Origin of the sequence: Clostridium sp. KNHs214, assembly GCF_000744935.1 — a bacterium.
GTDB lineage: Bacteria > Bacillota > Clostridia > Clostridiales > Clostridiaceae > Haloimpatiens.
Genome location: NZ_JQMW01000011.1, coordinates 1 through 230,686, shown reverse-complemented (window position 1 = coordinate 230,686; position 230,686 = coordinate 1). Strand labels below are relative to the sequence as shown.

General features: G+C 29.8%; 173 protein-coding genes, 5 tRNA genes, 6 pseudogenes, 2 riboswitches and 3 other annotated features (1 of these 189 cut by a window edge). Of the genes and pseudogenes, 130 read left to right on the top strand and 54 right to left on the bottom strand.

All coding sequences use genetic code 11. The features are described from left to right. Positions 1-684, top strand: the 3' portion of a protein-coding gene (locus CC89_RS09750) for an ABC transporter substrate-binding protein (protein ID WP_035291697.1). It extends 678 nt beyond the left edge of the window; 684 of the gene's 1,362 nt are visible here — the last part of the coding sequence; its start codon lies beyond the left edge, outside the window; its stop codon occupies positions 682-684. A 543-nt stretch (positions 685-1,227) separates the two neighbouring features. Next, positions 1,228-2,922 carry a PD-(D/E)XK nuclease domain-containing ATP-binding protein gene (locus CC89_RS09745; protein ID WP_035291694.1) on the top strand — a complete coding sequence of 565 codons (1,695 nt, stop codon included), beginning with the start codon at positions 1,228-1,230 and terminating at the stop codon, positions 2,920-2,922. A 147-nt stretch (positions 2,923-3,069) separates the two neighbouring features. Here the strand turns inward: CC89_RS09745 and CC89_RS09740 are convergent, their stop codons facing one another. The 3 genes from CC89_RS09740 to CC89_RS09730 all read right to left on the bottom strand — a co-directional run bounded on the left by CC89_RS09740 (position 3,070) and on the right by CC89_RS09730 (position 5,452). Beyond that, on the bottom strand, positions 3,070-3,804 hold the full coding sequence (locus CC89_RS09740; protein ID WP_035291691.1) for an amino acid ABC transporter ATP-binding protein: 735 nt from the start codon (positions 3,802-3,804) through the stop codon (positions 3,070-3,072). A 13-nt stretch (positions 3,805-3,817) separates the two neighbouring features. Continuing rightward, complete coding sequence (locus tag CC89_RS09735; protein WP_035291688.1) at positions 3,818-4,489, bottom strand: amino acid ABC transporter permease; 672 nt, start codon at positions 4,487-4,489, stop codon at positions 3,818-3,820. A 150-nt stretch (positions 4,490-4,639) separates the two neighbouring features. Continuing rightward, entirely contained in the window at positions 4,640-5,452 is an 813-nt protein-coding gene (locus tag CC89_RS09730; protein WP_035291685.1) for a transporter substrate-binding domain-containing protein, read from the bottom strand. A 248-nt stretch (positions 5,453-5,700) separates the two neighbouring features. Between CC89_RS09730 and CC89_RS20500 the strand changes: the two genes are divergently transcribed. Continuing rightward, the gene (locus CC89_RS20500) at positions 5,701-5,856 is read left to right on the top strand and encodes a hypothetical protein (protein WP_185750731.1); all 156 of its coding nucleotides are present in this window, start codon (positions 5,701-5,703) and stop codon (positions 5,854-5,856) included. Positions 5,857-6,099: 243 nt separating this feature from the next. After that, positions 6,100-6,591: a zinc-ribbon domain-containing protein gene (locus CC89_RS09725; protein WP_035291683.1), complete on the top strand. Its 492-nt coding sequence runs from the start codon at positions 6,100-6,102 to the stop codon at positions 6,589-6,591. Between the two features lie 254 nt (positions 6,592-6,845). Here the strand turns inward: CC89_RS09725 and CC89_RS09720 are convergent, their stop codons facing one another. Both CC89_RS09720 and CC89_RS09715 read right to left on the bottom strand, forming a co-directional pair. After that, positions 6,846-8,546 (bottom strand): methyl-accepting chemotaxis protein, encoded by a 1,701-nt coding sequence (locus tag CC89_RS09720; RefSeq protein ID WP_051931678.1) that lies wholly within the window; start codon positions 8,544-8,546, stop codon positions 6,846-6,848. Positions 8,547-8,860: 314 nt separating this feature from the next. Continuing rightward, the gene (locus CC89_RS09715) at positions 8,861-9,826 is read right to left on the bottom strand and encodes a hypothetical protein (RefSeq protein WP_035291680.1); all 966 of its coding nucleotides are present in this window, start codon (positions 9,824-9,826) and stop codon (positions 8,861-8,863) included. A 420-nt stretch (positions 9,827-10,246) separates the two neighbouring features. Here CC89_RS09715 and CC89_RS09710 point away from each other — a divergent pair, with 420 nt between their 5' ends. Beyond that, entirely contained in the window at positions 10,247-12,112 is a 1,866-nt protein-coding gene (locus CC89_RS09710; RefSeq protein ID WP_035291678.1) for an LTA synthase family protein, read from the top strand. A gap of 108 nt (positions 12,113-12,220) precedes the next feature. Here the strand turns inward: CC89_RS09710 and CC89_RS09705 are convergent, their stop codons facing one another. Further along, the gene (locus CC89_RS09705; RefSeq protein WP_035291676.1) at positions 12,221-13,114 is read right to left on the bottom strand and encodes a chemotaxis protein; all 894 of its coding nucleotides are present in this window, start codon (positions 13,112-13,114) and stop codon (positions 12,221-12,223) included. A gap of 180 nt (positions 13,115-13,294) precedes the next feature. Here CC89_RS09705 and CC89_RS09700 point away from each other — a divergent pair, with 180 nt between their 5' ends. The 3 genes from CC89_RS09700 (at position 13,295) to CC89_RS09690 (ending at position 16,438) form a co-directional block, all read left to right on the top strand. After that, positions 13,295-14,170, top strand: coding sequence for a YARHG domain-containing protein (locus CC89_RS09700; protein ID WP_185750730.1), 876 nt, complete (start codon positions 13,295-13,297; stop codon positions 14,168-14,170). Positions 14,171-14,214: 44 nt separating this feature from the next. Beyond that, positions 14,215-15,066: a zinc ribbon domain-containing protein gene (locus tag CC89_RS09695; protein WP_035291672.1), complete on the top strand. Its 852-nt coding sequence runs from the start codon at positions 14,215-14,217 to the stop codon at positions 15,064-15,066. A gap of 721 nt (positions 15,067-15,787) precedes the next feature. Beyond that, positions 15,788-16,438 (top strand): CpsD/CapB family tyrosine-protein kinase, encoded by a 651-nt coding sequence (locus CC89_RS09690; RefSeq protein WP_035291670.1) that lies wholly within the window; start codon positions 15,788-15,790, stop codon positions 16,436-16,438. Positions 16,439-16,545: 107 nt separating this feature from the next. Here CC89_RS09690 and CC89_RS09685 read toward each other — a convergent pair whose 3' ends face one another. After that, positions 16,546-23,250 carry an Ig-like domain repeat protein gene (locus CC89_RS09685; RefSeq protein WP_035291668.1) on the bottom strand — a complete coding sequence of 2,235 codons (6,705 nt, stop codon included), beginning with the start codon at positions 23,248-23,250 and terminating at the stop codon, positions 16,546-16,548. A gap of 210 nt (positions 23,251-23,460) precedes the next feature. Here CC89_RS09685 and CC89_RS09680 point away from each other — a divergent pair, with 210 nt between their 5' ends. The 19 genes from CC89_RS09680 (at position 23,461) to CC89_RS09595 (ending at position 42,024) form a co-directional block, all read left to right on the top strand. Continuing rightward, positions 23,461-24,447, top strand: coding sequence for a PP2C family protein-serine/threonine phosphatase (locus tag CC89_RS09680; RefSeq protein ID WP_051931676.1), 987 nt, complete (start codon positions 23,461-23,463; stop codon positions 24,445-24,447). Positions 24,448-24,462: 15 nt separating this feature from the next. Continuing rightward, on the top strand, positions 24,463-24,717 hold the full coding sequence (locus CC89_RS19530; RefSeq protein WP_051931674.1) for a protein kinase domain-containing protein: 255 nt from the start codon (positions 24,463-24,465) through the stop codon (positions 24,715-24,717). Further along, positions 24,708-26,375 carry a protein kinase domain-containing protein gene (locus CC89_RS09675; protein WP_081897022.1) on the top strand — a complete coding sequence of 556 codons (1,668 nt, stop codon included), beginning with the start codon at positions 24,708-24,710 and terminating at the stop codon, positions 26,373-26,375. Before CC89_RS19530 ends, CC89_RS09675 begins: the two co-directional genes overlap by 10 nt. A gap of 10 nt (positions 26,376-26,385) precedes the next feature. Further along, on the top strand, positions 26,386-26,916 hold the full coding sequence (locus CC89_RS09670) for a hypothetical protein (protein ID WP_035291666.1): 531 nt from the start codon (positions 26,386-26,388) through the stop codon (positions 26,914-26,916). A 133-nt stretch (positions 26,917-27,049) separates the two neighbouring features. Continuing rightward, positions 27,050-28,216, top strand: coding sequence for an FHA domain-containing protein (locus tag CC89_RS09665; protein WP_035291663.1), 1,167 nt, complete (start codon positions 27,050-27,052; stop codon positions 28,214-28,216). Between the two features lie 183 nt (positions 28,217-28,399). Then, complete coding sequence (locus tag CC89_RS09660; protein WP_035291662.1) at positions 28,400-29,446, top strand: AAA family ATPase; 1,047 nt, start codon at positions 28,400-28,402, stop codon at positions 29,444-29,446. Between the two features lie 72 nt (positions 29,447-29,518). Then, on the top strand, positions 29,519-29,767 hold the full coding sequence (locus CC89_RS09655; protein ID WP_035291660.1) for an EsaB/YukD family protein: 249 nt from the start codon (positions 29,519-29,521) through the stop codon (positions 29,765-29,767). Between the two features lie 13 nt (positions 29,768-29,780). Beyond that, the gene (gene essC, locus CC89_RS19525) at positions 29,781-34,337 is read left to right on the top strand and encodes a type VII secretion protein EssC (protein ID WP_051931671.1); all 4,557 of its coding nucleotides are present in this window, start codon (positions 29,781-29,783) and stop codon (positions 34,335-34,337) included. Between the two features lie 90 nt (positions 34,338-34,427). Then, positions 34,428-34,754: a WXG100 family type VII secretion target gene (locus CC89_RS09645; RefSeq protein ID WP_035291658.1), complete on the top strand. Its 327-nt coding sequence runs from the start codon at positions 34,428-34,430 to the stop codon at positions 34,752-34,754. A gap of 128 nt (positions 34,755-34,882) precedes the next feature. Next, a complete protein-coding gene (locus tag CC89_RS09640) occupies positions 34,883-35,275 on the top strand; it encodes a hypothetical protein (RefSeq protein WP_035291656.1) in 393 nt (130 codons plus the stop codon). A gap of 208 nt (positions 35,276-35,483) precedes the next feature. After that, a complete protein-coding gene (locus CC89_RS09635) occupies positions 35,484-36,971 on the top strand; it encodes a hypothetical protein (protein ID WP_035291654.1) in 1,488 nt (495 codons plus the stop codon). Positions 36,972-37,002: 31 nt separating this feature from the next. Then, the gene (locus CC89_RS09630; RefSeq protein ID WP_035291652.1) at positions 37,003-37,644 is read left to right on the top strand and encodes a hypothetical protein; all 642 of its coding nucleotides are present in this window, start codon (positions 37,003-37,005) and stop codon (positions 37,642-37,644) included. Positions 37,645-37,709: 65 nt separating this feature from the next. Continuing rightward, entirely contained in the window at positions 37,710-38,333 is a 624-nt protein-coding gene (locus CC89_RS09625) for a hypothetical protein (protein WP_035291650.1), read from the top strand. 14 nt (positions 38,334-38,347) lie between these two features. Then, a complete protein-coding gene (locus tag CC89_RS09620; protein ID WP_035291648.1) occupies positions 38,348-38,563 on the top strand; it encodes a hypothetical protein in 216 nt (71 codons plus the stop codon). Continuing rightward, positions 38,547-38,969, top strand: a complete 423-nt coding sequence (locus CC89_RS09615; protein ID WP_035291647.1) for a hypothetical protein — start codon at positions 38,547-38,549, stop codon at positions 38,967-38,969. The genes CC89_RS09620 and CC89_RS09615 overlap by 17 nt, the downstream gene beginning before the upstream one ends. A 298-nt stretch (positions 38,970-39,267) precedes the next feature. Further along, positions 39,268-40,581 (top strand): tetratricopeptide repeat protein, encoded by a 1,314-nt coding sequence (locus CC89_RS09610; protein ID WP_035291645.1) that lies wholly within the window; start codon positions 39,268-39,270, stop codon positions 40,579-40,581. Positions 40,582-40,593: 12 nt separating this feature from the next. After that, a complete protein-coding gene (locus CC89_RS09605; protein WP_035291643.1) occupies positions 40,594-40,893 on the top strand; it encodes a hypothetical protein in 300 nt (99 codons plus the stop codon). A gap of 46 nt (positions 40,894-40,939) precedes the next feature. Next, on the top strand, positions 40,940-41,236 hold the full coding sequence (locus CC89_RS09600) for a WXG100 family type VII secretion target (protein ID WP_035291641.1): 297 nt from the start codon (positions 40,940-40,942) through the stop codon (positions 41,234-41,236). Positions 41,237-41,457: 221 nt separating this feature from the next. Then, entirely contained in the window at positions 41,458-42,024 is a 567-nt protein-coding gene (locus tag CC89_RS09595; RefSeq protein WP_035291639.1) for a hypothetical protein, read from the top strand. Between the two features lie 188 nt (positions 42,025-42,212). On the opposite strand, the gene CC89_RS09590 is transcribed toward CC89_RS09595, so the two are convergent. From CC89_RS09590 to CC89_RS09570, 5 genes are all read right to left on the bottom strand, one after another. Next, the gene (locus tag CC89_RS09590) at positions 42,213-42,485 is read right to left on the bottom strand and encodes a DUF4190 domain-containing protein (protein WP_051931669.1); all 273 of its coding nucleotides are present in this window, start codon (positions 42,483-42,485) and stop codon (positions 42,213-42,215) included. A gap of 512 nt (positions 42,486-42,997) precedes the next feature. Then, complete coding sequence (locus tag CC89_RS09585) at positions 42,998-44,383, bottom strand: L,D-transpeptidase family protein (RefSeq protein ID WP_035291638.1); 1,386 nt, start codon at positions 44,381-44,383, stop codon at positions 42,998-43,000. A gap of 184 nt (positions 44,384-44,567) precedes the next feature. After that, positions 44,568-44,921: a hypothetical protein gene (locus CC89_RS09580; protein ID WP_035291636.1), complete on the bottom strand. Its 354-nt coding sequence runs from the start codon at positions 44,919-44,921 to the stop codon at positions 44,568-44,570. 290 nt (positions 44,922-45,211) lie between these two features. Next, entirely contained in the window at positions 45,212-46,702 is a 1,491-nt protein-coding gene (locus CC89_RS09575; protein ID WP_035291633.1) for a methyl-accepting chemotaxis protein, read from the bottom strand. A gap of 410 nt (positions 46,703-47,112) precedes the next feature. Next, on the bottom strand, positions 47,113-48,378 hold the full coding sequence (locus tag CC89_RS09570; protein ID WP_035291630.1) for an FAD-dependent oxidoreductase: 1,266 nt from the start codon (positions 48,376-48,378) through the stop codon (positions 47,113-47,115). A 237-nt stretch (positions 48,379-48,615) separates the two neighbouring features. Between CC89_RS09570 and CC89_RS09565 the strand changes: the two genes are divergently transcribed. Then, positions 48,616-48,933 carry a transposase gene (locus tag CC89_RS09565; RefSeq protein WP_051931667.1) on the top strand — a complete coding sequence of 106 codons (318 nt, stop codon included), beginning with the start codon at positions 48,616-48,618 and terminating at the stop codon, positions 48,931-48,933. A gap of 137 nt (positions 48,934-49,070) precedes the next feature. On the opposite strand, the gene CC89_RS09560 is transcribed toward CC89_RS09565, so the two are convergent. Further along, positions 49,071-49,994 (bottom strand): polysaccharide deacetylase family protein, encoded by a 924-nt coding sequence (locus tag CC89_RS09560; protein WP_035291627.1) that lies wholly within the window; start codon positions 49,992-49,994, stop codon positions 49,071-49,073. 366 nt (positions 49,995-50,360) lie between these two features. After that, a riboswitch (Lysine riboswitch) is annotated at positions 50,361-50,528 on the top strand. 238 nt (positions 50,529-50,766) lie between these two features. On the opposite strand from CC89_RS09560, the gene lysA reads away from it, so the two are divergent. Then, positions 50,767-52,056, top strand: a complete 1,290-nt coding sequence (gene lysA / locus CC89_RS09555; protein WP_035291624.1) for a diaminopimelate decarboxylase — start codon at positions 50,767-50,769, stop codon at positions 52,054-52,056. A 216-nt stretch (positions 52,057-52,272) separates the two neighbouring features. Here lysA and CC89_RS09550 read toward each other — a convergent pair whose 3' ends face one another. The 6 genes from CC89_RS09550 to CC89_RS09525 all read right to left on the bottom strand — a co-directional run bounded on the left by CC89_RS09550 (position 52,273) and on the right by CC89_RS09525 (position 59,847). Then, on the bottom strand, positions 52,273-52,659 hold the full coding sequence (locus CC89_RS09550; RefSeq protein WP_035291621.1) for a bacteriohemerythrin: 387 nt from the start codon (positions 52,657-52,659) through the stop codon (positions 52,273-52,275). 733 nt (positions 52,660-53,392) lie between these two features. After that, complete coding sequence (locus CC89_RS09545) at positions 53,393-54,715, bottom strand: ABC transporter permease (protein WP_035291618.1); 1,323 nt, start codon at positions 54,713-54,715, stop codon at positions 53,393-53,395. A 286-nt stretch (positions 54,716-55,001) separates the two neighbouring features. Beyond that, the gene (locus CC89_RS09540; protein ID WP_035291615.1) at positions 55,002-56,345 is read right to left on the bottom strand and encodes an ABC transporter permease; all 1,344 of its coding nucleotides are present in this window, start codon (positions 56,343-56,345) and stop codon (positions 55,002-55,004) included. Beyond that, complete coding sequence (locus CC89_RS09535; RefSeq protein ID WP_035291613.1) at positions 56,335-57,015, bottom strand: ABC transporter ATP-binding protein; 681 nt, start codon at positions 57,013-57,015, stop codon at positions 56,335-56,337. Before CC89_RS09535 ends, CC89_RS09540 begins: the two co-directional genes overlap by 11 nt. Before the next feature lie 684 nt (positions 57,016-57,699). Then, on the bottom strand, positions 57,700-58,899 hold the full coding sequence (locus CC89_RS09530) for a DUF7852 domain-containing protein (protein WP_035291610.1): 1,200 nt from the start codon (positions 58,897-58,899) through the stop codon (positions 57,700-57,702). Between the two features lie 222 nt (positions 58,900-59,121). Then, positions 59,122-59,847: a CsxC family protein gene (locus tag CC89_RS09525; RefSeq protein WP_051931665.1), complete on the bottom strand. Its 726-nt coding sequence runs from the start codon at positions 59,845-59,847 to the stop codon at positions 59,122-59,124. Between the two features lie 253 nt (positions 59,848-60,100). Here CC89_RS09525 and CC89_RS09520 point away from each other — a divergent pair, with 253 nt between their 5' ends. Together CC89_RS09520 and CC89_RS09515 are read left to right on the top strand one after the other, a co-directional pair. After that, complete coding sequence (locus tag CC89_RS09520; protein ID WP_035291607.1) at positions 60,101-61,111, top strand: hypothetical protein; 1,011 nt, start codon at positions 60,101-60,103, stop codon at positions 61,109-61,111. A 240-nt stretch (positions 61,112-61,351) separates the two neighbouring features. Beyond that, positions 61,352-62,637: pseudogene (locus CC89_RS09515) on the top strand (lactate racemase domain-containing protein). Between the two features lie 308 nt (positions 62,638-62,945). Here CC89_RS09515 and CC89_RS09510 read toward each other — a convergent pair. Then, positions 62,946-64,400 carry an amino acid permease gene (locus CC89_RS09510; RefSeq protein WP_035291604.1) on the bottom strand — a complete coding sequence of 485 codons (1,455 nt, stop codon included), beginning with the start codon at positions 64,398-64,400 and terminating at the stop codon, positions 62,946-62,948. Positions 64,401-64,840: 440 nt separating this feature from the next. On the opposite strand from CC89_RS09510, the gene CC89_RS09505 reads away from it, so the two are divergent. The 9 genes from CC89_RS09505 (at position 64,841) to CC89_RS09465 (ending at position 74,768) form a co-directional block, all read left to right on the top strand. After that, positions 64,841-65,410: a GNAT family N-acetyltransferase gene (locus CC89_RS09505; protein WP_035291602.1), complete on the top strand. Its 570-nt coding sequence runs from the start codon at positions 64,841-64,843 to the stop codon at positions 65,408-65,410. A 23-nt stretch (positions 65,411-65,433) separates the two neighbouring features. Continuing rightward, positions 65,434-66,336, top strand: coding sequence for a DUF2156 domain-containing protein (locus CC89_RS09500; RefSeq protein WP_035291601.1), 903 nt, complete (start codon positions 65,434-65,436; stop codon positions 66,334-66,336). Between the two features lie 196 nt (positions 66,337-66,532). Further along, entirely contained in the window at positions 66,533-67,774 is a 1,242-nt protein-coding gene (locus tag CC89_RS19520) for a serine hydrolase (protein WP_051931663.1), read from the top strand. A gap of 304 nt (positions 67,775-68,078) precedes the next feature. Further along, entirely contained in the window at positions 68,079-68,768 is a 690-nt protein-coding gene (locus CC89_RS09490) for a YveK family protein (protein ID WP_035291600.1), read from the top strand. A 413-nt stretch (positions 68,769-69,181) separates the two neighbouring features. Then, positions 69,182-69,361: a hypothetical protein gene (locus tag CC89_RS09485; protein WP_035291599.1), complete on the top strand. Its 180-nt coding sequence runs from the start codon at positions 69,182-69,184 to the stop codon at positions 69,359-69,361. A 61-nt stretch (positions 69,362-69,422) separates the two neighbouring features. After that, on the top strand, positions 69,423-70,559 hold the full coding sequence (locus CC89_RS09480; protein ID WP_035289540.1) for an ISAs1 family transposase: 1,137 nt from the start codon (positions 69,423-69,425) through the stop codon (positions 70,557-70,559). 191 nt (positions 70,560-70,750) lie between these two features. Next, complete coding sequence (locus tag CC89_RS09475) at positions 70,751-72,265, top strand: peptide ABC transporter substrate-binding protein (protein WP_051931661.1); 1,515 nt, start codon at positions 70,751-70,753, stop codon at positions 72,263-72,265. 259 nt (positions 72,266-72,524) lie between these two features. Beyond that, positions 72,525-73,484: an LCP family protein gene (locus CC89_RS09470; protein ID WP_035291598.1), complete on the top strand. Its 960-nt coding sequence runs from the start codon at positions 72,525-72,527 to the stop codon at positions 73,482-73,484. Between the two features lie 732 nt (positions 73,485-74,216). Next, entirely contained in the window at positions 74,217-74,768 is a 552-nt protein-coding gene (locus CC89_RS09465) for a transposase (RefSeq protein ID WP_035291596.1), read from the top strand. An 18-nt stretch (positions 74,769-74,786) separates the two neighbouring features. Here CC89_RS09465 and CC89_RS09460 read toward each other — a convergent pair whose 3' ends face one another. The 3 genes from CC89_RS09460 to CC89_RS09450 all read right to left on the bottom strand — a co-directional run bounded on the left by CC89_RS09460 (position 74,787) and on the right by CC89_RS09450 (position 77,788). Continuing rightward, positions 74,787-75,440 (bottom strand): sensor histidine kinase, encoded by a 654-nt coding sequence (locus tag CC89_RS09460; RefSeq protein ID WP_185750728.1) that lies wholly within the window; start codon positions 75,438-75,440, stop codon positions 74,787-74,789. A gap of 214 nt (positions 75,441-75,654) precedes the next feature. Next, on the bottom strand, positions 75,655-76,110 hold the full coding sequence (locus CC89_RS09455; protein ID WP_035291593.1) for a hypothetical protein: 456 nt from the start codon (positions 76,108-76,110) through the stop codon (positions 75,655-75,657). Between the two features lie 655 nt (positions 76,111-76,765). Beyond that, a complete protein-coding gene (locus tag CC89_RS09450; RefSeq protein ID WP_185750727.1) occupies positions 76,766-77,788 on the bottom strand; it encodes an LCP family protein in 1,023 nt (340 codons plus the stop codon). A 726-nt stretch (positions 77,789-78,514) separates the two neighbouring features. On the opposite strand from CC89_RS09450, the gene CC89_RS09445 reads away from it, so the two are divergent. The 4 genes from CC89_RS09445 to CC89_RS09430 all read left to right on the top strand — a co-directional run bounded on the left by CC89_RS09445 (position 78,515) and on the right by CC89_RS09430 (position 82,759). Then, on the top strand, positions 78,515-79,381 hold the full coding sequence (locus CC89_RS09445) for a DMT family transporter (RefSeq protein WP_035291592.1): 867 nt from the start codon (positions 78,515-78,517) through the stop codon (positions 79,379-79,381). Between the two features lie 84 nt (positions 79,382-79,465). Beyond that, positions 79,466-80,920, top strand: a complete 1,455-nt coding sequence (locus CC89_RS09440; protein WP_035291591.1) for an aminoacyl-histidine dipeptidase — start codon at positions 79,466-79,468, stop codon at positions 80,918-80,920. An 846-nt stretch (positions 80,921-81,766) separates the two neighbouring features. Then, a complete protein-coding gene (locus tag CC89_RS09435; protein ID WP_035291590.1) occupies positions 81,767-82,315 on the top strand; it encodes a manganese efflux pump MntP in 549 nt (182 codons plus the stop codon). A 12-nt stretch (positions 82,316-82,327) separates the two neighbouring features. Further along, complete coding sequence (locus tag CC89_RS09430) at positions 82,328-82,759, top strand: Fur family transcriptional regulator (RefSeq protein ID WP_035291589.1); 432 nt, start codon at positions 82,328-82,330, stop codon at positions 82,757-82,759. A gap of 8 nt (positions 82,760-82,767) precedes the next feature. Here CC89_RS09430 and CC89_RS09425 read toward each other — a convergent pair whose 3' ends face one another. Next, the gene (locus CC89_RS09425) at positions 82,768-83,079 is read right to left on the bottom strand and encodes a hypothetical protein (RefSeq protein ID WP_035291587.1); all 312 of its coding nucleotides are present in this window, start codon (positions 83,077-83,079) and stop codon (positions 82,768-82,770) included. A gap of 389 nt (positions 83,080-83,468) precedes the next feature. On the opposite strand from CC89_RS09425, the gene pepF reads away from it, so the two are divergent. The 3 genes and pseudogenes from pepF to CC89_RS09410 form a co-directional block, all read left to right on the top strand. Beyond that, positions 83,469-85,262, top strand: coding sequence for an oligoendopeptidase F (gene pepF / locus CC89_RS09420; RefSeq protein ID WP_035291586.1), 1,794 nt, complete (start codon positions 83,469-83,471; stop codon positions 85,260-85,262). 306 nt (positions 85,263-85,568) lie between these two features. After that, positions 85,569-86,618, top strand: coding sequence for an HD-GYP domain-containing protein (locus CC89_RS09415; protein WP_035291584.1), 1,050 nt, complete (start codon positions 85,569-85,571; stop codon positions 86,616-86,618). A 30-nt stretch (positions 86,619-86,648) separates the two neighbouring features. After that, positions 86,649-87,221, top strand: a pseudogene (locus CC89_RS09410) (rhomboid family intramembrane serine protease); the annotation flags it as partial. A 189-nt stretch (positions 87,222-87,410) separates the two neighbouring features. On the opposite strand, the gene CC89_RS09405 reads toward CC89_RS09410, so the two are convergent. After that, a complete protein-coding gene (locus CC89_RS09405) occupies positions 87,411-89,147 on the bottom strand; it encodes an ATP-dependent metallopeptidase FtsH/Yme1/Tma family protein (protein ID WP_035291580.1) in 1,737 nt (578 codons plus the stop codon). A gap of 483 nt (positions 89,148-89,630) precedes the next feature. Between CC89_RS09405 and CC89_RS09400 the strand changes: the two genes are divergently transcribed. From CC89_RS09400 to CC89_RS09375, 7 genes are all read left to right on the top strand, one after another. Beyond that, on the top strand, positions 89,631-90,665 hold the full coding sequence (locus CC89_RS09400) for a YkvA family protein (protein ID WP_035291578.1): 1,035 nt from the start codon (positions 89,631-89,633) through the stop codon (positions 90,663-90,665). Between the two features lie 31 nt (positions 90,666-90,696). After that, positions 90,697-91,635 carry a ribonuclease HIII gene (gene rnhC, locus CC89_RS09395; protein ID WP_185750726.1) on the top strand — a complete coding sequence of 313 codons (939 nt, stop codon included), beginning with the start codon at positions 90,697-90,699 and terminating at the stop codon, positions 91,633-91,635. Positions 91,636-91,845: 210 nt separating this feature from the next. Then, entirely contained in the window at positions 91,846-92,022 is a 177-nt protein-coding gene (locus CC89_RS20495; RefSeq protein ID WP_185750725.1) for a YtxH domain-containing protein, read from the top strand. A 259-nt stretch (positions 92,023-92,281) separates the two neighbouring features. Further along, positions 92,282-93,604 (top strand): helix-turn-helix domain-containing protein, encoded by a 1,323-nt coding sequence (locus tag CC89_RS09390; protein WP_035291576.1) that lies wholly within the window; start codon positions 92,282-92,284, stop codon positions 93,602-93,604. Positions 93,605-93,683: 79 nt separating this feature from the next. Beyond that, on the top strand, positions 93,684-94,883 hold the full coding sequence (locus tag CC89_RS09385) for a tetratricopeptide repeat protein (RefSeq protein WP_286161336.1): 1,200 nt from the start codon (positions 93,684-93,686) through the stop codon (positions 94,881-94,883). 140 nt (positions 94,884-95,023) lie between these two features. After that, a complete protein-coding gene (gene clpB, locus CC89_RS09380) occupies positions 95,024-97,621 on the top strand; it encodes an ATP-dependent chaperone ClpB (protein ID WP_035291573.1) in 2,598 nt (865 codons plus the stop codon). A 169-nt stretch (positions 97,622-97,790) separates the two neighbouring features. Further along, positions 97,791-97,985 carry an alpha/beta-type small acid-soluble spore protein gene (locus CC89_RS09375; protein ID WP_035291571.1) on the top strand — a complete coding sequence of 65 codons (195 nt, stop codon included), beginning with the start codon at positions 97,791-97,793 and terminating at the stop codon, positions 97,983-97,985. Between the two features lie 149 nt (positions 97,986-98,134). Here the strand turns inward: CC89_RS09375 and CC89_RS09370 are convergent, their stop codons facing one another. The 3 genes from CC89_RS09370 to CC89_RS09360 form a co-directional block, all read right to left on the bottom strand. Then, positions 98,135-98,875: a type 1 glutamine amidotransferase gene (locus CC89_RS09370; RefSeq protein WP_035291569.1), complete on the bottom strand. Its 741-nt coding sequence runs from the start codon at positions 98,873-98,875 to the stop codon at positions 98,135-98,137. Between the two features lie 138 nt (positions 98,876-99,013). Next, entirely contained in the window at positions 99,014-100,372 is a 1,359-nt protein-coding gene (locus tag CC89_RS09365; protein ID WP_185750724.1) for a Mur ligase family protein, read from the bottom strand. Positions 100,373-100,490: 118 nt separating this feature from the next. Beyond that, the gene (locus tag CC89_RS09360) at positions 100,491-101,702 is read right to left on the bottom strand and encodes a CapA family protein (protein WP_035291566.1); all 1,212 of its coding nucleotides are present in this window, start codon (positions 101,700-101,702) and stop codon (positions 100,491-100,493) included. A gap of 688 nt (positions 101,703-102,390) precedes the next feature. Here CC89_RS09360 and CC89_RS09355 point away from each other — a divergent pair. Together CC89_RS09355 and CC89_RS09350 are read left to right on the top strand one after the other, a co-directional pair. Next, positions 102,391-104,046, top strand: a complete 1,656-nt coding sequence (locus CC89_RS09355) for a tetratricopeptide repeat protein (protein WP_035291563.1) — start codon at positions 102,391-102,393, stop codon at positions 104,044-104,046. A gap of 503 nt (positions 104,047-104,549) precedes the next feature. Further along, positions 104,550-105,191 carry a PHP domain-containing protein gene (locus tag CC89_RS09350; RefSeq protein WP_035291560.1) on the top strand — a complete coding sequence of 214 codons (642 nt, stop codon included), beginning with the start codon at positions 104,550-104,552 and terminating at the stop codon, positions 105,189-105,191. A 274-nt stretch (positions 105,192-105,465) separates the two neighbouring features. Here CC89_RS09350 and CC89_RS09345 read toward each other — a convergent pair whose 3' ends face one another. Next, positions 105,466-106,077 (bottom strand): DUF2284 domain-containing protein, encoded by a 612-nt coding sequence (locus CC89_RS09345; RefSeq protein WP_035291557.1) that lies wholly within the window; start codon positions 106,075-106,077, stop codon positions 105,466-105,468. An 887-nt stretch (positions 106,078-106,964) separates the two neighbouring features. Next, positions 106,965-107,145: riboswitch (Lysine riboswitch) on the top strand. 161 nt (positions 107,146-107,306) lie between these two features. Between CC89_RS09345 and CC89_RS09340 the strand changes: the two genes are divergently transcribed. Further along, complete coding sequence (locus CC89_RS09340; RefSeq protein WP_035291554.1) at positions 107,307-109,013, top strand: Na+/H+ antiporter NhaC family protein; 1,707 nt, start codon at positions 107,307-107,309, stop codon at positions 109,011-109,013. Between the two features lie 198 nt (positions 109,014-109,211). Here CC89_RS09340 and CC89_RS09335 read toward each other — a convergent pair whose 3' ends face one another. Beyond that, positions 109,212-109,418 (bottom strand): DUF378 domain-containing protein, encoded by a 207-nt coding sequence (locus tag CC89_RS09335; protein WP_035291552.1) that lies wholly within the window; start codon positions 109,416-109,418, stop codon positions 109,212-109,214. 157 nt (positions 109,419-109,575) lie between these two features. Between CC89_RS09335 and CC89_RS09330 the strand changes: the two genes are divergently transcribed. Further along, positions 109,576-109,965 carry a hypothetical protein gene (locus CC89_RS09330; protein ID WP_035291551.1) on the top strand — a complete coding sequence of 130 codons (390 nt, stop codon included), beginning with the start codon at positions 109,576-109,578 and terminating at the stop codon, positions 109,963-109,965. 33 nt (positions 109,966-109,998) lie between these two features. Here CC89_RS09330 and CC89_RS09325 read toward each other — a convergent pair whose 3' ends face one another. Further along, positions 109,999-110,193 (bottom strand): Spo0E family sporulation regulatory protein-aspartic acid phosphatase, encoded by a 195-nt coding sequence (locus CC89_RS09325; protein ID WP_035291549.1) that lies wholly within the window; start codon positions 110,191-110,193, stop codon positions 109,999-110,001. A 470-nt stretch (positions 110,194-110,663) separates the two neighbouring features. Between CC89_RS09325 and CC89_RS09320 the strand changes: the two genes are divergently transcribed. Continuing rightward, positions 110,664-113,180, top strand: a complete 2,517-nt coding sequence (locus CC89_RS09320) for an MBL fold metallo-hydrolase (RefSeq protein ID WP_035291547.1) — start codon at positions 110,664-110,666, stop codon at positions 113,178-113,180. Between the two features lie 203 nt (positions 113,181-113,383). Here CC89_RS09320 and CC89_RS09315 read toward each other — a convergent pair whose 3' ends face one another. After that, positions 113,384-116,533, bottom strand: coding sequence for a vitamin B12-dependent ribonucleotide reductase (locus CC89_RS09315; protein ID WP_035291545.1), 3,150 nt, complete (start codon positions 116,531-116,533; stop codon positions 113,384-113,386). A 651-nt stretch (positions 116,534-117,184) separates the two neighbouring features. Between CC89_RS09315 and CC89_RS09310 the strand changes: the two genes are divergently transcribed. From CC89_RS09310 to msrC, 6 genes and pseudogenes are all read left to right on the top strand, one after another. Continuing rightward, a complete protein-coding gene (locus CC89_RS09310) occupies positions 117,185-118,219 on the top strand; it encodes a hypothetical protein (RefSeq protein WP_035291543.1) in 1,035 nt (344 codons plus the stop codon). Positions 118,220-118,350: 131 nt separating this feature from the next. Further along, positions 118,351-118,779, top strand: coding sequence for an RrF2 family transcriptional regulator (locus CC89_RS09305; RefSeq protein WP_035291541.1), 429 nt, complete (start codon positions 118,351-118,353; stop codon positions 118,777-118,779). 447 nt (positions 118,780-119,226) lie between these two features. Next, the gene (locus CC89_RS09300) at positions 119,227-120,582 is read left to right on the top strand and encodes an APC family permease (protein WP_035291539.1); all 1,356 of its coding nucleotides are present in this window, start codon (positions 119,227-119,229) and stop codon (positions 120,580-120,582) included. Between the two features lie 150 nt (positions 120,583-120,732). Beyond that, positions 120,733-121,236, top strand: a complete 504-nt coding sequence (locus CC89_RS09295; RefSeq protein ID WP_035291537.1) for a gamma carbonic anhydrase family protein — start codon at positions 120,733-120,735, stop codon at positions 121,234-121,236. Between the two features lie 311 nt (positions 121,237-121,547). Beyond that, positions 121,548-121,991 (top strand): annotated as a pseudogene (locus tag CC89_RS19960) (RNA-guided endonuclease TnpB family protein); the annotation flags it as partial. A gap of 143 nt (positions 121,992-122,134) precedes the next feature. After that, positions 122,135-122,623, top strand: a complete 489-nt coding sequence (gene msrC, locus CC89_RS09290; RefSeq protein WP_035291535.1) for a free L-methionine (R)-S-oxide reductase MsrC — start codon at positions 122,135-122,137, stop codon at positions 122,621-122,623. Between the two features lie 305 nt (positions 122,624-122,928). Here msrC and CC89_RS09285 read toward each other — a convergent pair whose 3' ends face one another. Continuing rightward, the gene (locus CC89_RS09285; protein ID WP_035291533.1) at positions 122,929-125,583 is read right to left on the bottom strand and encodes a cation-translocating P-type ATPase; all 2,655 of its coding nucleotides are present in this window, start codon (positions 125,581-125,583) and stop codon (positions 122,929-122,931) included. 1,059 nt (positions 125,584-126,642) lie between these two features. On the opposite strand from CC89_RS09285, the gene CC89_RS09280 reads away from it, so the two are divergent. After that, complete coding sequence (locus CC89_RS09280; RefSeq protein ID WP_035291531.1) at positions 126,643-127,965, top strand: MFS transporter; 1,323 nt, start codon at positions 126,643-126,645, stop codon at positions 127,963-127,965. 2,145 nt (positions 127,966-130,110) lie between these two features. Here CC89_RS09280 and CC89_RS09275 read toward each other — a convergent pair. Together CC89_RS09275 and CC89_RS09270 are read right to left on the bottom strand one after the other, a co-directional pair. Next, a complete protein-coding gene (locus CC89_RS09275; RefSeq protein WP_035291528.1) occupies positions 130,111-130,638 on the bottom strand; it encodes a chromate transporter in 528 nt (175 codons plus the stop codon). Beyond that, a complete protein-coding gene (locus CC89_RS09270) occupies positions 130,638-131,174 on the bottom strand; it encodes a chromate transporter (protein ID WP_035291526.1) in 537 nt (178 codons plus the stop codon). The genes CC89_RS09275 and CC89_RS09270 overlap by 1 nt, the downstream gene beginning before the upstream one ends. Before the next feature lie 292 nt (positions 131,175-131,466). Between CC89_RS09270 and CC89_RS09265 the strand changes: the two genes are divergently transcribed. Further along, the gene (locus CC89_RS09265; RefSeq protein WP_035291524.1) at positions 131,467-131,889 is read left to right on the top strand and encodes a YaaR family protein; all 423 of its coding nucleotides are present in this window, start codon (positions 131,467-131,469) and stop codon (positions 131,887-131,889) included. A 115-nt stretch (positions 131,890-132,004) separates the two neighbouring features. On the opposite strand, the gene CC89_RS09260 is transcribed toward CC89_RS09265, so the two are convergent. Beyond that, positions 132,005-133,915: an NAD(+) synthase gene (locus tag CC89_RS09260; RefSeq protein ID WP_035291522.1), complete on the bottom strand. Its 1,911-nt coding sequence runs from the start codon at positions 133,913-133,915 to the stop codon at positions 132,005-132,007. Positions 133,916-134,368: 453 nt separating this feature from the next. Here CC89_RS09260 and CC89_RS09255 point away from each other — a divergent pair, with 453 nt between their 5' ends. Both CC89_RS09255 and CC89_RS09250 read left to right on the top strand, forming a co-directional pair. Then, positions 134,369-134,800, top strand: a complete 432-nt coding sequence (locus CC89_RS09255) for an NfeD family protein (RefSeq protein WP_051931657.1) — start codon at positions 134,369-134,371, stop codon at positions 134,798-134,800. A gap of 30 nt (positions 134,801-134,830) precedes the next feature. Continuing rightward, entirely contained in the window at positions 134,831-135,772 is a 942-nt protein-coding gene (locus CC89_RS09250; RefSeq protein ID WP_035291517.1) for an SPFH domain-containing protein, read from the top strand. 1,073 nt (positions 135,773-136,845) lie between these two features. On the opposite strand, the gene CC89_RS09245 is transcribed toward CC89_RS09250, so the two are convergent. Continuing rightward, positions 136,846-138,201 carry an MATE family efflux transporter gene (locus CC89_RS09245; RefSeq protein ID WP_035291514.1) on the bottom strand — a complete coding sequence of 452 codons (1,356 nt, stop codon included), beginning with the start codon at positions 138,199-138,201 and terminating at the stop codon, positions 136,846-136,848. A gap of 246 nt (positions 138,202-138,447) precedes the next feature. Between CC89_RS09245 and map the strand changes: the two genes are divergently transcribed. The 9 genes from map (at position 138,448) to CC89_RS09200 (ending at position 147,571) form a co-directional block, all read left to right on the top strand. After that, on the top strand, positions 138,448-139,314 hold the full coding sequence (gene map / locus CC89_RS09240) for a type I methionyl aminopeptidase (RefSeq protein WP_035291513.1): 867 nt from the start codon (positions 138,448-138,450) through the stop codon (positions 139,312-139,314). Positions 139,315-139,377: 63 nt separating this feature from the next. Next, positions 139,378-140,673, top strand: a complete 1,296-nt coding sequence (locus CC89_RS09235; protein WP_035291511.1) for a hypothetical protein — start codon at positions 139,378-139,380, stop codon at positions 140,671-140,673. A 231-nt stretch (positions 140,674-140,904) separates the two neighbouring features. After that, positions 140,905-142,086: a nickel pincer cofactor biosynthesis protein LarC gene (larC, locus tag CC89_RS09230; protein ID WP_035291509.1), complete on the top strand. Its 1,182-nt coding sequence runs from the start codon at positions 140,905-140,907 to the stop codon at positions 142,084-142,086. 15 nt (positions 142,087-142,101) lie between these two features. Beyond that, the gene (gene larE / locus CC89_RS09225) at positions 142,102-142,902 is read left to right on the top strand and encodes an ATP-dependent sacrificial sulfur transferase LarE (protein WP_035291507.1); all 801 of its coding nucleotides are present in this window, start codon (positions 142,102-142,104) and stop codon (positions 142,900-142,902) included. 221 nt (positions 142,903-143,123) lie between these two features. Beyond that, positions 143,124-143,870: a nickel pincer cofactor biosynthesis protein LarB gene (gene larB, locus CC89_RS09220; protein ID WP_035291505.1), complete on the top strand. Its 747-nt coding sequence runs from the start codon at positions 143,124-143,126 to the stop codon at positions 143,868-143,870. A 499-nt stretch (positions 143,871-144,369) separates the two neighbouring features. Then, a complete protein-coding gene (gene aroE, locus CC89_RS09215) occupies positions 144,370-145,506 on the top strand; it encodes a shikimate dehydrogenase (protein ID WP_081897019.1) in 1,137 nt (378 codons plus the stop codon). Positions 145,507-145,587: 81 nt separating this feature from the next. Then, positions 145,588-146,103 carry a shikimate kinase gene (locus CC89_RS09210; RefSeq protein ID WP_035291503.1) on the top strand — a complete coding sequence of 172 codons (516 nt, stop codon included), beginning with the start codon at positions 145,588-145,590 and terminating at the stop codon, positions 146,101-146,103. A 287-nt stretch (positions 146,104-146,390) separates the two neighbouring features. Further along, a complete protein-coding gene (gene aroQ, locus CC89_RS09205; protein WP_035291501.1) occupies positions 146,391-146,816 on the top strand; it encodes a type II 3-dehydroquinate dehydratase in 426 nt (141 codons plus the stop codon). 536 nt (positions 146,817-147,352) lie between these two features. Further along, positions 147,353-147,571 (top strand): heavy-metal-associated domain-containing protein, encoded by a 219-nt coding sequence (locus CC89_RS09200; protein ID WP_035291499.1) that lies wholly within the window; start codon positions 147,353-147,355, stop codon positions 147,569-147,571. A gap of 199 nt (positions 147,572-147,770) precedes the next feature. Here the strand turns inward: CC89_RS09200 and CC89_RS09195 are convergent, their stop codons facing one another. Continuing rightward, positions 147,771-148,622 carry a YitT family protein gene (locus CC89_RS09195; protein WP_035293465.1) on the bottom strand — a complete coding sequence of 284 codons (852 nt, stop codon included), beginning with the start codon at positions 148,620-148,622 and terminating at the stop codon, positions 147,771-147,773. A 450-nt stretch (positions 148,623-149,072) separates the two neighbouring features. Here CC89_RS09195 and CC89_RS09190 point away from each other — a divergent pair, with 450 nt between their 5' ends. From CC89_RS09190 to CC89_RS09160, 7 genes are all read left to right on the top strand, one after another. After that, a complete protein-coding gene (locus CC89_RS09190) occupies positions 149,073-149,450 on the top strand; it encodes a RidA family protein (protein WP_035291498.1) in 378 nt (125 codons plus the stop codon). Between the two features lie 350 nt (positions 149,451-149,800). Continuing rightward, positions 149,801-150,466 carry a helix-turn-helix transcriptional regulator gene (locus CC89_RS09185; protein ID WP_035291496.1) on the top strand — a complete coding sequence of 222 codons (666 nt, stop codon included), beginning with the start codon at positions 149,801-149,803 and terminating at the stop codon, positions 150,464-150,466. A gap of 336 nt (positions 150,467-150,802) precedes the next feature. Next, positions 150,803-151,513, top strand: coding sequence for a response regulator transcription factor (locus CC89_RS09180; protein ID WP_035291493.1), 711 nt, complete (start codon positions 150,803-150,805; stop codon positions 151,511-151,513). Between the two features lie 51 nt (positions 151,514-151,564). Further along, the gene (locus tag CC89_RS09175) at positions 151,565-152,815 is read left to right on the top strand and encodes a sensor histidine kinase (RefSeq protein ID WP_035291490.1); all 1,251 of its coding nucleotides are present in this window, start codon (positions 151,565-151,567) and stop codon (positions 152,813-152,815) included. A 954-nt stretch (positions 152,816-153,769) separates the two neighbouring features. Then, positions 153,770-154,453, top strand: a complete 684-nt coding sequence (locus CC89_RS09170) for an ABC transporter ATP-binding protein (protein WP_035291487.1) — start codon at positions 153,770-153,772, stop codon at positions 154,451-154,453. Next, entirely contained in the window at positions 154,450-157,044 is a 2,595-nt protein-coding gene (locus CC89_RS09165; protein WP_035291484.1) for an ABC transporter permease, read from the top strand. Before CC89_RS09170 ends, CC89_RS09165 begins: the two co-directional genes overlap by 4 nt. Positions 157,045-157,284: 240 nt before the next feature. Continuing rightward, positions 157,285-159,933 (top strand): ABC transporter permease, encoded by a 2,649-nt coding sequence (locus CC89_RS09160; protein ID WP_035291482.1) that lies wholly within the window; start codon positions 157,285-157,287, stop codon positions 159,931-159,933. Between the two features lie 29 nt (positions 159,934-159,962). On the opposite strand, the gene CC89_RS09155 is transcribed toward CC89_RS09160, so the two are convergent. Beyond that, positions 159,963-160,670 carry a L,D-transpeptidase family protein gene (locus CC89_RS09155; RefSeq protein ID WP_286161335.1) on the bottom strand — a complete coding sequence of 236 codons (708 nt, stop codon included), beginning with the start codon at positions 160,668-160,670 and terminating at the stop codon, positions 159,963-159,965. Between the two features lie 529 nt (positions 160,671-161,199). On the opposite strand from CC89_RS09155, the gene CC89_RS09150 reads away from it, so the two are divergent. The 4 genes from CC89_RS09150 (at position 161,200) to CC89_RS09135 (ending at position 164,985) form a co-directional block, all read left to right on the top strand. After that, positions 161,200-161,622, top strand: coding sequence for a HutP family protein (locus CC89_RS09150; RefSeq protein ID WP_035291479.1), 423 nt, complete (start codon positions 161,200-161,202; stop codon positions 161,620-161,622). Between the two features lie 669 nt (positions 161,623-162,291). Beyond that, a complete protein-coding gene (locus CC89_RS09145; protein ID WP_035291478.1) occupies positions 162,292-163,308 on the top strand; it encodes an ABC transporter substrate-binding protein in 1,017 nt (338 codons plus the stop codon). Next, a complete protein-coding gene (locus CC89_RS09140; protein WP_035291476.1) occupies positions 163,308-164,231 on the top strand; it encodes an ABC transporter permease in 924 nt (307 codons plus the stop codon). The genes CC89_RS09145 and CC89_RS09140 overlap by 1 nt, the downstream gene beginning before the upstream one ends. Further along, positions 164,197-164,985, top strand: coding sequence for an ABC transporter ATP-binding protein (locus tag CC89_RS09135; RefSeq protein ID WP_035291474.1), 789 nt, complete (start codon positions 164,197-164,199; stop codon positions 164,983-164,985). Before CC89_RS09140 ends, CC89_RS09135 begins: the two co-directional genes overlap by 35 nt. Positions 164,986-165,303: 318 nt before the next feature. Here CC89_RS09135 and CC89_RS09130 read toward each other — a convergent pair whose 3' ends face one another. Further along, the gene (locus CC89_RS09130) at positions 165,304-165,822 is read right to left on the bottom strand and encodes a QueT transporter family protein (RefSeq protein ID WP_035291473.1); all 519 of its coding nucleotides are present in this window, start codon (positions 165,820-165,822) and stop codon (positions 165,304-165,306) included. A gap of 291 nt (positions 165,823-166,113) precedes the next feature. Here CC89_RS09130 and CC89_RS09125 point away from each other — a divergent pair, with 291 nt between their 5' ends. The 4 genes from CC89_RS09125 (at position 166,114) to CC89_RS09110 (ending at position 170,141) form a co-directional block, all read left to right on the top strand. After that, positions 166,114-166,416, top strand: a complete 303-nt coding sequence (locus tag CC89_RS09125) for a hypothetical protein (protein ID WP_051931655.1) — start codon at positions 166,114-166,116, stop codon at positions 166,414-166,416. 223 nt (positions 166,417-166,639) lie between these two features. Further along, positions 166,640-167,887: a M16 family metallopeptidase gene (locus CC89_RS09120; RefSeq protein WP_035291471.1), complete on the top strand. Its 1,248-nt coding sequence runs from the start codon at positions 166,640-166,642 to the stop codon at positions 167,885-167,887. Further along, complete coding sequence (gene recX, locus CC89_RS09115; protein ID WP_035291470.1) at positions 167,887-168,813, top strand: recombination regulator RecX; 927 nt, start codon at positions 167,887-167,889, stop codon at positions 168,811-168,813. Before CC89_RS09120 ends, recX begins: the two co-directional genes overlap by 1 nt. Before the next feature lie 125 nt (positions 168,814-168,938). Continuing rightward, positions 168,939-170,141: a transglutaminase domain-containing protein gene (locus CC89_RS09110; protein ID WP_286161334.1), complete on the top strand. Its 1,203-nt coding sequence runs from the start codon at positions 168,939-168,941 to the stop codon at positions 170,139-170,141. Positions 170,142-170,444: 303 nt separating this feature from the next. On the opposite strand, the gene CC89_RS09105 is transcribed toward CC89_RS09110, so the two are convergent. Continuing rightward, positions 170,445-170,795, bottom strand: a complete 351-nt coding sequence (locus CC89_RS09105) for a tetratricopeptide repeat protein (RefSeq protein WP_035291468.1) — start codon at positions 170,793-170,795, stop codon at positions 170,445-170,447. Between the two features lie 373 nt (positions 170,796-171,168). Here CC89_RS09105 and CC89_RS09100 point away from each other — a divergent pair, with 373 nt between their 5' ends. Next, on the top strand, positions 171,169-172,476 hold the full coding sequence (locus tag CC89_RS09100; RefSeq protein ID WP_035287686.1) for an IS110 family RNA-guided transposase: 1,308 nt from the start codon (positions 171,169-171,171) through the stop codon (positions 172,474-172,476). Positions 172,477-172,808: 332 nt separating this feature from the next. Here CC89_RS09100 and CC89_RS09095 read toward each other — a convergent pair whose 3' ends face one another. Then, positions 172,809-173,609, bottom strand: coding sequence for an ABC transporter permease (locus CC89_RS09095; protein WP_035291466.1), 801 nt, complete (start codon positions 173,607-173,609; stop codon positions 172,809-172,811). Continuing rightward, on the bottom strand, positions 173,606-174,364 hold the full coding sequence (locus tag CC89_RS09090) for an ABC transporter ATP-binding protein (protein WP_035291464.1): 759 nt from the start codon (positions 174,362-174,364) through the stop codon (positions 173,606-173,608). The genes CC89_RS09095 and CC89_RS09090 overlap by 4 nt, the downstream gene beginning before the upstream one ends. A 272-nt stretch (positions 174,365-174,636) precedes the next feature. Here CC89_RS09090 and CC89_RS09085 point away from each other — a divergent pair, with 272 nt between their 5' ends. Then, positions 174,637-178,923, top strand: coding sequence for a 2-hydroxyacyl-CoA dehydratase (locus tag CC89_RS09085; RefSeq protein WP_035291462.1), 4,287 nt, complete (start codon positions 174,637-174,639; stop codon positions 178,921-178,923). A gap of 1,052 nt (positions 178,924-179,975) precedes the next feature. Here CC89_RS09085 and CC89_RS09080 read toward each other — a convergent pair. Together CC89_RS09080 and cls are read right to left on the bottom strand one after the other, a co-directional pair. Continuing rightward, entirely contained in the window at positions 179,976-180,995 is a 1,020-nt protein-coding gene (locus tag CC89_RS09080; protein ID WP_035291461.1) for an ABC transporter substrate-binding protein, read from the bottom strand. A 222-nt stretch (positions 180,996-181,217) separates the two neighbouring features. Beyond that, complete coding sequence (gene cls, locus CC89_RS09075) at positions 181,218-182,657, bottom strand: cardiolipin synthase (RefSeq protein WP_035291459.1); 1,440 nt, start codon at positions 182,655-182,657, stop codon at positions 181,218-181,220. 390 nt (positions 182,658-183,047) lie between these two features. Then, positions 183,048-183,350: a binding site (T-box leader), on the top strand. A gap of 64 nt (positions 183,351-183,414) precedes the next feature. Here cls and CC89_RS09070 point away from each other — a divergent pair. Continuing rightward, complete coding sequence (locus tag CC89_RS09070; protein ID WP_035291457.1) at positions 183,415-186,063, top strand: valine--tRNA ligase; 2,649 nt, start codon at positions 183,415-183,417, stop codon at positions 186,061-186,063. A gap of 1,124 nt (positions 186,064-187,187) precedes the next feature. Then, on the top strand, positions 187,188-188,498 hold the full coding sequence (locus CC89_RS09065) for a bifunctional folylpolyglutamate synthase/dihydrofolate synthase (RefSeq protein ID WP_035291455.1): 1,311 nt from the start codon (positions 187,188-187,190) through the stop codon (positions 188,496-188,498). A gap of 1,145 nt (positions 188,499-189,643) precedes the next feature. On the opposite strand, the gene CC89_RS09060 is transcribed toward CC89_RS09065, so the two are convergent. Then, positions 189,644-189,883 (bottom strand): TIGR03905 family TSCPD domain-containing protein, encoded by a 240-nt coding sequence (locus tag CC89_RS09060; RefSeq protein ID WP_035291454.1) that lies wholly within the window; start codon positions 189,881-189,883, stop codon positions 189,644-189,646. Between the two features lie 240 nt (positions 189,884-190,123). Here CC89_RS09060 and CC89_RS09055 point away from each other — a divergent pair, with 240 nt between their 5' ends. Next, positions 190,124-191,005 carry a YncE family protein gene (locus CC89_RS09055; RefSeq protein WP_035291453.1) on the top strand — a complete coding sequence of 294 codons (882 nt, stop codon included), beginning with the start codon at positions 190,124-190,126 and terminating at the stop codon, positions 191,003-191,005. Here CC89_RS09055 and CC89_RS09050 read toward each other — a convergent pair. Beyond that, positions 191,002-191,535, bottom strand: coding sequence for a DUF4364 family protein (locus tag CC89_RS09050; RefSeq protein WP_035291452.1), 534 nt, complete (start codon positions 191,533-191,535; stop codon positions 191,002-191,004). The genes CC89_RS09055 and CC89_RS09050 overlap by 4 nt on opposite strands. Positions 191,536-191,698: 163 nt before the next feature. Between CC89_RS09050 and pdaB the strand changes: the two genes are divergently transcribed. Both pdaB and CC89_RS09040 read left to right on the top strand, forming a co-directional pair. After that, positions 191,699-192,463, top strand: a complete 765-nt coding sequence (gene pdaB, locus CC89_RS09045; protein WP_286161333.1) for a polysaccharide deacetylase family sporulation protein PdaB — start codon at positions 191,699-191,701, stop codon at positions 192,461-192,463. A gap of 232 nt (positions 192,464-192,695) precedes the next feature. Further along, positions 192,696-193,370, top strand: coding sequence for a single-stranded DNA-binding protein (locus CC89_RS09040; protein ID WP_035291451.1), 675 nt, complete (start codon positions 192,696-192,698; stop codon positions 193,368-193,370). A gap of 62 nt (positions 193,371-193,432) precedes the next feature. Here the strand turns inward: CC89_RS09040 and dapD are convergent, their stop codons facing one another. Then, positions 193,433-194,143, bottom strand: a complete 711-nt coding sequence (gene dapD, locus CC89_RS09035; RefSeq protein WP_035293458.1) for a 2,3,4,5-tetrahydropyridine-2,6-dicarboxylate N-acetyltransferase — start codon at positions 194,141-194,143, stop codon at positions 193,433-193,435. A 491-nt stretch (positions 194,144-194,634) separates the two neighbouring features. Here dapD and CC89_RS09030 point away from each other — a divergent pair, with 491 nt between their 5' ends. Beyond that, the gene (locus tag CC89_RS09030) at positions 194,635-195,609 is read left to right on the top strand and encodes a pyridoxal phosphate-dependent aminotransferase (protein ID WP_051931649.1); all 975 of its coding nucleotides are present in this window, start codon (positions 194,635-194,637) and stop codon (positions 195,607-195,609) included. 884 nt (positions 195,610-196,493) lie between these two features. Beyond that, positions 196,494-196,703 (top strand): annotated as a pseudogene (locus tag CC89_RS09025) (aminotransferase class I/II-fold pyridoxal phosphate-dependent enzyme); the annotation flags it as partial. Between the two features lie 285 nt (positions 196,704-196,988). Here the strand turns inward: CC89_RS09025 and dapB are convergent. Then, positions 196,989-197,744, bottom strand: a complete 756-nt coding sequence (gene dapB / locus CC89_RS09020; RefSeq protein ID WP_035291448.1) for a 4-hydroxy-tetrahydrodipicolinate reductase — start codon at positions 197,742-197,744, stop codon at positions 196,989-196,991. Between the two features lie 2 nt (positions 197,745-197,746). Next, on the bottom strand, positions 197,747-198,637 hold the full coding sequence (gene dapA / locus CC89_RS09015) for a 4-hydroxy-tetrahydrodipicolinate synthase (protein WP_035291446.1): 891 nt from the start codon (positions 198,635-198,637) through the stop codon (positions 197,747-197,749). A 747-nt stretch (positions 198,638-199,384) separates the two neighbouring features. Here dapA and CC89_RS09010 point away from each other — a divergent pair. From CC89_RS09010 to CC89_RS08920, 19 genes and pseudogenes are all read left to right on the top strand, one after another. Beyond that, positions 199,385-201,088 (top strand): peptide ABC transporter substrate-binding protein, encoded by a 1,704-nt coding sequence (locus tag CC89_RS09010; protein WP_035291444.1) that lies wholly within the window; start codon positions 199,385-199,387, stop codon positions 201,086-201,088. 363 nt (positions 201,089-201,451) lie between these two features. Beyond that, positions 201,452-203,144 (top strand): annotated as a pseudogene (locus tag CC89_RS09005) (peptide ABC transporter substrate-binding protein). Between the two features lie 708 nt (positions 203,145-203,852). Further along, on the top strand, positions 203,853-205,532 hold the full coding sequence (locus tag CC89_RS09000; RefSeq protein ID WP_035291442.1) for a peptide ABC transporter substrate-binding protein: 1,680 nt from the start codon (positions 203,853-203,855) through the stop codon (positions 205,530-205,532). A 78-nt stretch (positions 205,533-205,610) separates the two neighbouring features. Further along, complete coding sequence (locus CC89_RS08995; RefSeq protein WP_035291440.1) at positions 205,611-206,546, top strand: ABC transporter permease; 936 nt, start codon at positions 205,611-205,613, stop codon at positions 206,544-206,546. An 11-nt stretch (positions 206,547-206,557) separates the two neighbouring features. Further along, entirely contained in the window at positions 206,558-207,475 is a 918-nt protein-coding gene (locus CC89_RS08990; RefSeq protein WP_035291438.1) for an ABC transporter permease, read from the top strand. A gap of 16 nt (positions 207,476-207,491) precedes the next feature. Next, positions 207,492-208,511, top strand: a complete 1,020-nt coding sequence (locus tag CC89_RS08985) for an ABC transporter ATP-binding protein (protein WP_035291436.1) — start codon at positions 207,492-207,494, stop codon at positions 208,509-208,511. After that, positions 208,511-209,476 (top strand): ABC transporter ATP-binding protein, encoded by a 966-nt coding sequence (locus tag CC89_RS08980; RefSeq protein ID WP_035291434.1) that lies wholly within the window; start codon positions 208,511-208,513, stop codon positions 209,474-209,476. The genes CC89_RS08985 and CC89_RS08980 overlap by 1 nt, the downstream gene beginning before the upstream one ends. A gap of 647 nt (positions 209,477-210,123) precedes the next feature. After that, on the top strand, positions 210,124-210,396 hold the full coding sequence (locus CC89_RS08975; RefSeq protein WP_035291433.1) for an alpha/beta-type small acid-soluble spore protein: 273 nt from the start codon (positions 210,124-210,126) through the stop codon (positions 210,394-210,396). Positions 210,397-210,734: 338 nt separating this feature from the next. Next, entirely contained in the window at positions 210,735-211,478 is a 744-nt protein-coding gene (locus CC89_RS08970; protein ID WP_035291431.1) for a class I SAM-dependent DNA methyltransferase, read from the top strand. Between the two features lie 227 nt (positions 211,479-211,705). Beyond that, complete coding sequence (hslO, locus tag CC89_RS08965; protein ID WP_035291429.1) at positions 211,706-212,587, top strand: Hsp33 family molecular chaperone HslO; 882 nt, start codon at positions 211,706-211,708, stop codon at positions 212,585-212,587. A gap of 699 nt (positions 212,588-213,286) precedes the next feature. Further along, a tRNA-Val gene (locus CC89_RS08960) sits at positions 213,287-213,362 on the top strand. Between the two features lie 8 nt (positions 213,363-213,370). Continuing rightward, positions 213,371-213,447, top strand: a tRNA-Asp gene (locus CC89_RS08955). 5 nt (positions 213,448-213,452) lie between these two features. Continuing rightward, positions 213,453-213,528 (top strand) — tRNA-Phe (locus CC89_RS08950). Between the two features lie 7 nt (positions 213,529-213,535). Continuing rightward, positions 213,536-213,611 (top strand) — tRNA-Gly (locus CC89_RS08945). A 9-nt stretch (positions 213,612-213,620) separates the two neighbouring features. Further along, positions 213,621-213,694 (top strand) — tRNA-Cys (locus CC89_RS08940). A 439-nt stretch (positions 213,695-214,133) separates the two neighbouring features. Beyond that, positions 214,134-214,358 carry a hypothetical protein gene (locus CC89_RS08935; protein ID WP_035291427.1) on the top strand — a complete coding sequence of 75 codons (225 nt, stop codon included), beginning with the start codon at positions 214,134-214,136 and terminating at the stop codon, positions 214,356-214,358. 132 nt (positions 214,359-214,490) lie between these two features. Further along, the gene (locus CC89_RS08930) at positions 214,491-215,066 is read left to right on the top strand and encodes a restriction endonuclease subunit S (RefSeq protein ID WP_035291426.1); all 576 of its coding nucleotides are present in this window, start codon (positions 214,491-214,493) and stop codon (positions 215,064-215,066) included. Beyond that, complete coding sequence (locus CC89_RS08925) at positions 215,063-218,272, top strand: type I restriction endonuclease subunit R (RefSeq protein ID WP_035291424.1); 3,210 nt, start codon at positions 215,063-215,065, stop codon at positions 218,270-218,272. Before CC89_RS08930 ends, CC89_RS08925 begins: the two co-directional genes overlap by 4 nt. Positions 218,273-218,348: 76 nt before the next feature. Then, on the top strand, positions 218,349-219,308 hold the full coding sequence (locus tag CC89_RS08920; protein WP_051931647.1) for a restriction endonuclease subunit S: 960 nt from the start codon (positions 218,349-218,351) through the stop codon (positions 219,306-219,308). Between the two features lie 123 nt (positions 219,309-219,431). Here the strand turns inward: CC89_RS08920 and CC89_RS08915 are convergent, their stop codons facing one another. The 3 genes from CC89_RS08915 to CC89_RS08905 form a co-directional block, all read right to left on the bottom strand. Next, entirely contained in the window at positions 219,432-220,235 is an 804-nt protein-coding gene (locus CC89_RS08915; RefSeq protein ID WP_035289163.1) for an ExeA family protein, read from the bottom strand. After that, positions 220,228-221,487: a DDE-type integrase/transposase/recombinase gene (locus CC89_RS08910; protein WP_035289160.1), complete on the bottom strand. Its 1,260-nt coding sequence runs from the start codon at positions 221,485-221,487 to the stop codon at positions 220,228-220,230. Before CC89_RS08910 ends, CC89_RS08915 begins: the two co-directional genes overlap by 8 nt. A 107-nt stretch (positions 221,488-221,594) precedes the next feature. Next, positions 221,595-222,170 carry a DUF6431 domain-containing protein gene (locus CC89_RS08905; protein ID WP_035289157.1) on the bottom strand — a complete coding sequence of 192 codons (576 nt, stop codon included), beginning with the start codon at positions 222,168-222,170 and terminating at the stop codon, positions 221,595-221,597. Between the two features lie 248 nt (positions 222,171-222,418). Between CC89_RS08905 and CC89_RS08900 the strand changes: the two genes are divergently transcribed. The 3 genes from CC89_RS08900 to CC89_RS19955 all read left to right on the top strand — a co-directional run bounded on the left by CC89_RS08900 (position 222,419) and on the right by CC89_RS19955 (position 224,600). After that, the gene (locus CC89_RS08900; RefSeq protein WP_207641492.1) at positions 222,419-222,745 is read left to right on the top strand and encodes a restriction endonuclease subunit S; all 327 of its coding nucleotides are present in this window, start codon (positions 222,419-222,421) and stop codon (positions 222,743-222,745) included. Between the two features lie 38 nt (positions 222,746-222,783). Beyond that, positions 222,784-224,373 (top strand): type I restriction-modification system subunit M, encoded by a 1,590-nt coding sequence (locus tag CC89_RS08895; protein ID WP_035291422.1) that lies wholly within the window; start codon positions 222,784-222,786, stop codon positions 224,371-224,373. A 62-nt stretch (positions 224,374-224,435) separates the two neighbouring features. Continuing rightward, the gene (locus CC89_RS19955) at positions 224,436-224,600 is read left to right on the top strand and encodes a restriction endonuclease subunit S domain-containing protein (protein WP_207641488.1); all 165 of its coding nucleotides are present in this window, start codon (positions 224,436-224,438) and stop codon (positions 224,598-224,600) included. 19 nt (positions 224,601-224,619) lie between these two features. Here the strand turns inward: CC89_RS19955 and CC89_RS08890 are convergent, their stop codons facing one another. Continuing rightward, the gene (locus CC89_RS08890; protein ID WP_035287739.1) at positions 224,620-225,330 is read right to left on the bottom strand and encodes a DUF6873 family GME fold protein; all 711 of its coding nucleotides are present in this window, start codon (positions 225,328-225,330) and stop codon (positions 224,620-224,622) included. 137 nt (positions 225,331-225,467) lie between these two features. Between CC89_RS08890 and ytxC the strand changes: the two genes are divergently transcribed. The 6 genes and pseudogenes from ytxC to CC89_RS08860 all read left to right on the top strand — a co-directional run. After that, positions 225,468-226,367: a putative sporulation protein YtxC gene (gene ytxC, locus CC89_RS08885; protein WP_035291421.1), complete on the top strand. Its 900-nt coding sequence runs from the start codon at positions 225,468-225,470 to the stop codon at positions 226,365-226,367. A gap of 68 nt (positions 226,368-226,435) precedes the next feature. Further along, positions 226,436-226,654, top strand: a binding site (T-box leader). A 181-nt stretch (positions 226,655-226,835) separates the two neighbouring features. Then, positions 226,836-228,744: pseudogene (gene thrS / locus CC89_RS08880) on the top strand (threonine--tRNA ligase). 62 nt (positions 228,745-228,806) lie between these two features. After that, positions 228,807-228,918 (top strand) — a sequence feature (ribosomal protein L20 leader region). A gap of 17 nt (positions 228,919-228,935) precedes the next feature. Next, positions 228,936-229,463: a translation initiation factor IF-3 gene (infC, locus tag CC89_RS08875; RefSeq protein WP_035287733.1), complete on the top strand. Its 528-nt coding sequence runs from the start codon at positions 228,936-228,938 to the stop codon at positions 229,461-229,463. A gap of 19 nt (positions 229,464-229,482) precedes the next feature. Next, complete coding sequence (rpmI, locus tag CC89_RS08870) at positions 229,483-229,680, top strand: 50S ribosomal protein L35 (RefSeq protein WP_035287730.1); 198 nt, start codon at positions 229,483-229,485, stop codon at positions 229,678-229,680. 32 nt (positions 229,681-229,712) lie between these two features. Then, positions 229,713-230,066, top strand: a complete 354-nt coding sequence (gene rplT / locus CC89_RS08865) for a 50S ribosomal protein L20 (RefSeq protein WP_035291420.1) — start codon at positions 229,713-229,715, stop codon at positions 230,064-230,066. 150 nt (positions 230,067-230,216) lie between these two features. Next, on the top strand, positions 230,217-230,686 hold a 470-nt coding region (locus CC89_RS08860; RefSeq protein WP_035291418.1), incomplete at its 3' end, for a potassium transporter TrkG.

The following is a 230,686-nucleotide window of genomic DNA, read 5'->3' as shown; positions in this document are numbered from 1 at the left end:
TTTTGGGTGGAACAAGCTGGTGGACATTTAATAAATGAAGAGAAAGACCAACTTCTTTTTAATTCAGAAGAAGGTGTAGCAGCTTTTGATTTCTTATCAGGATTAATTAAAGACGGTTATGCAAAAGTAGCTAATGAAGAAAAATACATGACAGGTGCTTTTAGTAGAGGAGAAGCAGCAATGGGTATCTCTTCTATATCCGCACTACCAGATATAATAAAGGCTTGTAAAGGAAATAACGTAAACTTTAAAACAGCGGTATTACCAGAAGGAAAGAAAAAAGCAGCATTATTTTCAGGTACAGATGTGGCGATATTTAATACTCCTTCATCAGAAGAAAAACTAGCAGCTTTTGAATATTTAAAATTCTTTATGGAAAAAGAATCACAGTTAAAATGGGCTACGAAGTCAGGATATTTACCACTTAGAAATTCAGTTATAAATTCACAAGAATTTAAGGCTTATGTAGAAAAAGAAAATCCAGCCAAAGGGGAAGCATCTAAGGAATTTGAATATGGTTACTGTGATCCTAAAGTATTAAATGGATATGCTATACACGATAATATGGCTAAGGCATTAAATGAAATAATATCAGGAAATAAAGATACAAAAAAAGCATTAAGTGACGCAGAAAAAAAAGCTAGAGAAGAATTAGATGAAGCAAAAAAAGCATTCGGTAAATAAGAAGTACCCCGTTCGTTCAATTTTTATTAATAATATAATAAAAATACAAGACCACATAGATGAAGTAGCCTATAGGAGACTTTAATCTATGTGGTCTTTTTACCTTCATTTCTATTTGTATAAAGAAAATAAAACAAATTATGTGTGTAAAATTTGTAGAAGTGGCAATAATGAAAAATATTATATATGCAAAGAGAAAGTATATGGTTTATTTAAGGTGCCAATATGGTAAAATATAAATAATGAAGAAGTGAAGTTTTAGTGGCAAAAATAGATGTACCAATGAAAATACTTATGAAAAGTAGATTAGAAGATTGGGTGGAGTATATATAAGAAAGATGCTAGTAAAAGACCATTAGTAATACCAATAAGAAAAGATAGAATAATGCAAGTGCCTACAAAGATAGTCATGGAATCAATATTTAAAACATCATATAAAAATAATACAGAAATATAGAAATAATATAAAAATAATAAAAATATAGTGAAAACATAAAAGGTGATTTAAGTAAACACAACAAAGTTAGGAGTGTGAGTAGAATTATGAAAAGAATACCTTATGGTATTTCTAATTTTCAGGTTTTAAGAGAAAAAAACTATCTATATGTAGATAAAACTTCATATATAGAAATTTTAGATAGATATGCTCCTTATCAGTTTTTTATAAGGCCAAGAAGGTTTGGAAAGAGTTTATTTATATCTATGTTAGAAAATTATTATGATATAAATAAAAAAGATAAATTTCAGGAGTTATTTGGGGATTTATATATAGGAAAAAATCCTACAGAAGAGAAAAATAAGTTTCTTATTTGGAAAATTAGTTTTGCTGGTATTGATGCAGGTCATGGGGAAGAAGAGTTAAGAAATAGTTTTAATAAAATTGTTAATTTATCAGTACAAGAATTTATAGATAATTATTCATACCTATTTGAGGATAAAAATATTTCAAAGGAAATGAAAAGTGCAGAAGTAGCAGTTAAATATATATCAATTTTAGCTAATAAAATAAAAATGCCCGTATTTGTTTTAATAGATGAATATGATAATTTTGCCAATGAACTAATTACAGGAGGAAAACAAAACACCTATGAAAGTATTCTCCATGGTGAAGGTTTTGTTAAAGTGTTTTATAAAGCTTTGAAAGATGCAACTATGAATAATTTTAATAGAATATTTATGACTGGTGTAAGTCCTATAATGCTGGATGATTTAACTAGTGGATTTAATATAACTAGAAATTATACATTAGATGAAAATCTTAATGCCATGATGGGATTTACAAGGGAAGAATTATCATGGATTATGGACGAAGTAAATATAAAGGATACAGAGCTTAGAGAAAAAATATGTACTGATATGACTACTTATTATGATGGATATAAATTTAATGAAAATAGTAAATCAGTTTTTAATCCAGATATGTCCATGTATTTTTTAGATAATTATTTAATGTATAATCGTTATCCAAAAGAGATGATAGACAATAATGTAAAAACGGATTATGGAAGAGTTAATCAGCTGGCTTATAATTTTAATGATAGGGGAGCTTTAGAGGAAATAATGAATAAAGGAGAAACCTCTACTATGCTAGTGGATAGATTTAATATTCATACTATGTATAGTGTAAGTGAAAATTTCAAATCCCTATTGTTTTATTTAGGTATGCTTACAATAAAGGGTCAAGGACTTAGTGGTACTATACTTAAAGTACCTAATTACGTGATAAAAACAATTTATTGGGAACAGTATTTCCAAAGGATGAACTTAGAATATAATATACAAATAAAAGATGTTAGAGATGCAATAACTGAAATGAGAGCTTATGGAAACATAGAACCTTTGGTGGAAATTATAAGTAAAATACTAGAGGATTTATCCAATAGAGATTTAATGCAAATGGATGAAAAGCACATTAAAATGATGTTTTTAACCCTTTTAGGCGTAGATGGCACTTATTTCATACAAAGTGAAGCGGAAAACAACAAAGGCTATGTAGATATAATGCTTAAGAGAAAAATTCAATTTAAAGATATAACAAAATTTCAGTGGATTATAGAATTAAAATATATAAAGGAAAGTGAAAGAAACACCCTAGAGAAAGTAAAAGAAGAGGGATTAAACCAGCTTAAGGGTTATGCAGAAAGCAAAATGGTTAAAGAACAACTTGGAGAAGATGGCTTAAAGACAGCTCTTATTATTGTGGTAGGTAAAAAGAATATTTATACTGCAGAAGTATAGTCTTTTTTGCATAAATCCTATGGAGTAATTTTTACCAATAATACAACAAAAACACAAGACCACATAGATAAAGTAAACTATATTTTACTCTATGTGGTCTTTTTTTATGATTATTTAATAAATCGCCTACTCTAAAACTTTTGTCACCTATATATTAAAGCTTTTCAGAAATTTAGTAACCTTTGAGTTTTTACATTCCTTAAAAATATATGCTGGTGTTCCCTGTTCAATAATTTTACCTTCATCCATAAAAATAACTTTATCCGCAACTTCTCTTGCAAATTTCATTTCATGAGTAACCACTATCATAGTTATATGCTCTTTTGCTAATTTTTTTATAACCTCTAGAACTTCCCCTACTAGCTGTGGATCTAAAGCTGAGGTAGGTTCGTCAAATAAGATTACCTTTGAATTTGCTGCCATAGCTCTAGCTATACCTACTCTTTGCTGTTGTCCTCCTGAAAGCTTACTTGGATAGCTATCTTTTTTTTCCTCTAAGCCTACTTGTTTTAAAAGCTCTAACGACTTTTTATAAGCTTCCTCCTTACTGTACTTTTGCACAACTATAAGAGGTTCCATTATGTTTTCAATTGTAGTTTTATTCTTAAAAAGATTATAATTTTGAAATACCATTGAAGTTTTTAGTCTAAGTTTATATATATCTTCTTTAGTACAATTTTCAAAATCTATTTCTAGATCATCTACAGTTATTTTACCCTTATCAGGTTTTTCAAGGTAATTTATACAACGAAGTAAAGTAGATTTTCCTGTACCAGAGGGTCCTATAACTGCAATGACTTCACCTTTTTTAACCTGAAGATTAATCCCTTTTAAAACCTCTAATTCATTAAAACGTTTATGTATATTTTCTATATCTATCATAACTATCACCTTATTAATACCATTCATTTAATTTTAGTTCAATTTTTCTTTGAATAAAAGACATTATTAAAATCAATATCCAATAAACTATTGCAATATCTGTGAAAGCCTCAAGATATCTGTAGCTTGAAGTAGCCTCCATTTGCGCAGATGCCATCATTTCGGTAACTCCTATTGTAGAAGCTAAAGATGAACTTTTAACTATGTTTATAAAGCTATTTGATAAAGCTGGTATGGCAACTCGTATTGCCTGAGGAAGTATTATTCTTTTCATTGCTTGTCCATAAGTCATGCCAATGGATAATGCTGCATCCATCTGGCCTTTATCTATTGAGGAAATAGCTCCTCTTATGGATTCAGACATGAAAGCCGAAGAATTTAAACTTAAAACAATAAAAGCTGCTTGAAATGAACTCATACCTCTAAGGGAAGGCATAACTTGCACAAAACCAAAATATACCAAAAATAATTGTGCTATTAAGGGTGTTCCTCTAAAGAAAGACACATAGATTTTCAATATGGGGGTTAATATCTTGATTTTTTTATTAAAAACTAAAGATATAATCACCGCTAGTACGACACCAAATATCATAGATAATCCCGATAAGAGCAAAGTAACCTTAACATATTTAAGCATTATTGGGATAAGCTTAATAGCATACTGAACATCAAATATTGTATTCATATAATCACCACTTCTAATTTATTTACAATTTCCTTAGGTATAAAAATGGTGCTGCCGCATTAAAAAATTTACATACAATATACTGTTTTGCAAGTTTTAACTTAACACAATATATTGTAGGATTTATTTTTAGTGCGACAGCCCCATCCTTTATTTTTTAGGTTTGGCGGTTGTATCTAGTTTAAACCATTTCTGTGATAGTTTACTCAATGTTCCATCTTCACGCATTTCCTTAATTGTTTTAGTTATAGATTCAACTAATTCCTTGTTTTTTTCATCCTTAGTAAATGGATAAGCATTGGTTTCAAATGCTAATTTAGCTCCTATAAGTCTAAGTGGAAGGTTTCCTTGTTCGATTGTTGATTTTGTCTTAACTTCTCCTTGCCAACCAGCTTCTACTCTTCCCATTTCAACTTCTTTTTCAATAGGTGCTCCGTCGTATGTTACAATTTGAAGATTTAAATTTTTTTCTTTATTAACATCTCTTAAAGTTTTTTCTCCATTTCCACCTAACCAGCAAGCTACCTTTTTACCTTTTAAGTCTTCAAAGGATTTTATAGAACTATCATTTTTAACAGCAAAATCATAGTAGCTGTATGCATAAGGTTCAGTAAAATTGTACTTTTCTAATCTTTCTTTAGTAATTGACATTTGATGTGCTATTGTGTCGATTTTACCTGCATCAAGCATTCCTATTAAACCACTAAATTTTGAAGTTTTGTACTCAATCTTATAATTATTTCTTTTTGCAATTTCACTCCATACGTCAATTTCATAACCTTGAAGTTTATCATTTTTCTTAAATGCCCAAGGATAATATTCTCCTGAAGTACCTACAGTAATAGTCTTTTGTTCTTTAGCTTCTTTTCCACTTGCTGCTGTTTTAGTATCTTTTGCTTTGCCACAAGCAGCTAAAGGAAGTACTAGCATAACACTTAATAATAAAGTAATTATTTTCTTCATTATTTTCCTCCTTAAAGATTTAATTTGAATTTATAACAAGTATATACAATAATATACTTGTTTATAAATATTTTTCACATGGATACAATTATAGTTTAAGTATTTTGTATAAATTTGTCTAATATAAATATTCTATAGATAATTATGGAACTATTCCCAATTAAAATAGTAAATAAAATTTAACTTCAATTATAAAAATCAATGAAATAAAGCTTCAGAAAGTAATTGCATACTACAAAAAGTGTAGGGTGGCAACACTTTTTAATAAAAATTTTGCTAATTATGTAATAAAAACGCAGAGATACATAGATAAAATAAACTATACTTTGATTAATGTAAATATTAATAATGCCAAGCAAGAAAGTTTTGGTGTAGATGATGAATTAGAAAAAAGAAATTACTAATTTTTTTAATAAAATATAGCATAATATTAATTGATGAAAATATACATAAGGTACATGAAAATAAATAACAAGTCAAAGATGCTGGTATATTTTGTGTCAGACAAGGAAGCAGGTTCCGCCGCTAGTAGAACTATTGGTGGGTGCTGCTGACGCAGTATGACGCAAAATAGACTAGCATACTGACTTGTTATTTATTTGAATGTGCCTAAAGGGTCAGCAGAGTATTAAATAAAAGGGAGTGGTATGAAGGTGTTTTGTCCTAGATGTGGGAGTGAAAATGAAAATGAATGCAAATTTTGTGAAAAGTGTGGGCAGAGTTTGAGTGAGATACGTAATATACTAATGGAGAATAACAAAGATGATTTTATAAGAAAATCAGAGAATGTAACTCAGGTAGAGGATATAACGCATGTAAAAGTGCCGCAAGCTAATGTTACTTCAAATGAAAGAGATGACTATCAAGAGGAAAAAAAGGTTATACCTTCAGATAAAAATGATGATGATTTTGAGGAAGAAAATACTAGATCTGGGGAGAGAAAAAAGAATGTTATAATAATATTTTTAATAATTATAGCTTGTATAGCTGTTTTTAGTGGAGCATACTTATATTTTTATAACAAATATTCTACAACTTCTGAAAGCATGATTCAAAATAAAGATAAGTCTAATAATCAATATGAAAGTAGAACATACTTCAATTCATGTGGCCTTTTTTATATTTATACAATCCATTGAATTCATGTGTAGAGGATAGCATATATAAGTACAGTGGTTTTATTTATGTTCATATTAAGTTAAGCATAGAGAATTAACTGGAGAGGAGGATATTATTGAAAGAAATATGGAGTCATATGGAAAGGGGCAATTATCTTTTTTGTAGGATTATATTGTTGTAAAGTTTATTAATAATATAATAGAACACAAGAATACAAGACCACAGATTAAAGTAAACTATACTTCAATCTGTGGCCTTTTTTATTTTTTTGATTTTATTTTATTTTAAATTTGTTTATTTTATCCTGAAGCTCTAAAGTTAAACCACTTAAATCATTTGCAGTTCTAGCAACCTCTTGAGAAGAGGAGTTCATTTCTTCAGAAGAGGCTGCAATTTCTTCGGAAGATGCAGATACTTCTTCTGATACAGAAGATGCTTCCTCTACTTTATCAAATATATTATCTTTTTCTTTATCTATAGTCATTGCAGAATTATTTAAGTGATTTATTTTAGGAATTACATTGTCTATTGAGGTAATAATGTCTCTAAAGGAAAGGAGAGAGTCATTTATTACTTCAGAAGAATCTTTTAGCTTTTCATCTATATCATTGGTATCATGTATTATATTTTCAGTTTCTTTTGATATTTGACTTATGAGATTGCTTATATTATTAGCTGATTCCTTACTTTGTTCAGCAAGTTTTCGTATTTCATCTGCAACTACTGCAAATCCTCTTCCAGATTCCCCAGCACGAGCAGCTTCTATAGCAGCATTTAAAGCTAATAAATTGGTTTGTTCAGCTATAGCATTTATGAGTAAAGTTATCTCATCAATTTTAGTTATTTCATTTCCTAAACCATCAATTTTAAATATAAATTTTCTAAAGGATTCTCCAACAAATTCAAAAGATGTATATAAGTTTTTCATTTTGTCACTGCTTACGCTTGCAGTGGATTCTATTTCATTAGAAATAGAATTTAAATTATTTAAGTTATTAGTCATTTCTTTAATAGCATGTCCAAAATCATTTAATATAGTGCTTATATCAACTAAGCTTTCAGCCTGCTCTCCAGTTCCTTTTGCTACATCATTTATAGCAGTGGATACATTTTCGGAGGAGGATGCCATTTCCTCTGAAATAGCGCTTAAATTTTCAGAAGATGTGTTTATTAATTGACTTTTTTCCTTTATTTCTCGTATTATATTTGAAAAGCCATTTACAGTGTTTTGTATATATTTTTTCATTTGTTCAAATTCATTTTTACCTGTAGATTTAATTTCTATATCTAAATTTCCATAGGACATTTCTTTTAAAATGTCATCTATTTCTTTTAAATAGCTTTTCAAAACTCTTACAGTTAGCACAGACAATATGGTAAAAATAGAAATACATAATATTAAACTTATAATTAGAGTAGTTCTGTTTGTACTATATACTTTATTACTTTCTATTTTATCTCTTTCAGACCATTCTGTGTCATATATACGTAAATCATCTAAAGCTTTTTCAATTTTATTTCCTAGTACCGTTAATTTTTCGTCTTCTTCTTTTGGGATAGGTTTACCTTCTTTAGCATTTATGAGGAATTGTTTTGATGTATCTAGATAAATTTTATAGTTGTCCTCAAATATTTTTAAATATTTTGTTTCGGTTTCATCTGATGGTGTAGAAGTATATGCTTTATATTCTTTCATTACTTCTTTATCACACTTGTCTATAAGTTGTGAATATTTTTCATTATAATTTGCAAATGCATTGGCGCTGTGTAATCTTATGTATAAAAAATTCTCTCTCATTTTTGATACATTTGAAATTGGTAATAGTGCATCGTCATACATAGTTGTTACATTGTCATTAATTTTAGATGCAGCTTTGGTTCCTAAAAGGCCAATGCATAAACTGAAAATTGTAGCTATAGAAGCTAAAAGAATTATGATGTTTGAAATTTTAAGATTTTTGAATTTTTTTTGCAACTTAATCCCCTCTTCTTTTATATAATTTACTAATAACGTAAATGAATTAAAAGTATATCATTTACTAATAGTATGCAATAATTAAAAAAGATCATTATTTAATTAAATGTTAATAATAAGTAGAAACTTAATTATTGGAATTTTCCGAAAATTAACAGGATATTATGCATATATTGCAATAATGTATAATAAATATTTCGAAGAAAAAGAATATTTCTTTATAGGTAACTAATATATAGATGAAATTATTTTAATTTTAAGAAAAAACAAATATAGATATTTGCTATCTGGATAGAAATGTAACAAACAAAAGTCTACACAAGTAAAGTAAAATGTACTTTACCTGTATAGACTTTTTTACCATGAGCAATGTCTGCCATTCTTCTCTTGGCGATTGCCAATCTACTATAATTAGGTAATTCTCTTATTTCTTTGGTTGGTACTGCTGATTCCTTCACTTTTGTTTCATAGTTTTCTAGTAAAGGTTGCAATTGGCTTCTAATCATTTTGCTTGCGGCTTCTTCTGTTTCTGGTAATTTTGATAAGATAGATTTTAATTCTTCAGTTTTATCTTTAGATGAGTTTGCTTTTTCTATGGCATCCCAAATATTGTGTATTGCTTTTTCTATATCATTTGCTGATGAGTTTATTTTATTGGCTACAGCTTCCCCTTCAACGATAGCGTTTTCAATGCCTTTATAGGCTTCTGATGAGTAATCTTTTGAATTTAATGTTTGGGCATATTTAATGGTTTTTCTTAATATGTCAATTGGTGTTGTGGCAATGTCATCTTCTTTAAAGCTGATGGTATAAGTAAGACCATTAAGGCTTCCTCTAAAAAATTTACCTTTTAAAGAGTTTAAGGTAACTTCATTAAGGTGTTTTTTGTTGGCTAATTTTATAAAGGCGTTGCAAATATCTCTATTGCAGTTTGCATCAAATATATTTACATTGGAAAGAGAGATTCCCGCTATATTTAGAGTAGATAACTGAATAAATTCTCCATGTTCCCTAACATATTTGAAGTAACCTTTGCTTTCCATTACTTCACCAAGTAGGTAGTTTCCATCCTTTATGATAATATCCATATAGTTATTGGCATCTACATCTTTTATCTCTGCGGTGCCACCGAACATATATCTAGCCTCTAGAACTAGTTTTTCTCCTTGAGTTCTACTGGACATAACTTCCATGCCATTAGGAACTCCTGCTAGTACAGTCATGCTAAAACAAATTAAAATCAAAAAAGTAATACTAGCACTTAATTTAAATTTTTTCATTTTGTTTCTCCTTCTTTCTTATAAAATTTAATGAAAATAAAAAACCACAAAAATTGAAAGCTGTAATTACGATTACAGTATCAACCTTCGTGGTTGCTAATCATATATTTTAAATTTTTAGTTTATGGATAATAAAATAGCTAATGACAATATTGCAATTAGTTAACTACCATATTTTATATTGTATTACAAAAAATATATTTTGTAAAGATGTAGTATATTTAGTTTAAATTTGTAATAAATATTGGCAGTTCTAGCAACTTATTTGAGCTTTTCCTACATGATGTTATTTGTTTGTTACTTTTTCATTATAGATTTTATGATAAAATTTTAAAAGTGAGTAGTATGGGGAACTGCAGCATATATTTAAAATAGGGGATTTTTATTAAAAAATATAATTAAAATTTTTCAGGAGGAATTATGCAGACATTAAGTTATTTAATTACAGGAATTTTAATAGGTCTTATGGATTATTTTTTCTTTGAAAAGAATACGGGTGTTTTATCTGTTGTAAAGAAGATATTAACATGTGTTGTGATATTTAATGTAATATCATTAAGCATATTAAAATTTTTACTTAGAAAATCCTATGTACTTAAATCTTCTACATATACAGGTGCATTTTCTATTAAATATATAGCATTTACATTGTTATGTGGAATAGTATACTTGTTAATAAAAGGTATTAGAAGCTCAAAAATTGTTTTTGTACCATGGAAATGTAGAAGTAATTGGAAAAGTGTGCTTAATAAAGTACTATTAGTTTTATTTTTTGCAATAGGTATGCTGTGCATATTCTTTTCAACATGGTTTATTAATTTCTTCGGTGAAATAACTCCAGAACAGTTTTTGTTTAATTTTAATTCACCAATTAAAGGGACGAGCTCTAACATGATTAAAGAAATAATCATGTCACCAGTACTTTGTAGTATAATTTGTATAGTTGTATTTTCAATATTTATATGTGGTCATTATGAGATTTTATTGAGGAAAGGGGAAACCCATAGAAAAATATTAAGTCGTAAAGGAGTAAAAATTATATCCTTTGTAATTTCAATTGTTTCTTTTGTTGGAGGAGCATCATATAGTGTAAAAAAATTACGCTTACAGGAAGTGTATAAGGCATATGTTTCTGATTCAAATTACATTAAAGATAATTATTCAGACCCGCGTTCAGTTCCTATGGCTTTTCCAGCTAAAAAGAGAAACTTAATACATATATACTTAGAATCTATAGAAAACTCATATCTTTCTAAGGAGTTAGGCGGATATATGGAGGAAAATTTGATGCCGGAGCTAACGGAACTATCAAAAGAAGGAATTCACTTTTCTCATTCTGATAAATTTGGTGGTCCATATCAAACTTATGGTTCTAGCTGGTCAGTTGCATCTATGATAAATATGGATATGGGACTTCCACTTAAAATTCCTATGCAAAGAAACGCTTATGGTAAATCAGGGACTTTTTTACCAGGTGCTGTGGGTATTGGAGATATTTTAGATGCGCAAGGTTATGAGCAAACAATAATGTTTGGTGCAGATGCGGATTTTGGTGGATTGACTACTTACTTTACTACTCATGGTAATTTTAATATTTTTGATTATAAAGCAGCAAAAAAGAAAAAACTTATACCAGAGGATTATAAAGTATGGTGGGGATTTGAAGACGACAAATTATATAAATATGCCAAAGACGAAATAACACGCTTATCTAATACAGGAAAGCCATTTAATTTTACTATGGAAACAGCGGACACTCATTTCCCAGATGGATATTTATCTAAAAATGCAGCTAAAAAATATGATTCACAATATGCAAATGCTATTGCTTATTCCACAAAAGAAGCAGTTAAATTTATAAAATGGATTCAAAAGCAGCCATTTTATAAAGATACTACTATTGTAGTTACTGGAGATCATTTAAGTATGGATAAGAAGTTTTTTAAGGATTTTGATAAATCATATCATAGAACAGTTTTTAATTTATTACTTAATTCAGCTGTTACAACGGATAGAGTGAAAAATAGGAAGTTTTCTAATTTTGATATGTTTCCAACTATTTTATCAAGTATGGGTGTAGAAATTAAAGGAGATAAGTTAGGACTTGGAACTAATTTATTTTCTAATAAGAACACACTGATTGAAAACGATGGATTAGAAAAAGTAGAAGATGGATTTGGACAAAAAAGTAATTTCTTTAATGATACATTTGTTTCTAAAAAAAGGAATAGTAAATTTAATAATAAATTAGTAACTGAAAAAAAATCACTTGGCGCTGAAAAGTAAAAGTGAAAGCCATATAGTTAAAGTAAAATATACTTTAGCTATGTGGCCTTTTATATTTTAACTAAGAAGCCCCCACTTCAGTGTAAGCAAGTGGAGGGAAAGTTCATTTTATTGCATAAGTTTCATTACTACATCTATTAAGTCACCAATTTCAGGTTTACTTAATTGAGCATTAGCACCTACAGATTCTCCTTTGTGTTTTAAATTATCTGTAATCAAAGAGGAGAATATTACAACTGGAAGCTCTCTTAAAATAGGATCTTCTTTAATTTTTCTAGTAAGTGTATGACCATCCATTTGGGGCATCTCAATATCTGTTATAAGTATCTGCACATCTTCTATAAATTTATCTTTCTTTTTATCTGAAAGTTCCATTAGATAATCGTAAGTTTCTTTTCCGTTATTGAAGAATTTTAAATTTGTGAACCCTGCCTTGGTTAATGTGTCATGTAATAATTTTCTTATTAATGGAGAGTCATCAGCTAATGCTACTTTAACATGTGACATATCTTTATAGTCTACATCAACTAATTTTTCTTCACTGATGCCTGTGCTAGGATTTATGTCAGTAACTATTTTTTCGAAATCTAAAAGAAGTATTATTTTATCTTCGAATATTATATTTCCTGTAACTAATGAATTGGAGGATAAATCATCTGGTCTCACTATTTGGTCCCATTTGATTCTATGAATTCCCACAATTTTGTCTAGATTAAAAGCCACTTTTATTTTATTAAATTCACATACTATTATTTTAGATTTATTAAATTCCTGTTTCCTACCGTCCACAATATATTTTAAATCTATTAAAGTTAGTATTTCCTCTCTGCATAGTATTAATCCAGCTATAGCTTCATGTGATTGAGGAAGTTTCGTTAAATTATCTATGTCTATTACTTCCCTAACCTTTATGATATTTATAGCATAGTGCTTATCATTTATGATAAACTCTAGTATTTCTAATTCACCAGTACCAGATTCTAGTAAAATACTATTATCCATAATATCACCCCTATTTTATGTTGTAATAAATACTTCGAATAAAAAAAACAATTCTTAATAGAAACTAGAGAAATATAGCTGTAACTTGTAGGAATATGCAACTTTACATACATTTTTGTACAAAATATGCTATAATATTACTTGGTAAAATTAAAAAAAGTAGGTTACTGTCATATTAAATTGAATAAAATAGAAGAGGAGTGTTACGAGGTGTTTTGCCCTAAGTGTGGAAGTGAAAATAAAGATGGATGTAAGTTTTGTAGAAAATGTGGACAAAGCTTTAGTTTTTCACAAAACAAGCAAAGTAAGAATAATAAAGGTGGTTTTATAGAAGAATCAGGGGATGTAACTCAAGTAAATATGTCACCAGTCAATATTGCCTCTGGGGAAAGAAATGATTATAAGGAGCAAACAAAGGTTGTATCGCCACAGAAAAATGATGATTTAGAGGAAGAAAATATTAGATCTAGTCGTAGAAAAAATAATATTTTTATAATAATTGGAACAATTTTAGCGGCTATAGCAGTTTTTGCTGGATCATACATATATTTTTCTAAGCCAAACAAGCCTAATGATTCTAAACCTACTGAAAGTATAACTCAAAATGAGGATAAGACTAGTAATAAAGTAGAAAGTAAAAATGATGATTCTGCAAAGAGTGATAAGAGTAAAGATGATAAAACTATGAAGAGTAAAGATAGTAAAGCTCAAAAAGAAGAAAAGAATGAAGAAAGTGTACTAACAGAGGAATCTTCAAATGCGTCTTCAAATTTATACAATTTTAAGTGTAGAGATAATGAATATATTTGTTCTGCTTTAAGCGAAACCTATTTAGCTGAGGGAGACTTTTCAAAGCTAAATAAACATCAAATTCAATTATTAATAAATGAGATTTATGCTAAACATGGTTATAAATTTAGTGATGAGGAATGGGTAAATTATTTTTCAAATAAAACTTGGTATGTGGGAGTAAAAAGTGATGTTAAAGAAAGTGATTTCAATGATTTTGAGAAAAGCAACATTGAAATCTTAAAGAACATAAGAAGTGCAAAATAATATAATAAACATGAATATAAATACATAATAGAGGAGGCCAACTTATGAATGTATGTAAATACTGTGGGAATAACTTAAATGAAGATGATGTGTTTTGTACTGCATGTGGGAAAAGAGTAAATGAGGATAATGTAAATACTTCTCCTAAATTTCTCAAATATGGAGCGTTGGATTATGTGGCTAAATTGATTTCAAGACCTTTTACTACTGCTTGTAAATTTATAGATGAAGGCCAAAAGGATTCAGCAATGATAGTTACTATTGTAGCTATAGTTCTACAGGGTCTTTTAGGTATATGGAAATCCAACCAGATAGTGTCACAATTGAGCGGTTTAATTTATACAATTATAGATAAAATTAGATCTACAAGCATTTTGTTTGGCAAAAATATGCCTGAAATGTCTCCTGATGAAATGAGAGAATTACAGCAGCATATAATGAGTATAAAAAATGTAATGGATGTGCCTTACGGTAAAATATTTTTTCAAAATTGCATATTAATTATTACAGCTATTATAATATTATTTATAAGTTTGTTCTTAATTTATAATTTAATTAATAAGGAGAAAGTAGATAGTTTTAATATTTATAAAATAAGTATAATATCTGTATTTCCATTTATTTTTATGGAAATATTATCAGTTCTAGTTTCGTATATTAATAATACTATTGGCATTTTTGTACTAATAGTAGGAATAGCAATTACTATATCAATTTTAACTTTACTTATTAGAAACTACTTACTACAAAGTGGAGATGTAGCAGTTTATGTAGTTCCAATCATAAGTACTATAGTAGTATTTATAATATTAATTATATTGGGATCCTTTGTAAGAAAGAATTTACAAGATTTAATATTAAATTTAACTACATTATTAAAGAATCTACACATATAATTAGAAACACTAGAGTAACTGTTATATGAAATAAGTTAGAGGGTTTGGATAAAATGGTATAAAAAGACCACATAGATTAAAGTATATTCTACTTTTCTATGTGGTCTTTTTTACGTTTTTAGGTTTGTTATGAAAATGAAGTTAAGTATGTGTGTGAACTCACTTAGCACAACTTTATATATATATAGGTAAAAAAATATTTAATTAAAAAGGGTAAGAGTCATAAGAAATCTATGTCGAAAATTAATATAGTGTTTATGATAAAGCATGTAGAGTATAGTAGATTTTAAATATACATTAAGAAATATGTATAAATATAAAAAGCCATAGGAAAGTTAATGAAAATAAAACTATTATTATAAAATTTAATTTAAAAATAAAAAATATTAACATAATATTACATAAAACCATGCTGTTTACAAATGAAAGTATATATTGTACTATTAGTAATGAACTGATAAAGGTGCGGGAAAGGGTTTAAACTATTATACATTATTGTATTTATATTATCCAAAAAACTTTAAATATTTAAGTATTATAAAATAGTGCTATTTAATATTATGATAAATTTGAATCTAAATTTAAAAAATATAGGAAATATATTGCAATAAGATAAATAAAATAAATGGATACATAACATTACACTTTAGACAAGTATTTTCAATAAATTTTATGGGGGGCATAGTACCAAAATACAAATAAGGGTTAGGGGGAAAGATATATGCTTATTATAGAAAAAGAGCCTAAATCAGTACCAGCAGAAGCTTTTAGAACTTTAAGAACTAATATACAGTATGCATCTTTCGATAAAGAAGTGAGAAGGCTTCTGGTGACAAGTTCAGGACCAAAAGAGGGGAAATCTACCACTGCAGCTAATTTAGCTCTTTCTATATCAGAAACAGGAAAGTCAGTACTTTTACTAGATTGTGATTTGAGAAGACCTAGTTTGCATAAAAAATTTAATATATCCAATCAGGTAGGTATAACCAATTTCCTTTTAGGGGAAGTTAACTTTGAACAAGCTATTAAAATTTATAGAAATAAATTATTTATAATGACAGCAGGGATTATACCTCCAAACCCATCAGAAATGCTTTCTTCAAATAAATTAAGGGATTTTTTACAGAGAGTTTCTCAGCAATTTGATATGGTGATAATTGATAGTCCACCAGTAATGGCAGTTACTGACGCACAGATACTCTCAACTATAACTGATGGAGTGATTTTAGTAGTTGCCTCTGGAGAGACAGAAAAAGCTATGGCCATAAAGGCAAAAGAATCACTGAAAAAAGTAAATGCAAATATTTTAGGTGTAGTTTTAAATAAATTTAAAGAAAAAAATTCTAGAGGTTATCACTACGGATATTATTAGTGAGTACCACACATGGACTAATAGTGTAATAGAAACAAGAGACCACATGGAGTAAAGTGAAATACACTTTGCTCCATGTGGTCTTATATTGTGTTTTTTAGTATTTTTTATTGTTCAGGTTTTTTATTTTCTTTTTTCTTTTTTTTAATATTTATAGAGGCTAGGATGGCTATAATAACTCCTACAATAGCTGTAGCAGTTATAGGTAATACGTTTTTACTAAAGAAATTATTGTTAGCTTTATTATTTTTAGATTTATTTTTTAAATTTGCTTTAGTACTAGTTTTGCCCACACTGGATGAACTTACTTGGGCAGCATCATTGGTTATTGAGAATTTATAAATTGCTTCACTCGTATTAGAAACTTTATCGGTGGCAATTATTTTAAGTTCATACTCTCCAACCTCAGAAATTTTACTTCCATCATAAGGCTTGCCATTTAAGAATATTTTTAGCTTAGCATTTTTAGAAGCAAAAATTTTAGGGGTTATTGGTCCAGTATATACTTTACCATTTTCTAAACCTTTCACAGTTATTTGTGGTAACGTGGAGTCTACAATAAAGCTAATAACTTTTTGGGCAGCATTGCCGGCTAAATCAATAGCACGGACTATTAGAGTATATTTACCGCTATCTGTTATAGTAAAGCCTAAATATTCTTCTCCATTTAATAAAGAAGTAATCAACGCTTGTGTCTCATTGGCTGTGATTAATGGTGTAACAGAACCGCCATTAACTTGATTTTCTAAAACGCCTTTTATTGAAATAATAGGAGCTATTTTATCTATAGTAAATGGTATTTTAATTTCAGTTGTATTTAAAGCTCTATCAGTAGCTTTAATAACTAATTCATAGATACCATCATTTTTAATATATGCACCATTATAGCTAGAACCATTTAAATAAGCATATAATTTAGCATTTGGGTCATCAACAGTGAATTTAGGTAAAACATTTTTGTTATAGTATTTATTATTTATAACGTCACTGGTTGATATAACAGGGAACACCGTATCTAAAATGAAGGTCTTTTCAAATTCAGAGAAATTTCCCGCATAATCTTTAACTCTAACCTTATAAGTATGCTTGCCGTTACTTGAAATTGTTGAACTACTATAGGTTGAATTATCTAAAGTTATATTTCTAGCGGATACATCTTCACCATTGGTGTCAGTTACAGAAATTTGTGGAGTGATGTTTCTGTTAATATAAAATTCTTGATCTTCTGGAGAGGTAGTTCCATTAAAACCATCAACCTTAAGTTTTGGAGAAACTCTATCAATTACAATACTATAACTATAGGAAGATGTATTTCCAGCATTGTCAGTTAAACTAAAGGATACAGTGTATTTTCCATCTGCAGAAATATAGTTATTTGGAACAGATGTATCACTTAGTTTGTAATTTGAACCATTTATAGAAACGGTTTTTATTAAATCACCAACTTCAGTGTATTTGTCATAGGCATTGAACTTAATATTTGCGCTAGGTGCATTGGTGTAGAATATATTATTTACAACTTTACCATCCCCCATGTTTAAATTAAAATGGGATAAGCTAGGAGCTGTTTTGTCTACAATAAAATTCACAACATTCTCTTTTTTTCCACCAACCTTACCAATTATGGAGTATTTAAATGTGTAATTTCCTTCTAAAGTTTTGTTTTTAGGTAAGCTAAAAGATATATATCCTCCTTTATTTACACCACTAAAGCTTGCAGTTAAGAAATCTTTTGTTACATCAACTCCATCTCTAATTAAGCTATATTGGCATTTTTCAAAACCAGAGTAGTGACCAGCTACATTTAGTGAAAAATTCATGGAATTATTATAGTACTTTTTATTTAAATTGAAAGAACCATCATTACTTTCAAGATTTACATTCACATTAGTAGTATCTATAGTGAAAAATGTGCGTACTAATCCTTCAGCGTTTTCACTATAATCTTTTGCGGAAGTTTCTATATAGTAATATCCATTGCCAGAGTAAGGAATATCAGCCACATACCCTTTCATGATATCATCGTAATGAAATTTTATGTCCATAGCAGGGGAGGAAAGTACATCCTTTTGTGGGTCATTTGAAATAGTTTCAAGGTATCTTACTTTAAAATCATTTTTTATATCATCAATGTTTAAATTGCTATCATTTACTATAAGTTTAATATTATTTGGTATGGCATCAAAAATTTTGTGTTTATTGCTGGTAATATCAGTGCCATTAACAGATACAGTGGTTTTAGGTGCAGTTGAATCTAAAACTAATTTGCATTTAAATTCTTCATTATTTTCAAAAATTGTATTTCCAGCTTTATCAGTACCATTAATAATCAAGTGAAATTTGCATTGATTTTTATTAGAAATATTTTTCTTTAAAGAGTTTAATGTATCTAATAAATTCTCATTAAATTTATCAGCAGAAGAGCTATAATGTATTCCATTTACACTATAATTAATAGTTATAGTATCTAGAGGGGTGGCATCCGTTATAACAAAATTTGGTTTAAAATTATCTTTGAAGTAATGAGTTGTTTCTTTGGTTAAAATAGGTGAATTTTTAAATTCTATACTAGGTTTTGTATGATCTAAATAGTATTTTATATTTTTAGTAAAAATGTTGTTTGCAGCATCAGTAGATTTAATAATAATCTGGTAACAGCCCTCAGTAAATATATTAGAATTTATAATCCTACTATTTGAATTAAAGTTGCCGCTTTCAAAAATAGTTTTATTTGAATCAGATTTTTTCACAATAATACTATTTGTAAGTTTGCTAACGTCAGCTAATGATTGATTAAATTTAAATGAGTTATCATTAAATTCTATCTTTAAAGAGGTATTTGAATCTTTATTAAAGCAGTTACCCACAGAATCCATATTGAAATTAGTTTCAGTACCGTTATTTACAGCTTTAATGCTGTAAGATGGCGAATTTGTATCGTATGAAAAATTAAAACTTTTATTTATACTATTTTGGGCATTGGTATTTACTTTGTAAGAAACCATATAAACGCCATTTTCATTAAATATAGTGCCGGGTTTTAACTTAATTTCAAATTCAGAACAATAATCAGTACTATTAGATTTTATAATTTCAAATTTATCGGAAACGTCAATCTCACTGTTGTCAGCATTTAATTTTTTCATAATAAATGATGGAGTATTCTCCTTTAATGAGGAATAATTTTTGCTCACATTAATTTTAAATTCAGGAGTAGTGTTAATATAGTTAACTTGATTTTCTGTAGGCAAGTCATTTAAGGTTGCACTGACAGCTGGTAAATTTTTTTCCAAGAATATTTTATTGTGTAAAATTACATCTTCACCAAAGAAACTGGAAAAAGTAAAGTTATAATTTATTTCTCCATCATCAAGATTTATAAATTTAAATGCGTTATCCACATTACTGCCTAATTTGTAGTAACACTCACCATATTCATTAACATGGTTAGTGACAGTAAAATCACTTTCATTAAATTCTTCTGTTTGTATATTATTAGAATCATCTAAGTAGGTTCTAGTTATATTACACTTCTTTAAATTACCATTTAATAAGCCTTCCACCTTAATAACAGGAGAAAAATCATTTTTAGTGTATTTCACATCTTTCAAATATATAAAAGTACCGTCCTTATCTAAATAACCAAAATTTATTTTTGGAGTAGATACTACAGCTAAGGTTATTGATTGTTCTGTTTTATTTCCAACCAGGTCTTCAAAGTGATAGTTAATAGTATACATTCCCTCTGTAAGAGTTTTAGAGTAGCTATTAACAGATATAGCATCTAAATTGATGTTTTCGACTTCTTCTGATTCTGAATTTGGCTTTAGCTTACATATGGTAATATTACCTTTTTTAAAGTTTTTTTCGTCAATTGAAATGTTATAGGTATTTTTCTTATTAGGATTTAGTGGTTTAGAAGTAGTTGTATTTATAGTAACTGCTTTATCAAATAAATAATAATTTAGATTTCCAATGCTAGCTTTATCTTTGAAGTCCTGCTCATTTGTTGTAATTTTAGGTTGGGTTTTATCTACTACAAGGGTATAATCTTTAATTGTAATGTGGCCAACTTTATCAATTACCTTAACACAAAGTTTGTATTCATCATCCTTAAGGTTTAACTCATCAATGTTAAATTTTAATTGTTTAGGGTCAGCTTCAATGGATTTATCAGAATCAAATAAATTAATATGGGGGTTTTCAGTGTCCGTTAGTGATACATAAATGGAATTAGTTTTATCTGTATCTATACTTGAATATATTGATTTACTAAAATCCATATAATTATCATCAAATTTCAATGTAAAAACACCATTTTTATAATAATATCTATGATTAAAGGCATTAGAGTCATTTTCAGAAGCATCAATTGATGGAGCATCACAGTCCAGTGAAAATTTAGCTTCATTTAATGTACATTCATTTCCAGCTTTATCTCTACAGTAAACAGAAATTACATAATCTCCACTGGTGTTAAGTGTGGAGTCAGAAATTTCTAGTTTTGAATTGTCATCCATTTTATATATCCTGTAGTCTAAACTATGGAAGTTATTGTCTTCAACTGAAATTACTTTTTTATCATTGAATAATAATGAACTTCCATCCTTTTTAATTGATATTGAATCTTTAAACAAAGTAGTAGAAAAATCAGATTTTATAACAGGTGTAGTATTGTCTACTACTATTTTTCTTAAATATTCATCGGAGGAATTATATACGTTATCAATATACTTGCATTTTAAAGTGTATTCTCCATCAGGAAGATTTAAAGCCTTTACAGAGCTGCTAAAATCAATGGATAGCTTTCTAGATAGTATATTTATTTTAACTGCATCCCTAGGCAAAGTTAAAGCCACAGCATTAGAATTTTTGTCTAATATTTCATAGCAGAAGCTGTTTTTCACGTTACTAGAAAAGTCAGAGGTTAAATTAATTCTTCTAGGTATAAATAAACTATCATCCCAAACATCTATTTTTAATTTATCAAGTCCAGAAAGATTTAAAAATTCAGTACTGGAAATTTCAGAGTTTATAATAGGATTAACAACGTCTATATTTATTGATATATTTGAATTTATAACTCTATTGAATTTATCTAAGTATTTAATTGAAATACTAGAACAATTGGATGATACATCATTTATAATAAGTTCATTTTGGTCAATGCTGTAATCTAATTGCAAAGCTTTTTTATTAATATCTAAAGCTTCTATATAGAGATTTTCTTTAACTAAATCCTCAGGATAATCAGTTAACTTTGCTTTTAAATTTAATTTTTTATTAGAATTAATTTCATAGTTAGATTCATCTAATTTGTTCACACTGCCCCGATCAGCATCTATATTAAAATTATAATTTTCTGTCGCAACCTCTACAGTGAAATATAGTTTTGCAGTATAGCCAGATTTATCCCTAGCTGTTATAAAAATTAAATTACTGCCAGCATTTAAAGCTAAGTCTTGAGTAAAATTTGTAGACTTATCTAAAACAGACTGATCATTAACTGTTATAGATAAGTCTTTTAAATCCTTATTTCCAGAAACATTTATAGGAAATACATTTTTTCCTTTGTCAATGGTTGTTCCATCATAATAAATTGTATCCCCATTCTTTATTTTTTTATTAATAATAGAATCAGTGTCTACAGTGTGGTCAAAGGTTTTATATATTTTTGATTTATATGTTGTATTATCCAAAGTCAATGGTTTATCATCATAAATATAGTTTTTAGTAAAAGTGTAACTTTCATTAGAAATTAATGTTACTTTAAAAGTTACTTCATAAGTTCCAGCCTCAGGTATTAAGATATTGGCTGTGGTATTATTACTGTCTAAAGTGAAATTATCTTCGTTACACTTAACGGCAACGTTTTTTACATTAGAGTTAAAAGGAAATTTAATTGTATATTTTCCATCTATAATATCATCCTTAATTAAGGTTTTATCACTGTAGTCCATGTGAGGCAATGCTAAAAATTCACCTTGCATATCCCCTGTTTGATAAGTTGAATCACAAGTTAGTATATGAAAGATATTTTTGGATGGTAAATTTTGTATTGGAATATCACAATAATACGAATTTTTTAAATTAGATTTTGTAACATCTAGTAGATCATTGTTAAAATAAACTTTTTTATAACTGATTTCATCAAATAAATTAGTATCTGATTCTTTCCAAGAAATACGAACTATTGGCTTGGAATTTTCTACTCTGTACTCTTTTTTTATATCAGTAATGGAAGGTTCTTTCTCGTCCTTTATAAAGGAAAACACTTGCTTATATATATTTGTATCATTTTTGTATTTTATTAAAGCATAATTAAGCTGAGTATTAGAATCTAAATTTAATAATTTATAAAAAGAGTTTTTGTTTAAATTTGAGTAGTTTACAGATTGTCCAGTACTTAAAAATAAGTTTAAAGTTTCTATATTTTCAGCAGGAGCAATAACCAGTGACTTTTCCTTGAAAAAGGATTTTGTGGGTATTGAGAATTCTTGTTTGTCAGAATTTATAGTAGGGCTTACAAAGATACCTTTCTCATTTTCCCCAAGAAATAATTTAATATTTTCCTTATTATTTTGCATAAGAGCACTGGCTGCATCTAGATTAGTTGAGCTATTCTCAGCAGCAGTAAAGTCAATAGTTTGTAAGTTAAGTTTGTCTTTAATAAAGTTTTCATACATATCTCTAGGAGAATGTGCCTTATAAATGACATTTGAAAAAGCTTTAACAGGTTTAGCAAATGTTACATTGGAATAACACAGGCTCAATGTTAAAGCTATAATAGCTTTTAGCTTTTTTCTATTCATGTTTACCTCCATTATTATACATAATATCAATATATTATATTTTATAGTTAAAATTACATAATATCAATACATATTTGAAAATTTTGAAATATATTTGAAGATAATTGAAATAAAGTATTTAAGATGATAAAATGTAAATGGTTACTTTGTATAAAAGTGTAATTTATATAGATATAAAAGATGATAGTAAATCTACTGAGGGGTTTAAAAATGAAAAATTTAAAATTTCATGTAGGAATTGCTAGTGATATAGGCAATATAAAAAAAATTAACGAAGATAACGTGTTAGTTGAAATTGGTGAGCATAGGGAGGAAGAGTTTGGATTATTTATTGTTTGTGATGGGTTAGGAGGCTTATCAAAAGGAGAAATAGCTAGTATTACAGCAGTTAGATTATTTAAGGAATGGTGGGAACAAAAGTTTAGCGGAGTGATTAAAGCTGGTCATGAAGCAATATTGAATTCATTGGAAGAGACTATTTTACTTGCCAATAAATCAATATACAAATATTCTAAGGAAAATAATATTAAAATGGGAACAACTATAACAGTGTTGTTTATATATGAAGGAAAATATTATATTGCCAATGTAGGAGATTCAAGAATTTATAAAATAAATAGGAGGATAGTACAAGAAACAGAGGATGATTCCTATGTGGCTATGAAGGTTAAAAACAAAGAGATGACAGTAGAAGAGGCTAAAAGAAGTAAAATGAAGAATGTACTTTTACAATGCGTAGGTGCCAAAGAGAATATAGTAGTTTATAAAAAAATGGGATCAATAGGGGATACCAATGCTTTTATATTGTGTAGCGATGGCTTTTATAATAAATTTCAGGAAGAAGAAATGATAGAAAATGTTAATAAGCTCTTAAAGGGTAAGGACTATGGACAATGGGATTATAGAAATAACAAATTTAAAGGAAAGCACTATAAGGGCAGGAATTACAAAGGTGGGCATTACGAAAGTAAGAAATACCAAGGTGGGCACTACCAAGGCAAAGATTATGTAGATAAGGATTATTTATATAAGGACTATGGGGGCAAAAATTATGATATAGAGGTTCAAAAATTAGCTTTGGATATGATTCATACAGTAAAGTCCAGAGAAGAAAGAGATAATATATCCGTAATTATTGTATTAATAGAAAATGAAAAGAGAAAAATGGGGATTTTTAATAGATTATTTGGAAGATAATTTTGGAGGAAAGGTATGTCTGAATACAAAGGGAAGATAATAGATGGTAGATATAAACTTATAGAGATATTAGGTAAGGGCGGTATGAGTGTAGTATATAAAGCTGTAAGCATAAATTTTGAAAAGAATTGGGCTGTAAAGGAAATTACTCTCAATAAAAATGCTGATATAGATTTTCTAGCTGAGCCAAACATATTAAAAAATTTAGATCATCCAGCGCTGCCTAGGATTGTGGATATTATAAATGAAGAAGAAAAAATATATATATAGTTTTAGATTATATAGATGGGACAAGTTTAAATATTCTATTGAATCAGTGTATATCTTTTCCAGAAGAAAAGGTTATAAGTTGGGCCAAGGAGCTATGTGATGTATTGAAATACTTACACAATCAGAAGCCAAATCCAATCATATATAGGGATATGAAGCCTGGAAACATAATGCTAAATAAAGAAGGAAAAATAAAACTTATAGATTTTGGAATAGCAAGAGAATATAAAAAAGATACTGCATCAGATACTGTAATTATAGGAACTAGGGGATATGCAGCACCAGAACAATATGGCAATCATCAAACAGATAATAGAACAGATATTTATAGCTTAGGGGTTACTTTATACCATCTATTGACGGGACAAGGACCCAATGATCCACCCTATGAACTTGTACCAGTTAGGACTATAAACCCAAAGTACTCAGAGGGGATAGAACATATAATTTCAAAATGTATTCAGCAAGACCCTATTAACAGATATCAAAATATAGAGGAACTCATTTATGATTTGAATAATATAGAAAAATTAAGCTATAGTTATAAAATTAAAAAGAGAAGAAGCAAAGGCAAGTATTTTATAGCTGCTTTATGCATTGGAGTGGCAATAACGGTGTTTGGTGTTTTTAAAATAAATAATCTAAAAAACAATGATTACATGTCACTTTTAACTAAGGGAGAACAGTATCAAGAGGCAAAGCAATATGATGATGCTTTAAGGGTTTTTAATAGTGCTATTGATAATTTGCCTGATAAAGATGAGGGATATTTAGCAGTGGCCAATTTGTACTATGCTCAATTAGACTTTGACAAAATGCTCAAGTATTTAAAAGTGGAAGCTGTTAGTGAAAGACCTGAATTAATCCAAAATGATAAGTATAATTATTTTTTAGGTCTGGCGTGTTTTTCAAAAGCAAATTATAAGGAAGCTATCAGTTGTTTTGAAAAGGTTAAAGATAAAAAATTTGAAGGTGTTAATTATTATTATGCTATATCTAAGTCATTAAATAAACCAGGGAAGCTTACCAAAGACGATGAAGCTATAAAAAATGTTGACGAACTAATTAAATATATAGAAACCATAGAAAATGAGGAAAAGAGATTAAGAGGCTATATAATGATAGCTGATATATACAGAGATAATTTTATGATATTAGATGAGGATTATAATAAGCAAATAGATTTATTAGAAAAAATCAATTCTCAAAGTAAGGATAAAGGAAATACGGCTATTTATGAAAGATTAGGCGCTGCATACAATGCAAAGGCTATGTTATCGGATAATGAGGCGGAAAGGAAAAAATATTATAATAAGTCTTTAGAAAATTATTTAATGGTTAAGAAATTAGGAACAGATACTATGACTCTTTATAGTAGTTTAGGCAATGTGGAGCTTCAATTGCGAAACTTTGATGAAGCTGAAAAATACTTTAAAGTTTTGATTAATAAATATCCTAATAATTCCATAGGATATGCTAAGTTAGCTAAGTTATTTTATTTAAAGCAAATGACAAAGGCCAAAGAGCAAAGAGAATTTTCAGATTTTTTCAAAAATTACAAACTGGCTGAAAAATACAGTACAACTCAAAGTAGCAATGACATACAAGCATTGAAACAAATATATAAGGAACTTCAAAACCAAGGGTATGTAAAATAAGGGGGTTTTTATGAATATAGGTTGGGTAATTTTAATAATTGGCATAGCTATATCGGTAGTTTCAATCATAGGTATATTATGGTGCTACTTATCTAAAGCATCTAAAGAATTTAAAGGATCCAAAGGAGCACTTAATAAATACTCTAACAATAAAAAACTTAAATTAACTATTAATGAAGAAAAGGTAGATAATAAAAATCTTAATGGATTACTCCAAAATAGTGATGATAATAAACTTTTTGATAAGAGTAAAAAAGCTAAGTTATTCAAGGACAGCAATGAAACAGGATTGCTGGAGAACATCCCGGGTACTGAGGTACTCCAGAATGGCGAGGAAACAGAATTGCTGGAGAACAGCCAGGTCACTGAATTACTTCAGAATGGTGATGAAACAGAATTGCTGGAGAACAGCCGGGGTACTGAGTTACTCCAGAATGGCGAGGAAACAGAATTGCTGGAGAACAGCCAGGGCATTGAGTTACTTCAGAATGGTGAGGAAACAGAATTACTGGAAGATAGCCAGGAGACTGAATTACTTTAGTTTAGTGAGGGGACTAAAGAACTCTAAGGTAGTGAGAGATTTTAGCTTATGAAGATAGTTGAGAATATGATGAAATTGAACCATTGTTTTGAGGAAAAATATAGATAGAAAATATTTTAAGGGGGAGTTATGGTTGAATTCTCTTATTGAAGAAAATAGATATAGCACAAATATAAACTATATACTTAGTCAGGAGAGTATTTTTTACGAAGTTGGATATAAGGTATTACAAAACCAAGTGAATAATGGTTTGGTGAAATGCGTTAAAGTCATGCATAATGGAAAAATTAAATTGGTTTATGACATTTCAAAATATAAAGATTTAGAAACTGTAATACAAAATAGTGGCGTAGACATATTTATAAAAATAATAAGAAAGTTACTGATAGTGGCCTTAAATGTAGAAGAAAACGGATTTATAGAATATAAAAATATTAATACAAACTTAAATTCTATATTTGTAGATACCAACAATCTTAATATTTATTATATATACATTCCAGTAATATATGATAACGGAAGAACAGAAAAGACATTTAGTAATGAATTAAAACAAAATATATTAAAAGCTATTGATAACAATAAAAAACTTACAGGAAGCGCCATTGATAACTTGTATTCTAATTTAAATTCAAGCAAATCTTTAGAGAATATTTTCAGGGAGATTAACATTAGTACTGCAAATATTAAATCAGAAGTAAAAAAAGAGTCTGGTGTAAAAAAAGAAGTTAGGCATAAGCTTAGTGAAAATCATATAGATAGTGAAGATCATGGGGGTACTAGAGATTACAAGGACACTAAAAATAAAAAGAGATATATAGGACCATTTAGTAGCATATTTTCAAGAAAAAGAAAAAATAAAGCTGAGGAGCATAAAAGTGGACACAATACATCAAGTTTTCGCACTAAATATGAGCACTACAATAACTGCCATGATACAAGATTATTAGAGGATGATGGTACAACTTTGCTATCTGAAGAGCAAAGTGCAAAAATAGCGTTAACGGGAGTAAATACTCCAGAAAAAATAACAATGGTTATAGATAAGCCGGAATTTATAATAGGGAGTAAGGATGAATATGTAGAGGGATTAATTACATTTAATAAAGCTATAAGCAGGAAGCATTGCAGTATTTTAAAGGAAAATGAAAAATACTATATGGTTGACCTTGGAAGCTCCAATGGTACATTTATTAATGGTAGAAGGCTAGAAAAAGATGTAAAAGAAGAGATAGTGCCAGGGGATATAGTTACCCTTGCCAATAGTGAATTTATGATTGTTGAAATAAGGCACATTTAAATAAATAACAAGTCAGTATGCTAGTCTATTTTCCGTCATACTGCGTCAGCAGAACCCTACGATAGTCCTACTAGCGACGGAACCTGCTTCCTTGTCTGACACAAAATATACCAGCATCTTTGACTTGTTATTTATTTTCATGTACCTAACATAATTTATTTTTATGTAAAGGAGAAACAAATAATGAAAAATATAGTTATTATGTTGGTTGATAGAGATGAAAAATATTTAATGCCTATTGAATTAAAATTAATACAAGAGCTGGGTGATAAACTTGAGCTCATAGTGATTTCCAATGAAGATTATTTGAAGGAGTATTTCAATTTACCAAGACATATAGATATATTGATAATAAATGAGGAATTATATGATCCAAAGCTGCAAAAGCATAATATAGCAAATACATTTATATTAACAGAACAAGAAGAGTTAAAGGAAATAACCTGTAGCTTAAGTGTACACAACATATATAAATATACAAGTGTAAAGGAAATTTACAATGAAGTAATGAGTAATAGTTCTATAGAGCCAGTTAGAGAAAATCATAAGTCAAAGGTAATAATGGTTTATTCTCCAATAGGGGGAAGTGGTAAAACCACTGTGTCTATAGGTATAGCTGCAGCTTTAAAACATTTAAATAAAAGAGTATTTTATTTAAATACGGAAAGTATACAAAGCTTTGATTTTATAATTGGAAATGATCAATATTGCACTTCAGGCTTTGATAGATATTTGGTGAATAAGGATGAGAAAATTCTTAATCATTTAGATGATGCAATGGGTAAAAAACCTTTTGATTATTTATTACCTTTTAAACAACCTGTGTCTTCATTAAATATAGGTATGAAGGAGTTTGGATTTTTTATTGAAAAACTTAAAGACAGTGGTAAGTATGACTATATAATAGTTGACACATCTAATGAGTTTAACAGTGAAAAGTCTATGCTTATGGGTTATTGCCATAAGGTAATCATATTAACAAAGCAGAGCAAAGTAGATGCAATAAAATTAAATAATTTAAGGGTTAATATAGATTGTTCAAATCCAAATAAGTTTATATTTATTTGCAATAAGTATGTAGACACTAAGGAAAATTATTTAATTAAAGATGATTATATTAGTAATTGTAATATTTCCGAATATATAGATTGTTTTAGAGAAGAGAATATTACAATAGATTTTTTAGCAAAGAATAGATGCTTTAATAAGATTATATATATGTTTAATTAAGGGACCCTAAAATGATTTTAGATTCTAGCGGTTATAAAATAAGACTATATATGTTTAATTAAGGGGGCAGAAATGAATAAGGCAATTGTAATATTAAATATACCAAAACTTAATAAGAAGGTAGATATAGAAGTACCTCTAGACATTACAGCTAATGATTTGGTGATAGCTATAAATAAGGCCTATGATTTAAAAATTAACACTGATAATATTATGGAGGTTTATGCAAGGTCTGAAAAGCCCATAGCTTTATTAAAAGGGAATAAAACACTAGAGGAATTCAATATTAGAGATGGTTCTATTATAAATATTTTAGAGTAGGGGAGATAAAGTCATGGGAAAAAATAAATATAAAATAATTATATTTGGCAAAAATATCTATCGAGAATATTCTCTTTCAGACTTTGAAAGCAATATAGTAAAAGTAGGAACAACAAAAGGATGCCAAGTTAGATTTAAAAAAGAAAGATTTTTTGAGGATTTTGAATTTGAACTTTTAAGGCATGTCGATGGCTTTGAAATAAATTGTACTAATTCAGTGTATTTTACAATAGATGGTATTATGAAATTATATAATAAAGATTTGCAGCATGGTGATGAAATAATTATAAAGTACGAAAATTATAATGAAACAGTTTTTAAGTTAAACTTTTTAATTGATTTTGACAGTATTCAAAGAAATTATGATAGAGTAATAGATTTAAAGGAAGTTAAAAAAGTTACAATTGGTGGAAGTGAAAAAGATACTATATATATACAGGATGATTTGCTGAAGCAGGGAAATGTAACTTTGTTTTTAAGGGACAATAAATATTACATAAAGGATAACAATACAAAATACGGGGTTTATAAAAATACCCAGAAAATTAATAAGGAAACTCAGCTTAAAGATTGTGATTTCCTTATAATTATGGGGTATTATTTTTACTTTAAAAATAATAAGTTATACACAGATAAAAATGAAAATATGCACATATTGGGACTTAAATTTACTGATAAGATATATACCAATAAATTAAAATATCCTAAATTTAATAGAAGCACAAGAATAAAGTATATAACACCAAACACAGATATAGAAGTCTTACCTCCGGAAAAATTACCAAACCCACCTAAAAATAATATATTGATTACACTGATTCCTGCGTTAGCTATGGTGGCATTACTCATAGTTTTAAGAGGAGTTATAGGCAACGGAGGCAGTTTTGTAATCTATAGCGTTGCTACAATGTCAATAGGAATAATTATGTCTATAGTAAATTCCATAAATACAAAAAAAGAATACAAAAGAGAAGTAGAAAAACGAAAAACTAATTATCTTAAATATATAGAAGAAAAAGCAAACTTTATAGAAAACATGAGAGAAAAGGAATTAAAGGTATTAAAGAAAAAGTATATTTCCTTAGAAGAAAATGTAAAAAATGTACGAGAATTTAATAAGGAGCTTTTTGACAGAAGCAAGGAAGATGAAGATTTTTTAGAGGTTACACTGGGATATGGAACAGTAGCATCCCGGTGTGAAGTGAAGATAACTCCACAGAAATTTAAAGATACCACAGATGAATTAGTGGATAAACCAGAAGAAATAGAAAATAAATATAAATTTATTGATAATGCACCAGTTATTTTGAAATTAGCTTCAGCTAATGCTGTAGGTATACTAGGGAATTATAAAAACTTATGTAGAATGCTTAAAAATGTAACTGTAGATATTATAGGAAGACATTTTTATAAAGATGTAAAGATGTTTTATGTATTTAATGAAGAGAATAAAGCTGAATTTCAATGGTTAAGGTGGATAAAACACATATACAATGAGGATATAGGTGTAAGAAATTTAATATATGATGAGGAAAGTAAAAATTCATTGTTTGAGTATTTATATATACAATTGATCAAAAGAGAAGAGGAAATAAAATCTAATAAGGGAGATTTCTATACACATTTTGTTATTTTTGTAGTAGATGATAAGGGCATAAAAAACCATCCTATATCAAGATTTATTAAATCTAGTAGTAAACTTGGCACTACATTTATATTCTTTAATGAGAGTCAAGAACTGCTTCCTATGGGCTGTAGTGAAATAATAAGGCTTGATGAAAATGGTACTAGTGCAGAAATTGTAAACTGTAATAATGGAGAATGCATTACTGGTTTTACCTATAAAAATATAGATTATGTAGATTTAAATGAACTAGCTTTAAGATTAGCTCCAATTTATGTAGATGAGGTAAGTTTGGAAAGTCAGTTGACCAAAAATATATCCTTATTTGAGCTTCTTGGAGTAACCGTAGTAGATGAAATAGATATTGAAAAAAGATGGAAGGAATCTAAAGTATATAAGAGCATGGCAGCTCCACTAGGAGTAAAAACCAAAGGACAAATCATATACCTGGATTTAAATGAAAAAAAACACGGTCCCCATGGATTGGTAGCGGGAACCACAGGTTCAGGTAAAAGTGAAATATTACAAAGTTATATATTATCTATGTGTACCTTATTCCATCCATATGAAGTAGGCTTTGTGATTATAGATTTTAAAGGTGGTGGAATGGTTAATCAATTTAAAGATTTACCTCATTTAGTTGGCTCAATTACAAATATTGATGGAAGGGAAATTAACCGTTCGCTATCTTCAATTAAAGCTGAGTTAACTAAGCGTCAAGCACTATTTGCTGAATATGGGGTGAACCATATAGATGCATACATTAAGAAATTTAAAAGCGGAGAAATATCTAAGCCCCTACCACATCTGATATTGATTGTTGACGAATTTGCAGAGCTTAAGAGTGATCAACCAGAATTTATGAAAGAACTAATAAGTGCAGCAAGAATTGGCAGAAGCTTAGGAGTGCATTTAATACTTGCAACTCAAAAGCCGTCAGGAGTAATAGATGATCAGATATGGAGTAACTCAAAATTCAAGCTTTGCTTAAAGGTGCAAAATCAAAGTGATAGTAATGAAGTATTGAAATCACCTTTAGCTGCAGAAATAAAAGAACCAGGAAGAGCGTATCTCCAAGTAGGTAATAATGAAGTGTTTGAATTATTTCAATCAGCTTATAGCGGAGCAGAAGCCCTAAGAGATGAAATGGGTAATAATAAGGAATTTGAAATAAATGAGGTAGCTTTATGGGGAAAGAGGACTACAATATTTAAACGGGAAAAGAAAAAAAATAGTGGAACTAGTGCCACTCAGTTAGAGGCATTAGTTAAATATATTAATGAATACTGTTTAGAAAATAATATTGAAAAACTTCCGGGAATATGTTTACCACCATTGCCAGATGTAATACTTTTAAAGGAGGGTGAGAAACTTCATAAGAATAACACCTGCGTTGAAGCTTTTATAGGTATATATGATGATCCAACTAAACAATTGCAGGCACCTGTAAGAGTAAATATTTCAGAAGGTAACTTATTTATTGTAGGTTCTTCACAATTTGGTAAAACAAGCTTATTACAAACAATAATAAGAACCGTGGCAGAAAGTTATACACCGGAAGAAGTTAATATGTACATCTTGGATTTTGCTTCTATGATTTTAAAGAATTTTCAAGGGCTTAAACATGTAGGTGGTGTTATTACATCCTCAGATGATGAAAAGCTTAAGACTTTTACCACCATGATGCTTAAAGAAATAGAGCATCGTAAATCAGTTTTATCTAAGCTTGGTATAAGTTCATTTGTATCCTATAGGGAAGCTGGTTATAAGGATATGTGTCAGATAATTATTTTCTTAGATAACATGACTGCATTTAAAGAAATGTATTCCGAGAGAGATGAAGAGTTATTAAATATATGTAGAGAAGGAGTAGCAGTAGGAATAACAGTAATTATTGCCAATGCTCAAACCACTGGAATAGGGTATAAATATATGACTAACTTTTCCAGCAGAATAGCACTATATTGCAATGATTCAAGTGAATATGGAAGTTTGTTTGACAGATGTAGAATGCAGCCAAAGAATATTCCAGGAAGAGGACTAATCTCAATAGATAAGGATATTTATGAATACCAAAGCTATCTAGCTTTTATAGGTGAAAAGGAGATAGATAGGGTTAAAGACATGAAGAGCTTTATTGAGCATATTAAGCTTAAGTATCCAAATATGAAGGCAAAAATAATACCTGAAATACCAGAGGTTTTAGACATGAAGTTTATAAAAGAAAACTATGGTAAAAAACAATTAGCTGCATATGAAATACCAATAGGATTAAATTATGAAACTATTAATTTAGAAACTATAAACTTGTTAAAAGAAAGCTCTATGGCAATTATCGGTAAAGAAAATAAGGGCAAGAGTAACTTCATTGCTAGCATTGCCCAAAACGTACAAAGAAAAATATTAGAAAATCCAGTGCAAGTCTATGTAGTGGATAACATAGAGAAAAAGTTAAGCTTTATGAAGGAGTATGGGTTTGTAGAAAAATATTCTCTATTATTTAATGATTTAGAGCTGATTATTGAAGAAGTATATGATGAATTAGAATATAGAAGCGAAAAGGTTGCAGAAAATGGAATGGAAATTCTTAAAAATGAGCCTTTAATTGTAATAATTAATAACAATAGAGATGCAATGAATAGCTTAGGAGCTAATAAGGAAGTAATGAACAAGTATAAAAAAATTACATCACAATTTAAAAATTTAAAGGTATGCATTATATTCAATGATGTTGAAAATTCTCAAGTAGGATTTACAGCATCGGAATTACTAAAGTCCTTAAAGGAAGGAAACAATGGCTTCATATTTGATGACGTGGGGGATAATAAATTCTTTGATTTGCCAATTAATATTAGTAGAAACTATAAAAAACCATTGAGCTTAGGGGATGCCTACTGGATAGATAGTGGAGAATTTAAGAAGCTTAAGACCATATTAAAGGATTAGGGGTGTATCAAAGAATTAGTTATGAGAATTAAGAAAGTATTAAAGTGATGGAGTTGTAATAAAAGTATTAAAAGATTAAGGGGTGAGTCTATGGCTTCAAAAACTTCGGTAGAGTGTATAGGAAGTATTACTAAGCTTAGCACTGAGGAGATGACAGAAGCAGTAAAGGAACTTAGAGATAATGTTAAGGAGTTTCAAAATTGTAGAAATAAAATAGAAAGCATAACATCGGAGTTACTTTCAACCTGGATAGGTAATGCTAGAAATTCTTATGAGATAGAATACAATTTACTAAAAAGAAATTTAAAGGACATTGAGGATGATTTATATGATTTATATGATGGCATTGTTGAGAGTATAGCAGCTTATATGGAAACGGATGAGAAGATAGCAAAAAATATAGAGGGTAATTCTTAGAAAAATATGTTCATGAAGGAGAATTCTCAGAAATATATATTCGTAAAGGGAAATTCTCGGAAATATATGTCCGAAAACTCAGTTAATTATATTTCATTATAATAAATTGGTAATGTGGAGGTGTATATATGGCTGAATCATTGTACTATGTTAGGTGTAGAATTAGGTCTATAAGAAATGCAATTAGAAATAAAAAACAGTATATTAGACAAAAAAACAGAAGATTAGAAGATATTGATGAAGCAATTAGTTCATTTTATAGAGTTAATAATTGCATTATGGATATAAATGGGCCCTTATATAATGGTTTTAGTTGCTTAAAATGTGCAGTAGCAGTAGATGGAAAATGTGCAGTTTCAACAGATTCAACTTCTTTAAAGGAAAAAAGCACTAATTCTGATTATAGAATTAGTGTTGCAATAGATAAATTAAATAAGGAAAGAAATGTGGTTAGAAATGAAATTATCTCAGCTACAAATGAACTAAATTCACTAAATTATAGGTTAAGTACATTCAAATAAATAACAAGTCAGTATGCTAGTCTATTTTCCGTCATACTGCGTTAGCAGAACCCGCCGATAGTCCTACTAGCGACGGAACCTGCTTCCTTGTCTGACACAAAATATACTAGCATCTTTGACTTGGTATTTCTTTTCATGTACTTTAGAGGAATTAAAAGATGAAGAAAGACGTTTAGTAAATAAAAAGATTTTTGGAGGTGATTAATATATGTCAACACTTAAAGTGACTTATAGAGAACTTTCACTTGGAAGTAAATATATTAAAAAAACAGCCAGCGAACTTGAAAATTATGCTTCAAAAATGGAAAGAGGGGTATCAAGGAAAATTAGCAATATCTCAGGAGGTCAAAGCTGTAGGACAAATGATGCCTTTTATGAAACTCAGCTGAAGATAAAAGAGTTAAGAGAAAAGGGTGAAAAGTTCCATAATTATGCTGCCCAAATTGATAATTTTCATAATAAAGTTAAAGAAACTGATAAAAACGTTGCAAAACAGATAAAAGAAGCTACAGCTGACTTTGCTAATAGAAATGGATTTAAAATAGGAAAAGTTTCAGCCTTTTTTGAAAACTTAGCCGTTAACTCTATAAACTCAACTTCCTTAGGAAGATGGGTAAAAACTGTCTACAACAAAGTGGAAAATAAAGTTAATGACTGGAAAACTGAAATAAAGCATTGGTTTAGAACTGGTGGAGGAAAATATGTAAAGGATATTGCTCTATCAATATTGGCAATAGGAGTAGCCGTTTTTACTATAGTAACTGCAGGAGTAGGGATACTAGCAATATTAGCTGTAGTAGGAGCAGTAATAGCAATATCAAATGGGGTAACAAATATTATTGCAAGTGGTTTGGCATATGGCAAAAACAAAGAAGATCCAGCATGGGCTCATAGATATGGGAAAATAGATAAATTAAGTGATTTCTTACGAAAAGAAGGATATGAGGAACCAGCAGCTATATTGGACATAACGGAAGGTGTTACTACAATAGTAACAAGCATTACATCAATAGGACAATTAGGCAGAAAGTTAACAGATTCTCTAGGCAATAAAGGTTTTATATCTATTAAGAATTTATTTGGGAACAGTACTGATGAGACAGTAGGAATATTAGGTAATAAATTTATGGTCAAAGGAGATAAAAAGTTTAAAGTTACAATAAAAAGTTTCTATAAAGGTTCGAAATCAATTTTTACTGATAGTAATTTTAGAAAAGCCATAGGTGAAAATAATAAGTTGTTTAAAGATGAGTTAATAGATACGTTTAAATATATCAAGATGAACACGAAACACAGCGGATATGTTTTAAAGGATTTAGTAAAAGAAAATAAATATCAAAAGTTACGTTCAAAAAAAATAATATCAAATTTTATTAAGAATGATATAAAAAATGCATTTAAAAATAAAGGATATAAAATAAAGAAAGAGATTATTCCCGATTTTTCCAAATTGGATAAATTAAACAATGCAAATATGTTAGGCATAAAATTAAAATTTAATTCTAAAATAGGAAAAGGATTTAAACATGCAATAATTGGATTAAATAAAGCAGATATAGTATATGAAACAGGAAAAAATATACGTAATGGAAATATATTTATTCCTAATATTGCCTCGTTCCATTCTAATTTAAATAAAATAAGCAAATCCCTTAAAGATATAAAAATTAAACGTTATAAACTTGTATTTAATTAAAGAGTGAAGTAAAAGAAAGGAGAAAATTTATATGAAACAATATTATCCTGATCCAAAATTAAAAAGAAAATTACAAAGGACACAATATAAGAAACATCCAAAGTGGCATAAGAGGAAGTGGGTAAGAAGAATACTTTTATTGCTTGCACCAATAGGGGGTATACTATCGTTTTTTCGTTACAGGTTTGAAAATGGTATGTTTGCTCAAGATGGAGTTGACGGGATTGTAAGAGTTACCACTGCAGTAAGCATGGGGATTTTTGCTAGTATACCATACTTTGTGTATCGGAAAGCATTAGAAGGAAGCTGTGAATGCGTAGTAAACTATAGAGAACATGATACCGTGGTAATTACAGATGAAGATATAAAATATATATACCATCCAAGTAATCGAGATAATATAAAGTTGTTCCATCAATTTGAAATTAAGTTTAATGATATAACAAAGATGATATATAACACATATCATCAGAGGGTAGATATTTATGGTAAACAAAAGGAGATATATTATAGTGATGTTACGACAGGTGAGATAGGTAGGACAGAAGAGGTGGATAAACCAGATGAGAGAATAAGACTATACCTATACTTTGAAGGCAATGAAGAAATTCTAAAAACATTAGAAGAAAAGAGCGGAGTTCAGATGGAAAAGAGGGATTATCCAGAGGAGTAGATAAAAAAATATATATGAGCTAATGGTGCAGAAGATATATTAGTAAATTAATGAGAGGAAAAGAAATGATAAAAGAATATAAAGTAGATAAGGAAAAATTTCAAGAAATATATGATACTCAATATAAAAAGCATCCTAAATGGAAAAGAACAGCATGGATAAGGAAAGGAATCATTATAATGACTATAATAAGTCCTATTTGCATAGAAATTTATGGGTATAGGGTTATGGGAAGATTCAAGTTATTTTCTGATTATTTTTTTATAGCAATAGGAGTTATATGGACATTACTAATGATATTAGTTGGGTATATAAGAATACTTAGGTTCAAATGTGATGACATAGTTAATTTTAAACTAAATGAAAGCTTAATTTTAAAAGACGAGTATTTTGAAAATGGGTACAAACCTAATGGGGAAGGGATTTCAACAACATATGATGTAATGCAAGTAAGGTATGACGAAATAGAGAGGTTGGTTTTAAATAAGTATCACAATAGGTTAAGATTGTACGCAAATATAAAGGACACAAGATATGATGATTATGAAAAAGGAGAAAAGGATTATTCAGTTAAAGAAAAAGCTAGAATGGCGTTTTATTTGTACTATGAAAACAGCGAGGAATTTGTGAGAACTCTTTCGGAAAAAAGCGGGGTAGAGATTGAAATAAGGGATTATTCGGAGGAATAGAGGGGGGAGTTTATATGAAACAATATTATCCTGATCCAGAATTAAAAAGAAAATTACAAAGGACACAATATAAGAAACATCCAAAGTGGCATAAGAGGAAGTGGGTAAGAAGAATACTTTTATTGCTTGCACCAATAGGGGGAATAGCATTCTTTTGCTATTTTAATATTGGTAGAACTGTAAGAGTAAATGAGGATAACTCTATCTATAAGCATGGGGATTTTTGCTAGTATACCATATTTCGTATATCGCAAGGCATTAGAAGGAAGCTGTGAATGCGTAGTAAACTATAGAGAACATGATACCGTGGTGATTACAGATGAAGATATAAAATATATATACCATCCAAGTAATCAATATAACATAAATATATTTCAACAATTAGAAACACGATATGAAAATATAACAAGGATGATATATAGCACGTATCATCAAAGGATTGATATTTATGGTAAAAGGAGAGAGATATGGTATTGCGATTATAGTAAAGGAAAATATACAAGAAATAAAAATGTTAATAAGCCTGATACTAGAATAAGACTATACCTATACTTTGAAGGCAATGAAGAAATTCTAAAAACATTAGAAGAAAAGAGTGGAGTTCAGATGGAAAAGAGGGATTATCCAGAGGAGTAGAAAAAATATATTAGTAAAAAAAAGTAAAATATTATGGAAAAGTGGTGAATATATATGGAATAAATGTTAAAATAAAGATATTATAGAAGAGTGTTGCAAATTAATGAAAGGAAAAGTAATGATAAAAGAATACTTAGATTCAAAGGTGATGACATAGTTAATTTTAAATTAAATGAAAGCTTAATTTTATAAGACGAGTGTTTTCAAAATGGGTATAATTTATAAAATGTTGTAGCAAAAGACTTCAATGCATATAGATATCATTGGTTAACAGATAAATAAAGGAGGAAATGCGAATATGGAAATACCAGAAATATCAGAAGCTATTGAATTAAATCAGCAGGGGAGTATGCTACTGGCAAAGGAAAAATATCAGGAAGCTTTAAAATATTTCGAAAAAGCAAGAGAAATAGATCCCATGGAGGTAGAAACTTATTTTAATTTAGGAAATCTCTATGCCAATATGGAGCAATACGAAAAAGCTGAGGAACAGTTTAAGAAGATAATATTAATAGATAAGAAAAATGGACTAGTCTATTTTAACTTAGGTAATATTAGTTTTCTTAGAGATAATATTGAGAAGGGAGTAGAATATTACAATAAAGCAGTGGCTAATGGCTATGAAGAGGCAAATCTTTATTATAATTTAGGAATGGTTTATGAAGAAACAGATAATTTTTTATTTGCAGTTAGAAATTATTCAAAAGCAATTGCAAAGGAGCCGCTAAATCCTGAATATAGACTGAAACAAATTTCGTTATATATAAAAAATGATAAATTAGATGAAGCGTTAGAGGCATTAGAAGAATTAAATCAATATTGTCCGGATATATTTGAGGGATATCACTTTAGATTTGAGATATACTGTGCTCAAGGAAAATTTGAAGAAGCAGAAAAAGTTATTAATGGAGCTATTGAATTATTTCCAAAGGATGTTTCGTTATTCTACAACAAGATTAGATTAATTAATATACAGGGGGATTATGAAAATGCCTTAACAATGATAGAAGAAGCTGAAAAAATGGAAGGTTTTGAAGTAGAGGCAAGAAATTTAGATTTTGAAAGAGCAAAAATATATGCTCAAAAAGAAGATGTTGAAAGTACTATTAATTATTTGGAAAAGTGTATTAACTATGAAGATGGAGAAATAGATTACGAAGTAAGATACTTTATAATGAATGCTTATTTAGCAGCTAACAATTATGAAAAAGTACTTGAGAATGCAGAGGTATTAGCAAAAGAAGAAGATGGAGAAAGTTCATATATAATGTCAGCTATATATTATAGAGCTTTAAGCCTTAAAATGCTAGGCAGAGAAGAGGAAGCAAAAAAACACTATAAAGAAGCATGCAAACTATTTAGAGCAATTACTATATCAAGTCCTAATAATCTTGACGCATATATGTTCAGAATATTGTGTCATAAAGATTTAAAGGAATATGCTAAGGCATTGGAGCTTTTAGATTATGTATTATTGTTAAAAGAAGATAGTGGAGAGGTATATGCTATTAAAGCTTCTATTTATAAAGAAATGGGTGATGAGAAAAAGGCAGAAGAAAATATGGAAATTGCTAAAAAGTATAATAGTGTGTTTGATATGAATTTTAATTAAAAGGGTGATTATATGGAGGATTTTAAAATAGATACAGATGCTTTAAAAAAAGCTGCAGGAGAATACGAAAAACAATTAGAAAATTTAGAAACCATAAAATTGAAAATAGATAGAATTTTATTTAGCTTGAAGTATAGTGGGTGGGATAGTGAAGCAGGAGAAGCTTGTATGAAAAAATTTGATGATAAATTAGCTAAGGAGATTGATAAGTATATTAAAGTGGTTAATTTTTTAGATGGTGTTTTAAGCGGTTCTCAAATCCAGTTTGAAAGTTTAATAGAGGAAGCTAATAAATTAAAATCCATAGGTTAAATCCGCTAAGCGGTTTTAAATATTAAATTTTTGGGAGGTATTTTATATGTCACAAATTAGAATTACACCACAGGAATTATATGACGGATCTAATAAGATAAAAGGAATAGCAAATTCTATAATGCAGGATTTAAAAACATTAAAGTCTACAGTAGATCAGGTAGCAAATAACTGGGAAGGTGCAGCTCAGAGTAGTTATGTACAAAGCTTTGAACAAATATATTCAGAGTTTGTAAAAACATTCCCGCCAACAGTAGAAGGATTAGCAAATCAAATGAATGGAGCAGCAGAAAATTTAGAACAAACAGATGCAGAATTAGCAAAAATTTTTTCATCAAAATAAATTACAAAGGGCATGTTGCATTAAGAAATTTCATAATTCCACTGCATTGTACCTTATTGTGGGTTAATCATTATATTTAAAAATGGCTTGAAACTGTATTGTTTCGTTTAGAAAATTTTAATATAGATTTCAAATTACCAATTGCAGCTGGCATAATATATTGTAGTGTTTATTCTTGGTGCAACAACACTCCCTATGTAATTTAAAAAGGAGAATGTTCAATGGAAAACCAGGTAGTAGAGTTTATAAGTAAAATATATACAGAAGGAGAATCGCCACATCCAACCATAAGAAAACTAACTAAAGGTACATTAATTATAATTGGTGTACTTTGCTTATTTGAGATATGGCTAGGTGACTTTTCATTAGATCGAACCAAAATAACAGCTGTAATCTTATGTATATTTGTATTAACTAGAACAAGACCAGTTGCTGGATATAAGAGTATAGTTACAAAAGTTGAGTTGAATGAGGAGGCAATTACAATACTATATGATGGTTTAGATAGAAGCGATAAAATGGGACCAAGAGTAGAGAAGACAAAAGTGCAATATGAAAATATAACTAAACTTGAGTATAGCACTCCATTAAGATGTTTAAACATTCAAGGATTCCCAATGGAATCAATAAGATACTTAAAACAACCTAGTGAAAAAGAATTTGTAAAAGATTATTTTGATAAAAAAGAAGAAAAAAGGACACTTCTATATGTTGCAGGCCAAGAAAAAGAAAAAATAGTAAATATTCTTAAAGAAAAAACAGGAAAGAAAATTACTGAGTTAAATTAAGGAGGGAACATCCATAGATTTGTTTACATAAACCTATGGATGTAACTATAAAATGTGAAATAAAAGTTAAAATTCCCAAAAAAATTTTTATTTAATTTTTAGTTGTAAATTTATATCTAGGAAAGTTGAATATATAAGTTATTTGTAGAAAAAAGATAGTAGTTTATCTATTGTACTTGTAATTCAATCTATAAAAGTGTTGTTAACATCACTACTGCATAAATAACATTTATTATTCCTGAAACCAAACCAGCAATAGCAAAGCCTTTTCCTTTTTCATTATTTGTTTTGATTTGTGATAATGCAATTGATGAGAAAACAATGGCTAGTGTTCCAATGATTCCAAAAAGGTTTAAAAACCAAGAGATTATACCTAAAACTAAACCAGTTATAGCAAATACATTTGTTGATTTTGGTTGGAAATTTTGATTATCATTCCAAAGTTTGTTATTATTATCCACTTAAATGCCTCCTTTTTAATTATACCTTAGTCATAGAAAAACAATACTTTTATATTCTTATGAATTTTAAAATTTTATTATAACCTTCTTCATTTTTCATTTTGGTTATTTTAGACACATTAAAATAAATAACAAGTAATTATGCTAGTCTATTTTGCGTCATACTGCGTCAGCAGAACCCACCTATAGTCTACTAGCGGCGGAAACTGCTTCCTTGTCTGACACAAAATATACTTGCATTTTTGACTTGTTATTTATTTTCATGTACTTTATGAAGATAGAATAAATAAAAACAAAAGCCACATAGGTAAATTTTAATATTTTTTAACCTATGTGGCCTTGTATTTATTGTAGTTAAACTATTTTGTTTAACTTATTTTTGTTTATATTTATTTAACTTATTTTTACTCATATTTATTTGTATTTGTATTTTTTGTCTGTATTTTATGGAGAATTTGTGAAAACCACCGTTGTTTATCTCGGTGCTAGTTCACATAAGTAAGACATAATTATTAATAATGGCAAATAATTGGAGTTCCAGCTTTAATATTTTCAAAAATAGTTTTTGCCAATTCATAAGGACAATTTACACATCCATGAGAACCTTTTTTTTCATATATTTTTCCACCAAATTCTTTTCTCCAAGTAGCATCATGCATACCAATACCTCCATTAAAAGGCATCCAAAAACTAACTGGTGTGGCATAATCCTCTCCTTTTAAGGTAGCATCCTTTTCTTTATAACTTAATTTATAAACGCCTTCTGGGGTAATGGTTTTTTTAACCATACTGCCAGTAACCACATCTCCATCTATTACAAGAGCACCGTCTTTATAAAACCATAAATGCTGTTTTGTTAGGTCAATTTCTACATAGGAATTACCTATTTCATTAGGGGCACTACTACTTGGTATTTGAGAATATGAAGGTTTTTTATTTACAGCTTTACCTTCTTTTATAGCTTGTACTAAATTTTCTACTTCTTTTGACCTGTTAATTTTCCAGCCGTAGTTTCCGCCGTTTACTTTTATATGTGTACCTGATGCGGTAACAAAATCTTTTGCTTTTCCTACTGTATCGTAAGTATATGCTAAATTATTTATATATGTCCATATTTTTTGCTTGTCTATAGAAACATTAAAATTTTCATCCACTTTGATTAAATCTTTTATTATAGAGTTATCAAATACCTCTTTATTTCCTCTAATGTCAAAGGTTACTGTTGATTGCAAATATTTATTCATGGTCTTTTGAGCGTCTACAACTTCTTTTGACTTTGAAGTATATTTTGGATTTTCATAGCAATTGCTTTTTTCTAAATTTATAACATTTTTATTATTAATTATTGCATCTTTTATTTCTTTATATAGTGTATCTTTAATAACCTTATTTCCCATAGTTTCTTTTACAATTTTATAGCCCTTGTCAGTATAGTTTAAACTTGCATTTTTAGGGTTTGTTATTGCATTTTCATTAAAAAAGGACATTTTATCAATAAATTCTTTTAATAGTTTTTCATCATAAGAAATAGTCCTAGATACTTCATATTGTTTTCTTTTAAAAATGCCTCCAAGCAAATTAAAGGGATTTTGATCTTTTTTTAATTTTTTAATTTCATCATTAGGATTATATTTAAGATTAAAATCTTTTGTTGAAATCTTCTCCTTAGTTCCATTTCTCCCTTCTAACTGTAATGTATAATTTTTTACTTCAGTTTCTAGTTCTTTAGTGACCTGTTCTACAGTTTTATTGGAAGCCTTAACACCATTAATAGTAGTTCTTAATTGAAAGTGATTTCTAAAATATAATACCGTACATAAATAGATTATAACTACGCCCAATAATATAAAACTAGGTCTAATATGATTTTTTCCTTTGCGTTTCTTTTGTCTACTCATTCAAAATATGCCTCCTAAACATTAATTACTATTATAATATATAACATTTCATACTAGGTTATCAATGAAAAAGGTGGCGGTTAAGAATTTTATTTTAAAAATAGAGAAAAACGTAGAAAAATTAAGTATAGCTTAGCTATTATCTGATTATGGCGCAAAAGGGAAATAGAAACATGGTTAAGTATTATTTTGCTATTATTCTCCTGCTTAAGATATAACAGAATCCATCTAAAGGAAATCTTTCTTGCTCTAGATTATTCATGCCTGAGGATAAAATGGAGGTGCCTGTTTTTATTATATCTCCATTTCCTTTATATCTTATTCTAGAATAGGTTAATGCCTGTTGACCTGTTAGAGTGTATGTGCCAGGAGATGATATTTTAGTGGAGTTATATGCGTCTTTGTTGGTTTTAGATATAGTGTCTTTTCCTACCTTACCTAAAAGTGATATACCGTAAGCGCCTACAAATACTATTATTGCAACAACAACTGCAAATACGGATATAAGTATCTTTGTACTCTTTTTCATTTTTTTCAAGTTTAACACCCCTTTGAGTTTTAAATAAGATAAGCTATTTTAAACGTTTTTCAAATGTACATGGTTAATTATAGCATTAATAAGCAATACAAGAGTGAAGCTTTTGGAAAGTTTTAGAGAGTTTTATAGAAAGTTTTAGGGACGGTTAAGAAGATTTCTATATATTAATTCCTGAAGAAATATAGAAATTCTTAACTGTCCCTATTAAATCTTTTACATTACTTCTTTTATGAATTAATCGTGCTAGTAAACTCTATCAGTAAATTTCTTAGCAAGTTATCACTGCTAATTTAATTTTTTTCATCTGGAGTGTTATTAAGTAAGCTCTCTGCAGCAGCTATTAATTGTGATACATAATCTTTGGAAATATCAGCATTGTTTCTAAAATCCTCGGATATAGATAAGGTCTGTTCTGCATTGCTAGTGGTTTCTTCAGCAATGGCAGTAAGGGATTCTAGGGAATCTAATATGATTTTAGCGGAAGAAGATATTTCGTTGATTCGTTCATCTACTTCATCTACTTTACTGCTAACGGTGTTTCCGTCAGATTTTATTATATTTAATATTTTTTCTGTTTCATCCACTAATTTATTTTGTTCAACATTAATATCTAAAAGTTCATTGATAAATTTAGAAGATTTAATAACTTCATTATTTAAATCGGATATGATGTCAGAGATATTGTTAGTGGCTTCTTTACTAGCATCTGCAAGTCGTCTAATTTCTTCTGCCACTACTGCAAAGCCTCGGCCACTTTCTCCAGCTCTAGCTGCTTCTATAGCTGCATTTAGTGATAATAAATTTATTTGTTCAGCTATATCTGTTATCATATTTGTTATGTCTTTGATATTTTCAGCAGAATCTTTAAGTTTAACAGAACTATTTTGTACCTGTGAGTTTTTGTTTTCTATAAGTTTTGCAGTTTTAGAAAGTTCATCTACTATTTTTAATCCTTCTATCAGATTTTTATGGTTTTGGTCTGTACTTTCTTTTACCTGCTGTGATATTTTAACTGTATTGTCTATCTTGTCCTCAATAACTTCTATAGATCTACTTTGCTCTTGAATATTTTCAGTGGTATTTTCGGCACCAGAAGCTATTTCTGCTACAGCGTTATGAACAATGCTAGATGAACCTTTGATTTTATCCATTATTTCATTTAAATTGCTGGAATTTTTGTTGATGATTTTAACCATTTGTATTATATCTTCTATGACTTTTTTTTGATCAGTATTTACCTTATAACTTATTTCTTTTTCAGCTTCTACCTCTTTAGCTTTGTCTCCCCCAAATTTAGTAACTATAATGGTTATAAATATAAATAGGCATAATACTACTAATAAGAAAGCTGCATTATGGAGAAATTCAGGTTCGGTTTTATGAATTACCACCCATATAACATTAGATATTAGTGTGCCTATTATTGGAAATACTAATTTTTTTACATCTAGGTATAAGCTTAATGTTATTATTAAAGGTAAAACTAAAATGTTGGAATATTTTAATTGCGATGCTAGAAGTATTATTAAATAAGATATGGAAAAGCATACAGAAATAACATGGCATAGAATATAGCTTTCCTTGTTTCTTAAATATATAATACTAGAAACTATTAATGAAACAACAAAAAAGCAGCTTCCTACTATTGTGTAGTTCATAGAAATTAAATTTCTAGAGTTACATACAAAGAAGCCTAAGGTATAGAACAAACCTATAACCCAAGTTGAAATAAGGAAATATTTGTTTTCTTTACTGGTAACTTTACGTTTTGATAAATTCATTTTTATCCTCCTCAAAACTTATGACAAAGTATTTTGATTAAATGGTAGAGTGTTAATATATAATATTATAAATATATATTTATTTATGATTAACCTACAATAGAGTACAATGTAGTGGAATTGCCAAATTTAAACAGTTCCTTTGCTTCTTATGGAAGTCATTCCAGAGAAATTTCATAATTCGAGTAATTTAACACTTTTTGTGGTTAATCATAGTTAAACATATGTTTAAAGTAAAATATATGTTTAAACAAAATAAGGTGCAGTAGTAATAATCGGCAAATCATAATGGTTAATACAAAGTGTATTAGTGGAAACATTTATTATGAAATATATCACTGTTAATATAAAACAAACAGTTAATACAAAATAAAGTATTTATATAATAAATTGATTATGAGTCTAATGTTTTAGAAGAATCTTTTTACTAGTGTTTTAGAGTAAGATGCACATTCCTCAAGGTTTGAGAAACTCATAATTTCTCCCGCATAGAATGTATTTAAGTTTCCTTGCTTTCCTTCTAATTTTTCGTACCACCCATTTTTCATTTCTGTAGAATTTATGTGTGGGAAGTATCTCCAAGTTTTATGTAGTATAACATCCCTTAGGTTAATATTAAATTTACGTAAATCTTCTTCTAGTAGTGCCCTGCATTCTTTATCTCCTATGTTTTGAGAAGAATCCCCTAGAATGTAAAAGGTAAGTATTTGTTCTGGATCATCTTTCCATCTACTTAGGTAAAACATAACATGTCCAGCTCTAGATTGTACCATGTTTTTTGGATAATAGCCTGAGTTTATAGAAAAGTTTTCTACAGTACAGGAATATACGTTATATTGATTAGTTATTATTTTTTCAAAAAGTTCTTTTTCATCGTCATCTATATCCACATAATCATGTAAATCTTGTAATGGAGATGTGAATATTATTTTGTCATATTCTTCTTTACCAAATTCAGTATAGATGTAAACTTTATTGTTTTTCCTTTCTATTTTACTTATAGAGGTGTTTAATCTAGGTCTTTGATCTAAGCTTTCTGCAATTCTTTCACAGAAAATTTCAGTGCCTTCACTCCAAGTCATTATTTTTTTACTAAACATGGATTCCACTGTATCCCAATCTATATATTGAAGCACGTAGGCAGCAGGAATTAAATTAAAATATCCATATCCAAAGGATGTGAAAGGATTTAGCCACACTTTTAAACAGAGAGGTACTTCGTTCATCATGCAAAAATCATAGAAGGTTTCTTTTAAATCTTCGTGAGTATTAGCATGGCCAGGAAGATTATATCCTTTATATTTTGTTTCTAACAAATGTTTCATCTTTGCTAATTGTGCTTGGAATAAAGGCTTTTCTTCTTGAGTTATGCCTACTAATTCTTCACCATTAATATGATTAAATATTTTTGCATTTAGCTTAGGACCGTCCCCTTTAAAATTTAGTTTTTCCATTATATCTAAAATAGTATTGTAATTTATTTCGTCGCCCATAGCTGCGCCCATTTCATATGTACGTCCTTTGAATCTAGGAGAGTGACATTTTCCACCTAATCTTTCCGATTTTTCTAATACGGTTATGTTTTTATAGCCCTTCTCTTTTAAAAACCATGCAACACTCAAACCGGATATGCCTGCTCCTACTATGCATATTTTTTCTAAAAAATTTCTACTCATATATTACTCCTCCTCTAATAAAATATCATAAAAATTATAAATATTCCAAATATAATATAATATTCTATATTTTATATTCGTTAATATGTTTAGGTTACTTTAGGAAAATAAGGAAACTATTAATATGTTTAGGTTACTTTAGGAAAATAAGGAAAATAGGGACAGTTAACAATTATTTAGTTGAAGTCAGAAAAGAAAAGAGATTAGAAAAATAGATAAAAGGAGAGAAACTGTCTTATGACCAACCATGCTCATTTTATAATTGATCCTAATGGTGCGGACATATCAAAAATAATGCATGGTTTAAACTTCAAATATGCTATAACATTCAATAAAATTCATCAAAGGGTTGGAACATTATTTCAAGATAGATTTAAAAGCAAAGTGGTAGATACAGACAGGTATTTAGTGGTCTTATCCGCTTATATTCACAATAATCCATTAAAAATAAGGGGGTATGAGCAACATCCAGAGAAATATAGATATTCAAGTTTAAGTGTATATTTGGGCTTTGAAAAGGAGAAAACAGGACTTCTAGATGAAGAAAGTAATTAAGTGTTTAAGATGAATAAACAGAAAACTAAAGGGACTTTATTACATAAACTCTAGTAGATAAGATGCATATATACATCTAGTAACCGTCCCTTTTCCTTAAATTAACTAAAAATTAATGGTCCCCAATTTTTCCTTTTTTACTTTAGGTATGCTTGTAGTATATTCATTCCATTATTAGCATATACGCCAATTCTTTTTATACTATATATGCCGTCAGATTTTTTGCCAAGCCTACCGCCAGTTGCGAATGCCATGGTGTATCCTGCTTCTTTAGCTGCCTTTATGGTATCTTCATTGTATTTGCCGCATGGATAAGCTATACAGGTTATTTTTTTATCTAATAATTTTTCTAATACTTCTTTTGACTGTTTTAAAGTTTGTAGTTGGTTTTTATAAGGAACCCTATGTAGCTCTTGATGATTTGTAGTATGACTTTGTATATCTATTCCGTTAGCTTGCAATTCTCTAATTTGTTTTGAATTCAAGTAGGAGTTATCTCTGTCTATACAGTCAGTAATTACAAATATAGTAGCATTTATGCCATATTCTTTAAGTACTGGATACGCATTAGTATAGTTGTCTACATACCCATCATCTAGGGTTATAACTACGGATTTCTTAGGTATAGGCTTATTTTTTTCTAAAAAATCATATAATTGATTAAGTGTAAGAGTAGTATATCCTTGATCTTTTATATATTTCATTTGTTCCTTAAATTTTTCCTTAGGCATTCTTAAGTTATTGTTTTTTTCATAGTCGATAGAGTGGTACATAAGTATACATATATCCTCATTATTGTGCTTTAGAGGAATGTTTTGTGGAAAAGCTTCTTCATTGTTTTGATGATTTTTTATATTTTTTTTGGCAGTATCTTCAGTGTCTTTTTTTAAATCTTTAGAATTATTATTTGATGTATTTTTTTCTTCTTTTGATTTCTGAGACGTTTCTTTTTTTATTTCTTGATTATTATATACAGCCTCATTATTCTTTTCTTTACAACCATATAGCCCTATAACCATTGTACATAACAATATCATAAGAATTTTTTTAGAAGTTTTCATTTGTTCTCACCTCATTTTTTATATTTAAAATCCAAGAGTATTATAAACCCAATGGAACTATTGTGCAAATTATTCCATTTAATCGTTTATGTCAAGTTCTAGTGTCAAATTTATTCTTACAAAAACTTTAATTCGTAATATACAATTTATACACTAAATCTACATAGGTTTTTGGATAAATATTAATTGTAATAACACCCTAAAACCGTATTATTTCGTTAAAAAATTTGGGGATGAGTTTCAAATTACGAATTGAAGGGTTAAGAATTTTTCTCTTGCATTTAAACAATAAATGTGATAGTATATTTTTTAATAAGTTTTAAAATTAATAAAATTAATAAGATTAAAATTAAATTATAGTTAGTTACCTAGGGTAGAGGTGCTGTGTCTAATAGTAATTATTTAGAGCTGCAAGCTTTGAAGAATAATGAAAGGAGGCATGGCCGAAGAAAGTCATTAGCAAAAATGCTTTCTGGTTTTACATAAAATATATGTAAGACTGTCACTTAGTAAGAGTGGAGAACTACAAGGTACACAAAGTTGCTATTTTTTTGAGTTTGATGCAATGAAGGTGTTCCTTCATTGCATTTATTTTTTGGTAAATTAATAAAAATAATTGTAAAGTTAATTTAAAATAATTAATAATGCAAGTTATAAAAGTTAAGTGCTAAAAAGTGATTATGGGAAATTAATTGTTAAAAATGAAACTTAAAGAAAAGGCAGACATCCTGTGGTGACCTAGTCAACTAACAAATTGTAGGAGGGAACATAAATGAAAACTTTTAATGGAATGAGTGTTATTGATAACCAATTATTTATCCAAGGAATAAGTTGCAAAAAGTTAGTTGAAAAATATGGTACGCCTCTTTATGTTATGGATGAAAATATGATTAGAAGTAATTGCAGAGAATTTTATGACAATTTTAGAGTTAAGCAAGGGAACAAAGTGGCTTATGCGGGAAAGGCTTTTTTGACTATTGCTATGTGTCAGATAATTAATCAGGAGGGCCTTTGTCTTGATGTAGTATCCGGTGGCGAACTGTATACTGCATTTAAAAGTGGATTTCCTATGGAAAAGGTTTATTTTCATGGCAATAATAAAACTAATGAAGAAATACAAATGGGTATAAAATATGGTGTTGGAGCATTTGTAGTAGATAACCTTTATGAAATGGAAAAAATAAATTATATAGCTAAAAAATATAGCATAACTCAAGATATTCTTCTTAGAATAACACCCGGAATTGAAGCACATACTCATGATTATATAAAAACAGGACAAGTTGATTCTAAATTTGGGTTTACCATAGTAAATAATAGTACAAGGGAAGCTATTGAAAAAGCAATAGAGTTGCCTAATGTGCATTTAAGAGGATTACATTGTCATATAGGATCACAAATTTTTGATTTACAGCCTTTTGAAGATGAAGTAGAGATAATGTTAAATATTATTAAAAATATAAAAGAGCAATTAAATTTTGAAATAGAGGAGTTGGATTTAGGAGGAGGCTTCGGAATTTATTATACAGAAGGTGATGAACCTAAAACCATCCAAGAATACTGCAGTGCTATCATAAATAAAGCAGAACTAATCTGTGAAAAGTTAAATATAAAAAAACCAGTTCTTGCGATAGAACCTGGTAGGAGTATAGTTGGAAATGCTGGAACTACTCTTTACACCATTGGAGCTATAAAGAATATACCAGATATTAGAAAATATGTGTCAGTGGATGGGGGTATGTCGGATAATATAAGACCAGCTCTTTATAATGCACAATATGAATGTGTTATTGCAAACAATGTGGTTGGGCAAAATGAAGAAACTGTAACTATATCAGGAAAGTGTTGTGAATCAGGTGATATTTTATTAAGTAATGTGCAAGTACCTAGGGCTGAAAGTGGAGATATATTAGCTATATTTTCTACTGGCGCCTATGGATATTCTATGTGCAGCAACTACAATAAAATACCTAAAGCTCCAGTGATTCTTGTAAAGGATAAAGAAGATAGAATTATATGTAAAAGACAATCCTATGAAGAATTAATTTCTAATGAGGTATAGGTGCCAGGCACCTGCCGATATTTGTCGATATTGCTGATATTATAGAGATTAATTTAAAACAAAAGGGCATAAGTAAGGGGGATATATATAAGGGACGGTTAAGAATTAACAGCTAAGAATTAATTCTTAGCTGTTAATTCTTAACCGTCCCCGTATTTTCCTTATTTTCTACCCATATTAATTTATTAAATATATACTATACAATATTCCACAATACTATTTTATAAGTTTGTCCTTTGAAATAATGTGGTTAGTTATCCAATCAATTATGAAATCTAATATATCAAGTATATATTTATCTTGATTTACATCAATTTTATTAAAATCAATCTCTTTAAATTTGCTTATAAAATACTCATGTTCTATTTTTTGAGAAAAAAATTTATTATAACCTATTTTTGTCATATATTCTTCTTCTGAATTAAAATGATATATAGTATAGTCCTTTAGTTCTTCTAGTATAGAGACAATTTTATCATATTTATCAATACAAAATTCATCTCTTAAAAGTGAATATGCTTCATTCGCTATACTAAATAATTTTTTATGTTGATTATCAATTGATTCAATACCTATGTTATATTCTTCCTTCCATTTAATCATATTCATATTCCCCCTTGTAGAATTTTTAAATTTCCTTAATATGCATACCTATTCTTAGATATTCATAATTTAAATAATAAAGTCTTTTTTTAATATGCTTTATGTTAATTTAAATTGGTATTGTAATTTATATTAAAAAATGTTGAAAAAATAATTTATACTATTTAATAATTATTATTGTATACAATTGATATTATACACATTTTTATAATTAAATCAACGTTATTTTTGAAGTATTCAACTTTAGTCATTTTTGGAATGACCAACTTTCGTAGTTATAAAATAAAATTTAAAATTTAAAATTTAAAGGTAAAACTCATTTAGGAGTTTTTGATAAAATATAAATTCAAGAAATGCTCTATGAATTTCAACTCACATTCTAAATTTAAATTTAAAATTAAAACTATACTTATATTTCCTTTATTTATGTAATGTAGGGCTTAAAAGTTATCTGTAAAAGTTGATTGAGGTATTAATTACTAGTATATTTGTCCATTGAAATTGTACTCTGAGTTTAGAGTATGTTATACAATAAAATATTAATTTGTAATTTTAAATAGTTATTTAGATGTTTATAAAAAATACTGGAAATAACACTTTGTATTATTTCCAGTATTGTGAAGAGAGATTTTGCACAACTAAGTATTGAGTTTTTAGTTTGAACTTTGTTTGCAGTCATGGAGGAAAAATTCCATAATTCCATCACATTATACCTTATTGTGGGTTAATCACATTATTCATAACTTAATGACTCAACTGGGTCTAATTTTGAGGCTTTTGCAGCGGGTATTATTCCAGCAATTGTAGATATAAACATTGCAAGAACTATGGAACCAAGTATTAACCAATATGGAGTTATGAATAGAGTTTCTATATCAACAGGACCTTTCTTTTTCATTATATTAAGTACAATGGTATTTACGGTGGAAGAGGTGAGTAATGCTAGAATAACTCCGAGTATTCCTCCCAAAAATCCAATTGTTCCAGACTGTACTATAAATAAAGTTTTGATATTTCTTTTAGAGCCACCTAAAGCTTTCATAATTCCAATGGATTTTGTCTTTTCAAAAACAGACATTGTCATGGTGTTTATAACCCCAATGGAAGAGACTAGTAATACGATAACACCACCTATCATAAGAAGTACATTTAAAATTTGATTTTGCTTTTGCATATATTCAATGGTATCTATTTTTGAATTGACACTATATCCTGTTTTCTTAACTTGATTGTAAATATTTTTAGTATCATTTATATTTTTAGCATCAATTTGTAATAGTGAAGGACCATATTTATTGAAGTAATTTTTTTCTCCAGAAGTAAATTGTTGTATTTCTGAAGATATGTCTATAGGAGTTATTATTGAGCTAGAATCATCATAAAGTTTATTTATAACTCCTGATATCTTAACCTTTTTTATAAAAGAAGGCTGACCAGGAATGTCTATTTTTAATTCCATTTCTTTTCCTATAATATTTTCATAATTACTTTTTATACCTATTCTATTTAAATATTTTTCTCCAACAAGTACTGAGTTTGTATCAGTTGAGTTTAATGATTTACCTGCAATAATAGGTTTTGTATTTTTACCTTTATTTTTCTTGTCGTTTGTTATAATGTTTACTGAGGAGTTAGAAAAGAGAGTATAATTTGTATCTACACCTATAATACCTACTTTTTTTCCGATTTTATCTCCAATTTTTGTACCGGTAATATTAGAAGCTAATTCTATACGTATGGAGTCTACACCATTTATTTTTTGTATTTTATTAATAGTATCGGAATCTATTTTTTTTAAGGCTAGCTCTTGTGAATATTTATTTTCTTTAATTAATTTCTCTCTTTTATTTGCATCTTCCGGATATACAGAAACCTGTTTTAAATCGTGCACAGTATTTAATTTTTGCTGAGACCATTTTTGTAAACCTTGACCTAATGCACCCATAACTACTACTAGCATTACGCCTATACCTATAGAAAAGCAGGTTAAGAAGGTTCGAATTTTTCTATTTTTAAGGTCGTTTATGGACATTTTTATACTATCGCCTAATTTCAATTTATTTCATCTCCATCCTATTTATTTACAATTAAGTAATATACAATTTTCATAATGAAAAATTTAATTAAATGTAATGGCTATTTTATATATGTTGTGTAGAAGTATATGGTAAATACTCATTCTACTGAATTTAATATCATTCTGCTAAATCATGATGATTATATGCAAATGTCTAAATCAAGCTGATTATAGGCATTTAGTATTTTATGTTGCACAATATTAATTAAATAGCCAATGTAATTTTAATAAATACAATTTTATAATATGTCATTTTAGTAATATACTATTTGGAATTAAGGGCTTCTATTGGATCAAGTTTTGCTGCTCTAGAAGAAGGATATAAACCTGACAATACTGCTAATACTATAGCAAATACTAATGAACCCCATACAAGCCAATTAGGCATATAGAATTTAATAACCACGTCTGTTGCTTGCTTACTTTTTAAATAGGTACTTATGGCGAATTCTATGATTTTACTGTTTATAAAACTAAATAATAAACCCATTATTCCACCTATGAAACCTATAGTACCTGATTCTACAACGAAAATGTTTTTTATATTGGTTGTAGATGCGCCTATGGATTTCATAATTCCAATTGATTTTGTTCTTTCATAAGTAGACATAATCATTGTGTTTATGATTCCTAAAGCTGCAACGAATAATACAATTATTCCAAGGGAAGAAAGGATACCTTTTAGTACAGCAAATACACTTTTAACTTGTTCTGCAATTACTTCATAGGATTCATATTGGTACCCCAGTGTCTTAAGGGCTTGTCCTACAGTTTTCACACTATCTTCATCTTTGGCGAATATATTTATGTCATTGTAGCCTTTATTTTCAAAGAAGTTGCTATCGAAAGTTTCATAGTTTTTGAATTCTAGTGATGTTTTTAGTGGTACTACAATTTTTCCGCTGTATGCATCGATTTTTTCATCAATAACACCAATGACTTTTCCTGTTTTATTTAGTGGTTTTAGTTTCATTCCATTACTAGCTTGATTTGATATTATAGTAAACTCTTTCCCAACTACTGATTTATAATCGGTTATGCCCATTTCTTTTAGGACTCTTTGAGATATAATCATAGCATCTTTGTCATTTGCAGTTAGGTTTCTACCTGCAATTATAGGTTTAAAATCTTTATTTTTTAATTTTAATGCATTTATTTCATTGTTTAAAAATATTTGTGCATCTTTATATCCAATAATAGATAAATTATTTTTTTGTTTTTTATCTCCAATTTTTATTTCTGAAATTCTACTGAAAATCGAAGCAGAAATTTCATTTACACCTTTTAAGTTTTTTATTTTATCTACTGTCCTGTTGTCTATCCTTTTAAAGTTCTTTTCCATCATTTCCTCGTAATCCATATTTTCGTCAGTAGATTCATTCATCATTTCGTCAAAACTTTGATATTTTTGAGGAATTACATTTATCTTTTTTATGTTGCTATGCTTACTCATCTCATCTAAAATATATTTTTCACCAGTTGAACCTAGTCCCACCATGGTTACAATTAGGGTAGTACCTATTGCTACGGCTAAAGCTGTTAAAAATGTCCTGCCTTTTCGTTTTTTTAGATTGCTAAAAGCAAGTTTTATGGAATCACTAAATTTCATTTTTATCAACCTCCTGAATTTTACCGTCTTTGATTCTTATTACTCTTTTTGCTTCTATTGCTTGCTCATTGTTATGTGTAACCATTATTATAGTATAACCTTTAGAATTTAAGTCCTTTAATAAGTCCATTATTGCGGCGCCAGTTTTTGAATCAAGATTACCAGTAGGTTCATCTGCAAATATTATTTCAGGAGAATTTACTATGGCTCTTGCAATACTAACTCTCTGTCTTTGACCACCAGACATTTCCATAGGTCTATGCTTTACTTTATCGGAAAGGCCAACTAAATCAAGTGCTTTTAATGCTCTTCTTTTTCTTTCACCATTCCCAATTCCTGAAAAAATCAGTGGCATCGTAACATTTTCTAAGGCGGTTTGAGTATTTTCTAAGTTAAAGGCTTGAAATATAAAGCCAATTTTTTCATTTCTATACTTTGACATAGCTTTGTCCTTTAATTTACTTATGTCATTGTCTTCTACATAAATACTTCCTTTTGTTGGTCTATCAAGTCCACCTATTAGATGCATAAGAGTAGATTTACCAGAACCAGAAGGGCCTACTATTGCAACAAATTCACCAGATTCTATTTTTAAACTTACATTATCTAAGGCTATAACCTCTTCTTTACCCATTTTGTAAATTTTAGATACATTTTTTATTTCGATCATTTTATATTCCTCCCATGAAATTATTAAATTCTATTTGGTTTGCCGAATACAATTATATACTAAATTTTTGATAAATTTCTTTCATTAGTGTCACATAACTAAAAATCAATCTTACAATTTTGTCACTATGTTTTAATGTTGTAATATTGACGTTCAGAAATAGATAGGGATAGCTATAAATCTAAAAGGTAAGAGAGTTAGGAACACAGATTTTTACTTGTTCCAGTTTCCCTTAAATATACTTTTAAGTATCACCATAAATGTTGATAAACAAGTGATAAAAGTTATTAGATGATTAAACCACAATAAGGTATAATGTGATGAAACTATGAAATTTCTCCTCTATCACTTGCATAAGAGCTCGGAACAATAAATTTAATTTAAGAAATTCTAATCTTTTAGCCATATAAAATTATCTAACGCTTACATTCAGCGTCCTGCCTCAGGTTCGCTAGCCTGGCGTCCTTTTAAGGGTTACGATAATTTTATCTGTCTAAAAGAAGAATTTCTAAAATTAAATTTAAACAGTTCCTTCGCTTCTTATGCAAGTCATTCCAGAAAAATTTCATAATTCAGGTAATGTAATGCTTTTTGTGGGATAATCATTAGATAAAAAATAAAAGATACTTTATAGTAGAAATTTTCACGCAAATTTCTTATTAGAGAGGCAAATAGGCAGGTTAATTATATATACACCTGCCTATTTTTTATCAAATTTATTTGTAGTTTTAAAAGGATTTTACTTTGCAACTCTGTTATTGAATATAAATCGCCGAAAAGTGGGTGTACTGTAGCTTTTGATAAAAGTTCTGTTTGACTACTGAAATTTATATCTTCTATGGTGGCCTTTTTTAGATGTAATTTTATTTTAGCATAGTCTTTTAGTAATGGGTAAGGGAATTGAATACAGCAAACGGTTTTGAAAGGGACTGCTTTTATTAATTCTTTTACGGAAGTTTTAATAAATGAATCATTTATGTCTTCGCAACAGGAGTATTCTATGTTTCTTGTTAAAACCCCATCTATAAAAATATTGCATTTACTATTAGAAGTATTAATACTAGTGTGATCGTCTGATGAATCATTATAGCTAATTTTATTTTCACATAGAATATGGTATTCAGTAATAGCAATTAAATTTTTGATTTTTCTTATTTTTAATACTTTTTCTTTAAATTGTAAAGTATGTTCTAGGGGGATCTCTAAGATATATTCACCTAAAATTATTGGAACATTGCATAGAGTACGAGGCATATTCGTATCACAATTATTATTTATATTATTAAGTACATTATTATGATAGTCATTGTTATTACTTAAGTTATTACCTAGAGCATGAGCTGAACTATTATTAGTTAATTTATCATGAGAGGAAGTATTATCATTGGCTGTATTATTAGTTAATTTATCATCAAGGGAAGTATTATAATTAGTTATATTATTAGCTAGGTTATCATGAATGGGATTATCAATAGTTACATTATTAGGTAGATTATCATTATAATTAGTAGATTTATCGCTATTATTTACATTTCTATCAAAGTCATTTACATTAGCTGTACTATCCTTTGAATCAGGGGAAGAGTTATTGGTATTACATGCATTATTAGTTACATCATGGGTAGAACTATTGCTATTGGTTACACTATTGGTGATGTTATGAGGTAATTCCTTGTTATTAGCTATGGTATTCCTTATATCACAAGTATCATTACATACTTTATTAGTATGTACAGGAGTATTAAGACTAGAAGAATTTTTACTGGAGTCACTTGCTTTACTGGAATTTATACAAAAATATATTAAAGCATAATAAATATAAGAGTAGCAAAATCTTTTATGAATTAAACATATTATTTCTATTAAAATTAAAAGAGTAAGCATTGATGTACACTCCTTTCTGATAGCTATAATACCTCTTTCCTATATAAATAAGCCAAGCATAAAAAACTATTCCAAATGCAAACCAGTAATGATTCCCTTTTAATCTAAGATAGGCCCAAGCTTAAAACTTGGGCCTAGGAATTGAAGAAAAATATTAAATCACATTTAAGATTATTTTTAATGCTATTACATCTATATTGCAATTATAAATAAGAAAAATTATTAAAGAACGTTAACTTGTTGAAGTTGAAGAACTTTTAAAGTTAAATATATTACCATTTTTTCTGTTAAAGCGTTGTATTCTACTCTATCAGGAAAATTATTGTTTATTGGATCTGGATTTCTATTTATATCATATTCAAATATTCTTGCACGAATTAGCTCGCAGAAAGGTTTTTCGTTAAAAAATAATGTTTGGTTAAATACTTGTTCACATGGTGTTCTGCCTAAAGTTGTATTTTCACATTGACAGGTGTTTTCAGGACAAGTAAAATCTAGTGAAGTTTCTACATTAGAGAATGCGAATACTGGTGGTCTTATATAGGTTATTTCGGTAACACATTCAAAATCCACGTCAGCACTTATATCTCTAAGAGTTCCTCCTACGACACCTTCACTTACACAGTCAGCACGTACATACTGAATATTTTTTCTTACAAAACCTGCTAAGAACAACTTTCCTGTAATTGGAACGCCATTTTGAATAACTCCTGTGCCAGGAATTATTTTGCATTGGGTTAAATAAACATCCTTTGTAATTCTTTTTATTTCAGAAAATGGTTCTTGAAAATCTATTCTAGCTTCTGTATCTATTTGAACTTCAACTTCAGATAACACTACTGGTATTTTAGCTACTACTGGTCCAGTTATAGCAGTTGGCGTTACTGGAGTATTAGTACATCTACACAAAGTTTTAGGATCTGTTACTGTAGTTTGACATACTGGCATATATGATAAACCTCCCTTATATTCTAAAAGAAATATTAAATTTTAACATAGCGGAGACTTTGTCCACCTAATATAGTGTATTAACAAATAGACATAAGTGTTACTAATTTAATAAAAAAAAATAGGGTGCCAGGCACCTGCCGATATTTGTCGATGGTAATTGCATTATCTATAGGATATACTATATTATTGAGCAGTAGTATTCGACAGGTGCCTGGCACTTGTTGGGGATGTAGTTGGCACTAATAATTCTGTGGATAAGGTTTATAAAATCGGAAGAGAATTTTATAAGGAGCATCAGTTTATTCATTTTAATGTGAATAGCACTGATCAATGTAATGATGTTTTGGATTTGTGTGAAGAACAGGCAGATGGAATAATATTTACTGGATTAGGGTTTGTTAAGGTTATAAATGGGTTTAAAAAAATAACTAAGCCGCATTTTTTTATTTCAAGAGACGGAACAAGTATAATGAAAGCATTTTGGAATATAAAAAGAAAAGGATTAAATCCCAAAAATATAAGCATAGATGTGGTTGATGAATATTTGCTTAAAGATATATGTGAAGAATTTCAATTTGAATTTCAAGATATGTATATATATCCATTTGATTCAGAGAAAAAAGAAGCAGTGTATAAGGAAAATCACAGGGAATTATGGAAAAGTGGAAAAATAGACTTGGTTATTACAAGTTACGGATGGATATATAATGAGTTAAAGAAAGAAAATATTCCAGTGGAAAGATTAGAGATAACCAATACGCTTATTAGACATTCAATTGATTATATAATATATAAAATTAAAAACAATACCGCAAAGAAGTCACAAATAGCAACTCAAATTGTAGATGTTAATATAAAACAGGATTCTAAAAGATATCAGTATGAGGTTTTAAAGAAGATAATTTTTGTGGAGAATCAGCTTGTGGATTATATTTCTACTATACAGGGAACTATGTTTAGAAGTGGCGATACTCAGTTTACTATAGTGAGTACTAGAGGTGCTATTGAAAATGGTGTTACGGAGCAGTTTTTTTTGAATATATTATTTGGTTCTAAAAGAGAAAATATTGAATTGTATACGGGTATTGGTTTCGCACATATCGGTGCCTGTCACCTACCGATTTTTGTCGAAACTGGATACTTAATGTGTGAATACATATTTAAATATTTCTGTACAATTTATTTATACAGAGTTATTATATATAATATTGATAATTTTAGCGCTATTATAATATGTAAATATAACCAGATATATAGATGATAGAGACCAATAGATATATTGTTGCATATGCTGGCACATACGTTTTTATAACTGGCAGATTTTAATCAGAAAACTAGAGAAGAAACTACTGTTTTATTAAGTTGATTTTTAAAATTAGTATTAAATTGTATTAGTTAAATTAAGTTGTGGATTGTGGTAAATTTAGAAATTTGTTTAGTTACAAGCCGAGAGTTAATTTTAAAAATAGTAGTAATAAACTATAAGAAAAGAGGGATTAATATGGCTGAGATTAAAGTAAAATACGGAAGAGAGAAAGTAGAAGTAAAGGTACCAGATAATAATTTAATTAGCGTACTAGAAAGTAAAGTTGTAACTAATGAAATAGGAGAAGAGCAAATAATAAAGGAAGCTCTTAAAAATCCTATAGGCAGTAAAAAACTTAAGGAAATAGTTAAAAAAGGAGAAAAAGTGTGCATTGTGGTATCAGATATTACAAGAGCATGGCAAAGAATGAGTGTTTATCTTCCTTATATAGTAGAAGAATTAGAGCAAGCAGGTATTAAAGATGAGGATATATTATTTATATCTGCTACAGGTTCCCACAGAAAACAAACACCGGAAGAGCACCGCGTGCTTTTAGGAGATAAGCTTGCAGAAAGATTTAAAATTATAGATCATGTGTCCACTAATGAAGAAGATTTAGAGTATGTTGGAACTACTTCTTTTGGAACTCCTGTTCATATAAATAAATTAGCTCTTAAATGTGATCATATAATACTTACAGGATCAATAATATATCACTTTCTAGCAGGTTGGGGTGGTGGAAGAAAGTCAATTCTTCCTGGAATCAGTGGTTACAAAACTATAATGACAAATCATGCTCTTTCCTTGAGTCCGAAAGTAGGTGGAGGAACAAAGAAAAATGTTAAGAGTGGTTCTGTAGAAAATAATCCTATACATCTTGATATGATGGAGGCAGCTGCTTTTGTTAAACCAACATTTATGTTTAATGCTTTGATGGGAAGTAACGGAAAGATACGCGCTGCAGTAGCTGGGGATTATATAAAGGCTTTTGAAAAGGGATGTGACATGGTAGATGAATATGATGCAGCGGAAATACATGAGTTAGCTGATATAGTAGTAGGTTCAGCTTGTGGATATCCAAAAGATATAAATCTTTATCAAACTTCAAAGACATTTTTTAATGTTAGGGAAACTGTAAAAAAGGTGGAACTATTATTATAATGAGTCAGTGTAGCGAAGGATTTGGAAATGAGGAAATGGAAAACATAATGATAAATTATGATGACAATTCTAAAAGGGAGGCATCTTTAAGAGCGGATTATTCTATTGCTAAACACATAGGCTATATAATGTGTGAAGCAGCAGTTAACTATAATATGATATTAGTTTCAGATATGGATCCAGAAATACTTAAAAAATGTAATATAAAAGTGGTGAAAAGCGTTGATGAAGCATTAGAGATAGCATATGGACTAAGTGGAAAAGATGCAAAGGTATATGTTATGCCTAATGGTGCTAACACACTACCAAAAATGAAATAAAGGTGCCTGTCACCTACCGATTTTTGTCGATAGAAACACTTAAAAGTCACAGTGACTTATAGGATTTTGTGGATAAACTCAAAGGTTAGTTTACTTATAATATGAATTTAAGCAAAAGTATATATTAAAAATTAGGGATTAGTAATTATCAAAGACCTAAATTGTAAAAGTTTTTGATATTATTAATCCCTAGTTTTGATTGAAATATTTTAGTATTATTTTAATATTAATAAGTTAGTGTAGTTGGTGAGTTGTTGAATTTATTTTTAAGTTTTATGTGTTTTTTAATAAGATTTTGTCAAGAGTTATTATGCAGCGGTTTCTCCATTTTTATTATTGTTCTTTTGAGCAATTTTAGGAAGAATCAATCCTAAACCAATAAGTACAAATGGAGTTAATAAGTTAAGTGCAATTTGGAAGTTCCATTGTGAAGAAAAAGCAGGAACATCTTTTGGGAACATTCCCATTATGCATGCAAAAGCTGTGAATGCAAAGCACCATAAACCTACTATGAATCCAGCTTTATTTCCTTTAATAAATTTATATTCTGAAGAGTAGGCTTGTCCATGAGTGGATTTTAACATCATGTATGCAAGGAATACCCATAGGTATCTTAGTGGCATAATTATAGAGTTAAGATCTAATAACCAATTAAATAATGTATTCATATCTCCAATTCCTATAGCGGGTAGTATTATTAAAATACCAACTAATACGGTGGTCATTTTATATCCATTTATTGGAGCACCATACTTATTTGTTTTATTTAAAGATTGTGGAATGAAGTCTTTATCTCCATCTGCAAGTAAAACTTTTAATGGAGCATCTATAGAAAACATTAATGCAGAAATTTGAGCTGCCATGTTAGCTATAGCGTATATTATTAATAAACCATTTCCAAGTCCATAATATTCACCAAGCATTTTAAAAGCGTAATATTGGCCATTCATTTTTAGGTCTTTTGGGATAGCATTTGAGTTAAACATTAATCCCATAGCGTAAGAACCTAATATAGCTGAGATAGCGACCATTATTGCAAGAGCTATCATCCCTTTTGGAAATTGTTTTGATGGGTTTTCTGTGTTATTAACATAAGGAGAAATTTTCTCACATCCTTCTACAGCAAACACTAGCATGGATATAGTTGTGAAATATCTAAAATTAAAATCAGGCATAAAATTTTTTAAAGTTATATTTGGTGTTGCTGGTTTTAAGCCAGTAATTGCAGGAGCTGCAAGTACTAATAATATATAAAGAATAGACATTACAAACATTGATGTACCAGCTATGGTTCCAATTCTTTTTAGCGAAGTAATTCCTCTTGAAGCTACCCAAACAAATAGTAGAAATACTAATAAAGTTACTGATTGGAGAATCAAAGGGTTCATGCTTTTTATAAGTTTACCATTTTGGAAAAATACCCAGCTTAAAGAAATTAAAACTGATTGAGATTTTTGCGCTAAATAGGGTATATGCACAACCCAATAAGTCCATCCAGCAAGGTAAGCAAGTTTTCTATTAGTAGTGTTTCCAATCCAAGCACTAACGCCGCCTTTGGAGTCTTTAAATGTTGAGCCTAGTTCACCAACCATTAATGCATAAGGTACAAAGTACAGGGCAAATATTAAAAACCAAGATACAATTACTGGCAGCCCTTGGTTGGCGTAATTGTTTACAACGTTACCAAAACCCCAAACCATAACGAAAGACATTAATGCTAGGTTGTACCACTTAAGCTTTTTTTCCTCTAAGTTATTACTCATGATGAGTCCTCCTTCTCAAAATTATAAAATATTAAAGCTTTTTTTAAATGAAACAAAACTTGTAAAGAGGTATAAAAACTCATATAAAACTTATGAATAAATTAATACAATAATTGACGAAATTCTCAAATAACACAGAATATACAACAAAAAGTATATCAAATATGGCCAAAAATGTGTTATTGCATTTGAAATCATATAGAATTTATCATATATTTTAATTTAATTCAATATTAGTGTTAAAAAATATGAATTAAATTAATTATAAATAAAGTTAAAATAGGCAGGTGACAGGCACTGATCGACTTTTGTCGAAGTTGATCATACCCTAGGGGGGTTGTTAAAAATAAATTTGTAATATATAATATTTATAGATGGATAATAATTATTTGTTAATTTTAAACATTTGTAGTTTCGAATTTTTATGTGGGGTGTTGTATATGTTTATAAAAAATTTGCTAAAGGGAAAAAATATAAGACTTACTTCGGTAAAGGAAAGTGATTTGCAAATATTTGAACAATGGTATAATGATTTGTCTTTTTTAAGGGTATATGATACCGTAGCTGCGTTTCCTAGAACTGAAGAAGAGTTAAAATTTATGATAAAAGAAGTAAGACAGTCTAATGATAGTTTTATTTTTGCAGTTAAAGACATGGAAAATGATAAATTTATAGGAGTTACGGGATTTGAAAATATACAGTGGAATAATGGAGTTGCTGTAATATATATAGGAATAGGTGATGAAGATTATAGAGGTAAGGGTATTGGTAAAGAAGCGTTGGCACTTACTATGAATTTTGGATTTCAAGAACTTAATCTTCATAGGATACAACTTAATGTTTTATCATATAATAAGCCTGCTATAAATTTATATGAAAAGCTTGGTTTTAAAAGAGAGGGCATTTATCGTGAATTTATTCATCGAGATGGAAAGCGATATGATATGTATCTTTATGGTGTTTTGAGGTTTGAGTGGGAAGATGTGAATCGTGCTAATGATGGTTATTAAAAAAAATACGAGGAGGAATGTGTATGTTAGAATTTAAACCACTAAATATTGATGATAAAGACATTTTTTATAAATATTTGAAGAGTTATAAATTTGCAACTAGTGAGTATTCTTTTGCTAGTCTTATAATATGGAGAAAAGGTTGTGATATTCAATATGTAGAGTTCAATGATGCACTTATTATTAAGAAAAGAGATTTCAATGGCAAATATCACTTTATGCAACCTATAGGATACACTAAGGAAAATCTTAAATATATAATAGAAGAATTAAAGAAATATAGGGAAAAAAATAGTATGCCATATTTGTTTAAAGATGTAGAAAATTTATTTATTGAAGATTTAAAAGAAATATATGGTGAAAAAGCTCATATTTGTGAGGATATAGATAATTTTGATTATATATATGATAGTGAAAAACTAATAACTCTTTCGGGAAAAAAGCTTCATTCAAAGAAAAATCATTATAATTTTTTTGTGAAGAATTATAATTATGAAGTGAAGGATTTTTTGGAATCTAATGTTAAGCAGGACTGTGTAAGAGCTTCAGAAATTTGGCATCATCAAAAGGATGCGCAAAATGGTGAAAATATATATATTGATTATGAATTAGAGGGAATAAAAGAAATTTTAACACATATGGAAGGGCTTAATCTTAAAGGAATGGCAGTTTATGTAGATGGAAAAGTAGCAGCATTTACTATAGGGGAGAGAGTAAATGATGAAATGGCCATTATTCATATTGAAAAGGGAATTGCTGATATAAGAGGAATATATGCATTTATAAATAAAACTTTTGCTGAAAAATATTTAAATGATGTAAAATATATAAATAGAGAACAAGATTTAGGTATCGAAGGTCTTAGAAAGGCGAAAAAATCATATAGTCCTTTAAAATTAGAAGAAAAATACTGTGTAAATATATAATGAATGATGCCAGGCTTCCTGTTTTCGACAGGTGCCTGGCACCTGTCGTCGTAACGATGGATTATTTCATTACAAACTGTTAATATTATTACTTTAATTATAAATTCCAAACTTACATAATAAAAATACATTGTTTTTGATTACTTTACAATATTCATTTGGGGATTATAGTAATTTAAGGGGGAAAGGGGTAAAAATGAAGAAAAAAACAGTCATTATAATTATTTTATTAATTATAATGTGCAGTTCTAGTGCTATTGGGGTGGCAAATTACAAGGAAGGTAAAACTAGGGAAAAAATAGCTGGAGAAAAATTATTGGCTAAGGGAAAAGAGGGACAAGTTAGTAGCGATGATAAAAGAGTTTTAGAAAAAAAATTAAAGGATGAGGAAAAACAGAAACAAGAAAGAAATAGAACTTTAGAAGAGGCTAAGGTGATTTTGCTTAAGCAAGGTGATTGTGGAGAAAAAGTAGTGGAGGTTCAAAAGAAACTTTACAATATAGGATATAATCTGGAAGTGGATGGTAAATATGGGGAGACTACTGCTACTGTAATTAAACGTTTTCAAAACGAGAATGCTCTAGAAGAAACAGGAATATATAATAATGAAACAAAGCAAGCTTTAGAAACAAAACAAAATTTAAGACAATATGATAAGGTTTGCGAAGAAGATGGTTGGTATTTAGAAAGTGATTATGAAGGGTTATCTCTTGAAGAAAAAATCAAAAAATATTTAGGTGAAGAAATAGACAAAGTAGGTTTTGTATATTATGATTTAACTTCTGGTGAAAAAATAAGTATTAATGGAAATAAAATATGTACAGCTGCAAGTACATATAAAGTTGGAATGAATATTGTGGCTTATAATAGGGTCAGAGAAGGAAATTTGGAATTATATGAAGGTCTAAAATACAGGTCTTCCATGTATGAATCTGGAACTGGTATCCTACAAAATCAAATGAATACAACACTTAAAAAGCCAATTTCAGTACAAAAATTATTGGATTTATCAATTATATACTCAGATAACATAGCCACTAATATGTTATCACGTCGTCTTGGTGGGGTACAAGCTGTTAGAAAAAATGTTTCTGACATTACAGCAATTCATATAGACACAAGAGATAATATAATAACTCCAGAAATGGAATTTATCTTATTAAAAGAATTGTATGAAGGTAGAAATGAAAAATACAATGCACATTTAATAAATTCTATGAAAAACACAGTGTTTCATGATAGAATAGATAAATATATTCCTAAGGATATAGTTGCCCATAAAATAGGAAATTATGGTTCATATACAAATGATGTAGGCATAGTATTTACAGAAAATCCGTATATATTTGTTATGTATTCAGATGGATTAAGTAATGCATCAGAAAAGATAGCAATACTATCAAAAATAGTATACAACCATCATAACGTTGCCAAGTAACTGTCTTCGACAGGTGCCTGGCACTTGTTATTTTTTGTCGAAAAGGTCTTATGCTTAGTTTACTAAATTGAGAGCAATTATTTTTTATTTATAAATATTTTTAATGAAAGAACTAATATTTCTAGTGTATATTTCTATGGAAGATTGATTATAGGTTAATAATTATAAAAGATTTAATAGAAAAGTGAATTTTACTAAAAAGTTATGCCGGAAGTTGCCGATATATATTGGTGGCACTATATTTCTTGTTATGTGAAAAAGTAACATATAAATATTTATTATGATTTTAATTACGGAGGTTATTATGGAAGAAGAAGTGACTTTAGATCTTAGAGAATTTTTTTGGATCTTGAGGAAGAGAGTAAAATTGATAATTAGTATTACGTTAGCAGCAACTATTATTGCAGGAGTTATAAGTTTCTTTGTTATATCACCTACATATCAATCTAAGGTAAGTGTAGTAGTGGGAAAAGGGAATGCATCAAGTAGTGTAAGTAAAAATTATGACTATAATGAAGTTATGATGTATCAAAAGCTTGTAAAAACCTATGCTCAAATTGCAAAACTGGATTCTGTGGCAGAGGAAACTATAGAAAAAGGAAACTTGCAGATAAGTGTAAAGAAACTTCAAGAAATTGTTAAAGTAACACCTCAAGCAGATACACAAATATTGGACATAACTGTGGAAAATAAAGATCCTCATAAAGCTAAATATATATCGGATATATTTACAGAGGCTTTTATAGGAAAGGCTACAAAGGCAATACCAGGTGGAAATGTTCAGGTTTTGGATAAGGCTCAAGTGCCAGAAAAACCCATAAAACCTAAAAAGAAACTTAATGTTGCAATAGCGTTTTTCTTGGGACTTATGGTATCTGTAGGAGTTTCATTTCTTTTAGAATATATGGATAATACTATAAAGACTGATGAAGATATAACTAAAATTTTAGACTTACCTGTTGTGGGGGTAATTCCAGAACATAATCAAGACTAGGAATATGTGTATTTACAAAACCAAAAGATACCGTAGGACAGTCTCATTCGACAAGTGCCAGGCACCTGTCGAATGAGACTATTTAGTTTAAAGAAAAGTCCAACAGTTTAAAATATAGCTGATGGACTTTAGATTATTTTTTGAGTATTTGTGTTCATTTATTTTGGAGATGGTTACCAATAGTGAATAATTAAAAAATATTAGTACAAGTTAAAAAATATTTAATATATATATAATAGTGTAAACAAACAGTAAAAAAGTAAATTTCATAATTATAAAAATATTTTAAAAAATAAGAAGGAATTTTAAAATAAATGCAGAATAATTTAAGTATAATATAATATTTTTCATAAACGGGCAAAATATGAATAATGTATATTATGATTTATTAAAAACATTGGGGGTGTTTATTCATGAAGACAAAAAAATTAATGTCGGCTGTTTTAGCAGTTACATTAATGGCCTCGGGGCTAATGGTGGGATGTGATAAAAAATCTGGAGATAAAGGAGGAAGCTCAAGCAAGGCTAAGATGGATAAGGAGCACAGGGCAAACGCATATGATTTTTTGGCGCTAGCCCTTTTATTTTGTTGAAATAATGCTTATAATTTAAATTGTACAAAAGATAGAAAGGAAGATTATTATTAAACCAAACATGTTTGATATTGAAAGTATAATATTTGATGCATTTAATGAGGTCGAAGACCCACGAGGCGATAACAAGAGACATAAATTTATAGATATAATCGGTATAGCACTATGTGCTGTAACCAGTGGAATGGAATCTTATAATGAAATTGAAGAATTTGGAGAGTCAAGTGAAGAGTGGCTAAAGCAATATTTTGAGTTACCTAATGGAATTCCTTCACATGATACATTCAATAGGGTATTTTCCCAAATAAATCCTAAACAATTTCAAAAATGTTTTAATGAATTAATGAAGAATTTAGCTGAATTAGTAAATGGAGAAGTAGTATCTATAGATGGTAAAACAGTGAGAGGATCATCTTGTAATAGTTCAAATCAAAAATCAATTCATATGGTTAGTGCTTGGGCAAATCAGAATCAGGTAGTTTTAGGGCAAATCAAAACAGATGATAAATCAAATGAAATCACAGCAATTCCAAAATTAATTGAACTATTAGAATTAAAAGATACTATTGTTACAATTGATGCTATGGGAACTCAAAAGAAAATAGCAGAAGTTATTATAGAAAAAGAGGCTGACTATGTGTTGGCATTAAAAGAAAATCAGAAAACTCTTCATGACAATGTTGAATTATTTTTTGACTCTATATTGAGATATAAAAGTACAGATATAAAAGTACAAACCCATACTACTCATGATAAAGATCATGGGAGAATTGAAGCACGAAAATACTTTTTAGTTAATGAAATTTCATGGCTAGATAATAAAGAAGACTGGAGAAACATTCAATCTATAGGTATGGTTGAAAGAAAACGAATTGTAGGAGATAAAGAAACTTTTGAGCGAAGCTACTATATAACAAGTTTAGAGTCTATAGAGTTATTCTCAAATGCAGTTAGGCAACATTGGGGTATAGAAAATAAGCTCCATTGGGTTTTAGACGTATCTTTTAATGAGGATAAATGTAGAGCTAGAAAAGATAATTCAGCTGAAAATTTGGCTGTCTTACGACATTTAGCCTTAAATCTACTTAGACAAGAAAAAACTTTAAAGAAAAGTTTAAATATAAAAAAAGTTAAATGTGCATTAGATAAAAAATATCTAGAAAAAGTTATTTTCGACCCTCTACGAGGTAAAGAATAAAGAATATTAAAATACCACTAGGGAAAGTCTATGAATAGTTTTTTCAATATTCACTTTATTTATAGTAGCTCATTTATTTTACATATTTTATAAAAACGCATCTTTATATTGAAAGAAATACAATATAAAGATGCGTTTGCCCTGATAAGGAGCAGTATATCAATTGCAATTTAGGAGCGGAACCTAAAACATTGGATCCATCTAAAGGTACAGATATATATGCTTCACAAATATTGACAGAAACCGTAGAGGGACTTACTAGACTTGAACAAGAAAATGGAAAGGATGTAGTTAAAGCAGCAGGAGCAGAAAAGTGGGAACATAATGAAGAAGGAACAGTTTGGAAGTTTTACTTAAGAGACTACAAGTGGTCAGATGGTAAAAAAGTAACTGCTGAGGATTTTGTTTATTCAGTTAAAAGAACACTAGATCCTAAAACTGGAGCTCCTTATGCTAACTTATTATATGTTATCAAAAATGGAGCAGCTATAAATAAAGGTAAAGCGGCAGTAGATACTTTAGGGATGAAGGCATTAGATGAGAAAACTTTAGAGATAACTCTTGAAAAACCTTGCCCATATTTTTTCCAAATAACTTATAACAAAACTTTTCTACCACAAAGAAAAGATATGGTTGAAAAATATGGAGATAAATATGGTTCAGGACCAGAAACTATGGCATATTGTGGCCCATTTACAATAAAGAGCTGGACTCATAATAGTGAGATGGTGTTAGAAAAAAATGATAAATACTGGGATGAAAAATCTGTAAAGTTAGAAAAGGCTAACATGAAAATTATAAAAGATGAATCAGCAATGTATAATTCACTTTACAATGGAGCATTAGATTTCAGTGGTGCATCTAAAAAAGAGTGGATTGAAAAGTTTGATAAGACCGGTAAATTTAACAACATAAAGGGATATAAACCAATTTCAGATTATATATTCTTTAATACTAAGAATGAACTATTTAAAAATGCAAACGTTAGAAAAGCGTTTTCTATAGGTGTTACAAGAGATGACTTATGTAACGTTATATTTAAAGGACGTCAAAAACCAGCTTATGGTTGGGTGCCACCAACAGTTTTAGTAAATGACAAAGAATTCAGAGAAGAGGCCGAGGAACCAATTCAAAATTTAATAAAGGAAAATGCAGATCCAAAAGCATTATTGGCAAAAGGATTAAAGGAACTTGGAATGAATCCAGATCCATCTAAATTAACAGTTACATTTTTGCAATCAGGTACTGATCAATGGTATAGAACATATGCAGAATACTTACAAGATATGTATAAAAAAACATTAGGCATAACATTAAAGGCAGAATATGTTGAATGGCCAGTATTCCAAAAGAAAACTGATGATGGGCAATTTGAAATAGCAAGTATGACTATGTCGGGAGATTATAATGATCCAAACACTTTCTTTGATGGATTTATATCTGCTACAGCATATATTCCAACTTTTTGGAAAAATGCAGAATATGACAAACTAACTACAGAAGCTCAAAATACTATGGACGTAGCTAAAAGACTTGAAAATTATAAAAAAGCTGAAAAGATATTGCTTTATGATGAAGCTGCTATAGCTCCAACAGGATTCCCAACAAGGAATACCTATGTATATAAATATGTAAAGAATTTAATGACCCCACTATTTGGAAGTACTGAGCTAAAATATGCTTATACAGAAGGTAGAAGCAAATAGTAGTAAATAACAAATATTGACAAAAATCGGTAGGTGACAGTCACCTACCGATTTTTTTTTGGAAAAATGTCACAATAGTAGACAGTTTTTATGACTGGTGGTAGAATGTTAATTATAGGTATATACATATAAATGTCTATGAACAGCTATATACAAGTGGTTATATAAGTGAATGAGAATGCCGTAATGTTTATAGCATAAAAATGGTGAATTCGATGATTATTTATAACAAAAAACGTTAGTTAGAGGAGATGGAGATGTGAAAAAGAAGAGTAAGGCTTTAAAAATAATATTAACAGTAGTTTTAGTTGCTGTAGTCTTTTTAGGTGGAGTTTTTGGATATATTTACTCTAGAATAAAAAATGTTAAAAAAGTAGATTTGGTAAAGGATCCAGTAGAGTTGGCGGTAAATGAAGAAGCTGAGAAAAAATCTAAACTTAATGGTATTACTAATATAGCTTTTTTTGGTATAGATACTAGAGAAAAAGGTGGAGCAGGTCGTTCAGATTCAATAATGGTTGTTACGTTGGATGGTAAAAATAACAAGATAAAAATTTCTTCTATAATGAGAGATACATATGTAGATATAGATGGATATGGTAAAACTAAACTTAATCATGCGTATGCTTATGGAGGACCTAAACTTGCGATAAAGACTATAAATGAAAATTTTGGTCTTAATATAAAAGATTTTGCAACAGTAGATTTCTTTGAATTAGCGGATATTATTGATAGTTTAGGCGGTGTAGAAATAAATGTTGAAAGTGATGAAGTGAAATTAATAAATAGTCATGTTGTTGAAGTGGAAAAAGTAACAAAAAAATCTGCAGGAAAAGTACAAAATCCAGGTAAGCAAACACTATCAGGAGCTCAAGCTGTAGCATATTGTAGAATAAGGCATACTAGTGGTGGAGATTATAGAAGAACTGAAAGGCAAAGGACGGTACTTAATGCAATAATTAATAAGGCTTTAAAGATGAATAAGAAGGAGCTATTAGGTATAATTCCAGATATGGCATCAAAAGTGCAAACTAGCATGAGTACAGGTGAAATAATGAAATTAGCTACTCAGGTAGTAACTTCTAATATAACTTATGTAGAACAAAAAAGATTTCCTTTTGAAGAACATTCCAAAGGTCAAATGATAAATAGTATATGGTATTTAGTTACAGACATACCAGCCACAAAAAAAGCAATGAATGAATTCATTTTTCAATAGAGGTGCCTGGCACCTGACGATTGATGAGAGATTTTGTAGAAAAATTTTAAAAAGTCTAGTGATGTAGCAAATCACTGGATTTTTTTTTGTTATTATGTACATTTTATTTTTATCAATAAAAGATATCTTTTTAAATCAGTATATTTTAATTAGTGAAAATAATGTTTAATAATTTTGTATTATGACAATAATTATTTATAATGATATAAATTATAAAATGTAAATTAAAGAACATTGATGCTAGTATATAAATTGCATAATATAAATTGCTAATGAGAATTACTAATTACCAATACAGGTTATAAATATAAATTAAAAGTAAATTTATAAATTAAAGCGGTTATTTAATAAATGTTGTGTAACATGTTGTACAACATTAAATGGTAAATCTTCAATTCGTAATATACAATTTATACACTAAATCTACATAGGTTCTTGGATAAATATTGATTGTAATAACACCCTAAAACCGTATTATTTCGTTAAAAAATTTTGGGATGAGTTTCAAATTACGAATTTAAATGGTAAATATATGTTATTGGCTTGATTTATCTATTTGTATATAATTACTATAATTAATGGAAAACACATCAAATGAAATAAAATATGTATTTACGGCATATTACCAAACGGCATATATAAAACGGCCATTAAAGTATTAAAAATAAAATTTAATTAAGTAGTGCATCAAGTAAAATAAATATATTAATATTATTTAGAAAGGAGAAGAATATGGGAAGAAAAGGGTTGATATGGTATCCAGGAGCGATATACCACATAACCACAAGGGGAAATCGCAAAAGTAATATTTTTATGAAGAAATTAGATTATATAATTTACTTAAATATATTAAAGGAAGCATTAGAAAAGTATAAAGGTACATTATATTGTTACTGTTTGATGACAAACCATGTACATTTGTTAATACAAACAGGAGAAATAATAATTAGTCAAATTATGAAAAAAACAAATGAAACATATGCTAAATATTTTAACAATAACTATAATTTGGTGGGACATTTGTTTCAAGAAAGATATGGGTGGAAAATTGTGCAGGGTGAAAAATATATTTTAGATGCCAGTAAATATATACATCTGAATCCAGTAAAAGCTAAAATAGTAGAAAAACCAGAGGAATATATTTGGAGTAGTTATGCTATGTATATAGGTGAAAAAAAAGAAAAGCTCATACATTCTAATAGGATACTCTCTTTTTTTACAGAGAAAAATTGTAGAGAAGAGTATAAACAATGGTGCCAGGCACCTACCGAAAAATGTCGATAGGTGCCTGGCATATGTCGATTATTTTTTCTTTGGTAAGAATACAGTAAATATAGTACCTACATCTTCGTAGCTTTCCACGGTTATTCTTCCACTATTTTTATGAACGATAGATTTAACAATAGGAAGACCGTGACCATGATCATCACCTTCTTTTGTGGAAAAACCCACTTGGAAAAGTTTACTTTGAACCTCTTCTGAAATAATTGGAGAGGAATTTGTTATGGATATGGTGTATTCTGCATCCGTTTGGCATATGGAAATAGACAGAATTTTTTCTTCAGCCTCGGAGTTTTCTAGTTCATATATAGCATTGTCAATTAAGTTAAATAGAATTTTACATAAGTCCAATGAAGGTATTTTTATATTTTCTAAGTAAGAATCTATGTATAGTTCAACTGTAATTCCGCTATTTTCTGCTATAGCATATTTTCTATAAAGAAGCGCTGCCACTTCTACATTTTTAATTTTTGATATGGAAAATACTTCATTAGTTTTTCCACATATATTAAAAGTGTATTCTAAGGCTTTTTCTGGCTTGCCTAATTGAATTAATCCAGATATAACACTTAGATGATTTTGAAAGTCATGTTTCTGTCCACGTAAGGCCTCGATTACTTCTTTAGAATTATTTAATTCTTTTATTGATTCCCTTTCCTCTTTTATTATATTCATAATAAAATAAAGGCATATAAAAGAACAAAAGCTCAGTATTAACATTATTAGCCAAATGCTTATAGGATATTTGAAACTTGAAGAACTAATATTTTCCCAAATTAGTATAGCATTATTGGATACAAATAAAACTATTAAATTTTGAATTAGAATTAAAGCGATGAGGATATACGCTTTAGAATTTGAATTCATAAAAATCATCCTCACAATCATTTTATTTATTTAAGTTTATTATAGTTTTCTTAGTTGAGTAGTTTATAAAAAATGAAATTATTAAGAAACAGTGGGATATAAAAAATGCAATAATTGCTAAACCAAACTTCTTGTATAACCTTGGTATAATTCCCTTTAAAAGTGGTATAAAAATACCTTCACCCAAAAGTACTAATGCCAAACTTATTAATATAGAAATAATTGATTTTAATAAGGATATTTTAAGAAATAATGTTAAATACAATATAATTATTATCATGATTATGAATGTATGGGAGCCTAGTGGAATTTTATTATTTAAATAGATAATTCTAATAAAGTACAGAATTATTCCATTAACTAAGCTAGTTTTTAAAAGAGTCTTAAAATTTAAGTAAATACCCAAAAAACTTAAACCAGTACCTATTACAAAAAAACATTCAATAATAGAACCTATAAAAATTTCCAATTTAATCATAATAAAGCTCCCACTTAAGAATATCTATTAAAATTTAAAATCCATAATAGAATAAAATTATATTATAAAAGTAATATAGTCTTCTAAAGTTAAAATTAATATATAATTATTAAATACTTAATGTTTAATAATTAATATATGTGTATAATTTTATGCATTAAATATACCATTACGTAGTATACTAATATACATATAATAATAGCATAAAAATCTATTGTTATCCACATAAAACAACAAATGTATTCAAAAAATGCAATAATTATATAAATAATATGATATTTTTGTTAAAAATTTTGGATTTTTAATAATAATCTTTTTGATAATATGAATTTATCTTAGGAATAACAATTAAAATGCTCTTTAAAGTCAAAAGCTAGCTTTGTTTTTTCAGCTAAGGTACATGAAAAGAAATAACAAGTCAAAGATGCTGGCATACTTTGTGTGAGACAAGGAAGTGGGTTACGGCGCTAGGAGTACTATCATTGGATTTTGATGACGCAGTATGACGCAAAACTAGCATACTGACTTGTTATTTATTTGAATGTGCCTAAGTAAAGGAGCTATACAAAATTATAGATTTTAAATTTTACTTAAGAGGTAGATAAAAATTAGAAAATAAAATAAGAGGAGCAATTTCTGATCCTCTTTATAGTAATTAATTTCGTTCTTCGTTATGATTACCTTTAGGTTCTATATCATTGTATATAAAATCATGAAGACTATTTTTAGTTTCTTCTATATCAGTAACTAGATACCAAATTCCGTTTATTTTCTTCCCATCACTACTGGAATCTAAAGGAAATCTAGCTTGCTTAACATTTGTAATATTTGAAATAAGAACATCTTTTCCAATAGACATAATTTCATTAGAATCTAAATTTGTTTCTACAAGAGGAAGAAACTTAGATATTAATGATGGATATTCTAATTTGTTCTTGTTCTTTACTTTATCAATAATAGCATTTAATACTGCTCTTTGTCTTAAAGTTCTTTCATAGTCGCCGCCAGCGGTGGAACGAATCCTAGCATAGGAAACAGCTTGTCTTCCATTTAGCACTTGAACTCCGGAATTTGTAAGAGTTGGTACAGAATCGTGAAGTATTTTTGAAGTTTCTCCCATGAATTTATTTATATATTTGATTTCATTTGGTTTTACGTCAATTTGTACTCCGCCTAGTATATCTACTATTTTTTCTAGGTTAAAGAAATCCACTGTAGCATATTTTTTTATGTTTAAATCAAAATTATTGTTAAGCGTCCACAAAGCTAGCTCTGGACCTCCATAAGCATAGGCATGAGTAATTTTAGTTTTATCATGACCTTTAACTTCAACAAAAGTGTCTCTCATTACGGATGAAAGCTTTATGTCTTTATGCTTTTCATCTATGGTTAATACCACTATGCAATCAGAGTGTTTAGGGTCGTTTTTTTCTCTTGTATCTACTCCAAATAGAGCTATATTGATAATGTCGTCCTTTGCTTTTTCAGTTGCAACCTTCTTTATCCCCAAATCAGAATCTTTTTGAGATATTTCTTTTTTATTTACTTTACTAAACAAATTGTGAGTATACAAATAAGCGCAGGATCCAACTATAATTAGCACTATTGGAAGCATTATGAGTATTTTCTTAAATATACTTCCAGATTTATTTTTAGTTTTGTTTTGTTTTCTTGTCAATTTTTATCCATAAGATAAATTTATAAAATTATTTACAATTTATATATCTTATGGTACCTCCTTTCATAAGTACTTATTTTAATAAAACATTTCAAATTATATCACTGAGAGATGGATTAGTTATGACAAAAAAGTAACATAAAGTTTAAATAAGTTTAAATAAGTTGTAAATTTATTATGAAGAAAAAGACGTGAATTTTCTATAATGTAGATATAGAGTGTTACTACAGTGGATAAATTCTTATGATATTCAACTTTTGCAGTTTAAAATAAAAATTTAAAGTTGGAAATTTAAGGATAAAGTTTCTTTAAAAGTTCTTAATAAAATAGGCTGCTGCATTAAAAAAATTATATTCTGTTTTCTAGTGAATATGATAAATAATAAGGTTTTATAAATTCCATAGAAAATTAGATGTTTTTATCAACTGAACTCTGAAATAAGGTACATGAAAAGAAATAACAAGTTAACTATGCTGGTATATTTTGTGTTAGACAAGGAAACTGGTTCCGCCTTTGGTAGGACTATCGGCGGGTTTTGATTGCACGGTATGACGCAAAATAGACTAGCATATTGACTTGTTATTTATTTGAGTGTGCCTAAGTTAATAATTGCTTTATAATAATGAAATTAAAAAAACATATTGAATTAATAGAGTATATTGTTTATGATTTATTTGGAATATAAAATAATAACATACTATAATACTAAAAAGAAGGAATGTACATATGAGGCGAATAAATGGAGTTTTTTATGCAATGCTTTCTGCAGCAGCATTTGGAGTTATGCCTATACTTGCTAAGATTGCTTATAAGGGGGGAGTTAATGCTGTAACTGTTTTAGCATTTAGATTTTTATTTGCAGCAATAATGATATTTCCGCTTATGATAGTCAAAAAAATAAGCTTTGAAATAAATAAAAAGGAATTAAGAGATGTATTTATATTTGGTGGTGGAAGTTATGCAGTAGGGTGTCTTACTTTATTTTTAGCATACAATTATATGTCTGTTGGACTAGCTACCACTATGCACTTTATATATCCTATAGTAGTGACAATTATTTCTGTAATATTCTTCAAAGAAAAACTAAAAAAACCAAAAATATTTGCACTTATTTTCTCATGTATAGGCATATATTTATTGGTAGGAGGAGGAAAAGAAAATTTAGCTCCTGTAGGAGTATTCTTTGCTATTATTTCAGGAATATTTTATTCTTTTTATATAATATCAGCTGGTCATAGCTCTATAGGAAAGATGGATGTGTTTTGCGCAACCTTTTATCTATCTATTGCATCTTCATCTATACTTTTCATAAGTGCTATATGTACAGGCAGTCTTGTTACAGCAATAAAAGCTCAATCCATAGTAGCTATTTTAGGGATTTCATTTATATCTACAGTTATAGCACTCATGGCTTTTTTAAAAGGTGTTAAGATAATAGGAGCGTCTAATGCAGCAGTGTTAAGCACTTTAGAACCTATAGTTAGTCTTATTTTAGGAGTAATAATTTTAAAAGAAAAACTTACTCCAATTATTATATTTGGAAGTATACTAATACTTATTTCAGTGGTTATAATAACATTAGGAGAGAAGTAATATAGCTATCTAGTTTAATAGTTCACTAGTATGCTAGAGGAAAAAGGTGGGAAACCGCTAATTATATAAAGAGGTGATATAAAAATGAGTAGAGTATTAGAAAATTTAAATCCAAAAGAAGTATTTTTATATTTTGAAGAGCTTACCAAAATACCTAGAGGTTCAGGAGATGAAAAAAGAGTAAGTGACTACTTAGTTAGTTTTGCTAAAGAAAATAATTTAGAAGTAATTCAAGATGAAACTTTAAATGTAATAATAAAGAAACCTGCTACAAAGGGATATGAAAATGCTCCAACAGTTGTTATTCAAGGACACATGGACATGGTGTGTGCTAAGGAACCAGGTTTAGAACATGATTTTAAAAAGGAGCCACTAAAGATTAAAGTAGATGGAGATTTTGTAAGAGCAGAAGGAACTACCTTAGGAGCTGATGATGGAATTGCAGTGGCTTATGGACTTGCAGTACTTGCATCTTCAGATATTCCTCATCCACCAATAGAATTATTAGTTACTACGGATGAGGAAACTGGTATGGGTGGAGCGCAAGGATTAAACCCAGCTGATATTAGTGGAAGATTACTTTTAAATATAGACTCAGAAGAAGAAGGAAAACTTCTTGTAAGCTGTGCCGGTGGACTTAGAGATAAAATAATTCTTCCAGTGAAATTTGAAAAGGTGGAAGGTTTAAAGACTGTAGAAGTTAAGGTACATGGATTAAAGGGTGGACACTCAGGAATGGAAATAAATAAGGGAAGAGGAAATGCAAACAAGTTAATGGGTAGATTTTTAAATGACCTTATGAATTCTATGGATCTAAAAGTAGCGTCTATAAATGGAGGAGAAAAAGATAATGCTATTCCAAGGCAAAATGTAGCTGTAATTCTAATTAAAGAAGAAGAAATGGATGCTTTACAGCAAAAAGTTAATCAATGGACAGAAAGATTTAAGACAGAACTGGAAAATGCAGATAAGGATGTAGTCATAAGTTTAACTACTTCTAATAAAAATGTGGAAAAAGTATTTTCAAGAGATACTTTAGAGAAAGCTATAAATATATTACTTTTAATACCAAATTCAGTACAAACTATGAGCATGGCTATAGAAGGACTTGTAGAAAGTTCAAGTAATATAGGTGTAGTAAATACTTTAGCGGATTCCATAGAATTTATAAGTGCTACTAGAAGTTCTGTAGATTCACTAAAAGAAGAAATACACCAAAGAGCAGCTGCTATAGCTAAAGCTTACGGAGCTAAAATAGAAACTTTTGCACCATATCCAGCATGGCAATACAAAGCAGATTCAAAATTAAGAGAAATATGTGTAGAAGCTTATGAAGGAATATATGGAGAAAAGCCAGAAATAGCAGCTATACATGCAGGGCTTGAGTGTGGATTATTCTCAGGAAAATTCCATGACATGGATATGATATCCTTTGGACCAAACATGTATGATGTTCACACACCAAAAGAACACATAAGCATATCTTCTACAGAAAGAGTTTGGAAATACTTATTAGAAATACTTAAGAGAGTTAGATAATGATTAATCTACAATAAAGTACAATGTGTTGGAATTATGAAATTTCTCCTCCATGACTTGCATAAGAGCTCGAAACAATAAATTTAATAAATTCTAATTTTTTAGCCATATAAAATTATCTAGCGCACACATTTGGCGTCCTGCCTCAGGTTTCCTAGCCTGGTGTCCTTTAAAGGCTTACGATAATTTTATTTGTCTAAAAGAAGAATTTCTAAAATTAAATTTAGAAAGCTTCCTTTGCTTCTTATGTCAGTTATTACAGAGAAATTTCATAATTCAAGTAATGTAATGATTTTTGTGGGATAATAAGAGAATAATTAAAAATTAAGAGTTAATAACTCAACTTTGGCAAGTAAAGTTCAAGCTCTACATTAGATTAATAAGGGCTTTTAATTTAAAATTTAGAATATAAAATAGGAATTTGTAGAGTAGGTAAGAAGTAAGAAGTAAGAAGTAAGAAGTAAGAGTGAAAAGGTAAGAACTAATAGGTAAAAGGTAAGAGTTTCTTTAAAAAATTTAGCAAAGCTGAATTTTCACCACAACTATTACTTATTACCTGTTACTTACAAAGTAATTATAAAAAATTCCTTGAGTTTTATCCTTAACTCTTACTTCTTAGCTATTACTCATTACTTACCTGCAAATTTCAATTATAGTTAGCTTCTAAAAGAGCTTTATTCTTCATTTTAGACATAGTGAACAGTGATTATTAACTGGGCACTGAGGATTAGGTATTAACTACTAATGGGTTTTGATCACCTGTAGTAGTTAGATAACAGTACCAAACAAATATTAGGGACTAACTACTGATAGAATTTGATTTACAAAAATAAGGGGAGATAGCAGATGACTTTTTATGAACTTACTTTAATAGCTTTAGCACTTTCATTAGATGCTTTTGGGGTGGCTATTAGTCTTGGTATATGCAATTTAAAATTTAGAAAAAGTGTGCCATATATAGTTTCTTTTGGATTTTTTCAGTTCTTTTTTGCTTTTGTGGGAGCTTATGCAGGAATTTTATTTAACTCATATATAGCAGAAATGCCAAAGGTTATTGGTGGTATAATAATAGTTTTGGTGGGAATACTTATGCTTAAAGAAGGGTTTCAACATGAAGAAAATAAGTTTATAGATAGTACAAAGGCTTATTTTATACTGGGAATGTCTGTGAGCATTGATGCCATGGTAATTGGTTTTACAGTTCTTAATAGCATAAAAAGTAATTGGTTAATTTTAAGTGATTCACTTTACATAGGATTTATAACTGTTATAATGACTAGCATAGCTTTCAGTATGTGTAGGTATTTAAAAAAGATAAAAACTGTAAGTGCTTATGCGGACTATATAGGTGGAGTAATACTTATAATGTTTGGACTTAAGATGGTATTTTTTTAAAGGGATGATTGTATGGAAAAATATAAGTCTATTATGAAAAATAATAATATGAAATGCACAAGAGCAAGATTCAGTATTTTAAAACTTTTAATTGAGGAAGAAAAATCATTAAGTGCAGATTACATATATGAAACTTGTAAAATGCATGGTATAAATGTGGATTTATCTACAGTTTATAGAACACTAGAACTATTTTATGAAAAAGATTTAGTACAAAAATTTGATATAGGTAAAGGAAAGTACGAGTATACTTTTAAAGAAGATAATCATAAGCATATATTAAAATGTGAGCTTTGTCATAAGCAGGTAGAAATAGACTGTCCTATACCACAAATAAAAGAAATGGTAAAAGGTAAGACAGGCTTTGCAATGGTTGAATTGGAAGATGATATTAAGTTTAAAGGTATATGTGAAGAATGTATAGGTAAAAATAAAAAGAAATAGAATAGGGGCTATGGATTTTGGTAGAATTTTTTAAGTTTCCATAGTCCTTTTTTATTTTTTTCTAAAAGCATTTTATAGCTAATTAAATCATGAGGAGATTTTTTCTTAAGACCTTTCACGGAGACTATGCACATATTGCCATCGGAAAACTCCACTTCCCAGTTGTCCAATCGGTACAATTTATATTTATTAAATATACCAGTAGTACTGTATTTTTCAACAGCTCCACCTATGTTTTTAGTTTTTTTTATGGAGTAAATATTTAGAAATATAAATATTGTAAAAAATATAATACATATAAAAATTAAAAATTTTTTCATAATAACACCTCGATTTTAATCTACCGTTTTAAATGCCTAATTCATAGTTGTGGTACTTGATTTTTAACATTTAATTTTAAATTTATATTAGCGTTATTCATATATTAGTATCAAATAAAGTAAATAAATAAAGTTTAGAAATAAGATATTCGGGTGATTGATAATAAGTTTTCTTATTTATATTTATAATACCATAAAATGTATAGTATGCAAAAATTATCATTAAAAATGCAAATAATTTAAAAGAATTTTTTAATGATTTATAGGAGTAAAACTTAGGAATTGTGTTATAATATTACTAAATTGTGCTTTTTTATAATTGTTTTTTAGGTATTTTTTAAAGAGAAGGGGGTGAAGCTGCTGATAGTTTTGGGCTATGGCAGCAGGTAATGGCAAATGTTAAAAAGTTAAAAAACAGAGAAGAAATTTCAGAAAAATACAAGTGGAATATTAAAAAGGTTTATGGGGACTTAGAAGCTTGGGAAAAGGATTTTAATGTGCTGAAGGAAAAGGCACCAAAGCTTTCAAATTATAGTGGTAAGTTATCAGAGGGAAAGGAACTTCTAAATTTCTTAAAACTTCAAGAAGAAGTGTCAAGACTTCTAGAAAAGTTATATGTTTATGCTCATTTGAGAAGCGATGAAGACACAGCAAATAATACTTTTCAGGGAATTAAAAATAGAATAGATGCGTATCTTGCAGAGGTTATGAGCTTTGGAGCTTTTTTTCAGCCTGAAATATTGTCCTTAGAAGAAGAATGTATTTCAAAATCCATGAAAGAAGTGACAGAACTCAACATGTATAAATTCTATTTGGAAGACATATTGAAAATGAAACCACATACTTTGGATAAGAAGACTGAGGAGATTTTGGCTTCTCTTTCAGATTGTCTAAATGCACCAGGAAATATAAGAGGAATGTTAGCTAATGCAGACATGAGTTTCCCTTATATAAAAGATGAAGAAGGAAACGATGTGGAGCTCAGTGAAGGAAACTATGTTAATTTCTTAAGAAGTAAAAATAGACAGGTTAGAAAAGAAGCTTTTGAAAAGTTATATGAAAATTATTATAAATTCAGAAATACTTTTGCTACAGCTTTAACATCTTCTATTAAGAACTTTATAGTCACTTCTAAAACTAGAAATTTTGAAAGTTCTTTAGAGAGTTCTTTAAAGCCTAATAACATACCTTTAGAGGTTTATAATAATGCAGTAGAAACCATAAATAAGCATTTAGATTCTCTTCATAGATATGTTAGAATTAAAAAGAAACTTTTAGGAGTAGAAGAAATGCATATGTATGATTTGTACGTGCCAGTAATAGATACTCCAAAGGCTAATATAGAATTTGAGGAGGGTGTGGAAATAGTTAAGGAGGGTTTAAAACCTTTAGGGAAAGAATATTTAGACATATTCCAAAGTGGAGTGGACAATGGTTGGATAGATGTATTCCAAAACAAGGGTAAGAGAAGTGGAGCTTATTCTTGGGGATGCTATGATACTATGCCTTATGTGCTTTTAAACTATAACTATGGTTTAGATGATGTATCCACATTAGCTCATGAAATGGGACACTCAATTCATTCTTATTATTCAAGAAAAAATCAACCTTTTATATACTCAGATTATGTACTATTTTGTGCAGAAGTAGCTTCTATAACCAATGAATGTCTATTAATAAAGGATCTTATAGATAAGGAGAAAGATGAAAAGAGAAGACTTTATCTTATAAACCAACAGTTAGAAGGAATTAGAACTACAGTGTTTAGACAAATAATGTTTGCAGAATTTGAAAAAATAACTCATGAAATTTTAGAAACTGGCAAGCCTCTTACTAGTGAAGAATTATGCAAGATATGGAAGGATTTAAATGCAAAATATTTTGGAAAAGATATGATAATAGATGAGGGGATAGAGATGGAATGGGCTAGAATACCTCATTTTTATTCGGATTTTTATGTATATCAATATGCTACTGGTTATGCCGCAGCTAACTCCTTTAGCACTGCTATTTTAAATGAAGGAGAAGAAGCAGTGGAAAAATACAAAGGTTTCTTAAAAAGTGGAGGGTCTGATTATCCTATAAATATTTTAAAGAGAGCTGGAGTAGATATGGCTACTGCAAAACCTTTAGAGGATACTATTAGGAGATTTGATGAACTTTTGGATATGCTAGACAAATAAAGCACTTAAAACATTATCTTTGTATACGATAATAAATAAAGAAATAAATTTATTTATCTTATGTGGTGCCAGCTGTAACCTTTGTTTTTGCCCAATGGAGTGTTACAGCTGGCACCATACTGGATAAGCTCTTTTAAGTTTCACCAGAATAAGATATTCTTTTTAAGAAAATTACTGATGAATCTAAAAATAATTTGATTAAGTCATATGATATGGTGTGTTTTATGTAGAAAATCACAAATTTTCATAGTGAACTAACACTAGTATGACTGCGCAAGTAAAATTTTTACTAACGAGGGGTGCAACATGAGGTTAGAGTGTATAGATAATGTAAAGGAAATGGAGATATTAGGGAAAAGTATACTAGGGGATGATGGACAGATATTATTAAAGGCGGGCATAACTATTACGGATAGATATTTAGAAAAACTAAAGAATTTAGGTGTGTACTACATATATATTAAAGATGAAAGACTTGAGGATATAAAAGTAGAAGATGAAGAACTTACAGAATTAAAGCAATACGCCATTAAAAGCTTGTCTAGAGTTGTTAAAAATGTAAGTTTAAATGGAGAAAAGGAAGTAAGAGAGAGTGTAGAAAAGGTTCAGAGCCTAGTGGAGTATATACTAGAGAATAAGGATGTGGATAAAAGTCTTAATGATATAAAAACTTATGATAACTATACATATATACATTGCTTAGACACTAGTATAATGGCAACTTTTTTAGCGGCCTCCTTAAATATTGAAAAAGACAAAATAAAGGAGCTGGCTACTGGAGCGGTGCTTCATGATGTGGGTAAGACTAAAATTTCTAATAAAATTATAAATAAAACGGGAAGGCTTACACAAGAAGAGTTCAATGAAATAAGAAAACATCCCATATATGGAAAAGATATATTAGAAAAAAAGTTTTACATGTCAGATATTGTGTTGAATACGGTATTACAACATCATGAAAGAGTAGATGGAAGGGGATATCCCTATGGATTAAGTGGAAATAATATTTCTAAATATGGAAGAATTGTTGCTATTTGCGATGTGTATGATGCAGTTAGTAGCGATAGATGTTATAGAAAAAGATTTTCCCCTAGTGAAGCTTACGAATTAGTATTAGCAGGCAGTGGTAATGCTTTTGATGAAAACATGATTGTAAAGTTTAGAAATACCTTTTCTGTTTATCCTTTAGGAGTAAAGGTAGATTTATCTAATGGTTTATCAGGATATGTTTCTGGACAAAATTCAGGTTATCCAGATAGACCTATTATAAGAATATTTGATGACTACAACCAATCTTCATATAAAGAATTAAATTTATTAGAAATTACTAATGTCACTATAAGAGGCTTAAGCTAAAATAAATTATTAGGAGGAAATATGAGAAAAAATAAACAATGGTTTATTACATATTTTTTAATAGCTGTAAATATAATTATGTATTTAATAAGCGCATTTCTTTCAGAAAATATATTTGACATAGATATAAGAGTGCTAGTTTATCTAGGGGCAAAACTTAATTTATTGATAGATGCGGGACAGTATTATAGACTAATAACATGTACATTTTTACATGGTGGACTTATGCATATAGCGTTAAATATGTATGCACTTTATGCCATAGGACCTTTAATAGAAAGTACCTATGGAAAGTTAAAGTTTGCTTTAATATATTTTGTATCTGGAATTACATCGTCCTTTTTTAGTTATAAATTTTCAAATGGAGTCTCTATAGGAGCTTCTGGAGCTATTTTTGGGCTTTTAGGCGCTGCTTTAGTTTTGTCAATAAAGATGAGAAAAGTTATAGGTGAGGAATTTAAGAGAAATATTATATCTGTAATTTTAGTGAACGTAATAATAGGATTATCCATTTCTAACATAGATAATTTTGGGCACCTAGGTGGTCTTATAGGAGGAGTACTAGTGAGTATGTTATTATTTAAAAGAGAAGATACACTTTAAGTTGTATTTTCAGTACGTCGTATTTAGTGTGCTAGGGGTCTAGGGATTAGTGTGCTAGAGTGCCAGAGTGCTAGGGATCCAGAGATTAGTGTACTAGTGTGCCAGAGTGCTAGGGGTCTAGTTAAGGTGAATTTTTCGCTGTGCGAAAAATTTTTTAATTAAAAAAGGGGATAGAAAAGCGAAGCTTTTCTAGCCCACTAGCCCACTAAGGTCTTCATAATAAAGGGTTTCTTTTTCCATTAGAAGTTCTGAAATATCGCAAAGCTGTTGTTTGTTTTGCACAAGTAACTCCTTTGTTTTTGTGTAAAGAAAGTCCACTAAATCTCTACATTCCTTAAGAATTTCACTGGTATTTTCCCCATTAGATGAAAGATTACTAATGGAAAGCAAGCCTAAATTTTCTCCCATTCCGTATCGGGTAACCATATTGAAGGCTATTTCTGTACACTTTTGCAGGTCATTGTATGCACCAGTGGTTATGTGATCCTTTCCAAAGGTTATTTCTTCAGCAGCTCGTCCACCTAGAGCTACCATGATTCTTTTATATAAATAATCTTTACTTTGATACATGTTATCCTCTGGAATACTTAAAGTATAACCGCCCGCGCCTTTGGTACTTGGTATTATAGTGACTTTTGAAACTTTTTCTTCTGGAAGAACGTGCATTGAAGTAAGGGCATGTCCTATTTCATGATAAGCAGTGATGGTTCTATCTTTTTCTTTTATAAAATCTCTATTTATTTTTTCATATCCAGCTAAAACAATGGAGTATGCCTTGTCCATATGAATGTCTTCAATATTTGTACTATTATCTTTGCAAGCAAGTATGGCAGCTTCATTTACTAAACTTTCTAGTTTTGCTCCAGAGAAGTACGCTGTTTTTTTAGCCCATTCCCTTATCTTTATATTTTTGCAAGGTTTATTTTTAAGGTGAAGATTTAATATCTTTTCTCTAGCAGAAACATCGGGAAGAGATACTTCTATATGTCTATCAAATCTACCAGGTCTTAATAAAGCTTCATCAAGTATGTCTAATCTGTTTGTAGCAGCTATTACAACAATACCCTCTTCTTCTTGGAAACCTGACATTTGAGTAAGCAGGGCATTTAAAGTTTGATCTCTTTCTTCGGCACCACCGGAATTAGAATCACTTCTTTTTTTACCAATGGCATCTATTTCGTCTATAAATATTACAGCTTTTCTGTGGGCTTTGGCTTTTTTAAATAAACTTCTTATTCTTCCAGCCCCTACTCCTACATATACTTGTACAAAATCTGAACCAGACACAGGGAAGAATGGAACCTCTGCTTCACCGGCTATAGCTTTTGCCAAAAGAGTTTTACCAGTACCAGGATCCCCGTAAAGTATTATTCCTTTTGGTATTCTTGCACCGTATTTTTTATATTTCTCTGGGGACTTTAAAAAGTCTACAATGTCCTTTAAACTTTCTTTAGCTTCTTCATTTCCAGCTACACTATTAAAATCACAAGATATTTCTTTTATAGCTTCTGTATCTATGGAAGAAACAGAAAATAGTCCTTTTTTACCAGTTCTATTAGAGTTTAAAAGAGTCAGTCCAATAACTCCAGCAGAAAATAAAATTCCTAGTGAAGGTATTAAAAATTTTAAGTCTATTAAAGATTCTTCTTTTACCTTTATGCCTGATTTTAGAAGTTTTTCTTTAAAATCTTCCTTTCTAGGGTTATCTGTTTTATATATTTTACCATCCCTTAGTTTTACACTTATAATTGGTGATGTAGTGTCATAAACACTCTCTACTTTATTTTGCGAAACATCTTTCATAAATTCTAGATAGGTTTTTTCAGAGGCGTTATTAAAGGGAAGTTTAAAATATATCAAACATGTTAATGATAAAATTCCTAGTATAAGTGGTAAAAATATTAGTTTCTTCTTATTTTTATCCATAAACTCATCCTTTCTAATTTCACAATGTCGAAATATGTCGAACAACATTATTATACAAAATTAATAAGCTAAAGTCCAATATTATAGATAAAATTTTATAAAGTAAATGATGGAAAAGAGTTTGCAATTAACGCATAAGTATAATCATAGCATCAATAACTTTGTTTATGCCGTGATTACCTACTGTTGAGAAGGTAAAATATGAAAAATTCGTGGAATTGAGAAGATAAGTGTAGTATTATTAATGTAGGAAGTTTAAAAACCAAATAACAAAGTATGAAAACCAAATAATAAAGTATGAATAACAAATAACAAAGAAGGAGTATTTTCAGTTTCTGCTGAAAATGAACAATATTTAAATTTTGATATTTGTATAATAAACATACTTATAAGTGGCAAGTAATAATCTCTAAGTATTAGTTATTTTAGGGATTAGGTACTGGACGCCAGGTATTATAATTAAGAGATTAGGGGGAAGTAGATATGAGAATTTCTTCAGTAAATATTGTATTAAGCAGTGAGGATTTGTTGAGTATATTAAAGGATTTGGTGGGAGAATTTTTGCCTAATAAGGGTTTAAATATAGATGCAGTGTTGCTTAATGAGGATATTATCATAAAGGCAAGTTACAATGGAAAAATTAAGATGTCTTTTGTGGTAGTTTTACAGGTATGCTCTGTTGTAAATAATATGATTAAACTTCAAATAAAAGAGGTTAGACTAGGTAAATTTAAGGTATTTAATTTTCTTAAAAATTTTGGCATAAAAAAAGCTATGTCCTCTTTAAAAGAGTATGGAATTTTTGTGGACAAGGATTTTGTGGTGGTGGCAATGGATAAATTAGAGGAACACATACCAGGTGCTAATTTTAATATTTTATCCATAAGTGTAGAAAAAAATATTAAAGTAGAATTAGAAAGTTTAAATATTAATTTAAAAGAATTATTAAAAGAGGATAAGGATTTAGATTCTAAGGAAACACAGGATGATGATGAGTTAATAGTTATAGAAAAAAAGGAAGATGGATATACTGAATTTAGAAGTAATGTTATAAAAAAGGTGCCAGATAAGTATAAAAATATAGCTAAATATGCTATGCTTTTGCCAGATATAGCGGCTCTTTTTGTAAGATTATTTAAAGATGAGAGAGTTAGTAAAAAGGTAAAAGTACAATTAGGACTTATAATAACCTATTTAGGTTTCCCAATAGATATATTTCCGGATTTTATTCCTTTTATAGGTAAAATAGATGATGTAGCAGTGGCTTTCTTTGGGCTTAATAAGATTTTCAATGACATTCCTCAGGAAATAATACTTGAGAATTGGCAAGGAGAAGATGATATTATAGCTATAGTAAAAGATGGAGTATACTATATGTCAAATATAATGGGAGCAGAAAGAGTATCAAAACTTTTATTTGCTTTAAAAGCCTCTCAGAAAGAAAAAAATCAGGATGAATATAATAAAGATATAAAGGTGAATAAAAAGGATAGGTGTAAAGATGGAATGGTTAAGTAGTATAAGGGACAAGTTCCAGTGCTATGAATATATGAAGGACAAGTTCACTTCTAGGAGATGGCCAGTGGAACAGTATAAAGAGATAAATTACGGTCTTCAATTTGGAGTTAATATTAATGGAATGAGAGAAAATATAAGAGTTTATCATAGTAAAAAAAAGGGCATAACTTGTGATTTTTCAGGAGTAAAGTCTCAGGAAAATGAACAACTTATAAGAGAAACTTTAATGGGATATGACGGGGAAAGTATAAATAATAGTGAATATGTAATAAACAATAAAGGAATAGAGAAAAATGAATGTATAAAGAAAAATGAAGGAATGTTAACTAATGAAACTACAGAAGGATTAAAGCCTCTTATAGGTACTGATGAGTCAGGAAAAGGAGATTTCTTTGGCCCTTTAGTAATAGCAGGGGTATATGCAGATGAAAATACCCAAAGAATACTTAGAACTTTGGGAGTAGATGATAGCAAAAAACTTACAGATAAAAAGATATCTTCTATAGCAGAAGATATAAAAAAATTATGCACCTATTCTATTGTGGTGGTAGGTAATAAGAAGTATAATATCATTTACGAAAAAATAGGAAATTTAAATAAACTTTTGGCCTGGGGGCATGCTAGAGTGATTGAGAATGTTCTTGAAAAGGTAGAATGTGAAAATGTTTTATCAGATCAATTTGGAAATCCAAATCTTATAAAAAATGCTCTAATGGAAAAGGGAAGAAATGTGAATTTACAGCAGAGACCTAGGGCAGAAGAAAATGTTGTGGTGGCAGCAGCAAGTATATTAGCAAGGGATGCCTTTGTGAAAAATATGAAGCAAATGAGTAAGGAATATGGAATAGAATTTATAAAAGGAGCTTCAAATATGACCATAGAAGTGGGCAAGGATTTTGCTCATAAGTTTGGTAAAGGTAGGCTTAATGAAGTAGCAAAAATTCATTTTTCTACATTTAAAAAAATTTAACATGGATTATTTTTTATAAATTGCACATCATAATAGTAATAATTATTTTTATCCGATGGCTGCAAACTGCAACACTCTCATCTTCTATAGATGTGGTAATTAACAGTAGTTATGCCCTGGATAATAAGTTCTAAGTTTTGAGGGAGTAAAACTCTTTGAGCGAAGAACTTTATTCATGCTATGAATGAGGAATGAAAGGTGGTGTGTAATTTGAAGGGAAGAATGATGAATAAAATGACCGTTGGAGCTATGATCGGTATTGCAACAGGACTTATTGTGGCTTCAAACATGGATAGGAGCACCAGAAAAAGAATTAGAAAAGCTGGTAAAAGAATGAGAAATACTGCAGAAGACTTGTATTACAATATAAATGGACGTATGCATTAATTGAAGTGGAAGGCTACTATCAATTTATTTTTGATAGTGGTCTTTATTTGTATTTAGAATGTATCTACATAATTATTTACTAGCAGCTTTGACTTGTTATTTCTTTTCGCGTACCTTAATTTTTTTTATATTTAAATAAACATTAAAATTATTAAAACATATTTTGCAGAAAAGATAAAAAATATGGTATAATAAAAGATAATTTAAGGAACTTTTGCAAATAAATAAAATATTCTACATAAGTGAAGGAAGATAAGGTATGGAGATATTATCTTTGGGAGAAAAAATTAAAAGAAGACGTAAAGAATTGGGTATGACCCTTAAGGATTTGGCAGGGGAAAGAATTACCCCAGGACAAATAAGTTTGGTAGAGTCAGGTAAATCTAATCCAAGCATGGATTTACTTGGATACTTAGCAAATAGGCTTAATATTTCTGTGGAGTATATAATGGAAAGTGAAGAAACACAAGCAGAAAAAATATGCTTATTTTACGAAAATATTGCTGAGACTTATATCATAAGCAATGATTTAGTACAAGCAGAACGTAATATAGAAAGTGCTCTTTATTATGCTGAAAAGTATAGGCTGGAATACAGAAAAGCAAATATTTTATTTTTGAGAGCAACTATACATATGTTAAAAGGGGAAGAAGTTTTAGCACAACAACTTTTTTTATCTGCTAATGTAATTTTTATTAAAAATAATTGTTATGAAGAAGTAATAAGAACATTTATAAAATTGGGAAAGATAACCTTGGATTTAAAGGCATATCACTCTGCGGGAAGCTATTTCCAACAAGCTGAAAAGGTTTTTATGGATAATAGAATTGGAAATGATTTTCTTATCGGGGAAATATATTATTATACCGCATTGACTTTTTTAAAACTGGAAAATATAAGTAAGTCTATAAATTATACTTATCTTGCAAAGGAAAAATTTGTTCAAATAAACGACAAAGAAAGATATGCTAAATCCATGATGCTTTTAGCTGAAGAATACAGTAAACAAGGGGAGTTAGAAGAAGCTATAAAATATTCTAAAAAGAGCTTGGAATTATTTAAGGAAATAAATAATGTGAACTATTTAGGAAAGATTGAAAATGACATGGGTATACTCTTTGCTGATTTTCAAAACATAGAAGAGTCGTTTATTCACTTAAATAAAGCAAAGGAAATAAGAAAATTAAATGGGGATAGAAGTTTAATAGAAACATTAATAAATATATGTGAAAATTACATAAAATTAAAGGATGTTTCTAGTGGAAAAGAAGTTTTAAAAGATATTTATTCGTATATTGAAAAAGATGAAGGAGAGCAATTAGAAAATAATATTGATTTAATGAATTACTATATGTTAAAACATAAGATAGATAGGATGGAAGATGATTTAATAGAGGCAGAGAGATCACTTTTTCAAGCACTTAATATAGCTAAAGAAAATGGTCTTAAGAAGAAAGTTGGGGAAATAAACATAGTGTTAGGTAAGTTTTATGTAGAAACAGGTAACGAAAATAAAGCTTCTGTATATTTAAGTGAGGGGGTTGAATTATTCAAGGAGCTAGGAATAATAAAAGATTTTTAAATTACGGATAGGTGATTATATGGAAATATTGAGCAGGGGAGAAAAAATAAAGAGAGCAAGAATATACAAGGGTTTGACTTTGAAGGATGTATGTGGGGATAAAATTTCTGTTTCTAAATTAAGTTGTGTGGAAAATGATAAGGTAGATGCTGAGGAAGATATATTAAAATATATAGCGAAAAAGTTAGAATTAGATTTGGAATATTTAAAGCAAGGTGTGAAAGAGCAATTAGAAGAAAATTTTCAGATGTTAAAAGGTAATACTAATTTAAATGAGTATGAAGAAAAGCTTAGATATAATTTAAAAGTAGCTATAAATCACAAGTTTTATGATAACGCTTTTAGTTTTATGCATACACTATTTAATTATTATATAGATAAGAATACTTTGGAAAACATACAGCTTATTACTAGTGAATTTTATGATTTATATCAAAAGGTTTATAATGACAGAAATAGAATAATATATTATTTGGATATGTCTAGATATTGCTTTGCAAATAAGGAATATAGACAAGCCATAAATTTCTATGAAGATGTAAGAAAGTTTTTAGTTTTAGATGAAAATTTAAAGCAAGAATACCTAGTAATAACAACATATAATGAAATAGTTTGTAATATTATGCTTAAGGAATATGAAAAAGCTTATGAAGTTTCCAATGAACTTGCTGAAATAGTTGAATTAGAGAAAGACGAAAATAAAAAGGCTGAAATTTATCATTTGTTAGCAATGATGTGCTTAAGAGAAAATAAGGAGTGCTTTAAAAAATATAAGCAGAAAGCAAATGAGCTATATGGCGATAATAATGAGAAAAAGGCTATTGCTATGTACAATTATGCAGTTACTTTGTTTCGTTTGAAAGAAAAAGAAAAAGCAGTTGAATATGTAAAAAAATCTATAAAGTATTTTCCAAAGCACGATAAGTTCAATTTGGTGTATTTTATGCTTGGGGTAGTAGAGGAACTTTGTAACAATGATGTGTTGGATTTTGGTAAAGAAGTATGTAATGAGGTTTTAGACTATGCTATAGAAGTAGACAAATTAGAGTTTATAGAAAAGGCATATTACTATAAGGCAAAAATTTTAAGCAAGTTAAAGGAAGAAGATCAAGCTGAAATTTGTATGAATTTATGTTTAGATGCTTTGGTTAAGTTTGGGAGTAATAAAGAATTATATGAGAGATATTTAGAAATGGGACATATGTATTATAATTTAGGAAGTATAGGAGATGCGTTGAAATATTTTGATTTAGCGCTTAAAATGGAGAAAAAAATATAGGTAAAGGTGCATTTAGCATCTTTATTTATTTTTTTGGTGATTTTTAAGTATCTGTTGGGTGAAATATACTTTGACTTTCTTTGACTTTTATAATATTATTTAAATATAAAATTGGTAATAATATAAGAGAGGTGAATAATATGGATATAGATAAATTGACATTAAAAGTTCAACAAAGTATAAATGAGGCACAACTAGTAGCCGTGAAATATAATCATCAACAATTAGATGGCATTCATCTTTTTATGGCGCTTTTGTCACAGGATGATGGGCTTATACCTAATATATTTTCAAAGATGGGAATAGACATTAGAAGTTTAAGAGAGGACACTCATAGAACTTTAGATAATATGCCTAAAATAACTGGTGAAGGAGCAGAGTCAGCGGGGGTATATGCTTCTAGAAGATTTGAGCAAATATTTTTAAAGGCGGAAGATATAGCTAAGGATTTTAAGGATTCTTATGTTAGTGTGGAACACGTAATGCTTTCTATGATGGAGGTTTGCAGTGGAGGAGATTTAGGAAAAATATTTTCTAAATATCATATAAATAAAAAGAACTTTATGGAGGTTTTAGCTCAGGTGAGGGGAAGTCAAAGAGTTGATACACAAGATCCAGAAGGTACTTATGAAGCTTTGGTTAAGTATGGAAGAAATCTAGTGGAAGATGCTAAAAAGCATAAGTTAGATCCAGTTATAGGAAGAGATGAAGAAATAAGAAGAGTTGTTAGGATACTTTCAAGGAGAACTAAGAATAATCCAGTTTTAATAGGCGAACCTGGTGTAGGTAAAACAGCTATAGTAGAAGGGTTAGCTGAGAGAATTGTAAGAGGAGACGTACCCGACGGATTAAAAGATAAGACTATATTTTCTTTAGATATGGGAGCTTTAATTGCAGGAGCTAAGTTTAGAGGAGAATTTGAGGAAAGATTAAAGGCTGTATTAAAAGAAGTAGAGAACAGCGATGGAAGGATAATTCTTTTCATAGATGAGATACACACCATAGTAGGAGCAGGAAAAACTGAAGGCTCTATGGATGCGGGAAATATTATAAAGCCAATGCTTGCTAGGGGAGAACTTCACTGCATAGGAGCTACTACCTTTGATGAATATAGAAAGTATATAGAAAAGGATAAGGCCTTGGAGAGAAGATTTCAGCCGGTGGTTGTGGATGAGCCTACTGTAGAGGATGCCATATCTATATTGAGAGGATTAAGGGAAAGATTTGAAATACACCATGGAGTTAGAATTCATGATTCTGCCATTGTAAGTGCAGTTAAGCTTTCTCATAGATATATAAGTGATAGATATCTTCCAGATAAAGCAATAGACCTTATAGATGAGGCAGGAGCTATGATAAGGACAGAGATTGATAGTTTGCCTACTGAGCTGGATCAAGTTAAGAGAAAATTATTTCAACTTCAAACTGAGAAGGAAGCTCTTTTGAGAGAAAAGGATGAGGCTTCTAAAAAGAGATTAGAAGTTTTAGAAAGGGAATTAAGCGAGTTGAAAGAAAAGGACAATGAAATGTCCTCTAAATACCAAAAGGAAAAAGATCAAATAGTTAAAATTAGAAATTTAAAAGAAAGTTTAGATAAAGCTAGAGGAGACATGGAGAAAGCAGAAAGAGAAGCAGACTTTAATAAAGTGGCTGAAATTAAATATGGCTCCATTCCTAAAATTGAAGATGAAATAAAGAATTTTGAAAAAGAAATAAGGGAACACTCAGATACAGCTCTTTTAAAAGAAGAGGTTACAGAAGAAGAGATTTCAGAAATTCTATCTAGATGGACAGGAATACCAGTATCTAAATTAGTAGAGGAGGAAAGGCAAAAGCTTGTAAAATTAGAGGAGGAGCTTTCTAGGAGAGTCATAGGACAAAAAGAAGCAGTAAAGGCTGTATCAAATGCAGTTATAAGGGCTAGAGCAGGACTTAAGGACGAAAAAAAGCCTATAGGTTCTTTTATATTCTTAGGACCTACTGGTGTGGGTAAAACCGAGTTAGCCAAAACTTTAGCTAGAACTTTATTTGACAGTGAAGAAAATATAATAAGAATTGATATGTCTGAATATATGGAGAAATATTCAGTTTCAAGACTAATAGGAGCGCCTCCAGGATATGTAGGTTATGAAGAAGGAGGTCAACTCACTGAAGCAGTTAGGCGTAAACCATATAGTGTGGTTTTATTTGATGAAATTGAAAAAGCTCATGATGATGTATTTAATATATTCCTTCAAATATTAGACGACGGAAGACTTACAGATAATAAGGGAAAGGTAGTAGACTTCAAAAACACTATAATAATAATGACTTCTAATATAGGAAGCAGCTACCTCTTAGAAAATAATAAAACCGATGGTATAGATGAAAACATAAGAAAAAAAGTAATGGAAACCATGAAAAATAGATTTAAACCAGAATTTCTAAATAGATTAGACGACATAATAATGTTCAAGCCACTTACAGATGATGAAATTCAACACATAGTGGAAATATTCTTAAGGGATATAAGAAGAAGACTTCAAGAAAAGAATATAAACTTGGAAGTTACCAAAGAAGCTATGAGGCTTATGGCTAAAGAAGGCTTTGATGGAGTATATGGTGCAAGGCCATTAAAGAGATATATAGAAGGAACTTTAGAAACTGAAATAGCTAAGGGCATTATTAAGGGAGACATTAAAGAAGGTGATAATGTTAGGGTCGATGAATTAGAGGGAGAGTTGAGAATTGGCAAATGAACAATAAGAAATGAACAATTACCAATGAGAAATAAGAAATGATGAATAAGAAATGAACACTGAACAATGATCATTGACAATTGATCATTGTTCAGTTGTTTTTCCTTGAATATAAATATTAATCTTGGAGAAAATAGTATTAGTAAAATTGCAGGGAGATGAGATTTATATGTCAAGGAAAAGACCTTTGGTTCCTAATGCTGCTGCAGAATTAGAAAGCTTTAAAATAGAAGTGGCAAAGGAATTGGGATTAATTCATAAGAATTCTCCAGATATGGACTCTGGAGATCCAACTTTAAATGTAGGTGGTGAAATGGTTAGGAGAATGGTGAAAAAAGCAGAAGAGAAGATGACGGAGAAATAATTAGTTTGCTAGATATTAGTGTGCTAGGGGGCAGAGATTAGTGTGCTAGGGTGCCAGAGTGCTAGGGGTCCAGTTAAGGTGAATTTTTCGCACAGCGAAAAATTTTTTAATTAAAAAAGGGGCTAGAAAAGCTTCGCTTTTCTAGCCCACTAGCCTCTGCTTTGGTTCTTATTTTCTCTTTTTACTATAAATTCTTTTGCTTTTATTTCTAGAGAGTTATCTAACTCTGGAAAATTAAAGGTTTTGTATTTGTTTTCTAAGGCAGTGTATAAAAGTCTGTCGGCTAGTTCAGGATTTTTTGAAAGCAAGGAGCCGTGGAAATAAGTACAAAAGGTATTTTTGTAAATACAACCTTCATATCCATCTTCACCATTGTTTCCGTAACCTATCTTAACTTCACCTAATGGTTTTAGAGCTTTGCCTATGTAAGTTCTTCCTGAGTGATTTTCAAAACCTACGTAAGTTTCTTTAAATATAGGGTTATATATTACAGTGTTTCCTATAAATCTTGTATTTCCTGCCTCTGTGTATATATCTAAAATATCAAGACCGTTTAATTTTTCTCCTGTAGGAGTGGTGTAGTATTTACCTAAAAGCTGGTATCCACCACATATGGAAAGAAATACTTTGCCGTCTTCAATATAGTCTTTTAGAGCATCTTTTTTATTTTTAATAAGATCCTCAGAAACGATTGATTGCTCGTAATCTTGACCACCGCCGAAGAATACTATATCATAATCATTTTTTTGAAAAGTATCTCCCATAGAAACATTTAGTACGTTAACTCTAATGCCTCTTTGTTCAGCTCTGTGTTTTAATATTAATATGTTTCCCATATCTCCGTATACATTTAAAAGGTCTGGGTATAAATGACAAATGTTTAGTTCCAATAAATCCACCATCTTTCTAATAAATAAGGTAATAGTTTTTAGTCTCAAGTATCCCAGTACTAATACTTGGGTATAGTACTGGACATTTTAACTGTGTTTACAATATAAATATTAAAGTTAAGATATTAAATATGAAAATTACCACAGTTTATTTATATATCCTTTACTGTGAAGGAATTTTCTAAAATCAATCATGGCTGTGTAAGTAGCTAAAATGTATACTTTGCTATTTGGAGAATTTTTTATGTTTTCAAGTAGTTCTTCTCCAATTTCACATAGTGCAAATTTATTTTGGTCTAAACCAGCTATTTTTAATCGTATGGCCATATCGTAAAGTCTTGAGCCGGATATGAAAATTTTTCCTATGGACAAGTCTTTAAGTTTTTCAAAGTTTACATCCCAAATCCAAGATACATCCCTTCCATCTGCATAATTATCATTTAAGAGGAAACACATATCTAAGGAAGTCTTATTTAAAATTATGGTGTTAAGGGCTTCATCATAACCAGCAGGATTTTTAACTAGAATAATTTTAATTTCCTTGCCCTCTATATTTATTTCTTCTTGTCTTCCAAAGGAGCTTTGTTGATTTTTCAAAGAATTTATTATGTTATCTTCTTCTATTTCCAATTCTCTACATATAGAGTAGGCGCAAAGACCATTATATATATTATAGGTACCAGGCTGATTTATAGAAACTTCCTTTCCGTTTATATTTACTAGAGAATAGGAAGGTGTTATTTCTGAAAACTCATCTACATAGTATTTAAGTTCAGGTCTTTTAAATCCGCAGTTGTCACAATAGTAATCTCCTAAATGATTGTAAGTTATGAAGTTATATTTGTATGGAGCTTTGCATTTTTTACAGAACTTAGCATCTGCGTTTACATCTATTTTTTTGTTTTTATCTAGTGCTGTTTTAAATCCATAGTATATTACTGGATTTTCTAATTCTAAATCTCCAAGTAAAGATTCATCACCATTTAAAACAAGCTTTGATTTAGGTGAAAGATTAACTCCTTCAAGTATTTTATTTAAAGTAGTATACACTTCACCATATCTATCTAGTTGATCTCTAAATAGGTTTGTTATAGTTATTATTTCAGGTTTTAAATATTTAGTTATGAATTTTACATTGGCTTCATCCACTTCCATTACAGCGAATACATCTTCATTTTTTCTTTTGAAAGAAAAATTTTCTACAAAACACGCCACTACTCCAGGTAACATATTTGCTCCCGTATTATTTGTAATTACATTTTTCCCAGAAGCCTCTAATACATTGTGTATCATACTAGTAGTGGTAGTTTTTCCATTGGTACCAGTGACTATTATTACATTATAGCCAGCACCAATGGTTTTTAAAATATCAGGACATATTTTTAATGCCACTTTTCCTGGGAAATTACTTCCCCCTTTTAAAAAAGTTTTGGAAAGTTTTAGAACTATTTTTGAAATTATTATGCTGAAAAATTCTTTTGTCTTAATTTTAAACACCCCTTTGTTTATAGGAATTTATAATTCCGTGGATATATTTTCTTTAGTTTTAATTTATTATTGTTTCATAATTATATAAAAAGATCAGAAGTAAAGCATTGAATTTACTTTAAATTTATTACTGTTTGCTGCTTGCCACAGAAAGAAATTCATCTTTTATATTATTTTTATAAGTGGGGGAGAGATTTTTAATTTTATTTAAAATTCTTTCCTTTTCAGAACCTTTAGCTGGTGTTGGACAGTAGTCATTGATATTGCTTTTTGAAGATATGCTGCAAGGAATAATTTTAGTTTCGTAACCCTGAAGCTTATGGTCTTTAAATTTAAATTTGGTTCCTAATATAAATGTATCTTTATCACTAGGGTTGGAATTTCCACCAAAGCAGAAAATTCCCATGCTATAGCATATTATTTTATTCTTATACTTTTCTATAGCTTGAATCACATGAGAATGATGGCCTATTATAAGGTCAGCACCGTTGTCTATGGCAAAATGAGCTATATTTTTTTGAGTAGCATTTGGCTCATATTGTCTTTCTGCTCCCCAATGAAAATTTATAATAACTGTGCAGTTTTTACTTTTTAATTCATTTATGTCCTTTTTTAATTTATTTAAAAATTCTTTGCTACCTGACCAGGCTTGATAACCAAGAAGACCAAAATTTTCACCTTTAATATTTTTAATAACTTTTTCGCCTTCTCCAAAGTAAAGTATTTGTTGAGTTTTTAGGGCTTGTTTTGTATCTTGAAAACCCTTATCTAAATAATCATATATATGATTATTTGAAATATTTACAGATTCAATAGAACCTAATTTTAGCGCTTTGGCATAAGAAGGATCGGCTTTAAAGTTAAAATTCTTTTGTTTCTTAACAGTGGCATTAGTAAAAGTAGTTTCTAAATTAGCGATAGTAAGATCATCGTTTTTGAATATGCTAGATACATTTTTGAAAAAGTAGGAAAAGTCATTATTATTTTTTTCTAGCATGCAAGGAAGACTAGTGCTATATGCAAATTTAGTATCTGTACCTATAGTGCAATCTCCCACAGAATTTATTAAAACTTCTGAATAAGTATCCTCTTTATTTTCTTCCTTTGATGCTTTTTTATCCTTTGAGGAGGTTCCTTTTTTATTAGTTTTGTCTTTATTTTCTGTGGAAATACCCTTATTTCCATTAGTATTTTTAGAAACTTTTTTATCTCCTAATTTGCTATATATAACTGCAAAAATCAATATAAGTATCAATAAGGATAAGGCTGAAGAAAGAAAAAATCTTTTAATATTTTTTATTTTTAATTTATGCTTTCTCCTAGTTTGTCTAACTCCCATTTTTATCCCCCTTTATTAATAAATGATTACACTAGTATTATAGAATTAAAAAGAATTAGTATTCTATATAAACAGAGCTCTTAGCTTCAGATGGAGTTTTTACTCCAACTGAAGGTTAGAGATCGTTATCCAGGGACGTAGCTGCCGTTATCTCCCACTTTGTTAGAAGTGGGAGTGTTACGGCAGGTAGTCATCGGATAAATTAAATAAAATTAGCATAAAGTTCAAAAAATCATCTATGACTACAGCGTAGAAATTTACTAGTGACTATACAAATATAATTTTATAATATTAACATATAAAAGTCTATGTAATAGTGCCCTTTATTGTATAGTAATTTATAAATTTTTATTTACATGTTCATTATAATTGAACTTTCGCAGTTAAGCACATTCAAATAAATTTTTAGGTACATTCAAATAAATAACAAGTCAGTGTATGCTAGTCTATTTTGCGTCAGCAGGTTCCACTGATAGTTCTATTAAAGGCGTAATCGGCTTCCTTGTCTGACACAAAATATACCAGCATCTTTGACTTGTTATTTATATGAATGTACCTTACCAAATTTGAAACTTATTTCAATCTTCAATTTAAATTTTGCATTTTAAATTTCACATTAAAAGGTTATTATTGAAAAATCTATGACTTTGTTGAAATTTTCTGATAAAATAATAAAGAGGTGAGTTTTATGATGAAAATTGGAAAAAAGCAATGGCTTGCTCTCGGAGCTGCAATACTATTAATTTTAATAGCTATAAATATAAGGGAAGTTAAATTAATTAAAAGAGAGAAGAAAAATGCACAAAGTTTATTTTTGCAGGGAAAATATGATGAATCCATAGTAAAATATAATGATTTAGCTAATAAAAAAAAGAAGGAGCCCTTATATTATGCAAAAATAAGCAGGATATATTACATAAAGGGCGATGAAAAGAAATCTAAAGAATACATGGATAAAGTGAAAGCCATGAAATATACAAAAAATCAAGAGGCACTTTCTTATGTAATGTCCAATTATTTCATAGAAGGAAAATATAAGGAGGCTTTAAAAGAAGGAGAAGAAGGGGTAAAATTATACCCTAAAAATAAAATAATATTAAATCATATGATAACTTTATACCATATGGAAGGGCAAAGCAATAAAGCTAGGGAACTTTTAAATAATTACCCTATAAGCAAAAAGTATTCAGAGGATTTAGCTGAGTATGGTAAATTATGCATAGCTATTGGAGATGTGGATAAGGGAATAGATAGTTTAAAGGAAGCTTATAAAAAAGATAAGGATAATATAGTAATTTATGATACTATTTCTCAAATGGCAACTTCTAATTTTACTAAAACTGTAAATAAGATAAATACTCTTAAAAAAGGGACTAAAGAAAAAGAAGAAAGTATTATGTACAAACTTTGGCTTGCGAAGGTTTATTCTTTAAAACCTGAAAACTGTGAAGAGGCATTAAAACTTTTAAGAGATGAGAATATAGATAAAGAAAGTTTAAGCTGTAATATGATAAAGTTATCTATATATAGTAATGTAGGAGATTTTCATAATGCGAAAAAGGTAGAAGAAAAACTTAAAGAAAAGTACAAGGATAGTTATGCAGCTAATCATTCCATAGCGTGGTATTATTTAAAAAAGGAGCAAAAGGATAAAGCCAAGGAGTACTGCTTAAAATCCATAGAAGAAAATCCTTTATATACAGATAATTATGGATATTTAATGCCAGAAATACTAGGTGAAAATAAAAATAGCAACTCAGTTGTTGCACATTACTCGGAAGCCTTTTATAGAGAGCCTTTTAACCACAATATAATGATGAATGCAGGAAATTATTTTTGGTCTGTTCAAGGCGACATGGATAATTCTATAAAATACTACCAGATTGCAGAAAAATTGAATAAGGACAATAGTGAAATTAAGTATAATATTGCCACTATATATTTAGATAATAATAATTCCAAAGGTGAAGAAATTTTAAAACAGTGTATTAAATTAAATCCAACAGAAACCAAATATTACAGAACTCTTTCAGTTTTTTATTCTTATAAGGGAAAATATAAGGAGGCTAAAGAATTTTTAGACAAGGCTTATGCTGAGGATAAAGAAGATCTTTTAACTTTAAATAATATAGCTGTTTATTATATTATCGGAGCATCAGATGTAGAAAATGGATTTTCTACTATGAATAAGGCCTACGAAGGAGCAAAGAAAATTAAAGGATACCCATCAAGTTCCTTTGATATTATAGAAAAGAACTTCCAAAAGATCAAGAGACTTCACGAACAATATAAAAGTGCAAATAGCTCTACTATTGAAATTCCTGAGTTAACTTTATTTTATTAGGAAAGTAGGCATAAAATGATAGTGAATTTGCAATACAAGTATAAAAAATATATTATTTAATAGGTAGTATTTTAATTAGTATAGTTTAGGAACTGAGTAATTTATATATACTCAGTTCTTATTTTTTATTTATTTAAAGATGTATTTAAAAAATCAATAAAAATAGAGTAAACAATAGTAATTTGTAATAAGAATTGAAAGTAATAATTTATGTGCTAAAATTCTTGTTGCGGGTATGTAAAAAATAAATATAATTGATAGAAAAATGTCTTAATTAAAAAGAAAATATAAATTAATGGTAGTTTAACGTGGTTTTGTAAAGTTATTTTTTATAAAAATCAAATTGTAATAAATAATGTCATTTAAATTATTTATTATAAATTATATTTATAACTCATATTTAGGTAATCCATATAGTAGTCTAGAAAATGCCTACAGGATAATAAAATTAATTTACTTATATACAACAGGTGCTATAAGAGACATGGAATGGAGTTGATAAAATGATTATAGATACACATATTCATGAGAGTAAGTATTCTTCTGATAGCAAAATGACATTAGAAGAAGTTATTGAACAAGCTAAAAAAATAGGATTAGATGGAATTTGTATAACAGATCATGATAATGATTTTATTAGGAAAGAGGCTAAAGAAGTAGCTAAAAAAATGAACTTTACAGTTATAGTGGGTGCAGAAATATTGACCCACGAGGGAGATGTTTTAGTTTTTGGAATGGATAAGTTACCAGAGAAAAAAATTCATGCTTGGGAACTTACAGAGATGGTTCAAGAAAAAGGTGGAATAGCTATAAGTGCTCACCCTTTTAGAAATAATAATAGGGGCTTAGGAGAAAACATAAGAAGAACTAAATACTTAAATGCCATAGAAACTTTTAATGGAAGTACTTTACCACATCATAATCTTCAGGGTTTTACTTTAGCAGTAGAGTTAGGAATACCTTGTGTTGGAGCTAGTGATGCACATATTATAGATAAGATAGGAACTTATGCTACAAGATTTTTAACAGACATTAAGGATGAAAAAGATTTTATTCAAGCAATAAAAGATGGCAATTTTCATCCTGTTATGAAAACAGAAGAGGGATTTAAGGATATAGATTTATATATGGGCTACAATAAATAGAGCTCTTAGCTTCAGATGGAGTTTTTACTCCAACTGAAGGTTAGAAATCGTTATCCAGGGACGTAGCTGCCGTTATCTCCCACTTTGTTAGAAGTGGGAGTGTTACGGCAGGTAGTCATCGGATAAATAAATTTATAAAAGTGATGTAAAATACAAAAACCATGCATAAATGAGAAAATAAATTTCTTTATGTGCATGGTTTTTAATTTACTTGTAGTTCGCAGATTTATATTTCAGTAGATAATTAAAAATGAGTAGCACTCAATGCTTAATATTAATGTACACTACTTGTTAATTGCATTTCTAACTCTTTTGTTGAAAGCTGTTCCTTTGAGAAAAGTGCATATATGGACAGACAGTATGGTGGAAGAGAATCTCCTGTAAATATTATCTTATCCTTTAGAATATTTTCTGTTATTGAAGAAACTTCAAAGCCTAAGCTTTCTAGGGAATATCTTAATTTATCCTGGTGAAGGCAAGGGCTATTTTTTTCTCTTGCACACTCATTGCATAAAGTGCATTTACCCCCTAAAAGTATTTTTGAATCATTATATAAGTTTTCCATAGAAAACATATTTTTATCCACAATTCCCCTAAGTTTATAGTAAATATCTGTTGATATGTGAATATTATCCATACTATTGCAAATAAGTTTGTCTACATATTCTCTTATGTCACTGTAATTTAGTTTAGCACCAATTATATACGCAAATTTATAATTGTGTATATACTCTTCTTCCGAAAAATCATAGGGAGGACAGGACCAAACCTTTTGGAAGTTTGGACAATTTTTGCAATAGCCACGTATAGTAGATTTTTTAAAGAATTTTAAAAGCTTATCTATGGTAGTTTCTGCTACCTTATAATTTATAGGGAAATCATTCATTTTAAATCATCCTTTCTATATAATATTTAATTTTCTATTAATATTTTTTAATTGTGCAGTATTTTTTTGTTGTAAATTATAATTGGCTAGATGCTAGATGTTGAACGCTAATTCTCAGTTATGTATTTAAAATATAAATGTCAAAGTTTAAATATTAAATTTATGGAGAATTTTTATAGTATATTATTAAGTATACTATTTTATATATATAATTAAAGAGCTTTTAAGGGGATTTCTATATATGAAAAGGCCACTAGGTAATAGGTTTAAAAAAATCAGAGATTTCGCACCTAAATTCCAGTAAAAATTTTATTTTTACTGGAATTGTATTTTTTTACACTTAATTAAAGGGCTGGTAAGCCCACAGACCGATAGGTCGCAAAAATAGCTACACTTTCCCCTACCCCATGAAACCTTAATAAATAATTTCCAATTTTATTTTTATTTTAAGTTTTCACAAAAAGTGGGTTATCCCAACTATCTTCTATAATAAATCTTTCATCTCTTATGTCTTCAATAATATCTACCTGAAGCATAAATCCAAATAGTACCACGAAGGTAATTGTTTTAAATAACTTTTTCTCATTTTATCAGCATCCTTTTTGTGTTTGTTTTAAGCAAAACTATTATAAAAAGGATGCTTTTATTTTGCAAATTTTTTCTCTATAATTTCCAGTAAAAATGGGAATTTATGTTTTTCAAGATAAAACTCAATCTTTCATTATAAATCAGTGGCTTACGCCAAAAAAATTTTAAGTGCTAAACTTCTGTAAAAAAATAAAAAAAACTTGACATAACGGGAAAAGCTTATTATAATCAACCCATAGGTAAATGCATTTACATAAGTTCTAATTAAAAACATATATGATTATTTTTAAGTAAATATTTGTGAAAATAGAGGTGCGGTGTTTAAGAGTACTGCTAATGAGGTAAGCACTATGAAGTAGCAGGAAAGGAAATATCGCCGAAGCTTGAAGAGGATGCTTTAAATCTTCAATGCTGGGGATGTATAAAATATATATATCACTGTCACAAGTAAGCAATTATTTGTGGAGAGCTATTGGTCAACAATGTTTACGCGTTAAGGAATTTTAAATGAGAACATTTTATATTGCTTTGCAGTATGTAGTTCTCTATATATCCTAATGTGTATTCGGCCTTGAGTTTAGCTCAAGGCCTTTTTTAGTTGTTCACTAGTTCTCTTCCAAAATTAACAGGAGGAGAAGAAAATGAGAAGAAAAGGATTTTTATTTGTACTAATTACATTTATTATGATTTATTCAGTAAATTTAACTGTTTTTGCTGAGGAAGTGGACAAGGCTGCTTTAAATGCTCAAAGATTTGGATTTTGGACATTGGTTCCACCGGTGGTGGCAATAGTCCTTGCATTTATGACTAAAAATGTAGTTTTATCTTTATTTTTAGGAGTATTTTCAGGAGCAATTTTACTTCAACTAAACGGAGTTAATCTTATATCTGTAGTACCAACTGCATTTTTAATGGTGGTAAATCAGATTTTAAAATCTCTTGCAGACCCTTGGAATGCAGGAATAATACTTCAGTGTTTAGCTATAGGAGGGCTTATAGCTCTTATATCTAAAATGGGGGGGGCAAAGGCTATAGCAGAATCTTTATCTAAAAAGGCAAAATCCCCTGTAAGTGTTCAAATTATTACTTGGATTTTAGGAATACTTGTATTTTTCGATGATTATGCTAATTCTCTTATAGTAGGACCTATAATGCGTCCAGTAACGGATAAGATGAAAGTATCAAGAGAAAAATTAGCTTTTATAATAGATGCTACAGCAGCACCTATAGCAGGTATAGCTCTTATATCCACTTGGGTAGGCTATGAGGTTAGCTTAATAAAAGATGGTTTTCAGCAAGTAGGTGTAAAGGCTAATGCATATAATACATTTGTTTCTACAATACCATATAGATTTTATAATATATTGATTTTGATATTTATAGTATTTACAGCTATAACTCTTAGAGAATTTGGGTCTATGCTTAAGGCTGAGAAAGATGCTAGAAATGGAATTAACAAAGAAGATTTAGATAAAATAGATTCTAAAGAGTTAGAGCCTAAGGAAGGTATTAAGTTAAATGTTTGGAATGCAATAATACCTATTTTGGTATTGATATTAGGAGCTTTTATAGGATTTTACTTAAATGGTTATTATGCTATTATGGCAGGAGAAGATAAAGGACTTATAGAGTTATTTAATACTGCACCTGTATCTTTTGCAGCTATAAGAGAGGCTTTTGGAGCATCCGATGCTAGTATAGTTTTATTTCAATCAGCTCTATTTGCAAGTATCGTTGCTATATTTATGGGTGTAGTTCAAAAAATATTTACAGTTTCAGAGGCAATAGATACATGGGTTGAAGGAACAAAAACTTTGGTTATAACAGGAGTTATACTTCTTTTAGCTTGGTCATTAAGTGCTGTAATAAAAGATTTAGGAACTGCTAAGTTTTTAGTTTCCATGCTTTCAAATAAAATACCAGTATTTTTACTTCCAACATTAATATTTATAATGGCGTCTATAATATCTTTTGCAACAGGAACTTCTTATGGAACTATGGGAATACTTATGCCACTTACAATACCTCTTGCTAGTGCTATGGCTTCAGGGGATTTTAGATATTTAACTATCAGCATAAGTGCAGTTTTAACAGGGGCAATCTTTGGAGATCACTGCTCACCAATTTCAGATACTACTATATTATCTTCCATGGGAGCTGGATGTGACCATATTAAACACGTTAAAACACAAATGTCCTATTCACTATGTGTGGCATTTATTACAGGAGTATTTGGCTATATACCAGTTACTTTAGGAGTGCCAGTTTATATAGTTCTTTTATTGGATTCACTTATTTTGTTTGCAATTGTTAGATTTGTAGGAAAACCAGTAGAAGGGGATATTTAGTGTGCTAGTTTTATAATAATAGGTGATAAATAATGGGGATTTGATATTTGAACTTTGATATTTATATTCAAATTTCTATTTTAGATACTAGGAAAAGCAATGAATAACCAATATAATCCCCAGTGTTTAATTTCAAGCTTCCAATACTTATGGTGGTGATTTGGAGCGTTGAAATTAGAACTGGGGATTAAATTTATTTTATTCTTCTATTTCTCTTCTATCTCTGCCAAAGAAGGAAATAGCGTAAAGACCCGCTATACCTACAAGGGCATATACTATTCTTGAAAATGTGCTTAAGTTACCAAATAAAGCAGCAACTAAGTCAAATCTAAAGAATCCTATAAGGCCCCAGTTAATTGCTCCAATCACTACTAATAAAAGAGCAATATTATCTAATGTTCTCAAAATTAAACATCTCCTTCTAATAATAATTTTCATAGTTATTATTTACATTTTTCAGAGTTTTAATACGGAAAACAAATATTTAATTACATATATGATGAATTTTATGATAAAATTATTATTATGAGGCTTATAATTAGGACTTAAGGAGGTGGTACAAATGAAAATATTTATGGCTATACTAAAAATATTAGTTTTTTCTATTATTATGTTGATAGCTTATAATTTGCTAAAAAAATATGTTTTAAGAAAAGTTAAAATAAAACATAAATGGATAGTGTTAGTATTAGGCCTATCTACCATAGTTCTTCAATCGTTTCTAAGGGTAAATCCTTATGGTATTTTGGGTATTGCATTATCAGGTTTAAGTATTATATTCTTATTGTGGTATATGGATTTAAAAGGATTCATGAAGGGCTCTGAAACTATTCAATCTGATGATACTAAAGGGCGATATATAAGTCCTTATGATAAAAAGAAGAATAATAAAAAAGATATAATAAAGCCAAAGGCTAAGCCTAATAAGGCAATGAAGAAGGAAGATAATTAGATAAGCGACTATTGATGTAATGGTAATTTTATGTCAATAGTCGTTATCTGTATCTCTATTTAATAGATCCATATATGAATTTATAAGCTCGTCTAATTCCATGCTAGCTTTAAGGATAAGCTTGTTATTGCCTAAATTGTCATCAGCGCAGATCACGGAGTTGTTTAGTTTATTTTGTAAATAGGCTATCTGTTTTTTTAGTTTTGCTCTTTTTTCTGAAAGATTCATATTATCAACTCCTATAATAAAATTTTTATCTCAGTGTTATATACTAATACTCCAAATTTATATGGAGATATTAGATAATTATAGTTATGTTTTTGGATAACAATTTTTAAGTTTAAATGGGGTAAAAAGTTCCCTCTGAAACTTATAAATTAAACTATATGAATAAATAAACATAAATTATGAATAAATTCAAAAAAATAATTATGAATAAATTTTAAATAATATGCATAAATAAATGTAAAAGTATTAATTATTAATATATTGAATATATTAACAATTTAATTATATTATAATATATTCTATGAATCAATATACATTATAAAAAATTTACACAAAATATAATATTGTAAAAAAATACACATAAATTTTAATTACTATAAAATTTGGTTTTGAAAACAAAAGAAAAGTTTTTATTGTTTTATGCATAAAAATAAATTTATAAATGAAATAGTTTAAGGAAGTGAGTGAGTATGAATAGTTATTTTTTAGGAGGAGCTGGAGAAGTTGGTGCTAGTTCTATACTTTTGAGAATTTGTAATAGAAATATATTATTGGATTGCGGAATAAGGCAAAGCGCTAGTAAGGATCCATTGCCAGATTTTAGAACTATACAAGAAAAGGGTGGTGTAGATGTCATTGTCATAAGCCATGCTCATATGGATCACATAGGTTCCCTTCCAATAATAAGTAAAGAATATCCAAATGCTAGAATATATATGAACAATATGACAAAGGATTTAACAAAGGTTCTACTATATGATAGTTTGAAAATTATGAACAGCAGGGAAAGTGAAATACCTCTTTATGCACAAAACAATGTAGAGGATATGCTCAATAGGATATTTACTATAAATTATGGAGTGGAATTTGAAATACTTCCAGGCATAAAAATTATATTTTACAATGCGGGACACATAGCTGGGGCTTCTTGTGTGTATATAAAAAGCAATGAGGGTGCATTATTTTATTCGGGAGACTTTTCATTATTTTCCCAAAATACAGTGGAAGGAGCTAAATTTCCTAAATTAAGACCAGATGTAGCTATTTTAGAATGTACTTATGGAGATAAGCTTCATTCTAACAGGCAGGTAGAAGAGAAAAGGCTTATAGAATTAGTAAAAGAATGTATAGATATAAAGGGAAAAATGCTTATTCCGTCTTTTGCTCTGGGAAGGGCTCAAGAAATTATATTAATACTTAAAAAGGCTATGAATAAAGGAGAAATTAAGAAGGTAAAAGTTTATATAGATGGGATGATTAAAGATATAAATACTGTTTATAAAAGAAACTCCCTTTATCTTAAAAATTCCTTAGGTAAGAAAATATTAAGGGGAATAGAGCCTTTTTATGATGATAATATAATTGCTGTAGATAATAAGGAGATTAGGAATGAAATAATAAGTGATAGTGAAAATTGTATAATAATTGCCAGCTCCGGTATGTTAACAGGTGGTTGGAGCCCTGTTTATGCAGAAAAAATTTGCTCTATGGAAAATGGATACATAGTTATAAGTGGCTATCAGGATGAAGAGTCTCCAGGAAGAAAACTTTTAAATTTGCTAAATGAACAAGAAGATAAAAAATTGGAAATTAACGGTAAAATCATACCTGTTAGGTGTCATGTAGAGAGAGTAGGTTTGTCTGCTCATGGAGATAAAAGTGAAATTAAAGGGGTTGTGCAAAGAGTACAACCTAAGGAACTTTTTTTAGTTCATGGTGAAAGAAAAATAATAGGAAATTTTGCAAAAGAACTTATGTTGGAGTTTAAAGGAAAATTATATACACCAGAAAGCGGTGAAGGATATACTATTGATGTTAAAAACAAAAGAAAGCAACTGCAGAGGATGCCTTTAAATTCTATGAAGAGATGTGAAAATTTGGAGGAAAGTAATATAAAAGAGCTTTGGGAATATACAACAGAAATCTATGGAGATAGACTTTTTACAGTAGAAGAGCTTTATTATATTTGGAGTGGTAAAAAAATATTTGTAGAAGAAGAAATATTTAGTACGCAAAAAATTATATTAAATACGCCTTATTTCGTATCCGATGAAAAGAGAATGTTTTTATTTAAGGCTGAAAGTTTAGATAAGGTGGAGAAAAGTTTAAAAAATGAAGGATTAAAACCTAATGAAATATCTGAACTTATAAAGGAGAGGTTTGAAAGGTTTAATTATAAAAAAGCCGGTCTTATGATGGAAGAAAAGAAAGTTGTACTTTACTTTAATTTTCCAAAGAGAGTTCCTGAGGATATATATCCATTAATAGAAGCTTTTCAAGATGAATTTTCTTGGAAGATAACTGTAAGTAATAGTTTTAATACTAATGCAGCAGAGGGGCTTTTAAAAAGTTTATTTGAACCTACATATATAAAGAAAATATCCTATAAATTAGACGAGGACAAGGTAATAGTGGATTTATATAAAGAAGATTTATTTAGTGAGAAATATAATAAGCAAGACATTGTAAATAAAAATGAAGAATTTAAAGAGAAGACAGGAATGACATTGGAAATAAAAACTCAATTACAGAGTATAGATAAATTTAACTTTGAAAATGAAGATATAATAAAAACTTCAAGGAAAAATGAAATGGAGCAAAATACAGCTATAAAATATTTAGACGATAGATTTATGTATGAAGAATTTAGACCATATAAAAAGAGCATAAAAAATATATCAAAATATAAGTATATGGAAGTTTCCTTTATAACTCCTATGGTGGGAGAAAGATATATAGAAAAATTAAGAGATATTTCAGAAAATATAGGTTGGGACATAAAAATATCTACTTCATGTAATCAAAATCAAATTATTAATTTAGCATTGGGACTTTGTAGTGAAAGGGGAATTTTGCTAAAAAAGAATCCGTCCTTTAGTCCATTTAATTTTTCAGTAACATTAAAGCCGAAGGAAGCCGTAGAGCCGGAAGTACTTGAGGAAATTAAGAAGATATTTGAACATAAAACAGGATGTGGGATTTGTTAATAAGTAATAAGTAATAAGTAATAAGTAAGAAGTAAGAAGTAGGAGTAAGAGGTAAAATATCTTGAAAAATTCAGCAAGCTTAATTTTGGACATAACTATTACTTATTACCTGCCACTTACAAATTAATTATAAAAAAACTCTTTGAGTTTTATCCTTAACTCTTACTTCTTAGCTATTACCTATTAGTTCTTAGTTACCAATTTTACGAGCATCCAGTGGTGGAGCCACAGTCAAGGCATACTTTACAGGTGCCATTTTGCACCATACGTGAGCTGGAGCAGTTGGGACAAGTTTCTGTGTAAAGTCTCTCTCCTTCAATTTTATTATCAAAAGGCTTTTCAGACTTTATATTTTTATTCTCTGCAAGATTTGTACTTTCAAAGTGCATGTTATTACGGACTTTGCTAGTCTCTATGTTTTTAAATTCATTATTTTTTGTATCTGAGATGGATTTAGATTTGCCTCCAAGAGTATTTAAATCCAAGTTTCCGAGTAAACCCTTAGTAGCTTCAGTGGTGTCGTTGGTTAAATATTCTGGTTTCACTTGGCATCTGCTGTAGTCACCTACTTCTATATCTATTACTTTGCTTACTAAATCTGAAATTGAAGACACATATTTTATATATGGATGCTTTTGTACAAAACCATAAGGTTCGTATATCTGTCCTCTTAACATTGCGGAGATGTCTTTTGGTGGTACATGATATTGAAGCATTACAGATAGTGATTTTGATAAGGAATTCAAAAGTCCCATTATGGTAGTGCCTTCTCTATCAGTGGTTATATATATTTCAGATATTTCCCCATATTCATTTCTGTTTACTGTAGTGTATATTTTTACGTTATCTATTTGAGCAGGATGAGTTCTTCCTTGGCGTATTCCATAAAGTTTATGTCTTGTGGAATATCGATGTTCATGTTTTAATGTATCCAATTCTTCAGTTAATCCTTTGGCTTTTTGTAGTAGCTCTTTGTAATTTAAATCTTCTAAAGACTTTTCTTTAGAATCTGTTAGAGTATTATTAAGAGGTTGACTTACCTTTGAAGAATCTCTATATATGGAAATTCCTTTTACTCCAAGCTTCCAAGATTTTAATATTACATTTTTAATATCTTCCACTGAAGCTTCCTTTGGAAGGTTAACAGTTTTAGATATAGAGCCAGAAATAAGTGGAGTTAGGGCTGCCATCATAAGTACGTGACCCTTGTAGGAAATATATCTCTTTCCACTGCCGCACACGTTTGCTGTATCAAAAATAGGTAAATGCTCTTCTTTAAGATGAGGGGCACCTTCTATTTTCCCATCCACTATTTTTTCATATTGAAAGTCATTTTCTATTACTGTTTCTTTTCTTAATATATAATCTATAATTTCCTTTATTTCATTAGTTGAATAACCTAAATTTTTAAGGGATTCTTCTATAACAGGGTTTACAATGGTCATGTAGCCGCCGCCAGAAAGTTTTTTGTATACAAAGTGACTGAAATAAGGCTCTATGGAAGTGGCGCCACAATCCATGGCCAAGGATATGGTTCCTGTAGGGGCTATGACAGATACTTGAGCATTCCTATAGCCATATTTTTCACCACAATCTAAAGCTGATTTAAAGCTTTCTTTTAAACTATTGCTTAAGTAATCTAACCCCATTTTTTCTAAAATGCTATGGTCAACTTTTACAGGAGTGTAGTTTAAGCCTTCAAAATTATCATTTAAGGTACTGGCAACTCTGCAGTGATTTCTTATAACCTTAAGCATGTATTTCTTGTTTATTTCATATTTGGGGAAAGGTCCTATTTTCTTTGCCATTAATGATGATACGTAATAGGAGTGTCCAGTTAATATGCCTGTAAGGGCAGAGGCTAAAGCTCTAGCTTCTTTTGAATCATAGGGGTAACCCATTACCATAAATAATGAAGCTATATTTGCAATACCTAGCCCAGTGGTTCTGAACATATGAGTTTTTCTGGCTATGTCCTCTGTAGGAAATTGACCCATATTTATTGAAGCTTCTAGCACTAATTGTGTAAGACCAACTAAGTGAAGATATTGATCTATTTTAAATTTATTTTCTTTGTGGTCATAAAATTTGTATATATTTATGGAAGCTAGATTACAGGAGGTATCGTCCAAAAATGCATATTCACCACAAGGATTTGTAGAATTAATTCTATTGTGTTTTGCACCAAATTTTTTATCTTCTCCTGCAGGGCATGTGTGCCATGCGTTGAAGGTATCGTCAAATTGGGAGGCAGGGTCTGCACAATCCCAAGCACATCTATTAAAAGAATTCCATAAATCTTTAACTAAAACTTTTTTATTTACAGAGGTATCAACTCTGCCTTTTAATTCTATAGTTGCATCTGGATTATTATTTAAGTTTTCAACTTTTTGCATAAAGGAATCTGAGAATCTTATGGAGTTATTAGCATTTTGACCTGAAACTGTTTCGTAAGCTTCACCTTCAAAACTAGTATCATAACCCATCTTTCCTAAATCTCTTACCTTTTGCTCTTCTTTTGCTTTCCAGTTTATAAAGTCTTGAATTTCAGGATGGTCTATGTCTAGGCATACCATTTTTGCAGCACGTCTTGTGGTGCCACCAGATTTTATAGCACCAGCATTTCTATCTAAAGCTTTGAGAAAACTCATAAGACCAGATGAAACTCCTCCACCAGAAAGATTTTCATTTTTAGCTCTTATATTAGAAAAATTTGTTCCTGTACCAGAACCGCCTTTAAACAACCTAGTTTCAGTTATAAAATGATCTGAAATAGAATGCTTTCCTAAAAGTTTATCTTCTATAGATAATATAAAGCATGCAGAGGCCTGGGTTCTAGTGTAGGAATCTTTGCTTTCTACAACTTTATTTGATTCTTTATCGAAATAATAATTTCCTTGCTTATTTCCAGTGATTCCATAGCATAGTGATAAGCCAGTATTAAACCACTGAGGAGAATTTGGAGCATACATTTGGTTTAGAAGGCCATAAACCATTTCATCATAAAATATAGAGTATTCTTCTTCTGTTTCTATAATTCCATCATCTTTTAAAGATTCACACCAAAAGTTCACTAATCTATGGGAGAGCATTTTCATGCTGTTTTCATAACCTATTTTATTAGGAACTCCTGATTTTTTAAAATATTTTGAAGCTATAATATCACAGGCATTTTGTGAATAGTGCATGGGAAACTCTAAATCCTTCATCTCTAATAATATTTTACCGCTTTTATGGTCTTTTAAAATAACATCAGTTTTTTTCCACTGAAAAAGGTCGTAAACAGTTTTATCATTTTGATTTTCTAAGTCTCTTGTAAATAATCTTTTAAATAAATCTTTTATATCATTCATATAGTCGCTGGTAATACCAGCTTTTTTCACCTCCATGTATTATCTTTATTATACCCTTAATATATACTATATATAGTTAATAGTATGAAAAAGTTATACCACATGTTGTATTATAGAATAAATATAACCTAAATTCAAATTATCCGGATTCTATTTTACAGGAATTATTTATGAATTTCTAGCTTTACCTTTTCTTTTTAAATTATTTATGGATTAAAGTATATAATTTGCATCCAAAATAAGAAAATGTAAATAATGATTATCCCACAAAAAGCATTACATTACCTGAATTATGAAATTTCTCTGGAATGACTTGCATAAGAAGCGAAGGAACTGTTTAAATTTAATTTTAGAAATTCTTCTTTTAGACAGATAAAATTATCGTAAGCCTGGCAAGGACGCCAGGCTAGCGAACCTGAGGCAGGACGCTGAATGTGAGCGTTAGATAATTTTATATGGCTAAAAGATTAGAATTTCTTAAATTAAATTTATTGTTCCGAGCTCTTATGCAAGTCATGGAGGAGAAATTTCATAATTCCATCACATTATACCTTATTGTGGTTTAATCAAATAATTATTTAAATTTATATATGTAATTATATGTTATTCTGTTATAATTATAATTATATATGAATTAGGAGGTAATATTTTATGAAAAAAATAAAATTAGTCAGCTCTATGTTAATTTTAGCTTTAGTAACATTTTTGCTGGGAGGATGTGGAGCTAATGATAAGTTATTTAAGGCTATTGATAATAACTCAAATTTAAAATCATATGGCTTTAAAGGGGATTATAAAGTAAAGATTTCAGGAAAAGAAGCTGCCTCTGCAGGTGGTTTAGAAAATTTAGATATGAAAATAGGCGGAAAGGTTGTTACGGAAAAAGATAAAAATGCAAAGATGGATATGAATGTTGATTATAATATTATGGGTGAAAAATTAAACATTAATATGATATCTTCTGTAGATTTAGATAAGGATGATTATAGGATATTTATAAAATTACCTGAAGAGTTAAAAAGTCAAATGCAGTTAGCTAATAAAAGTATAGAATATATCTATATGGGAAAAGATACTGTAGAAAAAATGAATAAAGAAATGGGAACTCAAGCTGGAGCTATGCCTCAAGAGGATATAAAAGGTATGACAGAAAGCATGACGAATTTGCAACAAGGATTAAATGAATTCGTAAAAGGTTATGTAGAAGAAAATGGAAAGAAAATGCTAACAAAACAGGGTAAAAAAGATATAGATATAAATGGTAAAAAAGAAAATGTCGATGTATATGAAATAAAAATGGATGATGCAGGGCTTAAGAAATTTTTAAAGGCCTTCCTTTCAGATAAAAAGAGAAAAACTCAACTAGAAACAGTACTAGATAAAATACTTGTAAAAGATGAAAAAGGAAAAGTAGATTATAAAAAGAGCTTGGAGAATGTAGATAAAATGCCTAAAATCATAGGAGATAAAGGGGCTACTTTCCAATTTGGAATAAAAGATGATTATGTTGTAAGTGAGAAGGTTAATATGGATTTAGTATTAGAAGGATCACAAGTAACTTATGACATAGATATGGTACTTTTCGATTTAAATAAAAAGATGGATATAAAAATACCAGAGAAAAATGATAAAGTTAAGGATCTTTACGATTTTATGATAGAAATGATTTCTAATTTAGCTAAATAAACAGATTTTTTAAGTTTTAGATGAGATTTTATTCCAATGAAAACTTAGAATTTGTATGTCTATTGTTAACTCTTATTTTTAAAAATGAATATTGCAGTAGCTGCACTATAGGATAAAGTGGGAGTGAAGAAATGAATATAACTCAGGAATCAGATTATGCAATAAGAGCAGTACTTTGTTTAAGTATATTAGGAGAAGAAAAGATTTTAGAGGCTAGGATTATATCTGAAAATCAATCCATACCTATGAGATTTTTATTAAAACTTTTAAGAAAGCTCAAGGCTACAGGTATAGTTAAATCTTATAGAGGTGTAAAGGGTGGATATTCTTTAGGAAGAAGTCCAGAAAATATCACTTTAAAAGATGTTATAGAAGCAGTAGAAGGCCCTATATGCATAAATCGATGTACTTATTCTCCAGAGGAATGTAATGCAAACAAAAATGGAAAATGTGCAGTGCATCATGCATTGATGAGAGTTCAAAAAAAGCTCATAGAAGAGTTGGAAGGAATTAATTTTAAAAAGCTTAAAGAAGAAACGAATATAAATTGTTATAGGTAATGAATTTAAATAAGGTAAGAAGTAAGAGGTAAGGTGGATTTTCCTTCACTATGTTACGGAAAATCTTTAATTAAATAAAGAGATAGTAAGAAAAGCTATAACTTTTTCATTAAACGAAGTAGTTATAGCTTTTCTTTTTAAATGCTTAGAAAGTTTTTTTGACGTAAGCACGCTGATTTATAAAGATTTAATAAAAATAAAATTGAAAATTATTTATTAAAGTTTCATGGAAGAGGGGGAAGTATAGCTATCCTGGAATTTGTTTACAAATTAATTATAAAAAACTCCTTGAGTTTTATCCTTATCGCTTACTTCGTACATTACTTATCTAAAAATTATAATTATAATTTTTAGTGATAAATTATACATTTTTTTATTGACATGAAGCACTTTACTGTGATAAATTTAGCATGTTAATTTTTAAATGCGGAGGTAGATAAACTAAAGATGAAAAGGGAAATATCACTTAAAAAACAAATGGGTCTTTTAACTGCTACCATGTTAGTGGCAGGAAATATGATTGGTTCAGGAATATTTATGCTTCCAGCCACGTTAGCAAACACAACAGGTCCAGGTGCTACTATAATGGCTTGGGCCATAACAGGTATGGGTTCTATATTTTTAGCTTTATCCTATGCAAATTTAGGAGCTAAAATAACTAAAACAGGTGGGCCTTATGAATATCCCAAAGAGGCTTTTGGAGATTTTATTGGATTCTTAAATGCATGGTTATATTGGAATGCTTCTTGGATAGGAAATGCAGCTATAATAACATCTGTGGCCAGTTATACTGGAGCTTTAATACCAGCAGTAGCGGGAAGTCCATTTTTATCCTTTATATATACCAGCAGTATTTTATGGATATTTACTATAATAAATATAATTGGAGTTAAAGAAGCTAGTACCATTCAAACAGCCATTACTATATTTAAGATAGCTTTATTTTTTGGATTTATAGTTATAACTGCTTACTATTTTAATCCAGAATTTTTAACACCAGCTTTTCCAACAGGAAGAGGAATTAGTACTTTACCGGCAGCTATGGTGTGTACACTTTGGGCTTTTACAGGCTTTGAAAGTGCTTCTGTAGCAGCAGGAGAAATAAAAAATCCAGAGAAAAATATTAAGTTGAGCACTATTTTGGGAATTGCAATAGCTATAGTTGTATATATGCTTATAAGTGTATGTGCTATGGGAGCTATACCACAAGAGGAATTAGCTAAAAGTTCAGCACCTATTATAGAAATATTTTCTAATTTTTTAGGTAGCGGCATTACTAAATTTATATTAGTAGCTTCTATAGTAAGTGTTCTTGGAACTACTACTGGTTGGATTTTTGCAACAGCGCGCGTTTCCTATGCAGCAGGTGAGGGAGGAATATTCCCAAAAGTATTTGCAAAGGTTCATCCAAAATACAATACTCCATATGCATCTTTAATAATAGGGTCTGTACTTACAAATGTACTTTTGCTTATGAATTACACGAAGTCCATGCTTTCAGCGTTTAATTTTATAATGTTATTGGCTACAGTGGCATATCTTCCTGTTTATGCCTTTGCAGCAGCATCAGAAATAAAGCTAATGCTGAGAGAAAATAAGTCAATGAAACTGAAAATGATCATCAGAAAAGGCATAACACCATGTTTGGGATTGATATATGCATTTTGGGCTATGGCAGGCTCGGGTATTGAAGTATGTTTATATGGATTGCTACTTGCAGTTATGGGAATTCCTTTTTACATTTATGTAAAAAAGAAAAAAAGAATAAGAGAAACAGCAGATTCAGCAGTCACTGATTGCTAGAGATGGTATTTATTTAAAAAGATTAAATTAATAAATATGACTTGCGAAGCTAGAGTGTTACTTTATATAATACTCTAGTTTTTATTATCTTGTAAAATATTTTTGTATATATTAGAATTAGTTAAAAGATTAAAAGAGGTGGAATGTATTATGTTAACTAATTTTAAGGAAAAAAGGCCTAATATAAATGATAACACTTTTATAGCTCCTTCTGCGGATATAATAGGTGATGTAATGTTGGAATCAGGAGTAAACATATGGTACGGAGCAGTCCTAAGAGGAGACACTAATAAAATTCACATAGGAAAAAATACAAATATACAGGATAATTCTGTAGTTCATGTGGATGTAGATAAACCTTGTATAATAGGTGATGGAGTTACAGTGGGGCATAGGGCTATAGTACATGGATGTATAGTAAAAAATAACGTTTTGGTGGGCATGGGAGCTACCATATTAAATGGAGCTGAAATAGGGGAAAATACTATTATAGGAGCTGGAAGTTTAGTAACTCAAAATAAAAAGATACCTTCAGGAGTTCTATGCATGGGAGTACCCGCAAGAGTAGTAAGGGAACTTACACAGGAAGAAATAGAGGAAATTAGAAGGTCAGCACAGCATTATGTGGAGCTTTCTAAAGAGTACGGAATTTAGTATTTTATATGAAAATTTATATGATGATTAACCCACAATAAGGTATAATGTGATGGAATTATGAAATTTCTCCTCCATGACTTGCATAAGAGCTGGGAACAATAAATTAAATTTAAACAGTTCCTTTGCTTCTTATGCAAGTCATTCCAGATAAATTTTATAATTCAGGTAATGTTAAGGCACATTCAAATAAATAACAAGTCAGTATGTTAGTCTATTTTGCGTCATACTGCGTCAGCAGAACCCAACGATAGTTCTATAGCGGTGGAACCTGCTTCCTTGTCTGACACAAAATATACCAGCATCTTTGATTTGGATACATTCCAGTTAACGCTATAGTTAAAAGTGGTACAGTAAGTCAAAAAGCAGATAGATATTTTGTTTCAATTTTAGTTGAAGAAGCTATTAAAGTAGATAATAAACCTTACTCAGAAGGAATAGGCGTAGACCTTGGACTAAAGAATTTTGCAATTTGTAATAATGGTTTAACTAAAAAGAATATTAACAAAACTAAAATAGTTAAAAAAGCAGAAAAGAAACTAAAACGTGAGCAAAGAAAGCTTTCAAGGAAATATGAAAGTTTAAAATTAAGAAATAAAAAAGAGAAAGGAGAAGCTACTCGTCAAAATATCCAAAAACAAATAGTCAAGGTACAAAAACTTCATCAAAGACTTACAAATATAAGAACTGATTATATTAATAAAACAGTAAATGAGTTAATAAAACAAAAACCAAGTTTTATAACTATTGAAGAATGTGTACCCAAGGCTATTTGGGGAATTAACGACTGTGGAGTGCTATACAAACTGTAGTAGCCTCGGCAAGACAGAGTACATTGAAGCAGTAAGAATCTCAATATGGATACATTTGACCATATTTTGAGTAGCAGGTCACGGCAATGTTTAAATTAGATGGAATCGAAAAAATGACTTTGGAACAGAAATATAAATATATGGTTATGTTATTAAAGGGACAAATTAGTTCAGAACAGGATTTAATAGCTAACTTATCCAATGCTTCAGCTATAATTAATGTTATATTAGATAGAATAAACTGGGCAGGATTTTACATAATGAGAAATGGTGAATTGGTTTTAGGACCATTTCAAGGAAGACCAGCATGTAATAGAATAAAAATTGGCAAGGGAGTATGCGGTACAGCAGTGCAGGAAAAGAGAGTTGTAAGAGTGGAAAATGTACATGATTTCCCTGGGCACATAGCCTGTGATTGCCAAAGTAATTCAGAAATAGTAATTCCTATAATGAAAAGCGGCGAAGTGTTTGGAGTTCTAGATATAGATAGCCCGGAGTTAAATAGATTTGGAGATTTAGAGGAAGAGTACCTGAGTAAGCTTGTGAAGGCTTTAGAGGAAAGCGTTAACAGTTAACAAATGAAAATTTAAGGGCAAAAATCCTTTGGAATATATTTAGATTTGAGAATTGACGGTTGAGAATCAATAATGTAGAGCTTGAAATTTATGTGCGAAAGCTGAGTAATTAATAATTAAAATAGGAAATATATTGTGCGGGTCACCTTTAAACATTTATGGTTATGTTTAGTAAATCTAGCAAAATATATTTCCTATTTCTGTTTGTTAATTAATATTTTATTTTTAAGCTTATGCTTTTAACACTAAATATTTAATATTTGATTCTTATTATTTTTTAATTGTGCTTTACTAATTGCTACTGGTTACCTTCTAGCTCTTTTAAATACTTTAGCTATTTCGTTAACTAGTAGAGGTATTATACTTAGTATGGATACAAATAGCCAATCTTTAGCGTTAAGGTCATGTACTTTAAATATATTAGCTAGGAAAGGAACTGTTATTATAACATCTTGTAGGAATATGCCTATAAGTATTGAACCTATTAAAAGTTTATTTGTAAAAAATCCTATTTGGAATATGGACTTAGTTTCATTTCTCATATTTAATGAATGAATTAATTGGGATACACTTAAAACAACGAAAGCCATAGTTTGAGCATGTTCTAGTGCATCAGGATCAATAACATCTGGCAACAATGGGAATAAAACTCCGGATTTAGTATAAACTTTAACTCCAACTACAAAAGCAGTTAAGGTTAATAAACCTATAAGTATTCCATTTCCTATTAAACTTACAGTAGAACCTTTAAACAAGCTGTCCTTTGGGTTTCTAGGTTTTGCATCCATAACTCCAGGATCACCAGGGTCAACACCAAGAGAAAGAGCTGGTAGAGTGTCAGTTATAAGGTTAACCCACAAAATGTGTATTGGTATAAGCGGAGTAGGCCATTTTAAAAGCACTGAAAGGAATATACTTATTATCTCACCTATATTACATGAAAGTAGGAACAATATAGATTTTTTAATGTTATTAAATATATTTCTACCTTCTTCAATAGCCTTGACTATGGTAGAGAAGTTATCATCTGTAAGTACCATATCAGCAGCACCTTTGGCAACGTCTGTACCAGTTATACCCATAGCCACACCTATGTCAGCAGCTTTTAATGAAGGAGCATCATTTACACCATCACCAGTCATAGAAACTATATTTCCTTTAGACTTAAAGGCTTTTACTATCATAACCTTGTGCTCAGGTGAAACCCTTGCAAAAACTCTCAAATTAGCTACTTTTTCGTTTAATTCTTCTTGAGATAGTTTATCCAATTCCATACCAGATATAGCCTCATTTTCATCTGTAGCTATATCCAATTCCTTAGCTATGGCAAAAGCAGTCTTTTTATGGTCCCCAGTAATCATTATGGTCTTAATACCAGCGCTTTTACATAGTGCAATGGAGTCTTTAACTTCTAGTCTAGGAGGGTCAATCATTCCTACAAGACCTATAAATGTTAAATCTTTTTCTAAATCTTCTATGGATATATCAGGGGAGTCTATAATTTTATACGCAGCTCCCAAAACTCTTAAAGCATCCTCAGACATTGCATAAGAAGCTTTTATTATTTGGTTTTTAAGATCTTCAGTAAGAGTTACAAATTCACCATTTATATAGGCTTTATCTATTATATTAAGTAGATTATCTATAGCACCTTTAGTCATTACATAATATTTGTCACCGTATTTATTTACAGTGGTCATTAATTTTCTATCTGAATCAAAAGGAATTTCATTTACCCTTGTATGAGAAGCTTCTAAATCTTCTTTAAGTATATTAAATTTATTTCCTGCAGCTAGTAATGCTATTTCTGTAGGATCACCTGTTTCTGACTCAACAGAAAAAGTGGCATCGTTACATAAGATTAGATTTTCAATAAGAAGTTTTTGTACAGGATTTTCTGGATTTAAATCTTCAATATTATACAATGAATCGTCTGCAAAGAATTTTGTAACGGTCATTTTATTTTGAGTTAAAGTACCAGTTTTATCTGAACAAACTATATTTACAGAACCTAAGGTTTCTACTGCAGGTAATTTTCTAACTATAGCATTTCTCTTTATCATCTTTTGAACGCCCATAGCGAGAACGATAGTAACTATAGCAGGAAGTCCTTCTGGAATAGCTGCTACAGCCAAACTTATGGAGGTTAAAAACATTTCAAATATAGGCCTTTTTTGAAATAATCCTACAAAAAACATAACTCCACATATAGCTAGAGCTCCTATACCTAAAACCTTTCCTAATTCCTCAAGTTTCTTTTGTAGAGGAGTTTGTTCATTTTGACTTTCATCAAGCATTTTTGCTATTTTACCTATTTCGGTGTTCATTCCAGTTCCAACAGCTATCCCAAGGCCTCTACCATAAGTTACAAGTGTGGACATAAAAGCTGAGTTCTTTTGGTCACCTAAAGGCACATCTTCATTTAGCATTAGTTCTGCATTTTTATCTACAGGAACAGATTCGCCTGTAAGTGCAGATTCTTCAACTTTAAGGTTTGCAGTTTCCACAAGCCTTAAGTCACAAGGTATGAATCTACCAGCATCAAGTACCACCACATCTCCTGGTACTACTTCTGTAGAAGATATTTCTTTTACTTCACCATCACGCTTAACTAGAGCTTTAGGTGTGGAAAGTTTTTTTAGGGCCTCAAGAGCTTTTTCAGCTTTTGATTCTTGAATAACTCCTACAACTGCATTAATTATTATAACTATTCCTATTATAATAGAATCACTTATTTCCCCTAAAAAGCCTGAAGCTACAGCTGCTGCTAAAAGTATGTATATTAGTATATCGTTTAATTGTTCAAAAACCATTTTAAAAAGGCTCTTTTGCTTTTTAGTAGCTAATTGGTTTAGACCATACTTTTCCTTTCTTTTTTCTACTTCTTCGGAGGAAAGACCAGTATAAATATTTACATCTAAATCTTTTATGGTTTCCTCTTTACTTTTTTTGTACCACATTATAATTCACCTCTTTCATATTATTTAATATAATTGCATAATTTATTATAAAATTTTAAAAGAACGAAAAATATAATAAATAAAAAGACCTTTGTCCTAAGGAGTATTAGGACAAAGGTCTTGCAAACTCAATTACTAGAGTAAACTGTCCGGGCTAAGCCGTAATGACGAACAGTTTAAAGCATTTATATAGCTTTTGCTACTCCCCTTTGTGTATAACAACTTAGGTAATTATAACACATTATGTATATAAATATCAATACTGACCAATGGAAATTTAAGTTTATAATTCACATTTTCAAATTAAGAATTAACAATGAAAGATTAATAGAAAAATTAGTGGAAAAAGTACTATTGGAATACTTATGAAAATTATGGACTAATATGTAATATAATTACATATTAGTAAGTTTTAATTGAATAAATATTTCACAATGAATGAAAAATATCTAATTTTTTTTAAAATTTTTTATATAAGTTAATATTTCTTGTAAAAAAGTTGTAATAAATTCGCAAAAAATAACAAATATGCAATACATAGAATTTTATAATTCAATATTATAGCAGTAATATTTTTGAAATTATTGTAAAAAATATAAAAAGTACTTTTGTGTAATTTCAGCATATAAGAAAAAAACGTGTATTTCAAAGGAAAACAATATAGCATATATATGTGTCACATGCGGAAACGGAATATACAATTTTTATTTAAAATTATAATATTTTTAGAAAAAAGCATGTGTCTAACTTTGTAAAATCAATTATGCTACTATTTGACAAAGTGTTGCTTTTCAAAACAAAATATATTATATTGTAATTGATTTCAAAGTTCACATTAGGGCCCAGTGTGGAGTTATGAAAATCATTATGCAGTTGAAATTATTTTAATAAATCCTTTAATATGAAAAATTTATACATAAACTAAAAACTTGTTATCCAAGGGAAATCTAATGTGAATTTCCACTTGCCATGTAAAATGGAAATACTATGTTAGATAGCCATGGAATAAATGTTTTAAGATATTAATCTTTTAGATTAATCGGGGGGGAGCAAAAAAACATGGAAATGCAAAAGAGATCTATTTTTAATAGTTGGATGTTTATAATAGCATATATATTCATGGGAGTGCTAGGTGGAGTAGCTCTTGATACAATGGTTACTTTTCTTGATGCATCAGCAGCTACAAAGGGAATAGCAGCTAGTATGTCAATAATAATGGGAATAGGTTTTTATGGTGGTGCAGCGCTTTTATTAATAGTACCTAAACTTGGTTATAAAAAGGTTTTAGCATTTTCACCTATAGCTTTTATAGGCGGTACATTTTTAATAACTAAGTCAAGTTCAGTTATGTTAGTAGCTATAGCAGCATCAGTAATAATGATAGGTGTATGTATGTTTGACGCTATATTATCACCATTCTTGAGTTGTTACACTACTGAGGAAAACAGAGAAAAAATATTTTCAACAACTTTGTGGACAAACATATTAGGTATGATTGTTGGAACATGGTCAGGTGGAAAATTAATATCTCATAGATTTGCTTCAAGATTAGGTGTTGGATATGCAGAAGCAAAAGTTTTAACAGAAAAAATAGCAGACTTTAACCCAGCACAATTGCAAGCTTATGTAGGAGCTCACAAAGATGCTTTATTGATATACGCTATAGTAGCAGCAATGACACTTATACCAATATTATTAATAAAAGAAATTCCTCAAGACTATAGAAAAGTTAAAAAAGAAACAAAGGAAAAAATGAATTGGAAAGCATTCTTGAATAAATATATAGTATTATTCGTACTTTTCGCATTCTTAATAAGACTTGGAGCATCATTAATTACTCCTTACTTCTCAGTATTCTTAAGCAGAATGGGAATAGATAGAGCAACTATTTCATCACTTATTTCTTACCAATACTTTGCAATGGTTATGTTCATATTTGTATCACCATGGATTGTTAAAAAATTAGGAAGAGTTGTGTCACTAGGTGGACTAGCTTTAGTATCAATACCATTTATGTTGATCATAGCAAATGGAGCAGCTTTTGGAAGTCACATGGTAATGGCAGTAGGAACAGGTTTATTCTTAAGATCAGGATTTATGAATGCAGCTATGCCGGTACAACAAGCTTTACCAATGGAGTTTGTAAGTAAAGAAGCTAGACCAGCATACAATGCAGTTATATATGTAGCTCAAGGTATTGCACAAGTTGTAGCTGGAGTATTAGGAAAACAATTTATATTCTCACTACAAAATGGATATGCAAAAGCTTATTATGTTACAGGAGTTATATACATAATAGCGTCAGTAATATTATTAGTAGTATTTACTAAGAAATATAATAGACCACAACATGGAAAGAGTGAAGAAGAACAAGCAGCATAATTATATATTGTGAAGCAAGTGCTATAAGAAAAATCTGTCTTTAAGTCCACAATAAATATATTTTCTTAGACTGTTCGCAATACGCCAAGAAATTCTAATGTTTTCAAATTTCAATACCCTAAAGCTTTCAAACTCGCTTCTGACGGCGCTCAAACAATGAAAGCTTCTTAACGGGTATTAAAATTTGAAAACAAAGAATTTCTAAGGCTAGCTCAATAGTCTAAAAAACTATATTTATTGTTACCTTAAAGACAGATTTTTCAGTTCATGTGTACATTGCTTTTGGGGGAGACGGCCTACTGAAGGATGATTTTCCTCCACTATGTTACGGAAAATCTTTAATTAAATAAATGAGATAGCAAAAAGCTATAATTATTTCATTAAATGGAATAGTTATAGCTTTTCTTTTAGGGCTTTAAAAATCTTTTATTGGTGACAGCCAGCCTAAATACATAGGCATGATTAGGATTTATACAAACCAATGCTTTACGTCAAAACATATTAAATTTTATTTACTGTTTTATTTTTATAATTAATTATTTACGTATACATAACTTTAACTGTGGAATGTATTTAAAAATTAAATTATTAAAAAATAAAACCTTGAGACATATAATATCCGAAGGTTTTTAATATTAGTTTTTATTTTATAATAAGAATATATTGTGACATAATACATTGAAGAAAATCTGATTTTAATTCCGTAATAAATGTGTAATTTGGGACTGTTCAATACGCCAAGAACTTCTAAATGTCTCACAGTTAAAGCCCCTAAAGCTTTCAAACTCGCTTCTGACGGCGCTCAAACAATGAAAGCTTCTTAACGGGTCTTTAACTGTGATACATAAGAAGTTCTGAGGCTAGTTCAATAGTCCCCAATTCCACATTTATTACTATATTAAAATCAGATTTTTAGTTTAATATGTTTATGGTTGAAGATGGAAGCCTACTAAAGGAGGATTTTACTTCACTATGTTACGGAGAATCTTTAATTAAATAAATGGGATAGCAAAAAGCTATAACTGTTTCATTAAATGGAGTAGTTATAGCTTTTCTTTAAGGGCTTAAAAATCTTTTATTGGCCATAGCCAGCCTAAATAAACTCCGCCTGAAAATTAAGAACTGCCACTAAATCATTTTGGGACTAATATAAATCCTTAGTCATCAAATGTTTTTTAGTACTAGGTTCTAGTTTCTAGATGTTAGAATTTGTTGTTATAATACATATATGATTAACCCACAATAAGGTACAATGTGGTGGAATTATGAAATTTCTCCTCCATGACTTGCATAAAAGCTCGGAACAATAAATTTAATTTAAGAAATTCTAATCTTTTAGCCATATAAAATTATCTAACGCTCACATTCACCGTCCTGCCTCAGGTTCGCTAGCCTGGCGTCCTTTTAAGGGTTACGATAATTTTATCTGTCTAAAAGAAGAATTTCTAAAATTAAATTTAAACAGTTCCTTCGCTTCTTATGCAAGTCATTCCAGAGGAATTTCATAATTCAAGTAATATAATGCTTTTTGTGGGTTAATCACATATATATGTTTCTTAACATATATGTCGATCATTCATTATAAATCAACAAGCTCACGCCAAAAAAACTTTATAAAGCACTAAATAAGGCCTAATATATTTTGCCGTGAGGCATTGATTTATATAAATCTTAAATTTGTAGTGTAGACCAGGTAAGAGCTCTTACTTCTTATCTACAAGTTCTTATTTATCCAACAATTAAAGTTATATATTCTTATATATAAATCCTAATCATGCCTACGTATTTACGCTGGCTGCCGCCAATAAAAGATTTTCCATAGCGAAGCGGAGGAAAATCATCCTTTAGTCAGCTGTGTTCCTCCTCTGATAACCTATGCATGAACTGAAAAATCTGTCTTTAAGGTAACAATAAATATATTTTCTTAGACTATTGAGCTAGCCTTAGAAATTCTTTGCTTTCAAATTTCAATGCCCGTTAAGAAGCTTTCATGTTTGAGCGCCGTTAGAAGCGAGTTTGAAAGCTTTAGGGTATTGAAATTTGAAAACATTAGAATTTCTTGGCGTATTGCGAGTAGTCTAAGAAAATATATTTATTGTGGACTTAAAGACAGATTTTTCTTATGGCACTTGCTTCAGAATTTTCTTATATGCTGTAGAAGATTACTCCTAGTACCGCTGAAATTACAATGATTAAAATTGGATGAAGTTTTGTCTTAAAAGATAAAAGGGCAATTATAAGTCCTATTATAATTGCCTTTATTTCTACATAAGAGTCTTTACCAAGCTGAATAAAAGCTGCAATTATAAGTCCCACTAGAGCAGGGCGCATACCTAAAAGGGCTGATTTAATAATCTTTGAGTCTTTGAATTTCATAAGGTAATGAGTTGCTATAGTAACTAGTATAAAGGAAAAGGTTATAACACCTAGAGTACCCAGTAAACTTCCTTTTATTCCTGCAACTTTATATCCTACAAAGGTAGCTGAATTTATAGCTATGGGTCCAGGAGTCATTTGAGATACACCTATTATATCCTTAAATGTGTTGAAATTGATCCATTGATGTTTTTCTACTATTTCCTTTTGAATTAATGGAAGCATTGCATATCCGCCACCAAAGCTAAAAGCACCTATTTTTAAAAAAGTTAAGAATATGTCTATTAGTAATCTCATTATTCCACCTGCTTTCTTAAAAAAATTATTCCGTATAGTGCAGAACACACTACCACCCATATAGGACTAAATTTAAATATGGTTATAGCAATAATGGATAAGATTATAATTATATAATTTATGTAGTTTTTTTTTACTGATTTAAATAAACTGCTTATGGCTACTAATATTAGAACTGGTACTGCAGCACCTATGCCTTTAAATATTAAATCTATTATGTAGTTGTTTCTAAATTCTACAAAAATAGCAGCTATAGCAATTATTATAAAAAACGAAGGCATTATAACTCCTAAAAGAGCAAGTATAGCACCTAATATGCCGCCCATTTTATACCCTATAAAAGTTGAACAATTTACTGCAAGAGCCCCAGGAAAAGATTGAGAAATTACAATTATATCTACAAATTCTTCTTTAGAAATCCAATTTCGCCTAGTTACAACTTCTGCCTCTATAAGAGGTATCATGGCATAGCCACCTCCAAAGGTAAAAGCTCCTATTTTGAAAAAGGTTAAGAACATAGTGAAAAGTTTATTCATGTTAACACCTCCAAACTTAATTATAACTTGCAGTTTTCATATGTGCAAATAGGAGAATTTTCTTAGAATATGATATATAATAAATATATATAATAAATGTACTGATTGAAGAAATTAGTAATTATTACGAGTATTATCTTAGTATAGGATTATTATTGTAAGAGCCCATTTAGTGGCGCAATGCCGTTATTTGGACCAAAATAGAAGAATAGGCAATATGGTATAGTCAAAAGATGAAGTGTTATTTTATAAAGAAAAGAATTAATATATAAAGTGAAATAGAGGTGCAGTTGTGGAGATAAATAGAATTGGAAGAAGTTTGGGGATTCCTCAAGAAAAACATGAGATTAAAAGCAAAAAGGATTTTTCACAGAATTTTAATTTTGCAAGGCAAGAAAAATCTCAAAAAGAAATGAAGGAGATGCTAGATAATATAAAGAAAAAGGGAAATAGGTTAGCGATTACTAAGTCCTATAGAGATGTGAAGGCTTATAAAAATCTTATAAAAGAGTATTTGCAGTCAGTTTTAACACATATGTATAAGGTGGAAAAGGATATAAGTTTTTGGCAAACTCAGTATTTTATAACTGTGGAAACGGTGGATGGAAAATTAGAAGAAATTACTAAAGCTATTTTAAATGAACAAAGTGAAAATTTAAATATAGCCAGCACCATTGATGAAATAACAGGCCTAGTGGTGGATATGTATAAATAGTGGGCCAGAATTAGTGTGCTAGAGGGCTAGGTTGGTAAAGAGACTTGCCTTTTCCATTTATGGTTGAACGGAAAAGGCAAGGGTGGTTTTATAAATTTTAAAGTTTAGCTAATAGCTATAGAAAGCTGTTAAAGCTGGCATCAGATGGCATTCTCCAATCACCTCGTGGTGAAAGGCTTATAGAACCTACCTTTGGACCATCAGGGAGAGCAGAACGTTTAAATTGTTGAATGAAAAATCTTTTTATGAATTTTTCTAGCCACAAAATTATAGTTTCTCTATCATAGTCTTTTTTAAATGCATTTTCTGCAAGGAATAGTATTTTTTCTTTAGTAGCTCCTGTTTTTATGAAATGGTATAGGAAAAAATCATGAAGCTCATAAGGGCCTACTATATCTTCGGTTTTTTGAGTTATTTCACCATTTTTATCTTTAGGAAGTAATTCAGGACTTACAGGAGTATCAAGTATGTCTATAAGTATATTAGAAATATCTTCAGATACTTCATTTTCAGCTACATATCTTACTAAATATCTTACTAATGTTTTAGGCACAGAACAGTTTACGGAGTACATGGACATATGGTCTCCATTATAAGTGCACCAACCTAAGGCTAATTCAGATAAATCACCAGTGCCTATGGATAGTGCACCTTCCTTATTAGCAATGTCCATAAGTATTTGAGTTCTCTCTCTTGCTTGCACATTTTCGTAAGTGACATCGTGATTTTCCACTAGATGGTTTATATCTTTAAAATGTTGTAGGCAGGCATCTACTATATTTACTTCTCTAAAATTTGTTTTTAATTTTTTACAAAGGGATACTGCATTGTTATAGGTTCTATCTGTGGTTCCAAAACCAGGCATAGTAATGGTTATTATGTTTTCACTTGGAAGATTTAAAAGGCGGAAAGTTTTTACTATTACTAAAAGAGCTAATGTGGAATCCAATCCTCCTGAAATACCTATTACAACTTTTCGGCTATGAGTATGAGTTAAGCGTTTTGCCAGTGCTGAGGTTTGAATGTTGAAAATTTCACTACATCTTAAGCTTCTTTCTAGAGAATTTCCAGGTACAAAAGGATGCTTATCTATATATCTTGTAAATTCTCCTAAGTTTGAATTAGAAAATTCAAAAGAAATCTCTGAAGCTTCAAAAGGGCATAATTTAACGCTATCCCTAAAGGAGATGTTTTTAAGTCTCTCAGCTATTAATTTATCTAAGTCCACTATAGAAGTTACTACTTCATTTTCTCTAACAAATCTATTATTTTCATTTAATATATTTCCGTTTTCACTTATTAAAAGATGACCACCAAAAACTAAGTCTGTAGAAGATTCAAATACTCCAGAGGAGGCATAGGCATAGGCACACATACATCTAGCACTTTGATTTGAAATTAAGTTCTTTCTATAGGTTGCCTTGCTCACTAATTCATTAGATGCAGAAAGGTTGCCTATAACATTAGCACCAAGTAAACTTAAATAACTACTAGGAGGTACTGTTACCCAAAGATCTTCACATACTTCCACCGCAAATCTGAAAGCTCCACAGGTAAAAATTAAATTTGTTCCAAAAGGAATATTTTTTTGGAATTTTAAGTTGAGCTGTTTATTTATTATTCCAAGGCCTTCCGAAAACCATCTTTTCTCATAGAACTCAGAGTAATTTGGTATATAGCTTTTAGGCACTATACCTAAAATTTCACCTTTAAATATAACATATGCGCAGTTGTAAAGACATGAATTATGGTATAAAGGAGCGCCTACAGCTATTAATATATCTTTGCCTTTAGAAAACAAACATAAATTTTCTAGAGCTTTTTCGCTTTTAAGTAATAAATTCCTTTGACTAAATAAATCTCCGCAGGTATAGGAGGTTATGGATAGTTCAGGAAAAACTATTAATTTAGAATTATCTTTTAAAGCTTTCTCTATACATTTTTTAATATTTTTTAAGTTGAAATCTATATCTGCCACATTGGTTATAGGACAGGCAGTAGATAATTTTATAAAACCATTGTACATTGAACTCACTCCAATTCTATAGATAAATATTAATTCTATTCATTAACAAGTATTTTTATCAATTCTTTTTTTATTATAACATGTAACTAAACAAATGAAATATATTATAGTATTTCTATTTTAATGGAAAAATGAGAAAACATAAGAAAAAAGCACTGAGGATTATTTAAAACATTTTAAACAGTAATAATTAACGTATTTTAGAATGTAAATAAACTTTTAATAATTTGATTTATACCATATAATATAAACAAGCTTAAAAACTTTCAGGAATATTCCTAAATAAATATCATAAATTTTTATATATCATAATATATTAAAGGATATAAATTAACGATGCAGAATATATAAATAAGAAAAACTGTTAATATATCCAGACAGAAGCTATAGTAGACTGAAAATATAATTATAATATTGAAGTTAGTTTAAATATTAATAAAAGGGGGCGATTTTGTGGATTGGTTTCTATTAACTGTATGGCTTATAGTTGGAATAGGCACATTGCTCATAGATATAGCCACTAGTGCATTTTTATTTGTATGGTTTACAGCAGGAGCTATAGCAGCAATAATATGCTTAACATTAGGGTTATCTTTTAGTATACAAATTATAGTATTTAGTATAGTTAGTGTTCTGTTTATGGCTACAGGTTACCCAATTATTAAAAAGAATGTGAAGAGAACTGTACCTAAGACAAAGACCATGGAAGAAGGGTATATTGGCAGAGAAATGATTAGTGATCAAAATATACGGGATAAAGGAAATTTAAAGGTGGATGGTATATATTGGACTGTTGAAAACAAAGGTGAAGATATAGAAATAGGAAATAAAATAAAAATAATAGGAATACAAGGGAATAAGTTAATTGTAGAAAAAATAAAATAAAAATAATTATAATTAAAGGAGTGTGTTTTTATGCCAGGTAAAATTTTAGTAATAATTCTATTAGTAGTGGTCATGACAATAATATTAAGTTCAATAAAGGTTGTAAATACTGGTTATGTATTCTTAGTTGAGAGATTTGGACAGTTCCACAGAATATTGGAACCAGGTTGGCATTTAGTAATTCCATTTGCTGACTATGTAAGAAAGAAAGTATCTACAAAACAGCAAATATTAGATATACAACCTCAAACAGTTATAACAAAGGATAACGTAAACATATCCATAGATAATGTTATATTTTACAAAGTTTTAAGTTCAAAAGATGCAGTTTACAATATAGAAGATTATAAATCAGGTATAGTTTATTCAACTATTACTAATATGAGAAACATAGTTGGTGACATGTCATTAGATGAAGTCTTATCTGGAAGAGATAGAATAAACAACAAGCTATTAGAGATAGTTGATGAGATCACTGATGCTTATGGAATAAAAATACTTTCAGTAGAAATTAAAAATATAATACCACCAGCAGAAATACAAAATGCTATGGAAAAGCAAATGAAAGCAGAAAGAGATAAAAGAGCTACAATTTTACAGGCAGAAGGACAAAGACAAAGCCAAATAGAAAAAGCACAAGGTGAAAAGCAAGCTAGTATACTTGCAGCAGAAGCTGAAAAAGAAGCTAATATAAGACGTGCAGAAGGTCTTAAAGAGTCTCAACTATTAGAAGCACAAGGTAAGGCAGAAGCAATAAGAGCTATAGCAGAAGCACAATCAGAAGCAGTAAGAAGAGTAAATGCAGCTATTATTGAATCTGGAACAGATGAAAGAGTAATTGCTATTAAACAAGTAGAAGCTCTTCAAGAAATGGCTAAAAACCCTGCTAATAAGCTTATACTTCCAAATGAATCTTTGTCTTCATTAGGAAATCTAGCAGCTATAGCAGAAACACTTAAAATGAATAAGTAAGATATAGTGTGACATAATACATTGAAGAAAAATCTGATTTTAATTTCGTAATAAATGTGTAATTGGGGACTGTTCACAATACGCCAAGAACTTCTAAATGTCTCACAGTTAAAGCCCCTAAAGCTTTCAAACTCGGTTCTTGCGGCGCTCAAACAATGAAAGCTTTTTAACGGGTCTTTAGCTGTGAGACATAAGAAGTTCTAAGGCTAGCTCAATAGTCCCCAATTCCACATTTATTACTACATTAAAATCAGATTTTTAGTTTAATATGTTTATGGTTGGAGAGGGAAGTCTACTAAAGGAGGATTTTCCTCCACTATGTTACGGAAAATCTTTAATTAAATAAATGGGATAGCAAAAAGCTATAACTGTTTCATTAAATGGAGTAGTTATAGCTTTTCTTTAAGGGCTTAAAAATTTTTTATTGGCGATAGCCAGCCTAAATACGTAGGCATGATTAGGATTTATATAAATAAATATATAACTTTAATTGTTAGATAAATAAGAACTTGTAGATAAGTAATAAGTAATAAGTAATAAGTAATAAGTAATAAGTAATAGGTAATACATAAGAAATAATACCTATTACCTGGTCTAAATTACAAATTCTGATTTGTACAAACAACTGCCTTACGGCAAAATGAATTGAATTTTAATTATTATTTTAATAGGTACCATATAACTTTTCGAAAGGCTCCGCCTAAAAAATATTATGAGCGCCTTTCTATTTATAAATTAAAGATTTTCTATAGCGAAGCGGAGGAAAATCATCCTTTAGTTAGCTGTGTTCCTCCTCTGATAGCCTATGCATGAACTGAAAAATCTGTCTTTAAGGTAACAATAAATATATTTTCTTAGACTATTGAGCTAGCCTTAGAAATTCTTTGTTTTCAAATTTCAATACCCGTTAAGAAGCTTTCATGTTTGAGCGCCGTCAGAAGCGAGTTTGAAAGCTTTAGGGTATTGAAATTTGAAAACATTAGAATTTCTTGGCGTATTGCGAAAAGTCTAGAAAATATATTTATTGTGGACTTAAAGACAGATTTTCTTATTGAACTTGCTTCACAATCTTCTTAGTTAGTGATTTTCAGTTCCTTCATACTTCTATACAAGAAAAATGCTGTAAGTAAGAAAGCAATCACGTCTGCATAAGGCTGAGACATCCAAAGACCGTCTAATTTGAAGAAAGTAGGAAGTACTAATATAAGTGGAATTAAAATAACTACTTGTCTAAGAAGGCTTAGGAACATAGCAGTTTTAGCTTGCCCTATGGCCTGGAAGTAGTTAGAACCTACAATTTGCATACCTATTATAGGCAGGAAAAGTAAGTCTATTCTAAGACCTCTAGCACCTATATTTAAAAGTTCTATGTCATTTTTTATAAATAATCCTATTAGCGCTTTAGGGAATACTTGAACGCATAAAAAGCCCAAGGTAGCTATAGTAGTGGCAGCCAGTATGGCTAATTTTAATGCTCTTTTAACTCTGGGATAATTTTTAGCACCATAATTATATCCTATTATAGGTTGTACTCCTTGGTTGATTCCAAACATTGGCATAAAAATAAGCATTGCTATACTGTTTATTATGCCCATGGCAGCTACAGCTTTAGTACCTCCGTAGGTGTAAAGGCCGCGGTTATATAAAGTTACCACTACACTGGAAGCTATTTGCATGGCAAAAGGTGACATACCTATGGCGAAAATAGCTTTTATAATTTTGGGATCTAATTTTAAATTTTCTTTTTTTACTTTTAAAATACTTCCACTTTTTTTGCTAGTAAAATAATACATAACCCACAGTGTATTGAAGGTTTCAGAAATTACTGTGGCGATGGCTGCACCTTTAATTCCCATTCCGAATACAAATATAAATATGGGATCTAGTATAATATTTATAAGAGCTCCAAATATCATTGTAAGCATTGCCATTTTAGGATTTCCCTCGGCACGAATGCTGTTGTTTATACCAAATCCTATATTTTGAAGAGGTGCACCTAAAAGTATTATAGTTATGTAGGCTTTAGCGTAAGGAATGCTTTCTTTACCAGTTCCAAATAAAATTAATAATTTATCAAGAAATATAATTCCTAGAATCCCTATAACTAAAGATATTAATCCGTCAAGAATTACTGCATTACCTAGTATCTTTTCTGCTTCTTCCTTCTTTTTTTCTCCAAGCTTTATAGAAATTAAAGCAGAAGTACCTATACCAACTAGCATTCCGAAGGCTAGTATAGCTGTGGATATAGGCATGGTATTAGTTAATCCTGAAAGGGCATCAGTGCCTATTTTATCTATATGGCCTATATAAGCCCTATCAACTATGCTATATAGAGCATTTACAAGCATACCTATAATAGCTGGTATGGAAAATTTAACCAAAAGTTTTCCGATACTTTCTGTACCTAATTGTTTAGATTTATCCATAAATTTACTCCTTTCACAATAAAAAATATATGAATCAATCTTCATTAAAATAAAGACATAATATATTTATATCATTTTATCACCTATCTTTGCAACAAAGGATTAGGATTTTTACGAAAAAAGATTATTTAGTGTATAATATAATTATAGTCAATAGTCAATAGTTAATAGTTAATGATTAATAGTTAATAATTATTAGTTATTAATATGTAGCAATATTTCTAAAAGAAGTCGGAGGTGTTTTATTTGAAAAAAGAATTTTGGAACAAATTATGTTGGTGTGGTAGTGGGAAGAAATATAAGGACTGTCATTTAGATTTAGATATGAGATTGGAAGCTTTATCTGCAGAAGGCCATATAGTGCCAGATAGGGAAATGATAAAAACAGATGCGGAAATAGAGGGCATAAGAAAAAGTGGTAGATTAACTAAAGCCATATTGGATATGGTAGGAGAAAAAATTAAAGAGGGAGTTACTACTGAACAGGTGAACACTTGGGTTCATGAATATACGGTAGCACATGGCGGGGTACCAGCTCCACTTAATTATATGGGATATCCTAAAAGTGTGTGTGTTTCTATAAACGAAGTGGTCTGTCATGGTATACCTAATGAAGAAACAGTTTTAAAGAAGGGCGATATAGTAAATGTAGACGTAACTACTATATTGGATGGATATTATTCAGATTCCAGCAGAATGTATATAATAGGGGAAGCTGATGAGGAGACAGAAAGATTAGTTAAGGTGGCTAAGGAGTGCTTGTATGAAGGTATAAAACATGTTAAACCCTTTGCGACTTTAGGAGATATAGGATATGCAGTGCAAAGGCATGCAGAGAAAAGTGGATATTCTGTAATAAGAGACTATGGTGGACACGGTATAGGACTTGGTTTTCATGAGGAACCTTTTGTAGCTCATTGTGGAGAGAGAGGAAGGGATATGGTATTATTTCCAGGCATGGTATTTACCATTGAACCTATGGTTAATCAAGGAACCTATCAGTATAATGTTTTAAAAGATGGATGGACAGTAGTAACTAAGGATAAAAAACTTTCAGCTCAATGGGAGCACACGGTTTTAGTCACAAGAGAGGGATATGAAATATTAACTTAATGTTTAAAGTATCCACAAAATGGATATGACTATAGGTATAAAGTAAAATTTAGGAGGGGTTATATGGATATATTGGATATGAGAAATAGTGGTGATACAATATTTAATCCAATAGAGAAGGTTAACAACAAAATAGTTTTTGAAAAAATAAAAAGAGTAGGACGCATGTTTCCAGATCACAGGGTATTTGGTTATTATGGCTATGATTTGGGAATTAAAAAGTTAAAGAGGTTAACTAGTAATTCTCACAACCTGTATAAAGGCGTAGTTTACAATAAGTTTATAGAGGGAGAAGATTGCATATATTACGTAACTAGAGAGAGGGAGAAAACGAAAGACTTATACACTCTTTATAAGGTTAAGCTAGAAGGGGTAGAGAAGGAATATCCTATATTTAATTTTTATATAGAAAGTGAATATTCAGATATAGAATTCGAGATGATAGATGATAATTATATATGTGTTTTTGCCAAAAAACCTGATAATATTACTATAAATCCGGAATTGAATTTTAAATATGATGAAGAAGAGTATGGTTATCAAAAGGGCTATGTTTTTAATGTAGATTCAGGTGAAGAATATGAGATAAAGGACAAAGATTTTTTAACAGGATTTAGACAAGTTTTCTTCAGAACAGAATTGGCAGGAGAAAAATGTATTGTTTATGAGGAAAATTATTTAGGTGCATCATTAATTGAAGATATATATAATACAGTATATAAAAAGAAATATAAATATGTAAAAACTGATGACATAGAGAATATAGAGGATGAGTTTTATCTTAAAGATCATTTAAAGTATACTTCTGTAGAGGAATTTATTGAAGAGATAAAAGAGGGAAAAGAGAAGTTGACTTTTAAAAGCATAGCTTATAAGGGTTTTGATGGTTATGAAATATTTTCTGGAGTGGATAAGGAGAATATATATTTTGTAACAAAAGATTTTGAAAAGTCTAATGAAGAAATAGCAATCTTCTTAGATAGAAAGACCATGAAAAAGACTATGTATACCATAAAAAATGACAACAAACCAGCTGAAGATAGTCCCAATATAGATAACGTAACAGATACGGTAGAGATAGATTATAGTTTAGTAGGGAAAAATAAAAATATATTTGTTTACAAATATATGGAAAATGAAAACTACTATGTGAAGGAATTATTAAGAGGAAATGTAGAGTATACTTATCCAAACAACTTAGGAAGGGTGAAGGATCTTATAGAAGATAGATATTTAATAACCTGTGCAAGTAGTAGGGCGCAAGATGAAACTATTAATGTAATAGACATTAAAGAGAATAAAGTAAAAAGTTATAAAAGTTTCTTTAAAGTGATTGATGATACACTAATTTTATTTTAGTTTATTTATATAAAAATTTATTATACCGAAAAGCATTGTTGTGCTATATTATTAATAGAGTATTTATAAATTATCATTTCAACTTTAGCAGTTATAAAATCCTAATCTAAAATTACAAATTTTAAATTAGAAACTACATTTTATTTTTTTATTCATATGATATAGAACTTGAAAACTATGTGTGAAAGTCCAGTTATTAACTAGTTAAATTTAATAGGCAGGAGAGAAAAAATGAAGGTATTGTATTACGATTGTTTTTCAGGTATTAGCGGAGACATGAATTTAGGTGCAATGATAGATTTAGGTGTAGATAAAAATTATTTAATTAAAGAACTTAAGAAATTAAGTATAAATGAAGAATTTGAAGTGGAAGTAAAGAAAGATGAAAGAAAAGGTATAAGTGGTACAAAAGTAGAGGTGATTTTAAGGGAATCACACCACGAAAATCACCATCATAGAACTTTTAGAGACGTAGAAAAAATAATAAATGATAGCTCATTAGAAAAAAGTGTTAAGATTATGAGTTTAAGCATATTTAGAAAGTTAGCAGAAGCGGAAGGAAAGATTCACAGCAAAGATTTGTATGAAGTTCATTTTCACGAAGTAGGCGCAGTGGATTCTATAGTGGATATAGTAGGTGCAGCTATATGTTTTCAGTATTTGAATGTAGATAGAATTTTATGCTCACCAGTACAATTAGGCGGCGGCTTCGTGAAATGTGCTCACGGATTAATTCCTGTGCCAGCTCCAGCGGTTAGTGAACTTTTAAAAGGTGTACCTGTAAAGATAGGAGCGGTTCCTTTTGAAACAACCACTCCTACAGGAGCGGCTATATTAAAGACTATGGTTAGTAAATTTACTGAAGAAAAGGAATTTATCATAGATAATATAGGCTATGGTGTGGGAAATAGGGATACAGAAATACCTAATTTATTGAGAGTCTATTTGGGAAAAGTAGAAAAAAAAGAAAGGGTTTATTTTAAAGAAGAGTGTTTTATATTAGAATGTAATATAGATGATATGAACCCTGAAATGTATGAATATGTGTACCAGAAGCTATTTTTAGGGGGAGCCTTGGATGTGTTTATTACATCTATAATAATGAAAAAAGGTCGTCCAGGTGTAAAATTAAGTGTACTTTGCCACAAAGAAAAAAAGGAAAAGCTTAAAAAGGTATTATTCAGAGAAACTTCTACATTAGGAATTAGGGAGTGTAGCATGGTCAGAGATATTCTAAAAAGAGATTTTTCTGTGGTTAAAACTTCCTATGGAGAGATTAGAGTAAAGAAGGCTTATGTAGATGAGAAAGATTTTAAGGTAAAACCTGAATATGAGGATTGTAAAAGGGCTGCCTTGGAAAATAACGTACCTATAAGAAAAGTATTGGAGGAAGTTTATAATAGCATAAAGTAAAGGGGCGATATTAGGTTGGAAAATTCTTTACAAGAAAAATACTTAGAGCTTTTAGAATACATTAAAACTTTAGATAGCTGTGTAGTGGCTTTTTCAGGAGGCGTAGACAGTACTTTTTTGTTGAAAGCGTGCACAGATGCTTTGGAGAATAAAGTTTTAGCAGTAACTATAGACACCCCGTATATTCCTAGATGGGAAATAAAAGAGGGGAAAGATTTTGTAAAGAGATTAAAAGTAAAACATAAATTTATAACTATGCCTATAATGGATGAAATAAAAAATAATCCTATGGAAAGGTGTTATTTATGTAAAAAGGAGTTATTTTCTGCTATAAAAGAGTTTGCTATTGAAGAAGGATATAGTTGTGTTGTGGATGGCACTAATTTTGATGATACAAAGGACTATAGACCCGGAATGAAAGCTTTAAAGGAATTACATATAAAGAGCCCACTTATGCAAATGGGTTTTACTAAAAAGGATATAAGAGATTTATCAAAGAAGTTAGGATTGCCTACTTGGAAAAAACCGGCATACGCTTGTCTACTCTCCAGAATACCTTATGAAAGTTCTATTAAAATAGAAGATCTTAAGAAAATAGAGAAGTCAGAAAAGTATCTTATGAATATTGGATTTAAGGCTGTAAGAGTTAGATGCCATGGAGATTTAGCTAGGATAGAAGTAGATAAGAAAGATTTTAAAAATATATTGGAAGAAGAACTTTTAGATGTTATAGGTGATAAGCTTAGAGAATATGGATTTAAGTACGTTACTTTAGATGTAAAAGGTTATAGAATGAGTGGATTAGAATTAATTTAGTTATTGGTTTTTAAGCAATAATTGTATATTAGCCATATTCAAGTGCAGGGTGATAGGAAGTGGTTAGTACTGTAACTATCTGTCATTTAGTTTAGTTACCAAAAGGTTTATTTATATTAATAATTAAATGTAGTACCTAAATAGTAAGTGACGAGTATAGATATAATTTGGAATTGATTATTAAGAAGTTTTAAAAACTAATATGGAAAGGAAGTTATTTCATGAATGAAGATGAAATAAGGAATTTACTAGAAAATGTAAAAAATGGTGAGTGCGCAGTAGAAGATGCATTGGATAGTTTGAGAGAGCTTCCTTTTAAGGATTTAGGATATGCTAATATTGATAATCATAGAGAAATAAGAGTTGGATATCCTGAGGTTATATACTGTGCAGGAAAAACTGTGGAGCAAGTAAGGGGTATAGTAGAATTTATGAATACTAAAAATAATAATATATTGGCTACCCGTGCCACAGAGGAAATGTACAATGCTGTTAAGGAAATTTGTAGTGGAGCAGAGTACAATAGCATGGCTAAAATAATAACTGTCCAAAAAAAAGAAATTACTAAAAAGGATACATATATAGCAGTGGTTACTGCAGGAACTTCAGACCTTCCTGTAGCAGAGGAAGCTGCAGTTACAGCAGAATTTTTAGGAAATAGAGTAAAAAGAGTAGTAGATGTGGGAGTGGCAGGAATACATAGATTGTTTAGCAAAATGGATATAATAAGGGGTGCTCAGGTAGTTATTGTGGCGGCAGGTATGGAAGGAGCTCTAGTCAGTGTTGTTGGGGGTTTAGTAGACAAACCTGTAATAGCACTGCCTACCAGTGTGGGTTATGGAGCTAGCTTTAATGGGGTTGCAGCTCTTTTATCTATGTTGAATAGTTGTGCTAGTGGAGTTAGTGTAGTAAACATAGACAATGGATTTGGTGCAGGATATTTAGCTAGTATGATAAATAAACTTTAATTGTTATTGACATATTTATATGAAAAGGATATAATTATAATTGGTAAAGATAAAAATTTCTATGATATATTAAATAGGTGTTATTATAGTTACCGTTAAAAGGAGCAAAAGAAACAAAAAAAGCAGGATGATATGTTGGCAGCGCTCACTCCGTAAGGAGTGAGCGCTTTTGATATACTTTATTTTAAAAATCCTAGTTTGAAATCCTTAATTCCAAGTTTAATTGATATCTATATAGTTATGATTTGGGTATTAGTACTAAATAAATGTTATTATAAATAAGGCACATTCAAATAAACAACAAGTCAGTATGCTAGTCTATTTTGCGTCATACTGCGTTAGCAGAACCAGCCGATAGTCATACTAAAGGCGTAACCTGCTTTCTTGTCTGACACAAAATATACCAGCATCTTTAAATTGTTATTTCTTTTTATGTACCTAAGAATTTTTGAGGAATGAAGCTTAAGAATTAGGTATTTAATAAAAATGGGAGGAAATTATGTTTGAAATACAAGAATTGAGATGTGAAATAGATGACATTGATAAAGAAATCTCTGAACTCATAGAAAAAAGAATGAATATAGTTAAAAAAGTAGCTTTACATAAGAAAAGTAAAGATGTTGCTCTTTTAGATGGGAAAAGGGAAAAAGAAGTTCTAAACAAAAATTTAGAATACATTAATAATAAGGAATTTACTTCCTATATTAGCGAAATATTTATAAAAATAATGGAAGAAAGCAAAAAATATCAAGATTATTTTATTAAAAATAAAAGCTTATATGGACTTATAGGAGAAAAGCTAGCACATAGTTTATCACCAGATATACATGAGCTTATATTTAAAGAAAAATCCATGAATGGGAACTATGAAATTCTAGAGATATCTAAAGAAAATATCTCTAAAGTTTTGAATGAATTAAATAAAACTAGCTTTAAAGGGGTTAATGTTACAATTCCTTATAAGGTAGATATTATGAAATACATTAATGAAATAAGTGAAGAAGCTAGGAAAATAGGGGCAGTAAATACTATAAAATTTTACAATGGAAAGACAATTGGATATAATACGGATTATTTTGGATTTAAAAAGATCTTAGAAAAATGGCATATAGATGTAAAAGGTAAGAAAGCCGTAGTGTTAGGTAGCGGCGGAGCTGCCACCATGGTTTATTATTGTTTGTTAAAAAAAGGCGTAGATGAAATAACCATTGTTACAAGAGATAAGAAAGCTCAGCACAAGAAAGATGTTTTTCCTAAAGCTCATATATTAGAATATGAAAATTTAGATGAATTAAAAGATAAATATATTATAGTAAATACTACTCCATGTGGTATGTATCCCAATATAAATGAAGCTCCAGTGCCTATGGAGTTTTTAGGTAATTTTAAGTGGGCAGTAGATCTTATATATAATCCAGAGGAAACTTTATTTTTAAAGTATGCTAGGGAAAAGGGTATAAGTTATGTAAACGGACTGTATATGCTAGTAGCTCAGGCTGTAGCTGCAGAAGAAATATGGAATGAAACAATACTAGGGGAAGAATTAGTAGATAGAATATATGAGTCTCTAAAAGAAAATATAAATTTAAAATTTAAAATGTATAGTGAAATTTCAAATCAATATCATCATATATGAATTTCTTAATGCGACAGACCCATCTTTAAATTTTTATTTTATAACTACGAAAGTTGAAAAATTAAGAAATAGGTGTTTAAAATGAAAAAGAATATAATATTAATAGGTATGCCTGGTTGTGGAAAAACTACATTGGGAAAGAGTCTTAGCAAAAATTTAAATATGAAATTTTATGATTTAGATGAATACATAGAAAAAAGATGTAATAAGAGTATAAAAGATATATTTAAAGATGGAGAAGAGGTCTTTAGAAATATAGAAAGTGAAGCTTTAAGGGAAGTGTGCAAAAATGAAGGGTGTATAATAGCTTCGGGAGGCGGAATAATAAAAAAACAATCTAATATAGATATTATGAAAAATAGTGGTGTAGTTATTTTTATAGATAGGCCATTAAAAAACATATTGCAAGATATCAAAATAGAAAATAGACCTGTTTTGAATGAGGGAAAAGAGAAATTATGGGAATTATATAATAAAAGATATGCACTTTACATGAAAAGTTGCCACTATAGGCTAGAAAATTTAAAAGATGAGAATGAAGCTTTAAAAGGGCTTTTAGATATAATTTCTCAACATATTAATATCTTTGAAATATAATATTGTGATTAAATCACAAAAGGTACAGTGTGGTGGAATTGTGGAATTTATCCTCCATGATTTGCATAAGAGCTGGGAACAGTAAATTTAAACAGTTCCTTTGCTTATTATGAAAGTCATTCCAGAGAAATTTCATAATTCAAGTAATTTAATGCTTTGTGGGATAATCATATTGTAAATTATAAAAGTTGGAGAATAATGCTTAACTAAAGTGTTTAAATAAAGGTCGTTATAAATGAGATATTTCTAGGAGTAAACACTGAGAGTTGGGAGAAAGGAGATTTCCGATGAATATTTTAGTAATAAATGGACCTAATATAAATTTTTTAGGTATAAGAGAAAAACAAGTGTATGGGAGCACTAATTATAAAGATGTATGCCATTATATAGAAGAGCAGGGGAAAAATCTAGGGTTAGAAGTTCATATAGTTCAAAGTAATATTGAGGGAGAAATTATTAATTTTATTCAAGAGGCCTATGGAAAGTATGATGGTATAGTAATAAATCCAGCAGCGTACACTCACTACAGCATAGCCATAATGGATGCTATAAAAGCAGTAAATATAAAAACTGTAGAAGTACATATTAGCAATATATATAGTAGGGAAGAGTTTAGGAAAAAATCTGTTATAGCTCCTGTTTGTATTGGTCAAATTAGCGGATTTGGTATATATGGATATATAATGGCGTTAATGGCTTTAAAAAATTGTTAAGGAAGTACATTAGGAAAAATCTGCTTTTAATTCCGTAATAAATGTGAAATTTTGGACAGTGAACAATACGCCAAGAACTTCTAATATTTGTCCATTTAAAGCCCCTAAAGTTTTCAAACTCACTCCGTTCCTCGCTCAGGCAATGAAAACTTCTTCTATGGTTCCAAAAGGATTTAGTGGCAGCTCTTAATTATCCTATTACAACTATAAATACTAATTGTCAATTGCCCCTAGCACGTTAAATTCCAGTCTTTTGACACACTAGTCCACTAAAAATTATGACAAAGTCATAATTTTTTTGATATTGGGCATAATAAAATATATATAAAGTACACACATTTATATATTAAGTTCCATGATAAAAGGCTAATTAGATGCTCTGATTAGCCTTTTATACTATAAAAATTAATATAGAGGATGGAATAACCTTCATGGCGTGGGTAAACTTGTTTCGTTATAAATATTGACCACGAAGCCGCCAGCTTCTATAAGTGTTGGTAGTTCACTTAAAATTAAGAGGAAGGAGAAAATTACTAATGAAAAATAGCCATTATGAAGTTTCAGGTCTTGCAAATTCACAGGATAAAACTAAAGTATTAAATGCATTAGACAAACTAGAAGGAGTTCAGGAAGTAGCAGTGGACTTAGGGAGAGGAAGTATAGAGATAGAATACAATAGTCCAGCCACCAAAGAAAAGATACTTAAGTGTATAGAGAATACAGGATATACAGTAAAATTAGATATGTTAAAATAAGCATATTTTCAACTATGCAAATAGGAAATGTAGGTACTTGGAAAATAAGTAAATAAGGAGCTGTTGCAATAAAAATAAATACTAGAATATACTGTGTTAGTTTTAAAATTGCAAAATAATATGCAAAACAATATATTGCAAGTAAATTTCTTTATGCAACAGCCACTTGACTACAATTTTATTGCTTACTGAAATTTTTTTAGTTTGATAAACTCTTAAATCCTTCTCCAAGGGTTTCATGGACATTGTAAGTTATTATAAAAGCTTTATTGTCTGTTTCGTGTATAAATTTCTTTAATTTTATGAATTGCTTTTTATCTAATACTGTGTTTATTATTTCTTTTTCTTCATTGGTATAGGCACCTTTTCCAATATATAATGTGGCACCTCTATCTAATTCTTCGATTATGAATTTCTTTATTTTTTCCCCTTCACAGCTTAATATTTCTACTTTTTTGTAGTCATTTAAACCACTGATTACTACGTCTATTATTACACCGAGTATTATTACTCCTAAAAGAGCATACATACCTTTTTTAATTCCAAAAGTATAAGCAGCTAATAGGGTTATTACTAAATCCACTAATAAAAGAGCTTTTCCTAGTTCAAGATGAGCATATTTATTAAGAATTTTAGCTACTATGTCAGTACCACCAGTAGAAGCGTTTTGCTCAAAAACTATTGCTATACCAATAGCACTTAATAAAGAACCAAATAATAGCTCTATCAATAAATCATTGGTGAAAGGTTGAGTTATAGGTATAGTTTTTTCCATAATCCATACTATAAACGAAAATGTGAAACTAGCATAAATGGATCTAGCTCCAAAGCTAGAATCAATAAATACAAAGCCTACCACAAATAAAACCAAATTCATTAAAGTCATTAATAAACCTATACTTAATTTTGGCATATAGGGCTGAATAACCATGGCAAGACCACTAACTCCGCCAGCTGCAATGTTGTTTGGAACTAAAAAGAAATAAGTACCAGCAGCAGTTATAATAAGTCCAATGTGGAGCCAAATCATTTCTTTTAAAAATTTCTTCATATTAAAATCTTTTTTCACAATTAAAACCTCCCTTTATATTGTTGTATTTAAGAAGTATATAATACTTTATATTTTGTGTATTTTTACTAAATTATTTAAAATACTAATACTATATTATTTACCATAAAAAAATCTCTTAACCAAAGGCTAAGAGGTTATAATCAACAGACTTTATTTGTCCCGTATCTTTTATTCTTAGTTTATATTTTTATTTTAGTCTATATTTACAAATTACAACTATATATTACAATGTTTTTAGAAAAATATCAATACTTAGTTTTAAAGCGCTAAATAAAGTTTAAATATTTTAAATATTTATAAAAATATAGTGGATAAAATAAATTTGTTTATATAAAATATTGAAATAAGGAAGTATATATATTATAATTAATTTACAATTGATAAAAAATTAATATTGTGATAAAAAATTATCACCAAGGAGGAATAAATATGAATAAATCAGTTATTTCAACAAATGCAGCACCTGGTGCTATAGGACCATACTCTCAAGGAATAAAAGTAGGAGAATTAGTATATACTTCAGGACAACTTCCAATAGACCCTAAAACAGGTGAAATGCCAGCTACTATAGAAGAGCAAACAAAACAATCATTAGAAAACGTAAAAGCTATATTAGAAGCATCAGGTAGTGGTTTAAGTAAAGTTGTTAAAACTACTGTTTTCTTAAGTGATATGAATAATTTCGGAAAAATGAATGAAGTTTATGCAAAATTCTTTACAGGGGATTATCCAGCAAGAAGTGCAATTGAAGTAGCTAGATTACCTAAAGACGCTTTAGTTGAAATAGAGGTAATAGCTATAGCATAATACTAGGGCACATTCAAATAAATAATAAGTTAGTATGCTAGTCTATTTTGCGTCATACTGCGTTAGCAGAACCCGCCGATAGTCTTACCAAAGCCGGAGCCTGCTTCCTTATCTGACACAAAATATACTAGCATCTTTGACTTGTTATTTCTTTTCATGTACCTAAGCTATTAAAAAATTAGTGATAATATAAAAGTTCAACATAAAATTGGGTTATTTTAAGTTTCAACTTAAAATGACCCTTTTTACGAAACTTGGATAAAAAGTTCTTGTGTTTAAATTGCAGATGAAGAATGGTTATTTGAAATGCAGCATTTCCAATACTAGATAGTGTATAAGGAGATAAAATAATGAACAGTAGAGATAAATTAAAGAAATACGTTCCCTTAGTAGAATTTATGGGTAGAGTTTTGGGGAGTAATTCTGAAGTGGTTTTACATGATATAAATAATCCAGATAATTCTATAGTGGCCATAGCCAATGGGCATATAAGTGGCAGAACTATAGGCGGTCCTGTTACAGATTTAGTTTTAAAGATATTAAAGGATGAAAGTTATAAAGATAAAAACTACATATGTAATTATAAGGGAAGTTCTAGGGATAATAAAGCATTAAAATCTTCCAGTTATTTTATAAAGGATGATAATGAAAAATTAATAGGAATGATATGTATTAACACCGATATTACTGATATTATAAAGGTAAAGGATATATTAGATGCGTTTGCATCTATTGGAGAAGAAGATACTAAAGAGAGTATAGAACAGTTAGAGGAAATATCCGTATTTGAAAATTTAGATAAAAATGCTGAGGATGTAATTAGTTCTATAATAAATAGTGTAATGGGAGAGTATTCAATGCCTCCAGAGAGAATGAGCCTAGAAGAAAAAATGCAAGTAGTTAAGAAGTTAAATGAAAAAGGCGTATTTTTATTAAAGGGTGGAGTAAGTGAAGTAGCCAAAAACTTAAAGGCCTCAGATACTACTATATATAGGTATATAAACAAATTAAAGTAGTTGAATAATCAGTTTCATTTTTGTATTATAAGGATGAACTGATTTTTTTATATAAAAAATTATAATATAAAGGAATATGATTAATCCACAATAAGGTACAACGTAATGGAATTATGAAATTTCTCCTCCATGACTTGCATAAGAGCTTGGAACAATAAATTTAAACAGTTCCCTTGCTTCTTATGCAACTCATTCCAGAGAAATTTCATAATTCAAGTAATGTAATACTTTTTGTGGGTTAATCGTAATATGTTTATTTTAATGAGAGGTTGGAAATATATTTAATTGATTAGGATATAGGGAACAATATTATGACAAATTAAAAGGGGGATGAAAATGGCAACAATTTTATTAGTAGAAGATGATGAAGCTTTAGCTATGGGTATAGAATATAGTTTAAAAAATGAAAACTTTGATGTTCTTGTGGGAAATACCATAAAGGAAAGTAAGAAAATCTTTATGGAGAATTCAGTAGATTTAATATTATTAGATGTAACCCTTCCAGATGGAAATGGCTATGAGCTATGTAAACACATAAGAGAAAAAAGCCAGGTTCCTATAATATTTTTAACTGCTTGTGATGATGAAGTAAATATTGTATTGGGATTAGATATGGGAGGAGATGACTATATAACGAAGCCTTTTAGATTAAGAGAAATGATATCTAGAATAAAGGCAGTTATGAGAAGAAAGAACATTGTAAGTAATGAGAAGATAGTGGAAGAAAAGAATACTATAATGCAGTCAAATGGCATAGAAATACATGTATTAAAGGCGCAAGTATTTAAAGGAGATAAAGAAATTTTTCTTACTCCTATGGAGTACAAACTTTTATGTTTATTCATGCAAAATTCAAATATAACTTTGAAAAGAGAGGTTATATTAGAAAAGCTTTGGGATTCTTCAGGTGAATTTGTAGATGACAATACTTTGTCTGTTTATATAAAAAGACTTAGGGAAAAAGTAGAAGATAAGTCCTCTAGTCCAAAATCTATAGTAACTGTCAGAGGTATAGGATATAAGTGGGAGCATAATGCAGCTGATTAGTTTAGAAAAGCTTTAGTTTATAATAATATGGGAACATAAAGGAGATTATTTATGAGTGGATTTTATAGGAACTATGAGGTTAAAAAAATAACTACAATACTTATTATATTAAATGTAATATTTTGTGTAGGTATATATTTTTATACTGTAAATATAGTAAAAGATTTTTCTCGTAAAATTGTAAATCAAAATGCTGAAGTGGTAGGGGTTGTACTTCAAAAGCATCCTGATTTAGAAGAAGATTTGATTAAATGTTACACTAGAGGAGTATCTAAAGATACATATATTAAGGGAGAAAAATTATTAGAAAGTTATGGATACAGCATAAAAGCTCCTTTAGAAAATATGCCTGTGATTAAGGATATGCGTAGTATTTTTCCAAAAATAAATTTATCTATTATAGTATTACTTTTCATATTCACAATTATTGTAATAATGATAGAATACAAATGCATGTTTAAAAAAATAAGTATAATATCAAAAAGTGCTGAAAAAGTAGTAGAAGGAGATTTTACAGCAAAAATTATAGAAGGAAAAGAAGGCGAATTTAATATATTAGCCCATCAATTTAATTTAATGTCTGAAAGATTAGAAAATAGTATAGAAAATTTAAAAAAAGAAAAAGGGTTTTTGAAGGAGATAATTTCAGATATATCCCACCAGTTAAAAACACCTCTATCATCTCTTATGCTTTTTAATGAACTTTTTATAGAAGGTTCTATAAAGAATGAAGAAGAAAAAAATAAATTTTATATTAAAAGTAAAAGTCAATTGGAAAGAATGGAGTGGCTGATTAAAAATTTATTAAAAATAGCCAAGATTGAAGCTAATGCTGTGGAATTCGAAAGAATATATAATCCTGTTTTAACCACAGTAAATAAGGCTTTGGAACCTTTAAAAATAAAGTGGGAAGCTAAAAATCAAAAGATAAATATAGATATAAAAGAAGATATAAAACTGAAGCACGATGTTAATTGGACGGCAGAAAGCATAACTAATATAGTTAAGAACTGTATAGAACATACTGGCGAGGATGGAGAAATAAATATAGTGTCATCAGAAACTCCTATTTATACAAGTATTGTAATTAGCGACAATGGTCCAGGAATAGTCAAGGAAGATTTACCTCATATATTTAAGAGATTTTATAAGGGGAGGAGAAATAAGAACAGTGATAGTGTAGGCATAGGACTTGCACTTTCCAAAAGTATTATAGAAGGACAAGGTGGAAGTATTGAGGTTAGAAGCGTTGAAGGGGAAGGCACCGAGTTTACAATAATTTTTCTTAAAGGAATCATATAGGAAGATTGTGAAGCAAGTGCAATAAAAAAATCTGTCTTTAAGTCCACAATAAATATATTTTCTTAGACTACTCGCAATACGCCAAGAAATTCTAATGTTTTCAAATTTCAATCCCCTAAAGCTTTCAAACTCGCTTCTGACGGCGCTCAAACATGAAAGCTTTTTAACGGGCATTAAAATTTGAAAACAAAGAATTTCTAAAGCTAGCTCAATAGTCTAAGAAAATATATTTATTGTTACCTTAAAGACAGATTTTTCAGTTCATGCATAGGCTATCAGAGGAGGAACACAGCTAACTAAAGGATGATTTTCCTCCGCTTCGCTATGGAAAATCTTTAATTTATAAATAGAAAGGCGCTCATAATATTTTTTAGGCGGAGCCTTTCGAAAAGTTATATGGTACCTATTTAGGCTGGCTATCGCCAATAAAAAATTTTTAAGCCCTTAAAGAAAAGCTATAACTACTCCATTTAATGAAACAGTTATAGCTTTTTGTTATCCCATTTATTTAATTAAAGATTTTCCGTAACATAGTGGAGGAAAATCATCCTTTAGTAGGCTTCTCTCTCCAACCATAAACATATTAAACTAAAAATCTGATTTTAATGTAGTAATAAATGTGTAATTGGGGACTATTGAACTAGCCTTAGAACTTCTTATGTCTCACAGTTAAAGACCCGTTAAGAAGCTTTCATTGTTTGAGCAATGTAAGAAGCGAGTTTGAAAGCTTTAGGGGCTTTAACTGTGAGACATTTAGAAGTTCTTGGCGTATTGTGAACAGTCCCAAATTACACATTTATTACGGAATTAAAATCAGATTTTCTTCAATGTATTATGTCACAATATATCTTCTTTCTTACGAAATTGTAAGAAAGAAATTCACTTATATGTAAGAAATATCTGATATTATAAAAATATAAGGTTAAGAGAAAATAATAAGCAGGAGGAATATATATGGAGATTTTAAAAACTACAGGTCTTACCAAGACATATGGAAAAGGGGAAATAAAGGTAGAGGCTTTGAAAGAAGTTAACATATCCATAAATAAAGGTGAATTTGTGGCAGTGGTAGGGGCTAGTGGATCTGGAAAGAGTACTCTTCTTCATATGCTTGGGGGAGTAGATAAGCCAACATCTGGAGAGATAATTATAGACGGAGTTAATATTTCAAAACTTAAAGAAGAGCAATTAGCTATATTTAGAAGAAGAAAAGTTGGATTTATATTTCAGTTTTATAATCTGATACCAGTTTTAACAGCGGAAGAAAATATGACTATGCCACTTTTGTTAGATTATAAAAAGCCAGATGAAAAATATATGAATGAACTAATAGAGATATTGGGATTAAGAGATAGATTAGAACACTTACCATCAGAATTATCGGGTGGTCAGCAGCAGAGGGTTTCCATAGGAAGAGCACTAGCTTATAAGCCTTCTATAATACTTGCAGACGAGCCTACGGGAAATTTGGATAGTAAAAATTCTAAGGAAATTATAGAACTTTTGGAGTTTTCTGTAAGAAAATATAATCAAACTCTTATAATAATAACTCATGATTTAAATATAGCTTCTCAAGCAGATAGAATTATTCATATAGCAGATGGAGTTATAGTTAAAGATGAGGTGGTAAGACCATGAAGAGCTATTTAGACATAACTAGGAGATATCTTAAAAATCAAAAGAAGAGAACAATACTTACATCAGTAGGGATAATACTTTCAGTTGCTTTAATATGTGCAGTTGGAACTTTATTAGTTAGTTTTAAACAAAGTGAAATAGAAGCTGTTAAAAGAGATGATGCTAACTACCATGTAATGTTTGGCAATGTAAACTATGAGCAAATTAAAAAGATAAAAACTCATATGGATACAGAGAAAATAGGTATTACAAGTGAAGCGGGAGAAAGTAAAATTTATGAGTCTACAAAAGAAGAACTTCAAGAACCAGGAATACCTAAATATAAATATATACAAATTCAGGAATTAGATAAAGAAGCATTGAATATGCTGCCTACTAAATTGAAAGAGGGAAAACTTCCTACAAAGTCAAATGAAATCGTTCTTGAGCAGTGGGCTTTAGAGTATCTTCCAAAGGGAGTAAAGATAGGAGATAAGATAACTTTAGATTTAGGTCGATTTCTTGAAAAGGAAAATGCTTCCAAGAAGAAAGAAGGAGAGGAATCTGAAAAGAAATATAAAGAGGGAATTAAAAAGGATTTTATATTAACGGGTATAATAGAGGATAAATATTATTCACAATACAACGAAGTAGCTAGAGGAATAACCTTTATTGATAACTATGGAAAAGATAAAAAATACAATATATTTACGCAGGTAAATGAAAAAAAAGATATTGAAAAATATGTAAGTGAGGTTAAGGAGAACTTAAATTTGTCTAGTAAGGATAAAGATAAGTTAGATGTGAAATACAATAACTATTTATTAACTTTAGAAGGAAGAAGTAAAGATAAGGGTATGGATAAATCCTTATTCAATATAGCTGCTTTCATAATTTCTATAATAGTTATATGTACTATATTAGTTATATATAATATTTTTCAAATATCTGTTATAGAGAGGATAAAACAATTTGGGATATTAAGATCTATGGGGGCTACACCTAAACAAATAAGAAGGATTGTTTTTAAAGAAGCAGTGGTTTTAAGTGGCATATCTATTCCCATAGGACTTGTCAGTGGAATATTTGCCATGAAAATACTATTTATTGTAATTAGGAGAATTTTAAATGATATGTTAAATGTAGAACTTATAATTATGGTATCACCTAAGGTAGTGATTATAAGTTCATTAATTGCTTTGGTAACTGTATATATATCATCAATTAAACCTGCTTTAACTGCTTCTAAGATATCACCACTAGAGGCTATAAGAAATAATTTAAGTAATAAAAAAAGAAAAATGAGAAGAGTAAAAAGTAATTTATTAGTAAAGAAAATATTTAAGGTAGAAGGCGAAATAGCTTATAAAAATATAAAAATAAATAGAAAGAGATTTGTAGTGACTATAAGTTCGATGGTTATAAGTATAGTTTTATTTATACTATTTGGCAGTATGTTGCATTTTGAAGAAAAATTTAATAGTTTTAAAGAATATTCTTATAAAGACTATACTTTAAGTAAACATGGCCCAATAAATAAGGGTTTTTCAGAAAAGGATTATGAAAAAGTTAAAAGTATAAAGGGAGTAGATAAAGTATATAGGTTATTTACAGATGGAAATTATTTTACAGAAATTCCAAAGGAAAAAGTAAATGAAATACGTATAAAAAATCTATCTAATGAAGATAAAAAAGGCAAAAATATAAAAATGCGTGCAGAATTTAAGGGATTCGACAGTGAACAGTTAAAGCTTTGTAAGGAAAAATTAATTAGTGGAAAAATCAATGAAGAACTGATGAATAAAGACAGAGGAGTATTAATAGTACAAAATTCAGTTGTATATGATAAAGACGCTAAAAAAACTTCTATGATTAATATTTCTGATTTAAAGGTCGGAGATGAAATAAAAATAGGAGAAGATAAGGGGGAAAAATCTAACGTTAATAACAAAGCAAAGGTAGTTGGAATACTAAAAGAAAGTCCTATGGGTAAATTTGTACCAGATGATTCCATATATGTAATAGCTACAGAAGAATTGTTTAAGAAAATTCAAAAGGATAATAGCTTTGAATATATGGATGTAATTTTAGATAAAAATGCTGATAGAGATAGTGTAACAAAAAATCTTAAAGAATTCACTAAAGGGGACAAAAGAATATCTCTTATGGATACTAAAGAGGTATTAGAAGGTATGAGAAGAACCACATTAACAATGAAAATATTCTTGTATGGTTTTATAACTGTAATAGCTTTGATAAGTAGTTTAAATATAGCAAATACCATAAGTACAAATTTAATGCTTAGGAAAAGGGAAATTGCAGCATTAGAAGCCATAGGAATGGCCGGAAAGCAAGTAAAGAAGATGGTTTATTTAGAGGGAGTGCTTTATGGTATTATAAGTGCCATATTAGGATCTTTAATAGGGAGTGGACTAAGTTACTACTTAGGAAAAATGATAGGAAATATAAGAGGGTTCCAATGGACAATACCTTGGAATTTTATAAGTATAGCTGCAGCGGGATCTATGCTTATTGCTCTAATTTCATCGTACTTCCCTCTTAGACGCATAAAGAATGAAAGCTTAATTGACAATATAAGGATGGAAGAGTAATTTTAAATATACTACATTTAAGGCATAAATTTTATTGGATTTATGCCTTATTTTATAAGCAATTATTATTTAAATAAAGTTTTTTAGTTATTTAAATTTATTGTTCCCAGCTCTTATGCAAGTCATGGAGGAGAAATTTCATAATGCCACCACATTGTACCTTTTTGTGGGTTAATCATAGAAATAATATAGATTAAAATTCATAATTTGTATCATGTCTAAAAAGAGGGTGAAAAGTAGGTGAAAAATTATTCTCATATATCTTATAGATATTTGGAAAATAGTAAAAAAAGAAGCATTTTAACCTGTATAGGAATAATCCTTTCTGTAGCTTTAATATGTGCAATAGGTACTTTGATAGTCAGTTACAGAGAAAATGATATGGAGCAGACTAAAAAGGAGAAGGGAGAATTTCATGTAGTATTTGAAGGAGTAAGTGAAAATAAAGTTAGAAAGATAAAAGGTCATTTGGACAGTGAAAGAGTTGGTGTATTAAGAGAAATAGGGAAGAGCAAAATATATGAAGCTAACCCAGGGGATATAAATGTAAAAGACATGCCTATGTACAAATATATAGATATAGTATCTTATGATAAAAAAGCCATGGAGATGCTTCCGTTATCTTTAAAGGAAGGAAATTTACCCAAAAATGAAAATGAAATTACAATAGAAGAATGGGCTTTAGAGTATATTCCCAACCATCCAAAGGTTGGAGATAAGATAACTTTACCTTTAGGTGAATTTACTAGGAAAACCATAGAACATAGTAAAAAATATGATGAAGAAGAATGTATAACAGAAGAAAACTTTGGAGATGGTTCAAATTATAAATATGATGAGATGGAAAAAAAGACTTTTGTTCTTTCAGGTATATTAGACAGTAGATTTTATTCTCAATATAATATAAGAGCTAAAGCTATAACTAGTCCAACGTTAGATATAACATCGAAAGGTAAGTGTAACGCCTATGTTTATGTAAATAAAAAAAAGAATATAGAAAAGTATATAGATGAAGTTAAATTAGATATGATTCTAAGTGGAAATAAGGAAAATATGAAAGTGGATTTCAATTATGATTTATTAAATTTTGAAGGAAGGGGAATAGATAAAGAGTATAATACAACTGTATTTTTAATAGTTGCACTTATAATTTTTATAATAGTTATGAGTACTATAATGGTTATTTATAATATTTTTCAAATGTCTGTAATGGATAGGATAAGGCAGTTTGGAATACTGAGCTCTATTGGAGCTACCCCTAAACAAATAAGAAAAATTGTTTATAAAGAAGCTGGAGTATTAGGTTTTATATCCATACCCATAGGTCTTTTAAGTGGAGTTGCAGCTATGAATATAGTTTTCTATATTATTAAAAAAATATTATCTGGGAATATAGATTTTGAATTTAAAGTTGTGGCATCGCCTTATGTGTTTATAATAAGTATAGTTATAGCATTAATTACTATTTATATATCCTGTGTTAAACCAGCATTTATAGCATCAAAAATATCTCCATTGGATGCTATAAAAAGTAATTTTGGGATAAAAACTGAAAAGGTGAGAAAAGTAAAAACTAATATATTGATGGAAAAGATATTTAAAATAGAGGGAAATATAGCTTACAAAAATATAAAGAAAAATAAGAGAAGATTTTTAGTAACCATAAGTTCTACAATTGTAAGTATAGTACTTTTTATAGCTTTTAGTTTTATGATGTCTATGGGAAGTACAATGGATTCAGTAAAAAAACAATCCTATAGGGATTACGAGTTAAGGAAGGTTCCTGAGTCTAATAAAAATTCTGGTTTTTCTCAAAAAGATTATATAACTATTAAAAATATAAGAGGTGTAGAGAATGTATATAGAATATTTGAAAGCAGAGATTATGTAATTTCTGTTCATAAGGAATTAATAACTCCGGAGTATAGGAAAATATTAAATGAACGAAATCCACAAACTTCAAAAGAAAAAAATGAAAATATACCTTTGCTTTTAAAGGGATATGGCAGAGAAGAATTAAAATTATGTAAGAATAAACTTTTGAAAGGCAACGTAAGTGAAGAAGAGTTAAAAAATCAAAAGGGGGTACTGTTAGTACAAAATGGCAGTGTTTTTAATACTAAAAGTGATAAAGCATCAGTAATAAATTTTACTAACTTTAAAGTGGGAGATAAAATTCAAATATGTAAAACATCTAGTGAAGGAAAGGAAATAACTAAGGGAAGTTTTAAGGTGCTTGGAATATTACGAGAAACCCCCATTGGAGATGCTAAATCTGATAATGGTGAAATTTATGCTGTAACCACAGAAGAGTTATTTAAAGATATGACTAAAGATAAAACTTTTTATTCCATGCATATACTAGTAGATGGAAAAGCAGAAAGAAAAAATATAACTGCGCAATTGAAAAAATTTGCAGATACAAGCAAAAAAATTATTCTAGCAGACACCAAGGAGAAATTGGAAAATATAAAAAAAGAATCTATAATACAAGGTATATTTTTATATGGTTTTGTGGCCGTAATAACTATAATAGGTTCTTTAAATATAATAAATACCATAGAAACTAATTTGATTCTTAGAAAGAGAGAATTAGCGGCAATGCAGGCCATTGGTATGAGCAGCAAGCAGGTAAATAAGATGATATACTTAGAAGGCGGAATTTATGGGATAATAAGCTCTACATTTGGTGGAGTAATTGGGACAACATTAACCTATGTTATATATAGAATATTCAGTAGAGTTAGAGAGGTTAAATGGTCAGTGACATGGAAATATATAATCATAGCTGCCATAGGAGCAATTATTATTTCATTATTATCTGCATATTTTCCATTAAGAAAAATAAAAAAGGAGAGTATTGTTGATAATATAAGAATGGAGGAATAAACCTCAATGCCCGTATAACGGGTTGAGGTTTATTCCTTAAGTTCTATCCCTAATTTTTTATAAAATGTAGAATTTATAATGTTAGATATAGGGAGTTTATGATCCTTTTGAAACTTATGAACTATTGCTTTCATTCCCTCGCCATAAATGCCATCAGGATTTCCATTATAGTATCCCTTTTCTTTTAAAAATTTTTGAACTTCATAAACATCGGAGCCCCTCATGCCAGGTTCTAGAGGCCTTAAATAGGAACCAAAATTTCCATAAGGGCCGCCATTAATTATAACTTTAGTACCATGAGGAGTTATTTTATAAAGTTCTTTTACATCATTATTCCTCATTCTTATGCAGCCATGAGAAGAGCTCCAACCTATGGACCCGGGCTTATCGGTACCATGTATTCCATATTTACCCCAGGGAACATTAAAACCCATCCATCTTCCACCGAAGCCCTCTCCCCAAGTATCTTTGCTTATTATGGTCCAAGTGCCTATAGGAGATGGAGTAGAAGGTTTACCACCGGCTACTGTATAGGTTTTTAATAATTTATCATTTTGAAAGACTCCTAAAGTGTTAGCTTCTAAATCCACTAGTATAACTATGGTTTTTTTAGAGTCGTAGCCTTTTATATTTACACTAAAAACTTTTTCGAAATTTTCTCTAAAAAATATAAAAAAAGCTAAAGTTATAATTAAAATTATAATTATAAATACAGAAAATTTTTTTAGTTTATTCACAGAAAACACCCCCATATAATTATATGAGAAGTTAAAGGGTAAAATTATAATTAACTGAACTTTATCACATAAATTTTAATAAACCTACGTTGTTTATATATTTGAGGACGAAAGGGCATTAATGCAGCATTATAGAAATGGAGTTTGTCAATTTTTAAGTAGTTTTGATTTTATAATAAATTAGGTTATGATTAAACCATAATAAGGTACAATGTTATGGAATTATGAAATTTAATATTTTTTGTGGGTTAATAATTTTATAAATCATAAATAAAGAGTTTATAAAATTACCATAGGATTTATTGAGGTATTGGATTATAATATAAATTGAACTTTCGCAGTTAAAATTTAAAATTGAAAATTTAAAATCAAGGATAAAACTCTTTTGGGAGTTTTTTAATATAAATTTAAGAAATTCATTAGGAATTCCAACGTTAATTCTACATTTTAAATTTTAAATTAAAAAATAATCTATAGTTTGAAATTTATGTGCGAAAGTTGATTAAATAAAGAATTGTGAGGTTGTATTATGAATTTAGATAGTATGGATGTGGCAAAGGCTGCTATTGAAATGAGTATATCTAAAAGAGAAGAAGAAAAACAATTAGAATATGCGTTTAGAAAAAAAGATATATTAACTACAGCTGTAAATATTGGTGGTAATATAAATAATACCATGTCTAAAATTATAGAGAGAGCACTTGTAGCTTCTAAAAAGGGTGGCTTAATTTCAGAAAATTCTCATCTATATGATGGGGCAGTAATAGGTGCTACCAAGGAAGCATTGATTCAAGTACTTCAAAAAGCTAGTGGATTAAATGTGGGAGGAAAAATAGGCATAGCAAGAAGTGGAGAACATTTATGTGTGACTATATTTATGAGTATAGGGCTTCTGCATTTAAATGAAATTGCTATAGGACTTGGACATAGAGCAATACCAAAAGAACAGTGAAAGTCATTTAAGAACTAGTAGATAAGTCTAACTATATAGTTTACGATGCAAATATTCCAAGTTTTATTTGAAAAAAATATATACATGTAGATAATTATATAGTTTACACTTTAACATCAGTACATAGTTTAAATTTTGATAGTATTTAAGAGATTATTACTTAGTTGTTAGAGAAGGATTCTGAAAAGGCACCCAATAATAGCAAAAAAAGAATCTTAGCATGTAAAAATATAAAACTTGTAAAAATATAATATTGACAATTGAATACCAATATTATAAAATAATAAACATAATTTTTAATATTGAAACCATAAATATTAAATAGTGTTATTAATTATTGAGTAATTCTAGTAGATTAGTGTAGGGGTTTAGTATATTAGTTTATGGGTTAGATATAAATGATAAATTAATATAGAAATTATTAAGTTAAATGTAGGAATTATTAGATTAGTTTAGTATTTTTATACAATAGAACTGTAGGATTGTAGGATTGTAGGAGAATTTATTATTTTAGTATAAATGCAATAAAACATCTAGAAAATAGTGTCGCTACTGAGATGTAAAAATTGCAATTAAGCCCTTGAAGCATAGGGTTTATTTAGATATGGTAAATAAGCTCTCTATTGAGGGCTTTTTTTATAAAAAAATTTATATTTGGAGGATGGTAGTATGGTAGGAAAGAAAAAATTTTCATTTCTTATGGCTCTTTTGGTGAGCCTGTCATTTTTAGGGGGATGTAAAAAAATAGGGGTCTCTCAGTCACAAAAAACTTTAAAGGATAAAAAGGTTATAAACATTGGCATTTCTCAATTTGTGGAGCATACAGCTTTAGAATCCGCTAGAAAGGGATTTATGGATGCGTTGAAATCCAAGGGATATGAGGAAAACAATAATATCAAAGTGGATTTTCAAAATGCTCAAGGAGATATAGCAACCACTCAAACTATAGCACAGAATTTTGCATCTAAAAATGAAGATTTAATATTTGCAATTGCAACGCCATGTGCACAATCAACATTTAATGTTATAAAAGAAAAACCCATATTAATAACTGCAGTTACAGATCCTGTACAATCGGGATTAGTGAAATCTCTAGAGAAACCTTCAACAAATGTAACAGGTACTTCTGATACTGTATCTATAGATAAACAGTTACAGCTTATAAAAAAAATAGTTCCAAATGTAAAGACTGTTGGTGTTGTATATAATACTAGTGAGAAAAATTCAGAGCTTCAAGTGGAAAATATAAAAAAAGCCGCAGAAAAATTTGGATTTAATATTAAAACTGCTGGTGTAACTAATGTAAATGAAGTGCCTCAATCACTAAATTCATTAGTGGGAAAGATAGATGTTTTATATGTGCCTACAGATAATACAGTAGTTTCGTCTATGCCTTTAGTGGTAAATGAATGTTATAAAAGAAATATACCTATTATAGGAGCAGAAAGCGCTCATGTTAAAGCAGGAGCTGTGGCTACTAATGGCATAGATTATTATAAATTAGGTTTTCAAACAGGAATTATGGCAGTGGACATTATAGATGGTAAAAAAGTACAGGAAATGCCAATACAAACATCTAAAGATACTAGTATTGTAATAAATAAGGATGCTTGTAAAAAACTTAATATCAGTATACCTAAGGACATTGAGGAAAAAGCTCAAATGGTTACTGGAGGTGTGCAATAATGGATTTTGTAATAAATATTTTAGAGCAGGGGATTATCTTTGCCATAGCATCTATAGGTGTGTATATAACATATAAGATTTTGGATTTTCCAGATCTTTCTGTGGAGGGTACTTTTCCTTTGGGGGCAGCCATAGCAGCAGTGGGGATTCTTAAAGATATAAATCCATTTTTAGCTTGTATTTTAGCTACTTTAGGTGGAATTGCAGCAGGAGCTGTCACAGGTATACTTCATGTGAAATTTAAAATTACTAATCTTCTATCTGGAATACTTGTGATGATATCTCTTTATTCTATAAATTTGAGGATAATGGGCAAGTCTAATATACCTTTATTCGGACAAAAAACTATATTTAATCTATCCTTGGCACCAATATTTATAATTTTAATATTGGCAGGAACAACTAAATTACTAGTAGATTTGTTTTTAAAAACTAAGTTAGGATTTATTTTAAGAGTAACAGGTGATAATGAACAATTAGTAACCTCATTAGGAGTAAACAAGGATTTTATTAAGATTGTGGGACTCGTGATTTCCAATGGATTAGTATCTTTATGTGGAGCTATTACTGCTCAGTATCAGGGATTTTCAGATGTAGGTATGGGGACAGGTATTGTGGTTATGGGATTAGCTTCAGTTATTATGGGAGAAGCTATTTTAAAGAAATTTAATTTTGTAAAAGGAAGTACTATGGCAATACTAGGGGCAGTTTTATATAAGGCAGTAATAGCCTTAGCATTAAAATTAGGGCTTCCACCTACAGATTTAAAATTAATTACTGCTATTATTGTAGTAATAGCTTTATCACTTAACAATATCAATGATAGAAGTTTCGGACCAGTATTTGGCTTAACAAAAGCATTTAAGTCTAAAAAAGGAGGTGCCTCTAATGCTTCAGATAAAAAAACTATACAAAGTATTTAATAAGGGGACAGTTAATGAGAATACATTATTTAATAATTTTAACTTAGATGTAGAAGAAGGAGAATTTATAAGCATAATAGGAAGTAATGGTGCAGGTAAATCAACTCTTTTAAATGTAATATCTGGGAATATAGAGGCAAGTGAAGGCTCCATAACATTGAGTGGTTCAGAAATTTCCAGATTACCTGAATATAAACGTACTAAACAAATAGGAAGGGTATTTCAGAATCCGTTACTAGGCGTATCGCCAAATATGACCGTATTAGAAAACATGTCCATGGCGTACAATAAAGGGGGAAAATTCAATTTATCCTTTGCTATAAATAAGAATCAAATAAATATGTTTAAGGAAATTCTTTCAAAATTAAATATTGGCTTGGAAAATAAATTACACAATAAAGTAGGGCTTTTATCTGGTGGTCAAAGACAAGCGCTGTCTCTTATAATGGCAGTAGCAACAAAACCTAAACTTTTATTATTAGATGAACATACAGCAGCCATAGATCCAAAAACATCAGAAATAATAATGGACATAACAAAAGATATAGTGGAAAAAAATAAAATAACCACTTTAATGGTAACACATAATTTAAATGATGCTATAAAGATGGGGAACAGGCTAATAATGATCCATAAGGGACAGGTAGTTATGGACATAAAGGGAGATGAAAAGAAAAATTTAACTACAGATAAGCTATTAAGAGAATTTGAAAAACTTGAAAACGCCATAAGTGACAGTGTTTTGTTTGCATAAACACGGTATATTATATAAAATTAGTTAAGGTAATAAGTAATAAGTAATAAGTAATAAGTAATAAGTAATAACTCAACTTTCGCATATAAATTTTAAGTCCACATTATACAAGGTAAGAAGTAAAAGTGAAAAAGTAAGAGATAATAGGTAAAAAGGTACTGTCGCATTAAGAAATTTACATACAATATACTGTTATGCAAGTTTAAACTTAACACAATACATTGTAGAAATTATTTTTAGTGCGACAGCACCTTATAAATTAATTATAAAAAACTCTTAGAGTTTTTTCATTAACTCTTACTTCTTAGCTCTTACCTATTACTTACCTATAAATTTTTTCAATACAGGATTCTTCTGAAAAACCGCCAATAGTGGCAAGCCTAATCCATAACAACAAAGGATTTCACCCCAGGCAACTTCCAGAGATATAAGCCATAGTGGCATATCCGGTACATATAAATATTTTAGCATAAGACCTATAATTATAGCATTGGATATAACCGCTGGTAAGGGTGCCAAAAGTTTTTTGTATTTAAGATTAGTTTTACCTATATAATAGGTAGCTATAGCGGCAATTAATGTGGCAAAGGTTCCTAGAATCATATCCACAGTGCCTACAGGGCTAATAATATTGGAAATTAAACATCCAATAGTTAGTCCAGGAATAGCATATGAAGTTAAGAAAGGTAAAACTGTCAGACCTTCAGCGACTCTATATTGTACCACTCCAAAGGACATAAAAGATAATGATATGGTAAGTACTACATAAATTGCAGCAATTACTGAGGCAAATACAATGCCCCTTACTTTTTTCGACGAATTTTTTAACGAATTCATAATTATTATTACCTCCGTAGTTTTGTTTTTAGACAGGTCGCTACGAACTGTCCCGTATAAATTTAGCACATAAAACCTATTAAGTCAACGGGACGTTAATTTTTAAAAATAAGTCAATGGGACAATTAATTTTGGGTTGATTTTTAAAATAAAATAAGACGGTTAATTTTAATAAATTGTTTACTTAATATGATTATATATTTTCTTAGCTTCCTCTAGTTTTATAGCTAAAAAGTTCTTAATTGTCTCATAACTTCATACATTATATAAAATAATATAAAAGGAAAGATAATGTTGAATGGATATGTTTTTGTAGTGATGGCCTTTATAATAGAAAGTACTTGGGAGACTTTGAAGAATATTGTTGTTAAGGGGAAGGTATCAAAAGATAGGATAGGCACTATTATTATAGCTTTAGTTGTGGTGTTTGTAGGCAATTTGGATATTATTAACTTTTTAGGTGTTAATATGAGTTATGGAATAGGTAAGATATTAACAGCAATTTTAATATCTAGAGGATCTAACTTCACGCATGATATTGTGAGTTTAATAAGCAATCAATACCAATATAAAAAGAATAATATAGAACAATAAAGCGTAATAGAGAAAATAATAAAAATTAATAAAGAATATTAATATTAACATTAAAGGGACGATTTTCATGGAAGCTTTTGGTGGTCATCCCTTTTAATTTGTGCGGTTATAAATTATAATAGTTTTATGTGTAAGAAAATTAAAAGATAAATTTAATTTTAGCCCCTACCTATGTGGTGGGGGTAAATTTACAACTATTGATAAAGGATTATAGAGGTGACACATGAAAAAATATTTTGATATTAAAGAGACCACTTTTCATAATGGTCTAAAAATAATAAGTATAAAAAAAGATACTAGAATTGCTAGTATTAATCTGGCAGTTAAAATAGGTTCACTATATGAGCATAAAAATGAAAAAGGAATATGTCATTTTATAGAACATATGCTTTTTAAAGGAACCACTAATAGAAATAATGAAAAGTTAAATGATGAATTAGAGCAGTTAGGCGGGGAATATAATGCCTATACAGATTATACTAGTACTGTTTATACGGTTACTTCTCTTTGTGAAGAATTAGATAAAGCTGTAGAACTATTATCTGATATGACTATGAATTCAATTTTTAATGAAGATGAATTAGAAAAAGAAAGAGGAGTAATACTGGCTGAAATAAGGACAAGCAAAGATGACATAGAGGACTACAGTTTCAGAAGAATAAATTCAATGGCTTTTAAGGAGAGTCCTATTAAATATGATACTATTGGTCAAGAGGAAACTGTAAAGAGATTTTCTAGGGAAGATCTTATGAATTACTATAAAAACTATTATGTACCAAATAATTCATGCATAGTGGTGGTGTCTTCTTATGAGCATGAAGAGGTGGTAGAATTAATTGAAAAGTATTTTAATGAATGGAGAAGGAAAAAAACGGAAAAAAGCGAAATAGTTATAGAGGAAAATATACCCATGAGGGAAATTTCAACCAAAAAGGATATGGAACAAAGTACTATAATGTATTTATACACATTTCATAAATTAGAAAAGAACAAAGAATTAGTTTTAAAAATTTTAAATCACAAACTAGGAGAAAGTTCTAATTCTATATTGTTTAGAGAATTAAGAGAAAAAAGAGGATTGGCATATGATGTGTATACTAATTTGGATTTAACTAAAGGAGTAAAAAACATATATATATATACTTCAGTAGCTAGAGAAGATGTAAAGGAAGCTCTACAAGTAATAGATAATTGCATAAATGGAATAAAAGAGGAGAAAATAACTTTTGATAGTAAAGCTATAGAGTTAATGAAGAAAATATTAAAAACTTCTGTAGCAGCAACTATTGAAGATTCAGCAGCATTATGCTCTTATGTATTAGGACAAGTTCTAGAAGAGGAAGATGTGTATGAATTTGAAAAAGATATAAATAATTTGGAGAATATAGTTAAAGAAGATATATATAAGGTGGCTAGAAATGTGTTCAATAATCCAACAGTACATGTTTTATTAAGTGAAGGTGATGATTAGTGAGTTCAGTAATATCAAGTATAGAAGTGCAAAAAAGAGATAAAAACAGGGTGAATGTATATATAGACAATGAATTTGCCTTTGGATGCAATGCAGAATTAGTTTATATTTATGACTTAAAAAAAGGGAAAAAGGTAGATTTAGAATTTTTACAGTCTGTAGCTGAAGAAGATAATTATTTAAATGGAAAGAATTATGCATTAAAAGTAATAGAAAAAACATATAAGACTGAAAAAGAAATTAGAGATAAATTATATAAAAAGGAGTATGGATATAAGGCAGTAGATAGAATAATAGCTTTTTTAAAAAAATATAAATTTTTAGATGACTATAAGTATACAGAGACTTTTATAAAAGATCGCATTATCAAATACGGTAAGAATAAAATAAAATTTGATCTTATAAAAAAAGGTATAGAAGAAGATTTAATAATAGAAAAATTAAATGTTATAGATTATGAAAAAGAATATGGCAGTGCATATGCATTAGGTGAAGGTAAGTATAAGCTTTTAATTAAGTCTGAAAAAGAAGTAAGCAAAGATATATTTAAAATATATAAAAAAGTTTGTGATTTTCTAATTAGAAGAGGTTTTGATTACAATATAGTAAATAGTGTAATAGAACAATTGAAAGATTCTCAAAAGTTAAATGGTGATGAAAAAGTTTTAAAATATAATGAAAACATTATAGAAGATAATGAAAAGGAAGATTTTCATAAAAAGCAGGATTTATATTTAGAAAATAAAGAAGATAATGAAAAAGATAATTATGAAAAAATTAAAAATTTAGCTTTAAAAAGATATAAGATAATTTGCAAATCAGAAAGTGATGATGTTAAGATATTTAGAAGATTATCCTCATATTTAATGCGAAGGGGATATTCTTATGAAGAAATAAAAAGGGTTTTAAGAGATATAGTTGAGTAAATATATATCTAAATGTGTGAGATATTTGCAGTGAAGTAATTTCAAGCTTATAGGTTTCAAGCGATATAATTAAATAAATATGATTAATTTGATTTTTTATGATGTAGAAGGAAAGGGGGATTATGGTGTATAAGGAGTTTTTACAAAATTTCATTAAAAATAGAAACCCTATAAATATATTGATTTTTGCTATATTTGTATATCCAATTTTAAAGGGCTTTATAGTTAAGTTCTCTTCTAAAAATTTAAAAAAAGAAGTAAATGGCGTGGAGACGAATATTTCTTTTGTAGTGTCAATAATTTTAGGAATATATTGGATGAAAAATATATTTTTTAATCACAGTAGTGGTATATATAAAAGTATATATGATATTATCCCTAAAGAAGCTAAAATGTATGCTATAAGAAAACCTATAGTTATTTATTTAGTGGCAATTCCCATAGCGGTGTTTATTATTCATAATTTAATTATGCTTATAATTGGAGGTATAAATAAAATAACCATGTATCCAGTATTTGATGGTATAGAAAAGAAAATAAGAGAAAAGGGAAATGGAATTAGAAGATTACTAGGAGCTATATTTCAAATACCTAGAGCTATATGTTATGTTATATTGTTGACTTTTTTATTGAATTTTCTATCCATAATAAATATAAAACCTAAGATTAATACGTATTTAGCAGACTCCAAATACTATAATTATATATGCAAAGCTGTAGTAATACCTATAAACAACTCAAAAGTTGCAAAAAAGCTTCCAAGTATAGTTAATAATTCTTTTAAAATAGTTATAAAAAATGACAGCAGTCCAGAGGTCAAAAAAGGTGATTCTAGGACTATAGTTTACTATAATGGAATAACTTTAGAGGAAGGAATAAAATCTAATGAAGATATAAATAAATTTGCTAGAAAACTAGTGCAGGATCGGAGTACAGATAGAGAAAAAGCAGAAGTAATTTATAAATGGGTTGGAAAGAATATAAATTATGATAATGAAAAAGCTGAAAAGGTGTTTAAGAATATATATGATATTAAATCAGGTGCCATTCCAACTTATTATTCTAAAAAAGGTATATGCTTTGATTATTCTTGCTTGTATGTGGCCATGTGTAGAGCCAACAATATAAAAGTTAGGCTGGTAACAGGCAGAGGATTTAACGGCGTAAGTTGGGTTGGACATGCATGGAATCAGGTTTATTTAAAGGAAGAAGGAGAATGGGTAAATGTAGATACTACTTTTGCAAAGGGTGGAAATTATTTTGATAGCAGCAGATTTTCCATGGATCATGCGGATAATAATATTGCTGGAGAATGGGGAGAGCGCTAGAAGAGTAGTGGTGGTTTAGTATGTCAGCTGGATGGAATATTTTATGAGGGATTTTAGTGTGTTATTTGTTAATTTATTAGAGAAAATGAAAATTAGTTGATTAATTTTCTGTGGTTAAACTAATCAACTAAGCTTTGGCTATTTAATTAATGTTGTGCAACATAAGATGGTAAATGTCTATAATCGGACTAATTTAGCGATTTACATATAATTACTATAATTTGGTAAAATGACGCTGGATTCAGTAGAAGAGTCATTTACCATATATTTTTACACAATATATATAAAATAGCCCAAATTTTTTTATTTTTTGTATTGATTTAATATAAAATTTATGGCTTTTTCACAGTCTTTGTCTTGATGATTTAATGCCCAAGCGGTATTAAAGTATATGAGAGCCTTTTGGCTATTCTTTAACATGGAATAGCAATAGGCTAAATTAAAAAAATACTTACTTTGAGCATCTTTTTCTATGGCACAGGATAAAAATGAAATAGCCCTTTTATAATTTTTTAGTTTAATAAGACATACTGCAGCATTATATAGGGAAGAGGCTTCATTTATTTTTTCGTCTGCAGCCTTTTTATACATATCTATAGCTTTTTTATAATTTTGGCTGTTGTACAGTTCATTACCCTTTTGAAAATAGTTCATTAATATACCTCCTTGTATAATAATGATGTAGTCATTAAGACTACTCATCTCAATTTAATTGTTTCTATAATAGATAACAGAAGAAGGATTTCTTCCTTCATCAGATGTTATCTTAGTTAATTATCATGCTTGACGGTTCCTATATAGACTCCAGACTTTTCATAAAGTATAATCTTCAAGGATAGGACAAATAATGTTTTCCTCCTTGGGAAGTCAGTATCTGCTGACTCATACCCGTGATTTAGTCAATTAGTCCATTCAATGAGGTTTTATGATTCGGCTGGTTGGGAGCCTCAGGCCATACCTGTATAACTCGCAAGGTTGTGTACTCATTAGATGGAAATGGATTCCTATCGGAAAGGAGCTTTTGCTCATGTCAAACATTTTATTTAAAAATTTATTTATCTCGGTCGGTATTGATGTTGGTGCAGATTTCAGTTGGATGTCTATCGCACTTCCTAACCAGACCTTTGTTGGAAAGCCTTTTAAAATACTACATTCAAACATTGATTCCCTTGAACTCGCTGTTTCTAAAATAAAAGAAGCAGAAGAGTTGTATTCTTTGGAAAGTCGCATTTTCCTAGAATCCACGGGAATTTATCATTACCCACTCTTCTGCTATCTTCGTGATACTGGATTTAATGTTAACCTAATTAATCCTATCATCACTAAGAATAGCACAAACATTAACATTAGAAAAGTGCATAATGACAGATTTGATTCAAAAAAAGCTGCCTTAATAGGCTTAAAGCCAGATTTAAAAGTATCTCTTATGCCATCAGATCTTGCTCTTGATTTAAGAAATCTTTCAAGAGAGTATTATGATTTGATGGACAACCGTTCTGCTTATGTGAACAAACTTCAAAGTGAACTTCGGATGGTATTTCCAGAATACCTTAAAATTTTTTCAAAAATAACTACTAATACATCATTAACCTTATTAGAAACATACACATCTCCAGATGCATTTTTAAATGCTTCCAAAGAAGAGATTATTGATTCTATAAGATCTACAGCTCGTTTTGGGCTTACATATGCTAATAATAAGTATAATGCCATTATAAAGGCTGCCAATGATGCAAAGACCTTCGGTTATTCTGTAAGTAGTAATTTTAAGCGTATTAGATTATACATAAGCTTTATTCGAAAGTATGATGAAGAGATTTCTTCTATACTCTCTGAAATGCATAAGCTTGTTGATGAAAATGAAAATACTGATTTTGTAAAGCAAATTCACTTGATTGAAACATTTAAAGGTGCAGGTTTTCTTTCTGCTGTAAGCCTCATGGGAGAAATCGGAGATTTCTCTGCGTTCAACTCACCAAAACAGCTTTTTGCTTATTTTGGTTTAGATCCAGCAGTAAAGCAATCTGGCAACTTTAATGGCACAAAAATCAGTATGTCAAAGCGAGGCTCTCGAATTGCCAGAAGAGTAATTCACACTATGGCATTAATCAGCATAAGCAAAAACAAAGATGGCTCCGCCAAAAATCAAGTACTTCGAGAATACTATCTTTTAAAGTGCCAAAGTAAGCCTAAAATGATTGCTCTTGGGGCAGTTATGCATAAAGTTTGTAACATATTATTTGCCATTCTTCGTGATGGGAAAGAATTTGAAATAATTACACCAGAAGAACACCAAAAGAATTATCTCAAAGCGAAATGCGGCTTCGCTGCGTAGTATAATTCCATAAATATAATTTCCGTTTTTTGTTAGTCTAACAAAAGTTTATTAAGGTTACCCTTTTTTAAGATAATAAAAATATTAATTATTTTTTTAATTCTTATTGACATTTCTTAGCTGGACTAGAATAGTCTTGTAGACTTTTTTATCTCATGGCTGCCTACTGTAGTATTTCAATATCTATGTAAGTGTAGGTTAAAGGTAAGCATTCCATGGATAACAGTTTCTAAGTTTCAAATAGAGTAAAAGTAACTTTATTTGAAACTTAGAATGTTGTTTATTACATTAATATCCATGAGGTTATATAAATATTCATTTATTCACATAATTTAATATATTTTCTTATTAAGCTTTTTCTCAAAAATAGCTACTACTTCATACATTGCATAAGCAAGAATGCACAAAATTATAATGCTCATCATGACCATATCTAACTGAGAAACTTGACCACCATATATTATTAGAAAGCCAAGCCCTTCCTTTGCCACCAGAAACTCTCCCATTATAACGCCAACCCAAGACAATCCCACATTTATTTTTAATGTAGAAACTAGGGTCGGAACAGAAGCAGGGAGAATTAAGTTTGTTAAAATTTGAGACTTACTTCCACCAAAGGTTTCTATAAGTTTAATTTTGTCTTCATCAATGGATTTAAATCCTGCAAGTACGTTGATTATTGTAACAATTATAGATATTAAAAGTGCTATGACTATTATAGAACCATATCCATTTCCAGCCCAAAATATGATTATAGGGGCAAGAGCAACTTTGGGTAAAGCATTTAATACTACTAAATATGGATCTAAAACCTTGCAGGCAAAGTCTGACCACCATAGGAGAATTGCTATAATTGTACCTAGTACTGTGCTAAATATAAATCCTAATATAGTTTCAATACAAGTTACCCATATATGCTTAAATAGTGTTCCTTCGCTGAAAATTTTCATTAAGCTTTTTAGCATTCTAGAAGGAGTGCTGGTTAAAAAGGGATCTATCCATCGTAAATCACCAGCTATTTCCCAAAAAGTGAAAAAACAGATGAGGATTAAAATTCTTACAATTGAAATTTTATTTTCTCTTTTTTTTACAGCTTGTATATATTTTTTATGTTCATCACTGTATCCTTTCATGAATTTAACTCCTTCCATATAGTATTAAAATAGTATCTAAAGTTAGGTGCTTCCCTACGCTTAAGAGGAGAATTATATTCTTGTTCAAACTTTACTGGAATAAGTTTTTTAATTACTGCAGGTCTTTTAGAGAGAATAAGTATTCTATTAGACATAGAAATAGCTTCTGAAAGATCATGAGTGACCATTATGGTAGTTTTCTTTTCTTTTTTTAGTATTTTAAATACTTCATCGTTAAGGTTTAATCTGGTTTGGTAGTCAATGGCGGAAAAGGGCTCATCCAATATTAAAACGTCAGGGTTTATGCTTAAAGTTCTTATTAGAGCAACTTTCTGCCTCATGCCACCAGAAAGCTGTTTTGGATGATGGTCTTTAAATTCCCATAAACCATAACTATGAAGAAGATTTTGCACATTTTTTAAATTGTCTTCTGTAACTATTTTTTTTATTTTAAGACCGAGAATTACATTATCCCATACCGTTAACCATTCAAATAAATTATCCTTTTGAAACATATAGCCTATTTGAGGTTTCTTTTCGTTTATATTCACATTATTAACCAGCACTTTGCCAGAAGAAGGGGGGAGAAGCCCAGAAATTATATTTAGTAAAGTAGATTTACCACAGCCAGAAGGACCTACTATACTTAAAAATTCACCTTCTTCTATATTAAAAGATATATTCACCAAAGCCGTAGTTTCATTTTCTAAAGTATGATAATTCATATATATATTTTCAATTTTTAATTTGCTCATTTATTAACACCCCCTTGTATAATTTAGTATATGAAAAAGTATGTTATAGTGTTATTAAATAGATTATTAATGATATCTAGTATGATAAACGGTGATAATGGAGATTTATATTGAAATATCATAGGAATTTAACTATAGTATTAAATTCTTAAAGTTGAAATTTTTATAGGTGTGTACTAAAATGATATAATCATGGATAAGTATAATATATAGATATAAAAGTAATAACTGTAAAATAGTAAATTAGTAAAATAGTAATGGAGAAGATAATTATGAAAAAATTGTTTCATTTAGGTCTGGATGTAGGTTCTACCACAGTTAAATTAGTGATTTTAAATGGACAGGATGAAGTAGTATATAAAAAATATCAAAGACACTATTCAGATATTAAAAAAACTATAGTAGATATAGTAGATGAAGCTTATGAAAGGTTTAAAAATAGTTACATAACCATAAAGGTAACTGGTTCTGGAGGATTAGGTGTTTCAAAATGGTTATCTATAGGTTTTATACAGGAAGTGGTAGCTAGTACTAAGGCTATAAAAAAACATATTCCCACTACAGATGTAGCCATTGAACTAGGTGGGGAAGATGCTAAAATAACGTATTTTGATTCTGGCATAGAGCAAAGGATGAATGGTACTTGTGCAGGGGGAACTGGTGCTTTTATAGATCAGATGTCGTCTTTGTTGCAGACAGATGCCATGGGTCTTAATAAGTATGCAGAAAATCATAAGGTGATTTATCCCATTGCAGCTAGATGTGGAGTGTTTGCTAAAACAGATATTCAACCTCTTTTAAATGAAGGGGCAGCTAAAGAAGATATAGCTGCGTCTATATTTCAGGCTGTAGTTAACCAAACTATAAGTGGGCTTGCTTGTGGAAAACCCATAAAGGGCAATGTAGCTTTTCTTGGAGGACCATTGTACTTTTTACCAGAGTTAAGAAATAGATTTACAGAAACTTTGAAATTGAAAGAAGAACAGGTGATTTTCCCGGATAATTCTCAATTATTTGTGGCGCTAGGGGCAGCAATTTCGTCTAAAGAAGAGAATAAAATATTAGCAGAAGATTTTATGAGAAAATTAAAAGCAGAAGAATTTGAAGGTGGACAGGAAGTTCAGAGATTAAGACCACTTTTTTTAAATGTTGATGAATTAGAAGAATTCAGGAAAAGACATGAGGCAGCAAGGGTTGAAAGAAGAAAATTAAGTGAATATAAAGGAAGATGTTTTTTAGGAATAGATGCAGGTTCTACTACTACAAAAGCAGCACTTATAGATGAAGAAGGGAAGCTTATTTATTCTTACTACGGTAGTAATGCTGGAAATCCACTACTTTCTACTATAAATATATTAAAAGATTTATATGGTAAACTACCAGAGAAAGCTCATATAATTAATTCTGCTGTAACAGGATATGGAGAGGGACTTATAAAGGCAGCAATGAAAGTGGATATAGGAGAAATAGAAACAGTTGCTCATTATAAGGCTGCGGAATTTTTTCTACCAAAGGTAGATTTTATATTGGATATTGGTGGACAAGACATGAAGTGCTTGAGAATTAAAGATGGAGTTATTGATAGTATAATGCTAAATGAAGCTTGTTCATCAGGTTGTGGTTCTTTCATTGAAACTTTTGCACATTCTTTAAATATGTCCGTACAGGATTTTGCCAAGGAAGCTCTGAAGGCAAAGAGTCCAGTGGACTTAGGATCAAGATGTACTGTATTTATGAATTCAAGGGTTAAACAAGCTCAGAAAGAAGGAGCTTCTGTAGGAGATATATCTGCAGGACTTTCTTATTCTGTAATTAAAAATGCCCTTCAAAAGGTTATTAAAATAAGAAACCCAGAGGAAATGGGAGAAAGAATCATAGTGCAGGGCGGAACTTTCTACAATGATGCGGTTTTAAGAAGTTTTGAACTTATTTCAGAAAGAGAGGCTATAAGACCAGATATTGCAGGTATAATGGGAGCATTTGGAGCTGCTATAATAGCTAAAGAAAGATATGAAGCTGGAAAGGAAAGCACTCTTTTAAAAGCTGAGCAATTAGAAAGTTTTAAATGTGAAGTAGAAATGAGAAGGTGCGGCATGTGTGGAAACAACTGCATGCTCACTGTAAATAAATTTTCAGATGGAAGAGAATTTATATCAGGAAATAGATGTGAAAGAGGAGCAGGCATAAGCGAGAAAAAAGAACAGCTTCCAAATTTATTTGATTATAAATACAAAAGAACATTTTCATATGCTCCTTTAAAGAAGGAAGAGGCAAAAAGGGGAGTTGTGGGAATACCTAGGGTTCTTAATATTTATGAAAATTATCCATTTTGGTTTACATTTTTAACGGATCTAGGATTTAGAGTAGAATTATCCTGTCGTTCAACTAGAAAAGTATACGAAATGGGCATAGAAACTATTCCTTCCGAATCCGTTTGTTATCCTGCAAAGATAGTTCATGGTCACATAATGGATCTTATAAACAGAGGAATTGATACAATATTTTATCCATGTATACCTTTTGAGAAGAAGGAAATAGATGGAGCAGACAACCATTATAATTGTCCTATAGTTACATCCTATGCTGAAGTTATTAAAAATAATATGGACATTATAGAAGAAAAGCATATTAAATTTATGAATCCGTTCTTTTCATTGGATGATAAGAAAAAACTGGCTAAACGATTGTATGATGAATTTAAGAGTTTTAAGATAAGTAAAAAAGATATAAATGAGGCTTTGGATAAAGCATGGTTGGAAAGAGATAAAGTAAAAGAGGACATAAGAAAAAAAGGTGAAGAGGTATTAGAATATTTAGATAGTACTGGTAAAAAGGGAATTGTACTGGCTGGAAGACCATATCATATAGATCCAGAAATAAATCATGGACTGCCAAATTTAATAAATGAATATGGAATGGCTGTTTTAACTGAGGATTCTGTATGCCACCTAGGAAGTATAGATAGACCTTTAAGAATTGTAGATCAATGGGTTTATCATTCAAGGCTTTATGCTGCAGCGAGCTTTGTGGGAGAAAAAAATAATTTAGAGCTTATTCAGTTAAACTCCTTTGGTTGCGGATTAGATGCGGTAACTACAGATCAAGTGCAAGAAATATTGAATTCTCATGGAAAAATATATACTGCAATAAAGATAGATGAAGTTAATAACCTAGGAGCCGTTAGAATAAGAATTCGATCCTTAAAGGCTGCTATGGACGAAAGAAATAAAAATGGATTTAAAGTAAAAAAAGCATCTTCTGCATTAGAAAAAGTGGTGTTTACAGAAGAAATGAGGCAAAAGCACACCATATTAGCACCACAAATGTCTCCTATACATTTTCAATTTTTACAGGAGGCTATGCGTTGTGGAGGATATAATTTAGAAATACTTCCAGCGGTAGACAATGAAGCTATAGAAGAGGGTCTTAAATATGTAAATAATGATGCATGTTATCCTTCTATAATAGTAGTAGGTCAAATGATTAAAGCTTTAAAATCAGGAAAATATGATTTGAACAATACTTCAGTGATAATATCACAAACTGGTGGAGGATGTAGAGCTACTAATTATATAGGTTTCTTAAGAAAGGCTCTTAAAGATGCGGGATTTGCACATATACCTGTAATATCACTAAATTTTGTTGGATTAGAAAAGCAGCCAGGATTTAAACTAGATGTGTCTATGGCTAAAAAATCTATGATGGCTTTGATTTATGGGGATTTGCTCATGAGAGTACTTTATAGAGTAAGACCTTATGAAAAAATAAATGGTTCTGCAAATCAATTATACAATAAATGGGTTGGAAAATGTAAACATGCTATAGACAAAGGTGATACTAAGTTATTTAACAAGTATGTTTATGAAATAGTAGAAGACTTTGATAATTTAGAGATAAAAGATATTAAAAAACCAAGAGTAGGTCTTGTAGGTGAAATATTAGTTAAATTTCATCCAACAGCAAATAATAATATAGTGGATATAATCGAAAGTGAAGGTGCAGAAGCAGTAATGCCTGACCTTACAGATTTTTGCTTATATGTGGCATATAATTATCAGTACAAAAGAAAATATTTATCAGGAACGAGAATGGCAGAGTTCTTTGGTAAAATAGGTATAAAATATATAGAACATTATAGAAAACATATGAAGAGAGCTTTACAAAAAAGTAAAAGATTTACTGCACCTACTACTATTGAAAAGATGGCAAAGAGTGCAAAAGAAATACTTTCTATAGGCAATCAAACAGGAGAAGGTTGGTTTTTAACAGCTGAAATGATAGAGCTTATAGAAAGTGGAGCTAAAAATATAGTTTGTATGCAGCCTTTTGCATGTTTACCAAACCACGTAACAGGTAAGGGCATGATAAAAGAGTTAAAGAAAAGATATGAAGGTGCCAATATTGTAGCAGTAGACTATGACCCAGGTGCTAGTGAAGTAAATCAATTAAATAGAATTAAACTTATGTTGTCCACTGCTTTTGACAATTTAAAAGAGCAGGAAAAAATGGATAAGGTAGAATTCACCCATGAGGAAATAGCTGCCTCCAATGAAAGATGATAAAGATATATTGAGACATAATACATTGAAGAAAATCTGATTTTAATTCCGTAATAAATGTGTAATTTGGGACTGTTCACAATACGCCAAGAACTTCTAAATGTCTCACAGTTAAAGCCCCTAAAGCTTTCAAACTCGCTTCTTACATTGCTCAAATAATGAAAGCTTCTTAACGGGTCTTTAACTGTGAGACATAAGAAGTTCTAAGGCTAGTTCAATAGTCCCCAATTACACATTTATTACTACATTAAAATCAGATTTTTAGTTTAATATGTTTATGGTTGGAGAGAGAAGCCTACTAAAGGATGATTTTCCTCCACTATGTTACGGAAAATCTTTAATTAAATAAATGGGATAACAAAAAGCTATAACTGTTTCATTAAATGGAGTAGTTATAGCTTTTCTTTAAGGGCTTAAAAATCTTTTATTGGCGATAGCCAGCCTAAATACGTAGGCATGATTAGGATTTATATAAAAATATATAACTTTAATTGTTAGATAAATAAGAACTTGTAGATAAGTAATAAGTAATAGGTAATAGATAAGAAGTAATACCTCTTACCTGGTCTAAGTTACAAATTCTGATTTGTACAAACAACTGCCTTACGGCAAAATGAATTGAATTTTAGTTATTATTTTATTTTAATAGGTACCATATAACTTTTCGAAAGGCTCCGCCTAAAAAATATTATGAGCGCCTTCCTATTTATAAATTAAAGATTTTCCATAGCGAAGCGGAGGAAAATTATCCTTTAGTCAGCTATATTCCTCCTCTGATAGCTTATGCATGAACCGAAAAATCTGTCTTTAAGGTAACAATAAATATATTTTCTTAGACTATTGAGCTAGCCTTAGAAATTCTTTGTTTTCAAATTTCAATACCCGTTAAGAAGCTTTCATGTTTGAGCGCCGTAAGAAGCGAGTTTGAAAGCTTTAGGGTATTGAAATTTGAAAACATTAGAATTTCTTGGCGTATTGCGAACAGTCTAAAAAATATATTTATTGTGGACTTAAAGACAGATTTTTCTTATTGCACTTGCTTCACAATATTTTTATTTTGTGTTTTTCATTACTTTTTCTGCAAAACTGTTATTAACTATTTTTTCAAAAGGAGGCCTTTGAGGTATTAGGTCTGATTTATATGATTGAATAATGTCCATAAGTCTATTTAAATCTCCTTTTTCCATAATTGGTGTTTCCGCAAAGGCATTTATAGATCTATAATTTTTAATGACTTTAGCAAGAATTTCTTCATCACTGCCTGGAAAAAAACTTTTTATTGACTTAGCTACTTCTTTATCATTGTGGTCCTTAACCCATAACTGTCCTTTGTGAATAGCTTTTGTAAATTTTTCTACTATTTCAGGGTTTTCTTTTATATATGATTTAGTAGAAAAGTAACAAGTATATGGTATGGTGCCAGCACTTTCTCCAATAGAAGCAACAATATGACCTGAATTATCATTTTCTAGTAAACTTGCAGTAGGCTCAAAAAGAGCTACGTAATCGCCAGTGCCAGACTTAAAAGCCCCAAATGTTGCAGTGAAGGCTAGATTTGTAACGAGCTTAACATCTTTATTTGGAGCTATACCGTGATTTTTAAGAACATATTCAAGAGACATTTCAGGCATACCACCAGGTCTACCGCCTATTATGGTTTTTCCCTTTAGAGATTCCCAATTAAAATTCTCTTCTTTATTTCGACCAACTAAGAAAGAACCATCTGTTTGGGTCAATTGTGCAAATAATACAGGATAATCTTCTTTGTTTTGATTATAAATATATATAACTTGTTCTGGCCCACAAAAACCTATATCTGCGCTTTTACTTAATACTTGCTGCATGGTCTTATCAGCACCTTGTCCAGTACTTAACTTTATGTCTATTCCTTCTTCCTTAAAGAAGCCCTCGTTAATAGCTACATACATTGGGGCATAAAAAACCGAACGCACTACTTCATTTAGTTTTACAGTGGTTAAATTTTTATTTTTTTTACTGCATCCATAAAGACAGGTAAAAGATAGGATAAAAACAAGTGTGAAAATTAAATATTTAGAAATACTTTTTCGCATGTATATCCTCCTCGTATGCGTTAATGATATGTTTTATAGTATGAAGTAGAAGAGTATTTTGTCACAGTATTTATAAATTTCAAAGTAGGTACCATAAAAAAACTTATAATATAAAAGACGAAGACTCTAATTTTACATGGTATGTGAAATTAGAGTCCTTATTGTTAGTTATTCTTAAATTTTTTATTAACGACATCTAGACTAAATACTATTTAGTGGCTTTTACAGAATAGGTGATAGTAATCTTGTGATGGATTCAAATATTTTACTACGAAGGGGTCTACTTTGGAAGTTTTGTAGAGTAACTTCGGTACAGTATTCCATATCCTTTAAAAATTGTTTTTCCACAGTAGTGCATATATTTCTATTATATATGAAAGCATTAGTTTCAAAATTAAGTTTAAAACTTCTTATATCCATATTAGCAGTACCAATACTACATACGGAACCATCAGCCATTATGGTCTTGCAGTGTATAAAACCATTATTGTAAAGATATACCTTTATGCCGCAATCTAACAAAGTTTTAATATATGCATTAGCTGCCCAACCCATAAATATATGATCGGGATTTCCTGGTATCATAATTCGTACATCTTTCCCAGAGAGAGCACATATTTTAAGTGCATTTAACATAGAGTCGTCAGGTACAAAATAAGGAGATTGTAGGTAAAGAGTGTTTTTAGCATGATTAATTATTTTAATATATCCATTTCTTATATGTTGTTCTTTAAGGTCAGGTCCGCTAGAGACTATTTGAAGGCCAACATCAGGTTCATTAAAAGTCTTAGAAATAAAATATTTAGAATAATCATCTATATATTCATTAGATGCATAGGTCCAATCTAATAAAAATCTTTCTTCTAAGTCATTTATGGCTTCACCCATTATTTTAATATGGGTATCTCTCCAATATCCTATTTTAGGGTCTTTACTTATATATTCATTTCCTATGTTAAAACCCCCTAAAAAGGCAACTTGGCTATCTATTACAACTATTTTTCTATGATTTCTATAATTTATCCTTCTATTTATAAAGGAAATTTTACTAGGGAAGAAGGAAAAAACTTTTCCACCAGCTTCTATAAGTGGTTTAACTATACTTGGAGTTATTTTTCTAGAACCCATGGCATCAAATAACAATTTTATCTCTACGCCTTCCTTAGCTTTTTCGGTAAGGGCATTTATTAATTTTAAACCAATGGTATCTTTTTGAATTATATAATACTCTATATGTATAAATTTTTTAGCGTTTTTTATTTCACTAAACAGTGCTTCAAATTTTTCTTCTCCATCAAAATATAATTGTACATGATTATTTTGTGTAAATATGGAACCAGAGCTTTTATAAAGCATTCTTATAGTATCAGCATTTTCTATAGCGTCTATATCGTATTTGTAAGAAAATCTTAGTTTTTTAAGATATGTACTTTTTTCATTATCTTTAATAATTTTTTTATTAAAGATCTTTTCTCTACTTAAATTTTGACCAAAAAATAAGTATACAATAAAACCTACTATAGGAAAAAATATAAGAATAAGTAGCCATGCCCAAGTGGTAGAAGGGTTTCTTCTTTCAAAAAAGATTAAAAATATTGCCAGTAAGATATTAACTAAAAATATTATTAAGCCTAAATTTCCAAGGGATATATATAATCGCATGTATAAAAGTCCTTTCTATAGATTTTTTATGTTTGTTAGTATTAGTGATTTTTATAATTAGTATTACAATTATAAGTACATTATTATTTTATCGTAGTTTATATAAAATACAAATATTTAATAATTAGGTACATGAAAAGAAATAACAAGTCAAAGATGCTAGTATATTTTGTGTCAGACAAAGAAGCAGATTTCGATTTTGGTAGAACTATCGGCGGGTTCTGCCGACGCAGTATGACGCAAAATAGGCTAGCATACTGACTTGTTATTTATTTGAATGTGCCTTAATTGACATATTATTAGTAAGTTACCAATTTAATGAATTTTAAATATCCCCTTGACATATAGTTAAATAGTATTATAATGTTAGATATATTCAAAATCAAATAGGTAAAGACTATGAAGAAGAGGAGTAAAGCATAAGGAATATTAAGAGAGGAAGATTCATCGGCTGAAAGATCTTCTATATGAATTAGCTTGAAGGTAGCTTTTGAGTCTCTTTGCTGAAATAGTAGTAGGCAAAGACGGTAAATTCGTTAAAAATTTTAAGAGCTTATAAATAAGCTAAATAAGCTAAGCAGTATATTAGTTTGTTCTATTGAGTAAAAGCATTTCATATGGAACCGAGAGCTTTGTTTATAGTATAAATTATTTATAAGAATAAAGGTGGTACCACGCACTGTCGTCCTTTGGGATTGCAGTGCTTTTTTTATTGACAAAAATGATAATTAAATGCAAAAGGAAAGGAGAAAATAGCATGGAAGAAAATAAAAATATAGCAAAAACTTATGACCCTAAAGAATTTGAAGACAGAATATATGAAAATTGGATGGAGAAGGGGTATTTTACTCCAGAAGTGGATGAAAATAAAAAACCATATACAATAATAATGCCGCCACCAAACATAACAGGACAATTACACTTAGGTCACGCCCTTGATGATACATTACAGGACTTTTTAATAAGAGTTAAAAGAATGCAGGGCTACAGTGCATTATATCTTCCAGGAGAAGACCATGCCAGCATAGCTACAGAGGTTAGGGTTGAAAAGGAACTTTTAAAACAAGGTCTTAACAAAAAAGAAATGGGAAGAGAGGCTTTCCTAGAAAAAGTTTGGGATTGGTCTGATGAATACAGAAATAGAATAAAAAATCAAATTCAAAAGCTAGGTGTTTCTTGTGACTTTACAAGAGAAAGATTCACCATGGATGAAAATTTAAATAAGGCTGTTAAAGAAGTTTTCGTTAAATTATATGAAGAAGGACTTATATATAGAGGAAACAGAATTACTAACTGGTGTCCAAAGTGTCAAACAGCTCTTTCCGATGCAGAAATAGAATATGAAGAGCAAAACGGAAGCTTTTGGCATATAAAATATCCAGTAAAGGACAGCGATGAATGGCTTGAAATAGCAACTACAAGACCAGAGACTATGCTTGGAGATACAGCAGTTGCAGTAAATCCTAAAGATAAAAGATATGCTCATTTGGTAGGAAAAACACTAATACTTCCATTAGTAAATAGAGAAATTCCAATTGTAGAGGATGATTATGTAGATTTAGAGTTTGGTACAGGAGCAGTTAAGATAACACCAGCTCATGACCCAAATGACTTTGGAGTAGGTGAGAGACATGATCTTCCGCAAATAATGGTTATGAATGAAGATGGAACTATAAAAGAGGGTTATGGAAGATATTCTGGTATGGATAGATATGAAGCTAGAAAAGCTATAGTTGAAGATTTACAAAATGAGGGCTTCTTAGTAAAAATTAAAGAGCATAGCCATAATGTTGGATGTCATGATAGATGTGGAGTTACAGTAGAGCCAATGCTATCAAAACAATGGTATGTTAAAATGGAAACTCTTGCAAAGCCTGCCATAGATGCAGTAAAAGATGAAAAGATTAAAATTGTTCCAAAGAGACTTGAAAAAATATATTATAACTGGATGGAAAATATCCAAGATTGGTGTATTTCAAGACAACTTTGGTGGGGACACAGAATCCCAGTTTGGTACTGTAAGGACTGTGGAGAAGTTATAGTAGCTGAAGAAGAGCCAAACAACTGCACAAAATGTGGAAGCGCAAATTTAGAACAGGATAAAGATGTACTTGATACTTGGTTCTCATCAGCACTTTGGCCATTTTCAACTTTAGGCTGGCCTGAAAAATCAGAAGATCTAAAATACTTCTATCCAACAAATACACTTGTAACAGGTAATGACCTAATATTTTTCTGGGTTGCTAGAATGATATTCTCAGGACTTCATAATATGGGTGATATACCATTTGAACATGTATTGATGCATGGTATGGTAAGGGATAGTCAAGGGAGAAAGATGTCTAAGTCACTAGGAAATGGAGTAGATCCATTAGAGATAATTGATAAATATGGTGCGGATGCTCTAAGATTTATGCTTATTACAGGAAATGCTGTTGGTAATGATATAAGATTCTATGAAGAAAAAGTTGAGGCAGCTAGAAACTTTGCAAATAAAGTATGGAATGCTTCAAGATTTGTTATGATGAATTTAGACAAAGAGCTTATGAAAAAATATAAAGATTGTAAGGAGTACACTATAGCTGATAGATGGATTCTTTCAAGAATGAACAACTTAGTGAAGGAAGTTACAGATAATATAGATAAATTTGAACTTGGAATGGCCTCACAGAAGGTTTATGAATTTATGTGGAATGAATTCTGCGATTGGTATATAGAACTTGTAAAACCAGTACTTTATGGTGAAGATGAAAAAGCAAAAGGAGTAGTATTTAATGTACTTCAAGAAGTTCTAGTTACTGGACTTAAACTTCTACATCCAGTAATGCCATTTATAACTGAAGAGATATATACTCACTTAGATGAAAGGTTAGAAACTATAACTACATCTAATTGGCCAGAATATAGTGAAGAACTTAATGACATAGAAGCTGAAAAGAACATGAATTATATAATGGAGGCAATTACAGCTTTAAGAAATGTAAGAGCTGAGATGAATGTTCCACCTTCTAAAAAAGCTAAAGTTATGGCCTATGTAACAGAAGGAAGAGAAGCCTTTGAAGAAGGAAAGATTTATTTTGAGAAACTTGCCTCAGCTTCAGAATTTGTATTCTTAAATTCTAAGGAAGAGGCGGAAAATGCAGTTTCTACAGTTACTAAGGGAGCAGAATTATATATGCCTTTACTTGATCTTGTAGATATTGAGAAAGAATTAGAAAGATTAAATAAAGAAAAAGGAAAACTACAAAAGGAAATAGAAAGAGTAGAAAAGAAACTCTCCAACGAAAAGTTTACAAGCAAAGCTCCTGAAGCCGTTGTAAATGAAGAAAGACAAAAGGGAGAGAAATATAAAGAAATGTACAATGCAGTTATAGAGAGATTAGAATCGTTAAAAGAAATGAAATAAAAGAATATATTGAGACATAATACATTGAAGAAAATCTGATTTTAATTCCGTAATAAATGTGTAATTTGGGACTGTTCACAATACGCCAAGAACTTCTAAATGTCTCACAGTTAAAGCCCCTAAAGCTTTCAAACTAGCTTCTTACATTGCTCAAATAATGAAAGCTTCTTAACGGGTCTTTAACTGTGAGACATAAGAAGTTCTAAGGCTAGTTCAATAGTCCCCAATTACACATTTATTACTACATTAAAATCAGATTTTTAGTTTAATATGTTTATGGTTGGAGAGAGAAGCCTACTAAAGGATGATTTTCCTCCACTATGTTACGGAAAATCTTTAATTAAATAAATGGGATAACAAAAAGCTATAACTGTTTCATTAAATGGAGTAGTTATAGCTTTTCTTTAAGGGCTTAAAAATTTTTTATTGGCGATAGCCAGCCTAAATACGTAGGCATGATTAGGGCATGATTAGGATTTATATAAAAATATATAACTTTAATTGTTAGATAAATAAGAACTTGTAGATAAGTAATAAGTAATAGATAAGAAGTAATACCTCTTACCTGGTGTAAATTACAAATTCTGATTTGTACAAACAACTGCCTTACGGCAAAATGAATTGAATTTTAGTTATTATTTTATTTTAATAGGTACCATATAGCTTTTCGAAAGGCTCCGCCTAAAAAATATTATGAGCGCCTTTCTATTTATAAATTAAAGATTTTCCATAGCGAAGCGGAGGAAAATCATCCTTTAGTCAGCTGTGTTCCTCCTCTGATAGCCTATGCATGAACTGAAAAATCTGTCTTTAAGGTAACAATAAATATATTTTCTTAGACTATTGAGCTAGCTTTAGAAATTCTTTGTTTTCAAATTTCAATACCCGTTAAGAAGCTTTCATGTTTGAGCGCCGTCAGAAGCGAGTTTGAAAGCTTTAGGGGATTGAAATTTGAAAACATTAGAATTCCTTGGCGTATTGCGAACAGTCTAATAAAATATATTTATTGTGGACTTAAAGACAGATTTTTCTTATTGCACTTGCTTCACAATATTCTTATGTTGAGAATTATACAAATATAGTATATTATTATATTGTATTTTATTTGTAGGGGGAAGATGGATATGGATTACAAACAGGTTATGGACTATGTGAATAATACAGCACGTTTTGGAACAAATCTTGGATTAAGTAGAACAGAGAAGTTATTAGAAATTTTGGGAGAGCCTCAAAAAAAATTAAAATGCATACATATAGCAGGTACAAATGGAAAAGGGTCTACTACTGCTATGCTAAATCAAATATTAAGAGAAGCGGGATATAGGGTTGGAATGTATACATCACCTTATATTGAGGAATTTGAAGAGAGAATACAAGTAAATGGTAAAAATATAAGTAAAGAAGAACTAATAAATGTAATTAGTAGGGTAAAAGAAGCTGTAGATAAAGTTATAGAAATGGGATATGAGCATCCAACTCAATTTGAAATTATAACCTGTGCCATGTACCTGTATTTTTATGAACAGGCGGTAGATTATGCAGTTATTGAAGTTGGCATGGGAGGAAGACTTGATTCAACTAATGTAATAAATCCTATTTTGACTATAATTACTTCTATAAGCTTTGATCATATGCAAGTTTTAGGAGATACTTTAGATAAAATAGCTAGGGAAAAGGCAGGTATAATAAAGGAGAATGTCCCTTTAGTTTTATATCCACAGGAAGATTTAGCAGAAAAAGCTATAGAAGAGGTTTGCTATAAAAACAATAGTAGGATTATAAGAGTAAATAAGGATTCAGGTAAACATATAGAAAATATAAAAGTTATAAAAGAAAATGGTGTACAGGCATTAATGCAAAAGTTGCAGATAAATACCAAAAAGCATACATATAATTTAAATTTATCTCTTTTAGGAAAACATCAAATAATTAACTGCGCAGTGGTGATAAATGCAGTGGAGGAATTAATAAAATTAGGACTTAATGTAACGGATGAAGCTATAAAAATAGCTCTTGAAAATGTATCTTGGCTTGCTAGGCTTGAAATAATGAAAAATAAGCCTACAGTGGTCATAGATGGGGCTCATAATATAGATGGGATAATCAATGTTACAGAAAGCATAGATACATATTTTAAATATGATAATTTAATATTAATTCTAGGTATATTGGCAGATAAACAAGTGGATTCTATGATAAAGGTCATAACTCCAAAAGCAAGTAGAGTCTTAACTGTAACTCCAAACAGTGAAAGAGCAGAACTCAGTGAGGATTTAAAGGAAGAAGTTTTAAAGTATAATAAAAACTGTGAAGCATTTTTAGATTATGAGGATGCATATAATAAAGCTCTATCTTATTGTGGAGAAAATGATTTACTTCTCATATGTGGCTCACTATATATGGTAGGAGATATGAGGAAAATAATTCGAAAATAGAATATATTGTTACATAATACATTGAAGAAAAATCTGATTTTAATTTCGTAATAAATGTGTAATTGGGGACTGTTCACAATACGCCAAGAACTTCTAAATGTCTTACAGTTAAAGCCCCTAAAGCTTTCAAACTCGCTTCTTGCGGCGCTCAAACAATGAAAGCTTTTTAACGGGTCTTTAACTGTGAGACATAAGAAGTTCTAAGGCTAGTTCAATAGTCCCCAATTCCACATTTATTACTACATTAAAATCAGATTTTTAGTTTAATATGTTTATAGTTGGAGAGGGAAGCCTACTAAAGGAGGATTTTCCTCCACTATGTTACGGAAAATCTTTAATTAAATAAATGGAATAGCAAAAAAAAGCTATAACAATTTCATTAAATAGAATAGTTATAGCTTTTCTTTAAGGGCTTAAAAATCTTTTATTGGCGATAGCCAGCCTAAATACGTAGGCATGATTAGGATTTATATATAAAAATATATAACTTTAATTGTTAGATAAATAAGAACTTGTAGATAAATAAGAGTTGTTGAAAAAATTCAACAAAGCTGAATTTTTACCACAACTATTACTTCTTACTATTCACAAATTAATCATAAAAAAACTTCTTGAGTTTTATCCTTAACTCTTACTTCTTATTTTTTACCTTACCTGTTCTAACTTACAAATTCTCATTTATACAAACAACTGCCTTACGGCAAAATGAATTGAATTTTAGTTATTATTTTATTTTAATAGGTACCATATAACTTTTCGAAAGGCTCCGCCTAAAAAAGATTATGAGCGCTTTTCTATTTATAAATTAAAGATTTTCCATAGCGAAGCGGAGGAAAATCATCCTTTAGTCAGCTGTATTCCTCCATAGATAGCTTATGCATAAACCGAAAAATCACACTTTAAGGGAGTGAAACAATTGGAATTTGGGACTATGGAACTAGCTTTAGAACTTCTTATGTTTGCAGATTTCAATTCCCGTTAAGAAACCTTCTTGTTTGAGGGACGCAAGGAGCGAGTTAAGGTTTTAGGGAATTGAAATCTGCAAACATGTAGAAGTTCTTAGCGTATTGTGATTAGTCGCAAATTCCAATTGTTTCACGGACTTAAAGTGTGATTTTTTTTATTGCACTTGCTTCACAATTTTCTTATATGTATTTTTTTAGTGCTTTGGCTAGTTGGTCTGGGCAAGAAGTGAACTTAGGGCCACAAGTAGTTCCTTCTAGTCTTTTAATAACTTCATGTACATCCATGCCTTCTATAAGCTTAGATATACCTTTTAGATTTCCATCACATCCACCTAAAAAAGAAACGTTTCTAACTTTTCCATCTACAATATCAAAAGTTATTTCTCTAGAGCATACGCCTTCTGTCAAATAATTAAACAATAAAATCAGCCTCCTATAAAATGATTATCTATGTTGAATTTATACAAATATAGTGTTTTGCTAATGTATATATAGCCTGAATACATAGGGTATATATACACCTAAATAAAATTATATTTTACAAAATAGTAGTTTGTCCAGTGAAAATAGAAATTTACAAATTTTAATTAAAAAAAGAATTATATTATTACCAAAATGCTATGCTTCACCATAATATATGATTATGAGGGGGTGAACAGTTTGAAATATTTATATGTGTGTAATACTTCATCAGATTCAATTTCTAAAGTAGATTTGGATAGTTTTATTCAAGTGGATAAGATTTTGTTAAGAAGCGATTCAAAAAGGATTGGTCCACATGGAATTTGCATAAATAGGAATGAAATTTTTACTGCTAATAATTACACTAATGATATAAGTATCGTAGATATAAATAATAAGAAAAATATAGAGAATTATACTATAGGAATGCATTGCAATGATGTGAAGATTTTAAATGATACAGCTTATGTTATATGTGGTAATTCTAATATTTTAGCAGTTTTTAATTTGCAAGAAAAGGGAATACAAACTCAAATTCCATGTGGAAGTTTGCCTCACAGTATGCATATTGATAAGAGAAAAAATATAATGGTAATAGCAAATATGAATGATGATAGTATAACTTTAGTTGATTGTAAAGATAATACGGTAATTAAAAATATAAGAGTTGGAGCTTATCCTACAAAAGCGGTTTTTTCACCTAATGGGGATTATATATATGTTTGCGAGAGTAATTTAGGATTAAATTATAAAGGGAGTATATCAATAATATCATTAAAAAATTTTCAGATACTAAATAGAGTTAAGGTGGGCAACAGTCCAGTAGACATGTATCTAGATACAAGCTTTTGCTACGTTTCTAATTTTGGAGATGGAAGTGTAAGTATTGTAGACATGACTAATGCTAAAGAAGTTAAAGTTATAAGGGTTGGAGGTATGCCTAGAGGTATAATAAGATTAAAAAAAGATTTATATATAGGAGATAATTATAATAATTTACTTATGAAGATAAATATAGAAAGTGAAAATAAAAAAGTCATATCTATAGGCGGAGAACCTACAGGAATGACTTTAAGTTAATTTTTCTCATCTATAAGCAGTTCAATTATTTTATTGTATAGCTGGGAAGAATGCTTTTTCCACTTGCTGCATAGTTCTCTAGCTTGTTTGTTTGAGGGAACACCAATTTTTATGTCTATAAGTGTATAGTCGGATTCAGAAGCTTTTAAATTTACTATAAAGTTATCTGAATTTTCTATAGTGTAATCAGCAGTTATAGTTAGTTCTTTCTTTATATTTCTTATTTGTTTTTGTAAATAATCATCTATTGAACTAATTTTTTCAACAGATATTCTCTTTTGAAACAGCGATAGGACCTTAGAACCTTTTTCGGTTATGATAAGTCTGTGCTTATTACTTTTTTCTGTTTCATTTATAAACTTAGAAGATAGTAATTCAGAGAGATATTGCTGAAGGCTAAAATAGTTCATAAAGTTATTTTCTAGCACTATATTTGTAAGTTGCATATTGGATATAGGTAGATGAATTTTTTCTAATATATATAACAACAATAGTTTATTTTCTGCTAATTCAAGGGTATCATCAAACATATTTGCAGCCTCCTTTTAGGTAACTATACTCATTATAACATAAAAGATAAAAATATAGAAAGCAGTGATTTCACTACTTAGTAAAAAATTTCTAAAGAGTTTTTCATATTATCTCTTTATTTGGAATATAGATTATAAGAATGACTGTGGTATGGAGGATTTAATGCTTAGATTAAAAAGAATTAGGAATAATCCTATGGGAATATTTTTGTTGATATTTTTTATTTTTTTATTTTTATTTATTGCAAGCTATTTTTCAAAATCAACATTAACTTATTTTAATGGAAGTAAAAAAGCTCCAATTTATTCAGTGGATACTCAGGAGAAAAAGGTTGCTATAACCTTTGACTCAAATTGGGGTGAGGATAACACTGAGGAAATACTAGAAATACTAGATAAATATAATGTAAAGGCTACATTTTTTTTAGTGGGAAAATGGATAGATGACTATCCTGAAAAGGCGGAAAGGTTATTTAAAAAAGGACATGAACTAGGTAATCATTCAAATACGCATGCTGATTTAACTAGAGTATCTAAGACTAGAATAATTCAAGAAATACAATTAGGGGATAATAAAATAATGAATATAACCGGTGAAGGTCCTAAATTATTTAGATGCCCAGCAGGAGCTTATAATGATTTAGTTGTAAATACTGTACAGGAAAACAATCATTATTGCATTCAGTGGAATGTTGATAGTATAGATTGGAAGGAACAGGGAAGCGATATAGAGTATAATAGAGTTATAAAAAAGGTTAAGCCAGGATCTATACTATTATTTCATAATAATGCTAAGTATACTCCTAAAAACTTATCTAGAATAATAGAAAACTTGCAAAATCAAGGATATACTTTTGTAAAAGTAGGAGATTTGATTTATACGGAGAATTATTATATAGACCACTTAGGAAATCAAATTAGCAAATGAAATTATTTAATTAATTATTTATTTTGCAAAATAACTTTCATTTTTTAAAATATACAGTTAAAATTTAAGTAATGCCTTGAAAAATATATAGCATCTGTATTATAATGGCAATAAAAGTCTGGTAGCAAAATTATAAAAATATAATTTTATATATAAATAGTAATAATATAGGTGATATTAGAATATTTTATAGTGTATAAAACATAAAAACTAAGGGGAAAGAGGGATTGTGATGGATAATTTAATGATGAACAACAAAATATATTTAGAGGGGACTATGGCTAACCAGTTAGAATTTAGTCATGAAATGTATGGAGAAGGTTTTTATAACTTTATATTGGAAGTTCCAAGATTAAGTAATTCGAAAGATATTCTTAATATTACTGTTTCAGAAAGACTTATAACAGGTATGAATTTGGAACCAGGTTCTGAACTATGTGTAGAAGGACAGTTAAGATCTTATAATAAGTATGTAGATGGATCTAATAGACTTATATTAACGGTTTTTGCTAGAGACGTAAGATATTGCTTAGAAAAAAGTAAAAATCCAAATATAATATTTCTTGATGGATATATTTGCAAAAGTCCTGTATACAGACTTACTCCTTTTGGAAGAGAAATATCAGATATGCTTCTAGCAGTAAACAGGCCTTATAATAAATCAGATTATATACCTACTATAGCATGGGGAAGAAATTCTAGATTTTGTAAAACACTAGAAGTAGGAGATAATATAAGGATTTGGGGAAGACTTCAAAGTAGAGAGTATCAAAAGAAATTATCTGAAAGTAAAGTTATAAACAAAGTAGCCTATGAAGTGTCTATATCTAAAATGGAAAAGGTTAATAGTGAAAATGAAATTGTTGACAGTAGTGAAAACGATTTAGGTGAAGAGGATGCTATTTAAGGTTAAGCTATAGTGAAATCCCCTATCTACAATTGCATTAAATTGTAGATAGGGGTGCTTTATTATTTTCTTAAATCATCTAATATTTGTGTTTTATCTTTAGTATTTTGATCTACTGTTTTAACTATTTTAGCAGGGGAACCAGCAACTACTACATTTTCTGGTACGTCGCTTACAACTACTGAGCCTGCTGCTACTACAGCGCCCTTTCCTATTTTTACTCCTTCTAAAATAACTGCATTTGCACCTATTAAAACATTATCTTCTATAATGCATGGTGACTTACTAGGTGGTTCTAAAACCCCAGCCACAACTGCCCCGGCTCCTAGATGAACTTTACGTCCTATTTGAGCTCTAGCGCCGACTACAGCGTTCATATCTATCATAGTTTCTTCACCAATTTCAGCACCTATGTTTATAACTGCCCCCATCATTATAACAGCTTTATCTTTTATAAGGGCTTTGTCTCTTATGATAGCACCTGGTTCAATTCTAGCATTTACATTTCTAAGGTCTAAAAGTGGAATAGCGGAATTTCTTCTATCCTGTTCAATTTTTATGCTTTCTATCTTATCTTTATTTTTTTCTATAAATTTAGATATGTTTTCACTTTCACCAAATAGTATATGTAAATTGCCACTAGAAAAATCTTCAATATCATCAAAAGAGCAATTGCTTAAATCTCCTTTAATATATGCTTTTATAGGAGTAGACTTTTCTGCTTCTTTTATATACCTGGCTAGTTCATATGGATCTGTTAAATTATAAGACATTTTAATATCGTTATGCAAAAACCTAAAAAATAAGTTTTGCTAACGATTCACCTCCTTTATTATAAATTTAAATATACATTCTTCTATCATACCATTATAATAAATAATATCTTCAATTTAAAGAGAAAATATACCAAATTCATATATTCAACAATGGTCAATTATCAAAGAGCAATGATTAATTAAGGATAAAGCTCCTTTGGGAGTTATTGAAAATGTAAAGTTTAGAATTAAAAAATAAAGGATAAAATTCTGTTAGAAGTTTTTTTACAAAATATGGATTTGAAGAATTCCTTGGGAATTTGAACCTTCATTTTACATTGTACATTTTAAATTAAAAAAATAATGTAAAGCTGTGGAGCTTGAATTTAATTTACCAAATTAAATTAATAAGTGTTTTACATTTTATATTAAAAGATATTGTATAATAAGTATAACGATAAATAGCTGTGAAATAAAAAACATAAATTTAAAATTTAGAGGTGATTATAATGAAAGATATTATAGCTGAAAATGTTAGTAAAATAGAAATTTCTGGTATAAGAAAGTTTTTTAATAAGGTATCACAATATGAAAATGTTATTTCGCTTACATTGGGACAGCCGGATTTTAAAGTTCCTAAAGTGATAAAAGCGGCTATGATAAAGGCCATAAATGAAGATAAAACTACATATACACCCAATGCAGGTATTAAAGAATTAAGAGAAGAAATAAGTAAATACTTAAATACTTTAAAGATAAATTATAACTCAGACGAGGTTTGTGTAACTGTAGGAGGAAGTGAAGGATTATATGCGGCCTTTGCAGCGGTAATTAATCCTAAGAATAAAGTATTAATACCTTCTATAGCATATCCTGCTTATGAAAGCTGCGTTAATCTTTTGGGTGGAACAGTTTTAAATTTTAAATTAGATGAAAAGTTTAATATTGATATGGAAAATTTAAAAAGAATAGTAAGGGAAGAAAAGCCTAAAGTATTAGTATTATCATATCCATCTAATCCTACAGGTGCTGTGCTTACAGAAAAATTGAGGGAGGAATTATATACTTTAATAAAGGAAAATGATATTTTAGTCATAACTGATGAAATATATAGTTCTATATGCTTTAATGAAAAATATTATTCTATAGCTTCTTATGAAGATATAAAGGAAAAAATAATTTTTGTAGGCGGATTTTCAAAAATGTTCTCCATGACAGGACTTAGAATAGGTTATGTATGTGCTTGTAAAAGTATATTAGATAGCATAATTAAAGTACATCAATACAATGTGTCTTGTGCTACATCTATAAGTCAATACGGAGTTTTAGAAGGACTTAGAAGTTGTATGGAAGATGTAGAATATATGAAGAGTGAATTCAAGAAAAGAAGAGATTATGTATATAATAGGCTTTTAAATATGGGATTAGAAGTAATTAATCCTGAAGGAGCAACTAATAGTTGTATAAAATATAAACATATGTAGGCAATCAAAGTTAAATGTATATATTTTATTAAAAAGCTCCCTACATTCGTAAAGAGTGTAGAGTGGTGTTTAATAAACATCCAAAACTCCTTTAACTGCTGGAAGTCCCTAAAGCTACATTAACCACAACGTAAGAATGAAACAAGTCTAAGCGTGAAGGTGACGAAAGTAGAAAAAATAATGTAGATAGTGCAAGGTTAAATCCTAAACACAGTGACAATGGGTAATCAGCAACCAAGTTCCGAACAGGAAAAGGCTCAACGACTAGAGAATAATCTCGTACCTTCAAGTGAGGGGAAATGGGGAGGATCCTAAATAATTAGGATTGTGATATAGTCTGTGCTTATATGAAAGTATAAGAAGTTCATAAACAGAGCTCTTAGCTTCAGATGGAGTTTTTACTCCAACTGAAGGTTAGAGATCGTTATCCAGGGACGTAGCTGCCGTTATCTCCCACTTTGTTAGAAGTGGGAGTGTGTTACGGCAGGTAGTCATCGGATAAAAGAACTGCATAGGAGTAACGACCTTATGTGAACACTCTAAAAATATTACAAATGTGCATTAGATAATTTATTAAAACAACCGTATTTTAAAATTTTATAATATAACGAATAAAAGGTTTCAAAGGGGGTATAATATAATAGAATATTTAATCACAAATGTATGTACCCTATGAAAATAGAGCATATATTTTATCAGAAATGAGGGTTAAATAATTCTTTCATTGTAAAATTTTAAAATACGGTTGTAGGATAGTAAATAATTTTAAATTGAAAAATTTAAAAGATTTTACGAACTGGTACATCCAAGACTTTAAGCCACCATAAGGTGTGATAAGTGCGAATTATCTAATATGAGTACATTTGTACTTGTTTTTAGGACCAGCTTTTTATATATTTCCCTCTATTAAGAAATTCAATATATCAAGTGAAGAGTTTTGCGATAGACTTCTTAGAGAACAAAGAGTTGCTATAGTACCGGGATCTGCCTTTGGAAGTGGTGGAGAAGGATATATTAGGATTTCTTATTGCTATAGTGAGGAAGAATTAGAAAAAGCATTAGACGGACTTGAAAAGTTTATATGCAACATGTAAGAATATTGTGAAGCAAGTGCAATAAAAAAATCTGTCTTTAAGGTAACAATAAATATATTTTTTTAGACTATTGAGCTAGCTTTAGAAATTCTTTGTTTTCAAATTTCAATACCCGTTAAGAAGCTTTCATGTTTGAGCTCCGTTAGAAGCGAGTTTGAAAGCTTTAGGGGATTGAAATTTGAAAACATTAGAATTTGTTGGCGTATTGCGAACAGTCTAATAAAATATATTTATTGTGGACTTAAAGACAGATTTTTCTTATGGCACTTGCTTCACAATATATTCTTATTTTGTATTTAAAACGTGATCCATAGAATAAAGCCCTGGTGTTTTGTCACACATAAATTTACATGCTTTAAGGGCTCCAACTGCAAAAACTTCTCTAGAAAGAGCTGTATGTTTAAGCTCTATAACTTCACCATTGCCTGCAAATATAATCTCATGTTCTCCTACTATAGAGCCACCTCTTATAGCATGAACACCTATTTCTTTTTCTTCTCTTTTAGAAATACCACTTCTGCCAAATTTATATTGGGTTTCTTCTTTTATGGCTTCTCTTATGGTGTCCCCTAAAAGCAGGGCAGTTCCGCTTGGAGCATCCACCTTTTGATTATGATGTTTTTCTATTATTTCTATATCGAAATCCTCATAAAGTAGGGCACTTATATTTCTTAATACATTGTTTATGACATTTATGCCTATGGACATATTAGCTGAGCGAAAGAGAGAAATTTTTTTACTCCATTCATTTATTTTATTAATTTGTTCTTCTGTGTATCCTGTAGTACATAAAACTAATGGTTTATTTTTTTCTTCAGCATAGTTTAATAGGGAATCTAGTGCATCTGCTCTAGAAAAATCTAAAATTACATCAAAATCTAAATTACAGTCATTAATATTACCGAATACTGGGTAGCAGCAAGTTTTCTCAATATTTTTATCTATACCACCACATATTTCTAAGTCTTTAAAATTAGTGATGGTTTGAGAAATCATTCTGCCCATTTTTCCATTACATCCGCTTAATAATATTTTTGTCATTTTTATTCCTCCTTTAAAGTAAGTCCATAAGATGTCATTGATTTTTTTAATTTATTTAAATTGTTTTCATCCATTTCACATAAAGGAAGTCTTAAAGGGCCTGCGTTCATTCCTAAAAGATTAACAGCCATTTTTACAGGAATAGGATTTGTCTCTATAAACAAAGTATTAGCTAAATCTAAAGAGTTTATTTGAATATCTAGGGCTTTTTTTACATTGCCATTTAAATACTCATAGCACATATTATGAACTTCTTTTGGAATTACGTTTGCAAGAACAGATATTACTCCTATACCACCTAAAGATAAAATTGGAATTATCTGATCGTCGTTACCAGAATAAATATCTAAGTCATCTCCGCAAAGAGCTTTAATTTTAGCTATTTGACTTATATTTCCGCTTGCTTCTTTTACAGCAGCTATATTTTTGTGTCTACAAAGTTTCTTTAGTGTCTCAGGAAGTATATTCATGCCAGTTCTTCCCGGAACATTGTATAGTATTATTGGAATGTTTACACTGTCTGCAATAGCTTCAAAATGCTTTACAAGACCTTTTTCAGAGGTTTTGTTGTAATAAGGAGTTATTACAAGAAGCGCATCTACACCAACGCTTTCAGCCCACTTACTCATTTCTATGGAAGCAGCAGTATTATTATTGCCTGTACCAGCTATTACTGGTATTCTTTTATTTATTTTATCTACTGTAAATTTTATAGTGGCTTTTCTTTCCTCGAGGGTCATTGTGCTAGCTTCGCCAGTGGTACCACACACGATTATAGCATCAGTACCATTTTCTATGTGCCAATCTAATAATTTGCCTAAACTTTCAAAGTCTACACCTTCTTTATTAAATGGGGTTACTATTGCTACTCCTGAACCTTTAAATATACTCATAGTTATGCCTCCTTACTGATATTTATATAAACTAAAAAATAGTTTATATATTAATATATTATAATCTATTTAAAATTATTTTGTACTATTTAATTACTAATTTAACTTCTTTATATAAATTTTAACTATAAGCATTAGAAATAGAAATATAACTTTTAATTTAAAATCTAAAATGAAGGTTAAAATTCTGTAGTAATTTTTTTAACTTATATTTTAATTAAAAGCTCATAAGGAGTTTTTAATTAAATTTAAGTCTTAAGGTACATTTAAATAAATAACAAGTCAGTATGCTAGTCTATTTTGAGTCATACTGTGTCGGCAGAACTTAGCCACAGTCCTACTAGCGACGGAACCTAATTCCTTATCTGACACAAAATATAATAGTATCTTTGATTTGTTATTTCTTTTCATATATCTAAATTGTGATTTTATAAATGCTAAAGTTAAATATATAATTTTAGATTACCAAATAGAAAATTATATATTTTCAGTAAAATGTGAATGAATTATTTCATAATTATGTAAATCATGCTATGCTAAGTTTCAAATATAGGCAAAATATTTACTATGTAGCATTGAAATGGAAACAAATGTACGCATTTTTAGCTAAAATCAAATTATTTAAAAAAAACAATAAAAATAAATGTAAAATTTCCTAATAATTTATTTTACATAGTTGACATATATTTGAATAGATGGTATATTGATAATAATAAATTTCAATATATTTCAAAAGGGGGCATTAAATTGAAAGGTAAAAAATTGTTAGCGGTAGTACTTGGGGCAACATTACTAGCAACAACAGCTTTAGTAGGCTGTGGTGAGAAGAAACCTGCAGAAGGTGATAAGGATAAAGGAAAAGCAGTAAAAATGGACAAGGATCAATACTTAAATTTAAATTTACAGTATGAACCAAAATCATTAGATTTATCTAGATCAAATGATATTTATGGGGCACAAGTTTTTACAGAGGTATATGAAGGTTTAACAAGAGTTGAACAGGACAAAGATGGTAAAGACGTTATAAAAGCTGCTGGAGCAGAAAAGTGGGAACATAACGAAGAGGGTACTGTTTGGACCTTCCACTTAAGGGATTATAATTGGACAGATGGTAAGAAGGTTACTGCAAAGGACTTTGAATTCAGTATACTAAGAACACTAGATCCTAAAACTGCTTCTGGCTATGCATTCTTGTTATCTCCAATAAAAGGAGCAGACGAATACAATGCAGGCAAAGGCTCTAAGGATGCAGTTGGTGTAAAGGCCGTAGATGATAAGACTCTAGAATTCACATTAAAACAACCATGTCCATACTTCCTTGATTTAACATACTTTAAGCTATTCCTTCCTCAAAGAGAAGATATAGTAAAAAAACATGGTGAAAAATATGGTACGGAAGCAAATACATTAGAAGTATACTGTGGACCATTTGTAGTTAAGGAATGGAGCCATCAGCAGCAAATAGTACTTGAAAAGAATGATAAATATTGGGATAAGGATAGTGTTAAACTTCAAAAGGTTAATTTAAAGATGATAAAAGAAGCTAATGCAGCTTATGGTTCATTATTAAATGGCACATTAGATACTGGTGGAGTTAGGAAGCCTGAATGGATAAAGAAATTTGACCAAAAGAAAGATGAAATGGAGAATATAAAAGGATTTAGACCATCTACTGGATATATGTTCTTCAACCAAAAGGATAAATTGCTTAGTAATGCCAATGTAAGAAAAGCATTTTCCGCTGCATATACAAGGGATGATTATGCTAATGTTATAACTTATGGCATAAATGCTCCTGCATATGGGTGGTGTCCACCAACAGTTCAATTGGGTGGAAAGGATTATAGAGAGCTAGTGAATGAAGAACCTATTAAAAAAATGGTAGAAGAAAATAAAGATCCTAAGGAACTTTTAATAAAAGGATTAAAAGAATTAGGAATGGATCCAGACCCAAGTAAAGTAACAGTTACAATTTTGCATGGTAGTACAAGTGCAGATACTAGGAAGGCAGCAGAGTATGAACAAGAGATGTATAAAAAAGCATTAGGTATTAATGTAAAAGCCGAATACATGACATTTGATATACTTCAAAAGAGAACTGATGAAATGGATTATCAGATAGCTGGCATGGGATGGACTGGAGATTATAATGATCCTAATACTTTCTTTGATATGTGGATGAGTGGAGCAGGAATAGTTCCAACCGGTTGGTCAAATAAGAAATATGATGAGATTTTGAAGAAAGCTATGAGCACCATAGACCAAAAGGAAAGATTAAAACTTTATAAAGAGGCTGAGAAAATTCTTTTAGTTGAGGATGTAGTTATAGCTCCTACAACCTATGATAGAAAGAACACTTTTAGATATAAATACGTTAAGAATCTAATGACTCCTCTATTTGGTTGTGATTTCGAATTTAAATATGCTTATACTGATGGAAGAGGAAAATAAAATCTATAAAAAAAGAGCGCTTTATAAAAAAAGTGCTCTTTTTTTATTAGCAAAAAGTGAATAACATTTGGGATTCTTTGTAGTTTTAAGTAACGGAAAATAAATAAAAGTAAAAAATGTGTTTAAAAGTTGTAAAAGAAATTTGACAAATGTAAATTAGTATGATATATTTATAAAAAATGAATCAGCAGTTAATAAATCTTTCTATTGAAAAATAATTCTATTAATAATAAATGTTTGAAAAATAAAAAATAAAATTAATTAGATTCAATAAATTAGGGGTTAAAATTAATAATAATAATTAGATTATTAATTTTATAAATATATACATATATAAATATAAATAATGAGGGGGCATTAAAATTGAAAAGTAAGAAACTAATAGCTTTAGTGTTAGGAAGTACGCTTTTACTTTCATCTGCGATGATTGGATGTGGAAACAAAAAAAGGTGCTGATGGTAAAGATTCAGCATCAGCAGAAAAAATGGATAAGGATCAGTATTTGAACTTTAACTTGCAAGCTGAACCAAAATCTTTAGACCTATCAAAATCAAATGATACATATTCTTCTCAAATACTTTCAGAGGTATATGAAGGATTAACAAGAGTTGAACAAGATAAAGACGGTAAAGACGTCATAAAACCTGCCGGAGCAGAAAAATGGGAACATAATGAAAATGGTACAGTTTGGACATTCCATTTAAGAGATTATAACTGGTCTGATGGAAAAGCTGTAACAGCAAAAGATTTTGAATACTCAATGAAGAGAACTTTGGATCCAAAAACTGGTTCTAAATATGCATTCTTATTATCACCAATAAAGGGTGCTGATGAGTATAATGCTGGAAAGGCAAGTGCTGATCAAGTAGGTATTAAAGCAGTGGATGACAAGACTTTAGAATTTACATTAAAACAAGCATGTCCTTACTTCTTAGATTTAACATATTTTAAATTATTCTTACCTCAAAGAGAAGATATAATTAAAAAACATGGTGAGAAATATGGTACAGAGGCAGATACATTAGAAGTATATTGTGGACCATTTAAAATAACAAACTGGACACATCAAAATCAAATAGTTGTGGAAAAAAATGATAAATATTGGGATAAGGATAAGGTTAAACTTTCAAAAGTTAATTGGAAAATAATAAAGGATGAAAATGCTTATTACAATTCACTATATAATGGAGAATTAGATTCACATGGAGTTTCAAAACAAGAATGGATTAAAAAACTTGATGCTACTGGAAAGTTTGAAAATATAAAGGGATATTTACCTACTACAGGATATACGTTCTTTAACCAAAAAGATAAAGTTTTTTCAAATGCAAAGGTTAGAAAAGCATTTTCTCTTGGGATAACAAGAGACGAGATGGCAAATGTTATATATAAGGGTAGAAATGAAGCCGCTTATGCTTGGTGTCCACCATCAGTTCAATTAGCAGGAAAAGATTTTAGAGAAACTGTTAAATCAGAACCACTTAAGAAATTAGCTGAAGAAAATAAGGATGCTAAAGCGCTATTATCTGAAGGATTAAAAGAACTTGGTATGAACCCAGATCCAAGTAAATTAACAGTTAACTTATTAATGTCAGGAACAGATCAATGGTTTAGAACTTATGCAGAGTATCAACAAGATATGTATAAAAAGACTTTAGGTGTTAATGTAAAAGCTGAGTATGTTGAATGGCCAATATTCCAAAAGAGAACAGATGAAATGCAATATCAACTAGCTGGTATGGCATGGACAGGGGACTATAATGACCCTAACACATTCTTTGATATGTGGATAACAGGTGCTGGAATCGTTCCAACAGGTTGGTCTAATAAAAAATATGATGATTTAGTTAAAAAAGCTATGAGTACATTAGATGAAAAAGAAAGATTTGATGCATATAAGGAAGCAGAAAAAATATTAATACATGACGATGCAGTTATAGCCCCAACAACATATTCAAAGAGAAATACTTATAGACGTAAATATGTTAAAAATTTAATGACACCATTATTTGGTGTAACAGAATGTAAATATGCTTACACTTCTGGTAGAGAGTAGAATAAAAATATAGCATTAAAAAGGATAGTAGAAATAATCTACTGTCCTTTTTTAATATCTAAAAATAGAATGAATAGATAAAATATATTTCATAAATTATATTTTTATTAGGAGATTTCATTGAATTAATATTCTTTATAAATACTGAAAGATGAAAGTGTTTTTTATATGCAAACAGAATGAAAATCCGTATAAGCTTAGGTAATATAAGTATATCCACATTAAGAAATCACTAAACCTATCTAAATTCTTTATGAATCAGTATGAATATAAATGCATGTGTATAGCTTTACAAAGGTAAAGTGTAAATTTGACATTTGAAAAAAATTATGATAATATGTAAAAAATGAAAAAAGAGACTAAACTAAATTCAAATTTCTAATTGTTTTCTAAATTTTTAATATATGACTCGGAGGTTTGAATTTTATTCTTGTGGTATTGAAAGTGCTGGAATGGCTTTTGAAAATAACATCAATTGACTAAAAATTTCAAAGATTAAGTGAAATCTAAATAAAAGTGCAATTCAAGAAGGAATTTTATATACTAAAATTGAATGTATATAGTATACTTATTAAGGGGATTAGATAAAACAAAATAGTACATAGATAGATATAATAGAGAAATAAGGTAGCTATATGCTACATTATTAAAATATAAACTGCAAAATAAATATATATAAAAAAACCATATTAAAGGGGGAACTTAAAAGTGAAAAGCAAGAAGATGTTAGCTTTATTAGTAACAGCTAGTGTGGTTGCGTCAACTGCATTAATTGGCTGCGGTTCTGGCAGCAAGGATAGTGCATCTGGTTCAAAGATGGACAAGGAGCAATATCTAAACTTGGTATTACAAGCAGAACCAAAAACTTTAGACCCATCAAAAGGATCTGATACATATTCTTCAGTGGTTCTTACACAAGTTATGGAAGGACTTACAAGAATTGAACAAGATGAAAATGGAAAGGATGTTATCAAGCCTGCTGGTGCTGAAAAATGGGAACATAACGAAAATGGTACAGAGTGGACATTCCATTTAAGAGACTATCAATGGTCAGATGGAAAAAAGGTTACAGCTAAGGATTATGAATATGGAATAAAGAGAACACTAGATCCTAAAACTGGATCAACTTATGCATTTTTGTTATCACCTATTAAGAATGCAGATGAATTTAACAAGGGAAAAGCTGCTGCAGATACAGTAGGTGTAAAGGCAGTAGATGACAAAACTTTAAAAATAACATTAAAACAACCTTGTGCTTATTTTGTAGATTTAACTTATTTCAAAGTAATGCACCCACAAAGACAAGATATTATTGAAAAAGCAGGAGAAAAGTATGGTTCAGAAGCAAATACAATGGTATTCTGTGGACCATTTACTATAAAAGAATGGACACATCAAAATCAAGTGGTTTTAGAGAAAAATGATAAGTATTGGGATAAAGATAAGGTTAAATTGTCTAAGGCAACTTATAAGATAATAAAAGATCAAAATGCAATGTATAATTCATTATACAATGGGGAATTAGATTCAGCAGGAGTAAGTAAACCAGAATGGATAAAGAAATTTGATGCTACTGGAAAGTTCCAAAATATAAAAGGATACGTTCCAACGACAAATTATACATTCTTTAACACTAAGGATAAATTGTTTAGTAATACTAATGTAAGAAAAGCATTCTCACTTGCAATAACAAGAGAGGATATGGCAAATGTAATATTCCATGGTGTAGCAGAAGCTGCTTATGGATGGTGTCCACCATCATTACAAATAGGTGGAAAGGAATTTAGAGAAGCAGTTGGAGAACAACCAATTAAAAAGTTGGCTGCAGAAAATAAAGATCCTAAAGAATTACTAGTAAAAGGATTAAAAGAACTTGGAATGGATCCAGATCCAACTAAATTATCAGTAAAAGTACTTGAAAGTGGTACAAGCCAATGGCAAAGAACTTATGCTGAGTATGAACAACAAATGTTCAAAAAAGTATTAGGTGTTAATGTAAAAGCTGAGTATGCTGAATGGCCAGTATTCCAAAAGAGAACAGATGAGTTAGATTATCAAATAGCTGGTGCAGCTTGGACAGGAGATTACAACGATCCAAATACATTCTTTGATATGTGGGTAACTGGAGCAGGCGTTGTACAAAATGGATGGTCTAATAAGAAATATGATGATTTGATTAAGAAAGCTCAAGCTACAATGGATGAAAAACAAAGACTTGAGGCATATAAAGAAGCAGAAAAAATTCTATTAAGTGATGAAGCTGTTATAGCTCCAACAATTTATCAAAGAAGAAATACATATAGAGCTAAATATGTGAAGAATTTAATGAGTCCTCTATTTGGTACAGGTGATATAAAATACGCATACACAGAAGGAAGAAATAAATAGTTTATAAAAAGTTATTACAGCAAAGCTTCGGCTTTGCTGTGGTAAACTTTATTTTTATATTATGTGGAGGGGATGAAAATGCTAAGGTATATCTTAAAAAGAATTGGCTACATGTTAGTTACCCTTTGGATTATCATTACTATAACTTTTATGCTTATACATGCAGTTCCAGGGGATCCGCTAGCATCAATGGCAAGAAACTTGCCAGAACAAATTAGAAAGAATTTCTATGCTAAATACGGGCTAGATCAACCGCCTATAGTTCAGTATGGAAGTTTTATGAAGAGACTTGTATTAAAAGGGGATTTTGGTGAATCACTAACTTACCCAGGCAGAAGTGTAACAGAAACAATAAAAAAATACGCTCCTACATCAGCTAGATTAGGAGGACAGGCACTTTTAATAGGAATTGTAATAGGAATTACATTAGGAATTATTGCAGCATTTCATAGAAATACTTGGGTAGACTATTTAGTTATGTTTATAGCTATAATAGGTGTAGCATTACCAGTATTCGTTTTGGCTGCGTTATTACAGTATGCTTTTACAGTAAAATGGCAATTACTACCAACAACAGGTTGGGGATCATTTAAACACACAATATTGCCAACTATAGGTATGAGTTTTGGTACCATAGCTACTTATGCTAGGTATATGAGAACCAGTGTACTAGATGTAGTTGGACAAGATTATATATTGACAGCAAAGGCAAAAGGTGTTTCTAGGGTTGCATTGGTATGGAAACACGTTTTGAGAAATGCATTATTACCTGCTATAACACTTTTAGGACCTCAAATAGCTGGTATATTTGGAGGAGCTTTCATCACAGAAAGTATATTTGCAATTCCAGGAATAGGATTTAACTTTGTTGAATCTATAAATAACAGAGACTATACAATGATAATGGGACAAACAATATTTATGGCAACATTGTTCATAGTAGCATTGTTAGTAGTTGATATACTATACTCTGTAGTCGATCCAAGAATAAGAGTAGATGGTGAGAGTAGATAGGAGGTAAGGTTATGGCTGAGTTGTCTAAAGAAAAGTTTCAGATAGTTGGATGCGAAAATTTCGATTCCGAAGAAATACTAAGACCCAATGTGACTTACTGGCAGGATGCTTGGAGAAGATTAAAAGAAAATAAGGTTGCAATTGTATCTTTGATAATATTAGCTATATTGGCAATTATGTGTATAATTGGACCATTTTTGACTAAACATAGCTACCAAGCAACAAACTCTTCAATAATAAATATGAAACCAAATGCTCAACATTGGTTTGGTACTGATGAATTAGGAAGAGACCTTTTTGCTAGAGTGTGGAAAGGTGGAAGAATTTCTATATTAATAGGTTTACTAGGAACTTTAGTAGACGTGGTAGTAGGTTCTATTTATGGTGGTGTGTCTGGATATTTTGGAGGCATCGTTGACGATATAATGATGAGAATAGTAGAAATCTTATCAAGTATACCATATTTAATAATAGTTATATTAATATCTTTAATAATGGGAAAAGGAGTATTATCTCTAGTTGTTGCTATGACTATCACTGGTTGGGTTGGTATGGCAAGACTTGTAAGAGGACAAATACTTTCAGTTAAGGAGCAAGAATATGTTCTTGCAGCACAAACGCTAGGTGCAAGTTCATCAAGAATAATAGCTAAACACTTAATACCAAATATAATGGGTATAATGATAGTTGCAATAACATTTGACGTACCAGGATTTATATTTGCTGAAGCTTTCCTAAGTTACTTAGGACTTGGTGTTCAATCACCAAATACAAGCTGGGGTGCTCTAGCATCAGCGGCACAACAAAACTTAATGTTCTACCCTCATGAACTTTTCTTCCCATCACTGATGATAAGTTTAACAATGTTATCATTTAACCTATTAGGCGACGGATTAAGAGACGCATTAGATCCAAGACTACGTCAATAAGAGGGAGGAATAATCGATGGAAAAAATACTAGATATAAAAGATTTAAAAGTATCATTTCATACTTATAATGGGGAAGTACAAGCAGTAAGAGGGATAAGTTTTGAACTTAATAAAGGTGAAACTTTGGCAGTAGTTGGAGAATCTGGTTGTGGTAAATCTGTAACATCTAAAGCTATAATGAGATTACTTCCAACACCACCAGCAGAAATAAAAGAAGGTTCTGCTATTGAATTTGATGGTAAAAATGTATTAAAGATGTCACAGCAGGAGCTTAGAGAACTTAGGGGAGCAGAAATCAGTATGATTTTCCAAGACCCTATGACTTCTTTAAACCCAACTATGACAGTAGGAAGACAAATAGCTGAAAGTTTACAAATACACAGGGGTATGAATAAACAAGAAGCTTTTAATGAAGCTATAAAAATGCTTAAATTAGTTAATATTCCAAATGCTGAAAATAGAGCAAAACAATATCCACATGAATTTTCAGGTGGTATGAGACAAAGAGCTATGATAGCTATAGCACTTGCATGTAATCCAAAGATTCTTATAGCTGACGAGCCTACTACAGCTCTAGACGTTACTATTCAGGCTCAAATCATGGATCTTATAAAAGATTTGCAAGATAAATTAGGTACAGCAGTTATATTGGTTACTCATGACCTTGGAGTGGTAGCTGATGTTGCACATAGAATTCAAGTTATGTATGCTGGACAAATTATAGAAAGAGGAACTAAAGACGAAATATTCTATAATGGACAACATCCATATTCTTGGGCACTTTTAAGATCTGTTCCAAGACTAGATTTAGGAAACAAAGCAGAGCTTTATTCATTAAAGGGAACGCCACCAGATCTTATACAGCCACCAGTAGGATGTCCATTTGCTGCAAGATGCGAATATTGCATGCCTATATGTAGAGAGGAAATGCCTCCAGTAACTAAACTTAGCGAAACACATGAAGTTGCTTGCTGGTTAAATCACCCTCTTGCACCAAAGGTAGAAAGTCCTATAAAGGCAGGAGGTGTTAAGTAATGGAAAAGGATGCAAAAATTTTATTAGAAGTAAAGAATCTTAAGAAATATTTCCATGTGGGAAAGGATGCTACTTTAAAAGCAGTAGATGATGTTAGTTTTTTCATAAGAAAAGGTGAAACTTTAGGTCTAGTTGGTGAATCTGGTTGTGGTAAAACTACTTGCGGAAGAACTGTTATGGGAATGTACTCAGCTACTGGCGGAGAAGTACTATTTGATGGAGTAGATATTCATAAGCTAAATAAAACTGAAAAGAAAGAGTTCACTAGAAGAGCTCAAATGATATTCCAAGACCCATATGCTTCATTAAATCCAAGAATGACTGTTGGTGAAATTATTGGAGAGGGTATTGATATCCATGCTTTATATACCGGACAAGAGAGAATGGATAGAATATATCATTTATTACAAATTGTAGGATTAAATAAAGAGCATGCTACAAGATTCCCTCATGAATTTTCTGGTGGACAAAGACAAAGAATAGGTATAGCAAGATCTCTAGCTATTGAGCCAGAATTTATAGTTTGTGACGAGCCTATATCAGCTCTAGACGTTTCTATACAAGCTCAAATAGTTAACTTACTTGTACAATTACAAAAAGAATTTGACTTAACTTACTTATTTATAGCCCATGACCTTTCAATGGTTAAACATATTTCTGATAGAGTTGGTGTTATGTATTTAGGATGCTTAGTGGAACTTGCAAGCAGTCATGACTTGTACGAAAAACCACTTCACCCATATACTCAAGCATTGCTTTCAGCAATTCCAATACCTGACCCAGAAATAGAAAGATCTAAGAAGAGAATAAAACTTGAGGGCGAAGTTCCAAGTCCTATTAATCCAAAGCCAGGATGTAGATTTGCTGAGAGATGTAGATATGCAAAACCAATATGTCACGAGCAAACTCCAGTGCTTAAGGAAATAGAAAAAGAACATTATGTTGCATGTCATTTATTTGACTAAGGTGTCTTAATTTGAAATATAAAAACATGTAGTGAATTATCACTACATGTTTTTTTACGCTATTTATTATATGATTAAACCACAAAAAGGTACAATGCGATGGAATTATGAAATTTCTCCTCCATGCCTTGCATAAGAGTTTGGAACAATAAATTTAATTTAAGAAATTCTAATCTTTTAGCCATATAAAATTATCTAACGCTCACATTCAGCGTCCTGCTTCAGGTTCGCTAGCCTGGCGTCCTTTTAAGGCTTACGATAATTTTATCTGTCTAAAAGAAGAATTTCTAAAATTAAATTTAAACAGTTCCTTCGCTTCTTATGCAAGTCACTCCAGAGAAATTTCATAATTCAGGTAATGTAATGCTTATTGTGGGTTAATCATTATATATTTAATTTTTGAATATAAACTTCAATTTATGTATTAAATGAATAGGAAAATGAAATTTTATTTTCAATTTAGAATGTAAAAATAATGTAGAATGAATGTTGAAATTCCTTAGGAATTTCTTTAATTTATATTTCTAGATTCTGAATTTTCAATTCTCAATTATATAGTTATGAATATAATTTCCTCATATGCTAATAATAATGTGTAAGATATGCATTTGAAATAAAAATTGTATATTTTACAGGAGGGTAACAAAATGGGCAAAACACCTTTAAAGAAAATAATAAAATCTAAGTTAAAAGCTAAAAAGGAATTAACACCTTTAGAAAAAATAAGGGAAGAGATGAAATATGAAATAGCTGAGGAATTGGGACTTAAGGAAAAGGTAGATAAATATGGATGGGGTGGTCTTACAGCAGAGGAGACGGGAAGAATAGGGGGTATAATGACAAAGAGAAAAAGAAAATTTAATATACCTAAAAATGAAGAGATTATAAAAAATGATTGTAAAAACAAGTATGAAGGTTAATCTTTGGTGTCCACTATTTGGTGATTACTCAACTTTTTCACATAAATTTTAAGTTGTACATTATTTTTTAATTTAAGATTTAGAATGCAGAATGTAAAATTAATGTTAAAGTTTCTAAGAGGTTTCTTCAATTTATGTAATAAAACTTTCAAAGGAGTTTTATCCTTCATTTAAGATTTTAAATTCTACATTTAAAATTCTTATTTCATAATTGCGAAAGTTAAATTAGTTAACATATCATTAATGCCTCAAAATAAAATTATTTTACTAATATCCTTCTATGTTGTATTATATATATACGATTATATAAAAACCTATAAAGAATGAAGGGGAATTTTATGAATTGCTATAGAAAATTCGCACGTATATATGATGAATTAATAAATGAGGATATAGATTATCAAAAATGGTGTAATAAGATAATAGACATATGTAAACAAAATAATATTAAGCGTTATAGCTATTTAGATTTAGCCTGTGGCACAGGAAATGTTACAGAAAAATTGGGAAAGTTTTTTAATGAAATATGGGCAGTGGATTTATCTACAGATATGCTTGTGGAAGCAGAAGAAAAAATGAGAGTACAAGGTATAAAAGCAAATTTTGTATGCCAAGACATAAGTAAACTGCAACTTAATAGAAAATTCGATTTGATTACTTGCTGTTTAGATTCAACAAATTATTTATTAGAAGAGGAACAGCTTATGGACTATTTTAAGGGGGTTCACTCTTGCTTAAAAGACGAAGGATTATTTATATTCGATATAAACTCCTATTATAAATTAACAGAAATTCTAGGAAATAATACTTATACCTATGATGGCGAGGAAGTTTTTTATGTATGGGAAAACGAATTAGAAGATGATACCGTTCATATGTATCTTAACTTCTTTATTAGAGATGGACAAGTATATAGTAGATTTGATGAAAATCATATGGAGAGAGCTTATAAAGAGGAATACATAGAAGAAACTTTAAAAAATGCAGGGTTTAAAGTAATAGGCAAATATGACAATTATATTTGTGATAAAATAAAAGATAATACAGAAAGAATAGTTTATGTGGTTAAGAAAAATATATAATGATTAAACCATAAAAAGGTACAATGTGATGGAATTATGAAATTTCTTCTTCATGCCTTGCATAAGAGCTCGGAACAATAAATTTAAACAGTTCCTTCGCTTCTTATGCAAGTAATTACAGAAAAATTTCATAATTCAGGTAATGTAATGCTTATTGTGGGTTAATCATATAATTAATATTAGAATGAAAGGAGGAAGCCTTTGTGAACTAGCACAAAGGTGAAGATATGGCAGATAAATTGGTTAGAGCTGTAGCAAAGGATGGACAGGTAAGAATAATAGGGGGAGATACTACGGAGCTTGTAAGTGAGGCTGTAAAGATGCATGAATGCGCAGCTACTGCAGCAGCAGCTTATGGAAGAATGCTTACCTGTGGAAGTTTAATGGGTACTATGTTAAAATCCTCAAAGGATACTTTAACACTTAAAATAGATGGCAGAGGACCAGCTAGAGGTATAGTGGTTACTGCATATAGCGATGGTCACGTAAAAGGTTATATAGGAAATCCTAATGTAGATTTGGAACCTAATAGCTTAGGAAAGCTAGATGTAGGAGGAGCTATTGGCCGGGATGGAGAATTATTAATCATAAGAGATATGGGACTTAAAGAACCTTATGTTGGGCGTGTTCATATCTATACAGGAGAAGTGGGAGACGATTTAGCATATTATTTTACTGTATCAGAGCAAACTCCATCAGCAGTTGCAGTGGGTGTTTTAGTTGATAGAGACTTGAGTATAAAATCGGCAGGTGGATTTATAATTCAAATGATGCCAGATGCAGATGAACTTTTAGCAGATTTAATAACTTATAGATTAGAAGAAATTCCACCTATAAGTAAATTGCTTTCAGAGGGTAAGACTGTAGAAGAGATTTTGCAGTTAATATTTGAGGATATGGATCTTAAAATATTAGAAGAGATTCATCCAGAATATAAATGCGATTGCTCAAGAGAAAAGGTGGAAAAGGCTTTAATAAGTATAGGTAAAAAAGATTTAGAAGAAATATATAATGAAGGTAAGGAAGAAGAATTGGTTTGTCAATTCTGCAATAAAAAGTATAAGTTTACTCATGAGGACGTTGGAGAGCTTTTGAAGAATATCATTTAATTATTAACTCAACTTTCGCACATAAATCTTAAGCTCTATCTTAGATAAATAAATGTTTTTAATTTAGAATTTAAAATTGGAATTTGTGGAGAAGGTAAGAAGTAAAAAGTAAGAATTCTTACTTATTATCTATTGTTTATCTGCAAATTTCAAATTATAGTTAATTTCTAAAGGAGTTTTATACCTGTAAACGGATGAAAATAGGAATTCTTGTCAGTTAAATTGAATATATTATATAGTGATTAAACCACAATAAGGTATAATGTGATGAAATTATGAAATTTCTCCTCCATGACTTGCATAAGAGCTCGGAACAATAAATTTAATTTAAGAAATTCTAATCTTTTAGCCATATAAAATTATCTAACGCTCACATTCAGCGTCCTGCCTCAGGTTCGCTAGCCTGGCGTCCTTTTAAGGGTTACGATAATTTTATCTGTCTAAAAGAAGAATTTCTAAAATTAAATTTAAACAGTTCCTTCGCTTCTTATGCAAGTCATTCCAGAGAAATTTCATAATTCAGGTAATGTAATGCTTTTTGTGGGATAATCATATAGTAGTAAAAAGAAAAACGAAATATATGGAAGAAAATCGATGTATTATTAAAATAATTAGTATTAAATAGTCAATTTAGAGTTGACATACTCTCTGAAATTGTGTATTATAAATATGCGAGTTAATTAAAGCACTCGCTTATGTGGGCGCATAGCTCAGCTGGGAGAGCATCTGCCTTACAAGCAGAGGGTCACAGGTTCGAGCCCTGTTGTGCCCACCACATAATATGGCCCAGTGGCTCAGTTGGTTAGAGTGCCGGCCTGTCACGCCGGAGGTCGAGGGTTCGAGTCCCTTCTGGGTCGCCATATTAGGCTGGATAGCTCAGTCGGTAGAGCAGAGGACTGAAAATCCTCGTGTCCCTGGTTCGATTCCTGGTCCAGCCACCAGTAACATGCGGAAGTGGCTCAGTTGGTAGAGCGCCACCTTGCCAAGGTGGATGTCGCGGGTTCGAGTCCCGTCTTCCGCTCCAATTAAATATGGCGCTATGGCCAAGTGGTAAGGCAAAGGTCTGCAAAATCTTCATCCCCGGTTCAAATCCGGGTGGCGCCTCCAAATAATCAATTTAATATTGATACAATGGAAAGCTCTTGATTTCAAGGGCTTTTGTTGTTTTTTGAAACAAATCTTAGTGCAATATTTTAAGTTTTGTGTTTGTAATTATAGACTTTTATATTGGAAATGCACACCCCTGTGGATTTTTATTAGGGGGGTGCATTTTTTAGATGGTGTGTGCACAATTTAGCGGAAATAAAAAAATATGATAATATTAATACTGTGATTAAACCACAAAAAGGTATAATGTGATAGAATTATGAAATTTCTCCTCCATGACTTGCATAAGAGCTCAGAAGAATAAATTTAAACAGTTCCTTTGCTTCTTATGCAAGTCATTCCAGAGAAATTTCATAATTCAGGTAATGTAATGCTTTTTGTGGGATAATCATACTGTATATTTAAAAATTTATGAATTTAATAAGGAAGAGTAAAAATAATGGCTGTTACAATTGAAAAATTTAATGATAACTATATAATGGTAAGCTTTAATTATAGCTATGATAATGTTTCGGCAATCAAAAAAATAGAAGGCAGCAGATGGAATGAAGGGAAGAAAGCATGGATAGTGCCCAATACTAATAAAGCTCTATATGCAATATCTGTAGCTTTTTGTGACGAAGATATTATATTTGATTCATCAATTGATTTGTTTGATTTTTAGTTGTTAATTTTTAATAAGAATATTCAAAATGTAATTTTAGAAAATTACATTTTGAATAGTTGCAATAAACTTCCTTGTGTGATATGATTACATCATGGTAAATAAAGTGATTTTAGAAAGGTAAAATATTTTATGGAAAAGTTAAGCGAATTAGTTGAGTTAGTAAGTGGATCGCCTCAGTTTAGAATTACTGAAGTGTTTGATGAAAAAACACCGCTTTTTACTTATTATAGTCAAACAAATTTAACAGATGATTTGGTAGGTATTATTTCAAAAACTGTGGACAATAAACAAGTCAGGACCAATGATAAACTAAATACCTTATGTGATGGTGATGTAGTATTTAGTTTAATCACGGGAATTGCAACGATAGTAAGAAAAGAGCATGAGGGATATATTTATACGCAAAACTACGTTAAGTTATTACCTAGCCATAAAATTGATTCAAAGTTTTTGGTTTATCTTATTAATGAAAACAAAACAATCAAGAAACAGTTTGTGCTGGGATTGCAAGGTTCCCAAGTTTTAAAATATACTCTAAAGCAACTTAAAGAGCTTGAAATACCGAAAATACCTTCCATAGATAAGCAAAAAATTATAGGACAAGTCTATTTTAATCAGTTAAGGCTACAAACTCTTAGAAATAGAGCAGCGGAACTTGAAACAAAAATTAGATTATCCAAGTTAGAGGAGGCATGGGGGAGATGAATGAAGAGCAATTTGAAACTGAGTTAATACAGTATATTACCAGTGGAACCATAACTAAACCTGAACATCTAGAAGGAATCAGCGACTTTATTGTTAGAGAAAAAACTGCTGATTACTTTATAAAAACAAAACTGTGGAAGTATGAACCAAAAATTAAAACTACAGAAAAGCTTTGGAATAACTTCAAAGAGATTCTTGAGAGGCACAATCAAAATACACTTGATCATCCTTTAAGTACTGTAGAATTTAATCAAGTCAAAAAGATTATATCTAATATTCAAACACCATATGAAGCTGGACAATTTTTATATGGACTTAATGGTGTATCGCAAATCGAAATTGATTTAGATGACGGTCGTCACGTGTTTTTAACGGTTTTCGATCAAAAACAAATTGGTGCTGGAGATACAGTGTATCAAGTAGTTAATCAGATTGAACGTCCTGCAGTTATCACTGGAAAACAAAATCGTCGTTTTGATACTACACTTCTTATTAATGGTCTACCTATAATACAAATTGAAGAAAAACGTGATACACATGATGTCAATGAAGCACTAAATCAAATGCATCAATATTCTCAGGAAAACCAATATCGGGATATTTTTTCTACTCTACAAATATTGGTGGCAATTACACCAAATAACGTGAAGTATATGGCTAATACCACATCAGATAAGTTTAATAAGGACTTTGCTTTTAACTGGCAACGTAAAAGTGATAATACGATTGTACGTAATTGGAAAGAGTTTGCTGATTCAATGTTAAGTATTCCAATGGCACATCAAATGGCTACTAATTATATGATTTTGGATGGCACAAAAAACAAACAAACGCTAAAGGTAATGCGTCCATATCAAGTATATGCTACCCAGGCTGTAATTGAAAATCTAAAACAAGTTGATTTTGAGCTCGGCACAAATAAAGTAGGGTATATTTGGCATACTACTGGTTCTGGTAAAACTATCACTAGTTTCAAAACAGCTTGGCTTGCAAGTCGTATGCCAAAAGTTGATAAAGTTGTATTCGTAGTAGATAGAATTGCTTTAACAAAACAAACAAATGAAAGTTATAGGGCCTATGATCCAGATGCTAGTGAAGATATGATTGGAAGTGTTCAAAATACTTATAATACTAATGATTTAAGTCGTAAACTAAAGAGCAAAGATAATAATATTATTGTTACTTCTGTTCAAAAGCTTGATACTTTAGTGAAACGTAAATCTTTTAAATCACCCGACAAAAATATTGTATTTATCGTTGATGAGGCACACCGTTCAACTGGTGGTGAAAGTTTTGAAAAGATACAAAAGGCTTTTAAGAAATCTGCTTGGGTTGGTTATACGGGAACACCGATGTTTGACGAAACAACTAATGGCTTACGCACTGAAGATATTTTTGGACCATTGTTACACGCTTATACCATTCGTGAAGCAATAGCAGATAGAAATGTTTTGGGCTTTAAAGTTGATTTTGAAACAACAATTGATGAAAAACAAATGAAATTAAATTATCTACCAAACTTTTACAGAGAACATTATCCGAAGTGGACTGAAGAAAAAATTATAGAAAAGATTAATAATCTAAGTCAAGAAGATATGGATGATGCAGTTGAACCAAGTTTTTATGATGAAAATCCTGAACATATCAAGTTAGTAGTTCAAGATATTTTCAAGAATTGGCGAAATCGTTCAAATGAAGGTAAGTATAATGCACTCTTTACCACTCATGTTGGTGGTGGGAAAGCTAGCACTCCAATGGCAATGATGTATTTTAATGAATTTCAACGAGTAAATGATGAGAACAAGAAAAACGGTGGACAAACATTAAAAGTAGCAGTTACATTTAGTCAAAACTCATCTAATAATGATAGTATGCTTGCCACTAATCAAGGCTTACATGATGCTATTGATGCATATAATAAAGAATTTGGTACAAGCTTTGGCATGGATGATGTAGCAGGATACACACAAGATGTTACTAGTCGTTTGAATAAAACTGCTACAGATAAGAACTTTTTAGATATTGTGATTGTGGTAGATCAACTTTTGACTGGATTTGATGCACCAGAACTTAATACCCTTTATGTAGATAGAACACTTAAAGGGGCTGCACTTATTCAAGCCTATTCAAGAACAAATCGTATTGCTGATATGCAAGAAAAACCTTGGGGGCGTATTGTAAATTATCGTTGGCCTGCTCAAAATGAGAAGTTGATGAATGAAGCTCTCGCAATTTATGCTAATAAGGCTTCCGCAATTTTATCAGAAGATGAGAAGCGTACATCTAACCAAAAGGATGGTATTATTGCTAAACCTTTTGAAGAGGTATTTGAAGAAGTTAAAGAGGTTGTTAAAAAATTAGACAGTTTAACTAATGAGTTTCAAGAATTACCACCTTCTGAGAAGCAAAAAGAATATATGCTTGATTTATTGCGTGATTATAATTTTGGTATGGCTAAATTAAAACAATATGCACCTGAAGAAGTTGATGGAAATGCAGTAGGTTTCAATTACGAAAATCCTGATGAGTTAGTTGAAAAATTAGGCATGACAAGTGAAGAGGAAACTATGCTTACTACAGTTTTAACCAATGAGCTTAAACAACATATATCAAAAGAAAAGAAAATTCCTTTTTATCAAATTGAGTTAAAAATGACTCATGTGAAAGATGTAAAAATAGATTATGATTATTTAACTGAATTGGTAGAACAATTATTAAATCAAGTACATGAGGGTAAGAGCCAAGAAGCACAAACTACAAAAGAGAAAATTCATCAATTTGCCAACGGTTTAGAAGATAGAAATTACGCTATGAAGATTATGAATGCAGCAATGGCTATTATCAAAGGGCATTATCCGCCGGAGGGTGCTAATCTTAAATATCCAGTGAAACTTAGTGATAGTGAGCAAATTATTCAAGCGGCTAACAATGTAAGTCTTGATAGACTATTCTTAGATTTTCGAGTAAAATGGGGAATTACAGATATTATCACAAGTGCTCAGATGCGTGAATTATTTAGTCGCCATCGTTATGGCTTACAAGATTTAGATGATACTGGTCAAATTCGAGATATAATTGCCAAAGCAAGCCTGGATTATAAGACGCTAGCACATAGCGAAGATGTACAAGCTTTGTCTAAAATCAAGTACCGCAATGGTTTGCGTGAGGCCATTTATGAATTAGCTGATGATAGAGCTGAAAGTTAAATTATATTTAATGATACTTTTAAAAATTAATTATTGAACTGTCGACTATGAATTGACAGTTCAGATAGGAGATAAAATGGATAAAAATAAAGTTAATGTACCTAAAATAAGGTTTCCAGGATTCACTGACCCTTGGGAACAGCGTAAGTTATCTGAGATAGCTGACTTGACCTCAAGTAAAAGAGTTCATGCTGAGAACTATGTTGAAAGTGGAATTCCTTTTTATAGAGGAAAAGAAATATCAGAATTAAGACAACACAAGCAGGTTTCAGAGGTGCTTTATATAACTGAAGAAAAGTATGAGAAAATATCAAAATTATATGGAAGTCCTAAGCTAGGTGATTTACTGATCACAGCAGTAGGAACCATCGGAAATACATGGGTTGTAGACAATGTGCCATTCTATTTTAAAGATGGAAATTTAATCTGGTTTAAGAACATAAAATGTAATTCTAAGTATCTTGATTTTGTTCTTAGTTCGACTTATGGACAGAAAAAAATAATGGATTCTGCTATAGGGTCTAATCAAAAAGCACTTACTATGGTTAAGTTAAATGAGTTACATTTTATGTTTCCAAAAGAAGCAGAACAAGAGAAGCTAGCAGAGTATTTTTCCAATATCGACAATCTTATCACCCTTCATCAGCGTAAGTTAAATCACTTACAAGATAAGAAGAAAAGTTTGTTACAAAAAATGTTTCCCAAAAATGGCGAAGATTTTCCGGAACTTCGTTTTCCGGGATTTACTGACCCTTGGGAACAGCGTAAGTTGGGGGAAGTTGTACATTATATTGTTGATAATAGAGGTAAGAATCCGAGTTATTATTGTGAAGAAGGAATTCCTGTTATTGATAATTACATGATAAAAAATACATTGTATCCTGATTTAACAATAGCAAATAGATTTATAAATGAAGATCAATTTAATAACTTCATAAGAAAATATAATAAAGTTGATGATATTTTAATTACTTTAGTTGGTAACGGAATTGGTAATATATCTTTATTGTTAAACGTCAAATTTCTCCTAATTTAAACGTCAGTTTATTTCTATAATTATAGTACAATTTACGTCAAATTATTTCTACAAAATCACTTTATTTTTAATGAAAAATCATTTTGCACCTAAAAGAAAAAGGAGCTAGCGCTCCTTGTGATTTTAATGCAGTGATATTTCATTGGCGGCAGCCATTATTATATCAGTATCGATTACGTTTTTTTCGTGCTGCGCACCTATTATTAAAGCCTTAGTTAATATCATATTTAAGCGTCTTATAGAGCCAGCACAGCTTCTATATGCAGCCAAAACAGCATTATTATCAAATATTTCTGGCGAAGCCCCTGCTAATGATAATCTAGAATTAATATATTCTAAAGCTTCAATTTCAGAAAATCCTTCAAAATTATAATTTATTATTATTCTTTGTTTTAATGCCTCGTGTATCTGCTTTTCTAAGATATTATTTAACACAGGTTGTCCTATCAAAACTAAGGAAAAGCAATCTTTTGAGTCCATAGAGAAGTTCATAAGTAGCTTTAAATCCTTTAAAATATCATTATTTAGATATTGTGCTTCATCCCAAACTAATATATAATGCACACGTTTATCTGTACTCATACTTTCCATATAGTCTTTTATGCTCTTAAACATGTCAGATTTACGAGAAGAAGGTTCAATTCCTAAGGAGATGCAAAATTGCCTATAGAACTCAGTAGTAGTTACAGTGGTAAAGCAAAGATATATAACCTTTGTTAAATTAGGGTTTACTTTTTTAGCAAAGCACCTTAAGGCAAAGGTTTTTCCACTACCTGGTGAAGCTGTAAATAAGCCGATTCCCCTAGCTTCATTAAGATACTCAAGTCTTGATATCATCTCTTTTAGATCATTTGACATATAGGCATCTTTTTCTTTTATGCCTTTTTCAAATGGATTCATTGTCATACCATAAAATTGTTTAAACATTTTTAACACCATCCTTTGAATAGTCTATAGTAAATGCATTCCTGCGTTTGGTTTTACCATTTTCAATCTTATTTGTTTTTCTAATGCTGTATTTAGCATTTTCATAATATACATATGCATTATCCATATCATCAGGTAAATATCTTACTTCAACTTTCTGTCCTATAAATTGCATAGGTACATCATAAGATATTTTATCAATGCTTATGGTTGAGTCATTATTAACTCTTCGTTGTATGCGATTCATAAAGCAATTATCCAGCCACTCACTATCAGTAGCTACCTTAACATGAGCTAAATCGCTTTTATATCTATCGATCGGACGTTGAGATGTAGCTGAATGTACTGTTACATTATGCTTGTTTATATATGCGAATAGCTCATCATTTAGCTCCGCTAAGGAGGATATAGATTCTACATCTAGAGTGTTTAGCCATCTACTTTTTAATGTTCTAAAATTTCTTTCTACTTTTCCTTTGGATGCTCCATCCCTTACCATAGTGTGCAATTCTACTATTCCAAGAGATCCACAGATAAGACTTAATTGCTCATTTTTATAAGGAGAACCGTTGTCCAAGTAAAGTTTATTAGGTATGCCATATCTAGCGATAGCTTCTTTAAGTACCTTTTGAAAATTATAAGAGTTATCATTGTAAAAGAATCTTCCGCCAACGATAAGTCTTGATTTATCATCAATTAGCATAATTAGATATGTTCTTTTACGTATGCCATTTTCAGTAATATACGGGCCATAGCATGTATCACCTTGGTACATGCCAGTTGCAAACTCTTCTTCAAAGGCTTTTCTATCTTTCATATTTATGCATCTAGCAGATTTAAGATCATTATTTTTTATAAATCTTTGAACTGTAGATAATGATATATTTTTTTCATTGATAAAGCCATCTTCGATAAGTTTATGATATATAAGAGTAGCATTAATTTTAGGAAATGCATTTTTTAGCATATATATCTGTTCTATAGCTACATCATTTAACTTTCTGGTTTTCCCTATGTCGCTACGCGTCTTCGGTAGAAGGGCATCAAAACCAAACCTATTATAATCTGATTCCCAATTAGATAGTGTTCCAGGACTATATAAAACTGACTTACCGTTAGGTAATTTTACAGGAGTAGCAGCAACACGTCTATAGTAAGCAATTTTCGAGCTTTCAGTATAAGTATTATTTATAGCTGGAGCTATTAGTGCTAGTCTAATAGAAGCTATTTCAATCATTTCTTTGTTATTCATTTCAACATCACCTCTATAAAAATGCTATCATGGGGAAATTATAATATCCATTATCGTATTAAGTGGTATATATAAAATAAAATAAAAAGTATATAGCTATAGCTTAATTATGATGTTCCTTGAAAAAAGGATAAGCCGTTTCTATTAAAAAAGTTTGTTATAAAGGTTTCAATTTCAATAAAGGTACTATTTATAACACGCTGTATAAAACTTAGATTAGAAATAAGCTTGTCTTGTAGAAGTCCAAGCCATAGTTGTTTATGTTTTTTGAACTTATTTAAAATTCGATAGAATGTGGATATTGCTATACAATAATGTTCACACATAGCTTCTACAGAGGTAAATTTATGTACAAGATAATCATGAATAATAGACACAGTAAATTTAAAGCTAAATGACATGTAGGGCACAATTACCGAAGGTAGGATAGCATGAGTATGTCCACATGACGGGCAAATATATCTATTGATAGTTATTATATTATCGTGAACTTCATTATTATCATAAGTCACAAGATGGCGTTTATAAGAGGCAAATAGGGATAGATCGTGTTTAGATCCGCAGACTGGACATACCAAAGCCTCTGAATTAACCGTTTTCATATACTCTTCAAAAATATTTATCTCATTTTCAAAAGAAATTTGTTTAAAACACTTGCATAGTTGTGAAAATAATCTTATCATAATAATAGGTTGTAAGAGCTTACGCTCTTATTTTTAGGGAAGAACCTTCGCTTTGCACGGCTTGGGGTTCTTCCCTTTCCTTTCTCTAGTTTTTATAATAAGCTTAAAATAACCTCCAAATGATGTCAAGTCATTAGGAGGTTTTATTTAGCAATAATATGATTATTTAAAATGCATTTAATTACTGGATAGTTATTGGAGTTATAGTTATAATTTGACTTAGAAATGCAGTTTTCAAAAGCTATATTTTGACGCACTACACTTTATTTCCTGACTCAAAGGCTGTAATTATACAGAATACGTTAGGGTTAAGAAGTTCAGAACATAAAAAATTTTTATTTTTCTTATTAATGGCAAAAAATAAAGATATTGTAGCATTGGACAGAGGAATGGCACAACCAAGTATCCGCCAAGACGAAATACTTGACATAGATATTTTAATTCCTCAATATAAGGAACAACAAAAAATTGGAGAATATTTCTCAAGCCTCGACCACCTTATCACCCTTCATCAGCGTAAGTTAGAGCATTTACAACAACAAAAGAAGGGACTTTTACAACAGATGTTTATATAAGGCACAATCAAATTAATAAAAGAGAGGAAGTAAAAATAATGAGCAATAATATACAATCAATTACCAATAAATTATGGGCAATGGCAAATGAATTACGTGGAACCATGGATGCAGCAGAGTACAAAAATTATATATTGGCATTTATGTTTTATAGATATTTATCAGAACATCAAGAGGAGTATTTGTTAAAGAATAATGTTATTGATGTTATAGAGGGGGAGTCTATTAATGAATCCTATAATTCACAAGTAGATGATTCGGAGCTTGAAGATTATCTACAAGATATTTCAGCAAGCTTAGGATATGCAATTGCTCCAAAGGATACGTGGCAGTCATTGATTGATAAAATTAATGATTCACAAGTTATTCCTAGTGACTATCAAACTATTTTTGATAACTTTAATAAAAATGCAGAATTAAATAAAGAAGCAGTAAAAGATTTCCGTGGAGTATTTAATGATATTAATTTAGGAGATTCTCGTCTTGGAAATTCTACAAATGAACGCGCTAAATCACTTAACAACATAGTAAAGTTAGTTGATAGTATTGAATACAAAGGTAATGATGGAAAAGACATTTTAGGTGAAATATATGAATACTTAATTGGTCAATTTGCAGCTAGTGCTGGTAAAAAGGGTGGAGAATTCTATACACCACATCAAGTAAGTAAAATTTTAGCTAAAGTAGTAACAGAAGGTGTAGAAAAATCAGATGAATTATTTAGTGTATATGACCCAACAATGGGATCGGGTTCTTTATTACTTACTGTAGGTCAAGAATTACCAAAAGGCATTCCCATGAAGTACTTTGGTCAAGAATTGAATACAACTACATATAACTTGGCACGTATGAATTTAATGATGCATGGTATATCTTATAACAATATGATATTAAGTAATGCCGATACTTTGGAAATTGATTGGCCAGATGGTCCAGATGAAAAAGGTATTGATCAGCCACGTAGCTTTGATGCAGTTGTTGCAAATCCACCATATTCGGCAAAATGGGATAATGATAAAACTAAATTAAAAGACCCACGTTTTAGTGAATATGGAAAGTTAGCACCAGCTTCAAAGGCAGATTATGCTTTTATATTGCATAGTATATATCATTTAAATAAGACTGGAACAATGGCTATTGTTTTACCTCATGGAGTGTTGTTTAGAGGTGCAGCAGAAGGAAAAATAAGAGAAACTTTAATTGGTAAAAATTACCTTGATACAATAATTGGATTGCCAGCAAATTTATTTTATGGAACAAGTATTCCAACTGTAATTTTAGTGTTAAAGAAGAATCGTGAAAATAAAGATATATTATTTATTGATGCAAGTAATGATTTTGAAAAGAATAAAAATCAAAATAATTTAAGAGATGAAGATATTGATAAAATCATAAAAACATATAAGGAACGTAAAGACGCTCCTAAGTATGCTCATTTGGCATCTATTGAAGAAATTAGAGAAAATGATTTTAATTTAAACATACCACGTTATGTTGATACTTTTGAGGAAGAAGAACCAATTGATTTAGAAGAAATAAATAAGCTGTTAGAACAAGATAATAAGGAAATTGCTGAGCTTGAAGCTGAGATTAATGAACAATTGAGGATTTTAGGCGTAAAAATTTAAATTTGTTGTTAAAGGGAAAGTGAGGTATTCACTTTCCCTCATTTGCTTGGGAACAGCGTAAGTTGGGAGAATACGCTAAATATAGGCGTGGTTCATTCCCTCAACCGTATGGAAATGAAGAGTGGTATGACGGAGATGGAGCAATGCCATTTGTGCAGGTAGTCGATATAACTGATGATTTAATGACTTGGGATTTATTTAATAAAAGAATAAAATTATACAGGTGAAGTACGGGGGCGTAGCCCACTAGCCCACTAGCCCACTAAACATGCTTCCCCTATCCACCAAAGGTCCTTTTCTAAGAAAAATAGGCTTAACATTATGCTTTTCTAAAAAAGACATAACTTCCTTTCCATATTTATAGCAATTTAAATCTCCATAAAAGGCTAAAATCCCCTTTTCCAAAAGGCCACAAGTTCCTCCAATGAAGCCATAGTTTAAACCTGGTAAAATTATATTGCCTGGTGGTAAGAATAATACATCTTTGCTTTCTTTTACTAATGCATTTTTAATAGAAGGATCAGAGGTTATAAAGGCATTAGAATTTATAATTGCAGTGGAACACTTGGTGTATCCTTGCTTAACATTTAAGATTTTTTTATCATATATATTATGGATTATGGCTGGATCTGTATATTTTGTATAATGGACAAATATATCACCTATGTTAACTGCATTTAAGCCAATGTTGTAGGGATAACTTTTCTCTAGAGAATTTTTTGAAAGTATAACTTTAATATTAATTTTTTTTAAGAAATTTATAAAATTTAAAGGAGCATCTTTATGTATTACTAAAGTGTCTTCCTTCAAAAAGTGTAAAAGCATATCTGGATGCCCACATACTGCAGTATATAGTGATTCGCTAGGAGGACAACTAAGGGTTTCATAACCTAGCTTTTTTAAATTTCCCTTTTCTTCTTTATTTATTCTAAAATCTACAATAATAAATTTTTTCATAAAAATCACCTTTTCATACATAAATGAATTTATTTTGTAAAATATAAATTTATAACTTATATTATCACAAGGATTAAATTTGTAAAGAATAAATTCAAGTAAAAGTGTTCTCACTATAATGAAAGTGGGTGATTTTAATGTTGTTACTTACAATAGTTTTTAAGGGAGAAAGCGAGGAATTTATATATAATATAAATGAACTTGAGGAAAGTTTAAAGCACAAAAACATAAATATAGGAATATATGAGGAGGTAGACAAGGGTTGTAATGTAATAAAAATATTTTCTTCAGATATTGAAGATATACCTAGGGAAAAAATTGATATTGTTTATTTCAACTTAATGGAAATTATATATGAAGTTATAATACTAGAATTTTATTACATGGAAGTGGATTGTATACTCAATGAAGAATATTTCTTTTTGGGAAAAGAGGAAATAGAAGATATAAAGATAAGCTTATTTAATATACTTACTAATTTACAAGGGATAAACGATGAAAAAGCAGTTTATTGCTCTAATAGGATGAATGAAATAAAAGAAAATATTTTAAATGTTATGAAAGAAAATGCTTTAATAAATATTGAAGGATATTTACAATTTAGAGCACATGAAATTAAAAAGAAAGTATGTTTAATAATAGATAAAATAATTGAAAGCCTTATGGTAGAAAGGGAATATGATGAATTTATAAAGTTGCTTAAATATTTTGTTGGTATGCAGGAAAGCAAAATAAATAAAATTCATATATTTATAGAAAATGGAGAGAAATACGTTATAAAGGATGATATAGGAAATGATATGAGTAAACAATTTAAAAAAGGAGCATTTGTAGAGGGAGTTAATGAAAAAATAGGTATAGAGGAGATAATAATCAGTGGCCTTGTAACCAATTCACCTAAAAATATTGTAATACATGGAATGGATAATTGTATGAATAAGGAATTTATAAACACAATAGAAAGCGTATTTGAAGATAGAGTTATAATATGTAGTGGATGTGAACAGTGTAGAAATTTATTAAGTAAAAAAATATAAAAAAATTATTAGCTATTGACTTTTTAAAATAAAAGTAATATACTTTAATAAATTTAGAATATATTACTTAAAATACTGTGAAAAGGAAGAGTAAACAGTATACTGTTCTAAGAGAGAAGGGTTCATAGGCTGCAAAATCCTTTGAATAAGAACTGTTGAAAACCACCTTTGAGTAGCGTGCTGAAATTAGTAGGCATTGCCGTTGCCAACGTTAAAGGCTTCAAGTGAATGATAAATATTTATTTTATTATTAATTTGGGTGGAACCGCGAGATACTCGTCCCATTTATGGGATGAGTTTAGTTATTTTTTGTTAAAATATTGTTTGGTTTTAAAATAATAATCAACATAAAAATTTATTAATATAAACTTATTAATTGTTATCCAACGGTGTAACTGTCTTTATTCTCCACATTTATAGAAGAAGTTAGCGTAGCCATGGAATAAATAAGGAAAAGGAGGAGTTAAAATGATTAAGGTAACATTAAAGGATGGAAAAGTTATAGAGGTAGAAAAGGGAACCAAAGTTAGTGATATTGCTATGAAAATAAGTCCAGCTCTTTATAAAAAAGCCCTAGCTGCTAAAGTAAATGGGAAGAAAGCTGAACTTATGACTGAGATAAATGAAGATTGCACTTTAGAAATAGCAACTTTTGAAGACGAAGATGGAAAATGGGCTTTAAGACATACTGGCTCACATATTTTAGCTCAAGCAGTAAAAAGACTATATCCAGAAGTAAAATTAGCTATAGGACCAGCGATAGATACAGGGTTCTATTATGATTTTGAAGCAGATTTTTCTTTTACACCAGAAATAATGGAAATATAGAAAAAGAAATGAAAAAGATAGTTAAAGAAGATTTGAAATTAGAAAGATTTGAACTTCCAAGAGAAGAAGCTATAAAATATGTAAAAGAAAAAGGAGAGGATTATAAAGTAGAACTTATAGAAGACTTGCCAGAGGATGCAGTAATTTCGTTCTATAGACAAGGTGAGTTTGTAGATTTATGTGCAGGTCCTCATGTACCATCTACAAAGAAAGTAAAAGCTATAAAATTGTTATCTTTAGCTGGGGCTTATTGGAGAGGCGATGAAAATAAGCAAATGCTACAAAGAATTTATGGAACAGCTTTTACAAAACAAAGCGAATTGGATGAGTATATCCATATGCTAGAAGAAGCTAAAAAGAGAGATCACAGAAAACTTGGTAAAGAGCTTGGATTATTTGCAATACATGATGAAGGTCCAGGATTCCCATTCTTCTATCCAAAGGGAATGATTTTAAGAAATATACTTGAAGATTACTGGAGAGAAGTGCATAGAAAAGCAGGATATGATGAAATTAAAACTCCAATAATATTAAATGAAGCTTTATGGCATCAATCAGGACATTGGGATCACTACAAAGAAATATGTACTTTACAAAATTGACGAAGAAGATTATGCAGTAAAACCAATGAATTGTCCAGGTGCTATGTTAGTTTATAAGGATGGAATGCATTCTTATAGAGATTTACCTTTAAGATTAGGTGAACTTGGACTTGTTCACAGACATGAGCTTTCTGGTGCATTACACGGACTTATGAGAGTTAGATGCTTTACTCAAGATGATGCGCATATATTTATGACTAAAGATCAAATAACTGATGAAGTACTTGGAGTAGTTAATTTAATAGATGAATTTTATAAAATGTTTGGATTTGAATATTTTGTAGAGCTTTCTACAAGACCAGAAAATTCTATGGGTAGTGATGAAGATTGGGAAGATGCAACTAATGGATTGAGAGCTGCTCTTGAAAAGCAGGACTTGAGTATAAGATAAATGAGGGCGATGGAGCTTTCTACGGTCCAAAGATTGATTTCCATTTAAGAGATTGCATAGGTAGAACTTGGCAGTGTGGAACAATTCAGCTAGATTTTCAGCTACCAGAAAGATTTGATCTTTCATATATAGGAGCGGATGGGGAAAAGCATAGACCAGTAACAGTACACAGAGTTGTGTTTGGTAGTATAGAAAGATTTATAGGTATATTAATAGAACATTTTGCAGGAGCATTCCCAACATGGTTGGCGCCAGTACAAGTTAAAATTATGAATATAACTGATAGAAGCTTAGAATACTGCAAAGAAATAGAAACTAAATTAAAGAAAATGACATAAGGGTAGAAACTGACTTTAGAAATGAAAAAATAGGATATAAGATAAGGGAAGCACAACTTCAAAAAATTCCTTATATGCTTGTAATTGGAGATAAAGAAATGGCAGAAGGTAAAGTAGCAATCAGAAGCAGAAAAGAAGGAGATTTAGGAACTGATACTATAGAGGAATTTATAAGTAAGATAAAAGAAGAAATAAGTAATAAGGTAAACAGTTTATAATAAAGTGTTGACAGAGGAGTATTAATGTAGTAGAATAACATTGTTAACTTAATAGTGAGTTTTATTACAAGTAGAAACAGCCGTTTCTCACCTTACAGCACAGCTAGTAAGGTAAGTTATGATTACATTAATGTGATATATAAAGGACGGCATGTGCCGTCCTTTTATTATATGTTTAATAACACCAGGAGGTGAATATTATTAGTAAAGATAAAAAGCACTTAGTAAATGAAGACATAAGAGCTAAAGAAATAAGAGTTATAGGCGATGATGGTTCACAATTAGGAATAATCTCATCTAGAGAAGCTTTGACTATAGCAGAAGAAAAAGAAATGGATTTAGTTATGATTTCGCCAAATGCTAATCCACCAGTATGCAGAATAATGGATTATGGCAAATTTATTTATGAACAAGCCAAGAAAGAAAAAGAAGCTAAGAAAAAACAAAATGTCATAAATATTAAAGAGGTAAGATTGAGTCCTAAAATTGAAGAGCATGATTTGGAAGTAAAAGCAAAGAATGCAAGGAAGTTCTTGGAGGCTGGAAATAAGGTTAAAGTAACAGTTAGATTCAGAGGAAGAGAAGCTGACTATTCACACATAGGACGTAAAATATTAGATAACTTCTACAAAATATTAGAAGATATTTGTGTAAAAGAAAAGGAAGCTAAATTAGAAGGAAGAAACATGATCATGGTTTTAGCTCCAAAAAGAGCATAATTGAGAGGAGGAGTTTAGTATGCCAAAAATGAAAACTCATAGAGGCGCAGCTAAAAGATTTAAAAAGACAGGAACAGGAAAATTAAAGAGAGCTAAGGCTTTTAAAAGCCACATACTAACTAAAAAAAGCTCTAAAACAAAGAGAAATTTAAGACAAACTTCATACGTATCTGAATCACAAGAAAAAGTAATGAAGAAAGTATTACCATATCTATAGTTTAGAGCTTAAAGCAGAAGGAGGTTTTTGAGATGGCAAGAGTTAAAAGAGCGGTAAATGCTCGTAAAAAACATAAAAAAGTATTAAAACTTGCAAAAGGATACTACGGTTCAAGAAGTAAATTAATTAAAGTTGCTAATCAATCAGTTATAAGAGCATTAAGAGATGCATATAGAGGAAGAAAATTAAAGAAGAGAGATTATAGAAAGTTATGGATAGCAAGAATAAATGCAGCTACTAGAATGAATGGTCTTTCTTACTCTAGATTTATGAATGGAATAAAGCTTGCAGGAATAGATATGAACAGAAAGATGCTTTCTGAAATAGCTATAAATGATCCAAAAGCTTTTACTGAATTAGTAGAAGTAGCAAAACAAAGCTTATAATATGAAAATGCGGCATGGGGTCGCATTTTTTTTATTATATAAAGGAATAAAAGTATATATTAGGATTTTGACAAAAATATATTAAGTGATATAATGGTAAAATAATTATTAGCTCAAATTAATTTATGGACATAGAATTGGGGTGATACGATGTCAGAAATATTAAAACATAAACCTAAATTTACTCCTGTACAGATACTAGCTATTGGATTTGCAATAGTTATATTTACAGGAGCTATTCTTTTGAATTTACCCATTGCATCTAGAAGTGGGACTAGGACGCCTTTTATAGATTGTATATTTACATCTACTTCAGCAGTATGTGTTACAGGACTTGTAACATTAAATACAAGTACACATTGGACTTATTTTGGTAAAACTGTAATAATGCTGCTTATAGAAATTGGTGGACTTGGTTTTATGTCTTTTGCTACAATGATAGCATTGATATTAGGTAAAAGAATTACTTTAAAAGAAAGATTAGTAATGCAGGAAGCTATGAACTCTTTTTCATTGCAAGGTATAGTGAAGCTGGCTAGATATGTGCTTTTCTTCACCTTTTTTGTTCAATCTATGGGTGCACTGCTTTTATCTACACAATTTATACCAGATTACGGTTT

What these genes read in the sequence shown, in the direction of transcription:
- CC89_RS09745 (WP_035291694.1), top strand. Translation starts at nt 1,228, where the DNA reads ATGAAAAGAATACCTTATGGTATTTCTAATTTTCAGGTTTTAAGAGAA.
- CC89_RS09740 (WP_035291691.1), bottom strand. Translation starts at nt 3,804, where the DNA reads ATGATAGATATAGAAAATATACATAAACGTTTTAATGAATTAGAGGTT.
- CC89_RS09735 (WP_035291688.1), bottom strand. Translation starts at nt 4,489, where the DNA reads ATGAATACAATATTTGATGTTCAGTATGCTATTAAGCTTATCCCAATA.
- CC89_RS09730 (WP_035291685.1), bottom strand. Translation starts at nt 5,452, where the DNA reads ATGAAGAAAATAATTACTTTATTATTAAGTGTTATGCTAGTACTTCCT.
- CC89_RS09725 (WP_035291683.1), top strand. Translation starts at nt 6,100, where the DNA reads ATGAAGGTGTTTTGTCCTAGATGTGGGAGTGAAAATGAAAATGAATGC.
- CC89_RS09715 (WP_035291680.1), bottom strand. Translation starts at nt 9,826, where the DNA reads ATGAAAAAATTTAAATTAAGTGCTAGTATTACTTTTTTGATTTTAATT.
- CC89_RS09710 (WP_035291678.1), top strand. Translation starts at nt 10,247, where the DNA reads ATGCAGACATTAAGTTATTTAATTACAGGAATTTTAATAGGTCTTATG.
- CC89_RS09705 (WP_035291676.1), bottom strand. Translation starts at nt 13,114, where the DNA reads ATGGATAATAGTATTTTACTAGAATCTGGTACTGGTGAATTAGAAATA.
- CC89_RS09695 (WP_035291672.1), top strand. Translation starts at nt 14,215, where the DNA reads ATGAATGTATGTAAATACTGTGGGAATAACTTAAATGAAGATGATGTG.
- CC89_RS09690 (WP_035291670.1), top strand. Translation starts at nt 15,788, where the DNA reads ATGCTTATTATAGAAAAAGAGCCTAAATCAGTACCAGCAGAAGCTTTT.
- CC89_RS09685 (WP_035291668.1), bottom strand. Translation starts at nt 23,250, where the DNA reads ATGAATAGAAAAAAGCTAAAAGCTATTATAGCTTTAACATTGAGCCTG.
- CC89_RS09680 (WP_051931676.1), top strand. Translation starts at nt 23,461, where the DNA reads ATGAAAAATTTAAAATTTCATGTAGGAATTGCTAGTGATATAGGCAAT.
- CC89_RS19530 (WP_051931674.1), top strand. Translation starts at nt 24,463, where the DNA reads ATGTCTGAATACAAAGGGAAGATAATAGATGGTAGATATAAACTTATA.
- CC89_RS09670 (WP_035291666.1), top strand. Translation starts at nt 26,386, where the DNA reads ATGAATATAGGTTGGGTAATTTTAATAATTGGCATAGCTATATCGGTA.
- CC89_RS09660 (WP_035291662.1), top strand. Translation starts at nt 28,400, where the DNA reads ATGAAAAATATAGTTATTATGTTGGTTGATAGAGATGAAAAATATTTA.
- CC89_RS09655 (WP_035291660.1), top strand. Translation starts at nt 29,519, where the DNA reads ATGAATAAGGCAATTGTAATATTAAATATACCAAAACTTAATAAGAAG.
- essC (WP_051931671.1), top strand. Translation starts at nt 29,781, where the DNA reads ATGGGAAAAAATAAATATAAAATAATTATATTTGGCAAAAATATCTAT.
- CC89_RS09645 (WP_035291658.1), top strand. Translation starts at nt 34,428, where the DNA reads ATGGCTTCAAAAACTTCGGTAGAGTGTATAGGAAGTATTACTAAGCTT.
- CC89_RS09640 (WP_035291656.1), top strand. Translation starts at nt 34,883, where the DNA reads ATGGCTGAATCATTGTACTATGTTAGGTGTAGAATTAGGTCTATAAGA.
- CC89_RS09635 (WP_035291654.1), top strand. Translation starts at nt 35,484, where the DNA reads ATGTCAACACTTAAAGTGACTTATAGAGAACTTTCACTTGGAAGTAAA.
- CC89_RS09630 (WP_035291652.1), top strand. Translation starts at nt 37,003, where the DNA reads ATGAAACAATATTATCCTGATCCAAAATTAAAAAGAAAATTACAAAGG.
- CC89_RS09625 (WP_035291650.1), top strand. Translation starts at nt 37,710, where the DNA reads ATGATAAAAGAATATAAAGTAGATAAGGAAAAATTTCAAGAAATATAT.
- CC89_RS09620 (WP_035291648.1), top strand. Translation starts at nt 38,348, where the DNA reads ATGAAACAATATTATCCTGATCCAGAATTAAAAAGAAAATTACAAAGG.
- CC89_RS09615 (WP_035291647.1), top strand. Translation starts at nt 38,547, where the DNA reads ATGGGGATTTTTGCTAGTATACCATATTTCGTATATCGCAAGGCATTA.
- CC89_RS09610 (WP_035291645.1), top strand. Translation starts at nt 39,268, where the DNA reads ATGGAAATACCAGAAATATCAGAAGCTATTGAATTAAATCAGCAGGGG.
- CC89_RS09605 (WP_035291643.1), top strand. Translation starts at nt 40,594, where the DNA reads ATGGAGGATTTTAAAATAGATACAGATGCTTTAAAAAAAGCTGCAGGA.
- CC89_RS09600 (WP_035291641.1), top strand. Translation starts at nt 40,940, where the DNA reads ATGTCACAAATTAGAATTACACCACAGGAATTATATGACGGATCTAAT.
- CC89_RS09595 (WP_035291639.1), top strand. Translation starts at nt 41,458, where the DNA reads ATGGAAAACCAGGTAGTAGAGTTTATAAGTAAAATATATACAGAAGGA.
- CC89_RS09585 (WP_035291638.1), bottom strand. Translation starts at nt 44,383, where the DNA reads ATGAGTAGACAAAAGAAACGCAAAGGAAAAAATCATATTAGACCTAGT.
- CC89_RS09575 (WP_035291633.1), bottom strand. Translation starts at nt 46,702, where the DNA reads ATGAATTTATCAAAACGTAAAGTTACCAGTAAAGAAAACAAATATTTC.
- CC89_RS09570 (WP_035291630.1), bottom strand. Translation starts at nt 48,378, where the DNA reads ATGAGTAGAAATTTTTTAGAAAAAATATGCATAGTAGGAGCAGGCATA.
- CC89_RS09565 (WP_051931667.1), top strand. Translation starts at nt 48,616, where the DNA reads ATGACCAACCATGCTCATTTTATAATTGATCCTAATGGTGCGGACATA.
- CC89_RS09560 (WP_035291627.1), bottom strand. Translation starts at nt 49,994, where the DNA reads ATGAAAACTTCTAAAAAAATTCTTATGATATTGTTATGTACAATGGTT.
- lysA (WP_035291624.1), top strand. Translation starts at nt 50,767, where the DNA reads ATGAAAACTTTTAATGGAATGAGTGTTATTGATAACCAATTATTTATC.
- CC89_RS09550 (WP_035291621.1), bottom strand. Translation starts at nt 52,659, where the DNA reads ATGATTAAATGGAAGGAAGAATATAACATAGGTATTGAATCAATTGAT.
- CC89_RS09540 (WP_035291615.1), bottom strand. Translation starts at nt 56,345, where the DNA reads ATGAAATTTAGTGATTCCATAAAACTTGCTTTTAGCAATCTAAAAAAA.
- CC89_RS09535 (WP_035291613.1), bottom strand. Translation starts at nt 57,015, where the DNA reads ATGATCGAAATAAAAAATGTATCTAAAATTTACAAAATGGGTAAAGAA.
- CC89_RS09530 (WP_035291610.1), bottom strand. Translation starts at nt 58,899, where the DNA reads ATGCTTACTCTTTTAATTTTAATAGAAATAATATGTTTAATTCATAAA.
- CC89_RS09525 (WP_051931665.1), bottom strand. Translation starts at nt 59,847, where the DNA reads ATGCCAGTATGTCAAACTACAGTAACAGATCCTAAAACTTTGTGTAGA.
- CC89_RS09510 (WP_035291604.1), bottom strand. Translation starts at nt 64,400, where the DNA reads ATGAGTAATAACTTAGAGGAAAAAAAGCTTAAGTGGTACAACCTAGCA.
- CC89_RS09505 (WP_035291602.1), top strand. Translation starts at nt 64,841, where the DNA reads ATGTTTATAAAAAATTTGCTAAAGGGAAAAAATATAAGACTTACTTCG.
- CC89_RS09500 (WP_035291601.1), top strand. Translation starts at nt 65,434, where the DNA reads ATGTTAGAATTTAAACCACTAAATATTGATGATAAAGACATTTTTTAT.
- CC89_RS19520 (WP_051931663.1), top strand. Translation starts at nt 66,533, where the DNA reads ATGAAGAAAAAAACAGTCATTATAATTATTTTATTAATTATAATGTGC.
- CC89_RS09490 (WP_035291600.1), top strand. Translation starts at nt 68,079, where the DNA reads ATGGAAGAAGAAGTGACTTTAGATCTTAGAGAATTTTTTTGGATCTTG.
- CC89_RS09485 (WP_035291599.1), top strand. Translation starts at nt 69,182, where the DNA reads ATGAAGACAAAAAAATTAATGTCGGCTGTTTTAGCAGTTACATTAATG.
- CC89_RS09480 (WP_035289540.1), top strand. Translation starts at nt 69,423, where the DNA reads ATGTTTGATATTGAAAGTATAATATTTGATGCATTTAATGAGGTCGAA.
- CC89_RS09465 (WP_035291596.1), top strand. Translation starts at nt 74,217, where the DNA reads ATGGGAAGAAAAGGGTTGATATGGTATCCAGGAGCGATATACCACATA.
- CC89_RS09460 (WP_185750728.1), bottom strand. Translation starts at nt 75,440, where the DNA reads ATGAATATAATAAAAGAGGAAAGGGAATCAATAAAAGAATTAAATAAT.
- CC89_RS09455 (WP_035291593.1), bottom strand. Translation starts at nt 76,110, where the DNA reads ATGATTAAATTGGAAATTTTTATAGGTTCTATTATTGAATGTTTTTTT.
- CC89_RS09445 (WP_035291592.1), top strand. Translation starts at nt 78,515, where the DNA reads ATGAGGCGAATAAATGGAGTTTTTTATGCAATGCTTTCTGCAGCAGCA.
- CC89_RS09440 (WP_035291591.1), top strand. Translation starts at nt 79,466, where the DNA reads ATGAGTAGAGTATTAGAAAATTTAAATCCAAAAGAAGTATTTTTATAT.
- CC89_RS09435 (WP_035291590.1), top strand. Translation starts at nt 81,767, where the DNA reads ATGACTTTTTATGAACTTACTTTAATAGCTTTAGCACTTTCATTAGAT.
- CC89_RS09430 (WP_035291589.1), top strand. Translation starts at nt 82,328, where the DNA reads ATGGAAAAATATAAGTCTATTATGAAAAATAATAATATGAAATGCACA.
- CC89_RS09425 (WP_035291587.1), bottom strand. Translation starts at nt 83,079, where the DNA reads ATGAAAAAATTTTTAATTTTTATATGTATTATATTTTTTACAATATTT.
- pepF (WP_035291586.1), top strand. Translation starts at nt 83,469, where the DNA reads ATGGCAAATGTTAAAAAGTTAAAAAACAGAGAAGAAATTTCAGAAAAA.
- CC89_RS09415 (WP_035291584.1), top strand. Translation starts at nt 85,569, where the DNA reads ATGAGGTTAGAGTGTATAGATAATGTAAAGGAAATGGAGATATTAGGG.
- CC89_RS09405 (WP_035291580.1), bottom strand. Translation starts at nt 89,147, where the DNA reads ATGGATAAAAATAAGAAGAAACTAATATTTTTACCACTTATACTAGGA.
- CC89_RS09400 (WP_035291578.1), top strand. Translation starts at nt 89,631, where the DNA reads ATGAGAATTTCTTCAGTAAATATTGTATTAAGCAGTGAGGATTTGTTG.
- rnhC (WP_185750726.1), top strand. Translation starts at nt 90,697, where the DNA reads ATGAAGGACAAGTTCACTTCTAGGAGATGGCCAGTGGAACAGTATAAA.
- CC89_RS09390 (WP_035291576.1), top strand. Translation starts at nt 92,282, where the DNA reads ATGGAGATATTATCTTTGGGAGAAAAAATTAAAAGAAGACGTAAAGAA.
- clpB (WP_035291573.1), top strand. Translation starts at nt 95,024, where the DNA reads ATGGATATAGATAAATTGACATTAAAAGTTCAACAAAGTATAAATGAG.
- CC89_RS09375 (WP_035291571.1), top strand. Translation starts at nt 97,791, where the DNA reads ATGTCAAGGAAAAGACCTTTGGTTCCTAATGCTGCTGCAGAATTAGAA.
- CC89_RS09360 (WP_035291566.1), bottom strand. Translation starts at nt 101,702, where the DNA reads ATGGGAGTTAGACAAACTAGGAGAAAGCATAAATTAAAAATAAAAAAT.
- CC89_RS09355 (WP_035291563.1), top strand. Translation starts at nt 102,391, where the DNA reads ATGATGAAAATTGGAAAAAAGCAATGGCTTGCTCTCGGAGCTGCAATA.
- CC89_RS09350 (WP_035291560.1), top strand. Translation starts at nt 104,550, where the DNA reads ATGATTATAGATACACATATTCATGAGAGTAAGTATTCTTCTGATAGC.
- CC89_RS09345 (WP_035291557.1), bottom strand. Translation starts at nt 106,077, where the DNA reads ATGAATGATTTCCCTATAAATTATAAGGTAGCAGAAACTACCATAGAT.
- CC89_RS09340 (WP_035291554.1), top strand. Translation starts at nt 107,307, where the DNA reads ATGAGAAGAAAAGGATTTTTATTTGTACTAATTACATTTATTATGATT.
- CC89_RS09330 (WP_035291551.1), top strand. Translation starts at nt 109,576, where the DNA reads ATGAAAATATTTATGGCTATACTAAAAATATTAGTTTTTTCTATTATT.
- CC89_RS09325 (WP_035291549.1), bottom strand. Translation starts at nt 110,193, where the DNA reads ATGAATCTTTCAGAAAAAAGAGCAAAACTAAAAAAACAGATAGCCTAT.
- CC89_RS09320 (WP_035291547.1), top strand. Translation starts at nt 110,664, where the DNA reads ATGAATAGTTATTTTTTAGGAGGAGCTGGAGAAGTTGGTGCTAGTTCT.
- CC89_RS09315 (WP_035291545.1), bottom strand. Translation starts at nt 116,533, where the DNA reads ATGAATGATATAAAAGATTTATTTAAAAGATTATTTACAAGAGACTTA.
- CC89_RS09310 (WP_035291543.1), top strand. Translation starts at nt 117,185, where the DNA reads ATGAAAAAAATAAAATTAGTCAGCTCTATGTTAATTTTAGCTTTAGTA.
- CC89_RS09305 (WP_035291541.1), top strand. Translation starts at nt 118,351, where the DNA reads ATGAATATAACTCAGGAATCAGATTATGCAATAAGAGCAGTACTTTGT.
- CC89_RS09300 (WP_035291539.1), top strand. Translation starts at nt 119,227, where the DNA reads ATGAAAAGGGAAATATCACTTAAAAAACAAATGGGTCTTTTAACTGCT.
- CC89_RS09295 (WP_035291537.1), top strand. Translation starts at nt 120,733, where the DNA reads ATGTTAACTAATTTTAAGGAAAAAAGGCCTAATATAAATGATAACACT.
- msrC (WP_035291535.1), top strand. Translation starts at nt 122,135, where the DNA reads ATGTTTAAATTAGATGGAATCGAAAAAATGACTTTGGAACAGAAATAT.
- CC89_RS09285 (WP_035291533.1), bottom strand. Translation starts at nt 125,583, where the DNA reads ATGTGGTACAAAAAAAGTAAAGAGGAAACCATAAAAGATTTAGATGTA.
- CC89_RS09280 (WP_035291531.1), top strand. Translation starts at nt 126,643, where the DNA reads ATGGAAATGCAAAAGAGATCTATTTTTAATAGTTGGATGTTTATAATA.
- CC89_RS09275 (WP_035291528.1), bottom strand. Translation starts at nt 130,638, where the DNA reads ATGAGATTACTAATAGACATATTCTTAACTTTTTTAAAAATAGGTGCT.
- CC89_RS09270 (WP_035291526.1), bottom strand. Translation starts at nt 131,174, where the DNA reads ATGAATAAACTTTTCACTATGTTCTTAACCTTTTTCAAAATAGGAGCT.
- CC89_RS09260 (WP_035291522.1), bottom strand. Translation starts at nt 133,915, where the DNA reads ATGTACAATGGTTTTATAAAATTATCTACTGCCTGTCCTATAACCAAT.
- CC89_RS09250 (WP_035291517.1), top strand. Translation starts at nt 134,831, where the DNA reads ATGCCAGGTAAAATTTTAGTAATAATTCTATTAGTAGTGGTCATGACA.
- CC89_RS09245 (WP_035291514.1), bottom strand. Translation starts at nt 138,201, where the DNA reads ATGGATAAATCTAAACAATTAGGTACAGAAAGTATCGGAAAACTTTTG.
- CC89_RS09235 (WP_035291511.1), top strand. Translation starts at nt 139,378, where the DNA reads ATGGATATATTGGATATGAGAAATAGTGGTGATACAATATTTAATCCA.
- larC (WP_035291509.1), top strand. Translation starts at nt 140,905, where the DNA reads ATGAAGGTATTGTATTACGATTGTTTTTCAGGTATTAGCGGAGACATG.
- larB (WP_035291505.1), top strand. Translation starts at nt 143,124, where the DNA reads ATGAATGAAGATGAAATAAGGAATTTACTAGAAAATGTAAAAAATGGT.
- aroE (WP_081897019.1), top strand. Translation starts at nt 144,370, where the DNA reads ATGTTTGAAATACAAGAATTGAGATGTGAAATAGATGACATTGATAAA.
- CC89_RS09210 (WP_035291503.1), top strand. Translation starts at nt 145,588, where the DNA reads ATGAAAAAGAATATAATATTAATAGGTATGCCTGGTTGTGGAAAAACT.
- aroQ (WP_035291501.1), top strand. Translation starts at nt 146,391, where the DNA reads ATGAATATTTTAGTAATAAATGGACCTAATATAAATTTTTTAGGTATA.
- CC89_RS09200 (WP_035291499.1), top strand. Translation starts at nt 147,353, where the DNA reads ATGAAAAATAGCCATTATGAAGTTTCAGGTCTTGCAAATTCACAGGAT.
- CC89_RS09195 (WP_035293465.1), bottom strand. Translation starts at nt 148,622, where the DNA reads ATGAAGAAATTTTTAAAAGAAATGATTTGGCTCCACATTGGACTTATT.
- CC89_RS09190 (WP_035291498.1), top strand. Translation starts at nt 149,073, where the DNA reads ATGAATAAATCAGTTATTTCAACAAATGCAGCACCTGGTGCTATAGGA.
- CC89_RS09185 (WP_035291496.1), top strand. Translation starts at nt 149,801, where the DNA reads ATGAACAGTAGAGATAAATTAAAGAAATACGTTCCCTTAGTAGAATTT.
- CC89_RS09180 (WP_035291493.1), top strand. Translation starts at nt 150,803, where the DNA reads ATGGCAACAATTTTATTAGTAGAAGATGATGAAGCTTTAGCTATGGGT.
- CC89_RS09175 (WP_035291490.1), top strand. Translation starts at nt 151,565, where the DNA reads ATGAGTGGATTTTATAGGAACTATGAGGTTAAAAAAATAACTACAATA.
- CC89_RS09170 (WP_035291487.1), top strand. Translation starts at nt 153,770, where the DNA reads ATGGAGATTTTAAAAACTACAGGTCTTACCAAGACATATGGAAAAGGG.
- CC89_RS09165 (WP_035291484.1), top strand. Translation starts at nt 154,450, where the DNA reads ATGAAGAGCTATTTAGACATAACTAGGAGATATCTTAAAAATCAAAAG.
- CC89_RS09150 (WP_035291479.1), top strand. Translation starts at nt 161,200, where the DNA reads ATGAATTTAGATAGTATGGATGTGGCAAAGGCTGCTATTGAAATGAGT.
- CC89_RS09145 (WP_035291478.1), top strand. Translation starts at nt 162,292, where the DNA reads ATGGTAGGAAAGAAAAAATTTTCATTTCTTATGGCTCTTTTGGTGAGC.
- CC89_RS09140 (WP_035291476.1), top strand. Translation starts at nt 163,308, where the DNA reads ATGGATTTTGTAATAAATATTTTAGAGCAGGGGATTATCTTTGCCATA.
- CC89_RS09135 (WP_035291474.1), top strand. Translation starts at nt 164,197, where the DNA reads ATGCTTCAGATAAAAAAACTATACAAAGTATTTAATAAGGGGACAGTT.
- CC89_RS09130 (WP_035291473.1), bottom strand. Translation starts at nt 165,822, where the DNA reads ATGAATTCGTTAAAAAATTCGTCGAAAAAAGTAAGGGGCATTGTATTT.
- CC89_RS09125 (WP_051931655.1), top strand. Translation starts at nt 166,114, where the DNA reads ATGTTGAATGGATATGTTTTTGTAGTGATGGCCTTTATAATAGAAAGT.
- CC89_RS09120 (WP_035291471.1), top strand. Translation starts at nt 166,640, where the DNA reads ATGAAAAAATATTTTGATATTAAAGAGACCACTTTTCATAATGGTCTA.
- CC89_RS09105 (WP_035291468.1), bottom strand. Translation starts at nt 170,795, where the DNA reads ATGAACTATTTTCAAAAGGGTAATGAACTGTACAACAGCCAAAATTAT.
- CC89_RS09100 (WP_035287686.1), top strand. Translation starts at nt 171,169, where the DNA reads ATGTCAAACATTTTATTTAAAAATTTATTTATCTCGGTCGGTATTGAT.
- CC89_RS09095 (WP_035291466.1), bottom strand. Translation starts at nt 173,609, where the DNA reads ATGAAAGGATACAGTGATGAACATAAAAAATATATACAAGCTGTAAAA.
- CC89_RS09090 (WP_035291464.1), bottom strand. Translation starts at nt 174,364, where the DNA reads ATGAGCAAATTAAAAATTGAAAATATATATATGAATTATCATACTTTA.
- CC89_RS09085 (WP_035291462.1), top strand. Translation starts at nt 174,637, where the DNA reads ATGAAAAAATTGTTTCATTTAGGTCTGGATGTAGGTTCTACCACAGTT.
- CC89_RS09080 (WP_035291461.1), bottom strand. Translation starts at nt 180,995, where the DNA reads ATGCGAAAAAGTATTTCTAAATATTTAATTTTCACACTTGTTTTTATC.
- cls (WP_035291459.1), bottom strand. Translation starts at nt 182,657, where the DNA reads ATGCGATTATATATATCCCTTGGAAATTTAGGCTTAATAATATTTTTA.
- CC89_RS09070 (WP_035291457.1), top strand. Translation starts at nt 183,415, where the DNA reads ATGGAAGAAAATAAAAATATAGCAAAAACTTATGACCCTAAAGAATTT.
- CC89_RS09065 (WP_035291455.1), top strand. Translation starts at nt 187,188, where the DNA reads ATGGATTACAAACAGGTTATGGACTATGTGAATAATACAGCACGTTTT.
- CC89_RS09050 (WP_035291452.1), bottom strand. Translation starts at nt 191,535, where the DNA reads ATGTTTGATGATACCCTTGAATTAGCAGAAAATAAACTATTGTTGTTA.
- pdaB (WP_286161333.1), top strand. Translation starts at nt 191,699, where the DNA reads ATGCTTAGATTAAAAAGAATTAGGAATAATCCTATGGGAATATTTTTG.
- CC89_RS09040 (WP_035291451.1), top strand. Translation starts at nt 192,696, where the DNA reads ATGGATAATTTAATGATGAACAACAAAATATATTTAGAGGGGACTATG.
- dapD (WP_035293458.1), bottom strand. Translation starts at nt 194,143, where the DNA reads ATGTCTTATAATTTAACAGATCCATATGAACTAGCCAGGTATATAAAA.
- CC89_RS09030 (WP_051931649.1), top strand. Translation starts at nt 194,635, where the DNA reads ATGAAAGATATTATAGCTGAAAATGTTAGTAAAATAGAAATTTCTGGT.
- dapB (WP_035291448.1), bottom strand. Translation starts at nt 197,744, where the DNA reads ATGACAAAAATATTATTAAGCGGATGTAATGGAAAAATGGGCAGAATG.
- dapA (WP_035291446.1), bottom strand. Translation starts at nt 198,637, where the DNA reads ATGAGTATATTTAAAGGTTCAGGAGTAGCAATAGTAACCCCATTTAAT.
- CC89_RS08995 (WP_035291440.1), top strand. Translation starts at nt 205,611, where the DNA reads ATGCTAAGGTATATCTTAAAAAGAATTGGCTACATGTTAGTTACCCTT.
- CC89_RS08990 (WP_035291438.1), top strand. Translation starts at nt 206,558, where the DNA reads ATGGCTGAGTTGTCTAAAGAAAAGTTTCAGATAGTTGGATGCGAAAAT.
- CC89_RS08985 (WP_035291436.1), top strand. Translation starts at nt 207,492, where the DNA reads ATGGAAAAAATACTAGATATAAAAGATTTAAAAGTATCATTTCATACT.
- CC89_RS08980 (WP_035291434.1), top strand. Translation starts at nt 208,511, where the DNA reads ATGGAAAAGGATGCAAAAATTTTATTAGAAGTAAAGAATCTTAAGAAA.
- CC89_RS08975 (WP_035291433.1), top strand. Translation starts at nt 210,124, where the DNA reads ATGGGCAAAACACCTTTAAAGAAAATAATAAAATCTAAGTTAAAAGCT.
- CC89_RS08970 (WP_035291431.1), top strand. Translation starts at nt 210,735, where the DNA reads ATGAATTGCTATAGAAAATTCGCACGTATATATGATGAATTAATAAAT.
- hslO (WP_035291429.1), top strand. Translation starts at nt 211,706, where the DNA reads ATGGCAGATAAATTGGTTAGAGCTGTAGCAAAGGATGGACAGGTAAGA.
- CC89_RS08935 (WP_035291427.1), top strand. Translation starts at nt 214,134, where the DNA reads ATGGCTGTTACAATTGAAAAATTTAATGATAACTATATAATGGTAAGC.
- CC89_RS08930 (WP_035291426.1), top strand. Translation starts at nt 214,491, where the DNA reads ATGGAAAAGTTAAGCGAATTAGTTGAGTTAGTAAGTGGATCGCCTCAG.
- CC89_RS08925 (WP_035291424.1), top strand. Translation starts at nt 215,063, where the DNA reads ATGAATGAAGAGCAATTTGAAACTGAGTTAATACAGTATATTACCAGT.
- CC89_RS08920 (WP_051931647.1), top strand. Translation starts at nt 218,349, where the DNA reads ATGGATAAAAATAAAGTTAATGTACCTAAAATAAGGTTTCCAGGATTC.
- CC89_RS08915 (WP_035289163.1), bottom strand. Translation starts at nt 220,235, where the DNA reads ATGTTTAAACAATTTTATGGTATGACAATGAATCCATTTGAAAAAGGC.
- CC89_RS08910 (WP_035289160.1), bottom strand. Translation starts at nt 221,487, where the DNA reads ATGAATAACAAAGAAATGATTGAAATAGCTTCTATTAGACTAGCACTA.
- CC89_RS08905 (WP_035289157.1), bottom strand. Translation starts at nt 222,170, where the DNA reads ATGATAAGATTATTTTCACAACTATGCAAGTGTTTTAAACAAATTTCT.
- CC89_RS08895 (WP_035291422.1), top strand. Translation starts at nt 222,784, where the DNA reads ATGAGCAATAATATACAATCAATTACCAATAAATTATGGGCAATGGCA.
- CC89_RS08890 (WP_035287739.1), bottom strand. Translation starts at nt 225,330, where the DNA reads ATGAAAAAATTTATTATTGTAGATTTTAGAATAAATAAAGAAGAAAAG.
- ytxC (WP_035291421.1), top strand. Translation starts at nt 225,468, where the DNA reads ATGTTGTTACTTACAATAGTTTTTAAGGGAGAAAGCGAGGAATTTATA.
- rpmI (WP_035287730.1), top strand. Translation starts at nt 229,483, where the DNA reads ATGCCAAAAATGAAAACTCATAGAGGCGCAGCTAAAAGATTTAAAAAG.
- rplT (WP_035291420.1), top strand. Translation starts at nt 229,713, where the DNA reads ATGGCAAGAGTTAAAAGAGCGGTAAATGCTCGTAAAAAACATAAAAAA.